Annotated in this window: 188 protein-coding genes, 2 pseudogenes and 1 CRISPR repeat array (2 of these 191 running past the window's edge); of the genes and pseudogenes, 171 read left to right on the top strand and 19 right to left on the bottom strand. The window is 41.3% G+C overall.

Translation table 11 applies throughout. The annotated features are described in order from the left end of the window. From H8S51_RS14250 to H8S51_RS14240, 3 genes are all read left to right on the top strand, one after another. Positions 1–239: the 3' end of a tyrosine-type recombinase/integrase gene (locus H8S51_RS14250; protein WP_186899624.1), read on the top strand. 700 nt of this gene lie to the left of the window's left edge; 239 of the gene's 939 nt are visible here — the last part of the coding sequence; the start codon falls outside the window, past its left edge; it ends in the stop codon at positions 237–239. Between the two features lie 146 nt (positions 240–385). Beyond that, on the top strand, positions 386–1,447 hold the full coding sequence (locus H8S51_RS14245) for a D-alanine--D-alanine ligase family protein (protein WP_055194824.1): 1,062 nt from the start codon (positions 386–388) through the stop codon (positions 1,445–1,447). An 18-nt stretch (positions 1,448–1,465) separates the two neighbouring features. Beyond that, positions 1,466–1,936, top strand: a complete 471-nt coding sequence (locus tag H8S51_RS14240; RefSeq protein WP_186899625.1) for a hypothetical protein — start codon at positions 1,466–1,468, stop codon at positions 1,934–1,936. A gap of 4 nt (positions 1,937–1,940) precedes the next feature. Here H8S51_RS14240 and H8S51_RS14235 read toward each other — a convergent pair whose 3' ends face one another. Beyond that, complete coding sequence (locus tag H8S51_RS14235) at positions 1,941–4,424, bottom strand: hypothetical protein (protein ID WP_118772532.1); 2,484 nt, start codon at positions 4,422–4,424, stop codon at positions 1,941–1,943. A 516-nt stretch (positions 4,425–4,940) separates the two neighbouring features. Here H8S51_RS14235 and H8S51_RS14230 point away from each other — a divergent pair. The 10 genes from H8S51_RS14230 to H8S51_RS14185 all read left to right on the top strand — a co-directional run bounded on the left by H8S51_RS14230 (position 4,941) and on the right by H8S51_RS14185 (position 16,152). Further along, complete coding sequence (locus H8S51_RS14230) at positions 4,941–5,606, top strand: ATP-dependent DNA helicase (RefSeq protein WP_241070737.1); 666 nt, start codon at positions 4,941–4,943, stop codon at positions 5,604–5,606. Then, on the top strand, positions 5,579–6,883 hold the full coding sequence (locus H8S51_RS14225) for an ATP-dependent DNA helicase (RefSeq protein WP_241070736.1): 1,305 nt from the start codon (positions 5,579–5,581) through the stop codon (positions 6,881–6,883). Before H8S51_RS14230 ends, H8S51_RS14225 begins: the two co-directional genes overlap by 28 nt. Before the next feature lie 193 nt (positions 6,884–7,076). After that, on the top strand, positions 7,077–7,322 hold the full coding sequence (locus tag H8S51_RS14220; protein ID WP_118210479.1) for a DUF6870 family protein: 246 nt from the start codon (positions 7,077–7,079) through the stop codon (positions 7,320–7,322). A 133-nt stretch (positions 7,323–7,455) separates the two neighbouring features. Continuing rightward, positions 7,456–9,117 (top strand): recombinase family protein, encoded by a 1,662-nt coding sequence (locus tag H8S51_RS14215; protein ID WP_186899627.1) that lies wholly within the window; start codon positions 7,456–7,458, stop codon positions 9,115–9,117. Next, positions 9,117–10,850 (top strand): recombinase family protein, encoded by a 1,734-nt coding sequence (locus H8S51_RS14210; RefSeq protein WP_186899628.1) that lies wholly within the window; start codon positions 9,117–9,119, stop codon positions 10,848–10,850. The genes H8S51_RS14215 and H8S51_RS14210 overlap by 1 nt, the downstream gene beginning before the upstream one ends. After that, positions 10,847–12,469 carry a recombinase family protein gene (locus H8S51_RS14205; RefSeq protein ID WP_186899629.1) on the top strand — a complete coding sequence of 541 codons (1,623 nt, stop codon included), beginning with the start codon at positions 10,847–10,849 and terminating at the stop codon, positions 12,467–12,469. The genes H8S51_RS14210 and H8S51_RS14205 overlap by 4 nt, the downstream gene beginning before the upstream one ends. A 142-nt stretch (positions 12,470–12,611) precedes the next feature. Continuing rightward, complete coding sequence (locus H8S51_RS14200; RefSeq protein WP_158570882.1) at positions 12,612–12,773, top strand: hypothetical protein; 162 nt, start codon at positions 12,612–12,614, stop codon at positions 12,771–12,773. 26 nt (positions 12,774–12,799) lie between these two features. Continuing rightward, on the top strand, positions 12,800–13,102 hold the full coding sequence (locus H8S51_RS14195) for a nucleotidyl transferase family protein (protein WP_241070735.1): 303 nt from the start codon (positions 12,800–12,802) through the stop codon (positions 13,100–13,102). Positions 13,103–13,268: 166 nt separating this feature from the next. Next, on the top strand, positions 13,269–13,811 hold the full coding sequence (locus H8S51_RS14190; protein ID WP_241070734.1) for a polysaccharide deacetylase family protein: 543 nt from the start codon (positions 13,269–13,271) through the stop codon (positions 13,809–13,811). Positions 13,812–13,971: 160 nt separating this feature from the next. Continuing rightward, on the top strand, positions 13,972–16,152 hold the full coding sequence (locus H8S51_RS14185) for a plasmid pRiA4b ORF-3 family protein (protein WP_241070733.1): 2,181 nt from the start codon (positions 13,972–13,974) through the stop codon (positions 16,150–16,152). Positions 16,153–16,155: 3 nt separating this feature from the next. Here H8S51_RS14185 and H8S51_RS14180 read toward each other — a convergent pair whose 3' ends face one another. After that, the gene (locus tag H8S51_RS14180) at positions 16,156–16,512 is read right to left on the bottom strand and encodes a helix-turn-helix domain-containing protein (RefSeq protein ID WP_186899631.1); all 357 of its coding nucleotides are present in this window, start codon (positions 16,510–16,512) and stop codon (positions 16,156–16,158) included. 224 nt (positions 16,513–16,736) lie between these two features. Here H8S51_RS14180 and H8S51_RS14175 point away from each other — a divergent pair, with 224 nt between their 5' ends. The 6 genes from H8S51_RS14175 (at position 16,737) to H8S51_RS14150 (ending at position 21,649) form a co-directional block, all read left to right on the top strand. Further along, a complete protein-coding gene (locus H8S51_RS14175) occupies positions 16,737–17,174 on the top strand; it encodes a hypothetical protein (RefSeq protein WP_186899632.1) in 438 nt (145 codons plus the stop codon). Positions 17,175–17,517: 343 nt separating this feature from the next. Continuing rightward, on the top strand, positions 17,518–18,822 hold the full coding sequence (locus H8S51_RS14170; protein WP_241070732.1) for a serpin family protein: 1,305 nt from the start codon (positions 17,518–17,520) through the stop codon (positions 18,820–18,822). Between the two features lie 48 nt (positions 18,823–18,870). Continuing rightward, the gene (locus H8S51_RS14165; protein WP_022111972.1) at positions 18,871–19,440 is read left to right on the top strand and encodes an RNA polymerase sigma factor; all 570 of its coding nucleotides are present in this window, start codon (positions 18,871–18,873) and stop codon (positions 19,438–19,440) included. 3 nt (positions 19,441–19,443) lie between these two features. Next, a complete protein-coding gene (locus H8S51_RS14160) occupies positions 19,444–20,283 on the top strand; it encodes a hypothetical protein (RefSeq protein WP_186899633.1) in 840 nt (279 codons plus the stop codon). Between the two features lie 204 nt (positions 20,284–20,487). After that, positions 20,488–21,168: an orotate phosphoribosyltransferase gene (gene pyrE / locus H8S51_RS14155; RefSeq protein WP_015559808.1), complete on the top strand. Its 681-nt coding sequence runs from the start codon at positions 20,488–20,490 to the stop codon at positions 21,166–21,168. 4 nt (positions 21,169–21,172) lie between these two features. Next, positions 21,173–21,649 (top strand): VanZ family protein, encoded by a 477-nt coding sequence (locus H8S51_RS14150; RefSeq protein ID WP_330646639.1) that lies wholly within the window; start codon positions 21,173–21,175, stop codon positions 21,647–21,649. On the opposite strand, the gene H8S51_RS14145 is transcribed toward H8S51_RS14150, so the two are convergent. Then, a complete protein-coding gene (locus tag H8S51_RS14145; protein WP_117922009.1) occupies positions 21,646–22,458 on the bottom strand; it encodes a polysaccharide deacetylase family protein in 813 nt (270 codons plus the stop codon). The genes H8S51_RS14150 and H8S51_RS14145 overlap by 4 nt on opposite strands. Positions 22,459–22,701: 243 nt before the next feature. On the opposite strand from H8S51_RS14145, the gene H8S51_RS14140 reads away from it, so the two are divergent. The 18 genes from H8S51_RS14140 to glmS all read left to right on the top strand — a co-directional run bounded on the left by H8S51_RS14140 (position 22,702) and on the right by glmS (position 43,085). After that, positions 22,702–23,028, top strand: coding sequence for a DUF6142 family protein (locus tag H8S51_RS14140; protein ID WP_241070731.1), 327 nt, complete (start codon positions 22,702–22,704; stop codon positions 23,026–23,028). Between the two features lie 92 nt (positions 23,029–23,120). After that, the gene (locus H8S51_RS14135; RefSeq protein ID WP_117922011.1) at positions 23,121–23,708 is read left to right on the top strand and encodes an HD domain-containing protein; all 588 of its coding nucleotides are present in this window, start codon (positions 23,121–23,123) and stop codon (positions 23,706–23,708) included. A gap of 29 nt (positions 23,709–23,737) precedes the next feature. Next, positions 23,738–25,771, top strand: a complete 2,034-nt coding sequence (locus H8S51_RS14130; RefSeq protein ID WP_186899635.1) for an aminopeptidase — start codon at positions 23,738–23,740, stop codon at positions 25,769–25,771. A gap of 178 nt (positions 25,772–25,949) precedes the next feature. Further along, entirely contained in the window at positions 25,950–26,450 is a 501-nt protein-coding gene (gene purE, locus H8S51_RS14125) for a 5-(carboxyamino)imidazole ribonucleotide mutase (protein ID WP_186899636.1), read from the top strand. Positions 26,451–26,561: 111 nt separating this feature from the next. Further along, positions 26,562–27,587 (top strand): phosphoribosylformylglycinamidine cyclo-ligase, encoded by a 1,026-nt coding sequence (gene purM, locus H8S51_RS14120; protein WP_186899637.1) that lies wholly within the window; start codon positions 26,562–26,564, stop codon positions 27,585–27,587. Beyond that, positions 27,581–28,207, top strand: coding sequence for a phosphoribosylglycinamide formyltransferase (purN, locus tag H8S51_RS14115; protein WP_186899638.1), 627 nt, complete (start codon positions 27,581–27,583; stop codon positions 28,205–28,207). The genes purM and purN overlap by 7 nt, the downstream gene beginning before the upstream one ends. A 94-nt stretch (positions 28,208–28,301) precedes the next feature. Continuing rightward, positions 28,302–29,579: a phosphoribosylamine--glycine ligase gene (gene purD, locus H8S51_RS14110; RefSeq protein ID WP_117922015.1), complete on the top strand. Its 1,278-nt coding sequence runs from the start codon at positions 28,302–28,304 to the stop codon at positions 29,577–29,579. 18 nt (positions 29,580–29,597) lie between these two features. Beyond that, a complete protein-coding gene (locus H8S51_RS14105; RefSeq protein ID WP_117922016.1) occupies positions 29,598–30,002 on the top strand; it encodes a C-GCAxxG-C-C family protein in 405 nt (134 codons plus the stop codon). Positions 30,003–30,327: 325 nt separating this feature from the next. Beyond that, positions 30,328–31,482: a galactose ABC transporter substrate-binding protein gene (locus H8S51_RS14100; protein ID WP_117922017.1), complete on the top strand. Its 1,155-nt coding sequence runs from the start codon at positions 30,328–30,330 to the stop codon at positions 31,480–31,482. 224 nt (positions 31,483–31,706) lie between these two features. Continuing rightward, the gene (locus H8S51_RS14095) at positions 31,707–33,215 is read left to right on the top strand and encodes a sugar ABC transporter ATP-binding protein (RefSeq protein WP_241070730.1); all 1,509 of its coding nucleotides are present in this window, start codon (positions 31,707–31,709) and stop codon (positions 33,213–33,215) included. 20 nt (positions 33,216–33,235) lie between these two features. Beyond that, positions 33,236–34,225: a galactose/methyl galactoside ABC transporter permease MglC gene (locus H8S51_RS14090; RefSeq protein WP_117922019.1), complete on the top strand. Its 990-nt coding sequence runs from the start codon at positions 33,236–33,238 to the stop codon at positions 34,223–34,225. Positions 34,226–34,328: 103 nt separating this feature from the next. Then, positions 34,329–34,640, top strand: a complete 312-nt coding sequence (locus tag H8S51_RS14085) for a hypothetical protein (RefSeq protein WP_117922020.1) — start codon at positions 34,329–34,331, stop codon at positions 34,638–34,640. 15 nt (positions 34,641–34,655) lie between these two features. Continuing rightward, entirely contained in the window at positions 34,656–36,257 is a 1,602-nt protein-coding gene (locus H8S51_RS14080; protein ID WP_186899640.1) for a response regulator, read from the top strand. Further along, positions 36,254–38,095 (top strand): sensor histidine kinase, encoded by a 1,842-nt coding sequence (locus H8S51_RS14075; RefSeq protein WP_118210490.1) that lies wholly within the window; start codon positions 36,254–36,256, stop codon positions 38,093–38,095. Before H8S51_RS14080 ends, H8S51_RS14075 begins: the two co-directional genes overlap by 4 nt. Then, positions 38,092–39,072: a substrate-binding domain-containing protein gene (locus tag H8S51_RS14070; protein ID WP_117922023.1), complete on the top strand. Its 981-nt coding sequence runs from the start codon at positions 38,092–38,094 to the stop codon at positions 39,070–39,072. The genes H8S51_RS14075 and H8S51_RS14070 overlap by 4 nt, the downstream gene beginning before the upstream one ends. A 68-nt stretch (positions 39,073–39,140) precedes the next feature. Further along, a complete protein-coding gene (locus tag H8S51_RS14065; RefSeq protein WP_241070729.1) occupies positions 39,141–40,196 on the top strand; it encodes a galactose ABC transporter substrate-binding protein in 1,056 nt (351 codons plus the stop codon). Further along, positions 40,197–40,838, top strand: a complete 642-nt coding sequence (locus tag H8S51_RS14060) for a DUF6553 family protein (protein WP_118210492.1) — start codon at positions 40,197–40,199, stop codon at positions 40,836–40,838. Between the two features lie 426 nt (positions 40,839–41,264). After that, positions 41,265–43,085, top strand: coding sequence for a glutamine--fructose-6-phosphate transaminase (isomerizing) (gene glmS, locus H8S51_RS14055; protein ID WP_118210493.1), 1,821 nt, complete (start codon positions 41,265–41,267; stop codon positions 43,083–43,085). A gap of 150 nt (positions 43,086–43,235) precedes the next feature. Here the strand turns inward: glmS and H8S51_RS14050 are convergent, their stop codons facing one another. Further along, positions 43,236–44,495 carry a peptidoglycan-binding protein gene (locus H8S51_RS14050; RefSeq protein ID WP_118210494.1) on the bottom strand — a complete coding sequence of 420 codons (1,260 nt, stop codon included), beginning with the start codon at positions 44,493–44,495 and terminating at the stop codon, positions 43,236–43,238. 177 nt (positions 44,496–44,672) lie between these two features. Here H8S51_RS14050 and H8S51_RS14045 point away from each other — a divergent pair, with 177 nt between their 5' ends. The 12 genes from H8S51_RS14045 (at position 44,673) to H8S51_RS13990 (ending at position 58,251) form a co-directional block, all read left to right on the top strand. Next, complete coding sequence (locus H8S51_RS14045; RefSeq protein WP_117922028.1) at positions 44,673–44,891, top strand: hypothetical protein; 219 nt, start codon at positions 44,673–44,675, stop codon at positions 44,889–44,891. Positions 44,892–44,980: 89 nt separating this feature from the next. Further along, on the top strand, positions 44,981–45,742 hold the full coding sequence (gene truA / locus H8S51_RS14040; protein ID WP_118210495.1) for a tRNA pseudouridine(38-40) synthase TruA: 762 nt from the start codon (positions 44,981–44,983) through the stop codon (positions 45,740–45,742). A 16-nt stretch (positions 45,743–45,758) separates the two neighbouring features. Further along, complete coding sequence (recJ, locus tag H8S51_RS14035; protein WP_186899641.1) at positions 45,759–47,516, top strand: single-stranded-DNA-specific exonuclease RecJ; 1,758 nt, start codon at positions 45,759–45,761, stop codon at positions 47,514–47,516. Between the two features lie 13 nt (positions 47,517–47,529). Beyond that, entirely contained in the window at positions 47,530–48,450 is a 921-nt protein-coding gene (locus tag H8S51_RS14030) for a methyl-accepting chemotaxis protein (RefSeq protein ID WP_186899642.1), read from the top strand. A 23-nt stretch (positions 48,451–48,473) separates the two neighbouring features. After that, on the top strand, positions 48,474–49,412 hold the full coding sequence (locus H8S51_RS14025; protein WP_117922032.1) for an alpha/beta fold hydrolase: 939 nt from the start codon (positions 48,474–48,476) through the stop codon (positions 49,410–49,412). Between the two features lie 42 nt (positions 49,413–49,454). Further along, on the top strand, positions 49,455–50,639 hold the full coding sequence (locus H8S51_RS14020) for a DUF1002 domain-containing protein (RefSeq protein ID WP_186899643.1): 1,185 nt from the start codon (positions 49,455–49,457) through the stop codon (positions 50,637–50,639). Between the two features lie 33 nt (positions 50,640–50,672). After that, positions 50,673–52,361, top strand: coding sequence for an adenine deaminase (gene ade / locus H8S51_RS14015; RefSeq protein ID WP_186899644.1), 1,689 nt, complete (start codon positions 50,673–50,675; stop codon positions 52,359–52,361). A 1,267-nt stretch (positions 52,362–53,628) separates the two neighbouring features. Next, the gene (locus H8S51_RS14010; RefSeq protein WP_117922606.1) at positions 53,629–53,949 is read left to right on the top strand and encodes a PadR family transcriptional regulator; all 321 of its coding nucleotides are present in this window, start codon (positions 53,629–53,631) and stop codon (positions 53,947–53,949) included. Between the two features lie 5 nt (positions 53,950–53,954). Beyond that, positions 53,955–54,632, top strand: a complete 678-nt coding sequence (locus tag H8S51_RS14005; RefSeq protein ID WP_186899448.1) for a DUF1700 domain-containing protein — start codon at positions 53,955–53,957, stop codon at positions 54,630–54,632. Continuing rightward, the gene (locus H8S51_RS14000; protein WP_186899447.1) at positions 54,629–55,678 is read left to right on the top strand and encodes a DUF4097 family beta strand repeat-containing protein; all 1,050 of its coding nucleotides are present in this window, start codon (positions 54,629–54,631) and stop codon (positions 55,676–55,678) included. Before H8S51_RS14005 ends, H8S51_RS14000 begins: the two co-directional genes overlap by 4 nt. A gap of 146 nt (positions 55,679–55,824) precedes the next feature. Further along, positions 55,825–57,069, top strand: coding sequence for a CapA family protein (locus H8S51_RS13995; protein ID WP_186899446.1), 1,245 nt, complete (start codon positions 55,825–55,827; stop codon positions 57,067–57,069). Between the two features lie 63 nt (positions 57,070–57,132). Then, positions 57,133–58,251, top strand: coding sequence for a CPBP family intramembrane glutamic endopeptidase (locus H8S51_RS13990; RefSeq protein WP_186899445.1), 1,119 nt, complete (start codon positions 57,133–57,135; stop codon positions 58,249–58,251). On the opposite strand, the gene H8S51_RS13985 is transcribed toward H8S51_RS13990, so the two are convergent. Beyond that, positions 58,245–59,141 carry a helix-turn-helix transcriptional regulator gene (locus H8S51_RS13985; RefSeq protein WP_241070728.1) on the bottom strand — a complete coding sequence of 299 codons (897 nt, stop codon included), beginning with the start codon at positions 59,139–59,141 and terminating at the stop codon, positions 58,245–58,247. The genes H8S51_RS13990 and H8S51_RS13985 overlap by 7 nt on opposite strands. A gap of 189 nt (positions 59,142–59,330) precedes the next feature. Between H8S51_RS13985 and H8S51_RS13980 the strand changes: the two genes are divergently transcribed. From H8S51_RS13980 to H8S51_RS13915, 14 genes are all read left to right on the top strand, one after another. Continuing rightward, positions 59,331–60,269, top strand: coding sequence for a glycoside hydrolase family 113 (locus H8S51_RS13980; RefSeq protein ID WP_117922600.1), 939 nt, complete (start codon positions 59,331–59,333; stop codon positions 60,267–60,269). A gap of 109 nt (positions 60,270–60,378) precedes the next feature. Continuing rightward, entirely contained in the window at positions 60,379–62,097 is a 1,719-nt protein-coding gene (locus tag H8S51_RS13975; protein ID WP_186899443.1) for a phospho-sugar mutase, read from the top strand. 16 nt (positions 62,098–62,113) lie between these two features. After that, positions 62,114–64,303, top strand: coding sequence for an alpha-galactosidase (locus H8S51_RS13970; protein WP_186899442.1), 2,190 nt, complete (start codon positions 62,114–62,116; stop codon positions 64,301–64,303). A 42-nt stretch (positions 64,304–64,345) separates the two neighbouring features. Beyond that, positions 64,346–65,371 (top strand): LacI family DNA-binding transcriptional regulator, encoded by a 1,026-nt coding sequence (locus H8S51_RS13965; RefSeq protein WP_022112274.1) that lies wholly within the window; start codon positions 64,346–64,348, stop codon positions 65,369–65,371. Between the two features lie 1,423 nt (positions 65,372–66,794). Then, positions 66,795–68,258, top strand: a complete 1,464-nt coding sequence (locus tag H8S51_RS13960; protein WP_186899441.1) for an ABC transporter substrate-binding protein — start codon at positions 66,795–66,797, stop codon at positions 68,256–68,258. Positions 68,259–68,308: 50 nt separating this feature from the next. After that, a complete protein-coding gene (locus tag H8S51_RS13955; RefSeq protein WP_015520958.1) occupies positions 68,309–69,334 on the top strand; it encodes a carbohydrate ABC transporter permease in 1,026 nt (341 codons plus the stop codon). Positions 69,335–69,338: 4 nt separating this feature from the next. Beyond that, the gene (locus tag H8S51_RS13950; protein WP_015520959.1) at positions 69,339–70,214 is read left to right on the top strand and encodes a carbohydrate ABC transporter permease; all 876 of its coding nucleotides are present in this window, start codon (positions 69,339–69,341) and stop codon (positions 70,212–70,214) included. 21 nt (positions 70,215–70,235) lie between these two features. After that, complete coding sequence (locus H8S51_RS13945; RefSeq protein ID WP_118591968.1) at positions 70,236–71,465, top strand: AGE family epimerase/isomerase; 1,230 nt, start codon at positions 70,236–70,238, stop codon at positions 71,463–71,465. Positions 71,466–71,508: 43 nt separating this feature from the next. Then, a complete protein-coding gene (locus tag H8S51_RS13940) occupies positions 71,509–72,687 on the top strand; it encodes a glycoside hydrolase family 130 protein (RefSeq protein WP_022112548.1) in 1,179 nt (392 codons plus the stop codon). A 119-nt stretch (positions 72,688–72,806) separates the two neighbouring features. Then, positions 72,807–73,829: a glycoside hydrolase family 130 protein gene (locus H8S51_RS13935; RefSeq protein WP_186899440.1), complete on the top strand. Its 1,023-nt coding sequence runs from the start codon at positions 72,807–72,809 to the stop codon at positions 73,827–73,829. Between the two features lie 200 nt (positions 73,830–74,029). After that, positions 74,030–75,079: an SGNH/GDSL hydrolase family protein gene (locus H8S51_RS13930; RefSeq protein ID WP_186899439.1), complete on the top strand. Its 1,050-nt coding sequence runs from the start codon at positions 74,030–74,032 to the stop codon at positions 75,077–75,079. Positions 75,080–75,225: 146 nt separating this feature from the next. After that, the gene (locus H8S51_RS13925) at positions 75,226–76,344 is read left to right on the top strand and encodes an SGNH/GDSL hydrolase family protein (RefSeq protein WP_186899438.1); all 1,119 of its coding nucleotides are present in this window, start codon (positions 75,226–75,228) and stop codon (positions 76,342–76,344) included. A 24-nt stretch (positions 76,345–76,368) separates the two neighbouring features. Then, a complete protein-coding gene (locus tag H8S51_RS13920) occupies positions 76,369–78,675 on the top strand; it encodes a GH1 family beta-glucosidase (RefSeq protein ID WP_186899437.1) in 2,307 nt (768 codons plus the stop codon). Positions 78,676–78,873: 198 nt separating this feature from the next. Further along, positions 78,874–80,220 carry an ATP-binding protein gene (locus H8S51_RS13915; RefSeq protein ID WP_186899436.1) on the top strand — a complete coding sequence of 449 codons (1,347 nt, stop codon included), beginning with the start codon at positions 78,874–78,876 and terminating at the stop codon, positions 80,218–80,220. Between the two features lie 184 nt (positions 80,221–80,404). Here the strand turns inward: H8S51_RS13915 and H8S51_RS13910 are convergent, their stop codons facing one another. Both H8S51_RS13910 and H8S51_RS13905 read right to left on the bottom strand, forming a co-directional pair. Next, on the bottom strand, positions 80,405–81,268 hold the full coding sequence (locus H8S51_RS13910) for a bifunctional 5,10-methylenetetrahydrofolate dehydrogenase/5,10-methenyltetrahydrofolate cyclohydrolase (protein ID WP_186899435.1): 864 nt from the start codon (positions 81,266–81,268) through the stop codon (positions 80,405–80,407). Between the two features lie 92 nt (positions 81,269–81,360). After that, the gene (locus tag H8S51_RS13905; protein ID WP_186899434.1) at positions 81,361–82,008 is read right to left on the bottom strand and encodes a cyclodeaminase/cyclohydrolase family protein; all 648 of its coding nucleotides are present in this window, start codon (positions 82,006–82,008) and stop codon (positions 81,361–81,363) included. Between the two features lie 273 nt (positions 82,009–82,281). Between H8S51_RS13905 and H8S51_RS13900 the strand changes: the two genes are divergently transcribed. The 3 genes from H8S51_RS13900 to clpB all read left to right on the top strand — a co-directional run bounded on the left by H8S51_RS13900 (position 82,282) and on the right by clpB (position 89,857). Beyond that, positions 82,282–85,830: an HD domain-containing phosphohydrolase gene (locus H8S51_RS13900; protein WP_186899433.1), complete on the top strand. Its 3,549-nt coding sequence runs from the start codon at positions 82,282–82,284 to the stop codon at positions 85,828–85,830. Between the two features lies 1 nt (position 85,831). Then, entirely contained in the window at positions 85,832–87,022 is a 1,191-nt protein-coding gene (locus H8S51_RS13895; protein ID WP_186899432.1) for a BMP family ABC transporter substrate-binding protein, read from the top strand. A 252-nt stretch (positions 87,023–87,274) separates the two neighbouring features. Then, positions 87,275–89,857: an ATP-dependent chaperone ClpB gene (gene clpB / locus H8S51_RS13890; RefSeq protein WP_022112541.1), complete on the top strand. Its 2,583-nt coding sequence runs from the start codon at positions 87,275–87,277 to the stop codon at positions 89,855–89,857. 117 nt (positions 89,858–89,974) lie between these two features. On the opposite strand, the gene H8S51_RS13885 is transcribed toward clpB, so the two are convergent. After that, a complete protein-coding gene (locus tag H8S51_RS13885) occupies positions 89,975–91,297 on the bottom strand; it encodes an MATE family efflux transporter (protein ID WP_186899431.1) in 1,323 nt (440 codons plus the stop codon). Between the two features lie 32 nt (positions 91,298–91,329). Further along, the gene (locus H8S51_RS13880; protein ID WP_186899430.1) at positions 91,330–92,181 is read right to left on the bottom strand and encodes a patatin-like phospholipase family protein; all 852 of its coding nucleotides are present in this window, start codon (positions 92,179–92,181) and stop codon (positions 91,330–91,332) included. 350 nt (positions 92,182–92,531) lie between these two features. On the opposite strand from H8S51_RS13880, the pseudogene H8S51_RS18455 reads away from it, so the two are divergent. From H8S51_RS18455 to H8S51_RS13780, 20 genes and pseudogenes are all read left to right on the top strand, one after another. Continuing rightward, positions 92,532–93,004: pseudogene (locus H8S51_RS18455) on the top strand (HAD-IA family hydrolase). A 125-nt stretch (positions 93,005–93,129) separates the two neighbouring features. Continuing rightward, complete coding sequence (locus H8S51_RS13870; RefSeq protein ID WP_241070727.1) at positions 93,130–94,170, top strand: LacI family DNA-binding transcriptional regulator; 1,041 nt, start codon at positions 93,130–93,132, stop codon at positions 94,168–94,170. 221 nt (positions 94,171–94,391) lie between these two features. Beyond that, positions 94,392–96,815: a glycoside hydrolase family 31 protein gene (locus H8S51_RS13865; RefSeq protein WP_118412372.1), complete on the top strand. Its 2,424-nt coding sequence runs from the start codon at positions 94,392–94,394 to the stop codon at positions 96,813–96,815. Between the two features lie 11 nt (positions 96,816–96,826). Further along, entirely contained in the window at positions 96,827–98,500 is a 1,674-nt protein-coding gene (locus H8S51_RS13860) for a glycoside hydrolase family 13 protein (RefSeq protein WP_006855576.1), read from the top strand. Positions 98,501–98,619: 119 nt separating this feature from the next. Continuing rightward, positions 98,620–100,611 (top strand): type I pullulanase, encoded by a 1,992-nt coding sequence (gene pulA / locus H8S51_RS13855; RefSeq protein ID WP_241070726.1) that lies wholly within the window; start codon positions 98,620–98,622, stop codon positions 100,609–100,611. A 276-nt stretch (positions 100,612–100,887) separates the two neighbouring features. Beyond that, positions 100,888–104,358 (top strand): DNA polymerase III subunit alpha, encoded by a 3,471-nt coding sequence (locus tag H8S51_RS13850; protein WP_186899429.1) that lies wholly within the window; start codon positions 100,888–100,890, stop codon positions 104,356–104,358. Between the two features lie 62 nt (positions 104,359–104,420). After that, a complete protein-coding gene (pfkA, locus tag H8S51_RS13845; protein WP_117921978.1) occupies positions 104,421–105,395 on the top strand; it encodes a 6-phosphofructokinase in 975 nt (324 codons plus the stop codon). A 156-nt stretch (positions 105,396–105,551) separates the two neighbouring features. Then, positions 105,552–106,421, top strand: coding sequence for a TrmH family RNA methyltransferase (locus tag H8S51_RS13840; protein WP_186899428.1), 870 nt, complete (start codon positions 105,552–105,554; stop codon positions 106,419–106,421). 6 nt (positions 106,422–106,427) lie between these two features. Further along, entirely contained in the window at positions 106,428–106,691 is a 264-nt protein-coding gene (locus tag H8S51_RS13835; RefSeq protein ID WP_006855571.1) for a hypothetical protein, read from the top strand. 33 nt (positions 106,692–106,724) lie between these two features. After that, positions 106,725–107,330 (top strand): protein adenylyltransferase Fic, encoded by a 606-nt coding sequence (gene fic, locus H8S51_RS13830; RefSeq protein WP_186899427.1) that lies wholly within the window; start codon positions 106,725–106,727, stop codon positions 107,328–107,330. Positions 107,331–107,449: 119 nt separating this feature from the next. Then, on the top strand, positions 107,450–108,511 hold the full coding sequence (locus H8S51_RS13825; RefSeq protein WP_186899426.1) for a PTS transporter subunit IIC: 1,062 nt from the start codon (positions 107,450–107,452) through the stop codon (positions 108,509–108,511). Positions 108,512–108,624: 113 nt separating this feature from the next. Beyond that, positions 108,625–109,284: a GTP pyrophosphokinase gene (locus H8S51_RS13820; protein ID WP_117921982.1), complete on the top strand. Its 660-nt coding sequence runs from the start codon at positions 108,625–108,627 to the stop codon at positions 109,282–109,284. Next, complete coding sequence (locus tag H8S51_RS13815; protein WP_241070725.1) at positions 109,274–111,214, top strand: EAL domain-containing protein; 1,941 nt, start codon at positions 109,274–109,276, stop codon at positions 111,212–111,214. The genes H8S51_RS13820 and H8S51_RS13815 overlap by 11 nt, the downstream gene beginning before the upstream one ends. A 10-nt stretch (positions 111,215–111,224) precedes the next feature. Continuing rightward, positions 111,225–111,962 (top strand): LytR/AlgR family response regulator transcription factor, encoded by a 738-nt coding sequence (locus tag H8S51_RS13810; protein ID WP_055195497.1) that lies wholly within the window; start codon positions 111,225–111,227, stop codon positions 111,960–111,962. Continuing rightward, positions 111,959–113,218: a sensor histidine kinase gene (locus H8S51_RS13805; RefSeq protein ID WP_117921983.1), complete on the top strand. Its 1,260-nt coding sequence runs from the start codon at positions 111,959–111,961 to the stop codon at positions 113,216–113,218. Before H8S51_RS13810 ends, H8S51_RS13805 begins: the two co-directional genes overlap by 4 nt. A 179-nt stretch (positions 113,219–113,397) precedes the next feature. After that, positions 113,398–114,009: an isomerase gene (locus H8S51_RS13800; protein WP_241070724.1), complete on the top strand. Its 612-nt coding sequence runs from the start codon at positions 113,398–113,400 to the stop codon at positions 114,007–114,009. A 12-nt stretch (positions 114,010–114,021) separates the two neighbouring features. Continuing rightward, the gene (locus H8S51_RS13795; protein WP_015521477.1) at positions 114,022–114,543 is read left to right on the top strand and encodes a LemA family protein; all 522 of its coding nucleotides are present in this window, start codon (positions 114,022–114,024) and stop codon (positions 114,541–114,543) included. Between the two features lie 20 nt (positions 114,544–114,563). Further along, positions 114,564–116,393 (top strand): InlB B-repeat-containing protein, encoded by a 1,830-nt coding sequence (locus H8S51_RS13790; protein WP_241070723.1) that lies wholly within the window; start codon positions 114,564–114,566, stop codon positions 116,391–116,393. 222 nt (positions 116,394–116,615) lie between these two features. After that, positions 116,616–118,094, top strand: a complete 1,479-nt coding sequence (locus H8S51_RS13785; protein ID WP_117921985.1) for a DUF1846 domain-containing protein — start codon at positions 116,616–116,618, stop codon at positions 118,092–118,094. 49 nt (positions 118,095–118,143) lie between these two features. Continuing rightward, positions 118,144–120,048 carry an ABC-F family ATP-binding cassette domain-containing protein gene (locus tag H8S51_RS13780; RefSeq protein ID WP_186899424.1) on the top strand — a complete coding sequence of 635 codons (1,905 nt, stop codon included), beginning with the start codon at positions 118,144–118,146 and terminating at the stop codon, positions 120,046–120,048. 40 nt (positions 120,049–120,088) lie between these two features. Here the strand turns inward: H8S51_RS13780 and H8S51_RS13775 are convergent, their stop codons facing one another. From H8S51_RS13775 to H8S51_RS13765, 3 genes are all read right to left on the bottom strand, one after another. After that, positions 120,089–121,732, bottom strand: a complete 1,644-nt coding sequence (locus H8S51_RS13775; protein WP_241070722.1) for a sensor domain-containing diguanylate cyclase — start codon at positions 121,730–121,732, stop codon at positions 120,089–120,091. A gap of 188 nt (positions 121,733–121,920) precedes the next feature. After that, the gene (locus tag H8S51_RS13770; protein ID WP_186899452.1) at positions 121,921–122,370 is read right to left on the bottom strand and encodes a threonine/serine exporter family protein; all 450 of its coding nucleotides are present in this window, start codon (positions 122,368–122,370) and stop codon (positions 121,921–121,923) included. 5 nt (positions 122,371–122,375) lie between these two features. Then, on the bottom strand, positions 122,376–123,149 hold the full coding sequence (locus H8S51_RS13765) for a threonine/serine exporter family protein (RefSeq protein WP_117921988.1): 774 nt from the start codon (positions 123,147–123,149) through the stop codon (positions 122,376–122,378). Positions 123,150–124,028: 879 nt separating this feature from the next. Here H8S51_RS13765 and H8S51_RS13760 point away from each other — a divergent pair. The 14 genes from H8S51_RS13760 (at position 124,029) to cas6 (ending at position 140,323) form a co-directional block, all read left to right on the top strand. After that, entirely contained in the window at positions 124,029–124,199 is a 171-nt protein-coding gene (locus H8S51_RS13760) for a membrane-spanning protein (protein WP_241070721.1), read from the top strand. Continuing rightward, positions 124,190–124,843, top strand: a complete 654-nt coding sequence (locus H8S51_RS13755; protein ID WP_117921990.1) for a stage V sporulation protein AA — start codon at positions 124,190–124,192, stop codon at positions 124,841–124,843. The genes H8S51_RS13760 and H8S51_RS13755 overlap by 10 nt, the downstream gene beginning before the upstream one ends. Continuing rightward, positions 124,833–125,279, top strand: a complete 447-nt coding sequence (locus H8S51_RS13750) for a stage V sporulation protein AB (protein WP_117921991.1) — start codon at positions 124,833–124,835, stop codon at positions 125,277–125,279. The genes H8S51_RS13755 and H8S51_RS13750 overlap by 11 nt, the downstream gene beginning before the upstream one ends. Positions 125,280–126,397: 1,118 nt before the next feature. Beyond that, complete coding sequence (locus H8S51_RS13745; RefSeq protein ID WP_117922347.1) at positions 126,398–126,733, top strand: DUF3837 domain-containing protein; 336 nt, start codon at positions 126,398–126,400, stop codon at positions 126,731–126,733. 277 nt (positions 126,734–127,010) lie between these two features. Further along, positions 127,011–127,902: direct repeats of the CRISPR family, unit length 29 nt; unit sequence GTTTTACATTACCTATGAGGAATTGACAC. 142 nt (positions 127,903–128,044) lie between these two features. Then, entirely contained in the window at positions 128,045–129,952 is a 1,908-nt protein-coding gene (gene cas1, locus H8S51_RS13740; protein WP_186899421.1) for a CRISPR-associated endonuclease Cas1, read from the top strand. A gap of 286 nt (positions 129,953–130,238) precedes the next feature. Continuing rightward, positions 130,239–130,571, top strand: a complete 333-nt coding sequence (gene cas2, locus H8S51_RS13735; protein ID WP_330646633.1) for a CRISPR-associated endonuclease Cas2 — start codon at positions 130,239–130,241, stop codon at positions 130,569–130,571. A gap of 82 nt (positions 130,572–130,653) precedes the next feature. Next, a complete protein-coding gene (locus H8S51_RS13730) occupies positions 130,654–130,953 on the top strand; it encodes a hypothetical protein (RefSeq protein ID WP_241070720.1) in 300 nt (99 codons plus the stop codon). Between the two features lie 11 nt (positions 130,954–130,964). Beyond that, on the top strand, positions 130,965–132,371 hold the full coding sequence (locus tag H8S51_RS13725) for a TM1812 family CRISPR-associated protein (RefSeq protein WP_186899419.1): 1,407 nt from the start codon (positions 130,965–130,967) through the stop codon (positions 132,369–132,371). A gap of 23 nt (positions 132,372–132,394) precedes the next feature. Then, entirely contained in the window at positions 132,395–133,927 is a 1,533-nt protein-coding gene (locus H8S51_RS13720) for a hypothetical protein (protein WP_186899418.1), read from the top strand. Next, on the top strand, positions 133,899–136,010 hold the full coding sequence (locus tag H8S51_RS13715) for an RAMP superfamily CRISPR-associated protein (protein ID WP_158576216.1): 2,112 nt from the start codon (positions 133,899–133,901) through the stop codon (positions 136,008–136,010). The genes H8S51_RS13720 and H8S51_RS13715 overlap by 29 nt, the downstream gene beginning before the upstream one ends. Continuing rightward, the gene (locus H8S51_RS13710; RefSeq protein WP_117922355.1) at positions 136,007–137,314 is read left to right on the top strand and encodes an RAMP superfamily CRISPR-associated protein; all 1,308 of its coding nucleotides are present in this window, start codon (positions 136,007–136,009) and stop codon (positions 137,312–137,314) included. Before H8S51_RS13715 ends, H8S51_RS13710 begins: the two co-directional genes overlap by 4 nt. Next, complete coding sequence (locus H8S51_RS13705) at positions 137,311–137,712, top strand: hypothetical protein (protein WP_117922356.1); 402 nt, start codon at positions 137,311–137,313, stop codon at positions 137,710–137,712. Before H8S51_RS13710 ends, H8S51_RS13705 begins: the two co-directional genes overlap by 4 nt. 2 nt (positions 137,713–137,714) lie before the next feature. Continuing rightward, positions 137,715–139,598, top strand: a complete 1,884-nt coding sequence (locus tag H8S51_RS13700; RefSeq protein WP_186899417.1) for a TIGR03986 family type III CRISPR-associated RAMP protein — start codon at positions 137,715–137,717, stop codon at positions 139,596–139,598. 2 nt (positions 139,599–139,600) lie between these two features. After that, positions 139,601–140,323 carry a CRISPR-associated endoribonuclease Cas6 gene (gene cas6, locus H8S51_RS13695; protein ID WP_118209449.1) on the top strand — a complete coding sequence of 241 codons (723 nt, stop codon included), beginning with the start codon at positions 139,601–139,603 and terminating at the stop codon, positions 140,321–140,323. Positions 140,324–140,335: 12 nt separating this feature from the next. Here cas6 and H8S51_RS13690 read toward each other — a convergent pair whose 3' ends face one another. Continuing rightward, positions 140,336–141,397, bottom strand: a complete 1,062-nt coding sequence (locus H8S51_RS13690; protein ID WP_186899416.1) for a WYL domain-containing protein — start codon at positions 141,395–141,397, stop codon at positions 140,336–140,338. Positions 141,398–141,855: 458 nt separating this feature from the next. On the opposite strand from H8S51_RS13690, the gene H8S51_RS13685 reads away from it, so the two are divergent. The 8 genes from H8S51_RS13685 (at position 141,856) to hcp (ending at position 151,946) form a co-directional block, all read left to right on the top strand. Continuing rightward, on the top strand, positions 141,856–142,008 hold the full coding sequence (locus H8S51_RS13685; RefSeq protein WP_158576215.1) for a hypothetical protein: 153 nt from the start codon (positions 141,856–141,858) through the stop codon (positions 142,006–142,008). Positions 142,009–142,080: 72 nt separating this feature from the next. Continuing rightward, on the top strand, positions 142,081–142,578 hold the full coding sequence (locus H8S51_RS13680; protein WP_117922360.1) for a SpoVA/SpoVAEb family sporulation membrane protein: 498 nt from the start codon (positions 142,081–142,083) through the stop codon (positions 142,576–142,578). 501 nt (positions 142,579–143,079) lie between these two features. Next, positions 143,080–143,379, top strand: coding sequence for a hypothetical protein (locus H8S51_RS13675; RefSeq protein WP_118209405.1), 300 nt, complete (start codon positions 143,080–143,082; stop codon positions 143,377–143,379). Between the two features lie 56 nt (positions 143,380–143,435). After that, complete coding sequence (locus tag H8S51_RS13670) at positions 143,436–144,899, top strand: extracellular solute-binding protein (protein WP_186899415.1); 1,464 nt, start codon at positions 143,436–143,438, stop codon at positions 144,897–144,899. A 44-nt stretch (positions 144,900–144,943) separates the two neighbouring features. Next, entirely contained in the window at positions 144,944–148,837 is a 3,894-nt protein-coding gene (locus tag H8S51_RS13665) for a response regulator (RefSeq protein WP_186899414.1), read from the top strand. A 55-nt stretch (positions 148,838–148,892) separates the two neighbouring features. Beyond that, entirely contained in the window at positions 148,893–149,951 is a 1,059-nt protein-coding gene (locus tag H8S51_RS13660) for an iron-containing alcohol dehydrogenase family protein (RefSeq protein ID WP_117922364.1), read from the top strand. 110 nt (positions 149,952–150,061) lie between these two features. Beyond that, the gene (locus H8S51_RS13655; protein WP_117922365.1) at positions 150,062–150,250 is read left to right on the top strand and encodes a hypothetical protein; all 189 of its coding nucleotides are present in this window, start codon (positions 150,062–150,064) and stop codon (positions 150,248–150,250) included. A 19-nt stretch (positions 150,251–150,269) separates the two neighbouring features. After that, a complete protein-coding gene (gene hcp / locus H8S51_RS13650) occupies positions 150,270–151,946 on the top strand; it encodes a hydroxylamine reductase (RefSeq protein ID WP_117922366.1) in 1,677 nt (558 codons plus the stop codon). Positions 151,947–151,953: 7 nt separating this feature from the next. On the opposite strand, the gene H8S51_RS13645 is transcribed toward hcp, so the two are convergent. Then, positions 151,954–152,754, bottom strand: coding sequence for an HAD-IIB family hydrolase (locus tag H8S51_RS13645; RefSeq protein WP_117922367.1), 801 nt, complete (start codon positions 152,752–152,754; stop codon positions 151,954–151,956). 274 nt (positions 152,755–153,028) lie between these two features. On the opposite strand from H8S51_RS13645, the gene H8S51_RS13640 reads away from it, so the two are divergent. The 11 genes from H8S51_RS13640 to H8S51_RS13590 all read left to right on the top strand — a co-directional run bounded on the left by H8S51_RS13640 (position 153,029) and on the right by H8S51_RS13590 (position 164,841). Next, positions 153,029–153,475, top strand: a complete 447-nt coding sequence (locus H8S51_RS13640) for a subtilin biosynthesis sensor protein SpaK (protein WP_117922368.1) — start codon at positions 153,029–153,031, stop codon at positions 153,473–153,475. Positions 153,476–153,497: 22 nt separating this feature from the next. Further along, positions 153,498–154,142 (top strand): pyroglutamyl-peptidase I, encoded by a 645-nt coding sequence (gene pcp / locus H8S51_RS13635; protein WP_186899413.1) that lies wholly within the window; start codon positions 153,498–153,500, stop codon positions 154,140–154,142. Positions 154,143–154,382: 240 nt separating this feature from the next. Continuing rightward, positions 154,383–155,942, top strand: coding sequence for an HlyD family efflux transporter periplasmic adaptor subunit (locus H8S51_RS13630; protein WP_186899412.1), 1,560 nt, complete (start codon positions 154,383–154,385; stop codon positions 155,940–155,942). Beyond that, positions 155,939–157,387: an efflux RND transporter periplasmic adaptor subunit gene (locus H8S51_RS13625; protein WP_118209399.1), complete on the top strand. Its 1,449-nt coding sequence runs from the start codon at positions 155,939–155,941 to the stop codon at positions 157,385–157,387. Before H8S51_RS13630 ends, H8S51_RS13625 begins: the two co-directional genes overlap by 4 nt. After that, complete coding sequence (locus tag H8S51_RS13620; RefSeq protein ID WP_186899411.1) at positions 157,384–158,835, top strand: ABC transporter permease; 1,452 nt, start codon at positions 157,384–157,386, stop codon at positions 158,833–158,835. The genes H8S51_RS13625 and H8S51_RS13620 overlap by 4 nt, the downstream gene beginning before the upstream one ends. 84 nt (positions 158,836–158,919) lie before the next feature. Next, on the top strand, positions 158,920–159,462 hold the full coding sequence (locus tag H8S51_RS13615) for a hypothetical protein (protein ID WP_186899410.1): 543 nt from the start codon (positions 158,920–158,922) through the stop codon (positions 159,460–159,462). Between the two features lie 74 nt (positions 159,463–159,536). After that, on the top strand, positions 159,537–160,229 hold the full coding sequence (locus tag H8S51_RS13610; protein WP_117922374.1) for an ABC transporter ATP-binding protein: 693 nt from the start codon (positions 159,537–159,539) through the stop codon (positions 160,227–160,229). Between the two features lie 1,104 nt (positions 160,230–161,333). Further along, on the top strand, positions 161,334–162,023 hold the full coding sequence (locus tag H8S51_RS13605; protein WP_117921276.1) for a DNA alkylation repair protein: 690 nt from the start codon (positions 161,334–161,336) through the stop codon (positions 162,021–162,023). Between the two features lie 360 nt (positions 162,024–162,383). Further along, positions 162,384–163,478: an Rpn family recombination-promoting nuclease/putative transposase gene (locus H8S51_RS13600; protein ID WP_118210288.1), complete on the top strand. Its 1,095-nt coding sequence runs from the start codon at positions 162,384–162,386 to the stop codon at positions 163,476–163,478. A gap of 46 nt (positions 163,479–163,524) precedes the next feature. After that, positions 163,525–164,295 carry an inositol monophosphatase family protein gene (locus tag H8S51_RS13595; protein ID WP_186899409.1) on the top strand — a complete coding sequence of 257 codons (771 nt, stop codon included), beginning with the start codon at positions 163,525–163,527 and terminating at the stop codon, positions 164,293–164,295. A gap of 108 nt (positions 164,296–164,403) precedes the next feature. Beyond that, the gene (locus H8S51_RS13590; RefSeq protein ID WP_241070719.1) at positions 164,404–164,841 is read left to right on the top strand and encodes a hypothetical protein; all 438 of its coding nucleotides are present in this window, start codon (positions 164,404–164,406) and stop codon (positions 164,839–164,841) included. A gap of 129 nt (positions 164,842–164,970) precedes the next feature. Here H8S51_RS13590 and H8S51_RS13585 read toward each other — a convergent pair whose 3' ends face one another. Beyond that, a complete protein-coding gene (locus tag H8S51_RS13585; RefSeq protein WP_117921273.1) occupies positions 164,971–165,291 on the bottom strand; it encodes a helix-turn-helix domain-containing protein in 321 nt (106 codons plus the stop codon). A gap of 181 nt (positions 165,292–165,472) precedes the next feature. On the opposite strand from H8S51_RS13585, the gene H8S51_RS13580 reads away from it, so the two are divergent. From H8S51_RS13580 to H8S51_RS13570, 3 genes are all read left to right on the top strand, one after another. Next, positions 165,473–166,519 carry an NPCBM/NEW2 domain-containing protein gene (locus H8S51_RS13580; protein WP_186899408.1) on the top strand — a complete coding sequence of 349 codons (1,047 nt, stop codon included), beginning with the start codon at positions 165,473–165,475 and terminating at the stop codon, positions 166,517–166,519. A 69-nt stretch (positions 166,520–166,588) separates the two neighbouring features. Continuing rightward, positions 166,589–168,577: a CHAP domain-containing protein gene (locus H8S51_RS13575; protein ID WP_186899407.1), complete on the top strand. Its 1,989-nt coding sequence runs from the start codon at positions 166,589–166,591 to the stop codon at positions 168,575–168,577. A 339-nt stretch (positions 168,578–168,916) separates the two neighbouring features. Continuing rightward, on the top strand, positions 168,917–169,975 hold the full coding sequence (locus H8S51_RS13570) for an Rpn family recombination-promoting nuclease/putative transposase (RefSeq protein ID WP_186899406.1): 1,059 nt from the start codon (positions 168,917–168,919) through the stop codon (positions 169,973–169,975). 69 nt (positions 169,976–170,044) lie between these two features. Here H8S51_RS13570 and H8S51_RS13565 read toward each other — a convergent pair whose 3' ends face one another. Further along, positions 170,045–172,111, bottom strand: coding sequence for a beta-galactosidase (locus tag H8S51_RS13565; protein WP_186899405.1), 2,067 nt, complete (start codon positions 172,109–172,111; stop codon positions 170,045–170,047). A gap of 476 nt (positions 172,112–172,587) precedes the next feature. Between H8S51_RS13565 and H8S51_RS13560 the strand changes: the two genes are divergently transcribed. The 32 genes and pseudogenes from H8S51_RS13560 (at position 172,588) to H8S51_RS13405 (ending at position 214,260) form a co-directional block, all read left to right on the top strand. Next, on the top strand, positions 172,588–172,821 hold the full coding sequence (locus H8S51_RS13560) for a hypothetical protein (protein ID WP_117921269.1): 234 nt from the start codon (positions 172,588–172,590) through the stop codon (positions 172,819–172,821). Continuing rightward, positions 172,793–173,722, top strand: coding sequence for an Ig-like domain-containing protein (locus H8S51_RS13555; RefSeq protein WP_186899404.1), 930 nt, complete (start codon positions 172,793–172,795; stop codon positions 173,720–173,722). Before H8S51_RS13560 ends, H8S51_RS13555 begins: the two co-directional genes overlap by 29 nt. A gap of 201 nt (positions 173,723–173,923) precedes the next feature. Then, positions 173,924–176,059, top strand: a complete 2,136-nt coding sequence (locus H8S51_RS13550) for a glycoside hydrolase family 3 C-terminal domain-containing protein (protein ID WP_186899403.1) — start codon at positions 173,924–173,926, stop codon at positions 176,057–176,059. A 95-nt stretch (positions 176,060–176,154) separates the two neighbouring features. Beyond that, positions 176,155–177,168 carry a LacI family DNA-binding transcriptional regulator gene (locus tag H8S51_RS13545; protein WP_117921266.1) on the top strand — a complete coding sequence of 338 codons (1,014 nt, stop codon included), beginning with the start codon at positions 176,155–176,157 and terminating at the stop codon, positions 177,166–177,168. A gap of 477 nt (positions 177,169–177,645) precedes the next feature. After that, on the top strand, positions 177,646–178,980 hold the full coding sequence (locus tag H8S51_RS13540) for an extracellular solute-binding protein (protein WP_117921265.1): 1,335 nt from the start codon (positions 177,646–177,648) through the stop codon (positions 178,978–178,980). Between the two features lie 127 nt (positions 178,981–179,107). Then, positions 179,108–180,526 (top strand): carbohydrate ABC transporter permease, encoded by a 1,419-nt coding sequence (locus H8S51_RS13535; RefSeq protein WP_117921264.1) that lies wholly within the window; start codon positions 179,108–179,110, stop codon positions 180,524–180,526. After that, positions 180,526–181,371: a sugar ABC transporter permease gene (locus H8S51_RS13530; protein WP_118210292.1), complete on the top strand. Its 846-nt coding sequence runs from the start codon at positions 180,526–180,528 to the stop codon at positions 181,369–181,371. Before H8S51_RS13535 ends, H8S51_RS13530 begins: the two co-directional genes overlap by 1 nt. A 163-nt stretch (positions 181,372–181,534) precedes the next feature. Further along, positions 181,535–183,385 carry a hypothetical protein gene (locus H8S51_RS13525; protein WP_186899402.1) on the top strand — a complete coding sequence of 617 codons (1,851 nt, stop codon included), beginning with the start codon at positions 181,535–181,537 and terminating at the stop codon, positions 183,383–183,385. Next, the gene (locus tag H8S51_RS13520) at positions 183,358–183,576 is read left to right on the top strand and encodes a hypothetical protein (RefSeq protein WP_006858267.1); all 219 of its coding nucleotides are present in this window, start codon (positions 183,358–183,360) and stop codon (positions 183,574–183,576) included. Before H8S51_RS13525 ends, H8S51_RS13520 begins: the two co-directional genes overlap by 28 nt. 72 nt (positions 183,577–183,648) lie before the next feature. Continuing rightward, positions 183,649–184,587, top strand: a complete 939-nt coding sequence (locus H8S51_RS13515; protein ID WP_186899401.1) for a helix-turn-helix domain-containing protein — start codon at positions 183,649–183,651, stop codon at positions 184,585–184,587. Between the two features lie 102 nt (positions 184,588–184,689). Next, positions 184,690–187,779 (top strand): glycoside hydrolase family 2 TIM barrel-domain containing protein, encoded by a 3,090-nt coding sequence (locus H8S51_RS13510; RefSeq protein WP_186899400.1) that lies wholly within the window; start codon positions 184,690–184,692, stop codon positions 187,777–187,779. Positions 187,780–187,803: 24 nt separating this feature from the next. Then, positions 187,804–188,964 (top strand): glycoside hydrolase family 53 protein, encoded by a 1,161-nt coding sequence (locus tag H8S51_RS13505; RefSeq protein WP_186899399.1) that lies wholly within the window; start codon positions 187,804–187,806, stop codon positions 188,962–188,964. Positions 188,965–189,211: 247 nt separating this feature from the next. Then, positions 189,212–190,381: a galactokinase gene (locus tag H8S51_RS13500; protein WP_117921259.1), complete on the top strand. Its 1,170-nt coding sequence runs from the start codon at positions 189,212–189,214 to the stop codon at positions 190,379–190,381. Positions 190,382–190,485: 104 nt separating this feature from the next. Next, positions 190,486–192,048: a UDP-glucose--hexose-1-phosphate uridylyltransferase gene (gene galT, locus H8S51_RS13495; protein WP_117921258.1), complete on the top strand. Its 1,563-nt coding sequence runs from the start codon at positions 190,486–190,488 to the stop codon at positions 192,046–192,048. 193 nt (positions 192,049–192,241) lie between these two features. Then, positions 192,242–192,406: pseudogene (locus H8S51_RS13490) on the top strand (arsenate reductase ArsC); the annotation flags it as partial. 61 nt (positions 192,407–192,467) lie between these two features. Then, complete coding sequence (locus H8S51_RS13485) at positions 192,468–192,980, top strand: flavodoxin (RefSeq protein ID WP_186899398.1); 513 nt, start codon at positions 192,468–192,470, stop codon at positions 192,978–192,980. A gap of 232 nt (positions 192,981–193,212) precedes the next feature. Then, the gene (locus tag H8S51_RS13480) at positions 193,213–194,580 is read left to right on the top strand and encodes an MATE family efflux transporter (protein ID WP_186899397.1); all 1,368 of its coding nucleotides are present in this window, start codon (positions 193,213–193,215) and stop codon (positions 194,578–194,580) included. 13 nt (positions 194,581–194,593) lie between these two features. Next, complete coding sequence (locus tag H8S51_RS13475) at positions 194,594–195,181, top strand: cytidylate kinase-like family protein (RefSeq protein ID WP_117921255.1); 588 nt, start codon at positions 194,594–194,596, stop codon at positions 195,179–195,181. A 191-nt stretch (positions 195,182–195,372) separates the two neighbouring features. Then, entirely contained in the window at positions 195,373–195,597 is a 225-nt protein-coding gene (locus H8S51_RS13470; protein WP_186899396.1) for a YgjV family protein, read from the top strand. 120 nt (positions 195,598–195,717) lie between these two features. After that, positions 195,718–198,516 carry a GH36-type glycosyl hydrolase domain-containing protein gene (locus H8S51_RS13465; RefSeq protein ID WP_186899395.1) on the top strand — a complete coding sequence of 933 codons (2,799 nt, stop codon included), beginning with the start codon at positions 195,718–195,720 and terminating at the stop codon, positions 198,514–198,516. A 13-nt stretch (positions 198,517–198,529) separates the two neighbouring features. Continuing rightward, complete coding sequence (locus H8S51_RS13460) at positions 198,530–201,667, top strand: hypothetical protein (protein ID WP_186899394.1); 3,138 nt, start codon at positions 198,530–198,532, stop codon at positions 201,665–201,667. Next, a complete protein-coding gene (locus tag H8S51_RS13455) occupies positions 201,621–201,920 on the top strand; it encodes a glycoside hydrolase family 30 beta sandwich domain-containing protein (protein WP_186899393.1) in 300 nt (99 codons plus the stop codon). Before H8S51_RS13460 ends, H8S51_RS13455 begins: the two co-directional genes overlap by 47 nt. A 132-nt stretch (positions 201,921–202,052) precedes the next feature. Next, positions 202,053–203,480 (top strand): ABC transporter substrate-binding protein, encoded by a 1,428-nt coding sequence (locus tag H8S51_RS13450; protein ID WP_186899392.1) that lies wholly within the window; start codon positions 202,053–202,055, stop codon positions 203,478–203,480. 58 nt (positions 203,481–203,538) lie between these two features. After that, complete coding sequence (locus H8S51_RS13445; RefSeq protein ID WP_330646626.1) at positions 203,539–204,540, top strand: carbohydrate ABC transporter permease; 1,002 nt, start codon at positions 203,539–203,541, stop codon at positions 204,538–204,540. 2 nt (positions 204,541–204,542) lie between these two features. Beyond that, on the top strand, positions 204,543–205,376 hold the full coding sequence (locus tag H8S51_RS13440; RefSeq protein WP_186899391.1) for a carbohydrate ABC transporter permease: 834 nt from the start codon (positions 204,543–204,545) through the stop codon (positions 205,374–205,376). Positions 205,377–205,576: 200 nt separating this feature from the next. Continuing rightward, positions 205,577–207,232, top strand: coding sequence for an extracellular solute-binding protein (locus H8S51_RS13435; protein ID WP_241070718.1), 1,656 nt, complete (start codon positions 205,577–205,579; stop codon positions 207,230–207,232). Between the two features lie 18 nt (positions 207,233–207,250). Further along, a complete protein-coding gene (locus H8S51_RS13430; protein WP_186899390.1) occupies positions 207,251–209,068 on the top strand; it encodes a sensor histidine kinase in 1,818 nt (605 codons plus the stop codon). Beyond that, positions 209,065–210,546: a response regulator transcription factor gene (locus H8S51_RS13425; RefSeq protein ID WP_186899389.1), complete on the top strand. Its 1,482-nt coding sequence runs from the start codon at positions 209,065–209,067 to the stop codon at positions 210,544–210,546. Before H8S51_RS13430 ends, H8S51_RS13425 begins: the two co-directional genes overlap by 4 nt. A gap of 125 nt (positions 210,547–210,671) precedes the next feature. Then, positions 210,672–211,886, top strand: coding sequence for an LL-diaminopimelate aminotransferase (locus H8S51_RS13420; RefSeq protein WP_117921247.1), 1,215 nt, complete (start codon positions 210,672–210,674; stop codon positions 211,884–211,886). Between the two features lie 146 nt (positions 211,887–212,032). Next, complete coding sequence (locus H8S51_RS13415; protein ID WP_186899388.1) at positions 212,033–212,566, top strand: molecular chaperone DnaJ; 534 nt, start codon at positions 212,033–212,035, stop codon at positions 212,564–212,566. A gap of 208 nt (positions 212,567–212,774) precedes the next feature. Next, positions 212,775–213,380 carry a bifunctional phosphoserine phosphatase/homoserine phosphotransferase ThrH gene (gene thrH / locus H8S51_RS13410; RefSeq protein ID WP_118210307.1) on the top strand — a complete coding sequence of 202 codons (606 nt, stop codon included), beginning with the start codon at positions 212,775–212,777 and terminating at the stop codon, positions 213,378–213,380. A 37-nt stretch (positions 213,381–213,417) separates the two neighbouring features. Then, positions 213,418–214,260, top strand: a complete 843-nt coding sequence (locus H8S51_RS13405; protein WP_186899387.1) for an alpha/beta hydrolase — start codon at positions 213,418–213,420, stop codon at positions 214,258–214,260. A 103-nt stretch (positions 214,261–214,363) separates the two neighbouring features. Here the strand turns inward: H8S51_RS13405 and H8S51_RS13400 are convergent, their stop codons facing one another. Beyond that, on the bottom strand, positions 214,364–214,843 hold the full coding sequence (locus H8S51_RS13400) for an S-ribosylhomocysteine lyase (RefSeq protein ID WP_117921243.1): 480 nt from the start codon (positions 214,841–214,843) through the stop codon (positions 214,364–214,366). A 156-nt stretch (positions 214,844–214,999) separates the two neighbouring features. Between H8S51_RS13400 and H8S51_RS13395 the strand changes: the two genes are divergently transcribed. The 3 genes from H8S51_RS13395 (at position 215,000) to H8S51_RS13385 (ending at position 218,141) form a co-directional block, all read left to right on the top strand. Then, on the top strand, positions 215,000–215,767 hold the full coding sequence (locus H8S51_RS13395; RefSeq protein ID WP_186899386.1) for a 5'-methylthioadenosine/S-adenosylhomocysteine nucleosidase: 768 nt from the start codon (positions 215,000–215,002) through the stop codon (positions 215,765–215,767). A 102-nt stretch (positions 215,768–215,869) separates the two neighbouring features. Then, positions 215,870–217,411, top strand: coding sequence for an ABC transporter substrate-binding protein/permease (locus H8S51_RS13390; protein WP_118210309.1), 1,542 nt, complete (start codon positions 215,870–215,872; stop codon positions 217,409–217,411). Beyond that, the gene (locus H8S51_RS13385) at positions 217,401–218,141 is read left to right on the top strand and encodes an amino acid ABC transporter ATP-binding protein (RefSeq protein WP_118210310.1); all 741 of its coding nucleotides are present in this window, start codon (positions 217,401–217,403) and stop codon (positions 218,139–218,141) included. Before H8S51_RS13390 ends, H8S51_RS13385 begins: the two co-directional genes overlap by 11 nt. A gap of 53 nt (positions 218,142–218,194) precedes the next feature. On the opposite strand, the gene H8S51_RS13380 is transcribed toward H8S51_RS13385, so the two are convergent. After that, positions 218,195–218,374 carry a hypothetical protein gene (locus H8S51_RS13380; protein ID WP_186899385.1) on the bottom strand — a complete coding sequence of 60 codons (180 nt, stop codon included), beginning with the start codon at positions 218,372–218,374 and terminating at the stop codon, positions 218,195–218,197. Between the two features lie 157 nt (positions 218,375–218,531). Between H8S51_RS13380 and prmA the strand changes: the two genes are divergently transcribed. The 4 genes from prmA (at position 218,532) to thiI (ending at position 222,881) form a co-directional block, all read left to right on the top strand. Then, entirely contained in the window at positions 218,532–219,515 is a 984-nt protein-coding gene (prmA, locus tag H8S51_RS13375) for a 50S ribosomal protein L11 methyltransferase (protein WP_117921238.1), read from the top strand. 19 nt (positions 219,516–219,534) lie between these two features. Beyond that, a complete protein-coding gene (locus tag H8S51_RS13370) occupies positions 219,535–220,290 on the top strand; it encodes an RsmE family RNA methyltransferase (protein ID WP_186899384.1) in 756 nt (251 codons plus the stop codon). Between the two features lie 167 nt (positions 220,291–220,457). Further along, positions 220,458–221,612 carry a cysteine desulfurase family protein gene (locus H8S51_RS13365; protein ID WP_118210313.1) on the top strand — a complete coding sequence of 385 codons (1,155 nt, stop codon included), beginning with the start codon at positions 220,458–220,460 and terminating at the stop codon, positions 221,610–221,612. An 87-nt stretch (positions 221,613–221,699) separates the two neighbouring features. Then, the gene (gene thiI / locus H8S51_RS13360; RefSeq protein WP_118210314.1) at positions 221,700–222,881 is read left to right on the top strand and encodes a tRNA uracil 4-sulfurtransferase ThiI; all 1,182 of its coding nucleotides are present in this window, start codon (positions 221,700–221,702) and stop codon (positions 222,879–222,881) included. 181 nt (positions 222,882–223,062) lie between these two features. Here thiI and H8S51_RS13355 read toward each other — a convergent pair whose 3' ends face one another. Further along, positions 223,063–223,293: an HPr family phosphocarrier protein gene (locus tag H8S51_RS13355; protein ID WP_006857923.1), complete on the bottom strand. Its 231-nt coding sequence runs from the start codon at positions 223,291–223,293 to the stop codon at positions 223,063–223,065. 99 nt (positions 223,294–223,392) lie between these two features. Between H8S51_RS13355 and mtaB the strand changes: the two genes are divergently transcribed. From mtaB to H8S51_RS13305, 10 genes are all read left to right on the top strand, one after another. Then, complete coding sequence (gene mtaB, locus H8S51_RS13350) at positions 223,393–224,700, top strand: tRNA (N(6)-L-threonylcarbamoyladenosine(37)-C(2))-methylthiotransferase MtaB (RefSeq protein WP_186899383.1); 1,308 nt, start codon at positions 223,393–223,395, stop codon at positions 224,698–224,700. A 64-nt stretch (positions 224,701–224,764) separates the two neighbouring features. After that, positions 224,765–225,028 (top strand): IreB family regulatory phosphoprotein, encoded by a 264-nt coding sequence (locus H8S51_RS13345; RefSeq protein WP_117921278.1) that lies wholly within the window; start codon positions 224,765–224,767, stop codon positions 225,026–225,028. 7 nt (positions 225,029–225,035) lie between these two features. Beyond that, positions 225,036–225,470, top strand: coding sequence for a Holliday junction resolvase RuvX (gene ruvX / locus H8S51_RS13340; protein WP_186899382.1), 435 nt, complete (start codon positions 225,036–225,038; stop codon positions 225,468–225,470). Positions 225,471–225,534: 64 nt separating this feature from the next. Continuing rightward, complete coding sequence (locus H8S51_RS13335; RefSeq protein WP_186899381.1) at positions 225,535–225,801, top strand: DUF1292 domain-containing protein; 267 nt, start codon at positions 225,535–225,537, stop codon at positions 225,799–225,801. Next, on the top strand, positions 225,788–227,542 hold the full coding sequence (locus tag H8S51_RS13330) for a ribonuclease J (RefSeq protein WP_186899380.1): 1,755 nt from the start codon (positions 225,788–225,790) through the stop codon (positions 227,540–227,542). Before H8S51_RS13335 ends, H8S51_RS13330 begins: the two co-directional genes overlap by 14 nt. A 16-nt stretch (positions 227,543–227,558) precedes the next feature. Further along, complete coding sequence (locus tag H8S51_RS13325) at positions 227,559–227,900, top strand: YlbF family regulator (RefSeq protein WP_117921231.1); 342 nt, start codon at positions 227,559–227,561, stop codon at positions 227,898–227,900. A 15-nt stretch (positions 227,901–227,915) separates the two neighbouring features. Beyond that, positions 227,916–228,446: an endolytic transglycosylase MltG gene (locus tag H8S51_RS13320; RefSeq protein WP_186899379.1), complete on the top strand. Its 531-nt coding sequence runs from the start codon at positions 227,916–227,918 to the stop codon at positions 228,444–228,446. Next, positions 228,443–229,087 carry an O-methyltransferase gene (locus H8S51_RS13315; RefSeq protein WP_118210317.1) on the top strand — a complete coding sequence of 215 codons (645 nt, stop codon included), beginning with the start codon at positions 228,443–228,445 and terminating at the stop codon, positions 229,085–229,087. The genes H8S51_RS13320 and H8S51_RS13315 overlap by 4 nt, the downstream gene beginning before the upstream one ends. A 39-nt stretch (positions 229,088–229,126) precedes the next feature. Continuing rightward, positions 229,127–230,362: a peptidase U32 family protein gene (locus H8S51_RS13310; RefSeq protein ID WP_186899378.1), complete on the top strand. Its 1,236-nt coding sequence runs from the start codon at positions 229,127–229,129 to the stop codon at positions 230,360–230,362. A 64-nt stretch (positions 230,363–230,426) separates the two neighbouring features. Further along, positions 230,427–230,686 carry the beginning of a lactonase family protein gene (locus H8S51_RS13305; RefSeq protein ID WP_117921227.1) on the top strand. It continues 793 nt past the right edge of the window, so 260 of the gene's 1,053 nt are visible here — the first part of the coding sequence; the start codon lies at positions 230,427–230,429; the stop codon falls past the right edge of the window.

Below are 230,686 nucleotides of genomic sequence, written 5' to 3'. Positions count from 1 at the left end.
GTGAAATTCAGGCAGATATAAATATTACACCGCATATGTTCCGGCATTCCTTTGCGACCTATCTGATGGAGGAGGACGTGAATATCAGATACATACAAAAAATGCTGGGACATGCTTCGATTACCACAACGCAGATATATACATATGTAACGACTGAGAAGGAAAAAGAGATACTGCAGACAAGACATCCGAGAAATAAGATAAATATAGGAGAAAAATTCGATAATTTGGTATATTAAGATTGCTAAATATTGGGAAAGTTTGTATAATTAATATAGTAACGATAATTAGGAATTATCAGGTGAAAGAGGAGACGGAATAAAAAAACAGTAACATCCATAATTTTTTTATCTTTGTCTGTTGTGTCAATAAAAGGAGATCTTATATGGCAAAATACATTTCTGCGTTACAGCGGATCGAAGCTATGTTTCAATCCGCAATAGAAATTTCTAAGAAATATGAAATAATCATGGTTACCAGTAACGAAAATCATACTGATAATACGAATGATTATTCTGATAACTCAGTTAAGTCTGAGTTTTTTTCTGACCAAGAGCAAAATCTCATCCGTCAGACGCTAGAAAATATTGGATTTAAAGTGAAACAATTTTTTAATGAGGAAGATTTTATAAGTTTCATTTCGAACCCACGAGAAAATCTTTCAAAATATATTGTTTTAAATTCGGCTCAAAAAGGAACAAAAATTGGCAGGAAATCCTTAATTCCTTCCTTATGTGATTTATATAGTGTTAAGTATATTGGTTCTAATCCGTATATTGTTAGCTTGTGTAGAGATAAGTACCGCACTAGTTGTATTCTTAAACAACATGGAATAAGTACTCCACAAGCATGGCTATATGATGCTCGTTATGGATGGTTAAATGGATCACCAGAGAATTTCAAATATCCTTTAATTATTAAGCCTAATTATGAATCATCTAGTATCGGAATAGATGAGAATAATATAGGTTATTATGATTCACATTTTTTTAATAAAGTAAAAGAAATGAGTTCGTGTTACCGCCAAGAAATTTTGTTGGAAGAATTTATAGAAGGTTTTGAGGCGGAGACTCCTGTTATTAGTTGCAAGGATTCATTAGGATTTTTTCCAGTTGGAATCAATTTAGACTTTGAACCATATATGGGAGATAGAATTTTAAATTATAATAATCGCTCTATTGATAATTACACTTTTTTTGATTTTTCAGAAAAATTTCCAGAGTTGTCACATGAACTATTGAAGACTGCTTATAAAGTAATAAAGTTACTAAGTATAATAGGGTTTGGACGTGTGGATTTTCGCATTAAGTCAAATAAAATGTTTTATATTACGGATATTTCCACTAATCCGCATTACACACTCAAAAGCAGTTATCATTTTATTTTTGAACAATTGGGATTGGATTATAAATATTTGATTGCCTGCCTAATTGCATCATCATTTTAGAGATGAAAGGTGAGAAATATGATAACCACTATCTTAAAAAGAGAAACTTGCGCAGAATGTCTGATTTGTTGTCATTATACAGATGAAGATGTTTGGGATGCACCTGGATTTACAAAAAAGGAATTTGAGAAAAATTCGATAGATGGAAACTATCATTATTATTGTTCCAATAAACTGTTTTACTTAGAAATGGAAAAGAACAGTAAAAATGAATATGTGTGTCCACTTTTATCCGATAAAGGATGTAAATTAGGAGTAAATAAACCATTTAAGTGTGCAATTTGGCCACTCTACATAGTGAAAATTAATCATAAAATAGCTCTTGTTGTATCGGATGTTTGTCCTAATGTATATAGACTTAGTAACAAAGAAATTTTACATGGCATAAAATGTATTTTGCCAAGCATTCAAACTATGGCTCGGAATTATCCCGAATTAATAGAACAATATCGAGATAATTACCGATTTGTTACATATTTAGATAGTTAAAAAATTAAGATTCGCTCCAGAATTCAAGTTCGCCAAATAAATATATATGCCCATAGTATTTCCAGCAATCATCGTGTTTCATTTTTGAATTAACCATATCTGCATGATACCACGATATTGGACTTATTTTTTCATCTTGTTTTATAGAATCCATTATACATTTTACATGTGCCTCCAAATAATGTTCATCTTTGGCGGCACATTCTTTTTGTATATTCTCTAATAGTTCTATGCATTCTTTGTTTTCTTCTAAATATTGAAGAACTCTTAAATTGACCTCCACAAGATATTTGTAGTAAAATTCCAAATTCTCTATAAATTTTATCTTATTATAAAGTGTTTCAAGAATTTTTAACGATTCCACGAATTCACCGGAAAGTCCATAGAAAATAGCAAGGTTTACTTTAATGATAACGCCAGTCGAATCTTCCACATTGTATGTGTCAATAATTTGTTGAAATCTTTCCTTAGCTTCATCAACCGTTATTTTATGATTTAGGTAAAAAATTAAAATAGCATTATTAAGGGGCATCTCAAACCGTGGAAATTTTAAATACTTTATTTTCTGAGGTAATGAAATAAGTTCTGCTGCTTCGTTTGTTACCAAATTATATTTTCCAGACATCAATGAAGTTGCTAAATAATTGTTAAGTGACATATAATATTCGATTGGATTTAAAGGTAAACTTTCCTTTTCTTTTGGTGCAAAAAAAGACTTACTTTTGCTGGTCCCAATAAATGCCTGTTGAGGAGAATATAAACTTGATGCCTTTCTTCTCAATATATTTAATTTATACGATGCTTCAATGTCAAAGTTTATTCTTTTTCCGATACTTGTTTGCAATTTACTTTCATACTCTCTAGCTTTATCACAATCATTATTATGCACACAAGCAATTATGTATGCTGAAACAATTCTTTCCCATACTTCAATTTCATCGTTTATAACCGACATAACCAAAAAGGGTTCAATGCATTTAACTGCTCTTTCCCTTGACGCTGTGTCCAACCATTTGCTTAAGGTAATTGACATTAAATAATATTTTTCAGCAAGCAGTATAGAGGGTACTATATCTTCAATAGATTCTAATTCAAATAAGCAGTCATCATAGCGTTCGCTAAAAAATAAATTGTATGCCTTTTCCATGGATAAAACAAAATCTGACAGATAATATGGAAGTTCTAATTCCTTACGCAAGTCTTGAGAACATGAATTATTTATCCTTAATTGTTTAAAAAACTCTAATATATATACTAAATATGCTTTCTCATATTCACCAGCATCCTTTAAACTTTCTGCTCTTTCTTTATAATTGCCAGGATATAACATTTTTAAACAGTTAGCATATCCCGTATAGTATTTTACTTTGTTTACCTTCGTTTCATTTTTATATGCTTCACGGATAAGTTCATGAATAAAGGATGCCCCATTAGAAGCTCCATTTACAAGACAAAAACTTTGAGCTGTTTCAATCAGATTTCTAATATAGCTTTCATTTTTTTCCAGAACATTTTCCAGATCATGATAATAAAAAGAAGAACCAAATAAGGAAGCATATTTCAATGTTTCATTTACCATAACTCCTTTTTCACTGATTTTACTCAATCGCTCTATTAATAGATGTCCTAGATTTTTATCAGCAATAATTTTTCTAATAGTATTTTCTACCTCTGTTTTATCATTAAGCAATAAAACAATATCGGAAGAAAGCTGCAAATTTCCACCTGTAATAGAAAATAATGCCTCAACTAAATCATCATCCAATGTAATAGCTAACCCTAGCTGTTTTAAAATGACTTTGTAGTTATCCTTTTTCGATATATCTAATTCATATACCTGTTTGCCAGCTAGATTTATTAATCCATTCAGTTCTTCCTCGTAATTGGGATACGCAATGTTAATTGTCCCGATAAATTGTGAATTTTTTAGAAAAGCATATTCATTATTCTGCTGTTGAATAAGTGTATATAAAAGTCTTAGTGATTTTTTATCCCAATATTGAAGATCGTCTATCAAAAATATTATTTTTTTCTCTTTGCTGCAAAAATATTCAAGTGGAAATAAAATATCCAATTCTTCCTTATCGAAAATATAATTATAAAATTCTCTTTTCTTCTTATTAATAGTTGAGAGTTCTGTAATGCAGGATGATAGAAAATCATTTCCAAGTGGCAACCAACTTCCTAACTCCTTGGTCGTATTTTTTACTCCATCTTCTATAATTTTTTTTTGAACAATTGTCTTATCATTAAGATACATAGAATTGATAAACTTAAGAAATGGATAAAAATCTCTCGAACGTAAATAGTAATCGCCCTCTAACCTATATATAATAGTTGTATCTTTATTCTTTGATTCAATACAGCTTAATAAAAAGGATTTTCCAGTACCAGAAACTCCCTTTATCATACTCATTTTTTTCTCGGATACTATGTCATTTGATATATTTTCCAGAATCTTATCTTGATTACTTATATATCTATACATAAAAGTCTCCTCTTTCACCCGATAATTCCTAATTATCGTTACCATATTAAAATAAAATGAAAATTTTTTCGGCAGCCCCCTTTACCTAGCGGCGAATTAGGTGAAGGGGTTTTCTTTTGTTCAAAATAGTCCCCTTTTACTGCACTTTGACAACTTCATATCTGTGTATCAGGCACACATCCGACCGACCGTAGAGCCGGATAGCACAAGTCAGGGTACGCCATGCGGATTATTCCAAGCGAGAAATATCTGTGGCTTTACTGCCCGTGGTGGGGCAGGATGCGATGATACCGGTCGGAGATAATGATACTTCCACGCCAGTGGCCCGCATAAGTGACGGGAAAATGCACACCCACGTTTGAGAAAGAATGTGGGCGGCTTTTATGATGCCTGCTTACCGGCAGGATGGCTGATGCACCTTTTTATAAAGCAGTAGAAATCATGGGCTGGATGGAAGCTCATTTTTGTTAGTAAAAAGCCAAACCGATACCTTCCAGCCTATTCCTGTGCTGCTTTATGGCACTAAGAAATTTTAGGAGGCGTAACGATGGCAAAGAGTGCAGAAGAATTATTAATTTATTTGATGAGATTTTACCGAAACATGGAATGAATCTGAGGGTAAAGCAGAAAGAACTTTCTTTTGAAATGCTCCGGGCATTGCAGGAAAACAAACTGGCTTTATGTGAGGCGGAAGTGGGGACAGGAAAAACTCACGCATATATCCTTGCACTGACGGTACATAACATTTATTCAGATAAGAAGATTCCGGCAGTCATATCAACATCCACTATAGCCCTGCAGAAAGCATTGACAGAGGAATACATACCGCAGATATCCGGCATCCTTTTAGAGCACCATGTAATTGACAAACCATTATCTTTTGTGGTGCGGAAAGGAAAACGGCATTATGTCTGTGACTCCAGATTGAAGATATATGAGACATCCATAAAAAATTTGCAGAGAGAAGTGGATGCCAATCTGATACTGGAACTGGCAAGGCTTGGGGAGCAGGAATTTGACAGGATTGATTTGGATGATGCCGTGCTGACACCCTATGTAAAAGGCAGAATCAACGTGTTTTGCTGCAATAAGTCATGTCCTTATTCGCTTTTATGTAGATTTATGAATTTTAAGAAAATTCGGGATATGGGGCAATGGTGTTTGATGAGTCCCACAAGCTGATAGATGCCGCAAGACAGATGTACAGCATAGTCTGGGACGAGCAGGATGCGGAATTTATCGTGGGTTTGAGTAAAGTGAACAGAAGAACCACAGGCATGGATGAACTTACTGTATTGCGGAGTCAGCTTGCGGAATATAACAGACAGATATTTGACAGACTGGCGGGAGATTTAGCAGGAAACCACACCAGAGAGGGAAGCAGGATTGAAATAGTGATAGGTTCCATGGAAAAAATTTACATAAGGCACATGGCAAAGGCTTTAGAGCAGCTTCCCTTATCCTATCAGGAAAACAGCGGACAAAAAATGCGGATGCAGGGCCTGAAAAAGCGTTGTCAGGAGCTGACGGACAAGCTGACCGTATTTCTAAACAGCGGAAATTCAATCTGCTGGATGGAAAAGAGGGAGAACGGCAGGCTTGCCCTGTGTGCGGTTCTAATGGAACTGGAACAGGTTTTATTCCGTGACATCTGGAGCAGACCGATACCGGTTATTATTACGTCCGGCACAATGTCAGTCCGGGGGGATTTTGGGCACTTTAAGAGAATGACAGGGCTTTCCTTTGCAGCTTTATCAAGAATCATGGAAACCAGCAAGCCCTCACCCTTTGATTTTCAGAGTAACGGTCTGCTCTATATACCAGAGCGTATGCCGTTTCCGAATATCCGGGATGACAGATACATACAGGCGATCATGGAGGAAATAGTGCAGATAGTGTCTGCCACTCATGGGCATACCCTGATCCTTTTTACATCCTATTGGCTCATGGAGAGGGTGTTTTATGGTCTGAAGGAGCAGCTTTCTGATTATCCGCTGTTTCTCATGGGCAGAGGCAGACTGGATGTAATAAGTAGCTTCCGCAGGAGCGGAAACGGAGTGCTGTTTGCCAGTGACAGTGCCGGAGAGGAAATTGACCTTGCAGGGGATATCCTTTCCAGTCTGATCGTGGTAAAACTGCCGTTTCCCGTGCCGGATCCGATCATGGAATACCAGAGAAACCAGTATGAGGACTTTGATTTATACCGCAGGGACATCACCATCCCGGAAATGCTGATTAAACTCAGACAGTGGTTCGGGCGTGGCATCCGCAGGGAACAGGACACGGCGGTATTTTCTATCTTAGACAGCAGAGCATCCCTGCGTGGCAGATACCGGGCAGAAATTCTGAATACCCTGCCGACCATGCCGGTCACGGACAGGCTTATGGATGTGGAAGACTTTATTATAAGGAAGAAAACAGACAGTTATTTTATGGATAAAGACCGGGAAGAAGAATGAAAATCATAGGAATCGTAGTGAGTACTGTAACAGGTGCTCTGCTTCTTATGGCCTTAGCAGCTTGCATTGCGGTTGTCAGGGCTGGGGAATGTATGAGAGCGATAGAAGAAATGAAAAGATTATAGAGGAATATCGAACAAGCTGGCTGTCATATAGTGAGATAAGCCAGCTTGCTGCTTCGTGGAGAGAAAAAATGGAAGAATGGGAAAAACTGAAGTCGGTTGATATACGAACAGTTAATCGAGATGGACTCATAGATGTAACAAGAATCCCGGAAGATGATTCAGACGATGTGGATAAAGAAATGCAGATGAGAACTTTTTTAAGAAATGTTAAAAATCCGTATTGCTTTATGGTAGGAGATGTAATAGTAAAATCTTCTTTTACAGAAGGAGTCAGCCTGAAACAAAGATTACGGGAGTTGGCAGATGGAATATAGAATGAAAATTGCTATAAAGGTCTGGAAAAAGGAAAGTTCTATGCTAATATATGCATAGGACTAAATGAATAGAAACCACTTCTTATTTTTATAGCAGATTGTTCTGGCTAATATGAATAAGGAGTGTTTTTTTATGCTATCAAACAACTTATCTAAAACATATCTATGCGGAGGTTATCTGCGTTTATCCAAAGAGGATGGGGATTTTGCCGGGAGTGAAACGCTGCAAAGCAACAGTATTGAAAATCAAAAAGAATATATTGAAGATTATATACATAGTAAACCGGAAATAGAGATTGTTGACTTCTATATTGATGACGGTTATAGTGGCGTGAATTTTGACAGACCTGATTTTCAAAGAATGCTACAGGATATCAAAAACAAGAAGATAGATTGCGTCATTGTAAAAGACCTGTCACGACTAGGAAGAAACTATATTGAAGTCGGAAAGTATATTGAGAGACTTTTTCCTTTACTGGGTGTACGTTTTATCGCAATTAATGATAATTTTGACAGTGCTGATGATACAGCGGCATCCAATAATATCATTATTCCTTTTAAGAATTTAATCAATGATGCGTATTGCAGGGATATTTCAATTAAAATCAGAAGCCATTTAGAAGTAAAGAGGAAACGTGGAGAATTTATTGGTGCCTTTGCGGTCTACGGATATATGCGAGGGAAAGATAAAAATAAACTGATTGTTGATCCTTATGCAGCAGAAATTGTAAAAGAGATATTTGGTATGAAGATGGACGGAATGAGCCAGCAGGCGATTGCGGATGAATTGAATAGTCTAGGGATTCTTTCTCCGGCAGAATACAAGAAGGAGCAGGGGAGCGGGTATAAGACGGTGTTCCAGACACACAGTAAGGCGAAGTGGACCGCAATGGCAGTTATGCGTGTTTTGACAAATGAGATCTATGTGGGAACTCTGATACAGGGAAAGGAGAGTACCCCTAATTATAAAGTCAAAGTGCGGGAAAAGAAGCCACGGGAAGAATGGATCCGGATTGAAAATGCACATGAGGCAATCATAAGCAGAGCTGATTTTGAAATTATTTCAGATATTATACAGAAAGATACAAGGGTAACAGCAGGAAAAAGAGCGGTCTCCATATATTCCGGTTATCTGGTTTGTGCGGATTGTGGATGCAGTATGGTAAGAAAGAAGGCATATAGCGGTTCTTTTGAATATGTATATTATGTCTGCTCTGGAAATAAGAAGAACAAAGATACATGTAGCAGTCATAGAATCAGTGAAAATGCCTTAAATCTTGCCGTAACAAAAACATTGCAGCTTCATTTGAAGCATTTGGCTGATTTACAGGAGAGTATCCTGTACATACGGAAAAAATCTTGTAATTCAGACAAGATAAAAATGATGGTACTGCAATCCGAAAAAATAAAGGGAGATATTGAAAAGTATAATCGCTTAAAATTGGAATGTTATGAGGACTATAAAAATGAACTAATTACTCAGGACGAGTATCTGCTGTTTAAGAAGGAATTAGATAACAGAATAGAAGATACTAAGAAGGCTGCTACGGAATTGAGCAAGAAAAAAAGAATGCTATTAGATGGCAGATATGAAAAAGAAAGTTTCATGGAGAAATTTTTGACAAGCAAAGATATAGAGTTAAAGCGTTCCTTATTCGTTCGGTTTATCAGTCAGATATATGTGTATGAAGATCGTCGGATAGAGATTATCTTTCGCTATCAGGATGAAATCGAGCAATTAGCTGGACTGGTAGGTGAAATCAAGCAGGAAACGGCTGTTCGGGAGGTGATTTGATGGCACGAAAAGTCAGAAATCATCCGGTTCCGAGAGATAAGATGAGTGAGAACAAATTATCGGAACAGACCCCAAAAGTTAAAACACATGATTTTTCCGTTGCACTTTACATTCGGCTGTCTAAAGAAGATAGCGGAAAAAACAATCAAAATACAGTGGAAAATCAAAAGGCGCTTTTGGAAGATTTTGTAAAAGATAAGCCGGATATGAAAGTGGTTGATATTTATATCGACAATGGATTTAGTGGAACAAATTTTGAACGCCCTGCTTTTCAGAAAATGATGGAAGATGCGAAACGAGGTAAGATTAACTGCATTATCGTAAAAGATCTTTCTCGTTTTGGACGTAGTTACTTAGTAGCAGGAAATTATTTGGAAAAAATATTCCCTTTCTTAAACATTCGGTTCATTTCTGTTACAGACCACTTTGATACTTTTGCCGTAATTTCTTCTGAAGATGGCAGGGGAGTAGCGAATGGGATAGAAATTCCGCTGAAAAATATTATCAATGAGGTGTATGCAAAGGACATTTCCAGAAAAGTAGGCTCTGCTATAGAAATTCAGAAAAGAGAAGGAAGATATGGCGGTGGAGTTGCTCCATACGGTTATAAGAAATCAAGTACAGTTAAGGGTAAATATGAAGTGGATGAGGAAGCCGCCGAGGTGGTGCGTTATATCTTTAGACTGAGATCTGAGGGCTATGGATATTGCAGTATTGTAAAGATTTTGAACGAAAAAGGAATAAAGTCACCCAGTGCATACCGCTATGAAAAAGGGATTGTAAGGAACGAGAAGGGGAGTAATGTTCTTTGGAAAATCTATGCCATAGAGGATATGCTTCGTGATGAAGTGTACTTGGGAAACATGGTAAGAGGCAAGACACATTCAGCTATGCACAAGGGAGAAAAGAGACATTATGTTCCAAGGTCGGAATGGGTGATTGTTCCGGGAACCCATGAGCCTATTGTATCCAAAGAACTCTTTGAAGCAGTACAAGCGGTTAATGAAAAGAAAGCGCAGGAGTATAAAGATAATCTGGAAAAAGCAAAAGAAAATCCGAAACGTGACAATTTGTTTAAAGGCAAAATATTTTGTGGGGATTGTGGTATCACGATGGGAGGTGCTGTTGGTAATTACAATTCTATGAGCTACTATTGCCCCAATTACAGAGAAAATGGAGCAATGGGATGTGTTAAAAAGCATATCAGTGCAAGAAAACTGGAAAAAGCAGTATTAGAAGCGGTTCAGATACATCTGAAAATATTCTTAGAAGGCAGAGAAGAAATTCGGTCAAGAAATGACAGTGCTGAAATCGGAAAGAGGCGAATGGTGCTTGAAAGTGAGACAAGAGACTTAAGACAAAAAGAGGCACAGTATCAGCAGAAATTAAGCAGCACCTATCTTGACTATAAAGATAAATTACTTACGGTTCAGGAATATTTCATGTTGAAAAATAAATATCAAGCTGCACTTGCAGAACTTGAGGTGGCTCGTAAAGAGAAAGAACTGCTTTTGAATAAAATGCAGGAGACTTATGGAGAGGATCTGGAACTATCTCACGCCGCAGAACAGTATTTCGGGCAGATGGTGGTTACAAAAGATATGGTGGATGCCCTAATAGAACGAATAGAAGTATTTGAAAAAGGGCGTATTCATATTATATTTCGATTCGAGGATGAATATCGGATTTTACTGGAAAAGAGAGCTGATATGGAGCAGGAGGGAGCAAATTGAAAGAGAATTTTAATCTCTCTGATTTGAGTGTCCGCTGTAGCGGACAGACGGGAGCAAGGATGAAGAAATATATGGTTGCAAAATATATCCGGCTTTCCATGGAAGATTTAGATTTATGCAATTCTGAAGAAAAGGCAGAGAGTGTAAGTATCAGTAACCAGAGAAATTTCATAGATACCTTTATAGAGCAAGGAGAAGAATTTCAGGGAGCAGAAATCAAGGAATTTGTGGATGACGGATATTCCGGCACTAATTTTGACAGACCGGCGATAAAGGAGCTGCTCCGGTCATGCAGGCAGGGAGAAATAGATTGCATTATCGTAAAGGATTTGTCACGTTTTGGACGAAATTATCTGGAAGTTGGAGATTATTTGGAACAGATTTTCCCGTTTTTGGGTGTTCGTTTTATCAGCATCAATGATGGGTTTGACAGTAAAAATTTTTTCGGACAGACGGGTGGAATGGATGTCGCTTTTAAGAATTTTATCTATGAGATGTATAGCAGAGATTTGTCTGAAAAGGTAAAAAGCGGAGTTACAACCTGCATGAAAAGGGGTGAATATTACGCAGGATGCATGGTGTATGGCTACCAAAAGTCATCAGATGGTAAAAGAATGGAAGTTGACGAGGGGGCAGCAGTTACTATACGGCGTATTTTTCAGGAGTTGGCAGATGGAAAAGATGCAAAAACTTTGGCAATCGAACTAAATGCAGAGGGAGTGCCGACCAGGCTGACTTATAAGCAGGCAAAGGGAGAGCAGCTTAACCGGCATTATAAAGCAGATATATGGAATCGTAACAAGATACATTCTATTATCCATAACCGGGTATATCAGGGAGATATGGTGTATCGAAAGGCGGTCCGTACCCAAATTGGCTGTAAACAGAAGGTAAGACAGCCGGAAGAAAAATGGCTTGTGATACCGGATCATCACGAGGCGATTGTCAGTCGGGAACTTTTCAAAAAGGCGAATGACAGTATCAGAAAAGGGAAAATAGCGGTTTATGACCGTTCTGCTGTCCGCCGAGGAATTGTCTTTTGCGGATGCTGTGGAAATCGGTTAGAACTGCGGAAAACAAAGATACCTTATTATCTGTGTAAACGCAGAAATTTGCTGGACAATGCAAAGTGCAATGAGATTCGTATGGAAAAAGAACAGATTGAGCAGACGATAAGGACTATTTGGCAGAAACATTGTAGATTGTTTGCGACAATCCCTGTTTCCGAGCTCTTTGAGAAGCAGCAGGAGAAGTTGAAACAGCAGGAAAATAGACTGAAACAGAGCTTAGAGCGTTTTCCTGCTGAAAAAATCAAGCTGTACGAACGGTTCCGTTCTGGTATGGTAAAGCAGGATGTATTCTTAAAAGAAAAGGAACAGTTAAGCAGGCAGGAGGAAGTAGTACGGAGAGAAATAGAGAAAGTCTCTGAACAGATTGATATGCAGGAGGAAAGGAAAAAAAACTATCGATGTGTTGCAGATCTTGTGAAAAGGTCTGGAACGAGCGAAACATTGACAGAAGAGTTTATGAGGGAGATGGTGGAGAAAGTCATAGTATATGAAGATAAGCGGATAGAGATTGTCTGGAAGTATCGGGAGGAATTTGAAGAACTATTGTAAGATTAAAAAGAAGAAGTCTAAAGTGACAAAAGGGCTTCTTCTTTTTTCATCTAAAAATGCCATAGTTAATATTTTAGATGTCAATAGTAGGAAAATATTGTATAATATATTTATATTTTCTTGACGATGGAGGTATTAATCTATGGCGCAGATGACATATATCGAGAAAGATTACTTTGAGAGACTGTTTGACATGGAGAGGGGCTATGTATTAGACTTTACAAACTATACATATCAAAGGTTTGTTGCTGATACCATTAACATAGACGTTTATAAAAAGCTAAAGATTTGTGTGAGTATTTAATTGTGGGGGGTGGAACGGATGATTTTATGATTAGAAGAAAAAATAGAACGTCTATTTTGAGCTATGAACAGAGAGTGGAAATTGTAAAAGCAATACGCTATGTTGATGAAGTGGTTCCTGAAAATGATTTAGATAAAATAGCAGCCTATTACAAGTATGGTTTTGATGTTATGATTGCAGGAGAAGATCATCGTATGGAAAGTGTATATATAGATGCGGAAAGGGAATTAAAAAAAATGGGAGTGGCTGTAGTTTATATTGAGAGAAAAAAGCAGTGTTCTTCTACATACATCAGAAATAGAATTATTGAAATGTATAGTAAATTGTGATGAATTAGTAACAGAGGCAAGGTGTAAAACAAACTATAATTTTAGCATGAAGCAGCTAGGCATTTTAAATAAAAAGTATTATATACAAACAATGATTTATGAAATGCTCATGTTGTAGTTTGTCAACCCCAAAATCAAAATTTCTTCAAAAAAATTTGGTCCTTACTTGACATCAGCAGATGATGGACCAAATCCGGATTATACAGAAGAACTTCTTTCGGGGTTAAAAGAACGTGGTGTCAATGCCACGTTTTTTTTGCTGGGAAAAGAGGTTGAAAAATATCCTGATATCGTCAAAGATATTTCTGATTCCGGGCACTTGATCGGCACGCATTCTTACGAGCATGTCAATTTAAGCAATCTTTCCGATGCAGCGGCGATCGAGCAGGTGGATAAGACAAATGCCGCCATCCATGATATCACCGGAAAATATCCGGAGTACATAAGACCTCCGTATGGCTGCTGGAAATGTAATCTGGATTATGAGACAAAAATGATTGAGGTACTGTGGGACGTTGATCCGAAAGACTGGGCGACAGACAATTCCGGAGTGATCGCCAAAAGAGTGATCGATAAGGTAGAGGAGAATGATATCATTCTGCTGCATGATGCGTCAGAATCCTCGGTGAAAGCGGCATTTGCGATTGTTGATGAACTGAAAAAAGAGGGGTATACGTTTGTGACGGTGGAGGAGATTTTGATGGAGTGAGCGGGGAAATATTTGACGAACGAAAAAAAGTCTAATAAAATACGAAAAGGAAATGTTTGGAAAAATATGTGGGATTAAGCAAAAAACTCCAAAACATGCATGTCAAATGTTATAATTGTCACAGATATAAAATAGCAAACGAAAGCGAAGGTATCAAAAAATGTCAGGCATTGTTTTAAAAATCATGATCATGGATACTCACCCACCGGTATGGCGGAGAGTTGTAGTACCTGAAAAAATGTCTTTTGCAGATCTGCATTGTGTGATTCAGGAGATTTTCGGGTGGGAGGATATGCATCTGCATATTTTCGAAAGCCCCGGAAATAGTTTTGAAATTGTAAAAAGTAAAAAAGATGCAGTGAAAAGTATGTTCATGATCGAGAAAAAAACACCGGTGGGACCGGTTTTAGAGCATGAAAAATGGGTTCGTTATACCTATGATTTTGGCGATGACTGGCAGCACAAGGTGATATTTGAAAAAAAGATGCCGGAATATACAGCAGATCATGCCGCAATTTTGAAGGTAAAAGGAGACAATTTTATTGAAGATTTCTGTGGTGACTGGGATGAAGATATGCAGCCGGAAAAATACGATATGGAAGCAGTTAATCATAATCTTGAAAAAATGCATTTTAAGGAAACAGATATGCCGGACGATTATGAGCAGATGATGAAAGGTATCGAAGCCTTTAAAGAGAACAAAAAAGAATTTTATGAATATTTCAGGGAGCAGGCAGAAAAATTTTTGAAAAATCTGGACGATGCCGCGAAAAAACAGTCCGTCATACGAAAAGAAGTAACTGCATGGAAAGAATTCTGCAATAAAGAGGCGAAAGGAAATATCTGTAAAATGCCGCCTCATCGGACATGTAAGGAATTAATGCACAGGCTGAGTGAGCAGCAAACAAGGGATTACAGCAAGTATCTCCAGCTTTCATATGATTATGAAAAGGAAGATCCGGGTATATTAGCGGATGCCATCAATGAAGAACTGACAAAGCACCCGGAGTATTATCTTTATATTCTGACAGAAAATAATATACGGGAATTTGAGAAAATAAGCGGGTTTGTGGAAAATAAAAAATACACAGCAGACTATGATACAATTATGAAAGGTATCGTATTGGGACTTTTACATGTGCAGGTTCCGCCAAAAACAGAGGCAGCATATGTGTTTCCTGCTATTGATTTCAAAGAAAGGTTTGCTTTGATAACGTCATTAGACCGGAAAAGGTATCGGAAAGAGATTGATGATATTACCGGAAAAATAATGAAACTTCTGCTTACGTATATATTGTTAGAACTCAAGGATTTTCATGAAATTTTTGAAAATGTATGGAATATGAACCTTTCAGAGAGGGATTTCCTTCGGTATGTGTACTGGTATGGCAGTTTTGGAAAGCAGTTTCAGACTTTACGAAGAAGTGATACCGGGAAAAGTTATGCGGCACTTATAAATGTAGATAATGAACGCATTATTGAGGGACTGGAAAAGTTTGCCACAGATCTTCCTTATAAGAAGTTTTCACAAAAAGAAGTTCTTTCTGTCTCCACGAATATTGCTGATCTTGGACAATGCTGGCAGATTTTGGCACAGGAGCTTGATGAAACACTGGATATGTCACAGGATGATGTTTCGGATATGATAGAACTGATTTTTAATGAAACAGTCAGTGGATGCAGTGCAGATGAAATATTTGATACAATCTTACTGCATGAGGAACAGGCTGGAAAAACAGTTCTTTTATACGACCGGATGAATATCTGGCAGGTTGTACTTGAAGGTATCATGACACTTGGACTCCCAATGCTTCATGGATATTCCAGGATGGAGTATGAGAAAATCACCGGGAAAAATGCATTTGAAACAGACGTTTTTGCGGCAGATATAGAACGAGAGGAGATCACACAGGACACATCATTAAAAGATATGCCTGTAAAAATACAGGAAGAAATATACAGGGCTTTTTATGAAAACAGAGAGTCGGACAGACCAAAAGCATTAGAAAGGATCCGGAAGGGACTTTCCGTAGAAAATGCTGAATTAGATTGTCTTACGGCTTTGTCCTATATGGGTACTGGAAAATATAATAAAGCAAACACCATGTTTGCTGCAATTGCGGACCGGACAGAGGACGAGAGCGTAGAAGCACTGATCGATATGGTCGGAGAACAGGTAGCAGGAATCAGTGATTATTATATGAATCGGGTAGAAGAATGGGATCCGTTTGCCGGTATTGAAATGGATATGCCATATCAGCGGGAAGGTAAGAAAATAGGCCGGAATGATCCGTGCCCATGTGGAAGTGGGAAAAAATATAAAAAGTGCTGTGGAAAATAAAAATCATTTTTTCTCCTGCAGATCAAGCAGCGTCTCGGCGCGTTCCTTTAAACGAGCCTGATTCAGGTCGGTTAATTTACGGTAATAACTTAAGAGACGCTGTTCATCGGCAGTGAGTTCTGATTTGCGCTTTCTGGCATCTGCTGGTTTCTCGTAAATATCGGTAAGTCCGATCAGAAAGTCAGAAGTGGTATCAAGGGCTTTTGCGAGCCGGTTTAAAATTTCAGCCTTTGGTTCATAAAGGTTGTTTTCATATCGGGATAGGGTAGTCGGAGCGATACCGATCGTGTAAGCAAGATGTTTCTGGCTCATGTCGCGTTCTTCACGTAAAAATACAATACGTTCCCCGATACTGTTCATAGATGTTCTCCGTTTCTGTTTCTTTTATCTTAATATGCATTTCCTGACGCACATCTGCCGGAAAAAGCATTTTATCCATTTGCCGAATAATTCATGTTCATAAAAATAATGAGGAAACGGGAATAAAAATTTTTTTTTAATGAAACTTTTTTTGTTATTATTTTATCTAAATAAATGAAACTTACAAATGATAAGTAATAAAAACACGCAGGAGGATATTCAGAATGAGAAAAAAAACAATTTATGTATTAGCAACGGTAATGTGTATGTCCATATTTACAGCATGTGGAAGCACGAATCGTGCTGATGCCGGAAATGAAGTGCAGCAGGAAGTACAGGCAGAGGATAATATGCAGAAAGAACAGCAGGCTGGTGCAGAGGGTAACGCTGAAACAGAGTTACAGACTGAAGCTGTACCGGAAAATACAGCTGAAGCGGTAACAGGCGAAGAGAAAACACTGAATGGAACGGTGGACGAGATCAAAGATTTTATGTTTATTGTGACAGATGATAGTGGTGCTTCCTATGAATTAAGTTTTGATGCAAAACCACAGGGATTGGAAAATGTTTCTGTTGGAGATAAAGTAAAAGTAACATATACCGGGGAACTTTCAGAAGTGGATGCATTTTCGGGAACAATTATTTCAGTTGAAAAGCAATAAGTAAAGTAATAAGTAAAGCCATGTGATACATATAGAAAATGTATCATATGGTTTTTTACTTTTTTACGGTTATGTGGGAAACGACTGGTGAAATATGATATACTTATCGCGAATGATGTTGAGACCGAAAGAGCTGGAAAAGATCAGGAAGAAGATTTCAGTAGAAAATGACGAATTAGATTGTTTTACAGCGATGTGTTACATGGGGACTGGAAAATATAGTAAGGCAAATTCTATGCTGGAAAAAATTGGAAAAAGACGCAACGGGCAGTTACCCATTTGCGTCTTTTTCTATAGAAGAGCAATGAAACAACAGGAAACAGATACAATGGAGGAAGAGAAGATGAAAAAAAGAGCAAAAAAGATAGTAGCATTATTTTTAACAGCTGGTATTCTGTTATCAGGGACAGCTGCGTGTTCTAATGTAGAAGGCATGCATCTTTCAGGATCGACAAGGGAATTGAATGTAACGAAAGAAGATACTGGAAAATCCGGAGATAATGTTCAGATGCTGCCATCGGATGAAAAATCAGACAAAATATTTGCGGACAGTTATGCTGATTTTGCAATAAAGGCTTTTCAAAATAGCTATGAAGCTGGAAAAAATACAATGATATCACCATATTCCGTGATAAATGCGCTTGCCATGACTGCAAACGGAGCATCAGGCGAGACTTTGGAACAGATGGAGAGTGTACTTTGCGGTACGGCAGACTGCTCGCTTGATCTTCTCAATCGGGAGCTGCAGCGTCTGCAAAGTTCCATGCCAAAGGAAAAAAATAATCATTTATATACAGCGAATTCTATCTGGTACAAAGATGCTGATGAGAACTTTGTACCGGCAGATGATTTTCTGAAGTTAAACGCTGAATTTTATCAGGCAGATATCTTTGCCTCGGCTTTTGATAAAAAAACGACAAAGGATATCAATCGCTGGATCGACCGGCGCACGGATGGAATGATCAAAGATATCATGGATCAGATACCGCCATATGCTATTATGTATCTTGTAAATGCAGTGGCATTTGAGGGGGAGTGGCAGGACCCGTATGAAAAGGAACAGGTGCATGATGCTGATTTTTATGATATTGATGGTAATCATTCAACAGTATCAATGATGTATTCGGAGGAATATTCTTTTCTGAAGGAAGAGCATGCCGTTGGATTTATCAAGCCGTATAAAGAAGGCTTTGACTTTGTTGCACTGCTTCCGGATGAGAATATGGATATCAGAGATTATATCAGTCAGATGAATGGAGAAACTTTTCTAAAGACAATTGCTCAGGCAAATGATACAATAGTGGAAACAGGTATGCCAAAGTTTAAGGCGGAGACGCAGAAAGAATTAGCGGAAGTTTTAGACAGAATGGGAATGCATGATGCATTTGATGAGAAATTAGCAGATTTTTCACAGATGGGGAATTGTAAAAATGGGGATAATCTGTATATCAGCCGGGTATTGCACCGGACAAAGATTGAAGTGAATGAACTTGGTACAAAGGCCGGGGCGGCAACAGTTGTGGAAGTGGAAACAATGGGGTGTCTGGAGGCAGTGGAAAATGTTGTGCTGGACAGGCCATTTGTCTATGCGATCATAGACAGGGAGAATGGGATACCTGTTTTTATTGGTGCGGCAGATGCTCTGTAAAATCATAACAGAACAGGATAAACATTACAGGAGGATATAATTCGGATCGTGGGGCAGTTTTTAGAGGATGAAAAGATTATTGAGTTATACTGGGTCAGAGATCAGAGGGCAATTACATGCTCACAGCAGAAATACGGAGCATATTGTCACAAGATAGCACAGAATGTACTGCACAATGAAAGTGATTGTGAAGAGTGTATGAATGATACATGGTTCCGGGCGTGGAATTCCATGCCGACAGAGCGGCCGGGGATATTGCAGGCGTTTTTAGGAGCGATTACAAGAAATCTATCCTTAGACCGCTACCGGAAAAATCATTCGAAAAAGCGTGGAGAGGGAGAAATTTCTTACATATATGAAGAGATGCAGGACTGTATTTCCGGTGAAAATATGGAGTTACATGTGGAAAATATGGAACTTGCGGAGATGATTAACCGTTTTCTGGCTGGGATGAAGACAGAAAACCGCAGGATCTTTGTGCGGAGGTACTGGTATTTTGACAGTATAGCTGAAATCGCAAAGAGATTCTCCATCAGTGAGAGCAAGGTAAAATCGTCTCTGATGCGTTCAAGGGAAAGTTTACGGAAATGTCTTGCTCAGGAAGGAATCGAGGTGTGAGCAGTGAAAGCAGATGATTTGATTGATGCATTCGGGCATATTGATCCAAAGTATGTTTCAGATGCGGAAGTTGAGATAAAATCAAAATCACGGATGAAGCGGATGTTTTATGTTATAAGAGAAAAAATCCCTTTAGAGAAGGAACAGCCTGCGCATATCACTATTTCGGCGGCGATGTGTATGACAGCATTTGTGCTGATCATCGGTGCAGGAATGTTTTATGGAAGGATCAGGAATGGATATTCAGGAAACAAAAATAACTCTGTGGATACGGTTTTCAATGATTATGATGGTATGTATGGAAGTACAGCAGCCGGATCAGCGGATGAGGCAGGTGTGGAAACAGCAGAGGAGGATACCGGTCTGATCTTTAATGAGATTCGCGAAATGGAAAGTATAGCCTATGATGTAGCAGAACCGGATCAGATTGTTTCTTATGACGCAGCGGGGCTGGAAGAATATTTTGGAACAAAGATCTGTCCGACTTCCATTCCAGATGGATTCATCCTGTCGGATGGTGTTTATCATGTTGGATATGATAAAGCAGGAGAAGCAGTGGATGATAATAATAGTCTGATCTATTCGGATGAAAGTGGAGAACGTACATTGAAAATCGGAGTTCGTACAACGGAATCCGGGATCGTGACAAGATTTACAGATACACATTTAGCCACGTCTCTGGTGCATGGGATTACGGTCACAGCGGGATGTTATCCGATCGGGCAGACTGGCGGGTATAGTTATGTTGCTGTTTTTGAAAAAGATGGAGTTATATTTACCATAGAAAGTTCCGGTCTTACAGAGCAAAGATTTATCACAGTGATAGGAGAACTGACGGAATAGACAGATATGTTATGAAACAGAAGATTTAAAATAGGGTCTTGTCTGATAAAAATTCTAATGTTTTTTCTACAGGTTAAAAAATGAAGTTAAAAGAGATTGAGATTCTAAGACACTTATGATAGTATAAAAATAATTGTGAAGACACGAGAGAATCAGGTGCAAACAATCGATATTCAGGAAGTTAAACAGGAGGTCGTAGATAAAATGGAACAGTACAAGCAGGAATTTATCGAGTTTATGGTTGAGAGTGATGTGCTCAAATTTGGAGAGTTTACATTAAAGAGTGGACGTAAATCCCCATTTTTTATGAATGCAGGAGCTTATGTGACAGGTTCACAGTTAATGCGTCTTGGTGAGTATTACGCAAAGGCGATCCATGAGAAGTATGGAGATGATTTTGATGTATTATTCGGACCGGCATACAAGGGAATCCCGATCAGTGTTGTAACAGCAGTTGCATTCAGCAAATTGTATGGAAAAGAAGTCCGTTACTGTTCGGATAGAAAAGAAGAAAAAGACCACGGAGCAGATAAGGGAAGTTTCCTTGGAAGCAGTTTAAAAGACGGTGACCGTGTTGTCATGATCGAGGATGTTACAACATCCGGTAAATCCATGGAGGAGACAGTTCCGAAAGTAAGAGGAGCTGCAAATGTTGAGATCGTTGGTCTGATGGTTTCTTTAAACCGTATGGAAATGGGACTTGGCGGTAAAATGAGTGCACTTGATGAAATCCGAGAGACTTATGGTTTTCCGACAAATGCGATTGTAACGATGGAAGAGGTCGTGGAACATCTTTACAATAAGGAGTGTCAGGGCAAAATTGTCATTAATGATGAGATAAAAAAAGCAATTGATGCATACTATGAACAGTATGGATGTAAATAAATCGATGGATGACAGAAAAAAAAGACGCCGGCTGATTGCCGGCGTATTGTTCACTGTTTACTTTGAAGTGTTATTTTATTTTTTATTTTTTTCAGAAGAAATGGGACGAACTTATAGTGAAAGAGCATATCACTATAACCTTGTTCCATTCAAAGAAATTATGCGATTTATCCGTTATCGTAAAGCTCTTGGCACTTATGCAGTAGTTTTGAACCTTGCCGGCAATATTATTGCGTTTATGCCATTTGGAACATTTTTGCCGATCTATTATGAACGGTGCAGAAAAATGTGGTATACGGTTCTTTACAGTTTTGAATTAAGTCTTGTCGTGGAAATACTGCAACTGGTATTTAAGGTTGGAAGTCTGGATGTAGACGACCTGATCTTAAATACGATTGGGGGATTGTTTGGATTTCTTATCTATGATCTGGTGAAAAAGTTGACGCGAAAGATCACAGAGCGAAAGATGCATGATAATTAAAGTTCCAGATAGGTACCGCTTTTTACTTCTATCACAGAATCGCCATCAACTTCGAGCCATACACTGAGGGCACTTGGATTGTAAACTCTCCTGCAGTCTGCAGAAAAGAGGATACGTTTTGCAGCGTCCATATAGTCAATGATCTCGATGTTGGTTGCGTACCAGATATCATCCCTGCCACCCATATATGCGCAGAAATCTTCAATTACATTCCAGTTATCATGATTGTCAAATTCATAACTGTGACCCCATACATACATTAATTTTAAATACTGTTTTTTCTTAAATTCTGCAAAAAATTCAGCTTTTTCCATCAGATCCGGGGCGTCATGATGACAGGTCGGGTGCCATTCAAGCGGATCGGTTGGAAGTGCAAAATCAGCTGCCGGTTCTACGACACGGGCATAGGCAATTCCAAGCTGGCGGAATAATTGTTTGATGTCTTCATTGTAGGAACCATTTGGATAAGCATGTCCGCGGATAATGCGGCCGGTGATCTGTTCTAAACCTTTCCGGTCAGCTAAAATTTCTTCTGCAACTTCCGTCATCGGACAGCGTGCAATGGTCGGGTGGGTCATGGTATGGGTTGCAATTTCATGTCCGGTATAAAGTTCATTGATACGTGAACTTTTAATCCGTGGTGGAGTAAGCCCTTCTTTATCGATCATTCCATAATTTAAATTAAAAGTTCCCCGTATGCCGTAACGGTTAAAAATAGAAACAAGACGCTCATCCTGGATTTTGCCGTCATCGTAGCTCATAGTCAGTGCTTTCGCCTTTCCTTTAGGGAAACATACATAAACTTTCATTGATAAAATCCTCCTGCAGGTTACATGGTAATATCTTTAAAATCTATTGTTATAGTAAACGCTTTTTACTTGGAGTGCAAGAACAATATGACTGCCGGACAGGTTGCATAAAAAGATATGTTTTTGTATAATAAAAGAATGTCGGCAGGAAAATGATATTTGAGAACGGCATGGAAGATTTAGGATAAAAATATGTGCCTGTCAGACACATGGATAAAAAGTGTGAAAATGAGGATAAATAGGATGCATAAAAAGCATAAAAGAGGATATAAATTCACAGACAAAAAGCAGTCAAAAAGGGGAGTTATTGCATGGATGCTGTCAGTTATTTCTTTAGCAGTTCTTGTTGCTGTTATTGTCTGTTCTTTTCAAAACAGAGGAAACGGCAGTATGTATCTTGGAAGTGCAGGAGTATCGTCCATGTTAGTCGGTGTGGTCGCATTATTTAATGCTGTCTTAAGTTTAAGAGAGGAAAATTCTTATCGTTTTTTTCCTTACCTTGCGACGATATGTTCTTTTCTTGCAGTTGGTGCATGGGTGGCATTATATGTGGTTGGATTTTTGCTGTAAATCACAATGTGATAGATTACAACGTGATATATTTTGATAATTTATAATGACTCAGAATAGGACATTCATTTATAAAAGAAATGGAGATTCAAATGACAGATTTTGAAAAACAGATTTCATTTATTATGGAACTGGATAAAATAAAAAAGATTACAAGACAGACGTACTTAAGCGATGGGAGCAGAAAAGAAAATGATGCAGAACATTCCTGGCATCTGGCACTGATGGCGTTTGTGCTTGCTGATTACGCGAATGAGCCGATTGATGTATTAAAAACCATGAAAATGGTACTTCTTCATGATGTCATAGAAATCGATGCCGGAGATACCTACGCATATGATACGGAGGGCAATAAGACAAAGCGGGAGCGCGAATTAAAAGCGGCAGACAGGATCTTTGGATTACTCCCGGAAACACAGAAGAAGGAATACCGCGGTCTGTGGGATGAGTTTGAGGCTATGGAGACACCGGAATCAAAGTTTGCCAATATGTTAGATAAGGTGCAGCCATTATTTTTAAATGATGCATCGGGTGGTATCTCATGGGAAGAACATGGTGTGAAAAAGTCTCAGGTACTTAAAAGAGATGAGAGAGTGCATGAGGGCTCTGAGCGTATCTGGGAGTATGCAAAGTCATTGATCGAAAAAAATGCGAAGTATGGAAAACTGATTGATGAGTGATAGAATTTTGTTGTGGAGGTTTTAACTTAATGTTGTATAAAGAATTATATAAAGAATCCAACGAACTTGCAGAGGAGCGTTTTGCGCTGGTGCGTGAGCGGATCGCAGAGATCGAAGAAAAGCCGGAGACCGAAGAAAAATATAAAGAATATTTCAGACAGACAGCACAGTTACTGCAGAAACAGGCGGCTGTTTACGATCTGTGGGCAGATGATGCGATTCAAAAGCGGAGTTTAAAAGAAGCAGAAGAATGTAATCTGGGATTCTATGAGGATATACTTGGAGCTTCATATCAGACAAGCTATGCGAATCCGGACTATGCTGTGAAAATATTAGGAGAAGAGTTTGGGCAGTTGCTCTGTGCTTATTTTGCTTACGTAAGAAGGGAGATTGGTGCAGCGTTTCGTGGAGATCTGATGCAGCTTACGATCCAGATGGAGCTGTTTGTAGAAATTTATAACCGTTTTGAGAATGGAGAAGAAAAAGATGCTCCGGAGAAGTCGGCAGTGCAGCAGGATCTGTACTGGTTTTTCCATGATTACAGTGAGATTTTTTATGAAAGAAGCCTGCGCAGGCTGATTGATCCAGCGGAAGATTTTGAGACGGATATTGTGATGAATGCAGATCTTACGGATCTGCGCTATCTGTATCGATACGGTGTATATATTGGAGAAAATGAAAAACAGATCGCAGCATTTTTAAATAAAATGACTGATGAAGAGATCCAGGCGATGGCAGACACCTATACAGAAGGTTACCGGATCGGATTTGAGGTGACAGGCAAAGATCTTGGCAAAAAGCAGACTGTCCAGTTGCGTTATCCGATCGGTTTTGAGCGTATGGTCCGTGCAGCGGTGCATAATTTTGAAAAAATGAATTTAAAGCCGACCATGCTTGCAACGGCAACTTCACCAAACAAACAGTTTGACTATGACCACAGGGAAGACCGTGCGCTTTATCTGGATAAAGCATATGTGGAACGCTGTTTGGAGGCAAGAAAAAATTATTTCGAGGAAGAGAAAAAAATGGCGGCAGGTCATGCAGGCCCGGCAGTTATTGAAGTGTTCGGGGAAGAACCGTTTTCACCGGAAAATAAAGAGTGTGCAGTGAAATATAACGAAAAACAGCAGAAACTGTGCGTTTATGAGATGAATATGGCAGGGCAGATGATCAATGAATATATCAAGGGCGAAGAACGCAGTTTTACGATCATCGCATACCCGATACCGGAGATAGGAGAACGCTTTGAAGAGATTTTTGCTGAGACTGTAAAATTAAATACGTTAGATTACAAATTATACCAGACAATTCAGCAGAAGATCATTGATGTTTTAGATACAGCAGATCAGGTACACATCACAGGAAAAGGAAAAAACAAAACAGATTTATATGTAAATATCTGGAAATTAAAAGATCCGTCAAAGGAGACTGCATTTGAAAACTGTGTGGCAGATGTCAATATTCCGGTGGGAGAGGTATTTACTTCACCGGTACTAGAAAAGACCACGGGAACATTATTTGTCGGACAGGTATATTTAAACGGACTTAATTATGAGAATTTAGAGATCCGGTTTAAGGATGGTATGGTAGAATCCTATACCTGCACGAATTTTAAGGATGAGGCGGAAAATAAAAAATATATCCGTGATAATGTCCTGAAACATCATGATACATTGCCGATGGGGGAATTTGCGATTGGGACGAATACGACAGCATACCGAATGGCGAGAGATTATCAGATCGCAGATAAGCTGCCGATTCTGATCGCGGAGAAAACAGGACCACATTTTGCAGTGGGAGATACCTGTTACAGTCATGAGGAGGACAACATTTCCTATAACCCGGATGGAAAAGCGATCGTTGCAAGGGAAAATAGTGTATCTGCACAGAGAAAAGAGTCCGTAGAAAAAGCGTATTTAAATTGTCATACAGATATTACGATCCCATATGATGAGCTTGACAAGATCACAGTGATAAGAAAAGATGGCAGTACAGAAGATATCATTGCAGATGGCAAATTTGTCTTAGCCGGAACAGAGCAGCTGAATGGGCCGCTTTTATAAAAACAGGATTGTTAAAAATAAGCTGGAGTCCTGCTTCAGAAATAAATAAGATAATATATAAGATTATTTAATAAATAAAATAATAAATATTAATTGGACTTCTAAAAGAATGACAGTTACAATACACATAGATAACAGTGGAGATTTGATACTGTAGGAATCTGGAAGGAGCACGATTATGGCAAAAGTTGGTATTGTAATGGGCAGCGATTCAGATATGCCGGTTATGGCAAAAGCTGCAGATATTTTAGATAAGCTTGGAATTGATTATGAGATGACGATCATCTCTGCGCACAGAGAGCCGGATGTATTTTTTGAATATGCAAAAAGTGCGGAAACAAAAGGTTTTAAGGTGATCATTGCAGGTGCAGGAATGGCAGCACATTTACCGGGTATGTGTGCAGCGATTTTTCCGATGCCGGTCATTGGTATCCCAATGCATACCACATCGCTTGGTGGAAGAGATTCTTTATACTCGATCGTTCAGATGCCATCCGGTATTCCGGTTGCAACCGTAGCAATCAACGGTGGAGCAAATGCAGGTCTGCTTGCAGCAAAGATCCTTGCTACATCAGATGAGGCACTGCTTGCGAAATTAAAAGAATATTCGAAAGAGTTAAAAGAGCAGGTTCAGGCGAAAGATGCCAGATTACAGGAAGTCGGCTATAAGAATTACTAAAAGAAGCAGATAATGATAAATGTATTATTCTGAATAAAACACATGACAGCAGAGACGGACAGACGATACAAAAAATGAACATGTAAACAACAGATTCAGGAGGAAAAGTAAATGGATTACAAAAATTCCGGTGTTGATATCGAAGCAGGATACAAATCAGTGGAACTGATGAAAAAATATGTACAGGGAACCATGAGACCAGAGGTTCTGACAGGCCTTGGCGGATTTTCCGGTGCATTTTCCATGGAAAAATTCAAAAACATGGAGAAACCTACCTTAGTATCCGGAACAGACGGTGTAGGTACCAAAATAAAACTTGCGTTTCTTATGGACAAACATGATACGATCGGAATTGACTGTGTTGCAATGTGTGTCAACGATATCGCATGTGCAGGCGGCGAACCTTTATTTTTCCTTGATTATATTGCATGTGGAAAGAACTATCCGGAAAAGATCGCATCTATCGTAAGTGGTGTGGCAGAGGGATGCAAACAGTCTGATGCAGCCTTGATCGGTGGGGAGACAGCAGAGCATCCGGGACTGATGCCTGAAGATGAATATGATCTTGCAGGATTTGCAGTTGGTGTTGTAGATGAAAAGGACATTATCACAGGTGCCGACTTAAAGGCAGGAGACGTACTGATCGGTATGGCATCCTCCGGTGTACATTCTAACGGTTTTTCCCTTGTCAGAAAAATCTTTGAAATGACAAAAGAGAGTCTCAATACATATTATGATGAATTAGGAAAAACGCTTGGAGAGGCATTGCTTGTACCTACAAGAATTTATGTAAAAGCACTGCGCAGCGTCAAAGAAGCGGGAGTACGTGTCAAAGCATGCAGCCATATTACAGGTGGCGGTTTCTATGAGAATGTTCCGAGAATGCTGCCGGAGGGAAAACATGCCATGATCCGCAAAGACAGCTATGAGGTTCCGGCTATCTTTAAACTGATGGCAGAAAAAGGACAGGTCGAAGAAAAAATGATGTACAATACCTACAATATGGGACTTGGTATGGTACTTGCAGTAGATCCTGCTGATGTGGATAAGACTATGGAAGCAATCAAAGCAGCAGGCGAGACACCATATGTGGTTGGCGAGATCAAAGATGGTGAAAAAGGAGTAACCTTATGCTAAAACTGGCAGTCTTAGTATCCGGTGGAGGAACAAATCTTCAGGCGATCATAGATGCAATCAGTGCAGGAAAAATAACAAATGCATGTATTTCGGTTGTCATCAGCAATAATGTAAATGCCTATGCATTAGAACGTGCGAGGGCACATGGAATCGAAGCATTGTGTATCTCACCGAAAGATTTTGAAAGCAGGGAGGCTTTTAATCAGGCATTCCTTGAAAAATTAAATTCTTACAATGTGGATCTCGTCGTGCTCGCAGGATTTCTTGTAGTATTGCCAGAAATGATGATAAAAGAATACGAAAACCGCATTGTGAATATTCATCCATCCCTGATTCCGTCTTTTTGTGGAAAAGGGTTTTATGGATTAAAAGTGCATGAAGGTGTGCTTACCCGTGGCGTAAAAGTAACCGGTGCAACGGTACATTTTGTGGATGAGGGGACAGATACAGGACCTATCATTTTACAGAAGGCAGTTGAGGTAAAGCAGGGTGATACCCCGGAAGTATTGCAGCGTCGTGTTATGGAACAGGCAGAGTGGGTGATCCTTCCGAAAGCGATCGATCTGATCGCAAACGGGAAGGTATCCGTGAAAGATGGTCATGTGATCATTGCAGAGTAAATAATGGAATATCAGACCGATAAAATGGATTCATGAAGTGGCAGTGAGATAAATGAAACAAAGTGTATCATAAAAGAGTAAGGAGCGACGGAGAATGAAAGTATTAGTAGTTGGAAGCGGTGGACGTGAACATGCAATCGTGACAAGTGTGGCAAAAAGCCCGCGTGTCGATAAAATTTACTGCGCTCCGGGAAATGCCGGAATTGCGGCCCTTGCAGAGTGTGTACCGATCGGTGCCATGGAGTTTGATAAACTTGTGGCTTTTGCAAAAGAGCATGCCATTGATTTTACGATCGTTGGAATGGATGATCCACTGGTTGGTGGTATTGTGGATGTTTTTGAAGCAGAGGGATTAAAGGTATTTGGACCTCGTAAGAATGCAGCTATTTTAGAGGGCTCTAAGGCATTCTCAAAAGATCTCATGAAAAAATATAATATTCCGACAGCGGCTTATGAAAACTTTACTTCAGCAGAGGAGGCACTTGCTTATTTAGAGACAGCAAAGATGCCAATCGTATTAAAAGCTGACGGGTTGGCGCTTGGTAAAGGTGTTTTGATTTGTAATACCTTAGAGGAAGCAAAAGCTGGTGTCAAAGAGATCATGGAGGATAAAAAGTTCGGAACTGCCGGAAATACCATGGTCGTGGAAGAATTTATGACAGGACGTGAAGTGTCTGTTTTATCTTTTGTGGATGGAAAGACGATAAAGATCATGTCTTCTGCACAGGATCACAAACGCGCAAAAGACGGTGATCAGGGATTAAATACCGGAGGAATGGGAAACTTTTCACCAAGTCCTTTTTACACGAAAGAAGTGGATGATTTCTGTCAGAAATACATTTATCAGGCAACCGTGGATGCCATGGCCGCAGAGGGAAGACCGTTTACCGGCGTTATTTTCTTTGGATTGATGCTGACAGAGGATGGACCGAAAGTGTTAGAGTATAATGCGAGATTCGGTGATCCGGAAGCACAGGTCGTACTTCCACGTATGAAAAATGATATCATTGATGTAATGGAAGCCTGTGTAGATGGTAAGTTAGATACCATTGACCTGCGGTTTGAGGATAATGCAGCAGTCTGCGTGGTTTTAGCATCGGATGGATACCCGGTATCTTATGAAAAAGGATTTAAGATCAGTGGTCTTGAAAAATTTGATGGAAAAGATGACTATTTCTGCTTCCATGCCGGAACGAAATTTGATGAGAATGGCGATATCGTCACAAACGGCGGACGTGTGCTCGGTATCACGGCAACCGGAGCCGATCTGAAAGAGGCAAGAAAGAAAGCCTATGAGGCAACCGAGTGGGTCAGCTTTGCCAATAAATATATGCGTCATGATATCGGAAAAGCGATTGATGAGGCAGAATAAAAGTGGAGGACACATCAGATGACCAGAAAAGAAAAAGCGATCGAATTACATAATAAAGGATTTAATTGTGCACAGGCAGTTGCCTGTGCATTTGCTGACGAAACCGGAATACCGGAGGAAACGTTATTTGCAGCCTGTGAGGGATTTGGACTTGGCATGGGTGGCATGGCAGCAACCTGCGGAGCAGTATCCGGTGCTGTTATGCTTGCAGGATTAAAAAATAGCTGCAAAAACCTAGAGCAGCCGGCAAGCAAGGCAGATACTTACAAACTGACCAGGGAGATCACGAAGGAATTTCTTGATAAAAACGGATCACTGACCTGTGGGGAATTAAAAGGCGTTACAACTGGAAAGGTACTAAGAAGCTGTCCGGATTGTATCCGTGATGCTGTGGAGATCGCCGAGAAGATCTTAGAATTATAAAAAAATATGGAATGATACTATGTTATATCAGAAGGAAGATGCGGGAAAATCCTGCATCTTTTTTTCTTTACCTAGAATTATATTTTTACACTTTAAAGTGGCAGAATGACGTGAAAAAAATACGAAATAATTTATCGTTATGTCAAAATATACAACGAAACAAAACGAAAAATAAAGAAAATTGATAAAGTGCACAAATAAAAAAGAAGAATTTTCAAGAAAGACAGAAGAATATTGTATGTTTATCTAATCCTCCTGTTGATATAATGCACTTGTAACAAACAAAGAGTTACAAATACATTAAATCAAATGGGAGGATTTTTCTATGAAAAGAAAGGTAGTTAGTGTAATCTTAGCAACAGCAATGGTAGCATCTATGGTAGCAGGATGTGGCGGAAGCAATAATGCATCCACAAACAATGCCGGAACAACAACCGATGCAGCAGCAAGCGATGCAGCAGCAAGCGATACATCAAATGATGCAGCAGCTACAGAGGCAGCCGACGCAGGGGACGCAGCAGCCGATGCAGCAACAGACGCAGATGCAAGTCTTGCAGACAAAAAAGTTGGTGTATGTATTTACCAGTTCTCCGATAACTTCATGACACTGTTCCGTACAGAGCTTGAAAATTATCTGGTAGAAAAAGGATTTTCAAAAGACAATATCACAATCGTTGATGGTGCAAACGATCAGGCTACACAGACAGGTCAGATCGATAACTTCATCACAGAGGGTGTAGATGTTCTTATTATCAACCCGGTTAACTCTTCTTCCGCAGCAACCATCACAGATAAAGTAGTTGCAGCAGGAATCCCGCTTGTATACATCAACCGTGAGCCGGATGAAGAAGAGCAGAAGAGATGGTCAGATAACAACTGGGATGTTACATACGTTGGATGTGATGCCCGTCAGTCCGGTACTTTCCAGGGTGAAATGATCAGTGATCTTGGCCTTGATACCGTTGATTTAAATGGAAATGGAAAGATCGACTACGTTATGGTAGAAGGTGATCCGGAGAACGTTGATGCACAGTACCGTACAGAGTATTCTGTAAAAGCTCTTGAGGATGCAGGACTTGAAGTTAACTGCTTATCTGATCAGGTTGGTAACTGGCAGCAGGATCAGGCACAGCAGATCGTAGCAAATGCCCTTGGACAGTACGGTAACGATGTAGAAGTTGTATTCTGTAACAACGATGCAATGGCACTTGGTGCTTTACAGGCAATCCAGAGTGCAGGACGTACCGTAGGTACTGATATTTATCTGGTAGGTGTTGATGCATTATCAGAGGCATTAGAGGATGTTCTTGCAGGAACCATGACAGGTACCGTATTTAACGATCACTTCTCACAGTCCCACAGTGCAGCAGATGCAGCTATCAACTACATCACAGGCGCTGGCAATGATCACTACATCGGATGTGATTATGTAAAAGTAACAAAAGACAATGCACAGGATGTTCTTGACATGGTTAAATAATCTGTAAATAGAACAGGGTATAAAAGTGGTGCGGGTGCATATGGCACCCGCTGCCACTATTCATAAGAATTATGATCAGACTGCAGAAATGCAGAAATGAATGTATGAAATAAAAACAGGCAGATATATATTCTATGAAAAATGAAGTGTGCTAAATAGCACAGATATGAAATAGGAACATAATTGGCAGAGAAGTAAGCCAAATGATATAAAGGAGGAGAAACATGGCTGAGTATAAACTGGAGCTTAGGGGCGTGTGCAAATCTTTCCCCGGTGTCAAAGCACTTGACAATGTACAGTTATCACTCCGTCCGGGAACAGTCCATGCACTGATGGGGGAAAACGGTGCAGGAAAATCAACCCTGATGAAATGTTTGTTTGGTATCTATAAAATGGATGCCGGAGAAATTATTTTGGACGGAGAAAAAGTCGAGATCAATAATCCGGATGAGGCAATGAAAAAAGGAATTGCCATGGTACATCAGGAATTGCAGCCGGTACCGGCAAGAAGCGTTGCAGAAAATATGTATCTGGGAAGATTCCCGACAAAGTATGGACCATTAAAAGTCATCGATCATAAGAAAATGTATGAAGAGACTGCAAAATGGTTAAAAGAAGTAAAAATGGATTTTGATCCGAAAGCACAGCTTGGATCTTTATTCATAGGTCAGATGCAGTCTGTTGAGATTGCAAAGGCTGTTTCACAGCAGGCGAAAGTTATCATCTTTGATGAGCCGACATCTTCTCTTTCCGATAACGAAGTAGAAGCATTGTTCCGCATCATGAATGATCTAAGAGACAAAGGTGTGGCAATGGTTTACATTTCACATAAGATGGATGAGATCAAACGGATCGCTGATGATATCACGGTCATGCGGGATGGTACATATGTTGGAACCTGGCCGGCAGCAGAGATGACAACAGACCAGATCATCACAAAGGTGGTTGGACGTGAGCTGACCAATGTATATCCACCGAGAGAAAACAAACCGAGTGATGAAGTAGTTATGGAAGTAAAGAATCTTTGCTCCATTCATGCGAAATCATTCCAGAATGTAAGTTTTCAGCTCCACAAAGGCGAGATCCTTGGATTTGGCGGTCTGGTAGGTGCACAGAGAACAGAGCTTATGGAAGGAATCTTCGGTATCCGTGGTATTGCATCCGGTGAGATCTATATGCATGACAAAAAGGTAAAGATCAAACATCCGATCGATGCGATGAATGCAGGAATTGGTCTGATCACTGAGGATCGAAGAGGAAACGGTATTTTCGGATGCCTGTCCATAAAGGATAATGTAGGTGTATCTATTTATAACAAATATCTCAATGCAGGATTTGTTTTAAATCACAAAAAGATCAATGAGATCGTAACAAGCAGTATTAAAAAATTAAGCATTAAGACTCCGAGCATGAAAGAACATATTTCCAATCTGTCCGGAGGTAACCAGCAGAAAGTAATCGTTGCAAGATGGTTAGCCAACGATCCGGATGTTCTGATCATGGATGAGCCTACCCGTGGTATTGATGTAGGTGCAAAACATGAGATTTATGAGATTATGTGTGACTTAGCAAAACAGGGAAAAGCAATCATCATGATTTCTTCAGAGATGTCAGAGCTTCTTGGAATGTCAGACAGAATTTGTGTTATGTGTAACGGTAAACTGACCGGTGAGGTTGAGAAACCGGAAGATATGACACAGGCAAAAATTATGGAATACGCAACAAGATTCTGATGCGATAGGAGGAGACGAAAATGGGAAAGACAAAACAGCAGAAAGTAAAAGATTTTTTGATCAACAACGGGGTTATTATTGTAATGTTCATTCTGGTAATCTATACCGGTTTAACATCCAATAACTTCTTTACAAGCAACAACTTAATGAATATTCTTATGAATATGAGTGCACGACTTGTCATTGCACTTGGTATTGCAGGATGTGTTATCACCGCAGGATGTGACCTTTCCGCAGGACGTATGATCGGTTTTGGTGCATGTGTCTCAGGTATGTTGTTACAGCGTCTGGATTACTCCGGTAAATTCTTCCCGGATATGAAACCTATGAACGTATTTTTAGTAGCGATCATCGCAATGCTCATCTGTGCAGCATTTGGTACTGTAACCGGTATCTTTATTGCATACTTAAATGTACCACCTTTCATTGCAACCTTAGCAATGATGGAAATCGTTTATGGTATTGGACTTATCGTAACAAACGCAACACCACTTGGTGGTTACGTAGAAGCATACACAAATGTAGCAAATGGTAAATTCCTTGGTATTAACTACCTGATCTGGATCGCAATTGTTGTGGCAGCAATCACATGGTTCATTTTCAACATGACTCGTCATGGAAAATATATGTATGCGATCGGTGGTAACCCACAGGCAGCAGAAGTTGCAGGTGTTCCTGTAAAGAAAACATTGATCTTAATCTACATGAAAGCAGCAGCTATGTATGGTCTTGCAGGATTCATGCTCGGCGCAAAAGCAGGTGGTGCATCTGTTCAGACCGGATATGGTTACGAGATGGAAGCAATCGCAGCATGTACGATCGGTGGTGTATCCGTAACAGGTGGTCGTGGTAAAGTTTCATCCGCTATCATCGGTGTTGCAGTATTCGAGTTATTAAAGGTTGCACTCCAGTACTTAGGAATGAATGCGAACGCACAGTACATCGCAATCGGTGTTGTAATCTTCGTAGCAATTTCTCTGGATATCAGAAAATATATAGCAAGAAAATAAAAGATACGGTATAATTTCTATATCGGACTGTAAAATAACGGCTGGGTGTTACAGACCAGCCGTTATTTTTTCTCTATGAAAAAGAAAGGAAAACAAGGATTATATGACTACAGAACAGATTTTAGAGACAGCAGGAATCCCATTACTTTTATTTGTGATTTTGATCTATTATGGAATGCGTTTATGGTTTATGAAAGATATTTCAGCCATCCGCGGAAAAAATAAGCCGCCGGTGAAAGACGAAGAAAATTATGCAAAGGCTGCAGGAAAGCTGATGTTCTTTTTTGCAGTTGCAACGCTTGTCATGATGTTTTTATTATTCTGGAACACCTATATTGCAGTGGCAGAGATCATTATCTGCACTGTGATCCTTGGAATTTTATGGCATAATATGAATGCAAAATATGGAGACTAGCAGGAGAAAGTTACAATGAATTTATATTCGGTATTATTGGTAGATGATGAGGAAGAAGTATATTCTGTTATCATGAAAAAACTTGACTGGGAAGCGATGGGATTTCGTATTGCCGGATATGCAAGAAATGGTGTGGAAGCATTAGAACTGGCGGAAGAAATTCAGCCGGATGTTGTAATGACAGATATAAAAATGCCTTACATGGACGGATTGACTTTAAGCAAAAAGTTAAAAGAGCTTTACCAGAAAATTAAAATCATTATTTTTTCCGGATTTGATGAATTTGAGTATGCAAAAGAAGCTATAAAGATCGAGGCTGAGGAGTATATTTTAAAACCAATCAATTCAAACGAACTGCGGGAAGTGTTTGAGCGGATCAAGACAAACTTAGACAGAGAACTTGATGAGAAGCGCAATATCGAAAAACTGCGTGCATATTATATGGAAAGTCTTCCGGTATTGCAGGAAAACTTTTATACATCACTGATAGAGGGACGTATCCCGGCATCTGAGATTGACAAATATTTAAAACAATACCAGATACCGTGGAGCGGTCCATATTATGTAGCGACGATCTTACATATCAGCACACAAGATCCACAGCTTGAACTCGATCCGTTTTTGCTTGGAATGTCAGTAAAACAGCTTGCGGAAGAACAGTTTGTGGACAAGTGGAGATCTAATACATTCTTTTACTTGGGAGACATTCTTGTGATCACGCAGCTGAAAGATACCGCAGAGATCACAGTTTATACCAATGCAATGGATAAGTTCTGTAAACTGGCGAAGCGTGTCTGCGGAGCAAAGGTCACCGCTGGAATCGGAGCAATCTGTGATGAGATCGCAGAGCTTCCGGCTTCCTATCAGGGAGCGCGTAATGCGGTTTCCTACCGTGTGATTTATGGAAATACAAGAGCCATTAATATTGCAGAGATCGATCCACAGGGCAGTGCAGAAGAACCGTGGGAAGAACAGTTGATCGGGAATATCTTAAAAAAGATAAAGACCGGGGATGAGAGAACCTTAAAAGAAGCAGTGAAAGAGAGCGTTACACAGTTATCCGGACGGGGGGCATCACTGCAGAAATACCAGATATTTATCACGGAACTTATTGCTGAGATTTTCCGGTTTGGTACGCTCAATGGACTGAATCTGGATGAAATCTTTGGTGGCACCGGTGATATTTACCGGGAAGTTATGCAGATGGAATCACCAGAAGCACTGGAAAGCTGGCTGTTAAAGACCGGATGCCAGATGCAGGAGATGATCCAGAATGGCAGACAGGATACGACGAAATCATTTGTGACAAAAGCGGTCGAGTATGTCAGGGAACATTATGCAGATTCGAGTCTTAATGTGGAGAGTGTATGCAAAAATCTTTCTGTGAGTACAGCATATTTTTCCACGGTGTTTAAAAAAGAAACCGGAAAAACTTTTATCAATTATCTGACGGAGTACCGGATGGAACAGGCACTGGATCTGCTATTAAATCAGGATGAGAAAACATATGTTATTGCAGAAAAAGTAGGATACTCAGACCCAAATTATTTCAGCTATGCATTTAAGAAACAGTTTGGAATGTCACCTTCAAAATACAAAGCAGAAAAAAGGAAATAAATTTGTCAAACATCAGGGAAAAAATAAAAGAGATAACTGCATATATAAGACATTTGGTAAAACCGCACAGTATTCAGGTGACGATCTCTATTTCGTTTACGATCCTTTCCATCTGCAGTATGTCATTTCTTGGTGTTACGCTCTACCGGCAGTTTTCAAACAGGGCGGAGACGATGACGATCGAGAGCACAGGGCAGCTTTTAAATCAGACCGCCATCAATCTGGAGGATTATCTCAGAAATATGCGTCGTATTTCGGATACCATGTATTACAGTGTCATCAAGAATAAAGATCTTGCCAGTGACACGATGGATGAAGAAATGAATCTTTTGTACGAAGCAAATAAAGATAATCTAATCAGTATTGCCTGCTATACAGGAGATGGGCAGCTTGTGGCAGCGGTACCTGTTGCAAATGAAAAAGAGCAGGTGAATATCATAACACAGCAATGGTTTACCGATGCGGTCGGTCAGATGGAGAATCTGCATTTTTCCACGCCGCATGTGCAGAATCTGTTTGATGATCCGACCTACCGCTATTACTGGGTCGTCTCCTTAAGCCGGGCTGTAGAGCTGACAAGCAATGGAACGTCGACGCTTGGAGTCCTTTTGGTTGATATGAATTACAGCAGTATTGAACAGATCTTAAAGAAAGCAAATGTTGGAAATTCATCGGAATATGTTTACCTGATCGATGGTAAGGGTGAGATCATTTATCATCCGAGACAGAAACTGATCTATACGGATCTTTATCAGGAAAATAACATCGAAGCCGCAGGATATGAGGATGGAAGTACAGAAGAGACTTTTCTGGGTGAAAAACGTCTTGTTACAGTAAAGACAGTAAGTTATACCGGATGGAAGATCGTCAGTGTTGTACCGATGAGTTCTTTTGATATGGGTATGACCGGTACAAAATATTTTGTGATCATGTTAGTGACGGTGTGCCTGCTTGCTGTGATTCTTTTAAATCAGCTGGTGTCAGCAAGTATTGCAATGCCTTTGAAGAAGCTGAATAACTCCGTCAAGGAATGGGAGTCAGGAAACCTGAATCCGTCTATTTATATCGGCGGAACGATGGAGGTCGAACATTTAGGACGCACGCTTAAGTCTACTGTGGAACAGATAAGGCAGCTGATGCAGGATATTGTGGTTGAACAGGAAGAAAAGAGGAAAAGTGAACTCGATGCACTTCAGTCACAGATCAATCCTCATTTCCTGTATAATACATTAGATTCGATCGTATGGATGATCGAGGGAGAGCGGTATGAGGATGCAGTGTTTATGATCACACAGTTAGCGAGTCTTTTCCGCATCAGTTTAAGCAGGGGAAAGACGGTCATAAGTGTGGAAGATGAGTTAAAGCATGCCAGAAACTATATGAATATCCAGAAAGTCCGATATAAAAATATTTTTGAAGTGCGGTTTGACATAGATGAAGAGATCCTGCAGTGCTGTACGGTAAAACTGGTGGTGCAGCCGTTGCTTGAAAATGCAATCTATTATGGCGTGGAATGTATGGACGGAGACGGTGAGATCGAAGTCCGGGGATACCGGCGTAATGATGATGTCTATATTGAAGTAACGGATAATGGACTTGGAATACCGGAAAATGAGGTCGAACAGCTTCTGAGGGAAAATAATCGTGTACACAAACGTGGATCGGGTGTAGGACTTTTAAATGTGCATAACCGGATCAGACTGCGTTTTGGTGAAAAATATGGTCTTGAAATAGAGAGTGTGCCGGATGAGGGCACAACGGTAAGAATTCATCTGCCATATATTATATATACACCCGAAGAGCAGGAACGGTTAGAAGCAGGGAGAAAACAGCTATGAAGCAGGCCGGAAAAAATAATTTAATGTATTTAATGGCAGTGATTATAGTGATTATTGCATTTATTGCTTTTGCGACATATGGGATGCTTGATGACAATAAAGATGAGGAATGGTATCCGGTATCCGTGATCGTAGAAAACAGCAGCAGCGACAGGTATACTTCTTTCCGGGAGGGACTTGAACGTGGCGCAGAGGATTATCACATCCGGTTGAATGTTGTATCAACGGGGAACTTTCTCAATCTCGAAGAAGAATACCAGATCATCCACAGGGAGCTTGACAATGGGGCAAAGGGTGTGATCGTTGAAATGTGTGACAGCAGAAATTACACAGATGACGCAGCAGTGGAAATCGGTTCTGATAAGATGATCCTGGCAGAGACAGATGTGGATGCAGAGGGAATGTATGCGGCAATACTGCCTCAGTCTTATGAGATGGGGGCAGCAGTTGCAGAGGCTGTCATTGCGGATTATGGTGAAAATTTAGCGGAAGTTAATATTGGAATCCTTGCCGGAAATCAGAAACAGACTGCCGGAGTGCAGTGCCTGAAAGGTTTCATGGATAAAATCCAGACCGCCGGTGCATCCATTGCATGGAACTTGTCCGATGAAGATAACGTAAATAATACATTTGAATGGTGTCTGCAGAAAAAGAAAGTGGATATTGTGGTGTCTTTGGACAATGATACTACAGAGCAGGCGGTAGACTACCTTCAGGCACAGAAACAGATAAAATTCCAGCTTTACGGAATCGGATGTTCGGAAAAAAATGTCTATTACCTTGACAAAGGAGAAATCAGGGCGTTGATCGTTCCGAATGAATTTAATATCGGGTATTTAAGCGTGGCAGCGATCGCAGGACAACTGCGGGAGCCGTTATCTTCTGCAAAAACAGAAGAAATCGGTTTCCTTACAATTACAAAAGAAAATCTGTATGATGAGGAAAATCAAAAGATTTTATTCCCTATTGTACAGTGATATAAATGGGCAGAGATATCAGGTTGAGGGGCGAAGTGTCTGCCGCATATCAAATGGGGGAAATATCCTTGAAGAAAATAAAAAGATATAAAAAAATAACAGTTATTATTGGTGGAATTTTAGCAGGAAGCACGGTCATTTGTGGCTGTGGTGGCAGAGAAGATGCCAAAAAGAGCATTAAGATCGGGATTTCTGTTTATGATCAATATGATACATTTGTGTCAGAAATGATGAAAGATTTTAATGATTATGCAACGAAAAAGGAAGAGGAGACGGGCATCTCGATTAACATAGATACTTATAATGCCGCAGCCAGCCAGTCAACACAAAACAGTCAGGTAGAAAACATGGTTACAGAAGGATGTGATGTGATATGTGTCAACCTGGTGGACAGAACAGATCCGACAGCGATCATTGATCTTGCAGAAAAAAATGATATTCCGGTCATTTTTTTCAACCGTGAGCTGGTAGAGGAGGACTTAGAACGCTGGTCAAGACTATATTATGTCGGAGCGCAGGCGTTTGAATCCGGGATCATACAGGGAGAACTTGCGGCAGCGGCATTCCTGACAGATGATTCATTTGATAAAAATGGAGACGGAATCTTTCAATATGTCGTGTTAGAGGGGGAAGCAGGTCATCAGGATGCGATCGTCCGTACGGAGTATTCAGTCAGTACGATGATTGACAGTGGTGTGGAAGTGGAAAAATTAGGATATGCGATCGCAAACTGGAACCGTGCACAGGCGCAGACAAAGATGGCACAGCTTATGTCACAGTTCGGGGATAGCATAGAACTTGTCATTGCCAATAATGACGATATGGCGTTAGGTGCGATCGATGCACTGAAAGCATCTGATCTTACAAAGGATGAATGGCCGGCGGTTATTGGAATCGATGGAACAGATGTAGGACTTGAGGCAGTCAAAAATAAAGAGATGATCGGAACAGTCTATAATGATAAGGAAGGTCAGGCAAGTGCGATGTTAAACCTTGCTTACGGGCTTTCAACCGGAGGGGATCTGTCGGATCTTGATCTGATCGACGGAAAATATATACGTCTGCCTTATGCGAGAGTGACATATGATGATGTGGATCTGTACATGGAAGGAGATACGGAATAAATGACGACGCAGAATGAAAAAACAGATTATCTTTCGGAGTGGCCTGCGCATTATTATGAGATCGAAGACATTAATGAGCGTGAGCGGATCTTAAAACTTGCAATAGAGCAGAAGTTAGATCCTGCCGGAGATGAAAAACGTCTTCTGGTTTTAAAAAAACGTTTTGGTGAGAAGCAGGCGGAAAAACGTGCGGATCATTTTTTGCACGCATGGATGATGATCCAGGCGACGGGGGCAGGAGGTGTATCCTTTTTTCAGAAAAAAAGACAGAAAAAAGAACTCTGCGGGTATTTTTCGCAGTTGGGTATCCAGATGGAGGAAACAAAAAATGTGGAGAAGGAACCCGACAGAGAGGATGCCTGTGGATATGTACTTGAGGAAGAGTGGAAAAATTTTGCATATACTTATCTTGCTTCCTGTACCGGGAGCAGGGCATATTGTTCGACTTTGTTTGGGATCGTTCCGATAAAAGATGCTGCAGTGGCGGAAAAGATTGCGAAAGATATCGATCTTGTGACGAAAGATTACCCGGCAGCATTTGGACTGGAGGAGGCAGTGCGTCCATTCCGCAGTATTATGGTGGATTCATTCTGCCAGTATGTTCCAAATGGAGAAGCGGTCTGGAAATCGATGCACGGATGAAAATGGAGATAGTGTCGTCTTTGGATGGAAACACTAGACATTTTTTTCATATCATAGTATAGTAAAGCATGTTGAACCTTGAAAATTGAATAAAAATTGTTTTATGTTCAGATACGCGGTCTTTGCACCCGTATACCGGACACATAAATAGAACAACAGATTTTACACGGCAAGTGTGTAGACTGTTGTTTTCCCAGAAGCGCCATGTACCTGCAGAAAAATGTTTGAAATCTGATAAAAACATCTGAGATTGATAAGGGCAGGTTAACGAGGAGGAGAGTGATCGAAGATTCGGCGGATGCTCTCCCGTACATTCCCAGTGCGAGATATACCGGCAAATATGCAGGTGACTGCAAAACAAATACGGTATAAGGGAGGAAATAACAAATAACACGGATGTGTTTATAATAGAAAAGAGGAAAATTTATGTGTGGAATTATTGGTTATACAGGCAGTGAAGATGTAAAAGGCGTATTACTGGATGCGTTAGAGCTCCTTGAGTACCGTGGCTATGACAGTGCGGGAATCGCAGTGGCAGATACTGACGCAAAACAGACGAAAGTTTATAAATGTGCAGGAAGAGTGAAAGATTTAAGAACCATCTGTGAGTCGGAGAAAATTATCACAGAGTGTGGAATCGGTCACACCAGATGGGCAACACACGGAGGTGTTAATGACACCAATGCACATCCGCATCAGGTTGGAAAAGTAACTTTAGTACACAATGGTATTATTGAAAATTACAGAGAACTGATCGCGGACTATGAGTTAGAAAGTGTTTTAAAATCAGAGACAGACAGTGAAGTTGTGGCAGCACTTTTAAATAAGTTTTATACCGGTGATCCAGACGAAGCAATCAAAAAGACAGTATCCAAGTTAAAAGGAACATTTGCTCTGGTTATCTTATTTGAAGATCATCAGGGTGAGATTTATTCTACTAGAAATGTCAGTCCGATCGTTGCAACATTCTGTAAAGAGGGAGCTATGCTTGCTTCTGATCTGACAGCACTCTGCCGTTTTACAAACCGTTATTTTGTAGTTCCAGAGTATCATATTTTAAAACTTACAAAGGATGCGGTCAGTCTGAAAGATTTTAATGGAAATCCGGTTGAGCCGGACTATCTTGAAGTCGACTGGGAACTTAACAATGCCGGAAAGAACGGCTATCCGTTTTATATGGAAAAAGAGATCATGGAACAGCCGGATGCGATCGAGCGTACGATCGCAAACCGTATTACAAGCGGAATGCCGGATTTTACGGCAGACGGTGTGCCGGATGAGATCTTTACACAGTGTGAGCGTGTTAATATCATTGCGTGCGGTACAGCAATGCATGCAGGTCTTGTGGCTCAGGCACTTGTAAAATCGATTCTTCATATGCACATTGATGTGGATATGGCCTCCGAGTTTATGTATTCTGATCCTGTCATCGACGAAAAATCATTGGTCATCGCAGTTTCACAGTCCGGTGAGACGATCGATACGTTAGAGGCAGTCAAATATGCAAAAAAACGTGGAGCAAAATGTTTATCCATTATTAATGTAAAAGGATCTTCCATTGCCCGTGAGAGCGACTATGTGCTCTATACAAATGCAGGACCGGAGATCGCTGTTGCAAGTACGAAAGCATATACGACACAGCTTGCTGTATTTTATCTGATCGTGGCAAAAATGGCAGTGCTTCGCGGTGTTTTTTCACAGGAAGAGACACAGAGCTTTGTACGTGAACTGCAGCGTATACCGGATGTCATGAAAAAGGTATTAGAGGGACGTCAGGATATCCATAAACTTGCCAATAAAGTATTAGAAGCAAAAGATCTGTTTATGATCGGTCGTGGACTTGATTACTCTATTTTACTGGAAGGATCCTTAAAGTTAAAAGAGGTATCTTATATTCACTCTGAGGCATATGCTTCCGGCGAGCTGAAACATGGACCGATCGCGCTTATCACGCAGGATACGCCGGTCGTTGCAGCAGTGACACAGGAAAAACTGATGTCAAAGGAATTGTCAAATATCAAAGAGGTCAGATCAAGAGGTGCGGATATCGTGCTTTTTATCAAAGAAAGTCTTGCAAAAGATATTGATCGTGCATATGATACCTTCCATCTGCCGGATATGCAGGATGAATTTATGGTAATGCCTGCATCCGTGGCATTGCAGTTACTTGCTTATTATGTTTCTTCCGACAAGGGATTTGATGTTGATAAGCCAAGAAACTTAGCGAAAGTAGTAACTGTGGAATAAGAGAAGAAAAATAAAAAGATATGTGGAAAAGTGTCCGGGAAAGGGAAAAAGACCGCGTATCTGAGCATAAAAATAAATAAATCATAATTCAATTATGTAAGTAAGACCGGGGCTGTCACACCATATGTTGCGTGACAGCCCCGGTTACATTTAAACCAGTTCTGCAATCCGTGATACTGCCACGTAAATTTCGGAAATCTTATACCACGTACGGTAGTCGATGACACCGGTGACAGGCAGACCAAAGACACGCTGAAAAGTTTCCACAGCTTCCCTTGTGGCAGGACCATAGATCCCATCTGGTGTTACAGTTGGAATAGCCGGATAAGATCTTGAAATCCGTGCGAGTTCTTCCTGAATCTGGCGTACTTTTTCACCAGTAGAACCGATCGTAAGGTCTACCCTTGGCCAGGAAGCCGGAATACCGGATACTTCTTCTGCGGTGTTGATGTACATGTTGTTACCATAATAATAGCGCAGTATCTCAATCGTTTCATAGTTCTGGTCACCTAAGAATTTGCTGCCCCACTGACTCAGCCAGTTGCTGCAGGTTACACGTTCCCCGTCACAGTACTGCGTTAAGATCGGCTGTCTGACATTTGGTCTGGACAAAAAATTCTGGAACATCTCATCAACGATATCGGAAATACTCTGGAAAATGTTCCTGCCGTAAGTGAATTTCTGGTCGTAGGCGGTAGAGGAGGTGATCGTGAAACTGTAGCCTTTGTTTCGGTACCACTCCGTATATACACGGTTTAAGGTAAAGGACATGATCGCAAGGATATTTGCGCGAAGAGTCGCATCCGGCCAGGTAGAATAAATTTCACTGGATGCCACATTTTTAATGTAATCCTTATAACGTACATAGTAATCACGGGCGGTCGTATCATTTGGAGGACCGTCATGTACTACAACATATTCCGGTACCACGACTCTGCTAAGAACGATCTCGCCAGTCTCGGAGATGGGTTTGATCTCGGATTCTGCAATTTTCGGAGGAAAATCGCCCCAGAGAGTATTGACAGGGATCACGATCGTGTCTATCGGGTTCCCCGGTGTATCCGCCTCATCCATTCGTACTTCCTGAAGCGACAACTGCTCCGAAAACAGTTCAATTCCCGACACAGTAAATGGGCGGAATCCTTCAGCATTGACCTGAATACTATACTGCGAGAATGGCTGGTTTTCGCCTGGCTCCATTGAGTATTCAAGCGGAGGCGTACGAAGCGTAATTTGTTCGGACATACCGGATGCATCTGTATTCACCTCCTCAACGACACTGTCCGGATCACCGGAATAGGAGATCGACACGCGGGCATCCGGGATGGGACGGTTACTTCCTCTTGCCGTAACATGGATTTTTAATTCACCTGCATCAATATTATTTTGTGTATAGGCAATATCTGACATGAAAAACCTCACAGATTCATTCTTTCTATTATATGATACAGCCGGCTGAAAGTGAATTGAAATTCTGGTATGATAAATAGAACAACATTGTATATGGAAAATACAGTTTTATAGTTTGTCAATTCACGGAAACGGATGTATAATAAAGTTCATTAGGAAGCAAACTTAAATGAAGTTGTGGAAGGTGCAAAAGTTTCAACAGACAAGATGATCCAGATGGCAGAGGCGCTTCAGATGGAAGCAGAGAGTGTGAGAAAGATCGATGAGAGCATTTCAGGGGTAGCGCAGATCGTAGATAATAACTCAGCTTCTTCCGAAGAAACAGCAGCAGTCAGTGAGGAACAGTCAGCACAGGTACAGACCATGGTGCAGTTGATGGAACAATTCGAAATTTAAAAATAATAAGAACTGCCACAGGAAGAATATCTGTGGCAGTATTTTTTTCGGGAGTACATCTTAAGAAAAATATAAGGTAATAAAAATATATGGCAAATTATAAAATGATCTTACAGTATGACGGAACACGCTACCGTGGGTGGCAGGTGCTGCCGTCAGAGCTTACGATACAGGGAAAACTACAGGATGTTTTAAGTAAAATGGCAGGATATCAGGTGGAAGTTACCGGTTCAGGAAGGACAGATGCGGGTGTGCATGCAAAAGGCCAGACGGCGAACTTTCATCTGAAAGAAGAATGGGACGAGGAGAAGATTTTATCATATCTGAATCAGTACCTGCCGGAAGATATTGCAGTCTGCGAGGTAAAGAGGGTGGATGAACGTTTCCACAGCAGATACCAGGCACTGGAAAAGACGTATCTTTACCGGATTCATACAGGGAAAATACCGGAGGTATTTGAACGCAGATATGTGTATGATTATAAGGAACCGCTTGATGTAAAACGGATGAGAAAGGCAGCAGAATATCTGTGTGGAACACATGATTTTAAGTCTTTCTGCGGTAACAAAAAAATGAAAAAATCAACGGTACGGACAATCTTTCAGATACAGATCAAAGAATTGCCGGGAGAAATACAGATTTATTATACCGGAAATGGATTTTTACAGAATATGGTGCGTATCTTGACAGGCACACTGATCGAGATCGGGGATGGCAGAAGAGAGCCGGAAGATATATCAGAGATTTTAGAGGCAAAGAACAGGGAAGCTGCCGGATATACGGTACCGGCATGCGGACTGACACTGATTGAAGTTGTCTATCAAGAAAAGGAGTTGTCGCAGTGCAGATAATGTGCTGTAAAATAATATGGAAAAATGGTTTGTAATTAATAAAGGTGCTGATTTTGCAGGGATCGCAAAGCGTTTTGAAATAAGTCCGGTCACAGCGAGACTGATCCGCAATCGTGAGGTTATGGGGGATGAGGCAATCGCAAGATATTTAAAAGGAGGGATCGGGGAACTGTACGATCCGCATTTACTTTTCGATTCAGACAGACTGACGGATATACTTATGCAGAAGATCCGGGAAGGAAAAAAGATCAGGATCATAGGTGACTATGATATTGACGGGGTAATGTCTACCTATATTTTGTACAAAGGGATCACGCACTGTGGAGGTAAGGCAGATTTTCAGATACCGGACCGGATGAAAGATGGTTATGGAATCAATGATCATCTGATCGGGCAGGCATATGATGCAGAGGTCGATACGATCATTACCTGTGATAATGGGATTGCTGCGATAGATGAGATCGCACATGCAAAAAGTCTTGGAATGACGGTGCTTGTCACAGATCATCATGAAATACCGTACACAGAGGAAAATGGAGAACGCCATTATAAAAGAAGCAAGGCAGATGCCATTGTAAATCCCAAGCAGAAAGAATGTAACTATCCGTACAAAAATCTCTGCGGTGCCGCAGTTGCGTGGAAAGTGATACAGATTCTCTATGAAAAATGTGGTCTTGCAGCGGAAGAAGCATATGTTTTCCTGGAAAATGTGGCATTTGCGACAGTCGGAGATGTTATGGATCTGACGGATGAAAACCGTATTCTGGTAAGGGAAGGATTAAAGCGGATTCATACGACCACAAATCCGGGAATGCGTGCATTGATCTTACAGAATAAACTAGAGCCGGAACAGATCAGTTCTTATCATTTTGGATTTGTATTAGGACCGTGCATCAATGCCAGTGGACGATTAGAAACTGCAAAAATTGCATTAAATCTCTTTTTACAGGAAGATGTGAAAAAAGCATCTGAGATCGCGGCGGAGCTGGTAGACCTGAATGCACAGAGAAAAGATATGACGGCAGAGGGGGTAGAACTTGCCGTGCAGCAGGTGGAAGAGGGCAATACAGGTAAGAAAGTCTTAGTTGTCTATCTGCCGGACGTGCATGAAAGCCTTGCAGGTATCATTGCGGGAAGAATCCGGGAGGCATACCATAAACCAACCTTTGTTCTGACAAAGAGTGAAGATGGTGTCAAAGGTTCCGGACGTTCGATCGAAGCGTATTCCATGTATGAGGAGTTGTGTAAATGCCAGGAACTATTTACGAAGTTTGGCGGACATCCGATGGCGGCGGGACTTTCCCTGCCGGAAGCAAATGTAGAGATTTTCCGGGAAAAAATAAACGCATGCTGTGGGTTGACAGAAGAAGATTTTATTCCTAAGATAAAAATAGATATTCCAATGCCCGTCGATTATCCTGATATTCCACTGGTCAATGAACTTTCATTGTTAGAGCCATTTGGGAAAGCAAATGTAAAACCACAGTTTGCAGATAAAAATCTTGGCATTGACCGTGCAGTGGTAGTCGGAAAAAATCAGAATGTATTAAAACTTACACTCAGAACGGAACGGGGAATTTCCATATCTGCTGTTTATTTCGGAGATGTGGATGGATTCCGGGAATATTATAGTAAAAAATATGGAGAAAGCGAAGTGCAGCAGGCATTTTCGGGCAGGACAAATGCGATCCGGATGTCTGTGGTATATTATCCGGAGGTAAACCGGTATCAGGGAAATGAAAGTATACAGATCGTGATAAAGAATTATCAGTAAATGGAGGACATGTATGTTTGGTGGAAAGAAAGAGAAGGCACTGCAGGATGAACTTTATACCATAAAGAAAGGTATCTCAGAATACAGTGAAGAACTAAAAGAACATTCTGTGCAGATGACGGCATCCCGCGTGCAGATGGAAGAAAATATCGATGTCCTTGGGGAAAAGATTGAATGTGTGGAAGAGCTGGCACAGGAAAGCCACAAGATGGGAAAGGAACTGTACAGTACATTTGTTGAAGTACATAATGCGGTGGAATCTTTTGAGGCAAATCATTCTATTTTTCTTGGGCAGGTTGCAGAGCAGAATGAAAAGATCAAAGAGGTATTTGAACAGCATAAGGCATTAAAAGAACCGTGTGCACAGTTAGAAGAAAATCTCTACCGCGCAGAGAAAGCGCAGGATGGACTTGGTGATGTGACGACAGAACTGGAGAATGACGCTAAAAATATGAGTGTGCTTGCGTTAAATGCGGCGATCGAAGCAGCGAGAATGGGAGAAGATGGAGAGAAGTTTCTTCATGCGGCAGAGGAGATCAAAAATGTGGCACTGCGCTATGAAACGGAATTACAGACATTAACGGAACAGATCCGTGCTGTAACTGAGGCACAGAAAGAGATCAAAGAACAGGCTGCACAGATCAATGAGATGCAGGGAAGCATTGCGTCGATGGTAATGAAACTGTACAGTGACAGTGCACAGAAGCTTTCCATATACGAAAATGGACAGACATCATTAAGGGAACATATGTCAGGCAATGCAATGCCGGCAGCGGATTTTATAAAACAGGCAGGAGAAGATTTCTTAAAACTTGGGGATGAGGCGAAAACACAGATTGCAGCATTGCGTGAAGAAATCAATGCAAAGAAATCTGCTGAGGATGAACTGGAAAAGATCTGTGATGAATACAAGGAACTTTTGGATACGAAGTAATTTGTAAAGGATGGGAAATTTATATGGCAAAAGAAGAACAGATGACATATTTATCTGCGAATGGAACGACAAAGATCCATGCAGTAAAATGGATGCCGGAGGATGGAAAGTATAAGGCAATTTTACAGATCACACACGGTATGATCGAATATATTGAAAGATATCATGAGTTTGCAGAGTATCTGACAGAACGTGGGTTTATGGTTGTAGGTCATGATCATTTAGGGCATGGTGCGTCGGTAAAAGATGAGACGGAATGGGGATATTTTGCAGAAAATCCGAGTGATACATTAGTTGCGGATATGCATAGACTCCGTATGGCAGTTCAGGGCGAAAATCCGGGTGTGCCATATTTTATGATGGGACACAGTATGGGATCTTATATGCTGCGGAAATACCTGTGTCTGCATGGTGAAAATTTAAGCGGTGCGATCATTATGGGAACCGGGTGTGTGCCGGATGGCACAACGAAGTTTGGCATGACACTGTGCAGGGTTATGGCTCGTTTCCGTGGATGGAATTATAGAAGCAGACTGATGCAGAAACTTTCCTACAGCAAACCATACCACAAATTTGACCTTTATGGAAAAGATTATACCAACAGCTGGCTGACAAAGGACACAGAGCATGTAAAAAAATATTACAGCGATCCGCGCTGTACATTTGTCTTTACTTTAAATGGTTATCTGGGTCTGATGGAAGCGGTATATTTTGACAATCAGATGGAAAATATAAAAAAAGTGCCAAAAGATCTGCCGGTTTTCATGGTTTCCGGGGCAGATGATCCGGTTGGAGATCTCGGTGAAGGGGTAAAAAAGGTTTACCATATGTTTAAAGAGGCAGGTGTGGATGACCTGACATACCGTTTGTATGAGACAGACCGCCATGAGATATTAAATGAGACAGACCGCGATCAGGTCTATGCGGATATCTGTGCATGGATGAGTGTCAGACTTGAGTAGTAGTGTGGATATTTTTCACATGCAGAAATGGAGATTTTTATTATGAGAAACAAAAAAGCAGTTAAAATGTTATGTATGATACTTGCAGCAACAATGCCAGTTTCTTCCGGTGTGGCAGTGCAGGCGTCACAGACAGAAGTTTTAGTGGCAGCGGAGCAGAGTGATACGGAAAGTCCTGCTGAAACGTCGGAGGAAAATACAGACAGCAGTAATATTGAAGGCACGATTCAATATGTAGATGATGATACAGATTCAGGTGCCAAGCAGGATGGAAACAGCACATCGGATCAGGTGCCACAGCAGGATGGAAACAGTACACCGGATCAGGCGTCACAGACAGATAATTCTCAGGATATCAGCGGAACGATCGTCCAGAACGAAGACAGCGATAATGTCACGATCAAAGCCAGTGATAAACCATACCTTGCATTAGGGGCAGATCTTAATGATTCACAGAGAGCGACGATCCTTTCCATTATGGGAATTGATGCGGCAAATCTGTCAGATTATGATGTGGTTTATGTGACAAATGCAGAGGAACATCAGTATTTAGATTCCTATATCTCATCCTCACAGATTGGAACAAGATCGTTATCTTCCGTTGTGATCGTGCAGAGAGATAAGGGGAGCGGACTTAACATTTCTACGACAAATATTAACTATTGTACGGTTGGTATGTATAAAAATGCATTGACTACGGCAGGAGTGACCGATGCAGATATCATTGTTGCAGGACCGACTCCGATCTCAGGAACGGCAGCATTAGTAGGTGTCTTAAAAGCATATCAGGAGATGACAGGAAAAGAGATCAGTGATTCGGTAGTTGATACAGCACTCAATGAACTTGTGCTTACCGGACAGTTAGAAGAGTCCTTAAAAGGTGTTTCGGATGCAGAAGTAGAAGAATTTATTGCATATATCAAGGCATTGATCGCTAAAGATGATCTGACAGATGATGAGGGAATCAATGGAGCAATCGATGAGGCCTGTGAAAAATATGGTGTGACTTTATCGGATGATGAACGTCAGCAGATCGTAGATCTGGTAAAGAAGATCAATTCACTGGGGATCGATCTGAATGGACTGGTGGATTATGCAGAATCCTTGTACAATTCGTTTAAAAATGGGGACAGTAGTTCTTCTGGTGGTATAGCAGCGGTTGTCGGTGGATTTTTTAAGTCGGTATTTTCTTCAGTAGGGGATTTCTTTAAAAAGTTGTTTTCATAATTATTATCAATATATAACGAAAAGAGGAAGCGTATGTTAGAGAGAAAAAGAAAGCTGGACTGTGCAAATGGACGCCAAAAAGCTGATCTCGTATTAAAAAACGGAAATGTGCTGAATGTTTTTACGGAGGAAGTGTTAAAGGCGGATGTTGCAATCTGTGGTGACACAATCGTAGGTGTTGGTGAATACGAGGGAGAAAAAGAAATCGACTGCACTGGCAGATATCTGGTGCCGGGATTTATTGATGCACATATGCATATTGAATCCTGTATGGCAGCGCCGGGAGAACTTGCAAAGGTTCTTGCAAAGGCAGGCACAACAACGATCATTGCTGATCCGCATGAAATTGTGAATGTCAGCGGAACAAAGGGAATGGATTATTTCCTGAAATGTGCCGCAAAACTTCTGGTAAATGTATTTTTCATGGTACCTTCCGCAGTTCCAGCAACGGATGTGGAGACCAACGGCTGCGGTGAATTCCTTGCCTCTGATATGATGAAATATGTGGATAACGCAAGGGTGCTCGGACTTGGCGAGACAATGCGCTTTTTGGAGTGCTGTGAAGGCGAAAAGAGAATGGCAGATAAGCTGGAGCTTTTTGCCAAGAAACATATTGATGGACATGCGCCTGGAATCCATGGAAAAGAAGTTCAGGCATACCGTCTTGCCGGCGTGGAAAATGATCATGAATGTTCGACTGCTGAGGAAGTACTTGATAAACTTCGTGCCGGACTGCATATCTATGTGCGCGAGGGAAGTGGAGCAAAGAATTTAGAGACACTGATCAAAACAATGCTGGATGCTGGGGTATGTTTAGACCGTTGTGCATTCTGTACGGATGACAAACATGTTGAGGAAATCCGCAAAGAAGGACACATCAGTACCTGCATCCGTAAAGCAATCGCACTTGGAGTGCCAGTCGCAAAGGCATATAAGATGGGAAGTTACCAGGCAGCAGAGTTTTATGGATTGAAAAACTATGGTGCGATCGGTGCCGGTTATCGTGCAGATATCGTATTTTTAGATGATTTAGAGCAGGTCAGACCGCTTGATGTCATGAAAGACGGGCGTATTTTAACAGAGGAAGATTATGCAAAAGATTATTCCGTGCCTGTTCCGGATGAGCTGCTTCATACGGTTCATGTGGGAGAAGTCACCAAAGACAAGATCAGACTTTCCTGTGATGGAAAAACAGATGTGATACAGATGAACCCGCATCAGATTGTGACGACACATCTTATAGAGGAAGTTCCAACGGAAAACGGTTATTTCAAACCGGATGGAGTTTACAATAAGATCTGTGTAGTGGAACGTCACGGTAAGACCGGTGAGATCGGTGTTGCTCCACTCAAAGGATTTGGCGTCAAGGGCGGTGCAGTGGCAACATCCGTTGCACACGATTCCCACAATCTGATCGTTGCAGGTGATAATGATGATGATATCCTTGCAGCCATCAAAGGTGTGGAAGAAAATCAGGGCGGCTATGTCATTGCCTCCGGCGGAAAAGTAGTAGATGTGCTTCCGCTTCCAATCTGTGGTCTGATGAGTGAGAAGTCCTGTGATGAGATTACCGAAAAAGTGGCAGATATGTTAGAGGAAGCGAAGAAACTTGGCATTTCCGAGGAGATCGATCCGTTTATTACGCTTTCTTTTATGGCACTTACGGTGATCCCGGAAATCCGTGTGACAGAGCGCGGTGTATATCTGTTTGGTGCAAAATAATGGTTTCAGTATACCATTTTGCGTAAGAGTTAAATTAAGTTCTATCAATAAAAATGAGCGAAGAGATTGTTTCTTTCTTCGCTCATTTTTTGTCTTAAATTATATCATGAAATACCTGATAAATATTGGTTTGTTGGGCTATGAGTTCCCCGGCGAAGGGGGGTGGAGTTTTGTGAGTGGCAAATTGCATCAAGCCGGGACTGTTTTGTTTCCGTTGTCCGAAAATAAGTCAATCTAAGGCTGCCTGGTATAGGTTGTGGCGGAGTGACGTGTGCGTCTTAAACGCCCCGTCCGGGGGCATTAAGACTTGTGCTGCCGTCCATGGCAGCACAACACTGTGTTACGGACAGGCAGTCTAAGATTGACTAATTTTCTCCCAAAGTCACAAAACTAGTCCCGGCTTGATGCGATTTGCCAGCCACTAAGTTGTGAACCACCCTTCGCCGGGGAACTCATTTTACAACCTTGGGGGTGCGTAAATTATTAGTGTTTTGTGTCTGAATCTGATAAAAAAAAGATTTCCAAATAACTATATTCAATGGTTTATTATTTGTTTGACAACACTGGCAAAAACCTCGATATATACCACTATGCCCATATTTATTGCCATACACATTTGAAAAAATATTCTGTGTTATTTGGTCTGACAATTTACGAAATAATTCATGTAATACAATGCAGCAGCTGAAAATTTTGGAAAGTCATCAGGCTAAATATTAATGATACAGCACCTTAGGATTTTAAGCATATTCTCATTCGTGCGAATATCAAAAATCCGCACCTACGCCCCCAGTTTTGAGATGAACCGCCCACCCAAATGGTGTTTCACAACCTGGAGGCTGGCATCTTGCGCAAAGCCGAAGCTGATTTTGTGACTTTGGGAGAAAATTAGAAAATCTTGGTATGCCTGCCTACACACAGTGATGTTCTGCCACGGATGGCAGAACAAGGCAGCATCGAGTCATGGATGACTCGTTGTTGCCGTTCACGTCACTCCGCGAAAATCTAATTCAGGCATACCTAGACTTTTCTTATTTTCGTACAACGGAACAAAAATTACTTCGGCTTTGCGCAAGATGCCACTCACAAACCTACGAAATACTATTTGAGCGGACGATTTATTTCATAAACAAACCAGCATTTGGGTGTGTTAATATATTATTTTTGGTAAAATAAATGTTGACAAATAATATTATATGAAATATAGTATTGATAGATAAATAATATTAAAAGAAATAGAATATTATAAAGAAAAGGAGATGAGCGCATGGTATTTAATACAGGAGCTGCTCTCTTAGACGCAATCGTGTTAGCTGTTGTGTCGAAAGAAGAAGAAGGCACCTATGGCTACAAGATCACGCAGGATGTGCGCAAGGCCATTGATGTATCAGAATCCACCTTATATCCGGTGCTAAGGAGACTGCAGAAGGATGGATGCCTTGAAGTGTATGACAGAGAGTGTGGCGGCAGGAACAGGCGTTATTATAAGATCACGGAGCCTGGACTGGATAAGCTGGTCGAATACCGGAGAGAATGGGAAGATTATTCCATGAAAATATCAGCACTGTTTTCAGGAGAGGAGCTTTAGAGGGTATGAAAAGAGAAGAATTTTTAAAACAGTTAGAACAGCTTTTGGATGGAATATCAGAAGAAGAAAAGGCAGATGCACTGGCATTTTACCGCAGCTATTTTGAAGATGCCGGGGAAGAAAACGAAGAATCTGTCATAGCGGAGCTTGAATCACCGGAAAAGGTGGCACAGAGCATTAAAAAGAATCTGGGAATCGAAAAAGAGAGTGAAACCTGTGATGTCACGCCAGACCATAATCCGGACTGGAATCAGAATGATGACATGTTTGTAAAAAATGAGGAGACTTCAGAAAAGAAGAAAAGTGGATGGAGCGCAGCAGCGATCGTATTGGTAGTTATCACATCACCACTCTGGCTGACATTGCTTTTAGTCATAGCCTCACTTCTTCTTGCAGTAGTAGCAACATTATTTGGCATTGCAGTTGCAGTGGTGGCGGTTATGGCGTCACTTGTATTTGCAGGTTTTCTTCTGATCGGTTTTGGATTCAGTACTTTATTTACAGGAGGAGTGGCTGTTGGACTTGGACTGACCGGAGCAGGATTTCTGGTTTTAGGACTTGGTATTTTAGCAGTACTTTTAGTTGTATGGGTATTTGGCGTATTTCTTCCATGGGCAGTCAAAGGAATCATCTGTTTGTGTAAGAAACCGTTTGAAAAGAAAAAAAGTGGGGTGACAGCATGAAAAAATTTACAAAGATTACATTGATCGTTGCAGCGGTATTGTTAGGAGTGGGACTGATCTTCTGTGGTGTAAGCACTGCAATGGGAGCATCTGTATGGCGTATGGCAAAAAACGGGGAACTCAGATATGGAAACTGGCATATTGGTCCGGGTGGACTCTATTATAACGGCAGCGATTATGATGACGACGATGATTATGATGATTATGATGATAACGATGATTATGATGACGACGATGATTATGATGACGATGATGATCTGGATGCAGATGATAAAGATATTGTGGATCTTGTGTCAGATATCGGTGATGCAGATTTCTCGACAGAGGTTCCATCAGGGGAGGCAGACCAGAGTTATGATGCTTCTTCCATTCAGAATATCAATATGGATATTGATGCTGCAGAAATTACAGTCAGGGAATCGGATGACAGTGCAAAGCTGCGTGTTGTATTAAAACGCGGCAAAGAAAAATATTATTCCTGTAAAACGGATGGAAATACATTAAAGATTAAATATGATGCGAAAAAACATTATTATAAGAAATCCCCACAGATCATACTGTATCTGCCAAAAGGAAGTTCTTTTGATGAACTGAATTTTGATATTGGTGCCGCAGATATGAATTGGAAAGATTTTGACGGAAGCTGTAATGATCTGACCTTAAAAGTCGGAGCCGGAAACTTTGAAGCAAAAAGATTTCAGGTAAATGGAAAAATGGATGTATCGGTCGGTGTCGGTAATGTTGAGATCGAAGATGGTGTAGTGAATGGTGATGCGTCGATCGACTGCGGAGTCGGGAACTTTTCCATGGATGGAAGTGTTGAAGGGAATCTCAAAGCAGACTGTGGAATGGGAAATATGACACTTGATTTAAATGGTGAGGAAAAAGAGTACAATTACAAACTTTCCTGTGGACTTGGTTCGATTGAAGTGGATGGGGAGACTTATACAAATATCAGTGGTGATAAAGAAGTCCAAAATGAAGGTGCAAAGAAAAACATGGAACTTGACTGTGGTATGGGAAGCATTGAAGTTGATTTTGAGTAGACTGAGATTTTCCGTCAGTTGACAATCAGAGAACAAATCATTATGATAAAAGTGGCGTCGGCGTACAATCGTTGTACATCGGCGTCATTTTTGTAATGTTTCCTGAACCAAAGAAAAACGAAAACAATGCAAAAATGGGAGGATCTATGAATAAAACAATAAGAATCGTACTTTATGTGCTTTCCATACTGACTGTAGTGGGCGTGATCGCCGCAGCAATTTTAACTGGTGGTCAGGCACAGCCTGTTATAACATCGGGGACGGCAGTAACAGAAGAGAAGCAATCTGACACGGCAGATAAAACGGATGAAAACGGAACAGCACCAGATGGAGCAGATAATGACGATACATCGGGCGAAACGGAAAACATAAAGGATACTGCAGACGCAGCGGATAGCACGGAGCGCACATCAGATGATACAGAAACAGCAGCAAACGCAGATAATCCGAAAGACTCAGGCAATACAACGATCATCCTTACCGGTGATGTCCTGTTTGCAAATGCATTTAAAGCAGCCTATGATGCAGGTGGAATCGAGAAGGTTGTTTCACCGGAACTGTTAGAGCAGTTAAATGAAGCGGATATTTTAATGGTAAACAATGAGTTCCCGTTTAGTGACCGTGGGGAACCGATGGCGGATAAGCAGTTTACCTTCCGGTGCAGTCCTTCTTATGTAAAGGCATTAAATGAGATGGGTGTGGATATCGTTTCACTCGCAAACAACCATACTTTGGATTATGGAAGAGTGGCATTGTCCGATACGTTTCAGGAATTAGATGGAGCCGGAATTTTATATGGCGGGGCAGGAGATTCCACAGCGCGCGCAAAAGAGGTGCAGGTTGTGGAAGTGAATGGAAAAAGATATGGATTTATTGCCGTATCACGTGTAGTTCCGTCTGTCGACTGGAAAATCGAGAATGGCACTCCGGGAATGTTTACCTGTTATGATGCGGCGGCGCTCATCGAAGTGATAAAAGAGGCAAAACAGACCTGCGATTTTGTGACGGTATTTCCACATTGGGGAACCGAGTACAGCGAACAGCCGAATACGGTGCAGCGTGAACTGGCAAAACAGTGCATGGATGCAGGGGCAGATCTGATCGTTGGAGCGCATACACACTGTCTGGAAGGAATACAGTTTATGGATGGAAAACCTGTTTTTTACAGTCTGGGGAATTTTATTTTTGGACAAAGCATTGACAGATCTGCAGCAGTAAAAGTTACAGTGACAGCAGATGGAGCAGTTTCTTATGCCCTGATCCCGGTTTATGCGTCAGACGGACAGACAAAACAGATGGATGATAATGCAGCACAAAGCCTGTTTACTTATATGGAGAGTATCTCTGATAATGCATCGGTAGATACAGCAGGAAATATCAGGGAAAAGTAGTACATGAAAGGATCATTGCAAAAGGCAGTGTGAATATAAAACAAAAAGAAAAAGGAGATTGGTATGAAAAACAAAATCTTAGGGCTGCCGAAGGCAGTAGTCATCATTATCGGTATTGTGATCACGGCACTTTTTTTAGTGCTGATGAATCTGGTCGGAGTGGCAGCAACACATCTGACTTCCATCACGGACAGTTATACATTACAGTTTATTGCTGAACTCGGTGTGGCTGTTTATGCGATCGGCATGTTATTTCTTATGGGGTATCAGCAATCGTTAAAAAAGACCGGTGTGGGATTTTTAAGAGGATTTTATATCGGCGGATTTATGGTTGGATACTGTGTGTATGTGACAGTTGCACAGTTATTTTTACAGAGTGTTTCCGGGACGGACGGCGTGCGTCCTGCAGGCGGGATCATCATTTACATACTGACAATGTTTTTCGTCGGCATGAACGAGGAAGTGATCATGCGTGGGATCGTGTTAAATCTTTTCGCTGACTGTTTTTCAAACACCAGACGTGGAGTGCTTGCTGCCATTATTTTATCCAGTATGATCTTTGGTGCAGCGCATATCCCGAATGTACTTTCCGGCGTGCCGTTATCAAGTGCACTGATCCAGGCACTGCAGGCAACATTGCTTGGTGTTTTGTTTGCGGCAATTTATCTGCGCAGCGGTAATTTATGGATCTGTATTATCATTCATGCACTTGTGGATTTCGGAGGATTAATGGCAAGCGGTATTTTTGGAAATGGTGATATGACAGATATGATCGGCAATCTTTCCATATTAAATCTTGTAGTGACCGTTCCTCTGTTTTTAATTCCGTGTATTGTATTACTGCGAAAAAGTAAGTTAGATGAGATCGTGGAAATGAGGGAAGGAGAGATCATTATCCCGTCGGAGCGTGAGGGAGAAAATATTGCAACGGTATCACTGATCCTTGGCATTTTCGGTATCGTGACCGGATTCGTCGGATACGGAGCAGGATTTGGATTAGTCGGTCTGCTTGGTGCAATCTGCTCGAAAAAAATAAAACCACAGCAGAATGGTACGGCAACAGCGGCACTTGTCACCTCGATCATCGGACTTGTGATCGCTGCATTGATGATCACTGTGATGATGTTTCTTATGCCGCTGCTGGGTGATGCCAGTACATGGGAAATTATGACAAATCAGTGATCCTGCCCGGATATGGAGTGCTGTCTGCGGTACTGGTGCGGGGAAATTCCATATTTTTCCTTAAATGAACGGATCAGATGGCTACAGTCGGCATAACCGGTTTCCTGGCTGATATAATTTAAGTCGAAGTTTGTAAAAAGGAGCATATCCTCAACCTTGCAGAGACGGATAAATTCGATATATTTTTTACAGGACTGTCCGTAAATTTCGCGGAAATTTTTGGCAAAATGGGAATAACTCATGTGACAGAGAGCAGCGATATCTTCCACGCGGATATTTTCGCAGGCATGGCGGTCAATATATTCCGTGATGGTATAGATCGTATTTTCTTTTGCCAGAGGTGTAAAAGAACAGTCCGTGTCAAAACCGTCATCGCGCCAGATTCGGAGAAGCCAGGTTAAAAGTTCCCTGATTTTTGACTGCAGGATCATCTGATATCCGTACTGCATATTCTGCATTTCACGGACGCAGTCATCAAATAAAGACTGTATGGGAAGAGAGCGAAGCACTTCTTCCGGGAAATAAATATCGGCATGCTCATTGTTTATAGCATTGCCAAACAGTGCAGAAAAATTCCAGTTTCCACCGGTAAAAGAAGTGGAGGAATCAAGCTGGCCTAAATCAAATTTTAAAACATAATATTGCAGAGGGGCATCGGACACTGCATGGACGGAATGAACAACGGAAGGGAGAAAGACGATCAGATCGCCTTCCGTAACAATATGACTTTGTTCATTCTGATACATCAGGGCGGTGCCCCTTGTTATGTAAAGAATCTCCATAAAATAATGCCAGTGCGGCTGTACCGGCAGCCATTCTTTTTTCACATCCAGAAAGAAACATTCGTAGGGTTTATTTAATTTGTCGGTATATTCAAATAATGATTTCATACTAAACTCCATTTTTGAGTGTGAAAAATGTATTTTTCACACTGATCTTTGGTCATAAAAATAGATTTATACAATTTTTGACATGAAAAATTATAGCAGATATACAGGGCGAATGCTATATTAATGACAGGATCAGTATAAAATGAATGTTATATTTTTAGATGAAATGAAAAAGCAAGGAGAAAATAAATGGAATATATCTGTGGAGTGACATTTGCACCGTTTGCCTGTGCAGGGGCATTTAAAAAGTCAGGGGCAAAGGAAAGTCTTGCTATGATGAAGGAGAGAACCGGAGCAGATTTTGTGATATTTGTGCCGGGAGGATTGCAGGAGACACCGCAGTCTGAGGAGATATGTTACACATCAAAAGCAACGATGGAAGATGATGAGCTGATCGATATGATCGGGTATGCGAAAGAGATTGGACTTCGTGTGGCATTAAAACCGACGGTAAACTGCAAAAATGGAACATGGCGTGCACACATTAATTTTTTTGATGAAGATGTTCCATGCGAACCAAAATGGGGGAACTGGTTTACATCTTATACGGCATTTCAGCTTCATTATGCAAAGATCGCAGAGCAGTATGGCTGTGAAATGTTTATTGCCGGCTGTGAGATGGTGATGAGTGAGCATCGTGAAACGGAATGGCGCAGACTGCTTTCGGATATCAGGCAGGTTTATCACGGACTTCTTTCTTATAATACGGATAAGTATCAGGAGCACCGTGTGAAATGGTGGGATGCTGTGGATGTGATATCATCAAGCGGTTATTATCCTTATGGTGACTGGGAAAATCAGTTAGACCGTATTGAAGCAGTGGTAAAAAGATTTGAAAAACCGTTTTTCTTCGCAGAGACAGGATGTATGTCGGTAAAGGGTTCCATGGAAGTACCGAATGACTGGGGCGTGAAAGGTGATGCTGACCCGGATGGTCAGGCTGAGTGGTATGAAGATATGTTTAAAGCCTGCAGTAAGAGAGACTGGGTGCAGGGAATGGCACTCTGGTCATGGGATGCAAAACTTTATCAGGAGCGGAGTGCAAAGTCGCGCATGGACTATGAGATCTATGCGAAACCTGCAGAAAAAGTTGTAAAAAAATATTATGATTCTTTTTTGGGTAAATGAAAATATAAAAACAGTAAAAAGATTAAAATTAGTTTACAACAACTTAAAAAAAGGTTATAATTTAAAAAACAATAAAAAATGAATTATAGAGAAGTAAAGGAGAAGAAGAATGAGCAATTACATGGATACTTACAGACAGTGGTGCACAGATCCGTATTTTGATGAAGATACAAAAGCTGAGTTAAAGAAAATCGAGGGGGATCAGGCAGAGATCGAGGATCGTTTTTACAGACAGTTAGAATTTGGAACAGGTGGTTTAAGGGGTGTGATCGGAGCCGGAACCAACCGTATGAATATTTATACTGTGCGTCAGGCAACACAGGGACTTGCAAATTATATCATCTCCCAGAACGGACAGGAGAAAGGTGTTGCGATCGCACATGATTCAAGAATCATGTCCACAGAATTTACAGAGGAAGCAGCGCTCTGCTTAAATGCAAACGGCATCAAGGCATATGTATTTGACAGCCTTCGCCCGACACCGGAGTTATCTTTTGCAGTGCGTGAGTTAGGATGCATTTCCGGTATCGTCATCACAGCAAGCCATAATCCGAGAGAATACAACGGATACAAAGTATACTGGGAGGACGGCGCACAGATCACACCGCCTCATGACAAAAATATTTTAGCAGAAGTTGCAAAAGTAACTTCCTTTGACCAGGTAAAGACCATGGCAAAAGAAGAGGCAGTTGCAGCAGGCCTTTACAATGTGATCGGTAAAGAGATCGATGACCGTTATATGGAAGAACTGAAAAAACAGTCCATTCATCCTGAGATCATCAAAGAGATGGCAAAAGATATCAAGATCGTATACACACCGCTTCACGGAACTGGAAATCTTCCGGTGCGCCGCGTGTTAAAAGAGCTTGGTTTTGAGCATGTATATGTAGTGCCGGAGCAGGAAAAACCGGATGGCAACTTCCCGACTGTTGCATACCCGAACCCGGAGTCACCGAAAGCGTTTGAACTTGCATTAAAACTTGCAAAAGAAGTGGATGCTGATATCGTTCTTGCAACAGATCCGGATGCAGACCGTCTCGGTGTTTACTGCAAAGATACAAAGAGCGGCGAATATGTGACATTTACAGGAAATATGTCAGGTATGCTGATCGCAGAATATATTTTAAGAGAAAAAACAGCAATGGGAACTATGCCAAAAAATCCTGCACTGGTTGAGACGATCGTTACCACCGATATGGCAAAAGCAATCGCAAAATCTTACGGCGTAAAACTGATCGAAGTTTTAACAGGATTCAAATATATCGGAGAGCAGATCAAATTCTTCGAGCAGCAGAATACCTATAATTATGTGTTTGGCTTAGAGGAAAGCTACGGATGTCTTGCCGGTACTTATGCAAGGGATAAAGATGCCTGCGTTGCAGTCATGATGTTATGTGAAGTAGCATCCTGGTGCAAAAAGAACAACATGACACTGTGGGATGAAATGCTTGCAATGTATGAAAAATACGGTTACTACAGAGAAGGACTTGAGACAAAGACATTAAAAGGAATCGATGGAGCAGCGCAGATTCAGGAACTGATGAGCAATTCCAGAAAGAATCCTCCGAAAAGACTTGGTGGTTTTGATGTGCTTGCAGTCCGTGACTATAAAGAGGATACAAGAAAAGATACAGTAACCGGAGAAGTGACAAAGACAGGTCTGCCGGAGTCAAACGTACTTTATTATGAACTTTCCGATAATGCATGGTGCTGTATGCGTCCGTCCGGAACAGAGCCGAAGATCAAATATTACTTTGGTGTCAAGGGAAGTTCTTTAGAGGATGCAGAAAAGAAACTTGCCGGACTAAAAGAAGATTTGCTGAAATAACAGGAGGAACAGAAGCGTGGCAATTACATACTTTGAGAAAGAACGTATTTTCAAACTGGATACGCCAGGCTCCAGTTATGTGATCGGGATCGTGGACAAAGAAAATTTTGTCGGTCATGTATATTATGGTAAGAAATTAAGAGATGCTAATATTTCGTATCTGCTCCGCACGGGAGAGGGACCGTTTGTGCCTTCTGAAAATAACAGAGAGAGAGTATCATTCTATGATACGTTTCCGATGGAATATGCAGGAAACGGACTCGGAGATTACAGAAGAAGCAGTATTTCTGTGAGAACAGAGGGAGGCCATACAGCAGTATCACTGTTTTATGTGTCACATAAAATTTATGCAGGAAAACCGGGACTTGCCGGACTTCCTGCAACGTTCGGCGATGAAGATTCCTGTGAGACATTAGAACTTCTATGCGAGGACCCGGTACTTGGGTTAAAGGTAACTTTGCTTTACACGGCATTTTCTGATGTGGATGTCATCACAAGAAGCGTGCGGATCGAAAATGACGGCGAAATGTTATATCTGACGAAGGCACTGTCTTTCTCCATGGATATGGATAACCGTGATTTTACACTGCTTACCATGCATGGTTCCTGGGCAAGGGAGCGTATGTTAGAACACCGCAAGGTGAAAAAAGGCTTTATGGGAGTGGAATCAGTAAGAGGTGAGTCTTCCCATCAGGAACATCCGTTTATGGCACTTGCGGCAGGCAATGCAGACCAGTCACAGGGTGAAGTTTATGGTATGCATTTTGTGTATTCCGGTAACTTTATCGGACAGGTCGAGCTAGGACAGTTTGATACCGTCCGTGTTGGTATGGGAATCCATCCGGAGAACTTCTGTTGGAAGTTAGAAAAAGGTGAGAGTTTCCAGACACCGGAGGTCGTGCTTGTATACAGCGATACCGGATATGACGGCATGACACACCAGTTCCATGAACTTTACCGTAATCATCTGATCCGCAGTGAATATAAGGATAAGAAACGTCCGATTCTGATCAATAACTGGGAAGCGACCTATTTTGATTTCAATACGGAAAAATTACTTTCCATTGCAAAAAAAGCATCGGAACTTGGCATTGAAATGCTGGTTATGGATGATGGCTGGTTTGGACACCGCAATGATGATTCATCAAGTCTGGGTGACTGGTATGTCAACGAAGAGAAATTAAACGGTGGTTTAAAACATCTGGTAGATGAGGTAAATAAACTTGGATTAAAATTCGGTATCTGGTTTGAGCCGGAAATGATCTCACCGGATTCAAAACTTTACGAGGCACATCCGGACTGGGCAATCCAGATCCCGGGAAGAGAGGGCTCTCTCTGCAGAAATCAGTATGTACTTGATCTTACCAGAAAAGAAGTGCGCGATTATGCATATGAGAGCGTGGCGTCGATCTTACGCAGTGCAAATATTGAGTATGTCAAATGGGATATGAACCGTCAGCTTTCTGACATCGGAAGCTATGGACTTCCTGCAGACCGTCAGGGTGAACTTTATCACCGTTATGTGCTGGCAGTGTATGAGATGCAGGAGCGTCTGGTAACAGAGTTCCCACATCTTTTACTGGAAAACTGTTCCGGCGGTGGTGCACGTTTTGATCCGGGTATGCTTTATTACAGTCCACAGATCTGGTGCTCGGATGATACGGATGCAGTAGAACGCTTAAAGATTCAGGAAAGTACGGCGATGATCTATCCGTTATCGACGATGGGAGCGCACGTTTCAGACTGTCCGAATCATACGGTGGGACGTGTTACACCGTTTGAGACAAGAGGCCATGTAGCGCTTGCAGGAACTTTCGGTTATGAGCTGGATGTCACAAAGATTCCGGAAGAAGACAGACAGATGATCCCGAAACAGGTTGCCATGTATCATAAATACAATGATCTGGTAAGAAGCGGCGATTATTACAGGATTGCCTCCTATCAGGAAAATCATTATTTTGACTGTTACGAGGTGGTTTCAAAAGATAAATCAGAAGTACTGGTTACATTTGTGCAGGTGATCAACCGTCCGAATTATAAGAGCAGAAGAATCACATTAAAAGGACTCGATCCGCAGAAGAATTACTGTCTGGAAGGCGAAGATACTGTATATGCGGGAGATACATTAATGTATGCAGGTATTCTGATCCAGAATCCATGGGGGGATTTCCAGTCAAAACTGTTACATTTTGTGGAAAAGAAATAAGATTAAATCGAAAAAGTAAAAAGTAGTAAGAAGGGGACGGTTATGGCAAAAGCAGTAAAGCTGGCAGACATTGCAGAGCAGCTTGGTGTCAGTACGGTCACGGTCTCAAAAGCACTTTCCGGACAAAAAGGTGTCAGCGAGGCTATGCGGGAAAAAATCAAACAATTGGCAGATGAACTTGGATACAAGCAGCCATCTGCCGTAAAAAAAGAAAAGTCAGTAAAAAGTTATAATATCGGGGTGCTGGTATCGGAAAAATACTTAGGAGAGTATGCATCCTTTTACTGGAGAATGTACCAGAGTGTTGCAACAAGGGCCGTTCAGAAAGAATGTTTCACGATGCTTGAGGTTGTTTCATTAGAAGATGAAGCCGAGGCGAATCTGCCTAAAATCGTGCTGGAACGTAAAGTAGATGGTCTGATTCTGATCGGACGGCTGAGGACAGAATATTTAGGTGCATTAAGACAGAATACACAGATTCCGATCGTGTATCTTGATTTTTATGATGAACACCAGATGAGTGATGCGGTGATCTCTAACAGTTACTATGGTACTTACATGCTGACGAATTATCTGATCGAGCATGGTCATGAAAAAATTGCGTATGTCGGAACACTGTTGTTTACAGCAAGTATCACAGACCGTTATTTCGGTTACCGGAAATCCATGTTAGAACATGGTATTGAAGTGCCACAGGAGTGGATCATATCGGATCGTGATATGGAATGTGGTGTGGTAGAGGTTGATATTCATCCGGATCAGATGAAAGATATGCCGACGGCATTTGTGTGCAACTCCGATCTCACGGCAAGCATGGTCATCAATCAGTTAGAAGAGCAGGGGTATCGCGTTCCGGAAGATTTTTCAGTGGTTGGATTTGATAACTATCTTTTTCCGGGACTGTGTGATGTCGAGATCACAACTTATGAGGTGGATATCCGTGAAATGGCAAATAAAGCAATACATGTGCTGTTAAAGAAAGTCAGCGGGGAACGTTATAAACAGGGAATTACCATTGTTGAGGGAAGGCTGGTGGAAAAAGCCAGCGTGCAGCAGGTTGTAAAATAAGAGAAAGCGGTAAGTTGTGAAAGGCTTGCCGCTTTCTCTTTTTTTCGTTTCATGGATTTCACACCAAATTTTGGCTTGTGGTTGACATGAGTTTCCTCGTGTAGGGTGGTTCCGGGGGTTTTCGATTGGCAAATTGCATCAAGCCGGGACTGTTTTGTTTCCGTTGTCCGAAAATAAGTCAATCTAAGGCTGCCTGGTATAGGTTGTGGCGGAGTGACGTGTACGTCTTAAATGTGCCATCCGGGCACATTAAGACTTGTGCTGCCGTCCGTGGCAGCACAACACTGTGTTACGGACAGGCAGACTAAGATTGCCTAATTTTCTCCCAAAGTCACAAAACAAATCCCGGCTTGATGCAATTTGCCAGCCACTAAGTTGTGAACCACCCTTCGCCGGGGAACTCATTTTACAACCTTGGGGGTGCGTAAATTTTTAGTGTTTTGTGTCTGAATCAGATTAAAAAATATTTCCAAATAACTATGTTTAATAGATTATTATTGGTTTGATAATACTGGAAAACCTCAATATATCCCATTATGCCTATGTTTATTGCCATACACATTTGAAAAAATATTCTGCGTTATTAATCTGGCAATTTACGAAAAATTTCATGTAATACAATGTAGTAGGTGGAAATTCTGGGGAGTCATCAGGCTGAATATCAGTGATACAGCACATTAGGATTTTAAGCATATTCTCATTCGTGCGAATATCAAAAATTCACACCCGCGCCCCCAGTTTTAAGATGAACCGCCCACCCAAATGGTGTTCATAACCTGGAGGCTGGCATCTTGCGCAAAGCCGGAGCTGATTTTGTGACTTTGGGAGAAAATTAGAAAATCTTAGTGTGTCTGTAGATACACAGTGATGTTCTGCCACGGATGGCAGAACAAGGCTTCACGAGCCACGGATGGCTCGTTGAACGCCGGTCACGTCACTCCGAGAAAATCTAACTCGACACACTTAGACTTTTCTTATTTTCGTACAATGGAAACAAAATTAACTCCGGCTTTGCGCAAGATGCCACTCACAGACCTGCGACACACCATTGGGACGGGCGATTTATTTCATAAACAAACCAGCATTTGGTGAGCATTTTATATTGTTAAGTTATGGATGTTCTGCAGATAACGCTGTGGTGAAATAAGTAATTAGTTAAATAATCAAAAACATAGCTTAATATAAAAAATAATTAATTGTACAAATTAGGCTAAAATAAGCTAAATAACAAAAATAAATGAAAAATAAATGTGAAAAAGTGCACAAAAATCGATAAATAGAATTGTTTATAGTGCCGAAATGCACAATGAAAGCCTTAAAAAGGTTAAAAAACAAGAAAAAAGTGTTGACTAAAAAACAAAACGATATATAATTAAATTAAGTTACAAAACAAAGTAACAAACATCAAAAGGAGGAAAATTCTATGAAATTAAAAAAGGTTTTATCAGTTGCATTAGTAGCAGTTATGACCATGAGCATGGCAGCATGCGGCGGTTCAAACAATGCAGCAGACAATGGGGGAGCAACAAACGGAGCAGCTTCTGATAACAGTGCAGAAGCAACAAATGATGCAGCAGCTACCGAGAGCAGTGATGCAGCAGCATCCACAGACGGATCTTTATCCTATGCAGACATCAAACTTGGTGAGGATTATACAGATCTGACAGCAACAATTTCATTATTCAACCACAGAACAGATCTTGAATCTGACGATTATAACGGAACAACATGGAAAGAGTATTTAGCAGCATTCAATGAAATGTATCCAAATATTACAGTTGAACTTACAACCGATACCAACTATGCAGATGATGCTCTGATGCATTTACAGTCTGGTGACTATGAGACAGTCATGATGATCCCGGCGGTTGATAAGGCAGACTTAAGTAATTACTTTATTTCATATGGTGATCTTGATACCATGAAGACCCAGATCAATTATGCAACTACATGGGAGTATGGCGGACAGGTTTACGGTGTTCCTTCTACAGCAACTACACAGGGTATCGTATACAATAAAAAAGTATTTGAGGAAGCAGGAGTTACAGAACTTCCAAAGACTCCGGAAGAATTTATCGATGCATTACAGAAAATCAAAGATAACACAGATGCAATCCCACTTTACACAAACTATGCAGCAGGCTGGACAATGGGAGCATGGGATGCTTACATTGGAAATAATGCAACAGGCGACAATACATATATGAATCAGAAGTTTGTTCATACAAAAGATCCATTCCAGAATTATGGCGATGACACTCATGCATATGCAGTTTACAAGATCCTTTATGATGCAGTTGCAGACGGACTGATCGAAGATGACTTTGCAACAACTGACTGGGAGGGCTGTAAAGGTATGATCAACAATGGTGAGATCGGTTGTATGGTACTTGGCTCATGGGCTTATCCTCAGATGGAGGCAGCTGGTGAAAATGGCGCAGATATCGGTTATATGCCATTCCCGATTACTGTAAATGGTGAGCAGTATGCATCAGCAGGTGCTGATTACTCTTATGGTATCAATGTAAATGCAACAGATGATGAAAAAGCAGCAGCTATGGTATTTGTTAAATGGATGACAGAAAAATCCGGTTTCTCATACAACGAGGATGGACTTCCAATCGTAGCCGGCAGCACAGATACAAAACTTTCCTTCGATGGCGTAACATTCTTAGAGGATGAACCTGCATTAGCTGGCGAGGAAGATTTCTTAAATGAGATGAATGCAGAGTCTGAGTTAAATATTAACGCAGGTGGAGACAGTAAAATCCAGGCAATCATTGAGCATGCATCCAATGGCGATAAGACATTTGATGAGATCATGGACGAATGGAACACAGCATGGTCTGATGCACAGGAATCAAACGGAATTGAAGTAACTGAGTAATATAGTTCCACAAAAGGGAAGGGGAGGTTCCCCTTCCCGGATAAAAGACAATGGATGGAGGAATTGTGGATATGGAAGGGAAAAAACCATTCAGTTTTACAAAATGGGCAAAAAGCAGAAAAGGACAGCAGGTGATCATCTGTGTGGCATTTATGACAATTCCGCTGTTATTGCTGTTTGTATTTACTTATCTGCCTTTTGCCGAGATGGTAAAATTCAGTTTTTATAAGATGAAATATTTAACTCCGGTAGATCAGAGAAAATTTGTCGGATTTAAAAATTATATTGACGTATTTCGCAGGGATGACTGCTTTGGAGCATTAAAACTCAGTCTTTATTATATGGTAGGTGCGATTATTCAGCTTGTACTTGCACTTTATCTGGCTACTATTTTAAGTTTTAAGGTAAAGGGAGGAAACTTCTTTAAAGGATTAATGTTTTTCCCATATCTGATCAGTGGTATTGCGATCGGATTTATTTTTAAATTTTTCTACACCAGAGGATTTGTATTTGATACGATCTTACAATGGTGTGGATTTAAACTTGACAATCTTCCATACTGGCTGAAAGATCAGTCAATTAACAACTGGTCTTTGGTGGCTACTTCGGTATGGCGTTATTTTGGACAGAACATGGTATTGTTTATCGGTGCGATCATGTCTGTGGATGCAGACCTTTACGAAGCAGCAGAGTTAGATGGTGCAAATAAATTTCAGCAGTTTAAACATATTATTCTGCCGAGTATCAAAACAATTATCACATTAAACGTAATTCTTTCCATTACAGGTTCCTTAAGTGCATTTGAACAGCCTTACGTTATCACAGATGGTGCAAATGGAACCGGAACATACTTTGTAATCATGAATGAGATCGCTCATGTAAGCCAGAAGGTAGGTCTTGCTTCTGCAATGGCAGTTGTACTTCTTCTTATCATTTTTGCATGTACGATTTTACAGAAATTATTCTTTAAATACATCTTCCGTGATGCTGAGAGTGAGGATGAGTCCTATAAAGCAAAACGTGCAAGATTAAAAGCAGAAAAACAGGCAAAGAAAGTCGGAAAGGGAGTGGCATAGGGCGATGAAAAAACATAATGTAAATGTGCAGAAAAGAAAAAAACATTATACCGTTGGTGCAATCCTCTGGCTGATCGTTGAATATGTATCGTTGATCTTCTTTGGACTTTGTGCAGTTGTTCCGGTTATCTCCTGTGTGATTACAGCATTTAAGACACAGGAAGAATATCAGGCGACCAATGTTATGACATTGCCGGAGAACTGGCTGAATTTTGATAATTTTATTAAAGCATTTCAGACAGCGGATATGGGAAGAGCTTTCTTAAATTCCGTGATCGTTATGGTATCTGTCCTGGTTGTTTCCATTATAATCGGAACACAGCTTGCTTATGTGTTAAACCGTTTTAAATTTCCGGGAAACGGACTGATCCGAAACCTGTTTTTGTTTGCTTCACTGCTTCCGGCAGTTGCAATGCAGGTAACTGTATATAATATCATGACAGCACTGCACTTTGTCAATCATTTATATGGATATATTATTCTGATGTGCGGAACGGATGTTATCTCAATTTACATTTTCATTCAGTTTATGGAAAATATACCAATATCTCTGGATGAATCGGCAATCATTGATGGCGCATCCTATTGGACAATTTACTGGAAGATTATGCTTCCATTATTAAAACCGGCAATCGTTACATCCTGTATTTTAAAGGGTGTGGGTGTTTATAACGAGTACTATATGGCAAACCTTTATCTGATGGATAAAAAGTTACATACAATCGCGACATCACTTTATACATTTGTTGGTCCGATGGGAAGTCAGTACAACCTGATCTGTGCAGGTGTTATCATTTCCCTGCTTCCGGCATTGATCGTATTTATCCTCTGTCAGAAACAGATTTACAGTGGAATTGCTGCAGGTGCAGTAAAAGGCTAAAGAGAGAAAGAGGAAACGGTTATGAGTGAGTTAAAAGAACTTGCAGCAGAAGCAAAACACGAACTGCTCACACATATCATTCCATTCTGGAGAGGTATGCGGGATGATAAGTTCGGCGGATATTACGGTTATCTTTCCTATGATCTTGCATTGGATGAAAAAGCAGAAAAAGGATGTATTTTAAACAGCCGTATTACCTGGTTTTTTGCAAATGCGTATTTACTTTATAAAGATGGCGGCATTTCGGAAGAGGAATGTGAGGCAGCAGGTTTTAAGGGAGAAGATCTGCTTGCAGAAGCAAAACATGGTTATGAATTTTTAAGGGATCATTGTATCGATAAAGAATATGGAGGAATCTTCTGGTCATTAAATTATGACGGAACACCGCTCGATACAACCAAGCATACTTACAATCAGGCGTTCTGCATTTATGCGTTGTCTTCTTATTATGATGCAGCCGGTGATAAAGAAGCGTTAGAACTTGCTTTTTCCCTGTTCGATATCATTGAGGAGCACTGCACCGATGAGATCGGCTACTTAGAAGCTTTTACAAGAGATTTTAAACCGGAATCAAACGAAAAGCTTTCTGAGAACGGTGTACTTGCAGATAAGACAATGAATACACTGCTTCATGTTTTTGAAGCGTATACAGAATTGTACCGCGTGACAAAAAATGAAAAGGTTGGAAAGAGACTGATGTGGATCATGGATACCTTTGCAGATAAGGTATACAATCCGGCAAAACAGCGTCAGGAAGTATTTTTTGATGCAGACTATAACACAATCTTAGACCTTCATTCTTATGGTCATGACATTGAGACAGCATGGCTGATGGATCGCGGTGTCGATGTTTTAAACAATGAACATTACCGTGAGAAAATGACACCGATCACAAAGACACTGACCTCAAGAATTTATCAGGTGGCATTTGATGGTCATTCTCTTGCAAATGAATGTGACCGCGGAGTGGTCAATGCACACCGCGTCTGGTGGGTGCAGGCGGAGACCGTTGTTGGTTTCTTAAACGGTTATGAGAGAAACACAGAACATTCTGAGTACCGGGATGCGGCACTGGCAGAGTGGGAGTTCATCAAAACCTATGTGGTCGATAAGAGAAATGGTTCAGAGTGGTTCTGGGAGGTAAATGAGGATGGAAGTCCGATATTAGACAGACCGATCGTAGAGCCATGGAAATGTCCGTATCATAATGGAAGAATGTGTATAGAAGTCATCCGCAGAATCGGAGCATAAAACAGATTCATTTATTTTTAGAAAAAGAATGGAGATTCGACGAATGTTACATGAGAGATATTATGTAGAAAAAGAAAAGCAGGAAAAACTGCTTTCCCGCAAAAATGTAAAATCGGATTTTTACAATGGTGTATATGACCGTTACGAATATCCGGTACTGACAAGAGAGCACATCCCGCTTACATGGAGATATGACTTAAATCCGGAGACAAATCCATATTTCATGGAGCGTCTTGGAATCAACGCAGTGATGAATTCCGGCGCGATCGAACTGAACGGAAAATATTATCTGGTTGCGAGAATCGAAGGAAACGATAGAAAATCTTTCTTTGGTGTTGCTGAGAGTGACAATGGAATTGATGGTTTCCGTTTCTGGGATTATCCGATCCTGTTACCGGATACCTGTCCGGAAGAGACCAATGTCTATGATATGCGTCTGACCAAACATGAAGATGGTTACATCTATGGTGTATTTTGTTCTGAGTCAAAAGATACAACCGTAAACGATCTTTCTGCAGCCGTAGCAGCAGCCGGAATCGTCCGTACCAAAGACTTAAAGAACTGGGAGAGACTGCCAAATCTTGTTACTTTAAATTCTCCGCAGCAGAGAAACGTGGTACTTCATCCGGAATTTGTAGATGGAAAATATGCATTCTATACAAGACCGATGGATGACTTTATTGAAACCGGATCAGGCGGAGGAATCGGATTTGGACTTTGCGAAGATATCACACATGCAGTGATCGACGAGGAGAAAATGACAAGTCTTCGTAAATACCACACAATCACAGAGGCAAAGAACGGTGCCGGTGCAACTCCGATCAAGACAGACAAAGGCTGGATCCACATTGCACATGGTGTCCGCAACACCGCAGCAGGACTCCGTTATGTTATCTATGCATTTGCAACAGACTTAAATGATCCGTCAAAAGTGATCGCAGAGCCGTCCGGACTTTTAATTGGACCGAGAGGTGAGGAGCGTGTCGGTGATGTAAGCAATGTTGTATTTACCAACGGCGCGATCGTAAATGAGAACAACGAAGTATTTATCTACTATGCATCTTCGGATACAAGAATGCATGTAGCGACAACTACCGTTGATAAACTGGTTGATTATGTATTTAATACACCGCAGGATCCGGGCAGAAGCGTTGAGTGTGTGGCACAGAGATGCGGACTGATCGAGAAGAATTTAGAGTTTCTTGCAAAAGAAAACAAATAAGAATAAATGCAGAAAATCAGATGACTGCATACAAAGTTTTGCATAAGTGCAGAAAAATGAAGATCGAAAAGTAAATTATAGATGCGTGGACGAAAGAAACGCAGAAATGGAGGAAGAAGATGAGCAAATATAAAATGATCAGCCAGCCGGTACCAAATGTACCGTGGCAGGAAAGACCGGCAGAGTTAACAGGAGCACCTGTATGGAGATATAATGAGAACCCGATCATCGGACGCAATCCGGTAAAGGGTGTTGCAAGAATTTTCAACAGTGCTGTTATGCCATATGAAGATGGATTTATCGGGGTGTTCCGTGGAGAGCAGACCAATGGTATCCCTTATATTTATCTTGGAAGAAGTAAAGATGCGATCCACTGGAATTTCGAAGAAAACAAGATCGATTTCGTAGACGAGGAAGGCAAACCATTTATGCCGCGCTACGCATATGATCCACGTCTTGTAAAAGTAGAAGATACCTACTACATTATCTGGTGTCAGGATTTCTACGGCGCAGCTATTGGTATGGCAAAGACAACAGATTTCAAGACATTCACAAGAATTGAGAATCCGTTCCTTCCGTTTAACAGAAATGCAGTATTATTCCCAAGAAAGATCAACGGAAACTTCATGTTATTATCCCGTCCATCTGACAGTGGACATACACCGTTTGGTGATATTTTCATAAGTGAGAGCCCGGATCTTACCTACTGGGGCAAACACAGACATGTAATGGGCAAAGGCTCTGAGTGGTGGGAGTCCTTAAAGATCGGCGGCGGTGCTGCTCCGATCGAGACATCCGAAGGATGGCTGTTATTCTACCACGGAGTAAGCGGAACCTGCAATGGCTATGTATACTCTATCGGTGGAGCAATCTTAGACATTGACAATCCATCTATTGTAAAATATCGTTGTGAGACATTCTTACTTACACCGGAAGAATGGTATGAGGAGCGCGGATTTGTTCCGAATGTATGTTTCCCATGCGCAACGATCCATGATTCTGAATCAGGAAAGATCGCAATCTACTACGGTGCTGCAGACAGTTATGTTGGTCTTGCATTCACAGAACTTGATGATATCATTGATTACATCAAGGAAAACAGCGTTGTAACTCCGGAAGATACCGAGATCGGAAGACGCTAAAAGAGCTGCTGCTCATCCTTAATATTATAAAATTTATTGTAACACAGGCTGCCAGGTGCAATGAAAATTGCGGCAGCCTTGTTGCGTAATTCATGAAACGTGTGATGGAGTGTCCGCAGAACGTGCATTTTATCATAATGGAATGTCTGCTGAGCGGGCAGTCTGCTTACATATTTAATTTTTGGAGGAGAAATCAGAACATGATAATTAAACCAGACAATGAAATGTTATCTTACAGTGGAAGAATTGATTTTGATGACAGACTTGCACCGGTTCTTGTCTATGCGTGCAGTTCGATCGGAATGAAATTTACCGGAACATCCTTAAAGGCAGTGATCGTAAACCACCGTTCCTGCTGGACGAATGAGCTGGGATATTTTATAGACGGGGAACAGAAGCGTTTTACCTTGTCGTCCGATGAGGAGAAAAAGACTTATACTTTAGCGGAGAACCTGCCGGAAGGAACACATGAACTGCTTTTATTTAAGAGGATGGATTCCTGTCATACATTTACATTTTACGGATTTGAGATCGATGATGGAGCTAAAGTGCTGGAACTGCCGGAAAAACCAAAACGAAAAATGGAATTTTTCGGTGACAGTGTTTCCTGTGGAGAAGTTTCGGAGGCTGTGGCATATGTTGGAAAGCCGGATCCGGAGCATGATGGGCAATACTCAAACAGTTGGTATTCCTATGCATGGATGACGGCGCGCAAATTAAATGCACAGATCCATGATACGTCACAGGGTGGAATATCACTTTTAGATGATACCGGCTGGTTTGCCGCACCTCATTATAAAGGTGTTGAATCCTGCTATGATAAGATCGAATACCACCCGGATCTCGGACCGACAAAACAGTGGGATTTTTCCCAATATATCCCGAATGTAGTCGTTGTCGCGATCGGACAAAACGATAATCATCCGGTAGACTATATGGCAGAAGATTACGACAGTGAAAAATCCGAAAACTGGAGAAAACATTACCAGGCATTTATCGAAAAACTGATGGAACTATATCCAAAAGCACAGATCATTTTAGCTACCACGATCCTGTGTCATGATAAAAACTGGGACCGCTCCATCGATGAAGTCTGCACCCGTATTGGAAGCAGCAGAGTCCATCACTTCCTCTACACGAAAAATGGCTCCGGCACACCTGGACATATCCGTATCCCGGAGGCAGAGCAGATGTCGGACGAACTTGCAGCATATATTACATCACTCGGAGATGAAATCTGGGAAGATTAATAAAACATGTCATTTACAAAATATGATGCTGAAACCAAATAGAGTGTATTCAAATTTGGTGATTAACAAATTGCTCCCCAGCTCGAAACGTTCATGAATCTAAAACAAGTTTCGCCCCCAAAATATCCAAAAAGGAGAACATCAACATGGAATATCAGATCAAATACGAAAACGGCATTGCCAACCACGGCAACTTATACCGCTTAAAAAAAGTTATGGACCGCGCAAAAGCCGGCGAACCATTAAACATTGCATTCTTAGGAGGTTCGATCACCCAGGGAAGTCTTTCCACCAAACCGGAACTCTGTTATGCATATCATGTTTATGAGTGGTGGAAAAAGACATTCCCACAGACAGATTTTACTTATATTAATGCAGGAATCGGTGGAACGACATCACAATTTGGTGTGGCACGTGCAGAAGATGACCTGCTCTCGAAGGAGCCGGATTTTGTGATCATTGAGTTTTCTGTCAATGATGAGAGCACGGAGCATTTTATGGAAACATATGAGGGACTGGTGCGCAAGGTATATACAAGTAAAACAAAACCGGCAGTTCTTTTGGTGCATAATGTATTTTACAATAATGGTGGAAATGCCCAGATGATGCACGGACGTATTGCAAGACATTATGATCTTCCGGCTGTCAGCATGCAGAGCACGATCTATCCGGAGGTTGTTAGCGGACATATTGAAAACCGTGATATCACACCGGATGACCTGCATCCGAATGATGCCGGACATGCACTTGTGGCATCAGTTATTACCTATTTTCTGGACAAAGTAAGAACAGAAGATGTAAAGGAACTGAGTGAACCGGATTATCCGGCACCTCTTACAAAAAATACTTATGAAAAATCCATCCGTCATCAGAACAACGATGAAAAGGCAGTCTGCAGTGGATTTGTGGCAGATACATCTGCGCAGAGAGATATCACGGACTGTTTCAAACATGGATGGACTGCTTCAAAGAAAGGTGATTCGATCACATTTGATATTGAAGGCTGTAATGTTTCGGTGCAGTACCGGAAATCCGTAAAACTTCCGGCACCGGTCGCAGAGATCATCGTAGATGGGGACACGGATCATGCAGTTCGTCTGGATGCGAACTTTGATGAGACGTGGGGCGATAAATTAGAGCTTGACACTATCTTAGAATATGGAGAAAATAAAGTACATAAGGTGGAAGTCCGTCTGGTAGAGACACATGAGGACGATGCGGTGCCGTTTTATCTGGTTTCTGTCATTGGTTCCTCTGAAAAATAGCTCATTGGGAAAGGAAAAGAAAATATGTTTCGGGATGATTTTGTTTGGGGTGTTGCGAGCAGTTCTTATCAGGTAGAGGGAACTGACGCAAACGATGGAAGAGGAAAAAACGTCTGGGATGCATTTACGGAGGCAGGCAGGATATATGAAAATCAGAATGCGTATACGACCTGCGATCATATGCATCATTATAAGGAAGATTACGCGCTGATGAAAAATCTTGGTATCAAGGCATATCGTTTTTCATTAAACTGGGCACGTATTCTGCCGCAAGGAACCGGACGTGTCAATGAAAAAGCAATCCAGATGTACCGTGATATGATCACATGTATGAAAGAAAATGGGATCACGCCATATATTACCATGTTTCACTGGGAGTTTCCGCAGGCTCTTTATGAAAAAGGAGGCTGGTTAAATCCAGAGGTGATAGACTGGTTCGGGGAATATGCCAAAGTCGTTGCAGAGAACTTTTCCGATATCTGTGAGTATTTCATTACGATCAATGAGCCGCAGTGTGTGGTAGGACTGGGACATTTAAGCGGTGTGCATGCACCGGGATTAAAGCTGTCGGCAAAAGATACATTCCAGATCGCGCACAACCTCATGAAAGCGCATGGTCAGGCGGTCATCAATCTTCGAAAATATGCAGTCCGTGATATCAAAGTCGGATATGCACCGACCGGAGGAGTTGCTTATCCATATACCGATAAGCCGGAAGATATCGAGGCTGCAAAGAAAGTTTATTTTGGTTTTTATAATCCGATGGATAACTGGACCTGGAATGTGGCATGGTTTTCCGATCCTGTATTTTTAGGACATTACCCGAAAGAAGGACTGGAAAAATTTGCAGAATATCTGCCGGAAATCACAGAAGAAGATATGGAGCTGATACATCAGCCACTTGATTTTATGGGGCAGAATATATACAATGGTTACTATGTCCGTGCAGGAGAGAACGGTGAACCGAAATTTGTGGACCGTGAACCGGGATTTCCTAAGACAGGAGCAGACTGGCCGGTAACGCCGGAAGCTTTTTATTATGGTATAAAATTTCTGACAGAGCGTTATCCATTGCCGCTTTACATCACGGAAAACGGCATGTCCTGTCATGATAATATCAGCGCAGATGGCAGGGTGCATGATCCAAACCGTATCACGTTTCTGGATTCCTATATCGGAGCCATGCAGCGTGCAAGCGATGAAGGTGCAGATGTAAGGGGATATTTCCTGTGGACATTTCTTGATAATTTTGAGTGGTCCGATGGATATAAACAGCGTTTTGGTATCATTTATGTAGACTTTACAACGCAGCAGCGCATTGTAAAGGATTCGGCATTCTGGTATCAGAAAGTAATAGAGACGAATGGAGGAATCATTAGCATGAATCAGGCAAATAAAGAGATTTTGTTTTTAGACCCGGTATGTACACATAATATCTGGGGAGGAACAAAGTTAAGAGAAGAATTCGGTTATCCGGTTGAGGGAGATGACATCGGCGAATGCTGGGGTATTTCCGCTCATCCAAACGGAGACGGTACGATCCGCAACGGTGCATTTTCCGGTATGAAGTTATCTGCTGTATGGAAGGAGCATCCGGAAGTATTCGGTAACTATGACTGTGACCGTTTTCCACTTCTCACAAAGATCATTGATGCAAGGGATGATCTTAGTATTCAGGTACATCCAGATGATGATTATGCGAAAGTACATGAAAACGGTTCTTTCGGAAAGACAGAATGCTGGTATATCATGGATGCGCCGGAGGGAGCAACGCTTGTCATCGGACATAATGCTAAGACGAAAGAAGAACTTTCCGATATGATCCATCAGGGAAGATGGAAAGAATTTATCCGTGAGATTCCGGTGAAAAAAGGTGATTTTATCCAGATCGATCCGGGAACAGTTCATGCGATCAAGGGTGGACTTTTAATCTTAGAGACACAGCAGAACAGTGATATTACTTATCGTGTTTATGACTATGACCGTCTTTCAAATGGCAAGCCGAGAGAATTGCATGTAGAAAAGAGTATTGATGTTATCACAGTTCCGGCAAAATCCGTGGATGACAGTGTAAAATCCGCATTGAATCTGCCGGAAAATCAGTTGAATGAACTGTATTCCTGCAAATATTATACGATCTTTAAGGCAGACGTAAATGGAAAGATGGAATTTGAGCAGAAGTATCCGTTCCTGTTAGTATCTGTTTTAGAGGGAGATGGAATCGTGGGCAGCAGCCCGGTGAAGAAGGGAGATCATTTTATCCTGCCGAATGGTTATGGAAAAGTTGAGATGCAGGGGAAGATGAGTCTGATCGTTTCTACTGTAAAATAATTATTTTGAGATGAAAAATCCGCAGGATGTTAGAGCACACCTGCGGATTTTTTGATGAACGGGGCAGACTTGGTGAATAGCAATGTTAAAAACGGGGCAAAATATAATTATATTAAATTTAAAAACGGGGCAAATTGTAATGATAATGATTGAAAAAACGGGGCAGATAGTGTATTGTGTAATTGGAGGTATGAATTTATGTACAGAAAAGAGTCAATTGCAATTGGCGAATGGATTAAAAATTCAAATAAGGCATTATTAGTGACAGGAGCAAGACAGATAGGAAAAACATGGCTCATAAGAGATGAAATTGAAAAGAGCGGATATACTAAGTTTGAAGTGAATTTTATTGATCAGCCGGATATGGTTTCCTACTTAAATGCAGAGATGAGTGCGGAAGATTTTTTGATTAAATTAAAAATGATCATGCCAGAAGATTGCAAATCGCATGAAACGGTTGTTTTTTTTGATGAGATTCAGAAATGCCCGGAAATAGTAACTAAAATAAAATTTCTTGTAGATGAGGGAAGTTTTAAGTATGTAATGAGCGGATCCTTATTAGGGGTAGAACTGAAAGGAATCGCTTCGGCTCCGGTTGGATACCTGACTGTTTTAAAGATGTACCCTATGGATTTCGAAGAATTTATGATGGCGAATAATGTCTCAGTAACTACATTAGATATGCTAAATGAAAAATTTAAAAACGCCAGTCCTGTGGACGAATTTGTACATCAGAAGCTTTTGTCTATGTTTTTTGTTTATCTTATTGTTGGAGGAATGCCAGATGCTGTAAAAACTTATATAGAAACAAAAGATATTCGAGAGGTTGACAAAGTACAACGTGATATAACAACGCTTTATAAAGAGGATTTTTCCCAATATGAGATTGAGGACAGAAAGCTTAAGTTAAAGTCCATATATGACATTATTCCTGCTGAATTAAATAAGCAGAATAAAAAGTTTGTATTTACGATGCTGGATAAAGAACTGAAATTTGACAGATACGAAAATAGTTTTTTGTGGTTAAAAGATGCAGGTGTGGCGTTGCCGGTTTATAATATTGAGGCACCAGTTATTCCACTTTTAGCAAGCAAGAGCAGTAATATATTCAGACTTTTTTCGAGCGACATTGGATTGTTGACAAGTGCATATCCGGCAGAAACAAAAATGGAATTAATTAATAAAAACGGAGAAGTGAACAACGGAGCACACTTTGAAAATGCTGTCGCACAGCAATTAACGGCGAATGGTTTTACACCATATTTCTGTAAAAAGAAAAATATTGGTGAAATGGATTTTGTGATAGAAATGAATGGGAAAGTTGTTCCGATTGAAGTTAAGTCTGGTAAGGCATATAAATCACACAAAGCTTTGGATAATTTTATGAACATACCGGATTATCATCTTGAGAAAGCCTATGTTTTTTCCGTTGGAAATGTAGAAACAGAAGGAACTGTGACATATCTTCCAATTTATATGTGTTATCTGTTAAAAGAGCAGAAAATCGGTCAGATGATCGTAGAGTTGGATACTACTGGTTTGTAGATCGAAAAGGTTATTATTATCATAGATGAGTATGACGTTCTGTTAGGCTATAAAAAGGACTGTAAAGTTGTGATTGGAGAGTAGATTTAAAGTCTCAACGTAGAAAGCTATGCCTGCGTTGAGACTTTTTTCTAGTGCAGTGACCTGTTGCTATTTAGAAAAATGATGTACTGGTGCAGCACAATTATAAGATATCCAATCCAGCCTTTAGGAGAGCAGCATCCACAACATGCTCGATCAGGACAGAAGTTGTGACACTTCCGACACCGCCCGGAACAGGAGTGATCGCGTCTACGAGAGGTTCAGCGTCGACGAAGTTGACATCACCGCAGAGCTTGCCTTCTTCGTTTACGTTGATGCCGACATCGATGACAGTCTGACCGGCACGCAGATATTTTGCGTCGATGACACCGGCTCTCCCGGCAGCAACGATCACGATGTCTGCTTCTTTTACAACGGATGGCATATCTGTAGTTTTCGTGTGACAGATAGTTACGGTTGCATTTTTCTGAAGCAGCATCATGGCGGCTGGTTTTCCAACGACAGGGCTTCTGCCGATTACAACCGCTTTTTTACCGGTGCAGTCGATGCTATAATGATCTAAAATCTTCATGCAGGCACTCGGTGTGCATGGTGCGAAACCACCCTGTTTTCCGAGAAAAACAGAAGCCATGGAACGGTCAGTAATGCCGTCGATGTCCTTTTCTGCCGCGAGTGCATTGATGATCTTATTTTCATCTAAATGACGAGGCAGAGGGCGGAAGAGTAATACGCCGTGAATGTCATCTGCTTCGTTTACCTGTGCGATCGTATTTAAAACCATTTCCTCTGAGGCATTTTCCGGAAGCAGAAATTTTTCATAGGAAACGCCAAGAGTTTCACAGCGTTTAGTCGCACCGCGCTCGTAAGAAATATCATCTTCTCTTTCACCAATGCGGATGATGCCAAGTTTTGGTGTGATCTGGTGTGCGTTCAGTGTCTCTACTTTTTTACGGATCTCTTCATTTAAAGAAGCGGTAACTTCTTTTCCTGATAATAATTTAGCCATAGGTACCTCCATATAATAATGATGTTTTAATTCTGTTGATTCAGTTGATATCGTCACCAAATAGCGGATGAAAAAATATATGGTTTTCCGATTTAGCGGATTTTATTGCAGACAGATTGAAAAATTTCGTCCGCTTTTTTTTCATATTTTTCACGCAGCATGTCTGCCTCTTTATTATAGGAAGTGGCAGCTTCTTTGTCAGCCATGGATTTTGTGTTGATGTAGATGTTTAAGGATGCCCCCTGAAGAGCAGATTTTAGCAGCGTGGCGCCGACACCGGCATCGCTGATGGCAATTTTACTGCCCTTTTCGGCAAAGGTTTCAATCAGATCGATCGCCTCTGCGCAGGTCCGCATGATCTCAAGTGGAACTTCGCAGGCTCCCACTAAGGCGGCTTCCATTACTTCTGCCTTTTTTTCAATTTCTTCCGGTGTGCTTTTTGGCATGCCGTAGGCGGCACTTAACGGTTCAAAAGCTTTGGCGTCTTTTTCCACGAGAACTAAAAGCCGTGCTGTGATGTCGTCTGCTTTTTTCTTACATTGAATGATATCCTCTTCCACAGCGGCATAGGTCTTTTTTCCAACGGTAAGACTCCCGACCATATTTCCAAGAGCGATACCGATCGCGCCGGCGAGGGCAGCGGCACCTCCGCCTCCCGGAACCGGAGACTTGCCGGATAAAACGGTGATAAAATCTTTACAGGAATAATCTGTAAAGCATGAATTTGTCTGATGTTCCATGATATTCCTCCATTGCACATTATTCTCCATACCTGTACGGTATTTTTTAACCATTTTCATTCGATAAGTTACAGTGATTGCTTTATTCTAACATATTGTAATTTTAAATGAAATAGAAATCCTGTAACCCGGTACTTTCGTACATTAAAAAATTAATGTATGAAATCAACGGAAACAGTTGTCTTTTTACCGGTTTTTGTTAAAATATTAGTAGAGTTACCTGGGATAAAGCAATAGCACCTGTGTTATTGATGTACACATGAGGAAAAGGTTATGAAAAATAATAAATGGTATGTGATCAGCACGTTTGTACTTGGATGTATAGTGATAAATTTTGCCGGCAGGATTTTGTCTGACAGGCTGCAGCTGCCGTTGTGGCTTGATTCTTTTGGAACAGTAACGGCGGCGTATGTGCTGGGACCTTTCTGTGCAGCTATGGTCGGGATGACGGTAAATCTTACCTATGGGATTTTATATTCCTGGACAAATATGTTTTACGCAGTGGTCAGTGCCATGGTCGGCATAACGACCGGCATATGTGTGAAAAAAGGATTTTTAAAAAATCTTTATGGAGTACTTTCAACAAGTTTTTTAGTAGCGGTTTTATCGGTGACACTTTCTGTCCCATTTAACTATCTGTATTGTGATGGTTCTACGCAGAATATCTGGGGAGACGGTGTTATTGAGTCTATGGAAAAAGTTGGATTCAACAGCTTTTTCAGTCACTGTATGGGACAGTTTTATCTTGATTTTCTTGATAAGGTTATAACGATCGTCTTAGTATTTTCTCTTATAAAATTGGTTCAAAAAAAAATTGTATCTAAAAGACAGCATACTTTGCTCATGATGTTTCTTTGTATATTGGTGCTTGGCATGATCCGGGGAGAGACAGTAACGGCAAAAACAGTTACAGAACAGGAAGATTACAGTAGTTATCTTCAGACTGTTTATGGCAGGGAAAATGGAATACCGGGTGGATGTGCCAATGATATTGTGCAGACGAAGGATGGCGTTTTATGGATTGGAACATATGGCGGGCTGTACCGGTATAATGGCACAAAATTTCAATGGATCAATGAATATGAATCGATAAAAACCGTGAACTGTCTGTATACGGATGAGGAAGGCAGACTGTGGGTTGGAACGAATGACAGCGGACTTTCCATCTTTATCAATGATACGGTTGCAAATGTTATTACTGAAAAACAGGGACTTGCATCGGATTCGGTGCGCTGTATTACACAGTGCGCAGATGGAAATTATTATGTTGGAACAGCCGGGGCACTTTCCATTGTCACATTAGCAGGTGGGTTAAATGTGAAAAAGACGATGGAAGATATTGTGTATGTAAAAAGTATGGATGCAGATGCAAATGGAACAGTTGCAGCGGTAACCGATGATGGAAAACTGTATTTTATCAGGCAGGGAAAGATCACGGATGTTGTGGAGCCATCCGAGGGAGCTGATTTTTCCTGCTGTAAGTTTGATGAAAACGGGCTTTTGTATGCCGGAACTTCACAGAATGAGATACTTTGCTATGGCTGTGATACGGGAGAGTGGAAATACAGGGAAACGAAAGGCTGTGAAGAATTATCCAATATAAAGTCACTGTATTTTTTAGATGACGGAGCCATGTTTGTCTGTGCCGATAACGGAGTGGGATATTTTGTGGAACAGACAGATTTTAAAATGATAAATACAGATACATTTAACAGTTCGATTGATCATGTGCTGATGGATTATCAGGGAAATCTCTGGTTTACATCATCAAGGCTTGGCGTTCTTCGTTTATGTAAGTCAGTATTTACATTGTTACAGACAGGAGCTATACAGGAAAATCAGGTTGTTAATTCAGTTACGAAATGGCAGAACAGGTTTTATATAGGAACGGACAGTGGATTAGAGGTAATGGATGAAGAAACCGGAGAAGAATATACGGATGATATTACGGAAACCTTAGCTGGCACAAGAATACGATGTCTTCGGACAGACAGCTGTGGAAACTTGTGGATCTGCACAACGGGAAAGGGCATTTATGAGATTACAGCAAAAGGAGAGACTTTTGTCTATGACAATGCCAGTGGGGCAAATGGTAATAAATACCGTACCGTCGAAGAACTAAAAAACGGAACGATACTTGCGGCAGGAGATGCGGGACTTACGTTTATCCGGGACGGGGAGATTACAAAAGTGACCGGTGAATCAGATGGACTTACGATACCGAAGATTCTTTGTGTATTAGAACAGGAAGACGGAACCATATTTGCCGGTACGGATGGAAATGGAATCGCGGTGATAAAAAATGGAAAAGTGAATGATGTTTACAACAAAGAGGATGGATTAAGCTCAGAGGTGATCCTCCGTATGGTGAAAAATGAGGATGGAGGTGTATTTATTGTAACAAGTAATGGAATCTGTTACATGGATACGGAAGGAAAAATCAGGAGTCTTGATAAATTTCCTTATTATAATAATTATGATATTGTGGAGGGAATCGACCATACTTTGTTTATACCAGGGTCAGCGGGGATCTATGTTGTGGATAAAGAGGAGCTTTTGTCCGGGAGGAAATTAGAGTATAAACTGTTAAACAGTGATGCCGGGATTAACCGGGCGCTGACACCAAATGCATGGAATTATGTAGATGAAGATATGAATTTCTATTTTTCCACAGATACGGGAGTGATTTGTATGAATCTTAAAAATTATGAGGTTTCTGTCCGTTCCTACCGTATGCAGATGAAATCCGTAAAAATAGATGATGTATCGCATTTTGTCAGACGTGGAGAGGTGATCTATCTGGAAAGGGGAGCAGAAAAGCTTGAGATATTTCCGGAAATTATCAATTATTCCGTGAATCTCCCTTATGTAAGTGTTTACTTAGAGGGGTATGACAGTGAGCCGCAGGTGATGTCCCAAAGTGAGATGTCCAGTGTGATTTATACAAATCTTCCGGTAGGAACCTATAAGTTTCATATTGCGGTGCTGGATCATAAGGGACAGAAGCCGGTAGTGGAAAGTGTGTATACCATTGAAAAAAAGGCAGAGATCTACGATCACTGGTGGTTTGTGGTTTATATAGTGGCAGTGTTTGCGTTAGCAGTAGCTTATCTGACCTGGATGATTTTTCATACACAGGTGCAGAGAGTGATCAATCTTCAGAAAAAGGAGATTGAACTGGTAAAAAAGAAGCTGGAAATGGGGAATGAGACGGTACTTACGATTGCTAAGACGGTAGACGCTAAAGATGTAAGGACGAGTCAGCATTCTGAGCGTGTGGCAGAATATTCCGTACTGATCGCAAAAGAACTTGGGTTTGATGAGAAAAGCTGTGAGGATCTGAAAAGGGCAGCGCTTTTACATGATATCGGAAAAATCGGTATTCCCGATCGGATTTTAAATAAGCCGGGAAAATTAACGGACGAGGAATATGGAATTATGAAATCGCATGTGACAAAAGGTGCGGAAATCTTAAAAAGTTTCACGATCGTAGACCATGTGGAAGAGGGTGCCTTATATCATCATGAAAGATATGATGGAAAAGGATATGTGCACGGGTTAAAAGGAGAAGAAATCCCGATCAATGCCAGAATTATCGGAATTGCAGATACATTTGATGCAATGACGGTGAATCGCGTTTACCGGAAACAGTTGGATATGACCTATGTGATACAGGAACTGAAAAATGGAAGGGGAACGCAGTTTGATCCAGGACTTGTCGATGTTATGTTAGGACTGATTGACAATGGAAAGATTGACATATGCAGTCTGTACAAAGAACATGCACATGCAGATCATAGCAGGGAAAAAGAGGAGGAGTAGAGTGAAAAAAGTATATCTTGTGACATTGTGCACCTGTCTGATTGTGATTGCTTTTGTGTCGGCATCTGTATACTTTCTGAGAGACGAAGAAAAAGAGATCACTGTTGGTTTTGTGTATGTTGGAGATGCGAGTACCGCATATACCAGCAATTTTATTGATGCGCAGGAGGCAATCCAGACAAAATACATGGATCAGGTAAAAGTCATTGCACTCAATAATGTTGCGGAGGGAACGGAATCAGAGTACTTACAGCAGCTTGTGGATGCCGGGTGTGACCTGATTTTTACGACCAGTTATAATTATGGAACCGTTACGAAGGAGTTTGCAGAAAAATATCCCGGGATCGAGTTTTGTATGGCAACATGTGCGAATGCAAATGAAGAACCTGTTTTAAAAAATTATCATACATTTATGGGAAAAATTTATCAGGGAAGATATACGGCGGGAGTGGCAGCCGGGATGAAAATGAAAGAACTGATCAAAGAAGGCGTGATCACAGAGCAGCAGGCAAAGATCGGATATGTTGCAGCCTATCCTTATGCGGAGGTGATCTCCGGATATACGGCATTTTTGCTCGGAGTGAGATCAGTCGTACCGGATGCGGTGATGACAGTGCGTTATACCAATAAATGGAATGATTATCGGACGGAAAAAAAGTATGCCAAAGACCTGATCGATGAGGGCTGTGTGATCATATCACAGCATTCGGATACCGCAGGCCCGGCTACCGCGTGTGAGGAAACTGCTGCGGGGACCCCGGTTTATCTGGTAAGTTATAATCAGAGTATGGAAGATGTGGCGCCGACCACTTATCTCACCGGATGCAAGATCAACTGGGAACCCTATATGATGGGAGCTGTGGATGCAGTTTTAAACGACCGTGTGATTGAGAAAAGTATCAAAGGAACTGTCAATGGAAATGATATTGGTGCCGGTTTTGAAGAAGACTGGGTGCAGATGTTAGAGTTAAATGAAATTACGGCTGCGGATGGCACAGCGGAAAAAATGCAGGAAGTGATCCGGCAGTTTGAGCAGGGGAAACTGGATGTGTTCCGGGGAGATTATGTCGGGGCAGATCCGGATGACCCGGACGATACTTATGATCTGAATCAGGGATATACGGAGAATGAGTTTGCGTCTGCACCTTCGTTTCATTATGTGCTGAAAGATGTGATCCGGATAGAAGAATAGGGGATTGTGAGGGAAAAAGTCCTGCGGATGCAGAGCATATCGTATTCGCAGGACAGTTTATATTTTTTTTATAAAATAATTAGCACTCACCTCTTGACAGTGCTAACAATCAGGTGTATAACACAAATTGTAAACAGAAAAAATAGAAATAAAAGAAATAAAAGAAATAAGTAAGAAAACTCATGATGGTTCTCCATCATTTGATATAGATGTCCAGTTTGGACCACAATTGAATAAGAGGGAGGAAGATATATGAACATTCAGAAATTTACACAGAAGTCCGTAGAAGCGATCAATGATTGTGAAAAACTTGCATATGAATATGGCAATCAGGAAATCGAGCAGGAACATCTGCTTGTTGCATTGCTGCAGCAGGAAGACGGACTGATTTTAAAATTGATAGAAAAAATGGATATCCAGAAAGAGCATTTCCTGGATAACGCCAAAAAACATCTCGCAGCAAGGGTAAAGGTATCCGGCGGTCAGGTCTATGTCGGACAGGACTTAAATAAAGTGCTGATCCATGCAGAGGACGAGGCAAAGCAGATGGGAGACGAATATGTTTCCGTAGAGCATTTATTCCTTGCACTGTTAAAATATCCGAACAAGGCGATGAAGGAGATCTTCAAAGAGTATGGGATCACGAGAGACCGGTTTTTACAGGCACTCTCAACCGTGCGCGGCAACCAGCGTGTTGTTTCGGACAATCCGGAAGCTACTTATGATACTCTTGAAAAATACGGTTACGATATGGTAGCGCGTGCAAAAGAGCAGAAACTTGATCCGGTCATCGGACGTGATGATGAGATCCGTAATGTAGTCCGCATCCTTTCCCGTAAGACGAAAAACAACCCGGTTCTGATCGGTGAACCTGGTGTAGGTAAGACCGCAGTGGTAGAGGGACTTGCACAGCGTATCGTAAAAGGTGATGTCCCGGAAGGATTAAAGGACAAAAAATTATTTGCACTGGATATGGGTGCCCTGGTGGCAGGGGCAAAATACCGCGGTGAATTTGAGGAGCGTTTGAAAGCGGTTCTTGATGATATCAAAAATTCCGACGGACAGATCATCCTGTTTATCGATGAGCTGCACACGATCGTCGGAGCCGGAAAAACGGACGGCGCAATGGATGCCGGACAGCTGTTAAAACCTATGCTTGCGCGTGGTGAACTGCATTGTATCGGTGCAACGACACTTGATGAATATCGTGAATATATTGAAAAAGATGCAGCGTTAGAGCGAAGATTCCAGCCGGTCATGGTGGATGAGCCGACAGTTGAGGATACGATCTCCATTCTGCGTGGTTTAAAGGAACGCTACGAAGTGTTCCACGGTGTAAAGATCACAGACTCTGCATTAGTATCGGCAGCAGTGCTCTCAAACCGTTATATTTCCGACCGTTTCCTGCCGGATAAAGCGATCGACCTTGTGGATGAGGCATGTGCCCTGATCAAGACAGAACTTGATTCCATGCCGACAGAACTTGATGAATTAAACCGTCGTGTCATGCAGCTTGAGATTGAGGAAACCGCATTAAAGAAAGAAACAGACAGGTTAAGTCAGGAGCGTCTCGCTGACCTGCAGAAAGAATTGGCAGAACTGCGCGATACGTTTAATACGAAAAAAGCGCAGTGGGAAAATGAAAAGAAATCGGTAGAAAAAGTCCAGAAACTGCGTGAGGAGATCGAGACAGTCAAAAATGAGATCAAGACCGCACAGCAGAATTATGATCTGGAAAAAGCAGCAGAATTGCAGTATGGCAAATTGCCGCAGTTAGAAAAACAGTTGGAAGCCGAAGAAGAGGAAGTAAAGAACCGTGATCTTTCTCTGGTACATGAAAATGTCAGCGAGGAGGAGATTGCACGTATTATTTCCCGCTGGACCGGTATCCCCGTTGCAAAACTGACGGAGAGTGAGAGAAACAAAACACTTCATCTCGATGAGGAACTGCACAAACGTGTCATCGGACAGGATGAGGGGGTCACAAAGGTTACAGAAGCGATCATCCGTTCCAAAGCAGGAATCAAAGATCCGACAAAGCCGATCGGTTCGTTCCTGTTCTTAGGACCTACCGGTGTTGGTAAGACGGAGCTTGCAAAGGCACTTGCGGCAAGCCTGTTTGATGACGAGTCTAACATGGTACGTCTTGATATGAGTGAGTATATGGAGAAATATTCCGTCTCCCGTTTAATCGGAGCGCCTCCAGGATATGTCGGATACGATGAGGGTGGTCAGCTTACCGAGGCAGTCCGCAGAAAACCATATTCCGTTGTACTGTTTGATGAGGTGGAAAAAGCACATCCGGATGTATTCAATGTGCTGTTACAGGTACTTGATGATGGACGTATCACCGATTCACAGGGCAGGACTGTGGACTTTAAAAACACGATCATTATTATGACGTCAAACCTTGGTTCGGCGCATCTGCTCGAAGGAATTGATGATAACGGAGATATCAATCCGGAGTGTGAAGAGGCAGTCATGAATGAACTGAGAGGACACTTCCGTCCGGAATTTTTGAACCGTCTCGATGAGATCATCATGTTCAAGCCACTCACAAAAGGCAATATCGGCAACATCATCAACCTTCTGATCACAGATCTCAACAAACGTCTTTCTGACCGTGAGATCACTGTGGAGCTGACAGATGCAGCAAAGCAGTATATCGTGGACAACGGATACGATCCGGTTTACGGTGCAAGACCGTTAAAGCGTTTCTTACAGAAACATGTGGAGACACTTTCTGCAAAACTGATTCTTGCAGATGAGGTAAGGGAAGGCGATACGATCCTGATTGACGTGGAAGGAGACCATCTGACTGCGCGCGTAAAGTGACAGATTGTGGATGGTAGCGAGAGAATCAGACAATGTGCCTGAAGAGATAATTGTATAGATACAAAATAGAAAAAGAAGGACTTTATCCCCAAAACGGATAGAGTCCTTTTTTCTTGTTTATTTGCTGTGCACTTTGCGCAGCAAAAGCGGTAACTCCACGATCAGCATGGCGATCCAGCCTGCAAGATAGGAATATGGAAGTGCCTCAATACCAAGATGCATTTTCAGGACAAGTGGTGCAGCGGCAAGTACGCGTACACCCATGTTTACAAAACTGCTGATAAGTGTGATCTTTAAATCTCCGATGCCACGGAAATATCCCTGAATACCGTTTGTGACAGCCGGCAGGACATACATCAGGGAAATCAGGTGAAGGTAAATAACGCCGTGACCGATGACTTCCTCATCTTTGATAAAGCAGAGCATAAATTCTCTTGCAAATAAAAAGCAGAGTGCAAATACAATAAGCCCGTATATAATTTCAAGAATCATACCGCAGCGGAATCCTTCCCGCATGCGGTCTTTTTTTCCGGCACCTTTATTCTGTGCCATCAGGGCAGTCATGGCATGCGCAATATTCTGTTCCGGTGTGTAGGCAAAGTCGTCAATTCTGTTTACGATCGCAAATGCGGCTGCAACCGAAACACCCATGGTGTTAACGATTGCCTGGATGCCGAGTTTTCCAAGCTGTACAGTTGCCTGCTGTAGTGCGGATGTCCAGCCGTAGGCGATCGTGCGCATTAAGAGCGAGCGGTCAAATACCAGCCATTTCTTTCCGAGCCGGAGCAGAGGTACTTTTTTCTGGATATAGATGATACAGAAAATGCAGCATAAGGCTTCGCTAAGCACTGTGGATACTGCACATCCGTTACTTCCGGCTTTCAACACGACAACAAAAAACAGATCCCCTAAAATATTTAAGACGGCACTGATCATCAGAAAATAAAGGGGGGTATTGCTGTCACCGAGTGCACGCAGTGTGCTCGAAAAAAAGTTGTACAGAAAAGTAAAGACCAATCCTAAAAAGATGATCTGTAAGTATTCTGTTGTGAGGGATAGAATACTTGCATCTGCCTGCATTAAGATCAGGATCGGTCTTGCAAACAGGATACATGCTATGGATAAGACAAATGAAAAAATAACGCCGGAGAGCATGGTGGTACTGATCTGGCGGTGCAGCGTGTCATAATCTTTTGCCCCATACTGCATTCCCATTAAAATGCTGGCACCCATGCACAGTCCGTTTAAAAACAGGATCATCAGAGTGGAGATCGGATTGCAGATGCCGACAGCGGCAAGTGCTTCTTTTCCGACAAAATGCCCGACAATGATACTGTCTACGGCATTGTAGGTAAGCTGGAACAGGTTGCCGAGCACGAGAGGAATCGTAAAGCGGATCAGGATCGGCATAATTTTTCCGGTGGTAAGATCTTTGGTCATAGTGGTAAAAGTCCTTTTATTTGTAAAATAAATTAGTTCAAAAAATGTTTCAACTCTTCTGCGCGGGCTTCATAATCTGCAACTCCGAGATCATAAAGATCCTGTTCTAAGGCAGCATCCTTGGAAAAAGTACTAAGCGGCATATGGCGGCTTGGTGCAAAGATAAAAACATAGCCTTCTTTTTCTAGCCGGCAGGCAAGGTCGATGGATGCCTGATAATTAATATGCCGGTTGTCGATGCTTTGGATTGTTTTCGGATATTTATGCAGCATATGTTTATACAGCGGGCGGTGTGCCTCTGGTTTTTTTACGAAGTTCCTTGGATTTGAGAGGATAACGACCATTTTGGTACAGCCTTGTTCGATCGCATGGTGCAGCGGAATCGAATCGGCAACACCGCCGTCGTAATAGTAACGGTCCCCTACTTTTACAGGACGGCAGAAACCAGGCAGGGCGCAGCTTGCCATAACAGCACGGTAGTCGTCACGGACAATGTCGTATTTGGAAAAATAAGCTGCACGCCCGGTTGCTGCATCGGTTGCAGTCATATAAAATTCAGCCGGATTTTCCATGACGGCAGAGTAATCAAGCGGATCTGCCCCATCGGAATTTGTCAGTGTCCCGTAAATATACTGCAGACCGAATAAGTTTCCAGTATGTACTAAACTTCGTACGCTTAAGTAGCGCGGATCACTTAGATGTTCCGTATAAAAACGGAGATTACGTCCCCGCTGCCCTGCAAGATAAGACAGCGTATTTGCAGCACCCGCAGATACGCCGATGCAGTAGGAAAATGTGATATCATCGTCTAAAAATTTATCCAGAATGCCGGCACTGTATGCGCATTTCATACCACCGCCTTCTACTACAAGTCCTGTTTTCATAGTGTTCCTTTCTTTGTATTTTGATAGGTGTCAAAATGAGCTTATGGACATTATACTTTATTTACTACAAATCGTTCAATACCAATATAAACAGATTTGCCGGTGTTTTTGTTTCGCCGGATGGAAGTATGGAAAGAAAGGCTTGTCTGCTGTAAAATTCAACCGCAGTTTTTGCAGTACATGAATTTTATTGACAATTTACCAAAACGTTGTTGATTTTTAAAATAGAGGATGATAATATAAATTTACCAAAACGTTTTGGTAACTGGACGCATGAACATAGACAAGAGAGAAGACACACAGGATGATATCGGAAAACTAAGAGCGAGAGAAAGTATAGAGGTGTAGAAATGTCATTAAAAGGACTTATTTTTGATCTGGAAGGGGTGATCGTGTTTACAGATCAGTATCATTATAAAGCATGGAAACAGATGGCGGATGAGAAAGGTATTTACTTCGATCAGGAGATCAACAACCGGCTGCGCGGAGTGAGCCGTATGGATAGCCTGGAAATTATTCTGGAAAGATATGAGGGACATCCGTTAAGCGATGAGGATAAACAGAAGATGGCGGAAGAGAAGAATGATATTCGGATGGAACAAATATTAAAAAATCCAAACCAGATCCGGAAGTTTTCTTAAAAGCAGCAGAGTTTCTTGGCTTGAAGCCGGAAGAGTGCGGTGTTGTGGAAGATGCATATGCGGGAATTGATGCAGCAGTTTCCGGTCATATGACAGCAATTGCGATCGGCGATGCGGCAGGTTATGACAAAGCAGATTATAAGCTGTCTACATTTAAAGATTTACTGGACATTGCAAAATAAGAATTACAAGTAATATAAACAGGAAAAATATGGATGGAATTGCTTACTTTGCAGTTGGAATATCATGATAAAATGTGATAAGATGGTTACAAACCACTGAAAAATGTAATGCAATGGGGGATCATATGGCGAAAGACAGAAAGTTATATCTGAATGAAAGAACGACGATACGTGATGTCGCACAGGAGGCAGGAGTATCACTGACTACGGTATCCCATGCACTGAACGGCTATAAAGATGTGAGTGAAAAGACCAGACAGAAAGTCATGGAGGTGGCAAGACGACTGGATTATATGCCGGATGAGGCTGGCCGTTCACTAAGAGGCATACAGAAGAAGACAATTGCACTGCTGCTTGCCGGAGAATTGCCGGAAGAAGATCCGAGCGGTATTATGTTTGGACTTACGAGTGGGATTTATAAGATTGCCCAGAAAATGGAGTATGAATTTACGATTCTTACAATGCCGACAAACAAGCAGATAAAAATCAGTTTTGGGCAGATCTGCAAGAAAAAGAAACTGACTGGAATCATAGTTGACGGGCTCGCTATGGATATGCCGTACTATGAGCAGATTAAAAACAGTGAGATTCCCTGCGTCCTTGTGGATGTTGCGCTGGAAAGCGATCATGTATGTGAGGTTTCCGTTGATAATGAGAAAGCATCTTTTGAAGAAGTAGAGCATCTTATTGAGAATGGATGCCGTAATATTGCAATGCTTTCCGGTAAGAAGATGGCGCAGGTGTCAGAACGCAGAGAGTGTGGATACAGGCGTGCATTAGAGAAACACGGACTCCATATCCGGGAAGAATGGATCGAGGACTGTCTGTTTGAGCAGAAAATAGCTGTTCAAAAGTCAATAGAATTAAAAAAAAGTTATCCGGAGATTGATGCTTTTTTTTGTGTGAGTGACGGCATTGCGATTGGAGCAATTGAAGGCATGGGACAGCTTGGAGTACGGGTGCCGGATGATGTAGCAATAGCAGGGTTTGATGATTATACGGTTTCACAGTATATTCACGGAGGGATTACATCGATTAAGCAGTATCCTTACAAAATGGGCGTAGCGTGTGCGAATACGGTCATCAGCATGATTGAAGGAAACCGTGTACCAGACTGGATACCAATGGAATACAAACTTATGAAACGCGCATCAACAAAGAAATGAGCTTGTGAAAATTATATAAAAGTAAACAATAAAATTCGTGAAACATGATGAAAAAACAAAAAAATGCACAAAAGACTTGAAAACCAAAACGTTTTGGGATATGATTCATTTATCAGTTGCCAAAACGTTTTAGTTTTTTACTTTATACTAATATTTCAAACAGTTTTTTCTTAAAGAAGATTTTTCAAAATGTAAAAATACGAAAGGATGTGTAATAGACGATGAAACAGCAGTTCATATGTGAAAGAAGACCAAAAGCAGATCCGCGGAATATTGTTCTTGGAAAAAATTACCGTATTACATTTCTGACGGACAGGCTGGTCAGATTTGAATATAATGAATCCGGTGCATTTGTGGATGAGGCTTCGCAGGTAATATGGTACAGGGATTTAGAAGAGGTTCCTTTTGAGATAAAGCAGAAAAATAACTTTCTGGAGATCCAGACAAAAAGCATACGGATACGCTATGATGAGAGAGCATTTGATGAGGGCATCCTGAGTGTGAAGCTGAAAAAACCGGACAATGGATGTGATCTGGAATGGTATTATGGCAGAAAAGAGGATCGTAATCTTTTCGGAACTGCCCGTACGCTCGATGAAGCAGACGGCAGGATCAGACTGGAAAAAGGAATTCTTTCCAGGGATGGATTTGCAGTATTAGATGATTCAAAAACGATTTTACTTACCGAGGATGGCTGGATCAAAGAGAGAAAACAGGGAGGAGAGGATTTCTATCTGTTTGCCTATGGTCATGATTACCGGGGCGCGGTAAAAGATTTTTTTAGGGTTACCGGCCGTGTCCCAATGCTTCCAAAATATGCACTTGGAAACTGGTGGAGCAGATATTACGAGTATTCACAGGATGAGTATCAGAGACTGATGGATCGTTTCTTAGCGGAAAAAATCCCGTTTTCGGTGGCAGTCATTGACATGGACTGGCATATCACAGATATTGACAAGAAGTATGGTTCCGGCTGGACCGGTTATACATGGAACAGGGATCTGTTTCCAGATCCGGGGAGTTTTATGGATAATCTGCATGACAGGGGAATGAAAGTGACTTTAAATGTGCATCCGGCACTCGGTATCCGGGAATGCGAAAGTATGTATAAAGAAATGGCAGAGGCAATGGGAATGGATCCGGCAGCCGGAGAACCGGTTGAATTCGATATTACAGATCCGGAGTTTCTGGAAAATTATTTTGAGATCGTACATCATCCGCTTGAGGAAGAGGGGGTTGATTTCTGGTGGCTGGACTGGCAGCAGGGTGGACATACGGCAGTGAAAGAGTTAGATCCGCTTTGGATGCTGAATCATTACCATTATCTTGACAGTGGACGGGATGGAAAAAGAAAAATGACATTTTCACGTTATGCAGGTCCTGGTTCTCACAGATATCCGGTAGGTTTTTCCGGGGATACAGTTGTAACGTGGGAGTCTCTTGATTTCCAGCCTTATTTTACAGCAACGGCATCAAATATTGGATATGGATGGTGGAGTCATGATATAGGCGGACATATGCTTGGAATCCGGTCAGATGTTATGGAGGCACGCTGGTATGAGTTAGGGACATTTTCCCCGATCAACAGGCTGCACAGTACAAAAATGTCGTTCAGTGGAAAAGAACCATGGAATTTCAGACCGGAAGTAGAACATGCGATGGGAGAAGCCCTGCGCTTAAGGCACCAGTTACTGCCTTATCTTTACACTATGAACTATCTGGCATACAAAGAATACCGCCCGGTCATTGCACCAATGTATTACGATTATCCGGAAAAGGAACAGGCATATCCGGTTCAGGATCATTCTTTTGTTGAGGGAGTAAGCAACAACCAGTATCTTTTTGGAACAGATATGATTGTTGCACCGATTACAAGTGACCAGATAGCGAGTTTAAATCAGGGAAAAGTAAAAGCGTGGATACCGGAAGGCTGTTACCACGATTTCTTTACCGGATTGATCTATAAAGGTGAGAAAGTAATGTGGATGTTCCGCGGCATTAACAGTATTCCGGTGCTTGTAAAAGCAGGAGGCATCATTCCGATGCAGAAAGAACTGTTCGGAAAAGATTTTCTGAAAAATCCGGAAGAACTTATCATAAGAGTCTATGGCGGAGCGGATGGCAATTATACACATTATGAGGATGACGGTGAAACCGAGGATTATAAAGATGGCAGGAGCTGTTGCTTTACATCCATGCATTTTGACTGGGAAAGAGGGGCGTTCACAATCGAAGGGGCGGCCGGACAGACAGATCTGATCCCGGAATTCCGGGATTATACAGTGGAACTGTGCGGAGTGAAAGAGGCAGTGCCTAAAGTATACATAAGTGGAAAAGAAATCAAAATAACGTATGAATATCAGTGGAAGAAGGGATGTATCAGAATCCACATTCCGAAAGTGTCAGTGGATGAAAAAGTGGAAATTGTTTTTGAACAGAAACTGACATTAAATGACAACCATACACTGGAGCGTGTGTATGATCTGCTGAATCAGGCACAGGACAGTAATCTTGCAAAAGAGTCTGCATACCGGCTTTTAAGTAGTGGAAAAAATCTGGCAGATATCTTAGGCGAGCTTGAGACGACGAATTTAAAAAAAGAGATCAGACTGGCAGTCATTGAGATCATGACCGCTGATTTATAAGGAGAAAAAAGATGCAGAAAGCATGGTGGAAAGAAGCAGTTGTTTATCAGATTTATCCAAGGAGTTTTATGGATAGTAACGGAGATGGAATCGGAGACCTTCAGGGGATCATAAAAAAATTAGACTATATAAAGAATCTCGGTATCACAGTTATCTGGGTATCCCCGATCTATAAATCTCCAAATAAAGATAACGGATATGATATCAGCGATTATCAGGATATAATGGATGAGTTCGGGACAATGGAAGATTTTGATGAATTATTAAAAGAAATTCATCAAAGAGGAATGAAACTGGTAATGGATCTGGTTGTTAACCATACATCTGACCAGCATAAATGGTTTCTGGAAAGCAGAAAATCAAAAGATAATAAATACCGCGATTATTATATCTGGAAAGATCCGGTAGATGGTCATGAACCGACAAACTGGGGATCATATTTCAGTGGATCTGCATGGCAGTTTGATGAGACAACCGGACAGTATTATCTGCATCAGTTTGTGCCGGAACAGCCTGATCTTAACTGGGATAATCCTGTGGTAAGAAAAGAAGTTTTTGATATGATGACATGGTGGTGTGAAAAAGGCATTGACGGATTCCGGATGGATGTGATCAGTCTGATCAGCAAGCCGGAAGAATACAAAGATGGTCCGGTAAAAGAAGGGGAAAAATATTCTTTTTGTGGTGCAGTCACAGCCAATGGACCTCATGAACATGAATATCTTCAGGAGATGAACCAAAAAGTATTAAGCAGGTATAACCTTCTGACAGTGGGTGAAACATCATGCGTTACGCTCGAAGAGGCAAAAAAATATGCGCGAAGCGATGGAAAAGAGTTAAGCATGGTATTCCAGTTTGAGCATATGGATGTGGATTCGGATGAACATGGAAAGTGGACAGATAAGAAACTTTATCTTCCGGATCTCAAAGAAGTTTTAAACCGCTGGCAGAAAGGGTTAGAGGAAGTAGCATGGAACAGTCTGTACTGGAACAATCATGACCAGCCAAGGGTTGTTTCGAGATGGGGAAATGATTCCGGGGAATACAGGGAACTTTCAGCAAAGATGCTTGCAACCTGTCTTCACATGATGCAGGGAACACCGTATGTATATCAGGGGGAAGAACTTGGAATGACCAATATGCATTTTTCGGATGTGTCTGAATGTGACGATATAGAAGAAAAAAATATTTATATAGATCTTGTTACCGATACAAAAGTATATACGCATGATCAGATGATGGACATTATCAGTAAGAAAGGACGGGATAATGCAAGGACACCTATGCAGTGGGATGATTCAGAAAATGCAGGATTTACCACGGGAACGCCATGGTTTGCCGTGAATCCGAATTATAAAACGATCAATGCGGCTGCTCAGGTGGAAGATCCGGATTCCATATACAATTACTACAGGAAACTCATAGAACTGCGCAAAGAGGAAGAAGTGATCGTTTATGGAACGTTCGACGGACTTGAAGATGCAGATGAAAATCTTTACATTTATACAAGATCATCCGAGAATAAAAAAATACTGGTAATCTGCAATTTCACGGAAAAAGAACTGGATGTTCCGGCTTCTATTGCGGATATGGTAAAAGAAAACCGGGGAATTCTGATAGGAAACTATAAAGATATTTCAGAAAAAATCCGTCCGTATGAAGCGGTAGTATACCTGACAAAATAGGATAATTTACAAAAAAAAACGAAAAAATTAACTGGACGAACTGAAAAGGGAGCGGTATACTAGGCGGGTAACAGGATGATTCTTTGAACAGACAAGGCTATGAAGGATGTATGGTATCGATGAAAAGAAAGATTGGTGCTACTTATTTTAATGATGAATTGGTATATGACGGTAACGATCTGGGGGCTGTATATACAAAAGAAAAGACAACATTTCGTATATGGACACCTGCTGCCAGGAAAGTATCGCTTAACTTATATGAGCAGGGCGATGGTGACAATTTGATAGAAACAATTCCAATGACAGCAGATGTCAAAGGAACCTGGGTATGTGAAAAGACAGGAGACCTGAATGGCGTATATTATACTTATTCAGTACAGATTGGTAATAAAGTAAATGAAGTTGTTGATTTATATGCAAGAAGTGCAGGAGTAAATGGCAACAGAGGTGAGATCCTTGATCTGCAAGCTGCCGATCCGGATGGATTTGATTCAGATGTCAGACCGGCATTTAATAATGCAACAGATGCAGTGATTTATGAAGTACATATTCGTGATCTGTCTTCCGATGCTTCTTCCGGGATTCGGAATGCAGGTAAGTTTCTTGGACTGACAGAGCGCGGAACAAAGAACAGGGAAGGGCTGGCTACAGGACTTGATCATATTCTGGATCTTGGAGTGACTCACGTACAGATTCTGCCGAGCTGTGATTATGCTACTGTAGATGAAACAAAGCCAGATACAGCGCAGTTCAACTGGGGCTATGATCCTAAGAATTATAATGTGCCGGAAGGTTCTTACAGTACAGATCCATATCATGGGGAAGTACGCGTCAATGAAATGAAGCAGATGATTAAGACACTTCATGAAAATGGAATCCGCGTGAATATGGATGTTGTATATAATCATACTTATCATCTGGCAGATTCATGGTTTCAGAAGACAGTGCCTGATTATTACTACAGAAAGAATGGCAATCATTATTCAGATGGCTCAGGCTGTGGGAATGAAACAGCCTCAGAGCGTGCCATGATGCGCAAGTATATCGTAGATTCTGTTGTATACTGGGCAACGGAATATCATATAGATGGTTTCCGGTTTGACTTGATGGGCGTACATGATCTGGATACCATGAAGGCTGTCAGAAAAGCACTGGATCAGGTGAGTCCTGACATTATGGTATATGGTGAAGGATGGACTGGAGGAGAATCTGCATTGCCGGCAGCACAGCTGGCAACGAAGAACAATATTTACCGGCTGGATCGTGTGGGTGCTTTCAGTGATGATATCCGTGATGGGATCAAAGGCAGTGTATTTGATTTTCTGGACAAAGGTTTTGTAAGCGGCAAAGATGATATGGAAGAAAACATTAAATTCAGTGTTGTAGCAGCAACCCCGCATTCGCAGGTTACGCTCACAAAGGCTGGTGATAAGTGTACGAACTGGTCGGGACAGCCGGGACAGAGTATTAATTATATATCCTGTCATGATAATCTGACATTCTGGGATAAGCTTGCCATTTCCAATGCAGATGACAGTGAGGCTGACAGAGTGAAGATGAATAAGCTGGGAAGCGCGGTTCTTTTTACTTCGCAGGGTGTACCATTTATGCAGGCTGGTGAAGAGATGCTTCGCTCTAAGCCAAATGAGAAGTCTGAGACTGGATTTGATGAGAACAGCTATTCTTCCCCTGATGCAACGAACAGCATTAAGTGGGATAATAAAGGTAACGTAATGGATGTTTATGAATATTATAAAGGTCTGATCGCATTCCGTAAGGCACACAGTGCACTGCGCATGACAACAGCCGCTGCAATTCAGAATAATCTTACCTTTATGACTGGACTTGATGCAAATGTCGTAGCCTATACCATTCAGGGTGAGGTACAGGGAGAAACGGCACAGAATATTGCAGTCATCTATAATGGAAATCCAGATGCAGTCACAGTAAACTTACCTGCCGGGACGTGGGATATCTGTGTCAATGGTAAAAAGGCAGGATGCAGCTCTCTTGGAACGGCGGAAGGTTCTGTTACTGTCGAAGGTATCTCTGCGCTGGTTCTGGTACAGGGAGATGATACCGTAAGCAAAGTGCCGGCAGAGGATGCATAAGCAAAGTGCCGGCAGAGGATGCATAGGCAGACACGGCAGTCAGATAGACAAAGAGAGAAAATTGTTACTGTTCACAGGCAGGCATTTTCTGAACTGAAAATGCCGTATGATACAGTGGTGGCAGCAGATTTTGCCGATTTGGAATGCGAAGCATCGGCAAAATCCGTTACTGGAACGAGGTACGAGTGAACAGTAACAGAAAATTGTATGAGATGTGCGAAAAAAATTGAATATTTATCAGGGAGACGATATAATAGAATGCGGAGGAAACAAAGCATGTCATTTACACATCTGCACGTCCATACAGAGTACAGTCTGTTAGACGGTTCAAATAAGATAAAAGAATATGTTTCAAGAGTCAAAGAACTCGGGATGAACAGCGCCGCCATCACAGATCATGGTGTGATGTACGGCGTGATTGATTTTTATAAGGCAGCAAGGGCAGCCGGAATCAAGCCGATCTTAGGCTGTGAGGTATATGTAGCGCCTGGATCGAGATTTGACAGGGAGCTTTCCCATGGAGATGACCGTTATTATCATCTGGTACTTTTAGCAGAGAATAACAAAGGTTACCAGAACCTGATGAAGATCGTTTCCAAAGGATTTGTGGAAGGATATTACTACAAACCACGTGTGGATATGGAAGTTTTAGAAACTTATCATGAGGGAATCATTGCATTAAGTGCCTGTCTTGCCGGTGAGGTGCAGCGCTATCTGGTACGTGGGCTTTATGAGGAAGCAAAAGAGACTGCATACAAATATGAAAAATGTTTTGGAAAAGGCAACTTCTTTTTAGAACTGCAGGATCATGGAATACCGGAACAAAAGACGGTCAATGCAGGACTGATGCGGATGAGCCAGGAGACAGGTATTGAACTGGTGGCGACGAACGACGTGCATTATACTTATGCCGAGGATGCCGAGCCGCATGATATTTTACTCTGTCTGCAGACCGGAAAAAAACTGTCCGATGAAAACCGTATGCGTTATGAGGGCGGGCAGTATTTTGTAAAATCAGAAGAAGAAATGCGGGAACTGTTTCCGTATGCAGCACAGGCGATCGACAATACACAGAAAATCGCTGACAGATGTCAGGTGGAGATTGAATTTGGCGTGACAAAGCTGCCGCATTTTGATGTGCCGGAAGGTTATGATTCATGGACTTATCTGAACAAACTCTGCCATGAGGGACTGGTAAGACGTTATCCGGATAAACATGAGGAACTTTTACCAAAACTTGACTATGAACTTTCCGTCATCCAGAAAATGGGATATGTCGATTACTTCCTTATTGTATGGGATTTTATTAACTATGCGAGAACGCACGGTATTCCGGTTGGCCCGGGAAGGGGAAGTGCTGCGGGAAGTCTTGTTTCCTATACAACAGGAATCACCAATATTGATCCGATCCGTTATAATCTGCTGTTTGAGCGTTTCTTAAATCCGGAACGCGTGACCATGCCGGATATCGATATTGATTTCTGTTACGAGAGACGAAGTGAAGTTATTGATTACGTTATCGAGAAATACGGAAAAGATTGTGTGACGCAGATCGTGACCTTCGGTACATTAGCGGCACGTGGTGTTATCCGCGATGTCGGGCGTGTTATGGATCTGCCCTATAATTTCTGTGATACGATCGCAAAAAACATCCCAAATGAGCTAAACATCACGATCGACAAAGCACTCATAATGAACCCGGAACTGCGTTCCATGTATGAGTCGGATGAGACGGTAAAAAGACTGATCGACATGGCGAAAAGACTAGAAGGTCTGCCGCGCCATACCTCCATGCATGCAGCCGGAGTCGTAATCTCCCAGAAGGCGATGGACGAATATGTGCCGTTGTCGCGAAGCTCTGACGGTACGATCACAACACAGTTTGTCATGACCACGATCGAGGAACTCGGACTTTTAAAAATGGATTTCCTTGGACTTCGTACCTTAACTGTCATCAGTGATGCAGTCAAACTTGTGGAAAAAAATCATGGAATAAAAATTGATGTGGATAACATTGATTATAACGATAAAAAAGTATTAGATTCGATCGGAACCGGAAGATGCGACGGTGTATTCCAGTTAGAAAGTGCGGGCATGAAAAATTTCATGAAAGAGTTAAAACCGCAGAGCTTAGAGGATGTCATCGCCGGCATTTCCCTTTACCGTCCGGGACCGATGGATTTTATACCCAAATATATCAAAGGAAAAAATGAACCGGAGAGCGTGACCTATGTCTGCAAGGAATTAGAGCCGATCTTAGAGCCGACGTATGGCTGCATTGTCTATCAGGAGCAGGTTATGCAGATCGTGCAGAACCTTGCCGGTTATACAATGGGACAGGCTGATAACATCCGCCGTGCCATGAGTAAAAAGAAGCAGTATGTCATCGACGCGGAGCGTCAGAACTTTGTCTATGGCAATGAAGAGCAGGGCATCAAAGGCTGTATCACAAACGGAATCAGCGAGCAGGCAGCAAACCAGATCTACGATTCCATGGTTGATTTTGCAAAATATGCGTTCAATAAATCACATGCAGCCGCTTATGCAGTGGTTGCCTATCAGACGGCATATTTAAAATACTATTATCCGGTTGAGTTTATGGCAGCACTCATGACGTCAGTGATCGACAATACAAGAAAAGTCGCCGAGTACATTTATTCCTGCCGTCAGATGGGGATCAAAGTGCTTTCCCCGGATATCAATGAGGGAGAAGGACGCTTTTTGGCAACGAAAGATGGAATACGCTATGGCATGTATGCGATCAAGAGTATCGGCAGACAGGTCATTGATATCATTTTAGCAGAAAGAGAGGCAAACGGTAAATATATCACACTTTCTGATTTTTTAAGCCGTGTTGCCGGGCGGGAGGTCAATAAGCGTGCGGTCGAAAACCTGATCAAAGCCGGAGCCTGCGATGGATTAGACGGCAACAGACAGCAGATGCTCTTAGTATATAATACGCTGATCGACAACCTGAACCAGGAAAAGAAAAATTCACTTGCAGGGCAGATGTCTTTATTTGACCTTGTATCCGAAGAGGAAAAAAAAGCGTATGAAGTCCGTTTCCCGAATGTGGAGGAATACAGCAAAGAGATCAAACTTGGTTTTGAGAAAGAAGTCCTTGGAATTTACCTAAGCGGTCATCCTTTGGAGGAATATGAGGAAAAATGGCGCAAAAATATCAGTGCAGTGACGGCAGATTTTATGCTGGATGAAGAAACAAATGCCGTAAAGATCAAAGATAACCAGAGTGTTGTCATCGGCGGCATCATCACCGAAAAGACGATCAAATACACAAAGCAGAATAAAGCGATGGCATTTATCACGATCGAGGATCTGTTTGGAACTGTGGAAGTTATCATTTTCCCGCGTGATTATGAAAAATACAGCCGTTATTTAAATGAGGATGAAAAAGTCTTTATTGCCGGACATGCTAACGTGGAGGAAGATAAAAACGGAAAACTGATCTGTGAAAAAATCTATTCCTTTGATGATACAAAACGCGAACTATGGCTTCAGTTTGCGACAAAAGAAGCGTTTGAGGAAAAAGAAAAAGAATTGTATTCCCTGCTTTATGGTTCAGATGGAAATGATGAGATCGTGATCTATATTGCGTCGCCGCGAGCCATGAAAAGACTTGGACAAAACCACAATGTTCATATCAATCCGGAGCTTGTCGGTAACTTGACGGAATTTTTGGGCGAAAAAAATGTAAAAATTGTTGAAAAGAGCATTGAAAAGAAATAACAAAGAGATTAAAATAGTAAAGATTAGAAAAATGGGTATATTATTTTAGGAGGGAACGATAAATGGCAAAAGAGATTAATACAATCGGTGTGCTGACAAGTGGTGGCGATGCGCCGGGAATGAACGCAGCCATTCGTGCAGTTGTAAGGGAAGCAATTGCAAAGGGAAAGAAAGTAAAAGGAATCAAGAGAGGTTATGCAGGACTTCTTCAGGAAGAGATCATTGATATGGAAGCAAAAGATGTTTCCGATATCATCCAGCGTGGTGGTACGATTTTACAGACAGCCCGCTGTATGGAGTTTACAACAGCAGAAGGACAGAAACGCGGTGCAGAGATCTGTAAGAAACACGGCATTGACGGAATCATCGTTATCGGTGGTGACGGTTCTTTTAAAGGTGCCCAGAAGCTGGCAGGACTTGGAATCAATACGATTGGTCTTCCGGGAACGATCGATCTTGATATCGCATGTACTGAGTACACGATTGGTTTTGATACAGCAGTAAATACAGCAATGGAAGCAATTGACAAAGTCCGTGATACATCAACATCCCATGAGCGTTGCAGTATCATTGAGGTTATGGGACGTGGTGCAGGTTATATCGCATTATGGTGTGGTATTGCAAACGGTGCCGAGGATATCCTGCTTCCGGAAAAATATGACTATGACGAGCAGAAATTAGTCAACCACATCATTGAGAACCGTAAACGTGGTAAACAGCATCATATCATTGTAAATGCTGAGGGAATCGGACATTCTTCCAGTATGGCAAAGAGAATCGAAGCTGCAACCGGTATCGAGACACGTGCAACTATCTTAGGTCACATGCAGCGTGGTGGAAGCCCGACATGTAAAGACCGTGTATATGCATCAACCATGGGTGCTTTAGCAGTAGATTTACTTTGCGAAGGCAAGACAAACCGTGTTGTTGGATACCGTCATGGTGATTTCGTTGATTATGATATCGACGAGGCACTTGCAATGACAAAGGAGATTCCGGAATATCAGTACGAGATCAGCAGAAACCTTTCTCTGTAATACAAGACAATAGATCGTTGATCTATTGTACATGACAGTAGATGATGAACTATACAATCTGATGTTATATTACATAAATTTGATAGTTTTTGCATTTTAGAGAGAAATCCGTTATACTTAGCGACAGGTATAACGGATTTTTTAGTGAGGAAAAATATGATAACAAGTACATCAAACCAGCAGATGAAAAATCTGACACTTCTTATGAAAAAAGCAAAAGCCAGAAATGAGCAGGGTGTTTTCGTGGCAGAAGGAAGAAAAATGTTTTTAGAAGCCCCGGCGGATTGGGTGAAACAGGTATATGTTTCGGAAAGTTTTTATGAGGCATGTACGCAGGGCAATATGCAGGATGGCATGAAATCCTGTACACAAAAACATGGTGAGGAAAACTTGAACCGAAAAGTTCTGGAACGTCTGGATAAAACCGGATATGAGGTTGTCGCCGACAATGTGTTTAAGAGTGTTTCCGACACACAGACCCCACAGGGAATCCTCTGTGTGATCAAAAAACCGGAGTATGAATTAGAGGAATTATTAAAAGGGGAACAGACACATCTTCTGATCTTAGAGAGCATCCAGGATCCGGGAAATCTTGGCACGATGGTAAGAACCGGTGAGGGCGCAGGTATCACAGGTGTGATCATGAACCAGACAACAGTGGATCTGTTTAATCCGAAAACGATCCGTTCCACGATGGGAAGTATTTATCGTGTTCCTTTTTTTATCACAAAAGATCTGCCGGGAACGGTATTATCGTTAAAGGAGCAGCAGGTCAATGTCTATGCGGCACACCTTAAGGGAACATTTTCCTATGATGAGCCGGACTACAAGAAAAAGACGTCATTTCTGATCGGAAATGAGGGAAATGGATTGTCGGATGAGATCGCAGATTTAGCAGATACTTATATTAAGATTCCAATGCAGGGACAGGTGGAGTCGTTGAATGCGGCGATTTCTGCATCTCTTCTGATGTATGAGACGGGACGGCAGAGAAGACACGGATCAACAATAAAAATGGAGAGATAACAATTCATGAGAATCTGGTTTAAAATGATGAAGGGTACGCACCTGATCAAAGACATGACAGTGACAGATGAGTCAGATGATACGAGAACGCACAAAATTTTCAAGGCGTTAGATGAGGTATGTTATGCATTTGACCTTGGAAAACCGATCTGGTTAGATGCGAATGTGGAAGAGTTTAAGAGGCATGCAAAGACACGTTTTACGCAGGATTGTTTTATTGAGCATGTGGATTTTGATTTTCTGGAGATGCATGTGATCGAGGAGGATTAAAGGGAGAACATCCCAATATGGAGGACATGTTGTATGGCACTGGAAAATAAGCTTGGAATTAAAAGTTCCGCGGAACTCGCGCGTGAAGAGGAACGTATCAGTAAAAAGAAGGCAGTAGAACTGTTTGAAAATGGTATGCTCGAGAACCTTGAGGCGGGAAAGTTTCAAACGTTATGTGAGATTCATAAATATTTATTTGATGATATCTATGACTTTGCAGGAAAAATCCGAACCGTAAATATATCAAAAGGCAATTTCAGATTTGCACCGCTTATGTATCTTGAAACAGCAATTAAAAATGTAGACAAAATGCCACAGAACACATTTGATGAGATTGTTGAAAAATATGTGGAAATGAACATTGTGCATCCGTTCCGTGAAGGAAATGGAAGAAGCATGCGCATCTGGCTGGATATGATGTTAAAAAAACAGATCGGACAGGTAGTAGACTGGAGTAAGATAGAAAAAGAAGACTATCTGATGGCGATGGAACGCAGTCCGATCAAAGATATTGAAATTAAATATATTTTAAAGGCAGCACTTACCGATCAGATTAATGACCGGGAAGTTTATATGAAAGGCATTGACCATAGTTATTATTATGAGGGATATGTCACGTATAAGACGGAAGAATTGTAGGGACAACATCCCTTGCTTTTTTCTCCCCTCTGTGCTACACTGTCACAAGCTGACAAGACACATGTTAACCACATGGAAAACAGCACAAGAGGAGTAAAAAACTCCGGATTGGAGAGATTATGGAAAAAGTAAAAGCATTTTGTAAGCGTAAAAACATTGAGATATCTGTGAAAAGATATCTGATCGATGCTCTTGGCGCGATGGCACAGGGATTATTTGCATCCCTTTTGATCGGAACAATCATAAGCACACTTGGAACGCAGCTTCATATTCCGATTCTTGAGACAGTCGGAACTTACGCAAAAGCAGCAGTCGGACCAGCGATGGCGATCGCGATCGGATATGCCCTGCAGGCAGCTCCATTGGTATTATTTTCATTAGCGGCAGTCGGTGCGGCTGCAAATGAACTTGGTGGTGCGGGCGGACCACTTGCAGTACTTGTGGTTGCGATATTTGCAGCCGAATTTGGAAAAGCCGTTTCAAAAGAAACAAAAATAGATATTATCGTGACACCGTTTGTGACGATTTTTGTTGGCGTAGTACTTTCCATCTGGTGGGCACCGGCGATCGGTGCGGCAGCGAGTGCAGTTGGCAATGCGATCATGTGGGCAACGGAACTGCAGCCGTTTTTCATGGGAATCATTGTATCAGTGATCGTAGGAATCGCACTGACACTGCCGATCAGCAGTGCTGCGATCTGTGCCGCACTTGGACTTACCGGTCTTGCAGGAGGGGCAGCACTTGCAGGATGCTGTGCACAGATGGTTGGATTTGCAGTGGCAAGTTTCCGCGAAAATAAATGGGGCGGACTGTTTGCGCAGGGAATCGGTACATCAATGCTTCAGATGGGAAATATCGTAAAAAATCCACGTATCTGGCTGCCGGCAACTTTAGCATCCGCGATCACCGGACCAATTGCAACATGCCTGTTTCACTTACAGATGAACGGTGCAGCAGTTTCATCCGGCATGGGAACCTGTGGATTAGTCGGACAGATCGGTGTTTATACCGGATGGATCGCAGATATTGAGGCGGGAAGCAAGGCTGCCGTAACACCGATGGACTGGATCGGACTTGTTTTGATCAGTTTTATTCTGCCGGGAGTTTTATCGTGGCTCTTTAGCGTATTGTTCCGTAAGATTGGATGGATCAAAGACGGTGATATGAAGCTGGACTTATAAATCAATAAAAGTTTAGAAATAAATCCCACATAATGAGAAAAATGTGTTATACTAAAAATGGCAGTCATTACAAAATGATATGTATAAAAAAGGCTCAGGAATGGAGGATTTTTATGGATAAGCCATTCACCTTAAGTGAGGGCGTTGACAGTTGGAACACGATTATTTTTTTATACAATTCCGCATTGAAGGAGGTACGTACCAAAGTTGAAATCTTAAACGATGAGTTTCAGCAGGTACATCAGTACAACCCAATAGAATATATTAAGTCAAGGATCAAGACGCCTGAGAGTATTGTGAAAAAGTTAAAGCGTTACGGATATGAGTCGTCGATCGACAATATGGTTAATTATGTCAATGACATTGCAGGTATCCGTATTGTCTGCTCTTTTACTTCTGATATTTATAAGCTTGCAGAGATGATTGGAAAACAGAACGATCTGACCGTTATTTCCATCAAGGATTATATTAAAAATCCAAAGGAGAGCGGTTATAAAAGTTATCATATGCTTGTGACTGTTCCGATATTTTTATCGGACTGCGTGATCGATACCAAGGTGGAGATACAGATCCGGACGATGGCGATGGATTTCTGGGCAAGCTTAGAGCATAAGATCTATTACAAATTTGAGGGAAATGCGCCCGGCTATATCAGCAGGGATCTAAGAGAATGTTCCGATATTGTTTCTATGCTGGATGCAAAGATGCTCCAGCTAAATGAAGCAATCATACAGGCGAAAGAAGCACAGGAGGAGCAGACGGGTGCAGTATAATTACGACTTCGAGATTATGTCACTCGTCATTTTTGTGGTTATCAGCGGCCATTTCCTGTTGATCAGACAGTTCCCAACGGTTAAGTCGAAAGTATTTGGCAGACTGCTTTGGGTGTGTCTTGGCGAGTGTATCGCAAATATTTTATCATGTATTGGACTGGCAAATGCAGCAATCGTTCCGCTAATCTGGAACGAATTGTTTGCGTTTGCTTTTTTTGCGTTGGAAGGAGCGGCTTCTTATCTGATGTTCCGCTATATGGAAGAGGTATGCAGCTTTTCCGGAGTAGCAGGTCGAATGATAAAATACATGGGAAAAGTCCCGTTTTTCTTTTTCGAGATCATGCTTTTAGCGACACCGTGGATGGGCTTTTTCTTTTATTTTAAAGATGGCAGCTATTATCAGGGAAATTTTGCATGGTTTGGCTATGTGTATATTGGATACTATTTTTTTATGAACCTGCTTCTTATATTTTTGGGGAGAGCGCGTATTGAGACGCGGATTAAGGTAATCGTTATCTTATACAGTATTGTGGCAGTTCTTATGGTGGTGCTTCAGTATGAGAGAAAAGAAATGCTGCTTACCAGTGCGGCAAATATGCTGTTTATTCTGATGATCTATATGGCAATGCAGAATCCGTCTGCTTATATTGACAGTGAAACCGGAACCAGTGATGAGCAGGCATTTCTGATCCAGATGAAAAATGTAACGGAGCAATCCGGGAAAAAAGTATTTCTTGTGGTACATATCAGACAGATGCATCATATCGAAATGCTTTTAGGATATGAAAACAGCAGGCGGCTGCTTGCCGAAGTGGGACATTATCTTACCGCACTGTGTGGAAAGTTCTGTGTGTCTCGCAATGCGGAGGATACATTTACCATCCTGCTGGATGAGGGAAAAGAAGAACACATAAAGGGGCAGATCAAAAAAAGATTTGAACAGGATTTTCATGTGTCTGGCAATTCGATTTCTTTAAACGAGGTCATGATCACCCTGCATTATCCGAGAGATTTTTGTTCTCTGGCAGAGTACAGGGCACTGTATGGATATTTGCTGGAAGCGGCACAAAATTCAGGGAAACAGGTCTTTTTTGAGGTGGATGAAGCCGTAAAAAAAGACTATTACCGCAGAAATAAGGTAGAGCAGGCGGTGGATCGTGCAATTACGGAAAACAGATTTGAAGTATATTATCAGCCGATCTATTCCCTAAAAGAAAAATGTGTTGTATCATTAGAGGCGCTGGTGCGTCTGAAGGATGAAAAACTTGGAGCCATTCCACCGGATGAGTTTATTCCGTTGGCGGAGCAAAACGGAACGATCACACAGATCAGTGAGATCGTACTTGAAGAGTGCTGCCGTTTTCTGGCAAAACATGTACTTCCAAATCCATCGCTTGGGATACGGACGATTCATGTAAATATTGCTGCAGCGCAGTGCCTGAACCGGAATCTGAAAGAAAGCATACTGCCAGTGTTAGAGCGTTATCATGTGCCGACACATATGATCACACTGGAGCTGACAGAGCGGACAGCGATTGAAGCGCCAAAGCTGATGTTATGGCACATGCAGGAGTTTGGCAAAATCGGCATGGGGTTTGCAATGGACGACTATGGAAACGGCAATTCAAACTGTTCTTATCTGATCCGTTTTCCATTTCGGGAAATCAAGATTGATAAAGACATGACCTGGTCCTATTTTGAAAATCCAACCGCAAAAATCGTGATTGAAAATGAGATAAAGACGATACAAAAACTCGGTCTCCCGCTGATCATGGAGGGCGTGGAAAAGAAAGAACAGAGTGATGCCTTAGAGGCACTTGGTGTGGATATGATCCAGGGATATTATTACGGGAAACCGATGCCGGAGACGGAGTGTCTGCGCTATATCAGAAGAATGCATTCTGCCAAAGAGGATTACGGAAAGAGTTGATGGAAAGTTTATGCTGAAAATAGCATTTTGTGATGATGATTTAGAGATATTAAAAGAACTTGGTATCTTATTGGACAAATATAAAAAAGAAAGAGACGAAGACCTTACCTATACGGTATTTCAGAGTCCCTTAGAGTTACTGGCCGCGATTGAGAAAGGGTTTTCCTTCGATATTTTATTTTTGGACATTTTAATGCCGGGGGAAAACGGAATTGAGACTGCAAAAGAAATCAGACAGTATGATAATAATATGAAAATTATTTTTCTTACCTCATCTCCGGAGTTTGCAGTACAGTCTTATACGGTCGGGGCATATTTTTATCAGTTAAAGCCAGTCTGGGAGGAAAGCTTTTTCCGGCTGATGGATTCCGTGCTTGCAGAGTGCACAAAGACACAGGAAAACAGTCTGATTCTGCGGAGCAAAGAAGGAATTACAAGAATTGACCTTGAAAAGTTAGAATATTGTGAAGTGATAGGACGGACGCTCTTTTTTCATCTCGGAAATGGAAAAGTATTTGAGAGTGTCGGCAGTTTAGACGATTTATTTTTGCAGTTAAAGCCTTATGGCAATTTTTTACGGCCACATCGGTCATTTCTGGTAAATATGGATTATATACAGAATATTTCTTACCGTGCAATTAAACTGATAAGTCTTGCAGAAATACCAATCCCGCATGGGAAATGCTCGGAGATAAAGAATAAATATCTCGAGTATGCGTTTAACAGAAAGCAGGTATTTTTATCATGAATCTTCTTTATGTAACAAATGGTGCAGCAGTCGGGATATTCGGCATGGTTTTGTCCGGGGCTTTTTGTGATATTCACTGGACGAAAGAAAAACGGGAATTTCTTGTTGGAAGTATTTTTGTGCTGCTTGCCATACAGGGCGTGATGTATCTGTTGGCAGGGGCAGCGACGATCCGTTATCTTTATCCTGTGATCACACATGTCCCGATGTGTATTGCCCTTTACATTTTAACGAAAAAACGTCTGTGGACAGTGATTTCCGTGCTGACTGCTTATCTCTGCTGTCAGCTTCGCAGGTGGGTGGCACTTTTTATAATGGCTGTGTTTGTGAACAGTGAAACGGTGCAAAATGTGACGGAACTGATTGTTACACTGCCGTTATTATTTCTTTTACTGCGCTTTGTGGCACCCTCGGTGCGGGCAATATCAAATTATCCCGTGTCAATACAGCTTCAGTTCGGGTTGATTCCGGCATTGGGCTACGGCTTTGATTACCTGACGAGAGTTTATACGGATTTACTTTCAGAAGGTATACCGGCGGCAGTGGAATTTATGCCGTTCGTCTGCTGTATTGCTTATCTGGTGTTTGTGCTTCGTACTTCAGAGGAGGAGCGGAAGAAAAATGAACTTGAGCAGATGCAGAGCTGTCTGAATCTCCAGATTTCCCAGGCGGTCCGCGAGATTGAGGCTTTGAGGGAGTCGCAGAAAGATGCCAGTACCTACCGGCATGATTTAAGACATCATATGCAGCATCTGTTATCATGTATCGAGAATGGAAAAATTGAACAGGCAGAAGGCTACATTCATGAAGTATGTGCGCAGATTGAGGCAGGCAGGGTAAAAAATTACTGTGAGAATGAGACGGTCAATCTTATTTTTTCCTCTTTTGCAGGAAGGGCGGAAAGTGCTGGTGCCACAATGAACATAAAAGCGGTGGTACCATATATTCTTCCGGTTTCGGAGACAGATTTGTGTGTGCTTTTATCAAATGCGTTAGAAAATGCACTCCATGCGTGTACAGCACAGGAGCAGAAGGGAACGATAGATATTTTAGCGTATGAGAAGAACGGGAGGTTCTTTTTTCAGGTCACGAATCCATGCAGAAAAGAAGTAGCATTTGAAAACGGTGTTCCGGTTACCGACCGGCCGGGGCATGGAATCGGCGTACGCAGTATTTGTGCAATTGTTGACCGGTATGGTGGTATGTACAGCTTTCTGGTAGAAGATAATAAATTTATTTTACGCGTTTCTTTATAAGGTGCAGCTTTATGCTGCACTTTAAAAGAGACAACAAAACTACATATGAAAAATAAAAAATGTCGATTGAGTGCACATTATAGTTGATTCAGAACAAGTTAATCCACTGCAGCACAAAATACGGTACATTAATGTCAACAGAGAGAAATGAAAAACAAATGACAAAGGAGAGAAAAATTATGAAAAGAAAAATTTTGGCAATTATGTTGAGTTCAATGCTGGCATTCTCTTTTACCGCCTGCGGGAATACCGAGGAGACTGCTGATGGCACAGTGACAAACGCAGAGGCAGATGTAGATGTGGCAGATACTGGCACTGATGCGGAGACCGATGTGGCAGAGAACGATGCAGCAGATATTGTTGTGGACACAGAGGCAGCAGATGCACAAAGCGAAGATGTGGAAACAGATTCTACCGAAGACTTATTCTGCCTGCTTGATGTGCCGATTTTAGAGATGCCGGACTTAGCAGGAACAACCTGGAGTTTCTGTGGGGGTAACCTTGGTGGTGTGCAAATGACACAGGACGATTATGATGCTGCATTAGAGCAGTATGGCGGAAAATTGGAGATCGTGTTTAGCGATGATGGTTCCACTGTACAGATGGTACAGGGAGGTGGAACGTTAGACGGTGTCTGTGAATATCATTATGAGGATGAAGGTGTGCGTTTAACATTTGACAATAACGGCACAGATCTGGTATACGCCTGCGTGTTTGCAGATTTTGACGGACTGACAATGGTAGCATTGTCCGATACTTCCGGATACAATGCAGTATATTTTGTACAGTAAAGGAGTATTTGAATGGAAATCTCTGTAATTGTTTGTTTGCTTGTGATTTTGCTTGCCATATGGATTGTTTCTGTACGGAAAAAATTAGCGATCATGGATGAAAATATCAATCATTCCATGAATCAGATCGGAGTGCAGCTTTCGTCACGGTTTGATGCGTTACTTTCCCTGCTTGATTTTACAAAAAAATATGCAGGATACGAGGCACAGACACTTACAGATGAAGTAAATGAAAAACGGTGTATCATTATGGAAACTTCCACACCGGAGGAGGTTTTGCGACAGGAAGGTGTGATAAACGAGGTGCTTTTCCGGACACAGACGGTTTTAGAAGAATATCCGGGTTCGACTGATGAAAATGAATACATCAAATGTATGGACGCGGTAGAGTGTTATGAAAAAATGGTGCAGACCAGCCGGCTGATTTATAATGATTCGGTGACAAAATTAAACAGAGAGCTTCACATTTTCCCAACCAGTGTACTTGCACATATGCTCGGATTTGAAAAACGGGATTATCTGGTAGAAAATTAGCAGAAAAGGAGATGCAAAGGATGAATAAGTTACACAGAAGCAGGTACATAAATGTAGTTGTATCAATGATGATGGCATTTTTGATGCTTGCTGCAATGGGAACGACACAGGTACATGCAGCACAATATACAACGGGAACGATTGATCCTGCCGAATTGAAAGCTGGAGATGTGGTTTACAGGGGGGTTCAGTTAACGGTAGACAGACAGATTGTGGTTTGTAAAAAGTGCAATATGATATGGATTACGACGGGCACGGATTACGGTACTGGAGACATGAAACGCTCTGAGGTGGTGGCTACGGAAGCCCATAAGGATCATCCGGATAAGGTGGGGTATAGCGAGTTTAACTGGTATTTTAATCTTGACAGCTCCGGCCCATTGTTAAAAAATACGCCATATACGATCGTAGAAAATGCTAACATTAAATACAAGATTACCTATAATACAAACGGTGGCAGTCAGATAGCAGAGGGAAATCAGACGAACCTGCCAGATCCGCTGCCAGCTGCGACGAAAGATGGATATGATTTTGTCGGCTGGTATACAGATGCAGATTTTACGACGATTGCGCGGCCGGGACAGGCACTTACTGCCGACACGACTCTTTATGCAAAATGGGTAGAACACAGGCACACATTTAGGGATGAGTGGAGCAGCAATGATACGTCCCATTGGCATGCTGCCACGTGTGAACACACCACAGAAAAAAAGGATGAAGCAGCTCATGTTTATGGAACAGCAGGTGTGGAAAGATATACCTGTAGTGTCTGCAAATATGTAAGTGAAACAAGAAAAAAAGAAGCTGAGGCTGCAGATAAAAGCATTAAATACACGATTACCTATAATACAAACGGTGGCAGTCAGATAGCAGAGGAAAAGCAGACGAGCCTGCCTGATCCGCTGCCGGCTGCGACGAAGGATGGATATGATTTTGCTGGCTGGTATACAGATGCAGATTTTACGACAATCGCGCAGCCGGGACAGGCACTTACTGCCGACACGACTCTTTATGCAAAATGGGTAGAACACAGGCACACATTCAAGAATGAGTGGAGCAGCAATGATACGTCCCATTGGCATGCTGCCACGTGTGAACACACCACAGAAAAAAAGGATGAAGCAGCTCATGTTTATGGAACAGCAGGTGCGGAAAGATATACCTGTAGTGTCTGCAAATATGTAAGTGAAACAAGAAAAAGAGAAGCTGAGGCAGCAGATAAAAAGAATACGGAAAGTAAACCGGTAAAAGTAAAAAGGACAGAGGCAAAAGACGCAGCATTAAATTCGAAATTTAATGTGAAAGCAGGAAAGACGGTCAAGGTAACTTGGGGAAAAGTTAAAGATGCAGATGGTTATGATGTTTATATGGCATACTGCGGAAAAGATAAGGAAAAGGTTGTAAAGTCCGTAAAGGCAGCGGATAGTTTATCTGTTGAGATCAGCAAATTGAAAAAGAAAGGAATCAATCAGAAAAAAAATATAAAATGTCATGTTCTTGCATATAAGATGGTTGATGGCAAAAAAGTAACAGTTGCGAAATCGATCACGATACATGCAGCAGGAAAGAAGAATAAATCAGTAACAGATGCAAAAAGCATTAAACTGAAAAAGACTTCTTATGTATTGGCAAAAGGGAAAAAAGCTGTCGTAAAAGCTTCGATTGTCAAGAAGGATAAGAAACGTCCGATCATTAATCATATATCGGAATTCCGATATGCTACATCAGACAGTAAAGTGGCAGTGGTATCTAAAAATGGTAAGATCACCGCGAAAGGAAAAGGATCCTGTTCTATATATGTATATGCAACAAACGGATGTGCACAAAAAATAAAAGTTGTGGTCAAATAAGAGAGACAGGTATAAAGTGAAAATGAATGTGTAGGAGAAAAGCTGCCAATGATAGTGATAATATCATTAGGCAGCTTTTTATAATGAACAAAGGAAAAAGAAAACGTGTATTTTGACTGGATTATATAGTATAATATATTCCGTGTCTGAGAGAGAAATAAAACATAAGAGGATAGTGCGTGTGAAAAATAAGATTTTTCACACGCAAGAATGGGGATTAAGATGAGAATAGGATTTGATAATGACAAATATTTAAAAATTCAGTCGGAGCATATCAAAGAACGCATCAGCCAGTTCGGTGATAAGCTGTATCTGGAATTTGGTGGAAAATTATTTGATGATTACCATGCGTCGAGAGTACTGCCGGGATTTGCACCGGACAGTAAACTTCAGATGCTGATGCAGCTTTCGGATGTTGCAGAAATCGTAATTGTAATCAGTGCGGCGGATATTGAGAAAAACAAGGTGCGTGGAGACCTTGGCATTACTTATGATGTGGACGTTGTCCGTCTGATTGGAGAGTTTGAGAAAAAAGGACTCTATGTTGGAAGCGTGGTCATCACACAGTTTGCCGGACAAAATGGTGCAGTGCAGTTTCGGGAAAAACTCGAAAAACGTGGAATCAAAGTATATCAGCATTATAAGATCGAGGGGTATCCGTCGAATATTCCACTGATCGTCAGCGAGAATGGCTTTGGAAAAAATGATTATATTGAGACGACAAGACCGCTTGTGGTTATTACTGCGCCGGGGCCTGGAAGCGGAAAAATGGCAACCTGTCTTTCACAGCTTTATCATGAAAATATCCGCGGAACAAAGGCGGGCTATGCGAAGTTCGAGACATTTCCAATCTGGAACCTTCCGTTAAAACACCCGGTCAATCTTGCATATGAGGCTGCAACAGCGGATTTAAATGATGTGAATATGATTGATCCGTTCCATCTTGAGGCATATGGAAAGACAACGGTAAATTATAATCGTGATATAGAAATATTCCCTGTTTTAAATGCCATTTTTGAGGGAATTTACGGTGAAAATACCTATTACAAATCGCCGACTGATATGGGAGTAAATATGGCAGGAAACTGCATCATCGATGATGAAGCCTGCTGCGTGGCATCTAAAATGGAAATTATCAGACGTTATTACACCGCAGTGAATAAGCTGGTAAGAGAAGAAGCGACCGAAAATGAAGTTTACAAGATCGAGCTTCTAATGAAACAGGCGAAGATTACAACAGACGACAGAAAAGTTACCGTTGCCGCAAAGAAGCGTGCGGAGGAATCAGGTGTTCCGACCGCAGCAATCGAACTTTCTGATGGAACAATTATTACATCAAAAACGTCTGATTTCCTTGGAGCATCAGCGGCATTGCTTTTAAATGCTTTAAAATATTTAGCTGGAATTGAACATGACGAGAAGCTGATCCGCCCGGAGGCAATTGAGCCAATCCAGGATTTAAAAGTACGTTTCTTAGGAGGAAAGAATCCAAGACTTCATACGGACGAGGTTCTGATTGCGTTATCTCTTGCAGCAGTGTCCAATGAAAATGCGAAATGCGCCATTGAGCAGATCCCTGCACTCCGTGGCTGTCAGGTGCATACGTCGGTCATGCTTTCCGAGGTGGATATTAAGATTTTCAAAAAACTGGGGGTGGATCTGACGAGTGAACCGGTACGCAGTGGATTGAAGTTATATTAAATTTATATGGTGTATCATGAGCTATAAAATAAAGTGAAAGAGGAAATACATGAATCTGATTAATATAGAGAATCTGACAAAGGTCTATACCGAAAGAAAGTTATTTGATGGCGCGTCATTTTCGCTGCAGGATGGGGAGAAAGTCGGTATCATTGGCGTTAATGGAACCGGAAAGACAACACTTCTGCGGATGATCATGGGGGAAGAGGAGACAGACGAAGGAACCGTCACGACGGCTAACCATGTGGTAATGCGTTATCTGCCGCAGCATCCGGAATTTGATCCGGAAAAAAGCAGTCTGGAATGTGTACTGGAAGGAAATGTGACAGATGAAAACCGCTGGTCTGTTGAAAGTGATGCCAAGGCAATGATGACCCGGCTTGGAATTAAAGATTTCATGCAGCCTGCGGGACAATTATCCGGTGGACAAAGAAAGCGTCTGGCATTGATATCGGTACTTCTTTCCCCGGCAGATATTCTTTTGTTAGATGAGCCTACGAACCATTTAGATAATGATATGGCAGACTGGCTGGAGGATTATCTGAAAAAATGGAGAGGTGCGCTTATCATGGTAACACATGACAGGTATTTCTTAGACAGTGTGTGTAACCGGATCGTGGAGATTGATAAAGGAAAAATTTACAGTTATCAGGCGAATTACTCCGGGTATCTGGAACTAAAAACCCAGCGTCAGGAAATGGAAACAGCCAGTGAACGAAAACGTCAGTCGATCCTGCGTGTGGAACTGGAATGGATACAAAGGGGAGCAAGGGCACGTTCTACGAAACAGAAAGCACGCATCCAGCGTTATGAAGAGCTGAGAGATCGTGAAAATCCGGCGCAGGATTCACAGATGGAATTAAGTTCTATTTCTACAAGAATGGGAAAAACGACCGTGGAGCTGGAAAATATCTGTAAGGCTTATGGAGACAGAAAACTGATCGAGGATTTTTCTTATATCTTTTTGAAGGGAGACAGAGTTGGATTTATCGGACCAAACGGTTGTGGCAAGTCTACTCTGATGAAAATTATTGCAGGTATTATTCCGCAGGACTCCGGACAGGTCATTATCGGACAGACTGTGAAAATGGGATATTATGCGCAGGAAATAGCCTCAGAAAAAAATGAGGATGAAAATGAAATTGATCTGTCATATATGAACCCGGATCAGAGAGTGATCGATTATGTAAAAGATACGGCAGAATATATCCAGACTGTGGACGGAGTGATATCCGCAACCGTTTTATTGGAGCGTTTCCTATTTCCACCGGAAAAACAGTACAGTCCGATTGGAAAACTGTCAGGCGGGGAAAAGAAAAGATTAAATCTGCTCCGGGTATTGGCAACATCCCCGAACTTTATATTGCTGGATGAGCCTACAAACAACCTTGATATAGCTACGCTGACGATTTTAGAGGACTATCTGGACCGTTATGAAGGCATCGTTGTTACGGTATCGCATGACCGTTATTTCCTCGACCGGACAATGAAACGTATCTTTGCCTTTGAGGGAGACGGAAAACTGAAACAATATGAAGGCGGCTATACAGATTATGTAAACCGTCTTGCAGAAGAGGGCAGGACACCGGGAGAAACCGGACTGAATCAGTCTGCAGGTGCAGCAGGTAGTACACCGGGAAATTCAAAAAATCAGGAATCGGGAGAAAATGGAACCGTGAAAGCCGATTCGACTGCAACCTGGAAGCACGAAAAGAAACTGAAATTCAGCTATAAAGAGCAGAAAGAATACGAGACGATCGAGGATGATATTGCAGCACTCGAACAAAAGTTAGAAGATTTAGATAACGAGATGGCAGCGAATGCCACCAATGCAGCAAAGCTGCGGGAGCTGGTTGAGGAGAAAGAAAACGCAGAGAAAATGTTAGAAGAAAAGATGGACAGGTGGGAGTATTTAGAAGAGCTGGCGGCAAAGATCGCAGGGCAGCAGAGCTAGTGTACTGAATCATTGATAAGTACACTGGAAAGCCTGCCTGTCAGTCCACGTTCAGGACAAATGTATTCTTGCCGTTCTCTTTTGCCTGATACATTGCCAGATCTGCCTTGCGGATTAGCTGTGTATAGTCAAGCGTATCGCCCTGGGACATGACAATGCCGATACTGCACGGCACCGGCAGCACCTCGCCGGTCTGTTCGTTGACATGCTGCGTGCGCAGAATCTCAAGAATTTTGTCGGCATTATGCCGGATGCGTTCCGGTTCTAACTCACCGGCATAGCAAAATGCAAACTCGTCCCCTCCGATCCTGCCGACTGCACCGTGTATGTTTTCTTTAAGTGTCTGCGCTACAAACTTGATGATTGCATCTCCCTCCTGGTGTCCATAATGTGTATTATAATCCCTGAAATCATCGATATCGACAAATCCGAATGTGATCTGTTCCTGGTTTTCAATCGCTTTTTGAACCATAGAAAGCATTTCTTTTTCAATCGCCTTTTTATTTTTGATACCGGTCAGCGGATCGTTCTGTGCCATCTGTAACAGCTCTTTCTGACGTGCTTTTTTCTTTTTGTCTGTCTGCTCTACATAATCTAACAGTTCGTTGATACCCGCAGCCAGTTCACCGGCTTCATGTTTTTCCTGAATGTGGACGCGCAGTGAATAATCCTCACTTTCCCTGATCTGTGCAAATACCTGCAGCATCTGGGTGATCGGTGCGAAAATCTTTTTTGTCATGAAATACTGTGTACAGCACACGCCGATTATGAGTGCGGAAAGACCGAGTCCGATCAGTATGCCGTAGGTTTTTCCGGTCTGCTTTTGTGCACTCAGGTTTTCAGACACACGGATGCCCCAGCCGGTATTTGCCACATCGGAATAATATGTAATATAATCCTGTCTGTGATAGCAGTATCGTACATAACCAGAAGGATTTTTCTCATGGTCGATCGCATCCCATTTTTCCTGAAAGTCATTTCGGTCGGAACTTTTTGTGACAAAGGTCTTGAGACTGTTCTTGTTTTTTGTGTCCCCTGCTGTGATGATCGCCCCATTGCCGTCGAGAATGTAAAAAGTTCCATCTGCAAGCGTGTCCATATTCAGCCGCAGTTCATTAAAATACGCCGTATCCAGCTCCTCCATCACATAGCCGATCAGTTCATTATTATAATAGACGCCGGTATAGGCGGGCACGACATTTTTTCTGCCGTCATCTGTTATACGCTCATACACGTCACCGATAATAAATTCGCCGGTCTGATATTTAGGATCGACATCTTTCATTGCACTGACAGTGCCCGGTTTGTACTCTTCACTTGAACTGACCACATGAAAATTCCGGTTTACCACAGAGATGCTCGCTACAAAGATACTGTATTTTTTGCGTTCCTTCAGCAGATTGTCTACATAGTTTCGCGCCAAAGAGCTTTCATTTTCCCTTAGACTGTAAAGGATCGCGTCCTGCGTCAGCTGATAGTTTGCGATAATGTCCATCTCGTTATTGCGGTCCTGCGTAAAGTTTTTGATATTCATCACCTGATTTTCGCTGATCGCCTGCACATTCTGCTCCGTCAGTTCATCGATCTTGAGGTTTGTCTCATAAATGGAAAAAATCCCGAAGATACCAAGCGGTATCAGGGTAAAAAGTAAAAGTAACCCTAAAATACTATGCTTTAATTTCATGACTGCAGCTTCCTCCATCTTTTATCTATTTTATAGCGAAATTGTTGTTTACGTCAACTGTTGTCCACAACACCTGAAAAGATATTGATATTAGATGTGTATGATAAGACCATAGAGGTATTCCGGGAAACAATTGCAAATGCTTTGATCCATAGGGTGTGGGATGTAAGCGGAACCTTCCTGCGTTGTCAGGTGTGTCTGCTTTTTGTCCGGTGCTGCAATGCATTAAACCATGTCTGCGGCAGGGAGAATCCGAAAATGATACCCAGTACGATCGCACCGGCAACCTTGATCGTTTCCATGCCATAGCGGGAGAAATCTTTCATCTGGTTCATGATAAAGTAATAGGAAGTATAATAAATTCCCGCTCCAGGTACAAGAGGGAAAATACCAGCGATCAGATAAATAGTTACCGGATTTTTCCGAATGGCAGCGACAGTTCTTGAAAAGACTGTGAGAGCAAGTGTTGCGACCATATTTGCAATGACAGTACCGGTATCAAACTGCAGGCAGATCAGATATACGATCCATCCGATCGCACCGGTAAGTCCGCAGAAAATAAGCTCTGGTTTTGGCGCACAAAACAGTACTGCAAAAGAAAGTGTTGCGATCATACTGACAATAAACTGGATAAACATGGTTGTCATAAAATACCTCCTATTGCAAGATTGTAGATCGTCATGACAGTTCCGACGCCTGCCGCAATACAAAATGCCGTAAGAACAGCGTCAATCATGTGGATCGCACCGGAGAGATAATCACCGTTGAAGAAATCCCGGATCGAGGTCGTCAGCGCAATTCCAGGTACTAAGGGCATGATTGCACCGATAATGATCTTGTCATATAAAACAGGCAGTCCGACTGAAAATGTAATCAGACTGACGAGTGTCACAAAAGCACTGCCGAAAATGTTGGTGATAAATTTTGAGGTTTTCCGCTGTGCAAATTTTTTTAATATCAGATTCAAAAGCGCACCGGCGATAAATGCGATCACGCCGTCTAACGGAGTTCCGCCAAACAGGTAGGCAAAAGCACCGCTTCCAAGCCCGCAGAAAAATACTTCTGTCCATTTCTTACAGGTAGGAATCGCTTTGCATTCATCCAGACGCGTCCAGGCATCTTTTAAGGAGCATTCATGAGAGCAGATCTCTCTGGAAAGTTGGTTTAAGGCTGCAATACGTCCAAGATGCGTCTGACCGAGCGGAATGTGCCGGATCATACTGCACGCGTCATCTTTATTTTCATTTGCACTTGCAAAAATTCCATTTGAAAGTACATAGACATCATATTCTTCGATTTCATATGCTTCTAAGATATGCATTACGGTATCTTCCACACGGTACACTTCCGCACCATTTCTAAGAAGTGCATCGCCGGTCTCCACCGCTAAAGATAAAATTTCCTTTGTGACTGCCATGTTGCAGTTCCTTTCTACTATATGATAGGTCTGATAATGATAGCTGTTAAAACAGGTTTTTTCTTAATAACACTCATGAAAAAATAACATGTTTTTTTGTAAAAAGCAATCTGTCGCGTGAAAAAAATATATATTCAGATTAATATATGAGCTGTCCGCCAAATAATGGTTTGTTAGGCTATGAGTTCCCCGGCGAAGGGTGGCGTCGCAGTTTTGTGAGTGGCAAATTGCATCAAGCCGGGACTGTTTTGTTTCCGTTGTCCGAAAATAAGAAACTCTAAGCATGCCTGATTCAGGTTGGGGGCGGAGTGACATGTGCGTCCTAAATGTGCCATCCGGGCACATTAGGACTTGTGCTGCCGTCCATGGCAGCACAACACTGTATTGTGAACAGGCATACAAAGACTTTCTAATTTTCTTCCAAAGTCACAAAACGAGTCCCGGCTTGATGCGATTTGCCAGCCACTAAGTTGTGAACCACCCTTTGACGTGGAACTCATTTTATAACCTTGGCGGGTGCGTAAATTTTTAGGGTTTTGTTTCTGAATCTGATTAAAAAAAATATTTCCAAATAACTATGTTTAATAGATTATTATTGGTTTGATAATACTGGCAAAACTGCAATGTATCCCGTTATGCCCGTGTTTATTGCCATACATATTTGAAAAAAATATTCTGTGTTATTTGGTCTGGCAATTTACGCCCCCGATTTTGCGCAAGACGCCACTCACAAGCCTACGAAACACCATTTGGACGGGCGACTCATGTCCATACATAATATCCCAAAAAAGAGAAATAATAATTCGCATAGTCGGTGAAATATCAGATTTGCACAAAGAACGCGGAGTATGAAAAATTTTACAGGAAAAATGGAGGATTATGATGAATTGTAAAAAATACAGAGCTGTATTACTCGGAGTGATTGTCATGGCGCTGGTGGTCGGAGTATGTTTTTACACGAAATACAGGAAAGAAAATGAGATACCGACAGATGGCATATTGGTATATAACAGTTTGAACGACGGGGATGTGGATGAAACATGGGCGTAAATAACGAGACACTTTATTTAAAGATCGAGCAGAACACGATCGTTTTTGACCGGCATGTTGTGTTAAACGACATTGCAAAAATGGAGTGCACGAACGAGGCAGTCCTTCGTCAGCTGAAGCAGAAAAAAATATATAGTTTTACAGATCGGAAAGATGAAAAAAAACAGAAAAATCAGATGCAGGTTTTTTCGGTGTTAAAGATCATTGAGCAGATTCATGAGGATTATCCGTCATTGACAATCTCCAACGAGGGTGAAAGTGATTTTATCATAGAATACGTACCGGATCCGAAAAAGCCAAAGGTGATAAATGCGGTCAAAACAGTGCTACTTTGCATTATCATTTTTTTTGGTTCGGCATTTACGATCATGGCATTTAATAATGATATTTCTGTAACGGACGTATTTGATAAATTATATGGTCAGGTGATGGGAACAAAGGCAGGCGGTGTGACAGAGTTAGAAGTTTGTTACTGCATCGGGCTCGGACTTGGCATTATTTTATTTTTTAATCATGTGGGCAGGAAGAAGATCACGCCTGATCCGACACCAATTCAGATCGAAATGCGTAAATATGAGAAAGACGTGGATACCACATTTATTGAAAATGCAGGAAGAGGAGGGCACAGCATAGATGTTTCTTAAACATATTCTGCTCGGCTTTTTAGGACTTGCATTTGGCGGTGCAGTTGCAGCAGGAACATTTGCTTTTGTGATCGTCATCGGTGTGGTGCCGCGTATGATCGGAAAGTGTAACCGTGCAGCAGGAACGCTCTGCTTTGAACAGGCGATCATCCTTGGTGGGATACTTGGAAATATTGTTTCTGTATTTTTGCAGATGCATCTGGCGTTTGGTCAGGTGTTTGGACATATTTTTCTTGGATTGTACGGACTGTCTGCGGGAATATTTGTTGGCTGTATCGCAGTTGCCTTAGCTGAGATTCTGAACACATTCCCAATCCTGTTCCGCCGGGCAAAGCTGAAAGTCGGACTGCGGTGGATCATGTGGGCAATGGCAGCCGGCAAGACCTGTGGGGCACTTTATTACTTTGTAAGGAAGATCGGGGAAGGTTTGACGTAAGATGGATTTCAGATTAGAATAAGGTGTGAACTATTTTTATGGGATGATCGACAAATGCTGGTTTGTGGGTGACATGAGTTTCCTGGTGTAGGGTGGTTCTGGGGATTTTAGATTGGCAAATTGCATCAAGCCGGGACTGTTTTGTTCCGTTGTCCGAAAATAAGAAAGTCTAAGTATGCCTGATTTAGTTTTATGCCGGAGTGACGTGTGCGTCCTAAATGTGCCGTCCGGGCACATTAGGACTTGTGCTGCCGTCCGTGGCAGCACAACACTGTATTGTGAACAGGCATACAAAGACTTTCTAATTTTCTCCCAAAGTCACAAAACGGATCCCGGCTTGATGCGATTTGCCAGCCACTAAGTTGTGAACCACCCTTCTCCGGGGAACTCATTTTACAACCTTGGGTAGTGCGTAAATTTTTAGTGTTTTATGTGTGAATCTGATTAAAAAAATATTTTCAAATAACTATATTCAATAGTTTATTATTTTTTGATTACACTGGCAAAAACCTCGATATATAACACTATGCTCATATTTATTGCCATACACATTTGAAAATATTTTGTGTTATTGGTCTGGAAATTTACGAAAAAATTCATGTAATACAATGTAGCAGATGGAAAATCTTGGAAGCCATTAGGTTGAATATTAATGATACAGCACATTAGCATTTTAAGTATATTTCCATTTGTGCGAATATCGAAAATCCGTACCTACGCCCCCAGTTTTGAGATGAACCGCCCACCCAAATGGTGTTCATAACCTGGAGGCTGGCATCTTGCGCAAAGCCGAAGTAATTTTGTGACTTTGGGAGAAAATTAGAAAATCTTAGTGTGTCCGTAGGTATACAGTGATGTTCTGCCACGGATGGCAGAACAAGGCAGCATCGAGTCATGGATGACTCGTTGTTGCCGGTCACGTCACTCCGAGAAAATCTAACTCAGACACACTTAGACTTTTCTTATTTTCGTACAACGGAACCAAAATTAACTCCGGCTTTGCGCAAAATGCCATTCACAGACCTGCGACACACCATTTGGACGGGCGACTCATATCACCCACAAACCAGCATTTGGAGGATGCTTATTTTTACAATGAAGAAATGGAGAAATGAATCATGGTTACATCTATCGCACGCCAGAGTGTTATCATAAAATGCAACATGCAGAAATCTGTCCTGACCGGCAACTACGAGTTTTACTATGCGGCAGGTCTTGTCGCAAAGTTATCCGGAATCGGGTTCTCAGAGGATATCAGACCGGTTGAACTGGCAAATTTGTTACATGAGGAAATGAAAAAGACAGAACCAAAGGACGAACAGGAGAAGTATCTGTTTTCCATGCTGAAGGATTACAAACCGACAGAAGAGTACGATGAACAGATGAAAGAACTGCTGCTGTGGGGAAAAGGGGAGCAGTATCTGTGGACGGTGACAGTGCCGGAGCAGGGATAGACACAGAAAAAAGTCCGTCGACCTCAAAGCCACTGTTTATAAGGCATGAGGGGATTTTTTTGTAAGTAAAATCACGGATTTATCAGGAAAAAAAAGAAAAAATCGTTCTAAAAGTCCGTCGATGTCAGTAGGTCTTTTTAAAAGAGCAGGAAATATTGGATTTATGCGGATTGCATGGTTTTTTAGAAAAATAGGTCGACGGACTTTTTTGGAAAAAATGGGTTGAAATAAGGAAAATTTGAGAGTATGATATGTAAAGAAGCTGATAAAATCAGTTGTTTTACATTACCTATGAGGAATTGACACTTTAAATTCTGCATTTATATTCTCCCTTCTGTGCAACAAGTTTTACATTACCTATGAGGAATTGACACGCATCTGCAATGTACTAAGCCCCTGCACATATGATGTTTTACATTACCTATGAGGAATTGACACAATACTTGTGCGAATTTTATTGATGTCTTCACTTACACGTTTTACATTACCTATGAGGAATTGACACACTTTACGGGTATACACAACCTCGGTAAATTGATTATGGTTTTACATTACCTATGAGGAATTGACACAAGTAATATCTTCGCACAGATATGTTGTCCTAGTCAGGAACGTTTTACATTACCTATGAGGAATTGACACTCTTTCCAGTATCCATGATTAGCAAGTGTTGCGTAAGCCCCTGCGTTTTACATTACCTATGAGGAATTGACACTTGCTTATGCCTCCACGATATCTCTAAACAGAGTGAGAAGTCTAATGACTTCTCGCAAATTGCTAGAGTTTTACATTACCTATGAGGAATTGACACTATCAATCAACCTCCGTTCTATACTTATAATCGTTTTACATTACCTATAAGGAATTGACACTCTCTGCTCTGGGGTCATCGTATGTCTACTAAACCATAATACCTGTTTTACATTACCTATGAGGAATTGACACGTTCACATATAATGCCGGATAGATGAAAGCTTCACATCCGAATGTTTTACATTACCTATGAGGAATTGACACATTCGATAGCGTTAAAAATTGTCAGTTCTGAATGAAGCGAGTTTTACATTACCTATGAGGAATTGACATTCAATGCATTTGCATATGATAAATCATCTATTATTTTCACCGATGGTTTTTCACGTTTTACATTACCTATGAGGAATTAGCACATAAATCCGTGACGGTTGTTTTGCCTTTGCAATCTTATATTTACATGTATTACATTACATAAGCAAAATTGATACTGAAAATATTGAAACGAGTTTTACGTTCCTAATTAATGTTTATCCCTGAACAAAGGAGGATTGACGTATGGAATTAAGTATTGGTGATGTCCTTTCAGATGATAATATAAATACTGCTATGGAATCTCTGATGGAAAAAAGAGATAGTTGTGGCGTTGATGGGGTAAAGTTATCGGAATTGCCAGTATATTGGAGCGCAAATGGAGACAGAATAAAAAAGGCGATACTGGATGGAATCTATGTACCGGGCATGATCAATCAGATTGAAATTATAAATCAAAAGGGAAAACATCGTAAGATTTCTTTGATGAATTCGGTTGACCGTCTTATTTACCGTGCATTATTTCAGAAAATGAACCTTCTTTGGAAAAATGAATTTTCTGCCTGTTCATATGCTTATCAGGATGGAAAAGGGGTATTGGCGGCTGTAAAACAGGCAGCACAATACATAGAAGAGGGGAATATATGGTGTATTGAACTTGATATACACAATTTTTTTGACAATATAAATCAGGAATTACTGCTTGAAAAAATCCGGGCAGAGATTTCAGATGAAAAAGTGATGAATCTGATCATTGTATATTTAAGATGTACAATACTGGATGATCACATTACATATCAGAAAGAAGAAGGAATACTTCAGGGTGGACCTCTGAGTCCGCTGCTCAGCAACATATACATGGATGCGCTTGACCATTATATGGAAGAGAAGAAGTATTCCTTTTGCCGCTTTGGAGATGATATTAATGTGTATGTAAAGACTTATGATGAGGCGGCTGCCTGTCTGAATATTGTCAGGGAATATATTATAAATGTGGAAATGCTTCCACTGAATCAGAAAAAAACGGGAATATTTCAGGGCTTGAACCGCAAATATTTAGGATACCGGTTTGAGGAAAAGAATAAAAAAATTCTTAAAAAAAAAGAAAAGAAAGCGTATCGGAGTGGTTACAGAGACTGGTATACGACAGGAATACAGAGGGTTGATAATAACTACCATCTGATCAATGAGGGAATCCTTACGAAAAGAGATTTTAATGTCTTATTTGAAAGTAATGAGGGGAAAAAATATATTCCGGTAGAAACAACCGATGCATTGTTTATTTATTCGAATGTAATAATTACCGGTGGATTTCTGGAGTTTATGAATCAGGTGGGACTTAATGTCTGTCTCATAGACAAATACGGGGAAAAGATAGGCAGTTTTGTCCCTCAGAATAATCGAAGAAATATCAAAACAGAATTAAAACAGTTAAGGATATATGACTCAGAAACAGAACGACTTGCCATGGCGAGAAAAATTGAAATAGCTGGGATATCGAATATCCGTGCAAATTTGAGATACTATGAAAGACGTAAAACATCAAAAGAACTGCAGGAAAATGTAGATGTGATGTCTGCCTGTATCAAACAGATGAATGAGGCAAAGAGTATCAACGAACTGATGCTGATAGAAGCGCAGGCGCGTCAGAGATATTACCAGTGTTTCAATTATATATTGGATAATAAAGATTTTCAGTTTGAAAAAAGAACCAGACGTCCGCCACAAGATTCGATCAATGCAATGATAAGTTTTGGCAATACGTTGCTTTATCAAAGGATTGCCAATGAAATTAACAGGACAAGTCTTGATATCCGAATTGGAATAATTCATGCAGCAGGAAGCAGACAGGAAAGTCTGAATCTTGATCTTGCTGATCTGTTCAAACCGATACTTGTTGACAGGGCAATATTTACATTGATAAATCGTAAGGTGATCAGCAGTTCGGATTTTATTGAAGTGGAAAATAATGGAATATACCTTAGCAAAAGTGGAAAAAAGGAATTTATCAAAGAATTTGAAAATAAAATTTATCAGAAAGTAAAAATCGATGGAATTGATAGAACGTATGATTATATTATCAAAAGAGAAATACAAAATTTGAAGCGTGAGATTGAAACCGGCGAGGTGTATAAACCATATAAATATGTATGAGCAAAAAAGTCCGTTGACTTTAAAGTCGCTGTTTACAAGGCATCAAGAGAAAATTTCTGGTGTAAAGTCATTGATTTTCGTGGGAAAAATGGGTTGAAATAGAGGAATTTTAAGAGTATGATATATAACAAAGCTGATAAAATCAGTTGTTTTACATTACCTATAAGGAATCAACACAAGATGAGCCTTTATCACTATTACACAATAAAGGCTTATTTTTGTTGCGCTTATTTGCTGATTATACCTGTTGAAACCTTGAAAGATCAGAATAACTAAAGTATAATAAATGAATACAAATGTTTTACCAGGTGGAATTTTTATTAACCAGTTCATTGCCACACAGAGGATAAGGAACCGCATGTTTGTCATTCTTGTCTATGATGTAAATGTAAAAAGGACAAATAAGATACTGAAAATCTGCAGAAAGTATCTGATTCATGTTCAAAAATCTGTTTTTGAAGGAACGATTACAGAAGCTAAGTTGAACAAACTTAAATCAGAACTGGGACGTACCTGTAAAAAAGAGGAAGACAGCATTATGATATACAGGTTTGATTCTCTGCGTTATTCCAGCAAAGAGGTAATAGGACTATATACAACGGACAATAATTTTTTATGAAAGTGCTTTGATAAAACTTATGGACGATATATTTATTAATTTGACAAACCATCCTTCTGAAAAATGGGAAGAAGGTCAGCGGGTGGAAGCTCAGAAATATGGGAAGATCGTAGATATCCCCTTTCCAAATGTGGATGCATATGCGACAGAAACACAGGTTGAAGATTCAGGCAGAAAGATTGTTGAGAAGGTGTTAGAATACTCACCGGCGGCAGTGTTGTGTCAGGGAGAGTTTACACTGGCATTTCAGGTCATAAATATGCTGTTGGATCAGGATATAACAGTTGTAGCTGCATGCAGTGAACGGATTGTAAAAGAGGTCGGAAATAAAAAAGAGTCGTATTTTAATTTTAAAAAATTCAGAAAATATACGAGAAGATAAAGGGTGGAAATATGAATATTTTGCTGTTGTCCATGAGCAAACTGTCGGTAAGAGAGGGAATTATAGAAGAGAGTAAATGTAAATGGACAGATGAAAATAATACTGAGCATGAAATTGAATATTACAGTCAGTTAGAACCGATCACAAGAATGCTGATAGAAGCGGGCGAGATACCGGATGAAGTGATCATGCTCTGCACACGGGAATCTGTGGAGCAGGTGTCATTTATGCTTAAGGATGAGGAGAAAATAATGTCTCCGTGTGAGTTTTATCAGGAACGGATCAATCTCCAGTTGAAAAATGAAAAAGAGATCCATTATATAACGATGCCCCAGCGAAGAACGTTAAATTCAACCGATCTGGAAAGCAAAAGACAGGCGATTGCAGAGATCGCAGAATATGTTCTGAAAAAGAAAAAAGAGGCTGGAGATTTGAATCTCTGGATTGACACACAGGGCGGGCTGCGTGATATTTCATTACTTATGAATGCGGTTTTTTCATTATTGAAGACCAGCGATGTTGTTCCAAAAGGAATCTACTCCATCAATTTTGAAGGTGGAAAAGGAACAATTCAAAAGCAGAATGTTACCTATCAGATTTTTGATTTTGTCTCCGGAATGAATGAGTTTATCGAGTATGGACGGGCGGATCAGCTTCTGTCCTATTATAAGAGTATTAAAGAAGAGATTCCGCCGGTAGTGCAGACAATGAATGATCTGTCTGAGGCGATCATGCTTTGCAATACAGATGAATTTGACAGACAGTTAATAGAACTCAGAAAGCAGATCAGAAAGGCAGATAAAAGCGACCCTCTATTTTCAGTTTTTATTGAGCAGATTAAAAATGATTATAAAAAAATATTAGATGAGAATGCCACAAGTCTGGATATTGTTGAGTGGCTTGTGTCAAAGAAACTGTATCAGCAGACACTTACTTATATCGAGTCGAAAGTGCCGGCAGAATGGGAAGAAAAATATATCATACATTTTGAAAGTAATAAGGAAATACCAGAAGAAGTATTTCCGAAATATAATACGAACCCGTTTCCAAACGAATTGAACTATTACATAGGCATGTTACTGGATGTCAGTAAGCTGGATAAAGCTGAAAGTAAAATCAGTTTGATCAGTTCAGTGAATGAAATTCTTAAAATGAGATGGATGCAGATAGAAAAAGGATCCGATGCAACCTTTGATTATCCGAAGAAAGGAAGTCCGTATGTGATTACGGTAAGTACGAATGCGAATAATAAAAAGTTACTTTCGAAACAGATTTTAATGTACCGGATTATTAAGGATGAACGGAATAAATGGAATCATATGATGAATACAAAGCGCATGACACGGAAAGAATTAACTACCGTCATCAATGAATTCATTCAAAATGGTCGCAGACTATATGCGGATATACAAGCGTAGCACTGGATACAAAAGGAGAATGTATGAGGGAAGAACTATTAGATAAAGAAGTATTGGCAATGTATGATGTCAGGGGAATACAGTCTTATATTTTTAAGACAAATAAGGCAAAAGAAATCATTGGGGCATCTGTACTGGTTGCAAACATTATTACGGATGGACTGGAAAAATACAAAAAAGAGTTAGATACTGCAGAACAATCCCACTATATGACAGACTGGCATAACGATGATCCGACGGCATTTCTGAAAGATTTGTCCATAGAGATGCAGGTCATGTTTATCGGGGGAGGCAATGCATATGTCTTATTCCGGCATGGCGCGGTCTGTCAGAAGGTAAACCGTTTTCTTGCAAAGCATGTTCTGGATGAAACTTATTCTTTAAATCTTGCAGTTGCCGTCATCGAAAAGACGGAGTCTTATAACAAGGATTATAATCATATCAATGATGAAATGCGGCGTATCAAAGCATACATGCCGCTTGCACAGCCGGTTGGTGCAATGCCGTTTATGGCAGTCGATTCTATTACCGGATATCCCATAACTTACATGGAAAATAATAAATATTACTGTACGGAATCAAAATTAAAACGTCAGGCATTCCCGAAAGACGAGCGTGAAAAGGTGTTTGACGATATGGTGACCGGAAAAGGGGATAATTCGCTGCTTGCAGTATGCCATATTGATGGAAACAGTATGGGAAAACGTATAAAAAAAATCATGGGAGGGGAAGGTAAAAAACACAAAGTTATCGAATACTATGGAGAAGCAATTTTGACAATGCGGAGTCTGTCGAAAGAGATCGCAGATACATTCCGTCATACGTTCGATAAAATGACAGAATATATGGAGCGTTTGTCGCCGGAGGTTAAAAAAACGCAGCACAAGCTTTACCGGGAGATCATTGTTGCTGGAGATGACATTACATTTGTCTGCAATCCGAAGCTGGCAATACCGGCAGTCCGGTATTTTCTTGGGAATATCGGTAATGACAGCGAATACAGTGCGTGTGGAGGTATCGCTTTTTTCAACAGCCATTTTCCATTTTCAGATGCTTATCAGGTTGCGGAAGAATGCTGCGGCAGTGCAAAGAAAAGAGCGAAACAGAAAGAAAACCATGGCGTAGATGATGAAATTGGCAATTTTTTTGATTATCAGATGTGTTCAAACATAAGAGCTGCCAATCTATCTGCTTACAGAGACAGACAGTATTGTTCTGATGCCGGATCATTTATGGCACGTCCGTATTATGTACCGGCAAAGAATGACCGGTACAGACTGAATCAGAAGAACCAGCGATACAGTATCTGCCGTTTTGATGAATGGAAGGGGCAGATATTGTCCATGCCAAGAAGCAAGGCAAAGCAGCTGCGTGATGTGATCACGATGGGAAAGAATGCTATGGATGAATATGTTTCTTTTCTGGAATCAAGGGGGTACGGCAGTTACCGCGCCAATATAGATCAATATCCGGTCTGGTATGATGTGTTAGAGGTTATGGATCTTGTCATGGAAGGAGGGAATGAAAATGAAGATAACGATCAGGCTTTTAAGTGATCTGTCAACAACGGCGGGAGAGACTTATAATAGTCTTGTGGATACGGATGTTGTTTATGATAAATATGGTATTCCCTATATTCCGGCAAAGAGGATCAAAGGATGCATCAGAGAGGCTGCACTTGAAATGTGTGAGATGGGAATCATGGAAAAATCACAGTATACAAGGATTTTTGGGGAGGCAGGTTATCAGTCTTGTGAGTTCTGGCTCTCGAATGCATATATCAGGGATTATAAAAAGACGGTAGAGGATCTGGAAGCATTTGAAAGCGAGCTTACGGCACCTCAGAATGTGCTTGCACAGTATGCATATACAAGGACGCAGACAGCAGTTGACCAGAGAACCGGTGTAGCGGATGAAAATTCGCTGCGGACAATACGAGTGGTACGGAAAGGACTTGTTTTTGAAGCGGATTGCGGAATGGAAAACAGGGAAGATGAGGAAATTTTGAAAAGTGCAGTTTCTTTGGTAAAACATATTGGTATGGCAAGAACAAGGGGACTCGGGCTCGTTACCATGCGTTTGGAAGATGGAGATGAGCAGGAATGTAAACATGTGATGTTTCCTTCAAAGCAGTTTTATGACAGAAATAAAATCTCTTACACGATCCATTTAAACTCTACGCTGATATGTAAAACGGAAAACGGTAATCAGGCAGAAACAGAAGATTACATTGCGGGAAGCAAAGTATTGGGACTGATCGCAGGTGCGATGGGACAGACTGCATATCGCGAGATGATGTCAAAAGAAAATATGGTAGTTTCAAATGCTTACATTAAGTGCGGTCAGACCAGATGTATACCGGGGCGTGCATCCTGGCAGAAGGAAAAAGATCAGTCCTATGATGCAGACGGAAAGATGATGATATTTGATCTGTTGTATGAGCCGGATTGTGGCAGCCGTCAGATGACATCTTCCGGAATTGATTATATAGCAGATGATAAAAAGGTTATGACGGTTGATACAGAGATCAGCTACCATCATCAGAGACCGGAGGATAAATCAATCGGAAGGGCAACCGGAAATGAGGATGGATCAAGTTTTTATCAGCTGGCAGGCATCAGTGAGGGACAGTCGTTCGGAGGCTTTATTTATGCTGGAAGAGAGGTTGCAGAAAAGATCATTGAAGCTGTCGGAACTTTGAAACATGTCCGTATGGGATATGGAAAGTCCGGTGAGTTTGGAGACGTTGACTTTACATTAGACAGCTTGGAAGAAGTTTGCGATAAAAATCCGCAGGATACGGTAAAGGATGCCGTCATAACGGTATTGTCTGATCTGGTTTTATATAATAAGCAGGGAATCCTGACAGCAGAGCCAGAGGTCTTAAAACAGTATTTGGAAGATATACTTTCGGTATCAGATCTTGAGATCAGGAATCCTTTTTTTAAGTTTGATACGGTCGGTGGATTTAATGTTACCTGGAAGCGTCGCAAACCTGTCTTTTATGCGATCGGGAAAGGTAGTTCGTTTATCCTTCATTCTGAGTGTGGATTTGACATTCAGCTGTTAAAGAACTGTTTTATTGGTGAACGCACCACAGAAGGTTATGGTGAGATTATTGCAGAAAAGTTTTTGAGAGGAAAATCCGCTTCGGAAGGAAAGATATATATATCGAAGTATTCTGATGAAGCAGATCATCGGAAATTGGATGGTAAAACGGGAATTATTTATACACTGCTGCAGGATGATTTTGAAAAAAAAGCGGAAAAAAATATCCGTGAGAAAGCTGGGGAATTTACCAGTGATATCAAAAATGAATCCGGCATAAATTTGTCGGTATTGAATGCAGCTGTGGCAAAGATCAGGGTACTTTTCCGGACAGAAAAATCATACGAAGCCATGTCAGAACAGATCAGACAGATTGAAGATGAAAAGAAAAAGAACATTTGCATTAAGATTCTGGAAAAAGCAGATCCGAAGAGTATTGCAGCTGAAACAGAACGGGAAATCCAAAAGAACTATGGAATAGAGTTCCACAGTGACATGGATGATAATGAGAAGTACAGGTTTATGTATCGCAGTTACATCATAGATCTGAAATACTGTGTAAAGATATTGCAAAAGGAGCAGGATGCATGAGTAATAGGATTTTAAAAAGAAAAGTTCTAAGAATACAAGTCCGGTTTACCGCTCCGCTTTGTGTTTCGTCAGGAGAAGAAAAGTGGACGGATTCAGATGTTTTAAAAGATGCAGATGGAAGACCGTTTGTCGCAGGAAGTTCTGTTGCAGGTGCTATGAGGGCATATCTGGAAAAGGAAAAAGACTCTCCGTGTATGATGGGGTATTTAAGTGCGGATGGAAATGGCAGGATGAGTTCTGTCTATATATCAGATATGGTTTTTGACGAAAAAACAGTCGCGTTTTCCGTTCGCGATGGTGTTTCGTTAAACGATAATAAGACTTCGAAAACGGAGAGTAAATATGATACAGAGATATTGGAGACCGGAGCGGAGGCATATTTTTTTATAGAACTTGTAATTCGCGAAGCGGATGACGAGCCTGAAATGGCAGGTGGGATAAAAGCTTTTATTTATGGAATCGATCAATCAGAGATCCGTCTTGGAAATAAAAAGACCAGAGGGTTTGGTACATTTGAAGTAACAGTTGTAAACAGCAGATGCTATGATAAAACAAACTATCTGGAATATGCACAGGCTTATGATGATAAGACATGGCTTGATGTCCAAAATGAGATTGAAGAATATAAAATGTCTGTTGATCCTCTATATGCAAAGACGATAAAAATTGAAATTCCTCTGCGTATGAAAGGAGGAATCAGTATCCGTCAGTATGCTGCCAGAAAGGGAGAACCGGATTATGTACATCTGACAGATCATGGTATGCCGGTCATACCGGGAACAAGTTTTGCAGGAGCGATACGGCACAGGGTAAAAGAAATTTTATGGGAGTTAGAAAAAAATGGTACAAAAATGCCGTTAAATATCGCAGGTATCATGGACTATGCGTTCGGTTTCGTGGATAAAAAAGAAGCATGCGCATCTAATATCATTATCAATGAAGCGGTTATTTGGCATGCCAGACCGCTTACGATGACAAGGACAGGAGTAAGCCGTTTTGAAGGAGCAGTCAAAAAAGGAGCATTATATACAGACAGAACTTATGTTGATGGAGACCTTACACTTAAGATGTCTGTCCGTATCAAAGAAAATCCGGCAGATGCCAGATGGATCATGGGTATTTTAATGCTTGCCGTCAAAGATCTGCAAAATGGTTTTCTGGCAGTTGGTGGTCTTACCTCTATCGGGCGTGGCATATTTTGCGTAAATGGTCCGGTTCTGATCAATGGTGAAGCAGGAAAAGAGGATGGATATATCGCAGATATTTTTAAAAATATGAGTCCAGATGGAGGTATGAGAGCATGAATTTAGCAAAAGCACCGGAGCATGGGATAATGTATGCTCTTTATACAGGGCGGGTTGTTTATGAACCATATGACCGCGACCGTCTTCCATCTGCAGAAGAGATGCAAAAGGGACTCTTAGAACTGCATTTGTTTGATGAGTACAAAGAATACCGGTTTATCAGATCAGCGCGCGGAGATATCGAATTGTGTGTGGATGATAAAATCATCAGTTATTGTGACCGGGATGAAAAAAATGTTCATTCGGATACATACACAGAGGGAAAAATAATCACGCTTACAAAGGGGCAGGAATCACCGGATGAGAGTAAGGATTATGTGGAGATTGTAAATTATATATCTTATGATGAAAACGATCTTATGACTATAAATAATTATAGGCTGAAAGAGGTGAGATAAGTATGAGGGGATTTGTAAATCCATATAATTTTATCCGTTTTCCAAAGGAAAAAGCGAAAGCATATGAAGATACGGACATCCATACTGGCGTGATAGAATATACGGTTACAACCAAAACACCATTGTTTATTCCAAATTCAAGTTCGGATCACGCTTTTAAGGAATCCGAGGTAAAGGATCATAAATCTTATGACTTCTTTTCTTATACGGAGCTTGAGACAGATCGCACATATGATAACGAGTACCATGTTCCGGTAATACCGGGAAGTGAGATCCGCGGTGTTGTAAGGCAGGTATATGAGACATTGACGGATTCTTGTATGGGAATATTAAATGTAGATGCGTATCCGGTAAAAAGAACGATGGGACAGTTTAAGCCTGCTTTGATCCACCGTACGATCAATGGAAAACTTGAACTATTAAATGCAGATTCTTATCGTATCGAAATGGCTTGTGGAGAAAAAGAAGACGTGTCTGAAAGATACAGTAATGGAACGATAGTATATTTTAATAGGATAAGACCGGGTGGATTGATAAAATATTACAGCTTTTCAAAGGACGGAGATTTTAACGGCAGCGGCTGTCTGATCAAATGGGGAATGGGCTGCAGAAAGAAGCGGTATCATATTTTTGCCGGTAAAAACGCACAGAGTCCGGAAGAAAGATCGTTATCGAAGGATGTGATCGAAAGAAAACTGCTTCCAGTGATAGAGTCATATCTGTCGCAGCCAAATGTATCTTCTTTGAATGAGAAGGCATATCAGGAATACAAGCAGGATCTGCAGCTTTTTTTGAAGGAAAAAGGAGAAGGGTATTTTCCTGTCTGCTATTCAAAACTGGGGAATGGAATTCTGTATTTAGCTCCTGCAGTATTTTCCAAGGAAATATCAGATCATAACATTGAGACACTTGCAGGTTCGTTTTCACCATGTAAGGAAGAGGTATGTCCTGCATGTGATCTTTTCGGATATGTGAGAAAAAATAATGAAAATTGCAAGGGTTCTAAAGTGAGATTTTCAGATATGTATGTCAGAGAAAAATTGGATGTGAAAGAATACTATCTCAATTCCCGGATCACTTTGCAGAATTTAGGAGAGCCTAAGCTTGGAAATGTAGATTTTTATCTGAAAAGACCAGCAGGGGCACAATTCTGGACATACGATTATTACTATGCAGATCAGAAGCTTAACGTTTATCCGGGTGAACTGCGGGGACGTAAGTTTTACTGGCATCACCAGAAGGTCAATCTGCCAAAAAATATAGTGCCTGTAAATCTGAATAAAACGGTGCGGATGGTAAAAGAGGGAATTGAATTTTCAGGAAAACTATATTTTGAATCAATCTCGCAGAAGCAGTTAGATCAGCTGATCTGGATCTTAAACAGTGGTACGGAGGGACTTGGGCTGAAACTTGGTGGAGCAAAGCCGCTTGGAATGGGAAGCATTATGTGTTCCGTTGACAGAGTGACAGAGCGCAGGATAACAGTGGATGACGGAAAAATAAAATATATACTGGATGAAGCAGACCAGTTTGATGATATTACATATGAAAGTGTTGGCTTCAGCAATACGGTAAAAAAAGAGTTTTATAAGATCGCAGGATTAAAAACTGTTCCTGCTGATGTGGAGATCACTTATCCGAAAGAAAATGAACAAAAAGGTAAGCTGTTAGATGAAGGGTATAAATGGTTTACGAATAACCATACATCGGTAACAGGTGGAATGGCAAGAAATCGTGAGAGTATGAAAATAAGTGAAGCATTACCACAGATTCTCGACCAGGATTTTTCGCTGCCGTATAATGACAAACCAGTGAAAAAGAATAGTTATAAAAATAATGGAAGAAACGGAAAGTATGGTACACGGCCAGCAGGCAGAATAGGATAATTATGCAGTTATTAGTACATATCCGGCTTGACAGACCACTTGTATTGCCGATCAATTATAATCATATTTTACAGTCGGTTATTTACCGGGCAATCTCTATTGTGCCGGATTTTGGTGATTTTGTTCATGATTGCGGGTACAACAGAGGTGGTCGTCAGTATAAGATGTTTCAGTTTGGACAGTTAAATGGCTCCTATCAGATCAAAGCCCGGAAAATCATTTTTGATTCACAGGTATCTTTTGAGGTAAGAAGCCCGGAGCCACTATTGATAAGGCTCATGGCAGACAGTTTTCATTATTATGGGATCACATTTGGAAAAACACTGTATCGTGATGTGGAACTGGAACTATTTGATTATACAGTGGAAGAGTCAGAACTTGTGATCCGGATGAAGTCTCCGGTAACAGTTTATGCAACGGATCCTGTTACTGGAAAAACATATTATTATGATCCGGATGAAGCAGAATTTTATGGCAGGCTCAATGACAATTTTTATCGTAAATATCAGGCATATTATGGAATTGCGCCGTATAAACCACTGGACATTTCAAAAAATGAAGGAGTAAAAACCAGAAAGATCGTCACAAGATATCAGAACAGCTATGTGACAGCATGGTTTGTACAGCTGAATTTAGCAGGTGAACGCAGATATCTGGATTTTTTGTATCAGACGGGGCTGGGAGCAAAAAACTCCCAGGGGTTTGGAATGTTTGAGATTGTGTAAGTAAGAAAGCAGTTATTTTGCTTGATAGAGCTTTGAAGCCGCTGCATAGGAATCTGCGAACTTTTGTCTTAGGGATGGAGGAGAAAGAATTTCGGCATCGGCTCCAAAGGAAAAGAAGTAATTATATGCCTGGAGTTCAGAACAGTCGAATACATACTCGTATTCCGTGGATTTTTCTTCATTTTTTACAGGCCGTGAGTGAAGTTTTTTTAAGAAAGTCTGCGTTCCTTTTTCGGTTAGTTTTACATGTATTTCTTCCCCTTCACCAAGCAGATAGGCAGGTGAATATTTAGCCAGTTTATCTTCAATGTCCTTTATCTCTTTTTGGTTCAGATGAAAAGTGCGGCTTCTGGAAAGCCGTGAGATATTAATTCTCGACATGGAAAATGAAGCAATGACTTTATTCTTTTCGCTGTATTCTTTTTTTCTTGAATAGCAGACCAGATAGTCTTGTGTGGACATTGGATCTGCAACGATTTTATAAGGATAGACACAAAAAGTCTGTTTTGTGTCATTAATGGAAACAATAACATCTAAGATGTAATTGTTTTCACATGCAATATTTATCTGGTCATAAATATCTTTTCTAAAAATCTGTTCTCTTTTTATAAATGGAAGAGATGCGTACTCTTCAATCAGGCATTTTATATACAACCCTGAACGATCACCATATGGAACTGCTTCCATACATTCATCTCCGAATAAAAAATCTGCATTTTCATCATTAATATAATACAGTTTCGAGTGAGCCTTATTTTTTTTGAATTTTTCGATGTGGCATTTAAGCTCAGTTTCCTTTTGGGCAACAAGTATATCGATGACTTTATTGAGTTCAATTTCAGGAAAGCCAGATTTGGAATCTTTCAGACATCCGGTAAGTTTTGAGCGGTATTTTTCCAAATAGGTAAATATGGATGAAGCTGCTTCATCATGGAAATTTGTTATAACGGTATTGATGAAAGCTGTCATGGATGTAACACCAAACACAGTCATATCGTCTTCTATCGTAAATATAGCTTTATCGCTAAAAGAAATTCTTATTTTTTGCGCATCATTTATAGCAGTAAATCCCATATAGTACCATCTCCCTTTTTATATAAAAACTCTTATTGTTCCTATCATCGTAACATTTTTTTGAAAAAAATACAATTATACAAGCTAATTTCGTAACAGTTTGATGAAGAAATGATTCCGTTGTTTATTGCCATATGAAGAGTTATAATAAACTCAGTCAAGGGGAAAAAGAACAGATTCGCAGGGAGGTGATAGTATGGAAGAGCTTTTTAAGGTTATCGGTTACGCTGTAGTCGATATTCTGGTTGAAGCTGTTGCCAGTGCTGATGAGTAGCAGCTGCCAGGAATGTTTTGACTGTGAGGAGGTGATAAGTGATGGAGGATTTTGATTTCCGAGTGTTAGGTCATGTGCTTGTCGACATTTTTGCCGATATTTTTGAGGGATAAGGCATAGCCTTATTTCTCTCAATGCTGGATGAAACTGGTGGTTTGTTTTTCGATTACAGGAGGTAATGGAGATGGAAGGGATGAGAAATGATATGGTTAATTTTGGTATCAGTGAGCTTGTACCTGTGAAGGTTACAAATGTTCAGCGGGAGATCATCAAGACCAAGAGCAGATGGTTCCTACTGGCGGAGGATGCATTACCTTTAGCGGAAAGAAGTGCGTGATCCGCATAAAAAACAGACTACCGTGTCATACTAATCCGGTAAAATTCAGATTATTTTACGGGAGGGAAAAACATGGAGAAGCAGAAAAACTTATCTAAAGTATCAGCCGGTGCAGATAAAAAGGTAAGGGATCAGGCATACAATGAGTATGTGGAATCAGTAACACCCAAACATAATCTTGCTGCGAATATGGCAAAAGCATTTGTGATGGGGGGGATTATCTGCTGCATCGGACAACTGATCTTAAATACCTGTAAAAATTTAGGACTTGATAAAGAAATGTCAGGGAGCTGGTGCAGCATCCTGTTGATCTTATTATCTGTGATCTTAACCGGACTGAATCTGTATCCGTCACTTGCGAACTGGGGAGGAGCAGGAGCACTTGTGCCGATCACAGGGTTTGCAAATGGTGTTGCAGCACCGGCGATTGAATTTCAGAAAGAGGGACAGGTTTTTGGAATCGGCTGTAAGATATTTACAATCGCAGGACCTGTTATTTTGTATGGTATTTTTTCAAGCTGGGTTCTGGGACTTATTTACTGGCTGCTCTGTAGTTTGGCATTGCTATGAAATATCAGGTATGTTACAATGAACCCGGATAACAGCCTTTAATGGGATACTAAAATATAGGAACAGGGTATCTTTGAAAGAAGGTGCATTGTTCCTTTTTACAATAGGATAAGGAGTAAGAAAAATGTTTCACAGTCAGTCAACGCAGGTAGAATTGTTTTTCTGCGGCTGTCTTTTTTTGCCTGATCACAGCATTATGTATGTATTTAAGTAATAATTTTGATAAGAAAAAGAGAAAGTGGCTGCTTTTGATGCAAGTGTCTACTGCGGTACTTCTTTTTAGCGATGCTTTTCTGTATTGTTATTTTGATGCAGACAATTTTTATTACAGGAATACAGGATTTGTGATTTCTCTTCTGTTTCCGGTAGTGTCAATGCTTATCGATCTGTCATTATTGGTACAGTTCCGAAAAAATATCCGGAAAAAGATTTTTGTGTCTATGCTTTCCTATATCTACAACGTTAAATCAGTGCGTTAAAGAATTGTCATCAGATCCGGATATGGATGTAGCAATCCAGAACCTGCTTGGTGTTATTAATGCATATTTTCGAGCAGACAGAACCTATATTTTTGAAATATCGGCAGATGGAAAAACTTTAAAAAATACATATGAATATGTCAGTGATGGGGTTTCTGCACAGATTGAAAATTTACAGGAAGTGCCAATTGATGTTATATCTGTATGGATAGATCATTTTCAAAAGGATGAAGTATATTTTATGTCGACGGTAGAGCAGGAAAAGGGTTCTGAATCCTACGAGATGCTGCAGGAACAGGATGTAATATCATCTGCAGAATGACGAAAAGAATGAATGAAGGGGCAGATGGAGCCTTTACGAAAGAAAAGAGGAAAGTTATGAAAAGATGGAGCGTTGCAGTACTAATGATCACATTGTCCATGCCGTTTTTTGCAGGATGTGGAACGTCGCAGAATAGTGGGACTGCAAAGGTAAAGTTAGATCCGGACAATCCGGTATCACTTACGGTCTGGCATTATTACAACGGAGCACAGCAGGCTACTTTTGATACGCTTGTGGAAGAATTTAATGCAACGGTAGGAAAAGAAAAAGGAATTTATGTGGAAGAATACAGCCAGGGTTCTGTTTATGATTTAGAACAGGCGGTTCAGAGTGCGATCAAAGGAGAAGTGGGTGCAGACGATCTGCCGGATATTTTTTCGTCCTATGCTGATACGGCGTATTATGCACAGCAGGAGGGTAAATTAGTTGATCTGACACAGTATTTCAGTGAAGATGAATTATCTTCTTATGTGGACTCTTATATTGAAGAAGGATATTTTCAGGACGATGGTGCACTGTATCTTTTGCCGGTTGCAAAATCAACAGAAATCATGATGATCAATAAAACGGACTGGGAGCCGTTTGCAGCAGAGACAGGATCTTCATTGGATGAATTAAAGACGATTGAAGGAGTCGTTGATGTAGCTGAGCGCTATTATGAATGGACAGATGCAAAGACACCGGATATTCCGGATGATGGAAAGGCATTTTACGGCAGGGATTCCATGTCTAATTATTTCATTATCGGAATGAAACAGATGGGAAAAGAAATCTTTGAAGTAAAAAATGGAGAGGTAACATTAAATACAGATAAAGAATCTATGCGTCGTCTGTGGGATGATTATTATGTGCCATATGTGAAGGGATATTTTGAATCTTACGGAAAATTTCGTTCAGATGACGTGAAAACAGGAGATATTCTTGCATATACCGGAGCTACATCTTCGGCAGTATATTTCCCGGATAATGTAGAAAATGGAGAGGAGAGTTATCCGATCGATTACATTATTCAGGATGCGCCGATCATGCAGGATGGAGAAAATTATATGGTGCAGCAGGGGGCAGGAATGGCTGTTACAAAGTCAGATGATGCACATGAATATGCATCCTGTGTATTTTTAAAATGGATTACAGAGAAAGAGCAGAATCTCCGTTTTGGCTGTGCTTCGGCATATCTTCCGGTTTTAAAAGAGGCAAATAAAGTTGAAACATTAGATAAGGTTATCAAAGATAATAATATAGAGATCAATGAAAAGTCTTATGATTGTCTGAAATACATCTTAGAGAATTTTGATCAGAAGAAATTTTATACACCGAAAAGTTTCAGAAAGGGGTATGATGCGAGAAAAATCTTAGACTATAATTTGTCTGATAAGGCAGTTGAGGATAAAACTGCAATCGATGCAGCTATTGCAGAGGGAACCTCAAGGGATGAAGTATTAGAATCATATCTTTCAGATGAGGCATTTGAAAACTGGTACAATGATTTTTGCAGTTCTCTTTCTGCTGCAGCAAAATAGTGTGGAAATAAACTGAGCAAATGAGACGGACAGGTAAGGATTGCATGGGGAAAAAGAAAAAGACTTTATTAAAAATATTTTTGATACCGATTCTGGGAATTGTTCTGATTGAGGGGATCGTGCCGTTCCTTACATTGGTTTTCAGCGGGATAAAGTCGAATCTGGAGGAGAATAATATACGTGTTGTAAACCATATTGTAGAGAACAGACAGGTGGTTCTTGAAAATGATATGGTGGAGAAGTGGCGCTCTGTTTATAAGAAAAGTGATGAATTAAACAGTGATCTGTCACAGGTACTTGATGATAATCATGCGGATGTCGGGCAGTTTCTGAAATCAAAAGAGATTCAGGAACAGTATTTAGAAACAGTATTTCCTGACATGGTAGATGAACTCCAATATAATATGACTTCCGGTATTTTCCTGATTCTTGCAAATGACAGTCCCATGAATGAGGAAGCAGAATACAGAGGCTTTTTTGTGAGGGATTCTGATCCGCAGGCAAAAACGGAGTCCAATGCAGACCTTTTATTGGAGCGTGGAAATAAAAGGTTGTCCCATAATCTGTCCATTTCTTTAGACAGTGCATGGAGTACAGATTTTCATTTTACAGGAAATGGAAACCGTGATGCGGATAATTTTTTTTACAGGCCTTATATGCAGGCAGTCCGGAATACCAAAGTGAATATGAGGGATTTAGGATACTGGGCAAAGACATTTATTTTGGAAGATCATTATATGGACGGCCATCAGATGATCACTTATTCAGTACCGCTGTTATATGAAGGAACGGTTTATGGGGTGGTAGGAGTAGAGATCAGTCTTAACTATCTTTCGAATTATTTCTCTGTCAGGGATCTGGATGGTGATTTAAATGCCGGATATGCGCTTATGATCCAGAATGCAGAAGGAAAATATGAGAGTGTTGTTGGAAAAGGTGCTTTGTATGATATTGTATATAGAGATAATCATGCATTGGAATTTAAGGCAGATGCAGGAGATGAATTGTGCAAAATCACCGGGGCACAGATGGGAAAACAGGATATTTATGTGGTAACAAAGCCGTTATCACTTTACAGTAATAATGTGCCGTATGATGATGCTGACTGGGTATTGTGTGGATTTGTCACAGAAGATTCTATTTATGGGATCGGAAGAAAAGTCTATATTAAAATGATCACGGCAATCATAAGCGGTGCACTGTTTGCAGCAGTTTTAGTATACTGTCTGATCCGTTATGTTACAAAGCCGGTATACCGTCTGATGGAAAGTGTACGTGGCGGAGTTACCGGGATTCGTGATTTTAAAAATTCAAATATTCTTGAAATTGACGAATTACATGGAGTGATCGAAAATCTGACCGATGAACAGATGCAGACGGAAACACAGCTTCTGGAAGAAAAAGAAAGATACCGGATCGCAGTTGAGAGTTCACAGGATATATTTTTCACGTATCGTAAGAAAGAAAAAATATTAGAAGTTGTAAACAGCGGTAATTTTGATGGTATCTGGGATTGTGTGAAACATCCGGAGTGGGTAGATAACGGATATATTTATCCGGAGGACAGGGAACGTGTTGTGTATCATGTTCTCAATGCAAAAAATGAGCTCAATATTGATTTTCGGATGCGTTACAGGGCGAGAGACGATTATACCTGGGTAAATCTGTCCGGAAGTGTTATGCTGGACGAAGCAGGGGAGTCAGAGCGTGTAGTTGGCTGTATTCACAACATACAAAAGAGAAAACTTCTTGAAGAAGAACAGAGAAAGAAACAGCTTTTAGATCCGGTCACATTATTTTACCGTCTGGAATATGGTCTGGAAGCAATGAGAACAGCGCGTGAAAAATGCCCGGAAGGTGTTACTGCTATTATTGATATCCGTCATTTCACGAAAGTGAATGAGCAGTATGGACTGATTTTTGGAGATATTTTATTAGAACAGCTTGCCGGAGAGCTCGTAACAGAATGTGGTAAGCAGAATTTCAAAAATGTCATCTATATAAGAGCAGGTGCAGATCAGATGCTGCTATGGCTCCCTGATGTGCAGACATCACAGGTAAAAGCAATGATTGAAAAGGTCCGGCAGGATTTTACGGCACTGACAGATGAGAAATTGCTTACATTGAATTTAAAATGCGGTATTACGCGTGTAATGGCAGATGATCGGGAAGAAGACAGTAAACAGCAGGCAGGAAAGGCATTAGCAGCTGCAAAGCATAGTCGTTATGACATTATGATTTATCAGGAACTTTCGGAGAATGAAAAAAGTATGCAGGCAGATGCCACATTCCGGGAGATCGCTTCCGTTGGCAGGTTAAAACAGATGAACCTTTCCTCTATAGCGATCAATCTGTGTGACAGAGAAGGAGAACTTGCAGTCATACTTGATATTCTTTCATTGAAGTTAAAAGAAAAATATAATCTTGCAAATCTTGTCATTGCAAGTTTTAACAGGGAATATCTGGTAAACAGCCTGTTATATAACTGGAAAGATACAGAAAACTTTCAGAACTGGGATGGAGTCAGTCGTTGTTCCGGTTCAGAATACCAGCAGTTTATTGAAAATAAGAAAGTGCAGGAGATACTGCCGGTTACGGAAGAAGTTTTAAGGGATCCGACACTGGGAAAATTTGCAGACCGGACGGATGGAGTACTCTATCATATGGCTGACAATGGTTCTTATGCAGGAAGTATCCTGTTTATGGGTATTGATCAAAAAATACTGGATAATGAGGAAGACCGGAAGAATTTAAATGAAATAGGATCTATTATCCAAAATAAGATCAATCTGCAGCGTCATGATCTTGCAGCAAAAGCAAAATCAGATTTCCTGGCACGAATGTCTCATGAGATCCGCACACCGATGAACGGAATTATCGGTATGGCAGAGATCGCTCTGAGAGATGGACAGGAAGAAAAACGACGTATTGACTGTCTGAACAAAATTAAAAATTCTTCTAATTATCTGCTTGGATTATTGAATGATATTTTAGATATGTCAAAGATCGAAAGCGGAAAAATGAAGCTTGTGTCAGAACAGGCAGATTTAGCTAAAATGATACGGGGACTTGAGCCTTTGCTTGAATCGAAGATTGCAGAGAAAAACATCCGGTTTTCACAGAATATTGAGCTAAAGAATGACTGGTTCATCTGTGATGAACTCCGGATCAACCAGGTACTTGTGAATCTGCTTGGAAATGCTGTCAAATATTCCAATATGGGTGGTCATGTGAAACTGACTGTTCGTGAAATGCAAAAGACAGCAGAATTATCGGAGATTTATTTTGAGGTCAGCGATGATGGAATCGGCATTGCGGAAGATAAGCAGCATCTGATCTTCCAGAGCTTTGAGCAGGCAGATACATCTGAAAATGCGAGAATACAGGGAACCGGTTTAGGACTTGCGATCAGCAGCCGCCTTATTCATATGATGGATTCACAGATACAGTTACAAAGTGCACCGGGAAAAGGCAGTACATTTTATTTTACACTGCAGTTAAAACCAGTGGAGAAGAGCCGGCTGCAAGAGAAAACACCTGATCTATCCAGGAATTTCACCGGAAAAAGGGTTCTTGTAGTGGAGGATAACGCACTGAATATGGAAATCGCGCGTACTCTTTTAGAAACATTTGGCATTGAGGTGGAGGAAGCATATAATGGTAAAGAGGCAGTGGAAGGTGTGCGCACTACACCGCCAGGATATTATGATCTGATTCTGATGGATATTATGATGCCTGAAATGGATGGACTAGAGGCAACACGCACGATCAGGCAGATTGACAGGGAAGACTTAAAAACACTTCCGATCATTGCAATGAGTGCAAATGCATTTGACGAGGACGTAAAACGTTCAATCGCAAGTGGTATGAATGGTCACCTGTCGAAGCCGGTCAATGTCAGTCTGCTAAAGGAAACACTTGCATCCGTATTGGACTGAGATTTATTGGTTAAAATAATTAAGAGATACAGGAAATTGAAAAAGGAGAGGCAGAATGCAGGCAGGAAAAGGTATTTCAATACCGTCAATTTTAAAAGTAGGAAAAGGTGCTTTAGCAAGGATTGGAAGTTATTTAAAGAAAGAAGGAATCGAACAGGTCGTCATCTTTTTTGGAAATGGTCTGATCGATCTGTTTGGTACAGACGTGATGGCTTCCCTGAAACAGGAGGAGATCAGGGTTTTAGAATATAGTGAGTTAGATACGGTAGATATTGATGATATCATAACGCTGGCATTTGCCATGCCAAACAAGACACAGGCAGTCATTTCCATCGGCGGAGGAAAGGTCATCGATGCCGGAAAGTATGCAGCTTTTTTACGGAATATTCCATTTATCAGTGTACCGACTTCAAGTTCAAGTGATGGATTTTCCAGTGCAAGCGCATCACTTCTTGTCCATGGAAAGCGGACTTCCGTTCCGGCAAGGCTTGCTTATGGCATTATCGTGGATACACAGATCATACGGACTGCACCGGAGAAGTTTATTTATTCCGGGATCGGTGATATGCTCTCAAAGATCACAGCTATTTATGACTGGATCTATGAGGAAAAGTGTGGTTACAGTGAGGTAAATGATTTTGCGGTGATGATCGCAAAAAAGGCGGTCAACAGTTTTGTGCGGACGCCGTATGAGAGCATTAAAGATGAACTGTTCTTAAAAGAGCTGGTCGATTCACTTGCCATGAGCGGGATCGCCAATGAGATCGCAGGAAGCAGTGCACCGACGAGCGGAAGCGAGCATCTGATCTCACATGCATTAGATAAAATATTAGAGATACCGCAGTTACATGGAATCCAGGTTGGCATTGCGACCTATATCATGAGTAAAGTGCAGGATCACCGTTATGTGCGTGTTGAGACGGTTCTTAGGGAAACCGGATTTTTTGATTACGCAGCGACACTTCAGATGAAACGTGATGATTTCATCCGGGCAATCGATATGGCACCGTCCATCAAACCGTTCCGTCACACTTATCTGCATGAGGAGAGTTACCGGGAGGCGGCAAAGAAACTGGTGCGTGAGGATGAAGTTTTAAGCAGAGTACTTGTATAAAACCGGCAATAACCGGGAAAACTTAATAAAAATACAAAAGAGAAAGTAAATGTTCATATTTGGAGCATTTACTTTTTTTGTGAAAAAAATCGGGAGGAAAACAGGGATATATGATTAAAGAAGATGGTTTACCGGTAGGACTTGGGTTTGGACTGGCGATGAATGAGAAGGCATTAGGACAGTTTTCCATGATGACGGAAGATGAAAAAAGACAGGTTATTGATGCAGCGAGAAGTGTACAGACAAAAGAGCAGATGGACAAGATTGTAAAAAATATTGCGGATATGGAATTTTTTTAGAAAGATATGAGGATAAAATATGGGAAATAACATGGATTTGAACTATGAGATGTTCTGTTATCAGTGTGAGCAGACGGCGAATGGAAAGGGCTGTACAAAACTCGGCGTTTGTGGAAAGACACCGGAGATCGCAAATCTGCAGGATCTTTTGATCTTTCAGGTAAAGGGGATCAGCTGTTATGGAAAAGTGCTGATGGAAAACGGTGCACATATGGATAAAACGGTGGTAAGTTTTATTGAAAATGTGCTGTTTACAACACTCACAAATGTGAATTTTGATGTGGATGCACATTTGGAATTATTGCGTGAATCACAGAGAATCAAAGAGCAGGTCAGGGAAATGGCAGGAAAAAGCAGTAATCCGACCGCGCATGCAGCCTATGATCTTCCAGAGAGTAAAAGTGATATGCTGCGCGATGCACCTCTTGCAGGAATTATGTATGATAACACGTTAGATCCGGATATCCGTTCCCTGCGCCAGACGATCATTTATGGGTTAAAAGGTATCAGCGCGTACGGACATCAGGCGAGAGAACTTGGATATTACAGCGATGAGGTGGATGATTTTTATCTGTTAGGGCTTGAGGCGACCACAGATGACAGTCTGACGGTGGAAGAATTGATCCGTATGACAATGCGTACCGGGGAAATGGCACTTGCGGTTATGAAAAAACTCGATGAGGCAAATACGGAAATTTATGGGAATCCGTATCCGCACAAAGTGGATGTAACGATCAAAAAAGGTCCATTTATTATCGTTTCCGGACATGATCTAAAGGATTTAGAGATGTTGTTAGAGCAGACAAAAGACAAGGGTATCAATATTTATACACATGGTGAGATGCTGCCATGTCACGGCTATGAAGGGTTGAAAAAGTATCCGCATCTGGCTGGTAATTTTGGAGGTGCATGGCAGGATCAGCAGAAGCAGTTTGACAATATTCCGGGCTGTATCCTGATGACTACAAACTGTCTGATGCGTCCAAGAGAAAGTTATAAAGACCGTATTTACAGCACAAACGTGGTCGGCTGGGAAGGTGTAAAGCATATTGGAAAAAATGAAAAAGGGGAAAAAGATTTCAGTGAGATCATAAAGCAGGCGTTAGAGCTTGGAGGATTTAAAGAAGACCAGGAAAAACAGGAGATATTGGTCGGTTTTGGGCATGCTGCAACATTAAGTCAGGCAGATAAAATTGTGGAAGCGGTAAAGAGTGGACAGATCCGGCACTTTTTCCTGATCGGAGGCTGCGATGGTGCCAGACCGGGTAGAAATTATTATACGGAATTTGCCCAGATGGTGCCGAAAGACTGTGTGATCTTAACACTTGCCTGTGGAAAATACAGGTTTAACAAGCTGGACTTTGGGGAGGTGGCAGGATTGCCGAGACTTTTAGATGTCGGACAATGCAATGATGTATATTCAGCAGTTAAAATTGCGACGGCACTTGCAGACGCATTTGAAACGGATGTCAATGGTCTTCCACTTTCCATGATCGTTTCGTGGTATGAACAGAAAGCGGTGGCAGATCTTTTGGCACTTTTGAGTCTTGGTGTCCACGATATCTATCTTGGACCGACATTGCCAGCATTTTTAAGCCCGAATGTACTGCAGTATCTGACAGACACATTCCATTTAAGGCAGATCAGTAATGCCAGTGATGACATTAAGACCTGTCTGAAACAAAATATCGCATAAAAACATACTATTGTTCAAAAAATCCAAGCTGCTCTAAGGCGTAAGCAATACCATTTTCGCTTGCGCGTTTGGTTACAAATGATACCTGATCAAACAGGGAAGCCGGGGAAGCATTTCCCATGGCAACGCTGTTTGGTACATAGGAGAGCATCGGCAGATCGTTGTTGCTGTCGCCGATCGCATAGGCGGCGTTAAGATCTAAATGATAATAGTTGAGCACATACTGTATGCCGGTTGCCTTACTGTAGCCGGTCGGGACAAATTCGCGGAAAGTACCGCCGCGGTCGATGCAGGTAAAATAAGGATCACTGACTTTGCGAAATTCTGCTAACTGATCGGGAGTCTGATACCAGATCACAAATTTATCGCAGAAGAAGTTCGGGTTTTCTAAATTTTCCGGCATATCATAATCGCGGCTTACGAATGCTTCATACTGGCGTATGGCATCCGGGTGTGTAAGGGGTCTGCTTTTATCGAATGCTACTTCTTTTCTGGATTCGAAAAGGATATCCACATTTGTTTTTCGCGCTGCTTCTAAAAGCTGCATGGTAATGCTGTGCGTCTGGGCAACGTGCAGTGCTTCCGTGCCGGAGCAGAAAATGTTCGTGCCGCATCCGCAGACATAACCGTCAAAGCCGATCCGTCTGAAACGCGGTTCTACATTCTGAAAGCACCGGCCAGTATTGATAAACATCAGATGACCGAAGGTGCGTGCACGTCTTATTGCATGAATTACACTTTCAGGCAGTGAACCGTCAATCTCCGAAGTTAAGGTTCCGTCAATATCAAAAAAAGCGATTTTTTTCATAGATTCATCTCCGTAAAATAATCATGATAAATAAATCTGACCGAAAGAATTGTACGTTATTTTTTTCAAATTGTCAAAACGAAATAGAAGATGGTATAATGTGCGTAAGCAATGAGCAGTGCCACATGAGGGTAAAACAAAAAATGGCTGCTCGCAGACACTTTGTTGTTTTGTTCTCATGTGATAAGGCGAATGCCCGTCAGTCCGGAAAATCTCTGATTTTTCGGACGTGCATTGCGGACGAAAGCATATATGCAGAATGAGGAGGATTACCATGAAGTACCATACAATAAATGAACTGAGGAACTTTAATTTTAAGGAGGCATATATCGCACAGATCTGTGCTGTAAGCGGGATGTTTGAGATTGTATTTGATAATGTGACGATTCTGCCGGAGAATTCCTGTAACCGTGATATCAGGGAGATGCGTGCAAATGAGCTTGTCTTAAAGATCAGTGATCCGGTAATTGAGGCATTTGTGGAGGAAGGATATAAAGTCTACGATGCGAACGGTAACTTAAAAAAGAAAAATGAGGATGTCGTGATCCTGCCGGAAAATTATGCTGATAAATTCAAAGAGTTAGAGGGCTGTGAAGTATATTCTGTTGAACAGGAAAAAGGATGTTATATCATTTCTGTTGATACGGAGGATCATACATTTTTACTGCGCGTCAGTGGTTCCGGGGATACGGAAGAGTGGGATCGTTTTCTGAACAAATAACTGGAGATAAAGGAGTATTCCGATGAAAATATTAGTGACAGGGTTTGATCCGTTTGGCGGAGCATCGATCAATCCTGCATACGAGGCGGTAAAACTGCTCCCGGATAGGATAGAAGGAGCAGAGGTGATCAAAATGGAGATCCCGACTGTGTTTGGAAAAGATGAGGAAGTCATAAGGACTGCTGTGGAAAAACATCATCCAGATGCTGTGCTATGTGTGGGACAGGCTGGTGGAAGATCCGGGATCACAGTCGAGAAAGTTGCCATTAATCTGATGGAAGCACGCATACCGGATAATGAGGGAAAGCAGCCGTCAGATGAACCGATCAAAGAGGATGGAGAGAATGCATACTTTGCTTCTATCCCGGTAAAGTGCATGGTGCAGTATATAAAAGAAGCCAAAATACCGGCGCGGGTTTCCTACACAGCGGGAACTTTCGTCTGCAATGACATCATGTATCGTGTCCTTTATATGATCGACAAAGAATATCCGCATATGAGAGGCGGGTTTGTACATGTCCCGTATCTGCCGGAGCAGACACTCGATCTTCCGGAAGGAACACCAAGTATGTCGGCTGAGATGATAGAGGAGGCATTAGAGTATGGAATCCGGGCGATCATTGAGAATGAGGAGGATGTGAAGACGACAGGTGGAGAGATTCACTGATGAGATGACGGTGGTATGTGAAATATTACAGTTGAAATTATAAATAATAGAATGATAGAGCCGGAGCAGTGCGGATATGCGCTGCTCCGGCTCTTTGTAGTTTGTGGCGTACATTTCTGACACACATATTTAACGATTCTTTCACATAACCATCACATTACAATCAGCTGTTCTTTAAATTGCGATGTTATCTTTATACCGTTAAAACGGAGCACGTGAGTATGGAAAGTGAGGAAGATAATGAGAAAACCAGGAAAAAGAATGATGAGTGTGATCGCCGGCATTGCAGCTGTTTGTGTGATGACAGGTGGGATCGGGTATCAGGCGATAGCATCCGGAGCACAGACGAACAGTACGGAGCAGAATGAGAAAGGTCAGGATACAGATCAGCAGGAGAGTTCAGACGGCTCTTTTTCGGAAGATGGTACAACACAGATCGGTGCAACAAGCCAGATGCCGGAATTTACGGTAAATGTAGTGACAATGACGGTAGAAGAGATATATGCCACATCCGGAGATACTGTGAGTAAAGGGGATGCCCTTTTTAAGCTGACGGATGAAAGCATGGAATCAGCAAAGGCATATTATGAAGATGCCATTCATGACGCTGAAAATACGCTGAAAACAGCAAAGGCAGATCTTGCAAGTGGACAACTTTCCGCAGAGAGCGCGAAGCAGGATTCCGATTTAACAGCACAGACTGCAGAGGAAAATTATCAGGCGCAGATAGATGCGCTAGATGCTGCAGTGGAAGAAAAAAAGGAAGCATATGATGAAGTAGTAGAACAGATATCTGAATATCAGACGAAGATTGATAACAATGACTATTATGTGGAATGTGCGATTGATGAGAAAAAGGCGGCAGTTGATGCGGCAGAGACGGCGTTGGCACAGGCACAGGATACGCTGACACAGGCGCAGGAGTCTGATAACAGCACAAGTCAGGCGGTATCAGCGGATTTGTCAAATATCAGGGAGCAGATCGGGGCAGGAGCAGATTCAGATACGCTGATTTCCATTGTACAGCAGGCAGTGGATGATTACACGGCAAGAGAGCAGCAGTCTGATATACTTACGGCGGCACAGCAGGCGGCAGATGCGGCGCAGAGCAAACTCGAACAGGCACAGAAGGAATTTGATTCGGCAGTCGAGACTTACAATAAAAATGTAGAAGAAACCAATACAAAAATTACAGAACTGACAGAGAGTTTAGATAAACTGAAATCTGATTATGAACAGGCCGCGCGTGATGCAAAGACACAGAAAGCCGAACTGAAAAATGAATATGATACCGCTGTAGTGGAAGGTAAATATGCGGGAAGTACGTATGAGGCAACTGTTTCGGAACTGGAAAGTGCAGTGGAATCTGCACAGAATACACTTGATACATTAAAAGAAGAACAGACTGCACTGATTGCGTTGGAAAATGGTGTTGTTACTGCAGATGAGGATAGAACGATCGCAGCAGTGCCTTATGAGGCAGGAGATACGCTGCAGCCGGGTACTGCATTTGCGTTGTATTGTGATACACAGACGATCATGATCTCAGTGGAAGTGTCACAGGAGAAGGTAGCGCAGGTTCATGTTGGTGAAGAGGTATCTGTCATGATATCAGGAAACCGGGAAGGAGCAGTAACAGGAACTGTTTCATCGATCGCATCTTCGGCAACGACTGGAGAAAGTGTTTCTAATGTCACTTACGCGGTGATTATTTCAATTGACAATCCGGATGGAAAACTTGGTTCCGGTTCTTCCGCAACCGTTATATTCCAGGGAGAACAGGAGGAAAAAACAGAATGAAAAAGAAAAAGGTGGCAGTAATTCTTTCGTTAGGCGCAGCAGCCCTTCTTATGATAGGAGGGATCAGTGTATATGCACACCAGTTTTCGGACAGCGCGGAATCAGAGACCGTCTATAAAGAGACGACAGCGGGATATGGAACTCTTACAGTTGGAATTACGGAGAGCGGAAGCGTGACGATCGGAAGTATCTCACAGGATATGGACGAGGATATAAGTATATCTTCGGATTCAGGAAGTGGACAGACAAGTGGAACGCAGGCATCAGGAACGTCAACAGGTAATTCTTCGGTGGCGTTAGAGGTAGAGGAAGTGTATATTTCAGTTGGACAGCAGGTAAAGGCAGGCGATGCACTGCTGAAATTGACAGATGACAGTATTGAAAAATATCGGAAAAAATTAAAAGAAGCTGTGACGGAGGCTTCGGCAGATTATAACTCTGCAGCACTTAGTTTAGCGAAAGAAAAGGTAAGTGCCAGCTATTCTTATAACTTAAGTGTGGCAGAGGGAAGTGTGGCGCAGGAAGAATATGAGACAACGATCAGTGAACTGCAGGATGCAGTGGATGAAGCACAGGAAGCAGTGGATGAGTCACAGGCACTTCTTAATTATTATCAGGAAATGATCGATGGTGGCATGGATTTAAGTGAATCTCTCGCAACGGAACAGGAGAATTACAATAAGTTATATAACAAATTAAAAGCAGCAAAGAGTGCATATACCACAAAATCCGTTGAGGCAGAGAAAAAATATAAAGAAGCAATGTTAAACTATGAAAATGCAGACAGCCAGTACTCTGCAGATGTGACTGGTGTGGATGTTTCTGTGGAAACAGCGGAAGATACACTGACAGAAGCAAAAGAAGCATTAGCTGAGTTTGAAGAATTTGTGGGTGATGGCACGATCTATTCAGATTATGACGGTACGATCATGTCAGTCGGCTATGAGGCAGGAGATGATCTGTCCGCAGGTACGGATATTGTAACATTTGCGGACACGGATGCAGTGACGATGACAGTATCCGTTTCGGAGGAAGATATTTCCGGTATTGCGATCGGGGATGAGGTCATGATAGACCTTAACGCTTACGAAGACCAGACTTTTTCCGGCGAAGTTGAAAGTATCGATACTTCTGTATCAAGCGGTTCTTCCACGGTTTCTTATAATGTGACGGTAAAATTAAGCGGTGATGTGGATGGTATTTATACCGATATGACCGGAAATGTGACGTTTATTGAAAAACAGGTAACAAATGTTGTTTATGTTTCAAATAAGGCGGTCATCAACGAAGGAACTGCATCTTATGTGAAAGTCAAAAACAGTGATGGAACTATTGAAAAGAAAGAAGTTACGACCGGATTTTCTGACGGTGTCAATGTGGAGATCACGGAAGGACTTTCCGAGGGAGAAACGGTTCTGATAGAAAGTCAGGTGACAAACGAATGAAACCATCTGAATTATTAAGACTGGTCTGGATCAATATTACCCAGAATAAATTTAAAACGATCATGACTTCGATCGGTATCATTGTTGGTGCGGCGACGATCGTGATGGTGATCGCCATTGGAAAAGGTGGCCAGGAGGATGTGGCAGACCAGTTTAAAAACTTAAATGCAGGTGCGATCGATATTTCCTATGACGGTGGAGATAAAAATCGTGGTGGAAATCAGGATTCCGGTGATTCATCAGGTTCTGGTATGATGATGATGCCATCCGGTGGCGGGGCACCATCCGGCAGCAGTTCTTCCATGGTAGGCTCTGGTGGTTCTTCGAGAGGATTTTCCGGCGGCGGTGATTCCTTTGGTGGTGGTCCGTCTGGTGGAAATGGCGGCGGACCTGGTGGTGACGGAGGCGGCATGCCGGGGGGCATGGGAGGCTTCTTTGGCGGTGGAAGTGATATGGAAGACCGCATGAATCAGGAAAATATCACATTGGATGAAGATGATGTGGATGATATTGAAACCTTTGTTTCCGGAATTTCGGCGGCAACGATATCCTATACGACCAGATCTGCGGTGGATGGCGGGGATCTTGATGAGGCACAGACCTATTCGATCGCAGGAGTAAAAGATAATTATGCATCCATCAGTAATCTGAGTCTTGCAGTCGGGGATTTTATCACAGAATCTGATGATGAAAATAAAGAGAAAGTCTGTGTGCTTGGTGTATCTGTTGCAGAAGAAATTTTTGGAAGTGCGATCGATGCATATGGCAGTGTGATCTATATAGACGACCGTTCTTATGTGGTTAACGGAGTTCTGTCTTCCATGGGGACGGTGGCATCCGGCATCAGCCCGGATGATTCCATTTTTATTCCATATGCGACAGGGGTAAAATATTTAGTGGGAACAAATGTGAATCCGACGATCACTGTGATCGCAGAAGATGTAAGCAACGTATCCGGTGTCACGGAAGAAATCACAGAAGTACTTGCAACTTCCTATCCAAATGCAGAGTTTACTTTTGAGGATGCGGGAAGCAAGATGGAAGCTGCGTCGGCATCGAATGAAATTCTGACGATGCTTCTGATCGCAATGGCGGCTATCGTATTTGTGGTCGGCGGTATAGGAATTATGAATGTGCTGTTTGTGTCAGTCAAAGAGCGCACCAATGAGATCGGTATTTTAAAGGCAATCGGCTGTTCACAGAAAAAAATTCTGTTTGAATTTTTGGCTGAAGCTGCAGCAATCAGCCTGATTGGGGGAGTGCTGGGCGTCATTGCAAGTCTGCTTGTCACCCCGGTGGCCAGATATCTTGGAGTACGTGTCGAACTGACGCCGGCGGCATTTCTGATCGCATTATTGTTTGCACTCATCACGGGAACACTGTTTGGATTCTATCCGGCATATAAGGCGTCGAAACTGGTGCCGGTGGAGGCACTTGGAGCAGAGTAAAGGTTGAAAAAGATTTTGAAAGAGTTTACGTTATAGAGAGTTTTGCAGGTTTTTCGAAATGCTTTAGAAGGGTAAAGGTATTTGATGAAGAAGAAAGTAACAGTTATAGTTGTAATTTTAATAGTGATTATTCTCATTGGTGCAGGTGTGATGTGGCGGATGAGGAGAACAGAGGCAGAGGGAAGTTCGTTAGGGGATAATCAGAAGTATGTTTATGCGTATGTTTCGTCGATTGATGGGAACGAGATAACTTATATGGAAGTGGATGAGTCAGTGGCGAAAGCGGCAGAAGAAAATGCGGATTCTGACAGTATGGAACAGGCTGGAAACAGACAGGCACCGGCGGATATGAGTGGTACGTCAACTGAACAGGACAGCAGTGACCAGGCAGGGCAGGTGCCACCAGATATGGACAGCACCAAGATGCCGTCAGACGCACCGGGTGGCATGTCAGATATGACAGGTGAGACAGTCACAACGCTGATTCCTGTTGGTGTAACCGTACATACTGCATCAGATACGGAAACTACCTTTTCACGTCTTGCCGCAGGTGATCTGCTTAAGATTTTGGTAGAAACAGACATAAGCGGCAATGATGTGATCGAAGAAATCTGGATGTTACAGTAATGTAAGCCGCATACAAAGAGTCATATATAAAGGGTTATACACATAATGAGTCACACACAAAGAAAGGAGCATATATGGACGCAGCACAGCATTTACCTGAAATCATCACCATGCAAAATGTTAACAAATCCTATAAAATGGGAGCTAATTCGCTGCATGTGTTAAAAGACATTTCACTGACCGTTGAAAAAGGGGAATATCTTGCTATCTTAGGACCATCCGGTTCTGGTAAAAGTACCCTGATGAACATTATCGGCTGCATGGATGTTATGGACGGGGGAACTTATAATCTTGACGGTGTTGAGATTGAGATGGCAAAGGAAAAGGAACTGACTAATATCCGCAACCAGAAGATAGGATTTATTTTTCAGAAATATCATCTGATTCCAACTTATAATGTGCTTCAAAATATTGTTATGCCACTTTTAATGCGCGGGATGAATTTAAAAGAAGCAAAGGATGCAAGTATGGATACCATTGCAATGTTAGGGCTTGCAGAGCGTATCGATCATAAACCAAACGAACTTTCCGGTGGTCAGCAGCAGCGTGTTGCGATTGCACGTGCCTTAGTCGGTCAGCCGGCAATTCTGCTTGCAGATGAGCCGACCGGTGCCTTAGACCGCAACAGCGGAAAAGAAGTGTTAAAACTGTTTCAGCGGTTAAGTGATATGGGAAATACGATCGTTATGATCACACACGATCTGAGCGTTGCTGAACATGCGAAGAGAGTGGTGCGTATTGTGGATGGGGAACTCTATGAAAATTAAAAGTGGTATTCGGTTGGCTTGTGTGGTAGGATAATGAAAACTGACAAATGCTGGTTTGGTTATGAAATAAATCGCCCGTCCCAATGGTGTGTCGCAGGTCTGTGAGTGGCATCTTGCGCAAAGCCGGAGTTAATTTTGGTTCCATTGTACGAAAATAAGAAAAGTCTAAGTGTGTCTGAGTTAGATTTTCTCGGAGTGACGTGACCGGCGTTCAACGAGCCATCCGTGGCTCGTGAAGCCTTGTTCTGCCATCCGTGGCAGAACATCACTGTGTATCTACAGACACACTAAGATTTTCTAATTTTCTCCCAAAGTCACAAAATTACTTCGGCTTTGCGCAAGATGCCAGACTTCAGGTTATGAACACCATTTGGGTGGGCGGTTCATCTCAAAATTGGGGGCGTGGGTGTGAATTTTTGATATTCGCACGAATGAGAATATGCTTAAAATCCTAATGTGCTGTATCACTGATATTCAGCCTGATGACTCTCCAGAATTTCCATCTACTACATTGTATTACATGAATTATTTCGTAAATTGTCAGACCAAATAACACAGAATATTTTTTCAAATGTGTATAGCAATAAAAGTAGGCATAACGGGATACATTGAGGTTTTTCCAGTATTATCAAACCGATAATAATCTATTAAACATAGTTATTTGGAAATATTTTTTAATCTGATTCAGACACAAACATTAAAAATTTACGAACCCCCAAGGTTGTAAAATGAGTTCCCCGGCGAAGGGTGGTTCACAGCCTTGCGGCTGGCAAATCGCATCAAGCCGGGATCTGTTTTGTGACTTTGGGAGAAAATTAGGCAATCTTAGTCTGCCTGTTCGTAACACAGTGTTGTGCTGCCACGGACGGCAGCACAAGTCTTAATGCCCCCGGACGGGGCGTTTAAGACGCACACGTCACTCCGCCACAACCTATACCAGGCAGCCTTAGATTGACTTATTTTCGTACAACGGAACAAAACGAGTCCCGGCTTGATGCAATTTGCCAATCGTAAACCCCCAGAACCACCCTACACAAGGAAACTCATGTCACCCACAAACCAGCATTTGTTGAGTAATTCATGATAAACATAGGAGAATTACATATGACAAATGAAGAAATCCGTGCATGGTTAGATGCGGAAGCAGAATCAAAATTTCAGAAGTTTACATCCGGTCTGATTCCCGGAGCAGACCGGATTTTAGGTGTGCGTATCCCAAAACTGCGAACTCTTGCGAAAAAGATTGCAAAAGAGGACTGGCGGGGATATTTAGATCATGCTGTCTGTGATACTTATGAGGAAATCATGCTGCAGGGGCTCGTGATTGGATATGCAAAGGGAGAAATCAATGAGCTTTTGGAGTATGTACGGACGTTTATCCCGAAGATACATGACTGGTCAGTCAATGACTGCTTTTGTGCTACTTTTAAAATTGCACAGAAATACCGTGAAAAAGTATGGGATTTTCTGATGCTTTATGCAAAATCTGATCATGAATTTGCGCAGCGTGTCGTTGCCGTCATGCTGATGGATCATTTCCTGACAGAGGAGTATATTGCGCGTGTGCTGTCTGTGTGGGATAGTCTTGATCATCCGGGGTATTACCGGAAAATGGGAGTCGCGTGGGGCATTGCAACTGCATATGCAAAATTTCCAAAGGAGACACATGCGTTTTTGCTTAATAATCACCTGGATGATGAGACATACAATAAGGCAATTCAGAAAATGATAGAATCTTACCGTATATCGGCTGATGACAAAGAGATTTTGCGCAGAATGAAAAGAAAATTGTAAAAGTTATAAGCGGATAGTTACTGATTATGCAGATAAAATATTTTATTAAAAATAGCATGTAGAAATTATATGCTATTTTTTTGTGCAATACTTACAAATATAATTAAAATAAGGTGTTTTTAATGACATAATATAAGCAATATGCTAAAATCCATACAAAGCATGACATTCTGAATTATCTATACAGGCATATATGCCATTCTATCCACAGATCAAAATTGTAAGAATTTTCAATGCTTTTATTATCCACACATTTAAGCAGGGAGAATTCTTAAAATCCGGAGATTTCTTCCACACAAAGTATGGGAGGATTCTTTAAACCTGAGACTTCTCCCGAATAACATCAGGGAGGAGAAATGAATGGGAACAGCGGATATAGTAACAAAAGAGTATATGAGGGAAAATACCGTATTTGCAGATGCATTTAATTATCTGATCTACAATGGGAAAAAGGTCATTGATCCTGCAAAACTGATAGAAATTGATTCAACAGAGATTGTACTGCCGTTTGGAAATGAAGAAAAAGTCGGTGAAGATAAGAAATGGGAAGTGCAGAAAACAGAATGGAGTTCTGTAAAAAATGGATCAGTAAGGAAGAAAAATGCAAGTAGAGTGGACATAAAAACAGATGCCGTGCAGAGATATCGCGATCTTTTAAAATCTGCAGTAGTAAAACAGGACGAAAAAACGTCTTACGTTCTTTTGGGCATCGAAAATCAGACAGAGGTGCATTATGCAATGCCGGTCAGAAATGCTATTTATGATGCACTGCAATACGGCAGACAGGTGGCGGATATAGCGGCAGAACACCGCAGGAACAAAAAGGATTTTTTAGGAAAAAGTAATGGCGAATATCTCTCCGGATTTTTTAAAGAAGATCATATCAGACCAGTCATTACCCTTGTGATTCATTTTGGAGCGGAAGAATGGGACGGACCGTTGTCATTGCATGAAATGATGGCGACAAGGGATATGGAAATCCTGAGTTTTGTGGAAAACTATCGCATCCATCTGATCGATCCGGCAAAGCTGACAGAAGAAGAATTAGATAAGTTTTCTACAAGTTTAAAAGAAGTTATGGGATATATCAAATATTCAAAAGATAAGGAAAAGCTGTTGGAATTTTTGCGGACAGATACCCGTAAGACTATAGAAATGAATGCAGCGAGGGTGATAAAGATGATCACAAATACACCAATTGAGGTATCGGAAGAAATGGAGGAGATAGAGATGTGTAAGGCAATTGATGATCTGATCTTAGAGAGTGAGTCTCGTGGAAGGATGGAGGGAGAGAAAAAAGGAGAGGCAAAAGGAGAGGCAAAAGGAATGATAGAGATCTGTCTTGAAATGAACTTTTCCAAAGAGGATATTTTAAGGAAGTTACAGGATAAACTTAATATCTCAATGCAGCAGGCAAGTGAATATTTTGAGATATATGGGAAGAACACAAAGTAGGGCTGGATGGTTGTGATCTGTCATCGTGAAAAATGGGAGTATGGGCATGAATATTGATACACAAAAGGTTATAGAGATCGTAAAAAAGGTAAAACCATTATTTTCAGACCGGGAGGGGTCATCAAATATCAAGGTGAAGGGTGTAGCAGATTTTGTGACACAGATTGATTTTAAAGTGCAGGAACAGGTGAAGCAGGCACTTTATGAATTGTATCCGGATATACAGTTTATGGGAGAAGAGAAGGATAACGGTGACATAGATTTTTCGGGTGACGTCTGGATCTTAGATCCGGTGGATGGGACAACAAATCTTATCCATGATTTTCGGAACAGTACACTCTCACTGGCACTTGCGAGAAATGGTATACTTACATTTGGAATCATATATCATCCGTATTCCGATGAAATCTTTGTAGCAGAACGGCAAAAAGGGGCCTGGTTAAATGGAAATCAGATATCGGTCAGCAGCAGGGGAAAATTTTCGGAGTGTCTGATTTCTATCGGAACAAGTCCGTATCATCATGAACTTGCAAAAGAAAATTTTAAAGTTTTTGAAAAGGTATTTACAGATTGCGCAGACATCAGAAGACTTGGCTCTGCGGCATTAGAACTTGCGTACGTGGCAGCCGGAAGGATTGATGCATATTTTGAACGCAGTTTAAAACCATGGGATTATGCAGCCGGAATGCTGCTTGTGGAAGAAGCGGGTGGAAAAGTTACTGATTATAAAGGAAATCCCGTGGATATAACAGGAAATTCTGATATTGTAGCAAGCAGTCAGACGATTGGGAAAATCCTGGTACGGAAATATTTATAAATATAGCGGCAGATCATCGCAGGAACAAAAAGGATTTTTCAGGAAAGAGTAATGGCAAATATCTCTCCGGTTTTTTTTTAGAAAATCATATCAGACCAGTCATCACCTTTGTATCTGATCGATTCGACAAAGCTGACGGAAGAAGAATTAGATAAGTTTTCTACAAGTTTAAAAGAAGTTATGGGATATATCAAGTATCCAAAAGATAAAGAAAAGCTGTTGGAATTTTTGCGGACAGATACCCATAAGACCATAGAAATGAATGCAGCGAGGGTGATAAAGATGATCACAAATACACCAATTGAGGTATCGGAAGAAATGGAGGAGATAGAGATGTGTAAGGCAATTGATGATCTGATCTTAGAGAGTGAGTCTCGTGGAAGGATGGAGGGAGAGAAAAAAGGAGAGGCAAAAGGACTGATAGAGATCTGTCTTGAAATGAACTTTTCTAAAGAAGATATTTTAAGGAAGTTACAGGATAAACTTAATATCTCAATGCAGCAGGCAAGTGAATATTTTGAGATATATGGGAGAAAAACAGAGTAGTGTGTTGTGATATGGCATAATGAAAAAGGAAGTATGAGTATGAATATTGATACACAAAAGATTATAGAGATCGTAAAACCATTAAAGCTTCTGCGTGTGATGCGCAGAAGCTTTTTGTAAATCTGAAAGTTAATTTTTTCCAGAACGACGGTCAATGACGAGGACAAGATCGTAGATGATATTGCGTTGTTCCGGTGTCATCTGACGAAGTTTGTTTATCAGCATAAATTCTTTAGAAGTCGGGGTATCTGGAGAAGTGTAGCCTAAAAGGCAGTCTGTGGAGACATGCAGGGCACCAGCCATAGCTTTTACAGTTTCAAAATCCGGTTCATGATTGCTTTTGATGTAGCCGTTTAATGTTGTCCTTGCAATGTTTAGCATGGAAGCAAAATCTTTTTGGGTAATGTCGCGTTCTTCGAGTAAAAATTGCAGATTTTCTCCAAATGTCATTCTTATAAATCCCCTTATTTTATGAAATGTTTAATCAATATATTATATAGACTGATGGATTTTATTCAGAAATGATATTAAAAACTAGTACAAAATGTATTTACACTACTAAAAAATAGTACTATACTGTATATAGTACAAATGTAACAAAATGAAGGAACAGAACAAGGAGGATTTGGTTATGAAACAGATTTTAAAAAGATTTGGCGCAGGAATGTTGGCAATCATACTGTTAGCTGGTGTTGTTTTCGGACCGGGAAGTTCAACGACGGTAGCAGCCGCAAAAAAGGATAAGACAAAGCCGAATGTTGTTTTGTATCTGAACAAGACAGGATATACAAGAGGAAATGTATATATTCAGGTACAGGCGAAGGATAAGTCCGGGATCAAAAGTATTTTGATCAAAAAAGGCAAAATTTCAAAAAGCAATGCGCGTTATTGGAAAAAGGCGTCGAATATAACAAAGGCGAAAAAGAAAAAGGTAACTTCAAATGCTACCTATTCTGTAAAAGTTACCGACAAAGCAGGAAATGTAACGATCAAAAGAATTACGGTAACAAATATTGATAAGAAAAAACCGACTGTAAAACTTAGCCAGTCCGTTGTGAGTGGTGGAGTGCTGATCTCCGTGTCTGCATCTGATGCCAGTGGAATCAAGAGCGTAAAATGGATCAAAGGTGCGATCAGTGATGCATCCAGTGCAAAGTTCAATCAGGCATATAACATTACAAAAGTCCGCAAATTTACGGTAACACAGAATGGATATTATACGGTACAGGCGGTAGACCGTGTGGGAAATAAATCGGTGGCACAGATTTATGTGGTGGCGAAGCAGGCGTTGTATGATTTGGAGGAGTATCATGGATATAAATTGAATCGAAGAACAACCGTAAAAGACAGTTTGGGAAGAAGTTATACAAATGCTTTAGTTTTAGAAACTTCTTGGGGAGAGCATGAATCAACATATTTTCTGGATGGAAAGTATCAGTATATAGAGGGAGATATTGCCTGCTGCCATGGGTCAGATCCAACAGATGCTTTGTTGCAGATTTATGCAGATGATATATTGCTTTACACATCGGAAACAATTATAGCAACACAGGAACATAAGCACTTTAAAGTAGATATTGGAAATGCCAGATTTATTAAAATTAAAATAACGGATGCGGGTGAAGATCTTTGGGATAGCAGTGAATATATCCTCGCTAATTGTTACCTGTACAATTAAGAAAACCATTCATACATACAGTGTGAAGGGAAGCAAATATCAAAAATAAAAACAAGGGGGAAAACAGCTATGAAAAAAGCAAAACGGATCTTTACAATTTTAATGGCACTGATCGTATTCATCAGCAGTATGGCAGCTTCTGATATTACGGTCAAAGCGGCAGAAGAAACACAGGAAACGGATTATAAAAGTATTTCGGAGCCAAATTGGTATGGAGGAGCATATAGTACCAATAACCCGTTTGCGTGGAGTAATCAGTATTATGGTCAGTGTACATGGTATGCGTGGGGAAGAGCATATGAACTGACAGGCGTGGCATTAAATGAATGTACGGGAAACGCTGCAAAATGGTATAATGCCGCAAAAAATGCAGGACGTTCCGTCGGCAGTACTCCAAAGGCAAATTCAATCGCAGTATTTGGAACAAGTGCAGGATATGGACATGTTGGATATGTGGAAGCGGTAAATGGTGATACAGTGACATTGTCAGAATCTAATAATAGTGCATATGGAAAAGTGACTACAGGTTATGTAAATTCACTTGCAGAAGGAATCACATATTATTGTGGTGCACATAATTTCTCATCGAGCAAGTTGAAGAACAGGTATAGCGGAGAATGGCTGATCGGATATATTTATCTTGTAAATGATCCTGATCCGGGCAGTCTGTCAATTTATGCTAAAACAACTTATTATACGGATGAGGATGTAACTGTTTCATGGAATACACCGGCAAACACTGCCTCGTATGGTTTTACACTGCGCTACAATCCAAAGAGCGGGGATGATCTGATTGACCACTATGTAACGGGAAACAGCTACAATATAGGAAAACTCGGTACAGGAAACTATCGTCTATGGATGAAACCGTACAGTGCCAATGGAACAGGTGGAAAGGCAGTTTATGTTGATTTTAGTGTGACGAACCGCCCTGTCACCTATGTGACGGGAATTACATTAAATCAAAGTTCACTCTCATTAAAAGTTGGTCAGACAGCGACACTCACGGCATCTGTGCAGCCGGGGAATGCCACGAATAAAAATGTGACATGGACATCTTCTAATTCGGGAGTCGTGTCAGTATCTAATGGAACGGTAAAAGCTGTTTCAGCGGGAAGTGCAACCATAACGGCAAAAGCTGCAGATGGAAGTGGAAAGACTGCGTCCTGTAAAGTGACTGTTACAAAAACACATACACATCAGTATGCTGCAAAAGTGACGAAAGCGGCTACATGTAAAGAAGAAGGAATAAAAACCTATACATGTTCCTGTGGAAGTACCTATACAGAAAAAATTGCCAAAACTGCACATAAGGTGGTAAAAGATGCAGCAATTGCAGCAACCTGTACAACTGCAGGCAGAACAGAGGGAAGTCATTGTTCAGTGTGTGGGACAGTAATTACTCCAACGACAGTAATACCTGCGAAAGGGCACACAATTACTCGAACGGTGACAGTCAAAGCAACAACACAGAAGGACGGAAGTATCACAAAAACCTGTGGTGTTTGTGGTGCAACGGAGAAGACTGCGATTTACCGCCCGGCACAGATCGCACTGGCAAAGAAGTCTTATACTTACAATGGACAGGAGCAGAAACCGTCTGTCGTATTGTGGGATAGTAAGGGAAATCAGATTGGAACGACAAATTATACGGTGGCTTACAGTAATAACAGAAATGTCGGAAAGGCAAAAATTACGGTTACATTGTCTGGAAATTATTTTGGTACGCTGACAAAAACATTTAATATTTGTCCTTCAAAAACAGAGATCGTAAAACTTACACGAAAATCAAAAGGATTTCAGGTAAAATGGAAAAAACAGTCCAATCAGACCAGTGGATATGAAATCCAGTATTCGGATAACAGTAAATTCTCTAAAAACAGGACAAAAAGGGTTGATATTTCCAAGAAAACTGCTGTATCAAAAGACGTGAAAAAACTGAAGGCAAAGAAGAAATATTATGTTCGTGTCCGTACGTATAAAAAAGTAAAAGTGAACGGAAAGACAACAAAGATATACTCTGGCTGGTCAAAAGTGAAAATGGTTGTGACGAAGTAACAGATATTAGGACTGAAGTTGTAAATCAGACAGTGAAAACTCCTGCGTTTGTGATGCGCAGGAGTTTTTCAGGTTATATGGAGAAATTAGATACAGATTTTTTGTACAATACTTACAAATATCATTAAAATAATGTCTTTTTAATGACATATTATAAGCAATATGCTAAAATCCATACAAAGCATGACATTCTGAATTATCTATACAGGCATATATGCCATTCTATCCACAGATCAAAATCGTAAGAATTTTCAATGCTTTTATTATCCACACATTTAAGCAGGGAGAATTCTTAGAATCTGGAGATTTCTCCCAAGCAATACAAAGAAGGAGAAATGAATGGGAACAGCGGATATAGTAACAAAAGAGTATATGAGGGAAAATACCGTATTTGCAGATGCATTTAATTATCTGATCTACAATGGGAAAAAGGTCATTGATCCTGCAAAACTGACGGAAATTGATTCAACAGAGATAGCACTGCCGTTTGGAAATGCAGAAAAAGTCAAAGCAGAGAAAAAAAGAAAAGAGCAGGAAGCAGAATGGAGCTCTGTGAAAAATGAATCGGTAAGAAAGAAAAATACCAGTAGAGTGGGTGTGAAAATGGATGCCGTACAAAAATACCGTGATGTTTTCAAATCTGTGGTAATCAAACAGGATGAAAAAACGTCTTACGTTCTTTTGGGCATCGAAAACCAGACGGACGTGCATTATGCAATGCCGGTCAGAAATGCTATTTATGATGCACTGCAATATGGCAGACAGGTGGCGGATATAGCGGCAGATCACCGTCGGAACAAAAAGGATTTTCCAGGAAAAAGTAATGGCGAATATCTCTCCGGATTTTTTAAAGAAGATCATATCAGACCAGTCATTACCCTTGTGATTCATTTTGGAGCGGAGGAATGGGACGGACCGTTGTCATTGCATGAAATGATGGCGACAAGGGATATGGAAATCCTGAGTTTTGTGGAAAACTATCGGATCCATCTGATCGATCCGGCAAAGTTGACGGAAGAAGAATTAAATAAGTTTTCTACAAGTTTAAAGGAAGTTATGGGGTATATCAAGTATTCAAAAGATAAGGAAAAATTGATGAAATTTTTGCGGAAAGATACCCATAAGACTATAGAAATGAATGCAGCAAGGGTGATAAAGACAATCACAAATACACCAATCGAGGTATCGGAAGAAATGGAGGAGATAGAGATGTGTAAGGCAATCGAAGATCTTATCTTAGAGGGAGAAGCAAAAGGAGAGGCAAAAGGAATGATAGAGATCTGTCTTGAAATGAACTTTTCTAAAGAAGATATTTTAAGGAAGTTACAGGATAAACTTAATATCTCAATGCAGCAGGCAAGTGAATATTTTGAGATATATGGGAGAAAAACAGAGTAGGGTAAAACAGCTGTACCCCCATAAATAAAAGGAGTTACAGCTGTTTTGATAAAATTAATAAAAGAAATGTTACATCTCAACTACGGCAACACCCCATCCGTCGAGATTGATCTTATCTCCACAGGCAATAGCCGTTTCAGAAATCAATTCCACACCGTTTTTTTCGTGATGAACCACAGAAACCGGATCTTTTGAGTAATTCAGGTAGTAGCACAATTCTTTGCCAAAATCGTTGACACCCTTCTTTACGATCAGTGGATAATGCGGTGCACCGGATGACAGATTTCCACCCGAAAAACCGGCTTTAAGCAGGAATGATAAAAGCACGGATTCTAACAGTTCATGATTATCAAACATCGTTCCAAAATAAAGTGTCGAACCATTACCATACTGATTTATTGCTGCAGCAGCATAGCGTTCGTATGCCGGATGGCTGTATTTTAATACCGGTATGGCGGTATCACAGGTGATAAGCTCCATCCATTCACTTGCAGAAGCACATAGGGAAGCAGAATGGTCATCGGAGATTGCAAAGTGTTCTTTGGCGATCGCAGAGATGTTATTCTGAACCGGTGCTATGTCCACATGATGCGGATGTGTAAACTGGTCATAATGAAGTCCCAGACATTTATGCAGCATATGTGGCTGCATATCCGGATAAATTTTTAAATATTCATCCGAGAAACCGCTGCGGAAGGATGTGATCAGGTGTCCGCCGCCTGCTACATAGGAATTCAGTGCAGAGAGCAGTGATTCTGGTGCGCTGTAGAGTGCCGGTACGATCAGACATTCATAACCGGAAAAATCACGTTCTTTAGATGAAATCATATCATACTCAATATTTAAGCGGTAGAGGGCATCTGCAAACCAGCGCATTACAGTGTTGTAGCCGTTTACACCTGTATTTTCCAGAGGAAACTGTGCGAATCCGGTCAGAGAAGCATTGTCAAGCATGATAGCGACCTTATTTTCTTTTTTCAGGTTCTTTAAGTGAGAACCGATCTTTTTCCATTCATTTCCGATAACAACAGCCTCGCGGTAAGTTTCATTTTCTGAAAAATCGTGGGAGAGTACGCCTTTCCAGTAGCTTTCAATCGCATTGTGAATTGAATGCCAGTGCCAGTACATTACACTGTTTGATCCATTTGCGATATGACTGTATGCCTGAAGACGGAGCTGTCCCGGATAAGGAAGCCATGGAGTCATTCCCTGGGCTTCGGTCTCTAAGATCAGATAATTATCTTTTTTCAGGCTGCGTGAGATATTTCCGCATACGGTGATCTCAGCACCAGTCAGTTCCTCGTTGGATGGATGATAAATATCGGCACCTGCAACTGTCATGCAGCGGGCGGCATCGTACTGATCCACTTCAGGCTGATAACCGATGGAATGGGTTGTCCATGCAAAATCAAAGTTCTGGGTGATAAACTGGTCATCACGTTTATATTCGCGGACAATATCAGCCTGCCAGCCCAGAAATTTTGTGACAAGCGAGCGCTGGAATTTACAAAATTCTGCGGCAAGACTCTGGTTGATCGTACCTCTGACATCCGGAAAGTCATCCCAGTCATTTACACGGTTGCTCCAGTAATCAAGTCCGAACTCATGGTTAAAATCATTGATATCCGGAAACTTTTCTTTTAAATAATCTACAAACATTGCCTGAACACGGGGACCGGCAGTTCCATAACTTTTGGTCTCATTATCAAGCTGATAGCCGATCACATGTGGTACATCCTTCACGTGCTCCATCAGAACGCGGATCACGCGTTCGGCATGGGAGAGATAATCAGGGTTTGTGATATCCATATTCTGACGGTGACCGTATCGTTCGCGGCCATTCTGTGTGATCGCAAGGATATCCGGATATTTTTTTACCAGCCATGTCGGTACGGCATAGGTCGGTGTTCCGACGATCACGGAAATATGGTGGCGTGCAGCAGCGTCTAACATTTTATCAATATGTGTAAAATCATACACCCCTTCTTTTGGCTCTAAAGTGCTCCAGGTCGATTCTGCGATACGGATGACATTCATCCCTGCTTTTTCCATCATCTCCATATCTTTTTCCACACGGTCATATGGTAGATATTCGGAATAGTATGCAGCTCCAAAATAAAGTTTTTCTGTTTTCATATTGCCCTTTCTTTTCATGATATCTGTAAGTGTTATACACAAAGCAACCGCTTGCGCAAATATAGTATATCATTCAGAAATTTGTATGTAAACCATAATGCTGTAATGCAACAGATAAAAAATCGCAAATGGCTGTAAATGCATGAAAAAAAGTATATAAAGCGGAAAAATAAAAAAATAAAAGCATATTTATTCAAAAAAATATAAAAAAAACTGCGCAATAATGTAGTTTGATCGCAACAAGGAAGATGATAAAACGTGAAAAATACTAAAAATAAACGATAAAAATTAGTAAAAAACACCAAAATAAAAACAAAATATATTGTAATAAATGAATAAAAAGGCGATAAAAATATTGTTGAAATATGTTAATTGTAAATAAAATATGAAATATTTATAATTGAATAATCGGTTGCGCAAACGGAAAATATTTATGAATAAATATATTTGCGTAAAAAGAAGAAGGGAGAAAGAGGATGAAACGAAGGTTTATAAGTGGACTGCTTGCCGGTATGATGGCAGTTTCACTGCTTGCCGGATTGCCGGAACCGGTGAAGGTGTCGGCAGAAACAGTTTCCGGTATGGAAAATGCAAATTTTGATTTTGAGGATGGACTGACCGGATGGGACACAACCGGAACGGTCACGGAGGAAACTTCAGGTGCACAGGGAGGAAGCAAATATGTGCATCTGGAAGACAGTAAAAGATAAGGCACCGGTCGTCGTTTCGGTTGATAAGACAGCATTAAATGCGCAGATTGCCAAAGCTGAAAAAATAAATGCATCAGACTATACAGAAGAAAGCTATAAAGTTTTTGCTGAGGCACTTGCAGCAGCAAAAGAGGTGGCAGCAAACGAAAAGGCAACGCAGGATGAGATTGATGCGGTTACAGAAAGATTAGCTGCAGCAGTCGGTAATCTGAAAGAAAAAACAGCGGATACAGAAAAACCAGCGGATACAGAAAAGCCAGGTGATACAGAAAAACCGGCAGATACAGAAAAGCCAGGTGATACAGAAAAACCGGACAATATAAAGAAACCGGCGGATACAGAGAAACCAGATAATACAAAGAAAAACGTGAAAGTACAGAAAATTACGATCACACCGGGACAGTATTCTCTGGCAGTTGGGAAAAAACTGACCCTGAAGGCAACCGTTGGCCCGAAGAAAGCGACGAATAAAAAAGTTGTATGGTCATCTTCGAATACGAAATATGCGACGGTAAACAGCAAAGGTGTTGTGACAGCAAAGAAAGCCGGAGCAGGAAAAACAGTTACGATCACGGCAAAAGCAGCGGATGGAAGCGGTGTTCGTGCCAAAGCCAAGATCAGGATCATGAAACATACAGTTACAAAGATCACATTACAGGCAAAAGCTAAAACAGTGAAAGCCGGTAAGAAGATAACTGTGTATGCAAGAGTAAAAACAAATGGAAAGAAAGCCAATTCAAAGATTGAATGGACTTCTTCAAACAACAAATATGCGACAGTAAACAGCAAAGGTGTTGTGACGGCAAAGAAAGCCGGAATTGGAAAAACAGTTACGATCACGGCAAAAGCAACCGATGGAAGTGGTAAGAAAGCAACCATAAAAATCAAGATCAAAAAATAAGTCAAAGAGACTGCGGTATGAAAAATGCCGCAGTTTTTCTTTTGAAAAAATATCTATGATTTGTCGGGAAAAATACTGTAAAATATAGTGTAGACAGTTATACTCTTATTCATTAACATAAATGAATAAGCAATGTTTTTTGCAGGCTGCCAGAGAATAAAGCCTGACATTAAAACCGGTATAAGTATGGAGGATGGACATATGGAACTGAATCATAATAAAGAAAAACTTGACAATTATAGAAAACGTGCGGCAGAATTGGTCGGTAAAATGACACTGGAAGAAAAAGTGGCACAGACCCTGTATCAGGCACCGGCGGTGGAACGGTTAAATATAAAGGCATATAACTGGTGGAACGAGGCACTGCATGGTGTGGCAAGAGCCGGCACAGCAACAGTATTTCCGCAGGCGATCGGTCTGGCTGCAACTTTTGACGAAGATCTGTTAGAACAGGTCGGGGATGCGGTGTCAACGGAGGCAAGAGCCAAATTTAATATGCAGCAGGAAGGAAAAGATACAGATATTTATAAAGGCCTGACTTTCTGGGCGCCGAATGTCAATATTTTCCGCGATCCAAGATGGGGCAGGGGACATGAGACTTTTGGGGAAGATCCGTATCTGACCAGCCGTCTTGGAGTACGGTATATTGAAGGCTTACAGGGACATGATGAAAATTATTTAAAAGCGGCTGCATGTGCGAAACATTTTGCAGTTCACAGCGGACCGGAGGTGGTGCGTCATGAATTTGATGCCAAGGTGACGGAACAGGATTTAAGGGAAACATATCTGCCGGCATTTGAAGCATGTGTAAAAGAAGGAAAAGTAGAAGCAGTAATGGGGGCCTATAACCGGACAAATGGAGTTCCGTGCTGTGGAAACAAACGTCTGCTGAACGATATTCTGCGAAAAGAATGGGGATTTTTGGGACATGTGACATCTGACTGCTGGGCAATCAGGGATTTTCATGAAGGACATCATGTTACAAGCACCGCGATCGAATCGGTTGCGATGGCAATGAATAATGGCTGTGACTTAAACTGCGGTACATTGTTTGGCTTTCTGGTTCAGGCGGTAAGACAGGGACTGGTCAAAGAAGAACGTTTAGATGAGGCTGTCACAAATCTTTTTACGGCAAGAATGAAACTGGGTGTGTTCGATAAAAAAGAAGAAAACCCATATGATAAAATTCCTTATCTTGCCGCAGACAGCAAAGAAATGAGAACTTTCAATGAAGCAGTAGCAAAACGCACGATTGTCCTGTTAAAAAATAAGGAGCATATATTACCGCTTGATAAAAATAAAATAAAAACGATCGGTGTGATCGGGCCGAATGCAGACAGCAGACGTGCGTTAGTTGGCAATTATGAGGGAACTGCGTCACGTTACATTACTGTGTTAGAGGGAATTGAAGATTATGTCGGCGATGATGTGAGGGTGCTCTATTCAGAGGGATGTCATCTTTATAAGGATCGTACCAGCAATCTGGCACAGGAGAATGACCGCATGTCGGAAGTGCTTGGTGTATGTAAAGAGAGTGATGTGGTTATTGCAGTACTTGGGCTCGATGCAGGTATTGAGGGAGAAGAAGGAGATGCAGGCAATGAGTATGGCAGTGGTGACAAACCGGATCTGAATCTTCCGGGACTACAGGAGGAAATTTTAGAAGCAGCAGTATCCTGTGGCAAACCTGTTGTTTTAGTCCTGTTATCAGGAAGCGCGCTTGCGGTAAGCTGGGCGGATGAACATGTGGATGCGATCATACAGGGATGGTATCCGGGCGCAAGAGGCGGAGCGGCGATTGCAGATATTTTGTTTGGAGAAGCAAATCCGGAAGGAAAACTGCCGGTCACATTTTACCGTACCACGGAAGAACTGCCGGAGTTTGAAAACTATTCCATGAAGGGAAGAACTTACCGTTATATGAAACAGGAGGCATTATATCCGTTTGGCTATGGACTTTCCTATACGGAGTATACGTATCAGAATATCAGGTTTTTAGAGCAGAGACCAAAGACCTCTGATGGGGTAACGATCGGTGTGTCCGTAAAAAATACCGGAAAAATGGATGGTATCGAGACGGTACAGGTTTACGTGAAGGCAGAACATTCTGATATGCCATATGGACAGTTGAAAAAGATCGTAAAACTTCCACTTCACGCAGGAGAAGAAAAAGAAATTCACATCCGCTTAGAACCGGAGGCGTTTATGCTGTATGATGAGAAAGGAAAGAAGATCCTGCCGTCTGGAAACTTCCGGATATTTGTCGGAGGTATGCAGCCGGATACGCGTAGCGAGAGGCTTGCCGGAAAAACGGTAAAAAGTCTGATACTGGAATAAAATTAGGAAAAAAATAGGATTGATTTTTGCCCCTGGTTGTACAATAATAAACTTAGTTGCGCAACTAAGCGCAAAAAAGCGAGGGATAAGAGTTTATGGATAAGGGGTCAGAAAAAAATATTACGATTGCGGATGTGGCAGAGGCACTTGGGGTATCAAAGACAACCGTATCGCGTGCAATCTCCGGCAAAGGACGGATCGGTAAGGAAACGAGAGAACGTGTTTTAGCATATATAGAGGAGCATGACTATAAGCCAAATGTGATTGCGAAAGGGCTTGCACAGTCTAAGACTTATAATATCTGTGTTGTCATGCCGGGAGAGTATGATGTGGTGGATCTTACATTCTTTCAGGAATGTCTGTTTGGCATACAGGAGATCGCTGGAAGCATGGAATACGACATCCTGCTTTCTATCTGTATGACAAATGATATATCTTCTTTAGAGCGTATCATTGCTAACCATAAAGTGGATGGTGTGATTTTGATGCGGACTTTTGTGGAAGATGAGCAGATCGAGTTTTTACAGACAAAAAATGTACCGTTTGTCACGATCGGAAGTACCAGTACCAATTATAAAGGTGTGATCCAGGTAGACCACAATCACAAGAGCGCATGCAAAGAACTTACATCGATCATATTGATGAAACAAATGGAAAAAATTGCGCTGATCGGCGGCAATGAGGAACATGTGGTCACACAGAGCCGTCTGCGGGGATTTCGCGAAGCATATGCAAAGATGGGAAAAGAGTTAGATGAGGACCTGATGTTTTTAAGCCAGGATAATCAGGTTTTGGTGGAAAAAGCAGTCAAGGAAGCGTTGAACCGGCAGGCAGACTGTATTCTATGTATGGATGATGCTGTCTGCAGCCGTGTTTTAAAAACACTCCGCCAGCAGCATGTCAAAGTACCGGAAGATGTCCGGGTGGCATCATTTTATAACAGCATGGTACTTGAAAATAACGTACCGTCGATCACATCGCTGTCATTTGATGCGAAAGAACTTGGAATGGTAGCATGCAGAACACTGCTTGATCTGACGGAGGGACTTGAAGTAAAAGAACGCACATTACTTCCATATGAAGTGGTACTCAAAGAATCGACAAAGTAAATACAGACAGGAAAATCTATGGATAGATTGAAGTTATGAATTTGAAATGGGCGAAGCACAGGAAAATGAATGTGTTTCGCTTTTTTTTTACAGAAAACTGTTTTGCTGGGCAGATATACCCAGTTTATATCTTTTGAAAATGTTACCAAATCTGCCCCCAAAATCACTGGTTCAAAAATTGCAAAAAAAGAGCTAAAACATCCATAAAAAGCATGTTACATAATTGAAAATGCACGAAAAATCGATGGTTAACGGTTGCGCAAAAGTCGAATATGAAAAAAATAAAAGAAAGAGAAGAAAATAATATTGTGCAAAATTGCTAAAAAATGGTCGGATTTATTATAAATAGTGGACATTGACACAAGTATGTAACAGAGATATACTCTAACCATAGAACAACCGATTGCGCATAGCGCAACACGAAAAAGCGTTCTAAAAGAACATTTTTTTCTATCAAGGAAAAGGGAGGATTTTCAAATGAAGAAAAAAGTCATCAGCACAGTATTATGTGCAGCAATGGTAGCTTCCATGTTCGCAGGATGTGGAAACAAAGCCGCAAACAACAGCACAGCTGACAACAGCGCAGCAGAGAGCAGTGATGCAGCTGCAACAACAGAAGCAGGCGATGCAGCTGCAGAGACAGAGGCAGCATCAGCTTCCGATGATGCAATCGCAAATCTGATCGCATCTACAGATGGAACCGTAGATATCCAGTTATGGTGCTCAGAACTTGAAGCTTATCAGAATGTTATGAAAGAGCTGACAGACAAATTCAAAGAGCAGTACTCAGATGTAGATTTCAACATCACAATCGGTGCTGTATCTGAGGCAGATGCCAAAGATAAGATTCTTGAGGATATTGATGCGGCAGCAGATGTATTTGTATTTGCAGATGATCAGGTAAATGATCTTGTAAATGCAGGTGCGCTTCAGGAAGTGGCAGCTACATATACATATGATCCGAAAGAAACAAACTCAGAGGCAACTGTAGCAGCAGCTACCAAAGACGGAAAACTTTACGCTTATCCGTTAACAGCATCAAACGGTTATTTCTTATACTATGATTCAAACATCTTCTCTGAAGAGGATGTGGCTTCCTGGGAAAATCTTACAGCAAAAGCGGAAGAAGCAGGAACAAAAGTTGGCATGAATGTAGCAGATGGATGGTATCTGTATGGATTCTTCTCTGGTGCAGGCTGTGAACTTTCCATGAATGAAGATAACTCAAATAATTGTGACTGGAACTCTGAGACAGGTCTTGCAGTAGCACAGAGCATTGAAAATATCACTTCTTCTCCGGCGTTTGTAAGCGTACAAGATCAGGATGCAATTACCATGTTAAATGACGGTACACTTGGCGCATATGTTTCCGGTACATGGAACACCGGATCTTTTGAAGCGAAATACGGTGACGGATATGCAGCATGTAAATTACCTACTTTCGATGTAAATGGAACAGCTACACAGATGGGATCTTATGCAGGATACAAATTCGTAGGTGTGAACTCCCATGCTAAAAATGTTGGCTGGTCAATGCTCCTTGCTGAGTATCTCACAAATGAGGAGAGCCAGTTAGCAATCGGTAACGCTACATCAGAGGGACCGGCTAACACAGTAGCAGCAGCTCAGATTGATTCCCCGGCACTTGCAGCACTTGCAGCGCAGTCAGAGTTTGCAGATCAGCAGGTTGTAGGCAATAATTACTGGGATCCGGCAAAGGCACTTGGACAGAATCTGGTTGACGGTGCAACAGATCTTCAGGCTGTACTTGATGATGCAGTAGCTGGTATTACACAGCCGGTAGCTGAATAATCAAAATATCTGTAAAACTCATATTTCCACATGACCTGACAGACAGGTCATGTGGGGATTTTTAAAAAGAGAAAAGTTTTTGTTACCGAAACAAAAATTCTCATTCACGCGCATAGGGAGTGAATCTATGAAAACATTTTTAAACGCAATCAAAAAATACTTTGTCGATTTCGGAACAGCAGTGGCAAAGGGAGATATCTGGTGCAAGCTTTCACTGCTTGTTATGGGTGCCGGATACTGGGGACGGAAACAGATCGTCAAAGGTGTCTTAATAACAGCCCTTGAAGTGGTAGTGATCCTGTTTACAGGAATGTTCTCTATCAATTATATTAAGGATTTAAATACACTTGGTACCGTTCAGTATGAGTCCGTATTTGATCCGCTGACCTTGAAAAATACTGTTAATGATTACGATAACTCATTGCTGATCCTGCTATATGGTATTATTGGTGTTCTCGTAATCGTAGCATTCATATTTTTATATATAAGCAATATGAAAGCTGTTTACCGGCTTCAGCTTATGAAAGAAGAGGGAGAACATGTCAATACATTTGCAGAAGATATAAAATCTCTTTTCAATGGTAAGTTTTATATCACATTACTTACCCTGCCGAGTATCGGTGTTATTATGATGAACATTATACCGATCATTTTTATGTCCTGTGTGGCATTTACCAATTATGATATGGATCATATGCCGCCAAACTACCTGTTTACATGGGTTGGACTTAGAAACTTTAAGAATATGTTTACAGGCGGCACCACGATCACATTCTCCTATGCATTCGTAAGAATTCTTGCATGGACAATGATCTGGGCAGTATCGGCAACATTTACAACTTTCATCGGTGGTATTCTTTTGGCAAAGTTGATCAACCATGAAGATACACATTTTAAAAAAATGTGGAGATCACTTTTTGTTGTGACAATCGCGATTCCACAGTTCGTAACATTGCTTCTTGTAAGCAAAATGTTCAGCGACCACGGTATTGTAAATACATTATGTTCCAACATCGGTCTGACAGGCTGGTTACAAAGCATCGGACTTGTTTCAGGAAACTATATTCCATTTCTCTCTAAACCGGGCTGGTCTCATGCAATGATCATTCTTATTAATATCTGGGTCGGTGTTCCATATCAGATGCTTTCCGCTACCGGTATTCTGATGAATATTCCGACAGATCAGTTGGAGAGCGCACGTATCGATGGTGCAAATAAATGGCAGATCTTCTGGAAGATCACAATGCCGTATGTATTATTTATCTGTGGACCATCCCTGATTCAGAGCATCATTGCAAACATCAATAACTTTAACGTTATATATCTGCTGACAAGTTCCAATGCAACAGCAAACATGGCATTTGCAAACTCTAATGCAAAAGAGACAGACCTTCTCATTACATGGCTGTTTACATTGACCAACGATAACTCAAACTATAAGATGGCATCGGTAATTGGTATTATTTCATTTGCTATCTGTGCGCTTCTTACATTGCTTAGCTATACAAGAATGATCAGTGGCGATAAAGAGGAGGTGTACCAATAATGAAAAAGAAAACATGGAAAATCATTGTAAGACATTTAGTACTTGCTCTTTTGGCAATCATCTGGCTGATTCCGATTGTATGGCTGGTTGTAACATCCCTTTCCACTACAAAGGGTGTAAGTTATCAGCACTTTTTCCCGGAACACTGGACACTGGCAAACTATCATCAACTGTTCTTCAAGACAGATACAGCAGCAAACTTCCCTGCATGGTTTAAAAATACTTTTATCGTAGCATTTTTTACCTGTATCGTTTCATCCGCTTTTGTACTGATGGTCTCTTATGCATTCAGTTGTATGAGATTCAAGGCGAGAAAACCTCTGATGAGCTTTTCTATCATTCTTGGAATGTTCCCAGGTGTACTTTCCATGATCGCTGTTTATTTTGTTTTAAAAATGATCGGACTTACCGATTCACTTGCAGGTCTGGTTATCGTATATTCTGCAGGTTCGGGACTTGGGTTTTTAGTATTGAAAGGTTTCTTTGATACCATCCCGGTTTCACTGAGAGAGGCTGCCCGCTTAGAGGGTGCTTCCGAGGCAACAATTTTTGGAAAAATCATTATTCCGCTGTCAAAACCGATGATAGTATATACGATTATCAACTCTTTCCTGAATCCATGGATGGATTTTGTTCTGGCACGGATCATGATCAAGTCGAAAGATTCGGCAGACTGGACAGTTGCGATCGGTCTTTATAACCTGTTACAGAAGACTCTGATCGGAGATTACTTCGCAATCTTCTGTGCCGGTGGTGTAATGATCGCAATCCCGATTTCCATTCTCTTCGTAGTGATGCAGAAATTCTATGTTGAGGGTGTTACCGGCGGAGCTGTTAAAGGCTAAATTGCGGGAAGTAACACTAAGTAGACATTGCAGCAGAGGCTGCAATGCCTAAGTGTTACTAACCCGCGTTGGAAGAACGCAGGAGCAGCGTTCTTCTGAGAAAGTGTAGTTTTGAGAAGAGTATTAACTCTTTTAGATAAAATTTTAGAGGAGAAAGAAAAAAATGGATAAATTTGTACTGAATCTTATTCATCGTCCGGAGCTGGTTCCAGAGTATTCTGCGACAGTGACAGGACAGGGAAAAGAAGAGGATATCGGAGATAAAGCACTTTTAACAGAGTCTTTGGATATCTTTAAGACACAGCAGAGATTAGCTCACGAGAATGGATTAAAAGTAACCATTCAGATGACATATGCTTCACTCTTCAATGATGAAGCAGTAGAGATCGCAAAACATGACCATGAAGTATATGGTGATGAGATCGCATTATCTTTATTAGGACTTCCTTGCGAGGAGTTCCGCGAAAAATATAAGACAAAAGACTTCTGTATCTGGATGTTCTCCATGGAAGATAAGAAAGCCATCGTAAATGATGTATTCGAAAAATTCCATGACAGATTCGGTTTTTATCCGGAGTCCACAGGATCTTATTATATGGATGCTGACCTGACAAACTATATCAAAGCAACTTATCCGACTGTAAAATGTGCAGTTGCTACCTGCTGGGAGGAAGGTCCGAAGGCATATCACACCTGCAACAACTCCTGGTATACATTATTTGATGGCGGCCCATGGGCACCATGGATCCCATCGAAACAGAACACACATGCACCGGCTGCAAATAAAGAGGAAGACAGTGGTATCGTAGCGATCCCTCATCTTTCCCGTGACCTGATCGCATGTTACGATGGAAATGGTTCGAACTTCGGAACACATCCGCAGAATGTACTCCGTGGTATGATTTATGATACAAAGACATGGGAATATCCATATCTTTATAACTTAATCGACCAGTACCGTTCCTTAGAGAAATATAACAACGGATATGCATACAACATGATGTTCGTTGGACCGGGCTGGATGAACAAGATGGGACGCTGGGAGCAGCCATATGAACTTCTTTACAAATCCTACAGTGATGGATGTGCTTACTATGGAAAGCTGAAAAAAGAAGGTCAGTTAATTGACATGACTATGTCAGAGTTTGCTGATTATTATCGTGAGAAAAAAGGTGTCAACCAGAACAATTACAATGAGCCGGAATGTGCTCTCTGGAGAGATATCTTATATGGTTCAGACAAACAGTTATTCTGGTACTGCGATCCGTACATGAGAGCATGTGTTAATATGGATCAGGGCGGTGCGATCGTTGATCTTCGTCCTTATGCAGCAAAATTAGAGTGGCCGGTCGGCATTGGAACAAAACATGTTCAGGATGCATCCTACCCATTCTTAATCCAGGAGAAATACCGTGCAGGTTACTTTACACATTACGCAGGAGAGGGAACTGTAAGAAGTGCAAAACTTTCTTACAAAGGAGAGGAAGTTGATCTCTGCCTCTGCCCGACACATGCACACTTCTCCCAGGAAGGCAAGACAAGAATCCTTACATTAGACCCTGTTACAATCGAGTTTAAGGATCTGACTGTAAAACTTCAGACAAAAGAATACTTTGAGGAAGGATCTTCCAACATCAGGATCGAGCGTCACATCTTAGAGATGAGTGATCCGACTGCAGAAGTAACATTAAATGAATACATGGTTGCATGCTATGGTACAACTGAATATTCCGAAGATATGAGTCATATCACATTAAAGATCAACGGACCGGAAGAGAAGACGATCAACTATGAATACAAATGCCGTGAAGAGGGCGTCGTAGGAGCTACAGAGGTTTCTGCAGTCGTTCCTGAAATCGAGACAAGAGTATCCATGACAGCATCCGATGCAAAGGCAGAAGGATATGTAAAAGAAGGATATGCATTCTCACCAATGTTCACATTGGGATACAGAAAAACAATCTCAGATAAGGAGGTATTTGCAACATGGCTCAACTTGGCAAAGGCAAATTAAATTATAGATGCCCATCCTGTTTTTTAAGAGATCTTGACATCGATATGTTCTACAATAAAGAAACTGGTATTTATAGCTGTATCCGCTGTCAGTACCGTGGAACGGAAGAGGATGTATTAGAGAAAAACGAAATGATCCGTTTCCGTTATAAAGCAATGCATGATAGAATTACAAAATTTGATTTTGATTAAATTCTGATATCAGAAACAAAATGGCTGCCGTACTGAAATAATGTACGGCAGTTTTAAAAAGAGGTAATAACCATGGGAAAAAAGAAAAAAGACACGATGGAATTGAGGTTTTACGAAGTTCCGCAGGGTGAATATGTTCTGGCACTTTTAGGAGACAACTGGATTCGTGATTACGGACATGATGAAAGCAATCTTCATTTTCACAATCTCATGGAAATCGGATATTGTAAAAACGGTACCGGCAGGCTGATCTTAAATGAACAGACAAAAAGCTACGAACCGGCAATGGTCAGTATTATTCCGCAGAATTACCCGCATGTGACGATCAGTGATATAGCGGAGGGACCAAGCTATTGGGAATATCTATTTTTTGATCCGATGGTCATGATCCAGGAATTGTATCCGGATAATGCTGTCATGCAAAAAAAAGTATTACAGATGGTCAATCGAAAGGCTTTGTTTTTCCATGAATGGGAAAATCGCGGGATTTCCGTTCTTGTGAAGATGCTCATGGATGAGATGAGACAGAAAAAAAGCCATTTTAATGATTGTGTCAGAGGTCTTTTGATCGCATTTTTTACAGAATTGCTCCGTATGTGTGAAAGTGATGTATCGGAGGATGAAGTAAAGAAAAAGACAGGTGTTTCCCAGATTACGGCAGCACTTGATTATGTCAGATTAGAGTATGCGAATAATATTCGTGTGGAAGAACTTGCAAAGGCAAGTCATATGAGTGAGACGCATTTCAGAAGAGTGTTTGAATCTTATATGAATATGTCACCTATGGATTATATCAATCTGATGCGTGTGCAAAAAGCATGTGATATCATGAAAAAGACAAATGATCCGATGGATGTGGTCGCACAGAAAGTGGGATTTACCACGACATCTACATTTAACCGGAACTTCAAAAAATATCTGAATACATCTCCGTATCAGTGGAAGATCAGTCCGGAAAATTATGAGAGAAAACTGTTAAATTATAATATTTCCGCTTTGAAAGGCTGGTAAAACTTATGATTGAAAATGCGTGTTTTGTGTTGAAATACAGATGTAAAATGCGCATTTTTTCGTTAAAATGGAGATAAGAAAAAGATAAAAGGAGAACATTACATGTCATTCGAAATAAAAAAGATCCATGATCCGAAGTTTTTTAAGGAAAACTGTATGTCAGCGCACTCTGATCATATTTCATATGCAGATGAGAAAGAGGCAGAGGAGAAAAAAAGCAGCTTCCGGTTACCGTTAGATGGAATCTGGAAATTTCATTATGCAAAAAATTATGCACAGGCTGTTACCGGATTTGAGGCAGAGGATTTTGACTGCAAATGCTGGGATGATATCCGCGTGCCGGCGCATATCCAGATGGAAGGTTATGATATTCCACAGTATGTGAACATCCAGTACCCGTGGGACGGCAGGGAAGATGTATGGCGCGATACGGTGCCGAGTGAATTTAACCCGGTAGCAAGTTATGTAAAATATTTTACACTGCCGGAAGGGTTTATGAAAAATGGTCTTTATATTTCCTTTCAGGGCGTTGAGAGTGGTTTTGCACTGTGGTTAAACGGTCAGTATGTCGGTTACAGCGAAGACAGTTTTACACCGTCCGAATTTGACCTGACTCCGTATGTAAAAGAAGGTGAAAACAAGCTGGCAGTACAGGTGTTTAAGTGGACATCATCAAGCTGGTGTGAGGATCAGGATTTTTACCGGTTTTCCGGTATTTTCCGCTCGGTTTATCTGTATACCATGCCAAAGGTGCATGTGTATGATTTAAAAGTGCAGCCGGTTGTCGATGAGGCGGTTTTAAATGCAGATCTTCTTGTCACAATGCAGATGCGCGGCGAGGGAAAAGCAAGACTGACCCTGACCGGCAGCAGAAATTATTCCGTTTTGGAAGAAAAAGAAGAACAGATTATTTTCTCTGAGGAGCTGCCAGTCTCTGAGGGGGAAGTTCATTTTGAAAAAGAGGTTAAAAAACCGGATCTGTGGAGTGCGGAGATCCCGAATTTATACACGCTTACGATCGAATGTTTTGATCAAAACGGGGAGAGAAGCGAGCTTGTCAGCCAAAGAATTGGATTCCGCCGTTTTGAAATGAAAGACGGTATTATGACATTAAATGGAAAACGTATCGTATTTAAGGGTGTCAACCGTCACGAATTCAGTTCCATATCAGGACGTGCGGTCACAAAAGAGGAAGTTTTAAAAGATATTGTAACAATGAAACAGAACAATATCAATGCGATCCGTACCTGCCATTATCCGGATGCATCCATTATATATGATCTCTGTGATGAATACGGACTTTATATGATTGCAGAAAATAATCTCGAATCACACGGTTCGTGGGATGCTGCGATGCATGGTTCTGTGCCGAAAGATACGATCGTTCCGGGGGACAACATGGACTGGGAACCGATGATGCTTGACCGCGTCAATTCCTGTTACCAGAGAGATAAAAACCATCCGGCAGTTCTGATCTGGTCAGTCGGAAATGAATCTTACGGCGGAAAAGTAATTTTTGACATGTCCGAAAAATTCCGTGTTTTAGATCCATACCGTCTGGTTCATTATGAGGGAATTTTCAATGACCGCAGATATGAGGCGACCAGCGATATGGAAAGCCAGATGTATACGAGCGTGGAAAATGTGAAAAAATTCCTCGCCGAGCATAAGGAAAAACCGTTTATTATGTGTGAATATACACATGCGATGGGAAATTCCTGTGGTGCCATGCACAAATACACGGATCTGACCGATACGGAACCGAGATATCAGGGCGGTTTTATCTGGGATTACATTGACCAGTCCATTTTGAAAAAAGACCGCTATGGAAAAGAGTTTCAGGCATATGGTGGTGATTTCTTAGAGCGGCCGACGGATTATAATTTCAGTGGAAATGGAATCTGTTATGGCGGTGACAGAGATCCATCCCCGAAAATGCAGGAAGTAAAATTCAATTATCAGAATATCAGTGTCCTGTTTGAAAAGGATGGAAAATTCACGGTAGTGAATAAGAATCTGTTTGCGGGTACAGACCAGTTCCGCTGTGTGGCAGTTTTACAGAAAAATGGAGTTGTGATAAAAAAACAGGAGATCAAAACAGCAGTACCACCGCTTAGTTCTTCCGATTATGAGATACCGTTTGCAGTTTTGCGGGCAGATGGTCAGGATCAGAAAAAAGAAGAACCGGACGTGGAATATGCACTTACGGTTTCATTCCTTTTAAAAGAGGACAGAAGCTGGGCAGATGCAGGTCATGAAGTTGCATTTGGACAGAAGATTTATAAAAAGAGTACCGTTTTCCATGCATCCCAAAAACCAATCCGTGTGGTTCACGGAAAGGTAAATATCGGTGTGAAGGGTGAAGATTTTGACTGTCTGTTCTCCATGTTGAATGGTGGACTTGTTTCTTACCGTTATGCGGGAAAAGAGATGATCGAAAAGATCCCGATGCCGAATTTCTGGAGGGCACCGGTTGACAATGATAACGGAAGTATGGCACCGGCGCGCTATGCGCAGTGGAAGATCGCCAGCATGTATATCAGCCACAGAAATGGAGGAATGTTTGACAATGTTCCAACGAAAGTGGAAGAAAAAGATAATACCGTAAAGATCACCTATACTTATTTTATGCCGACAACACCGGCAAGTAAATGTCAGGTTGCCTACACGGTTTTCGGTGATGGAACAATCGAGACGAAATTGATGTATGATCCGGTCGAGGGACTTCCGGATATGCCGGAGTTTGGCATGATGTTCTGGTTTAATGCAGATTATGACAATCTTACCTGGTATGGCATGGGACCGGATGAGACGTATGCAGACCGGAGACATGGTGCGAAACTTGGAATCTACAGTAATAAAGTAGCTGACAATATGGCAAAATACTTAGTTCCGCAGGAATGCGGCAACAAAGTCGGTGTGCGCTATGCGCGTCTTGTGGATGCAAAAGGCAGAGGTATTCTGTTTGAGGGAGATGAATTAAGTTTTTCTGCACTCCCATATACACCGCATGAACTTGAAAATGCAGCACATGTTTATGAACTGCCACAGGTACATCATACGATCGTCCGTGTGGCAATGGCACAGATGGGAGTCGGCGGCGATGATAGCTGGGGCTCATGGGTGCATCCGGAATACCATATTGATGCGACAAAACCATTGGAATTTACATTCCGGTTCAGAGGAATATAGCGTAAAAAAGAAAGGAATAATTTTATGAAATTTGTAAAAGGAATGGATTTATCTACACTTGCAGAGTTGGAGAAGTGTGGTGCGAAATATTATGACAACGGAGAAGAAAAGGATATTTTGGAGATCATGAAATCTTATGATGTGGATACGATCCGTATCCGTGTCTGGAATGATCCGTGGTCAGAAACAGGAGAATCTTACGGTGCAGGAGAAAATGATCCAAAGACATCTCTTGAGATCGCCAAAAAGGTGACAAAAGCAGGTTTTGGTGTACTTTTAAATCTGCATTACAGTGATTTCTGGGCAGATCCGGGAAAACAGTTTAAACCGAAGGCATGGGAAAATTATGGTGTCAAAGAGTTAGAGCAGGCAGTTTATGATTTCACGTTAGAGATGATGCATCTTTATTTGGAAAACGGTGTCAATATCACGATGGTACAGGTCGGAAATGAACTTTCAAATGGTCTGCTCTGGCCGGAAGGCAAGGTGCCGAACTATGATAACATCGCAACATTTGTCAATGCCGGTATCCGTGCTGTCCGTAAAGCAGATGAAGAGCGTCTCGCAGGCTCTATCAAAGGTGTATGCCCGCAGATGAAGGAACTGTCAAAGATTCCGGTTATGATCCATCTTGACAATGGCGGCAACAATGCACTTTACCGTGAATGGTTTGATAATTTTACAAAACGCGGTGAGGATTTTGAACTGATCGGATTGTCCTATTATCCATTCTGGCATGGATCTCTTCAGATGTTAAATGACAACATGAATGATATCGCAAAGCGTTATGGCAAAGATCTGATCGTAGCTGAAGTTTCCATGGGATATACAATGGAAGATTACAAAGATTATGAGAAACTGTCCGACGAAGAGCGCAAAGGATATGCGACAAAGCCGGCATTGGTCGAGAAAATCGAATATCCGATGACCATACAGGGACAGTACGATTTTATGGAAGATTTCTTAAAACGTATCAGCCATATTGACGGTGGAAAAGGAAAGGGATTTTTCTACTGGGAGCCGGCATGGATTCCGGTTCCGGGTTCCGGCTGGGCAACACCTGCATCTTTAAAATATATACAGGATCCGGGACCATGTGGCAACGAGTGGGCAAATCAGGCATTATTTGATTATAAGGGAAATGCGCTGCCAACATTGAAACTGATCCGCGATTTTGAAGCATAAAATAATTGATGATAAGAAAAGGTTTTAAAATCCTGCAACATTTATGTAAAAATGTTGCAGGATTTTCTGCACTTTGTTGCAGTTTGCATTTCAGCCATTGCAAAGGGAGTTGGATGCAGTATAATAGGATTATCAAAGAAAACAAAACAAATGCATCCTGTTTTCCAAGGATAAAAAAACGAACAGGATGATGTGCGGCAAAATAAGAACAAATGATGTATTAGAAGAAATTAAAGGAGGATTCAAGATGGTTTGGGAGAACGTACTGGCAAAGTTTAAAGAGTTATTTGGAGATGAAGGTGAGATTGGTGTTTATTTTGCACCGGGACGTGTGAACATGATCGGAGAGCATACCGATTACAATGGCGGTCATGTATTTCCTTGTGCACTGACGATCGGTACTTATGGTGTGGCAAGAAAAAGAAATGATAAGAAGTTGCGTTTTTATTCCATGAACTTTGAGCAGCTTGGTGTGTTAGAGTCATCGGTAGAGAATTTAAAACCGGAGAAAGAAGCTGACTGGACAAATTACCCGAAGGGTGTAATGTGGGCATTCGGAGAAAAAGGCATGAAAGTAGAGCAGGGTATGGATCTTGTATTATTTGGAAACATCCCGAATGGTTCCGGACTTTCTTCTTCTGCATCCGTAGAGGTTTTAACAGGATTTATCTTACGCGATATGTTCGGATTTGACGTGACAAATCAGGATCTTGCACTGATCGGTCAGTATTCGGAAAATAAATTCAACGGTGTCAACTGTGGTATCATGGATCAGTTTGCTATCGCAATGGGCAAAGCAGGACACGCAATCTTCCTTGACACGGCAACTTTAAAATATGAGTATGCACCGATCAAACTGGAAAATGCAAAGATCGTGATTTCCTGCAGCAATAAAAAACGTGGACTTGGCGATTCCAAATACAATGAGCGCCGCAGTGAATGTGAGAAGGCATTAGCAGAGTTACAGAAAGTGGTTTCCATTGATGCACTCGGAGATCTGACAGAGGCACAGTTTGAGGAACACAAAGATGCCATTAAAGAGGAAGTGTGTGTAAGACGTGCAAAACATGCAGTCTATGAGAATCAGAGAACGATCAAAGCAGTAGAGGCGCTGAAAAATAATGATGTTGCTTTATTTGGAAAACTGATGAATGAATCACATGTTTCTCTCCGTGATGATTATGAGGTAACCGGTATCGAGCTTGATACTTTGGTCGAAGAAGCATGGAAGATCGATGGTGTGATCGGATCAAGAATGACTGGTGCAGGTTTTGGCGGATGTACGGTCAGTATCGTAAAAGATGAAGCTGTGGATACTTTTATCAAAGAAGTTGGAGCCGCTTATGAGAAGAAGATCGGATACGCAGCAGATTTCTATGTTGTTGAGATCGGTGACGGCCCGGTGAAATTAGCATAAAAAGAGAAGTGTTTCATTGTCAGAAATGACATAGACAGCATAATTGTGTATGCGCGACAGAATATAGTCCGGATACGTAGAATAGCATAGAGGTGAAGAAGAAAATGATACAGGAAAAGATTTTAGAGTTAACAGAATATGGTCTGGTGACAGGACTGGTTGCACCGGAAGATAAGAGATTTACCATCAATCGTCTGTTAGAGCTTTTTAAATTAGATGAGTTAGAAGAGAACATTGTTACAGCTTATGAAAAAAGAGAGCCAATGACACAGAAATCTGCAGAGAAAGCATTAGAGGGTATTCTTACAGAGATGCTTGACTATGCAGCAGAGCAGGGACTGATGCCGGAAGATACGATCACCTACCGCGATCTGTTTGATACAAAGATCATGAGCATGCTTATGCCAAGACCAAGCGAAGTCATTACAAAATTCCGTGGACTTTATAATCATCAGTCTGCCCAGGCAGCAACCGATTATTTTTATAAATTAAGCTGTGATTCAAACTATATCCGCAGATACCGTATCAAGAAAGATTTGAAATGGACTGCAGATACTGAGTTTGGTACATTGGATATCACGATCAATTTATCCAAACCGGAAAAAGATCCAAAAGCGATCGCAGCAGCGAAACTTGCAAAACAGAGCGGTTATCCGAAATGTTTACTCTGCAAGGAAAATGAGGGATATGCAGGCCGTGTGAACCATCCGGCAAGACAGAACCACAGGATCATTCCGGTAACGATCAATGGCAGTGACTGGTTTTTCCAGTATTCTCCTTATGTTTATTATAATGAGCACTGTATCATCTTTAACGGACAGCATACACCGATGAAGATCGAGCGTGCTACTTTTGGTAAACTGCTTGATTTCGTAGAGCAGTTCCCGCATTATTTTGTTGGTTCAAATGCAGATCTTCCGATCGTTGGCGGCTCTATTTTGAGCCATGATCATTTCCAGGGCGGTCATTATGAATTTGCCATGGCAAAAGCTCCGGTGGAAAAAGAGATATCATTCAAGGGATTTGAGGATGTCAAAGCAGGTATCGTAAAATGGCCGATGTCCGTTATCCGTATCAGCGCAGAGAAAAAAGACCGCCTGATCGAGCTGGCAGATAAGATTTTACTGGCATGGAGAGGTTACACAGACGAGGCTGCATTTGTTTTTGCCGAGACAGACGGAGAGCCACATAACACGATCACTCCGATCGCAAGAAGACGCGGCGATTTATACGAACTGGATCTGGTATTGCGTAATAATATCACAACAGAAGAACATCCGCTTGGTGTTTACCATCCGCATGCAAAACTGCACCATATCAAGAAAGAGAATATCGGTCTGATCGAGGTTATGGGACTTGCAGTGCTTCCGGCACGTCTGAAAAAAGAGATGGCAGATTTAGAGCAGGCATTGTTTGATGGAACATCTATCCGTGAGGATGAAGTCCTTGAAAAACATGCAGACTGGGTAGAAGAGTTCCTTCCGAAATACGGATTTACATTCGGTACCGGTTTAGAGGGCGAAGTTACTCCGGAAAGACTGCATGAGATCGTGCAGACAGAGATTGGTCTGGTATTTATGGAAGTATTAAAAGATGCCGGTGTTTACAAATGCACGGAAGAAGGAAGAAGTGCTTTCATGCGTTTTGTAGACAAAGTGAATGAATAGTCATATTAACTTTTTTCTATTTGTATATTATCCTAACACATAGAGATATTTCTATGTGAGGTGATTGATTTGGAAAAAATCTATACAGAGACAGCCAAAATCCTCAAAGCATTGTCTGATCCTAAGAGACTGCGGATCATCTGAAAGGAGGTTTTCATGCGTAAGAAAAAGGTAGCATTTATATGTGTACATTATCGCTATTTCCATGGGATGTGATGTCGGATGTCCGTATATCGGCAGGGAGTTTGATGATAACTGGGGATTGCCTGATCCGACAGGATGTGATGATAAGGTATTTATGGAAGTGATAGCAGAGATTGAAAAGAATATTTTAAGATTAAAGGAAATGTTTCGCTGATAACCTTGACATTATGACAGACTTTAGTATTATGGTTCTTGAGTAAAGGAGGAAGCTGAAAATGCGTACATTGATTGCTTATTTTTCAAGAGCGGGAGAAAATTATTTTGGCGGTTCCATAAAAAATATAACGGTTGGAAACACAGAGATCTGTGCCGGACTCATAAAAGAATTTTTAGAAGCAGATCTTTTTAAAATTGAGATGAAACAGCCGTATTCGGATCAGTACCGGGAGTGTGTTGAACAGGCAAAAGTCGATTTTGCGGAAAATAACAGACCGGAACTCATAAATTATCCGGAAAATATGGGAGATTATGACACCATTATTCTCGGATATCCGAATTATTGCGGGACGATACCGATGGCAGTAGCAACGTTTTTGGAATTCTTTGATACTTCCGGAAAGAAAATCCTTCCGTTTTGCACGAATGAGGGAAGCGGTATGGGCAAAAGTGAGGAAACGATAAAAGCACTGTGCCCGGATGCGGATGTCAGAAAAGGTAAATCCATTATGGGCGGTCAGGCAAAGAGTTCAAAGACAGAACTTGAAGCATGGGTAAAGCAGAATATCTGATCTGCAAAAAATTCCGTTTGACTTTTAAAAATAAAATAATTATAATTCAAAAAAGAACGAGTAGCAAATCTGCGTAAATCCAGTTTTTGCTGCTCGTTTTTTCATAAAAAATTACATCTTATGAATGATTGCCATAAAAAAGTGTGTAGCTTATCAGCGTAAGTCCAGCTTATATGATAGGTGCACACTTTTTTTGTGCAGAAAACAAGATGCAAAACAAGGAGGATTTAAAATGGCAGAGAGTAACAAAATGAAGGAGATGCCGGTAGGTAAGCTCATGGTTCAGATGGGGATACCGATGATCTTATCGATGGCATTGCAGGCGGTCTATAATATCGTGGACAGTGCCTTTGTCGGAAACATGAAGGTGGGAAGCGAGGCGGCATTAAATGCACTTACGCTGGTATTCCCCGTGCAGATGCTTATGGTCGCAGTCGGGATTGGAACAGGAGTAGGAACGAATGCGCTGCTTGCAAGAACGCTCGGGCAGGGAAACAGTAAAAAAGCGGCGAAAGTTGCAGGAAACAGCCTGTTTTTAGGTGTGATCATTTATGCAGTATGTCTGTTATTTGGAATTTTCGGGGTAAAAGCATATATTTCTTCGCAGACAGTGGATGCAGAAGTTCTTTCCATGGGAACGGATTATTTGAGAATCTGCTGTGTGATTTCTTTTGGAATCATTTCCTTTTCACTGTTTGAAAAATTATTACAGGCAACAGGACGTTCACTTTATTCTACGATCGGTCAGGTTACAGGAGCAGTGATCAATATCATTCTTGATCCAATCATGATCTATGGTATCGGACCGGTCCCGGAAATGGGGGTAAAGGGTGCTGCCTATGCAACGGTGATCGGACAGGTGGCATCGGCGTTAATGTTATTTGTTTTTCATATCAGATTAAATAAAGAATTTGACCACGGAATAAAGTATATGAAACCGGATACAGGCATTATAAAGGAAATATATGCGATCGGACTTCAGGCGATCATTGCACAGGCATTAATGTCTGTTATGGTATACGTAATGAACCTTATCTTAAAATTTGCTCCGGCAGCGCAGACCGCATACGGGCTGTTTTACAAAGTGCAGCAGTTTGTATTGTTCCTTGCTTTTGGACTGAGGGATGCGATCACCCCGATCATAGCTTTTGCATATGGCATGCTCAGTAAAAAGAGAATCGAAGACGTAATCAGATATGGCCTTTTATATACCGTTGCACTGATGATCTTTGGCATTATCATTACAGAAATTTTCCCTGGAGCATTTGCAACTTTGTTTAATGCCGGACAGTCGAGAGAATATTTTATCGGTGCAATGCGGATCATTTCCATCAGCTTTCTTTTTGCAGGGATCAATGTGGCATATCAGGGAATTTATCAGGCACTAGATGGTGGAATCGAATCACTTGTGATCTCACTTTTAAGACAGCTTGTGATCATATTGCCGTTAGCAGGAATATTTTCTGTGTTTGTAAGAAATGGTCAGGCAGGGGTTTCACTGATCTGGTGGGCATTTCCGGTCACAGAGTTTATAGCATGTCTGGTAGGATATGTATTTTTAAAGAAAATCAGAAAAACAAAAGTTGACAGTTTAGATTAGGGAGGGATGAACCATGGCAAAAAGAATTATCACGATCAGCAGGGAATTTGGAAGCGGAGGACGTTTTATCGGCGAGAAAGTGGCAAAAGAGCTTGGAATTGCATATTATGACAAAGATATTATCAGCCAGATCGCAGAGAAGTCAGGACTTTCACCGGAATATATCAGGGAAAAAGCAGAATTATCCACAAAAAAAGGGTTGTTTGCGTATGCATTTACAGGAAGGGATATCACGGGAAAATCCGTGGAAGATATCGTATATGAAACGCAGAGCAAAGTGATCATGGAAATAGCACAGAAAGAGGACTGTGTGATCATTGGAAGGAACGCCGATTTTATTTTAAAGGACAGGGATGATGTGCTGAATGTTTTTATACATGGGGATATGCCACAAAAAGTGGAGCGTATCTGCAGGTTATATCATGTGACGGAAGCTGATGCAAAGAAAATGATAATGGATATAGACAAACGTCGCAGCACAAACTATAATTTCTATACGGAACAGAAGTGGGGGCTGGCAGCGAATTATACGTTAGCGTTAAATAGTTCACAACTTGGATATGACAGATGCAGACAGATTATACTGGATTGTGCAAAATAAAACAATATTAGTGATGCAGTACACCGGCGAAAGATAGAATCATTGGAAAGAGGAAGTACATATCCGGATGAAAACGGCAAATGAGAAAACAAAAGAAATGGATATGTTAAATGGAGGGGCGGTGCGTACAGCATGCTTGTTTCATTTACAATCCTGATCGCCGCAAATATCAAGGAACGGAAGGAAAGGGCATGGACGCCGGTATATCTTCCATACTGGTATTTCTGACATCATCGATCTCACTACTTTCGATCTGGTGGTTAAAACCACAGAAGATGCGGATTGCCGGAATGGCAACAAGTATTACGTCCCTGTTTTATCAGATCAGTATAAAAAACTGGGCAGGGCTGCTTGAAATCGTTGTGATCTGCAGTAATATCCTGTCTTTTACAAAATATAAGAAAGAAACAAAATAAGTGACAGATATCTGTCAGCCTAAAAAAAAGATACCTTACAGAAAAAAGGTATCTTTTTTTGTGCCCTTTTTTTTCTTTACAATGATGTCAGAACATGAAAAGGAAAAAGGAGTAGTCAGTATGCAGGATACATATCAGTTTATCGGAGAGGATGCCACATTTAACTTAAAAAATGCGGAAAATTACAGTTATCTGTATTTCCCTGTGGCAGGAGAAGCAGGAATCAAAAGTGCAGTGACACCGAATCTTTCAGGTGACTGTAAGATAGATCAGAATACTTTTATACTTGAGCCGGTCAGTGCAGAAAATCTGCATAATAACCGCAGCAGCAGGAACTTCTGGTGCCATGTCGCAAATGCTGGTAACTGGTCGGCAACAGGCATTTCTGCGGAAGAAGAGTCGAAGAAGTTTACCGGATTGTCAGATAAAAATGAAGTGACAGCAGGACTGATGTGGCATACCGTGACGAGAACTTCAGATAAATATCAGTTATCTGCAGAAATCACATCGTTCGTTCCGGTGGATGAGAACGCAGAGATCATGTATGTGGAGATCACAAATATCGGGAAGATGCAGGTGCGGTTCACACCGACAGCGGCAATCCCTTTATATGGAAGAAGTGCAGATAATATCAGGGATCACCGACATGTGACATCTTTACTGCACCGGATCAAAACGGTGGAAAACGGTGTGCTTGTGACACCGACACTTTCATTCGACGAGCGTGGGCACCGTAAAAATGATGTGACCTACTTTGTCTGTGGTTTTGATGGAAACGGCGAGCCGCCAAAAGATTTTTATCCGGTCGTGGAAGATTATATTGGAGAAGGCGGCAATTTCGAGAGACCGGAGGCAGTTGTAAAAAATCTTGAAGGTGTGAAGGCAGGATGCAGCTTTGCAGGATGCGAGGCGGTCGGAGGACTCCATTTTAAAGAGGTGGTGTTAGAGGCAGGTGAAACTGTGTCCTACACAGTCCTGATCGGAGCGTTAAAGCAGCAGGAAGCTGCAGAAGAAAAGACAGATCATGAGAATACAGGCAGTGACACAGTGACAGATTGGAAAAATGCTGACGTAGAACATGGTATCGCAGAACTTACCGCAAAATATAAAACAGCGGACAAAGTAAAAAACGAATTTGCCCGTGTGAAAGCCTATTGGGAAGAAAAAGTAAATGTTTCTTATCATACAGGAGATCTGGTGTTTGACAAATACATCCACTGGGTAAGTTTTCAGCCGATCTTACGACGGATCTACGGCTGTTCTTTCCTGCCACACCATGATTACGGAAAAGGCGGAAGGGGCTGGAGAGATCTCTGGCAGGATTGTCTGGCACTTCTGATCATGAATCCGGATGGTGTCCGGGAAATGCTTTTATCAAATTTTGCCGGTGTGCGTATGGATGGAACGAATGCAACAATTATCGGAGAAAGACAGGGCGAATTTATCGCAGACCGCAATAACATTACACGCGTGTGGATGGATCATGGTGTGTGGCCGTTTTTTACGACAAAACTTTATATCGATGAGACCGGGGACATAGAGATCTTAGATGAACAGGCTGCCTATTTTAAGGACAGACAGGTTGTAAGAGGAACCAAAAAGGATGATGCGTGGGACGAAGCATATGGCTGCTGGCAGAAAACAGAGACACAGGAAATCTATAAAGGGAGTGTATTAGAACATCTTCTGCTGCAGAATCTGACCGCTTTTTATGAGGTTGGGGAACATGGACATATCTTACTTCGCGGGGCAGACTGGAATGATGCACTGGATATGGCACCGGAACGCGGGGAGAGCGTTGCGTTCACAAATGCCTATGCCGGAAATTTAAAGGATATTGCGGAACTTTTAAAGACATATCAGGAAAAAACAGGAAAAAGTACCGTTTTCCTTGCAAAAGAGATCAGCGTGCTGTTAGGCGGAGACGGGAAATTATATGACTCCGTCGAAAAGAAGAAAGAGCTGCTTTTATCTTATGCAGAGAGCTGTGTACATAACGTCAGCGGAGAAAAAACAGAAGTACCGGTAAAAGAATTGATCGAAAGCCTGTCGGACAAAGCAGAATGGATGATGGATCATATCCGCAGCACCGAATGGGTGACAGATTCAGAGGGAAATGGCTGGTTTAACGGCTATTACGATAATCACGGCAGGCGTGTGGAGGGTGAATTTGAACAGGGCATCCGTATGATGCTTACCAGCCAGGTGTTCGCTGTGATGGCAGGAACTGCAAAAGAAGAACAGGTAAAAGAGATCATAAAGAGTGCAGACCGCTATCTGTATAAGGAAGAGGTCGGCGGTTACCGCCTGAATACGGATTTTGATGAGGTAAAGATGGATCTTGGCAGGATGTTTGGCTTTGCATATGGCGAGAAGGAAAACGGAGCTGTATTTTCCCACATGGCGGTGATGTTTGCAAATGCACTGTACCGGAGAGGATTTGCGGCGGAAGGATATAAGGCACTATCCGCCCTTTACCGTCAGTCGGTCAATTTCCCGGTCAGCAGGATCTATCCTGGAATCCCGGAATATTTTAACGGTCGCGGAAGAGGCATGTACCATTATCTGACCGGTGCTGCAAGCTGGTATATGCTGACAGTGATCACAGAAATGTTCGGGGTCAAAGGAAAATGCGGTGATCTTTTACTGATGCCAAAGCTGATGCCGGAGCAGTTTGATAAGAATGGTCTGGCAAAACTGTCACTTTTCTTTGCGGGCGTAAATTGTCAGGTTATTTATGAGAATAAAGAAAAAAAAGCATTCGATATATATCGGATCGAAGAAGTACGGTTTGACGGCAGAAAATTAGATCAGGAGGAATGGAAAGCAGATGAAGCAGAAAAATCTGCGATCATTCCAAGAACGAAGTTAGAAGAAGCAGGAAAAATGTTACATGAGGTGTATGTTGTACTGAAATAGAGGAGATTTGTTTATGATGAGACAGAAGGAGAATTTTATACTTGAAAACTACGGAAAAAAGTCGACCTTTGCAAGTTTTCTGCCTGGGATCGCCGGCATCCGCGGTATTCCGATCTGGTGTTATTATGTCAATCGCGGACAGTGCGTGGTAAGTTTTGGTGTGGATAATAAAGATCATGCCATTATGGAATTTTATCCGGCACATCAGGCATATCAGAATGTAAAGACAACAGGATTCCGTACTTTCATCAAAAAAGACGGGATTGTCTGGGAGCCTTTTTCAGATGAGACGGTAGAACACAGTATGCAGATCGCAATGAACGGTCTGGAAATTGAGGAGAAGAATCAGGAAAGCGGTCTTAGAACCAATGTATATTATTATACACTGCCGGAGGAAAATCTTGGGGCGCTGATCCGTATGGTCACCGTGGAAAATATCAGTGAGAAACCTGTAAAGATCGAAATTTTAGATGGAATGCCGGCGGTGATACCATATGGTGTGTCCATGGAAAATACAAAAAATATGTGCCAGACAGCCAAGGCATGGATGCAGGTGGAGGATGTCGCAGAGTGTATACCTTATTTCAGGGTGCGTGCAAGTATGGCAGACACGGCATCTGTCCAGAAAATTGAAGGTGGTAATTTTTCTGCGGGATGTTTAAAAGATGGTGAATTGCTTGCACCGATCGTGGATACTTCTGTTATTTTTTCATATGATGCTTCCTTGCAGAATCCGGTCGGATTCAGGGAACACAGTTTAAAAGAACTCTATGGGATGGAGCAGATGACACAGAATCAGTTTCCGTGCAGTTTTTATGGAACAGTAAAATGCCTTGTACCGGGAGAGGAGTTTACTTTATATGAAGTGATCGGTCAGGTGGAAAATAAGCATATCTTGTCTGATTTCTTTGCAGATAAGAAAGACGATTCCTATTTTTATGCAAAGCGTAGAGAAGCAAAAGAACTGGCAGAGAATCTGACGAATGAAATTGATACGAAGACCGCTTCAAAAACATTTGATGCGTACTGCCGGTATACCTATATGGATAATGTTCTGCGTGGAGGTTATCCGATGCGTCTTGGAAACAATAAGATTTTTTATGTGTATTCCAGAAAGCACGGGGATCTTGAGCGTGATTATAATTATTTTTCCATGCTGCCTGAATTTTACTCACAGGGAAATGGAAACTTCCGTGATGTAAACCAGAATCGCAGATGTGATACTTTTTTTGCTCCGTTTGTGGGACGGGAAAATATTCATGAATTTTACAGTCTGATCCAGTTAGATGGATACAATCCATTAAATGTTGAAAAACTGACCTACCGTGTTCCTTTGGAAAAAGCGAAAAAAATTCTCTCACGTCTGCCGGAAGAACAGGGGGAAATGCTGATCGGATTTGTGACAGAACCATTTACACCGGGAGCACTTTACCGGAAATTAGACGAGGTTTTAAAAGATAACTGGGATGAATCACTGTTTATCCAGATCATTGATTTTGCTGAGGGAATGGTAAATGGAAACTTTGGAGAAGGTTACTGGTGTGACCACTGGACTTACAATCTGGATCTGATATTTGATTATCTTGAGGTATTTCCTGAGAAAGAACAGGAAATGCTCTATGAAAATGTGTATACGACTTTTTTGTCACAGATCAATATCAACCGTCGGTTTAAGCGTTACGAAGAAACAAAAAACGGACTGCGTCAGTATCATGCCCTGGATGAATCTTCAAGACGGAAAGATTCCGGAGAGAAACTGGTACGCACAAAGTATGGCAATGGCGATGTGTTAAAAATGACGCTGATGGAAAAGCTGCTGCTTTTATGTGTAACAAAATTTGCAGCATTAGATGCCTATGGAATGGGAATCGAGATGGAGGGCGGAAAACCCGGCTGGTATGATGCCTTAAACGGAATGCCTGGAATGTTTGGATCATCAATGGCAGAAACTTATGAGCTTGCAAGAATGCTTTCCTATACCACCGATGCCCTAAAACGGTATCCGGGACAGGTCGAAGTGATCGAAGAACTTGCTTGTTTTATGGAAGAACTCAATTTGATCAACAGGATTGAGCAGGACAGCCTGTACCGGGACGGTCAGGTATTATCATTCTGGAACCGGATCAATGATGCAAAAGAAATTTACCGTGACAAAACGTATTCCGGTATCTCAGGAAATAAGATCGTGTATCGCACAGAGAATCTGGCAGAGATGTTAGAGGGATTCCGGGGAACGATCTGCCTTGGCATCAAAAAAGCGTGCAGGCTTTCCGGAGGAATCTGTCCGACCTACTTCACTTATGAGGTGACAGAATATGAGAAATTAAAAGACGGCGGAATCCGCCCGCTGGCGTTTCAGGTAAATACAGTGCCTTACTTCTTAGAAGGACCGGTGAGATATTTAAAACTGCAAAAGAGCAGGGAAGAAAAAAGGAAGCTGTATCAGAATATCAAAGAGAGTGATCTTTACGACAGAAAGTTATCCATGTACAAGGTCAACGCATCTTTGCAGGAGGCGTCTTTTGAACTCGGACGTGCACGTGCGTTTACACCGGGATGGCTGGAGAATGAGTCGATCTGGCTGCATATGGAATATAAATATCTGTTAGAACTGCTGAAAAGCGGGCTGTATCAGGAATTTTTCGAAGATTTTCACAAGGCGGCAGTGCCGTTTTTAGACCCACAGGTATATGGAAGAAGTACCTATGAAAATTCTTCCTTTATTGCAAGCAGTAAAAATCCGAACAAATCCTGCCATGGAAAAGGTTTTGTGGCAAGATTAAGCGGTTCTACGATCGAGTTTATCAGCATGTGGAAATTAATGATGTTCGGTTCACACCCGTTTTCTGTGGAAAATGAAGAACTTGCATTTACACCATGCCCTGCAGTGCCGTCTTACCTGATCAGGGAAAATGGGGAAGTCAGTGCCACACTGCTTGGAAATATAAAAGTAACATATTGTTTTGCGGAGAAAGCTGATTTCATTCCGGGAAATTATCAGATTAAGAATATGACGTTTACTTATGCAAATGGGAGTGACATTTATGTGGAAAAAGATCATGTGGCAGGAAAAATTGCAGAAGATATCAGATCCGGTAAAGTAATTGAGATTTATATGGAAGCAGAGAAAATGCCGGATACTGAAAAATGACACCTTTGAGAAACGGCTTACTTACTATTATATCGGGCAGTTCAGCCGCTATATCAAAAAAGGTGCAGTCCGTATTGGAACGACACGTTACACAGACCGCATCGAAGTAACAGGATTTTTGAATCCGGATGGAAGCCGTGCGATCGTGCTTTTGAATAAGACAGATGCACCGGCAGAATACACCCTGCGTGAAAATGGCGAGGGCTGCATGGGAACACTTGCACCTCATTCCATCCAGACGATCTGCTACTAAAAAAATGATACCTTTTTAAAATAAGGTGCATTTTTTATAGAAATGGTGGCTGTTATAATTCAATCATCAACAGAGAACAGACATGTTGAAAGGGAAAAAACAATAATCAAGATGAAAAAGGGAGGATTTTTTATGAATCTGAAAAAGTTAGTATCCGTAATGCTGGTCAGTGCAATGGCATTATCCATGGGGGCATGTGGTAACTCCGGAAACAGTGCAGCAAATACTTCTTCCAATGGAAACAGCGGAAGCAATGAAAGTGCTTCCTCTACAGAGAGTGGAGCTGCTTCCACAAACAGTGATGACAAATTAGTTGTCTGGACACTTTCAAACGACCTGATCGATTATGGCAAGAGATTTGAAGAGCAGACAGGCGTTGCAGTTGATACCGTTGTTATCGAACCTGCAAACTACCCGACAAAAGTACAGACCGCATTACTTGGTGGTGAGACAGAGCCGGATATCATCGTTGGTGAGCCAAAGATGTTAGAGGATTTCTATGATGCAGGTTTCTTCGAAGATTTAAATCAGGCACCATATAATGCACAGGATTATGCAGACCAGATCGTTGATTATGTATGGAAAGTCGGACAGGATTCTGAAGGCATCCAGAGAGCAATCTCCTATCAGATCACACCGGCAGGTATCTATTACAGAAGAGATATCGCAAAAGAAGTATTCGGAACAGATGATCCGGACGAGGTTGGAAAGTTATTTAAAGATTATGCAACCATTCTTGATACAGCAGAGAAATTAAAAGATGCAGGATACAGAATCTTCTCCTCAGATGCCGAGATGAACGTATTCTCCGGAGACTCCGCATGGGTTGTAGATGGTACGTTGAATGTGGATCAGGCAAGACTTGATTACATGGATCTTTGTGTAGACTTATATCAGAACGACTTAACAGCATACGCAAACCAGTGGTCAACTCCATGGTATCAGGCTATGTCAGGAGAGGTTCCGATCTTAAGTGCTGATATCCAGAACTACGCAGATGATTCCGTTAACGTATGGGATGCCACAGAGTTTGCAGAGGCAACCGAGGGCATGGAGAAAACAACTGTATTTGCATATGGTCTTCCTTCCTGGGGTGTTCTTACCATGAGAGATAACGTAGGTGAGACATCCGGATTATGGGGCGTATGTGCAGGACCTGCAGCAGGGTTTGACGGCGGTACATATATCGGTATTTCTTCCCAGTCGGAAAGAAAAGATACTGCATGGGAATTTGTAAAATTCTGTACCTTAAACGAAGATACCTCTGACTGGTGGATCGATTATTCACAGGGTGATACAGTTTCCTTAAAATCTGCATTAGAGAAACACAAAGATGATGAGAACCAGATTTACGGCGGTGAGAAACTGTATCAGTTCTGGTTAGATCAGGCAAAGAACATTGATACTTCCAAAGTAACAAGATATGATCAGGCAATCGGTGATGCATGGGGCAATGCGATCTCTGCAGTTAAGACAGGTCAGATGTCAAAAGAGGATGCAATCAATGAGTTCTATGACACAATTGAGTCTACTTATCCGGAAATTACAGTAAACAGATAATGACTGATAAACAGTAAATGGATTGTGTGTTCCTTTAGAAACTGTGTGGTTCTGGCGGATGAAAGACATCAGGATCACACAGAAAAGGGACGGACAGCCGGATTCTTGGCAGAGGGAAAACAATATGGCGAAAACAACTCAAAAAAAGAAGACATCAAATCTCACAAAATATAACAGAGCCGGATATTTCTTTGTCGCTCCGTTTGTGATCGTATTTTTGATTTTCAGTGTTTATCCGGTACTTCGGACCTTACTTTTAAGTTTTACGAATTGTAAATTAGCCGGAACACCTTACAAATTTACAGGTATAGAAAACTATGCCCGTGTATTTACAGACAAATTTTTCTGGAGAGCACTCTGGAACACGGTAAGAATCTGGGGCGTTAACATTGTATTACAGCTCGGACTTGCATTTTTACTGACGATCGTGTTCAGTGATATCAAATATAAGTTTAAAGGACTCCCGGTATTTCGAGCACTCTATTATCTGCCGAACTTAATTGCGGCAACTTCTGTAGCATTCTTATTCAAAACATTATTAGACTGGCGTTATGGATCATTCAACCAGATTTTAAATTCGATCTATCAGTTTTTCGGTGTGAATAAGACACCGGTTGACTGGCTCGGTTCCCCGGCAACAGCAGGAAACACGATTGCAATCATCAGTGCATGGATGTGGTTTGGTAACTCGTTCATCATGTTGATGGCAGGTGTACAGGGAATCAACAAAGATTACTTTGAAGCGGCAGCTATTGACGGCGCCGGAAGATGGACAACTTTTGGAAAAATTACATTACCACTGTTAAAACCGATTCTGTTATATGTGGCAATCACATCCCTGATCGGAGGTTTACAGATGTTTGACTTGCCGTTCCTTATGGCAGAAAAGGCTTCCGCATCTTACAATTCCGTAGAAACGGTTGTAATGTATTTGTATAAATTCGGATTTGCAACAGGCACGACACAGACAGGATATGCATCCGCAATCGCATATGCATTATTCCTTATCATACTTATTGTTTCTGTTTTACAGCTTAAATTAGTAAATAAGGAGGATTAGTCATGACAGCAGGTGATAAGATAAAAAAGACAATTATATACATACTGTTAATTATACTTGCAGCAACATGCATGTTTCCGTTTCTCCTTATGATGGTAAATGCGACCAGAGATGGTGTGGAGATCACTCGTTCCTTTACCCTGATTCCAAGTACACATATTAAGGAAAACTGGGAGACAGTATTTAGTTTCTTCAATCTGTTTAAAGGTATGTGGAACAGTTTAAAGGTAGCAGTACCGGCAACACTTTTAACTGCTTATTTTTCAGCAATGACAGCATACGGACTTGCAATGTACAAGTTCCGTGGAAATAAACTGATCTTTACCGCAATCCTTGTATTTATGATGATTCCTGGACAGTTAAGCTTAATCGGTTTTTATAACTTATGTACAAAATTAAAACTGGTCAATTCCTACATCCCGCTGATCATACCGGCGATAGCGGCGCCGGGAACCGTATTCTTCTTAAGACAGTATATTTTATCTGTTATGTCTCCATCCTTAGTGGAGGCAGCAAGGATCGACGGGGCAAGCGAACTTTATTCGTTCCACAGGATCGCACTTCCGATCATGTCTCCGGGTATTGCAACAATGTCTATCATGGCATTTATCGGAAACTGGAATAACTATCTGCTTCCGATGATCATATTAAACAAAAATGAGAAGTTTACACTTCCGGTTATGATGGCAACCTTAAAAGCATCGACCGATATCCAGAGAAATCAGGGAGCGATTTATTTAGCAGTAGCAATCTCAGTCATCCCGATCCTGAGCGTATTCTGCTTCTGCTCAAAATACATTATCAGCAGTATTTCTGCTGGAAGTGTAAAAGAATAAAGGCAATAAGTTCTTATTTGAATTTTATACTTTTCCTCAGGAGAGAGGCACTTTTCGTAAACGGAAAGGGTCTCTTTTGGCATCAACAGAGATTTGCCCGGAGGCATAAAATATGGTAAAATTAAAAGAAAAACCGTGGCGGTATCGGATAGAAAAGTTACGGAAATCCATAGCGTAGAACTGACAGGAGAAGTTATTGTATGGGAAGAAAACATGGAAAACAAAAAAGGGTAATGTCTGCCTGTATGGTACTGGGGATGCTTGCCGGTCTGTGTGCCTGCGCAGGGGAAGGGCAGACAGCCGGAACAGATATAGGGAAGACGACAGAGATAAAGGAAGCTGAGGAGCTGCCGGCATGGCAGCAGTATGCAAAAGAAGATCCGGTTACTTTGGACTGGTATATTAATTTTTCATGGTTTGCAACACCATGGGGGGAAAATCTCGTATCCAAAACGATCACGAAAGAAACCGGTGTGAATATCAATTTTATTACGCCGATCGGAACGGAGACAGAGAAACTGAATGCTCTGATCGCAGCAGATTCGCTGCCGGATCTGATCACTCTTGGCTGGTGGGAACCGCAGGTTACGGAGATGATCTCAAAAGACATGGTATATGCATTAAATGAACTTGCAGATGAATATGATCCGTATTTCTGGAAAGTGACAGATGAAACGGCAGTGAACTGGTTTACCATGGATGATGGGAATATTTATGAGTATCCGAATTCTTCGATCACGCCAAAAGATGTTGCGGAAAATGAAAATATCCGCAGTAATCAGGAGTTTCTTGTACGCAAAGATATCTATGAGGCGATCGGAAACCCGGATATGACAACACCGGAAGGTTTTTATGATGCAGTAAAGAAAGCAGCAGAAATGTTTCCGGAGATAGATGGGGAACCGTTGATCCCGGTCGGTGCACATGTATTTGATGACAAGGGAAATGTTTCTTTTGATAAATATCTGATGAACTCACTGGCTGTTCCATGGGAGAAAAACGGGCAGTATTATGACAGATATACAGATCCGGAATATATCAGATGGCTGAAAGTATTTCGGCAGTTAGGGGAGAAAGGTTATCTTGCAAATGATATTTTTGTGGACAGCCGGACCCAGATGGAGGAAAAACTTGCACAGGGCAGATATTTTTGCATGATGTATCAGTACTCGGACATGCTTTCCCAGCAGAATATTTTATATGAAAATGATCCGGACAGTATTTATATAGCAGTAGAGGGACCGAAAAATGCGGCTGGTGATGATCCTTTGCGTCCTACCACAACAGTCAATGGGTGGACGGTGACGCTGATCTCGAAAAACTGCAGAAACCCGGAGCGTGCGATCGCATTTATGGATTATCTTATGAGTGAACACGGTCAGAAGGTAACATTCCTTGGCGTGGAAGGGGAGACTTATGAGATGCAGGATGGGAAACCGGTGTTGAAGGACAATGTAAAACAACTATTGGATTCGGATCGGGAAACGTATGACAGATTATATGGAGCAGATGACGCCTACTGGATGCTTCAGGATAATGTCATGCAGCTTCAGTGGGAACAGGAACCATCGCCTGCCACAGCACAGCTTTTAGACTGGGCAAAAAAATATATTGTTTATAATGGCCAGTATGATGTGGTATTTCCGGCAGGGTCAAAAGATGCGGAAACAGACGACCGTATTACAAAATTGTGGAGTGAGACACTCCCGGCACTTTTGCTTGCGGGTTCCGATGAGGAATTTGATAAGATTTTAGAATCTTTTAGACAAAAGCGCGATGAAATGGGATTTGCTGATCTGATGGAAAAGAAAACAGCGCATATACAGGAGTCAAAGAAAAAATTAGGAATCGAATAAACAGAATGGAGTTTTTAAATGAATTGGATGAGACAGTTTGGCAGCCTGAAACTGAATATCAAATTTACGTTGGTGATCATCCTGTTTATGGTAATACCGATCGGTGTTTTAGCAAGTGTATTATTTTATAATATGGAACAGAACGTGATCGATGAAAATGTAAATTATATGCAGTATACCATGGAGCGCAATAAGGATGCACTTTCCACCAAGATTGATTCCATTAATATGTCAACGCAGTTGTTTTTAAGTGACAGTGCATTGCTTGATATTTTGAAAAATACGCAGGAAGGGAAAAAGTATTCTGCAGAGGAATGGTACGCGTTAAAAAGCGGCGATATTACATCTTTAGAGCGGCTTGTAAACAATAACCCGCTGCTATATGGTGTGCGTGTTTATGCCACAAATGACAATATACAGGAAGTGATGCCGGTCTTATATAATTCTTCACGCATGAAAAAACAGGTGTGGGCGAAAGCAGATGATCCGTCCGGCTGGCATTTTAATTATACGGATAATCTGTTCAGCTCCTATACGATGGATCAGAATCGAAAGATTGTGTCACTTGTAACACAGATTGATGACAGAAATTATGAAACCATTGGTACGATCGAGGCTGCGATGACGATGGAAAATATGTTTCCAAGTCTGTACGAAGTGATCGAAAATGAATGGAGCTGCTTTGCGGATGCAGATGGCAGTTATTATTTTGGAGATGAAACGCAGGAAAAACCGGAGCTGTTAGAAGATGTGATGCACATTGTGGATCAGGATGATAACATACAGACTTCCTATGTAAAAATAAACGGGAAAAATCTGGTGGTTTCTTCATTTTATGTCAGGGAACTTGACGGAATGTTAGTCTGCGCCAGGGATATTACGCAAAATGTCCATGGTGTTTACTATCAGAGAAATATGTTTGTATTTATCATGGTGGTTTTCCTTATTGTTTTAGCATTCTTTATCAATGCGATCGTAAAGCACATGTTAAAGAAACTCTATGAGATATTAAGGGGGATCAGACGTGTGCAGGGTGGTGATCTTGATGTGGTGATCGAAGATTGCGGAAATGATGAGATGGGCGAACTCGGAACACAGATCAATAAGATGCTTTCAAGGATCAAAGAGCTGATGGAAGACAACTTAAGCCGCGAGATGCTTGCAAAAAATTCAGAGATCCGTGCATTGCAGAATCAGATCAACGCACATTTTATTTATAATGTGTTAGAGTCCATCAAAATGATGGCGGAAATTGATGAGGAATATGAGATCTCAGATGCGGTGACTGCACTTGGAAAGCTGCTTCGCTACAGTATGAAATGGGTATCCGGCAATGTCTTAGTGGAACAGGAATTAGATTACATCAAAAATTATATGGCACTTATCAATCTGCGGTTTGACTATGAGATATTCCTTTCTTTGAATATTCCTGATATTATATTAAAACAGGAGATACCGAAAATGTCCTTACAGCCGATCGTGGAAAATGCGATCTGCCATGGGATAGAACAGATGGCTGAGGATACCAATATCTATGTGAAAGGAATCGTGGAAGAAAACGATTGTGTGATCGAGATCACAGATGCCGGACGGGGTATGACGGAGGAAGAGGTGGAACGCCTCAAATTAAAGATTGCAGGAAAGATCGATTCGGGCGGAGGCTCTGGAAATGGCATCGGACTTAAGAATGTGCAGGATCGTATCCACATTGCATTTGGGGAAAAGTATGGCATTGAGGTGGCATCAAAGATCGGATGTTATACGAAAGTGATCGTGCGGATACCGATGACTCATATGGAGAAAGAAAAACAACTGGAAATGGAGAATGGACGATGAAAACAGTTTTGGTTGTAGAAGATGAAAAATTAATACGGCAGGGAATCAAAACCATGATCAGACGGAGCGGGGTTCCGGTGGAGATGATCATTGAATGTAATAACGGTGAAGCAGCACTTGAGGTAATAAAAGAACAGCAGATCGATGTAATGTTTACGGATATCCGTATGCCGAAGATGGATGGAATCGAGCTGGTCCGGAAAATGCAGACCTGCGAACACGTGCCGCTCACAGTGGCGATCAGTGGTTATGACGATTTTTCCTATGCAGTTGATATGATGCGAAATGGTGTCCGGGAATATCTTTTAAAACCGGTTGAACGTGATAAAATTACAGAAATCCTAAAAAAGTTAAATGAGGAGATTGAGAGTGCAAGGGAACAGGAAAAGACAAAACAGAAATTTGGCTATCAGCAGATCAAACATCTGATGCTGTTTCCTGGAACAACAGAAGAAGAAATTGCCATGATAGAATCCCAGTATGCAGATCAGTTTGTATGGGAGTTAGGCGGAGAAAATTATGTAGTCTGCTGCCAGAATCACAAAGAGGACAGAATGATTCCGGAAGAGAATTATACGTTTTTGAGTGATATCGAAGGCAATGATATTTTTATTATCGAAGAGGGAAAAACAGACACATTATTAAGAAATGAATTTAGTCAGGGATATGTGGGAATAAGCAGTCCACATCAGGGAATCAGGGAACTTAGAACTGCATATTTAGAGTCTGTGCAGATGCGGAAAAAGGCTTTTTGCCGCAATCTTGCATGGGTCAGATCTGGTGAAGAGACAGAACATATCCCGGAAAAACTGATGGAGGAAGCAAAAAAGCTGACCGGAGAAGAGGCACGGATGCAGCGTGTACAGGTGCTTGGAACTGAGCGGAAGGAAGAAACACAAAAAATCTGGAAACAGTTTTTCTTTGAAGTGGAGAAAGGACGCATCAGTGAGGATACCTATGAGGAATGTATGAAGGATTTTTTCACAGAAGAAAAAAAGATATACCGCAGCATTCTTGAAAGTGGGGAAAAGATCTGGAAGGAGATGGAAAATATCTTTGCAGATGACTGCATCGGGATATATGAGGAGAAAATGCTGCATTATTTGGGTGAAGTACAGGAGAGTATTATCGGGCAGTTTGATGCAAACAAGAACAGTCACAAGATGCAGCAGGCGGTTGCGTACATAGCAAAAAATTATGCAAGTGACTTAAATATGGCAGTTGTATCGAATTACTTATCCATGAATTATTCGTTGTTTTCCTATTCATTTAAACAGTACACAGGAAGCAATTTTGTCAATTATCTGAAAGATATCCGCATGAAAGAGGCAAAACGCCTGTTGGCGGGAACGGATATGCGTATCGTGGATATCAGCAGGGCAGTCGGATATGAGAATGAAAAGCATTTTATGAAGACTTTTAAAAATTCCTGCGGTGTATCTCCAAGTGAGTACCGGAAAAACATGAATTGCGAATAAAAGGAATGATAATTTTTGATTCCAGGTAAACAAAAAATACTTGCACGACCTATCACACAATGCTATACTGTATGACAGTTAGATAACGTTAACTTGTATTTTGAAGGCAAAGTGAGGAGTATGACATGTTTAAAATTAATGACAATTATCAGAAACTTCCGGGAAGTTATTTATTTTCTACCATTGCAAAGAAAGTAAGCGCATATTCTGCAGCAAATCCGGACAAACAGATCATCCGTCTTGGTATCGGTGATGTGACACAGCCGATTGCGCCGGCTATTATCGATGCAATGCACAAAGCAGTTGATGAGATGGGACATGCAGAAACATTCCACGGTTATGCACCGGATCTTGGATATGACTTTTTAAGAAATGCCATTGTAGCAAATGATTACAAAGCAAGAGGATGCGATATCTCTGCTGACGAAGTTTTTGTATCTGACGGAGCAAAGAGTGATTCCGGAAATATCCAGGAAATTTTTGCACAGGATAATAAGATCGCTGTCTGTGATCCTGTATATCCGGTTTATGTAGATTCTAATGTTATGGCTGGAAGAACCGGTACATATGATGCAGATACACAGATGTGGAGTGATGTGATCTATATGCCTTGTACCAGTGACAATAATTTTGTACCGGAGCTTCCGAAAGAGACACCGGATGTTATTTATCTGTGTCTGCCGAATAACCCGACCGGAACAACGATCACGAAATCACAGTTACAGGAATGGGTAGATTATGCAAACAAAGTCGGCGCAGTGATCATCTACGATGCAGCTTATGAGGCATATATCAGTGAGGATGATGTGGCACATTCCATCTATGAGTGTGAGGGAGCAAAGACCTGTGCCATCGAGCTTCGCAGTTTTTCTAAAAATGCAGGATTTACCGGAGTACGTCTTGGATTTACGGTTGTTCCAAAAGAATTAAAATGTGGAGATGTCTCCCTAAACGCAATGTGGGCAAGACGCCATGGAACAAAGTTCAACGGCGCTCCATATATCGTACAGCGTGCCGGCGAGGCAGTATATTCCGATGCCGGAAAAGCGCAGTTAAAAGAACAGGTTGGCTATTACATGAAGAATGCAAAAGCAATCAAGGAAGGACTTACCAAAGCCGGTTACACCGTATTTGGAGGTGTAAATGCACCATATATCTGGTTAAAGACGCCGGATCAGATGTCTTCCTGGGATTTCTTTGATTATCTGCTTGAAAATGCCAATGTGGTTGGTACACCGGGATCCGGATTCGGACCGAGCGGTGAAGGATATTTCAGACTGACAGCATTTGGTACTTACGAGAATACACTTGCAGCTATGGAGCGAATACAGAAATTATAAGATTTAATAAGACTGCCGGGTGAACCTCGTGTAGATTACGATCATGAATAAAACGGACAGAAACGGTTTGGGGTTTCTGTCTGTTTTAGCATATTGACAGCAGAGGTATGAGAAAATTTGTAACTAAAAGGGGGTTTTTGCGGAAAATGGATCGGTCAGTTTTCAGGATCAAAAGAACAAAGACCCTGCATCAGGAGTGGAAATATAAAAAGACTGCTGAATTAGAGCAGCAGAGGCAGGATTTTTTAGAAGAAAAGAGAAAATTAGAAGAAGAACGACGCAGGTTTGAACGTGAGAAAAAGGAGTTTTCTGCACGTGCCCAGCTTGAAAAAGACAGCATGAAGCGGGAAAAACAGCTGTTTGAAACAAAGTGGAAAATATTAGAGGAGGAACTTTCACAGCTTGCGGATGAAAAGATCAAGATGAAGAAACAGCGCGATTTTTATAAGTATGTCAGAGAACAGGAGGCACGTGATATGCTGAATGTGGGTACAGAAAATGTGGTTCGCGGGGAATTGTTTTTTATCGGTGTGGAAAGTAAGACGGCTCTGAAGAAAAGATATAAACAACTGTTAAAAATTTATCATCCGGATAATCTCTGCGGGGATACGGAGACACTTCAGGAAATAAATCATGAGTATGACAGACTGTTAAAGCAGTATGAGCAGAAGAAAGAGTAAGTTTAAAGAGTCAGTTGAAAAAATCGTATAATAAAATATGGCAGTTGTGAATGTCAAAAATGAGAACTGGAATTGAAACAAACAAAATAGTATGATAGTATAACGAGGTAAAGTGCTACAAAACGAAAGCGGGAGCGAAAGAATAAAAAATCAGGATTTGCATTTACAAAGACCTGATATGCGTAATGGGGCGCAGGAAAGGAGTTTTATGTATATTACATGTTTGGATGTTGAGGGAGTATTAGTACCGGAGATCTGGATCGCATTTGCAGAGGCAAGCGGTATCCCGGAGTTAAAGAAAACAACCCGCGATGAGCCGGATTATGATAAACTGATGAAATGGAGACTTGGTGTTTTAAAAGAGCACGGACTTGGATTAAAAGAGATTCAGGATGTGATCGAAACGATCGATCCGCTGCCGGGTGCAAAGGAGTTTTTAGATGAACTCCGTTCTTTTACACAGGTGATCCTGATTAGTGATACATTTACACAGTTTGCATCACCTCTGATGAAAAAATTAGGCTGGCCGACATTATTTTGTAATTCCCTGGAAGTTGCAGAAAACGGCGAGATCACAGGATTTAAGATGCGTGTGGAACAGTCAAAATTAACAACGGTAAAGGCATTGCAGTCAATCGGATTTGATACGATCGCAAGTGGGGATTCCTACAACGATCTTGGAATGATCCAGGCGAGCAAGGCAGGATTTTTATTCCGCTCCACCGACAAGATCAAGGCAGATTATCCGGATATCCCGGCATATGAGACATATGAGGAACTGCTTGGCGCGATCAAAAAAGCGATGGCGGACTAGCGGAGAGATCAAAAAAGCGTCGGAATGGAGGAACAGTATGAAAAGAATAATTCATGTGGAACCGGTCGCACCACAGTATTCTGTAATCACAAACATCACATTTGCACAGACAGATGCGTGGTTCGGACATACCACGCAGGATCTTCGGATGGATCTTATCTATCCGGAAGATACGGCGCACGATTATCCCTGTATTGTCTGGATCTGTGGCGGTGCATGGCAGAGCATTGACAAGTCTGCCCATCTGGTATATCTGAGTAAACTTGCGAGTGCAGGTTTTGTAGTGGCATCCGTACAGTACCGGACCAGCAATGAAGCAAAATTTCCAGCACAGCTCTGTGATGTAAAAGCGGCGATCCGCTATCTGCGTGCACACGCTGCAAGGTATCACATCGACGAAGCACATATTGGTGTGATGGGAGAATCAGCGGGGGGATATTTAACCTGTATGGCGGCATTATGCGATGATCCGGCATATGAGGTGGGAGAATATCTTTCTTATTCCAGCAAAGTGCAGGCAGCGTGCCCATGGTATCCTCCGACAGACTTCAGAGGTTTTCTATACGAAAACAGGGAGCAGTGTGCAGCATCCCCAGAGTCATTGCTGATGGGAAAAAATGTGATGCGCAATCCCAAGGAGGCGCTTGCATGCTGCCCGGTCAGCTTTGTGACCAAAGATGCTCCGCCATTTTTTATTATCCATGGAAAATGTGATAAGACGGTACCATTTACACAGGGAGTGGAACTACATGATGAGCTTGAAAAAGAGGGCTGTGATGTCACACTCTTAGAGATTGAGAATGCGGATCATGCGGATATCCGTTTCTTTCAGGAAGAAATCTGGCAGGAGATCATAACATTTTTTAAAACAAAATTATAGACAGAAAAATAGCAGTAAATTCTTCAAAAATAAAAAATGGAGAAGTTTACTGCTTTTTTTTACATTTTATTATCTGGCATAGCAGAGCCGGCTTTCAAATAATTTAAGCCGGATAAACAAGGTGTGCATCATCAATGTTATACAGTGTATTTTCTAAATAACGGTTAGCAAGATAATTTGCCATGCCAAGATTCATATCCAGGTAGTTACCGCAGTCTTTTGGAGAAGCACCCGGTACTTCATCATGAAAATCGCGGATAAATTCAAACATTTCTGTGATCAGTCCAACAATATCTCTTGAGGTATAATTGCCTGCAAGCAGCAGATAAAATCCGGTGCGGCATCCCATTGGTCCGAAATAAATCGTTTTATCCTTATAAAGAGGATGATTTCTTAAAAAGGTAGCACCGAGATGTTCGATCGTGTGTACTTCTGCAGTGTTCATGACAGGCTCATCATTCGGGGAAGTCATGCGCAGGTCAAATGTGGTAATAACTTCAGAACCTACGTTGTCTTTTCTTGAGACATAGATACCCGGCTCTAATTTGATATGATCAATCGTAAAACTTGCTATTTTTTCCATAAGATTCCTCCATATCTATTGCATTTTAACCTTGGGACAATGTATTATTATTCGTAACAATAGCTTTGCCCGCAGAGTGTGTAATATACTGTATAACGATAAAACAGATATCACAGTTCGTCAAGAAAAATGATTGAAAAAGGAGAAATAAATAAGATGGATAATTATGATTTTACGAAACAGCCGTCACTTCTGATACAGGGAGCCATGGATACAGAAACGGCATATCTGATAGAACATTTAGAGGAGCATGCGTGTATAACGATTGGAAACTGGAAGTTCCATACGGGATTTCTTGGCACGAAAAGAGAGCCTGTCATCATTTCAAAGACATTCCAGGGGATTGTCAATGCAGCAGCAGCGACGAGCCTTGCGCTCGCATATTTTAAACCGTGGGCAGTGATCAACCAGGGAATCGGAGGAGGTCATGATAAAAAGTTCCACAGAGGGGATATTGTGCTTGGAGAAAAAATTGTGCCTATGGGAGCAGTCGCATATGCATTTTCAAAAGAGGGAGCGGGAATCGATGCAAAAGGTTTTTCGCCGCTTCCAGTGGAAATCTTTTGCAGGGAAACAGGGAAAACCAAAAAGGTAACAGAGTATCCGTGTGACATACGGCTGCTTCAGGTGGCAGAGCAGGTAGAGACAAAATATCATACCGGCCGCGGCGTGATCGGTTCCGGGGATGAATGGAACAGCCAGATTGACAGGATCGCACTTCTAAGAGAGCGATATCATACAGTAGTCGAAGATATGGAATCTGCCGCAACGGCACAGCTTTGCCTTTCCTATGGTGTTCCTTTCCTTGGCGTAAGGATCCTGTCTAATTCTATTGTAAATGCGGAGAAATTTGATGAAGCAGTCGGAATTGACGGACAGAAATTTATATTATCATTGGTGGAGCAGATGAGAGAATATATGTAGATATATTGTAAAAATACAGCAGTACTATCTTTTGATAAAAAAATGTGTTATACTGCCTATTTGGAAAAATGAATATTTATACACAAAATTGAGGAGAAAACAATGAAGAGAACAGGGAAACGTTTTATTGCAGCTTTGCTGTTATTCTGTACAGTACTGATCGGTGCAGCAGGATACGAAGTGCTGGCTGCTGATGAGACACAAAGTACGGAAAACACATCAGGTACTGTAAATTCAGCAGATGATCTGCCGGGAAAGAGAATCGGTGTGCAGCTTGGAACCACAGGCGATATTTATGTCAGTGACTATGAGAGTGATGGCTCAGGTACCGTTGTGGAACGTTATAATAAGGGTGCAGATGCGATCCAGGCATTAAAACAGGGGAAGATTGACTGTGTTGTTATTGATGAACAGCCTGCACTGAAATTTGTAGAGCAGAATACAGGAATCCGCATTTTAGATGAAGAATTTACCCTTGAAGAGTATGCATTTGTTATTGCAAAGGATAATACGGAGCTTTTAGACAAGGTCAACAGTGCATTAGAAAAACTGGAAACAGACGGTACGATCGCAGATATTCAGAAAAATTATATTGGCACAGAGGACGAGATTGGAAAATTTCCGTATGAAGTCAAAGATATCAGCCGTGAAAATGGAACACTGACAGTTGGAACCAATGCAGAGTTTCCGCCATATGAGAGCTATGAAGAAGGACAGATCGTGGGAATCGATATGGATATCATGCGCGCTGTCAGTGATGAACTTGGCATGGAATTAAAGATCGAGGATATGGCATTTGATTCGATCATTCCGGCAATCTCAACAGGCAAAGTTGATATCGGAGCTGCCGGCTTTACCGTGACAGAAGAGCGGAAAAAGAATGTTAATTTTACGGATACTTATACGACATCAAAACAGGTTATCATTGTAAAAGATGATACGGTTTCGGCAGAAAAAGCAGGACTGAGTGAGAAATTTTATGATAACTTCGTAAAGGACAGCCGCTATGTGTATTTGTTAAAAGGTCTTGGAAATACACTGCTTATCACGGTGCTTGCATTATTGGTCGGAGTTGTATTTGGTTTCCTGATCGCAATCGTGCGTACCAATCATGACAGAAACGGTGGACTGACAATTTTAAACGCATTGTGTAAACTTTATCTTACCATTGTGCGTGGAACACCTGTAATGATCCAGTTACTGATTATCTATTATGTTATTTTCCAGAGTATTGATACCGGAAAAGTTGTTGTGGCAGTCATTGCATTCGGTTTAAACTCTGCAGCATACGTTGCTGAGATCGTCCGTTCCGGAATCATGGCAGTAGATATCGGACAGTTTGAAGCAGGACGAAGCCTTGGACTTAATTACAAGCAGACAATGATGTCGATCATTCTGCCGCAGGCGGTAAAAAATATACTTCCGGCACTGTGTAATGAGTTTATCAGTCTCTTAAAAGAGACATCTATCAGTGGTTACATCGGACTTATGGATCTGACGAAAGGCGGAGATATCATACGAAGTGTAACTTATGAGGCATTTATGCCGCTGATCGCAGTTGCCCTGATCTACCTTATTATGGTAATGGGACTTAGCAAAGTGGTAAATCTGTTAGAAAGGAAGTTAAGAAGCAATGAGCGATAATACAGTGATTCTTGAAGTAAATGATCTGCACAAATCCTATGGAGATCACGAAGTATTAAAAGGTATCTCTACAACTATAAAAAAAGGAGATGTACTGGCATTGATTGGCCCGTCTGGCTGTGGAAAATCAACATTCCTTCGTTCCTTAAATTTACTTGAAGTTCCAACCAGCGGACACGTACTGTTTGAGGGCACAGACATGACAGATGCATCTGTGGATATCAATCATGTCCGTGAAAAAATCGGAATGGTTTTTCAACAGTTTAATCTGTTCCCGAATATGACCATCCGTGAAAACATCATGTTAGCACCGGTCAAACTGGGAAAAATGTCAAAAGAGGAAGCTGCGAAAAAGGCAGAGGAACTGTTGACACGTATCGGACTTGCTGATAAGGCAGATGCCTATCCAACGCAGCTTTCCGGTGGACAGAAACAGCGTATTGCGATTGTGCGTTCCCTTGCCATGAACCCGGATATCATCTTATTTGATGAGCCGACATCTGCACTCGATCCGGAAATGGTCGGTGAGGTACTCAGTGTTATGAAAGAACTTGCAGCAGATGGAATGACTATGGTAGTCGTTACACATGAGATGGGATTTGCGCGCGAAGTTGCAAACCGCGTTATGTTCATTAATGATGGCATCATTCAGGAGGAGAACACGCCACAGGAGATCTTCTCAAATCCGAAGAGTCCACGACTGCGGGAATTTTTATCAAAAGTATTGTAAGTAGTATAGACCGGCTGGGGTATTCCAGCCGGTTGTTTTATTTTTACAGGGTATTAGCGGAGTCTGCATTCTATGATCTGAGCGATATCGTCATTTGATTTTGCAGCCTGAGCCTGCTTTATTACATCTTCTTTTTCTGTGTCCGTCATACCGGAAAAACATTTCATTGCATTTACATCCTGTCCTAACATCATTCCAAATCCCGGTGGGATATCATCTTTTTCGAAGTGCATTGCAAATTTCCTCCTTTTTTTTCCCAACAACCAACAGTATCCCCATCTCCAAAAGAAAAAATACGTTTATTTTGCCAAATTTCCGAATATGTGTTATCATACCAAATAGCTATGTGTAAATGTAAACGGAAGAGCGATACAGAAATGGAGAATTTGTATGAAGTGGAATAAATATACAATAGAGACAACGACTGCAGCGGAAGATTACATGAGTGCCATGTTAGCGGATCTTGGAATCGAGGGAGTCGAGATCGAGGACAATATCCCTCTCTCTAAGGAAGATCAGGCGGACATGTTCATTGATTTCCTGCCGGAACTTCCACCGGATGATGGCGTGAGCCATGTCAGCTTTTATTTAGAGGATAATGGAAGCGATTATACGGAATTATTAAAACAGGTAAAGATCGCACTCGAAGATCTCCGTAAGACCGTGGATGTTGGAAGTGGTGTCATTACTTCCGACCAGACAGAGGATCTTGACTGGATCAATAACTGGAAAAAGTTTTTCAGCTCATTTTATATTGAGGATATTTTAATAAAACCAACCTGGGAAGAATTAAAAGAAGAGGATAAAGACAAATTTTTGATTGAGATCGATCCTGGTGTTTCCTTTGGAACCGGAAAGCATGAGACAACGCAGCTTTGTATCCGTCAGCTATTAAAATACATCCGTGGCAATGCAGAGTATACACCGGAAAATAAAGCACCGAAAGTGCTGGATGTTGGCTGCGGAAGTGGAATTCTTTCCATCGTGGCATTAAAACTTGGTGCATCTGAAGTGGTTGGAACGGACCTTGATCCGGATTGTATGACATCAACGCATGAGAATTTTGAGGTCAATCATTTAGATGGCAGACTTGGAACATTTTATGTAGGTAACCTGATCGATGATGAACAACTGCAGGAAAAAGTAGGAACAGAAGAATATGATATTGTGGTTGCAAATATCCTTGCAGATGTTATCATTCCGATGGCTCCGGTCATTCCGGCACGCCTCAAAAAAGGTGGATATTTCATCACTTCCGGTATTATTGATTTTAAGGAAGAACAGGTAAAAGAAGCGATCGAGAAAGCTGGTCTTACGGTGGTTGAGATCAATCATCAGGGTGAATGGGTCAATATCACTGCGCAGAAGAGATAAGCAGAAAGGCATTAGAAAAATGTATCAGTTTTTTGTGGAGAGCGGACAGATCGGGAAAGATTCTGTGATGGTCGAGGGCAGTGATGTCAATCATATCAAAAATGTACTGCGCATGAAGCCGGGAGAAAAGATCCGCATCAGCGGACCGGCAGGGGAAAATTATTTCTGTGAAATTGCAGAAATCGAGGATTCCTTTGTACGTGCGGCAATCTTAGAAAAAGATGAGGCGGGGACAGAGCTGCCGAACCGGATCTATCTGTTTCAGGGACTGCCGAAAAATGACAAGATGGAACTGATCATTCAAAAGGCAGTAGAACTTGGTGTGTATGAGATCATTCCGGTTGCAATGAAAAATTGTGTGGTAAAACTGGATGCCAAAAAAGCTGCGGCAAAGACGGTCCGCTGGCAGGGAATTGCAGAAAGTGCAGCGAAACAGTCAAAGCGCAGCCTGATCCCAAAAGTTACAGAGCCAATGAGCTATAAAGAAGCAGTAGCATATGCAATGAAACTAGACCAAAAGCTGGTTCCTTATGAAAATGAGCGTGGTATGGCAGCGACGAAAGAGGCGGTAGAGGCGGTCAGACCGGGAGAGTCCATCGGTATTTTTATCGGACCGGAGGGCGGATTTGCACCGGAAGAGATCGCGATGGTAAAAGATGAGATGAATCTGATCTCACTTGGCGGCCGCATTTTACGCACTGAGACGGCAGGATTTACCACATTAGCGATTTTGATGTATCATATCGAAACGTCGTGCACTGAAAAATCAAATTAGCCAGACTGTGATTTGGCGGGCGGATGAATTTGTTTCAAAATTGATGGGCGCGGACATACACAGAATGAAAACAGTGCGATGAGATGGCGCAGAAATGAAGATTAAAATGCAATATATATAAAGTTTTGTGCACACAGATGAAAATGTGCGGAACAGGAGTAACAAAAATGCAGGCATATCTGGATAATTCAGCAACAACACGCTGCAGTGAACGTGCGAAAGATCTGATGGTAAAAGTTTTGATGGAGGATTATGGCAATCCTTCTTCCCTTCATACGATGGGAGTTGTTGCAGAACGTTATATCAAAGAGGCAAAAGAACGGATCGCAAAAACACTGAAGGCAGATGAAAAAGAGATCCTTTTTACATCAGGAGGTACAGAGTCAAATAATATGGCTCTGATCGGAACAGCACTTGCAAATAAACGTGCGGGAAATCACATTATCACGACATCGATCGAGCATGCGTCAGTACTTTCACCCCTTGCATATCTGGAGGAACAGGGTTTTCGTGTGACCTATTTACCGGTAGATGAAAACGGTCAGATTTCACTGGATGAACTTCGTGATGCGGTCTGTGAGGATACGATCCTTGTTTCCATGATGATGGTCAATAACGAAATTGGTGCCGTTGAGCCGATCGCAGAGGCAGCAAAGATTATAAAAGAAAAAAATCCCAATACGATCATTCATGTAGATGCGATCCAGGCATACGGAAAATACCGTATCTGCCCGAAAAAACTTGGAATTGACCTGCTCTCTGTCAGCGGTCACAAGATTCATGCTCCAAAGGGAACCGGATTTTTATTTATCAAAGACAAGACAAAGATCAAGCCGATCATTTACGGCGGCGGTCAGCAGAAAGGCATGCGTTCCGGTACGGAAAATGTTCCGGGAGTGGCTGCGCTTGGCGAGGCAGCAATGGAGATCTATGAGGATTTTGATACAAAAATTGCCCATATGTATGCGCTCAAAAAGCATTTTATCGAGGAAGTAACCAAAATTGAAGGTGTTACCATCAATGGAAAGACGGGAGAGGATTCCGCACCGCAGATCGTCAGCGTCACGATCCAGGGAGTAAGAAGTGAAGTTATGCTGCACTCTCTTGAGGAAAAAGAGATTTACGTCTCCGCGGGAAGTGCCTGTTCGTCAAATAAACCGGCACCGAGTAAGACATTGCAGGGAATCGGACTTAACAAAGCAGATTTAGAGGGAACGATCCGTTTCAGCTTCTGTGTCAATACGACAGAAGAAGAAATTGATTACGCAGTAGAACAGTTAAAAGAGATCATTCCGTTCCGCAGAAAATTTACCAGACACTGACCGCTCAGAAAAGATAAAAAGAAGGGGCGGAAATACAACTAATAAAGTAATTAGGAAACGATTGAAAAAAGATAGAAAGGAAAAAATATGTACAAAGCATTTTTGATAAAATATGCAGAGATCGCTATCAAAGGAAAAAACCGTTATCTGTTTGAGGATGCGTTAGTCAGCCAGATGAACCATGCCTTAAAAAAAGTAGATGGAACTTTCCGCATCCGCAAGGAGCAGGGAAGAATCTACATTGAAATGGATGGCGAATATGATTATGATGAGGCAGTAGAAGCATTAAAATGTGTATTTGGTATCGTTGGAATCTGTCCGGTTGTCATCTTAGAGGATGAGGGATTTGACAAATTAGCAGAAGAAGTCATCCATCACATTGATGAGGCTTATCCGGACAAGCATTTTACATTTAAGGTAAATGCGAGAAGAGCGCGCAAAAACTATCCGCTTGAGTCCATGGAGATCAATGCACAGCTTGGAGAGCGTATTTTAGCTGCATTCCCGGAGACACGCGTGGATGTGCATAAACCGGAAGTTGTGATCAATGTGGAGATCCGTAACCAGATTAACGTTTATTCCACGGTCATTCCGGGACCGGGCGGTATGCCGGTTGGCACAAACGGAAAAGCAATGCTGCTTCTCTCCGGTGGTATCGACAGTCCGGTTGCAGGTTATATGATCGCAAAACGTGGTGTAACGATCGATGCAACTTATTTCCATGCACCGCCTTATACATCGGAGCGTGCAAAACAAAAAGTTGTGGATCTTGCAAAGATCGTTGCAAAATATTCCGGACCGATCAACTTACATGTTGTTAATTTTACGGATATCCAGCTCTATATTTATGAGCAGTGTCCGCATGAGGAATTAACGATCATCATGCGCCGTTATATGATGAAATTAGCAGAGCATTTTGCCAAAGAAAATAAATGTTTAGGGCTGATCACGGGAGAAAGCATCGGACAGGTGGCAAGTCAGACTATGCAGTCGCTTGCAGCTACAAATGAGGTCTGCACGATGCCGGTTTATCGTCCGCTTATCGGTTTTGACAAGCAGGAGATCGTTGAGATCTCTGAGAAGATCGATGCATATGAGACATCCATTCTTCCGTTTGAGGACTGCTGTACCATTTTCGTTGCAAAACATCCGGTCACAAAGCCGAGCTTAAATGTTATTCATAATGATGAGAAGAAACTTTCAGAAAAGATTGATGAGCTGATGCAGAAAGCGATTGATACAGTCGAAGTGATTCACATTGAAGCATAGAAGTGTCATTTAAAACAAGAGGTCTGGTGTACTGGCTGCTGATTACACAACATAGATAATCAGCAGCGGATATGCAAAAAAATGTAAAAAGTCTGGATGCAGCAAAAAACCACAGGTACATGACCTGTGGTTTATGTTCCATCTATGTGACACCGCAAACGGTATGACATCTGATCTGTGATTAGATTAAGTATGGTTTTAATGTTTCCATAATCTCATCAACATTAGCTTCAGCATGGATTGCTAAATCGATCGGTTTGGATAAGTCTAAGCTGAAGATACCCATGATGGATTTTGCGTCGATAACATATCTACCGGAGATTAAATCGAAATCATACTCATACTGTGTAATCGCATTGACAAATGATTTCACTTTGTCGATAGAATTTAAAGAAATCTGTACTGTTTTCATGATGAAAAACCTCCTTAAAATTAGCTGTTAAAGTTATCTTTATAGTAATGGTTTTTCATGGAAAAGTCAACAAGTAAATAGATATTATGGAGGTAAAAAATGAAAAAAGCAGCACTGCACAATCTGGGGTGTAAAGTTAATGCATATGAGACAGAAGCTATGCAGCAGATCCTTGAAAATGCAGGATATGAGATCGTTCCCTTTACAGAAATTGCAGATGTATATGTGATAAATACCTGTTCCGTGACAAACATGGCAGACCGCAAGTCAAGACAGATGTTTCACCGTGCAAAAAAGATGAACCCGGATGCCATTGTAGTCGGAGCCGGCTGTTATGTGCAGACAAAAGAGGCACAGGCCATACTGGATGAAAGTATTGATATCGTGATCGGAAATAACCAGAAACACGAGCTGGTAACATTATTAAATGAGTATGAAAAAGAACATGCAAAACAGGCACAGATCGTTGATATCAACCATGAAAAGCAGGAGTATGAAGAACTGCATTTAAAGAAAACGGCAGAGCATACACGCGCATTTATCAAGGTGCAGGACGGCTGTAACCAGTTCTGCAGTTACTGTATCATTCCGTTTGCAAGAGGACGTGTGAGAAGCCGTAAAATGGAAGATGTGTTAAATGAGATAGCAGGACTTGCAGAAAGCGGTTATAAGGAAGTGGTGCTGACCGGAATCCATCTAAGTTCCTACGGAGTCGATACCGGGGAGACATTACTTTCACTGATCGAGCATGTACATGAGATCGAGGGGATCGAGCGTATCCGTCTTGGAAGTTTAGAACCGCGTATCGTGACAGAAGATTTTGCAAAAAGGTTATCAGAACTTACAAAGATCTGTCCGCATTTTCACCTGTCCCTGCAGAGTGGCTGTGACAGCGTCTTAAAGCGGATGAACCGCAGATATGACACGGCAGAATATGAGATGGGCTGTGATCTGCTGCGGAAATATTTTGATCATCCTGCGATCACAACGGATGTGATCGTCGGTTTCCCCGGAGAGACTGAGGATGAGTTTAAAATTACAGAAGAGTACCTGAAAAAGATACATTTTTACGAGATGCACATTTTTAAGTATTCGGTGCGTGAAGGTACAAAGGCAGCAGTGATGCCGGATCAGGTGCAGGAGCAGATAAAGACAGAGAGAAGCAATATCCTTCTTGCTTTAGAAAAGAAAATGTCTGAAGAATTCCGGGAATATTATGTCGGGAAAGAAAAGACTGCGCTGTTAGAGGAAAAACTTGTGGTGGATGGGAAAACATATTTTACCGGATACACAAAAGAGTATGTCAAAGTGGCATTTGAAACAGAAAAAAACAGGACAAATCAGTTTGTGACCGGAAAGATAAAAGGAAAATTAAAAGACGATATTTATCTTTTGGTTGAATTTTAGGACAAACTATATTAAAATAAAAACTAGCAATGCTTTTTATAGCAGGTATAAGGGCGTGAAAAATATGCAGAATATCAATAATACACAATATTTCAGAGTGGAGAAAGAGCCGGAGCTTAAAGTTGGCGATGTGCTCACGATCGTATATCGTGCATTGAGCGAGAAAGGCTATAATCCTGTGAATCAGATTGTTGGATATATTATGTCTGGAGATCCCACATACATTACCAGTCATAATAATGCAAGAAGCCTGATCATGAAAGTGGAACGTGACGAACTGGTCGAAGAAATTTTAAAGGCTTATATCAAAAATAATCATTGGGAATAGGAAGTTTATGCGGATTTTAGGTTTGGATTTTGGCTCAAAAACTGTCGGTGTGGCAGTCAGTGATGAGCTTTTATTAACTGCGCAGGGACTGGAGATCATAAGACGCCAGTCCCCTAATAAACTGCGCCAGACTTTGGCGAGGATTGAAGCGATTATCGCAGAATATCAGGTGGAGTGTATTGTTCTGGGTTATCCGAAGAATATGAATAACACAGAAGGAGAGCGTTGCGAGAAGACAAAAGAGTTTAAAGAGATGTTAGAGAGACGGACAGGTTTAGAGGTCATATTGTGGGATGAGAGACTGACGACTGTTTCCGCAGATAAACACATGATGGAATCCGGTATCCGCAGGGAAGACCGCAAGAAGTATGTCGATGAGATCGCGGCAGTCTTTATTTTGCAGGGATATCTGGATTATCGGAGTATGCACGCAGGGAAGTAAAAAGGTAATGACAAAAGCCGCAGGTTACAGAATGCGGTTTTTGTGTTATGCATGGAGGATGCACATGGAAAAAGTAACATTTGTGGACCCGCAGACAAAAGAGAGCATTGATTTCTTTGTTGTGGAGGAGACACAGGTAAATGGTACGCGTTATTTTTTTGTCACGGAAGAGGAAGATGGCGACTGTGATGCGTACATTTTAAAAGAAGTAGCCACAGAGGACGATGACGTTGTGTGCGAGATGGTGGATGACGACATGGAACTTGCGGCAGTAGGTAAAATATTTTCAGAATTGATAGAGGATGCGGACATTGAATATGAAAGAGAATAAGGAGGCAGGAATCAGCCAGAATGATTCAAGAAGAGCAGAGAGACCGGAACGGAAAAAGAGAACCAGCGTAAAAGAGACAAAGAAAGAAAAAACTTCAAAACTTAAGATCATTCCGCTTGGCGGCTTAGAGCAGATCGGAATGAACATTACAGCATTTGAGTACGAGGACAGTATCATTGTAGTAGACTGTGGGCTTTCTTTCCCGGAAGATGATATGTATGGAATCGATCTTGTCATTCCTGATGTGACTTATCTGAAAGATAATATTGATAAAGTCAAAGGATTTTTCATTACGCATGGACATGAAGATCATATCGGAGCGATCCCTTATGTATTAAAAGACATTAATGTGCCGATTTATGCGACAAAGCTTACCATTGGTATCATTGAGCATAAATTAAAAGAGCACAATATGCTGACTAAGGTAAAACGCAAGGTCGTAAAATACGGACAGCACATCAATTTAGGATGTTTCCGTGTGGAGTTCATCCGTACGAACCACAGTATCCAGGATGCAGCAGCGCTTGCTATTTATTCACCGGCAGGTATCGTGGTGCACACCGGTGACTTTAAGGTAGACTATACACCGGTATTTGGTGATGCCATCGACTTACAGCGTTTTGGTGAGATCGGTAAAAAAGGTGTACTTGCACTGTTATGCGACAGTACCAATGCGGAACGCAAGGGATTTACAATGTCTGAAAAGACAGTCGGTAAGACCTTTGATGAGATCTTTGCAGATCACAAAAATACGAGGATTATTATTGCAACATTTGCGTCTAACGTAGACCGTGTGCAGCAGATCATTAATACAGCGTATAAATACGGCAGAAAAGTAGTTGTGGAAGGACGCAGTATGGTAAATATCATCGGTATTGCGTCAGAACTTGGCTATATTAACATCCCGGATAATACACTGATCGATATTGAAGAACTGAAAAATTATCCGGACGAAAAAACAGTACTGATCACGACCGGAAGCCAGGGAGAATCCATGGCGGCATTATCCCGTATGGCAAGCGGTATGCATAAAAAAGTTACGATCAAACCAAATGATACGATCGTATTAAGCTCCAACCCGATCCCTGGAAATGAAAAAGCAGTTTCCGGAATCATCAATGAGCTTTCCATGAAGGGTGCGAATGTTATTTTCCAGGATGTGCACGTATCCGGTCATGCCTGTCAGGAAGAGATCAAACTGATCTATTCTCTGGTAAAACCGAAATATGCTGTTCCGGTTCATGGAGAGTACCGTCATCTTTTAGCACAGGCGAGAGTAGCTGAGGAACTTGGAATCAACAAAGATAATATCTTTATTCTGATGTCCGGTGACGTGCTTGAGTTAGATGATGAAAAAGCGGAGGTTACAGGAAGAGTCCACGTCGGCGACATCATGGTCGACGGACTTGGTGTCGGTGATGTCGGAAATATCGTACTTCGCGACAGACAGCATCTTGCAGAGGATGGAATCATCATTGTCGTGCTGACATTAGAGAGCGGTTCCGGGCAGGTACTTGCAGGACCGGATATCGTATCACGCGGTTTTGTTTATGTCAGGGGTGCAGAGAGTCTGATGGAGGATGCAAAGCATCTGCTTGAGGATAAGATGCAGTATTGTATGGACAGAGGAATTACCGACTGGGGCAAGATCAAAAATGAGATCAAGGATTCCTTAGGTGATTTTGTATGGAAAGAGACAAAGCGCAGACCTATGATCATGCCGATTATTATGGAAGTGTAGGAAGGACAGATGTATCATGAGCAGAATGGATGAAGCCATGCAGGAATTAGTCGAGGCAGTCAAATTCAGCGAGGAATATATCAGATATCAGGATATCAAAAACAGAGTGCACAATCAGCCGCAGTTAGAGGAGCAGATCCATGCATTCCGTCAGAAAAATTATCTGCTGCAGAACAGTGATGGCAATGTGGATCTTTATGATGCAACGGATAAGATGGAACAGGAATACCGTGAGTTCCGGAAAAATCCGCTTGTTGCAGAATACCTTGCGGCAGAAAATGCCATTTGCCGTGTAGTACAGAAGATTAACTGGACGCTGATAGAAGAATTGGATTTTGAGGTTGGATTTGAGGAATAGTCTGGAGGATTTCATATGAAGCTGAATAAACTGGTATTAAAATTTGTCAGTATCAGTTTTTCTATTCTGGTCATGTTACTTGTTGTGATCGGACTGATAAAACTTGGAAGTTTTTGTTATGATTTCGGTTATCGGGTATTTTCGGAAACCCCGGTGGAAGAAGGACCCGGTACAGATGTGTCCGTAGATGTAACGGATGATCTGTCAGAATATCAGATTGGAAAGCTGTTAAAAAAAGAGGGGCTGATCCGCGATGCAAATCTGTTTTATGTACAACTTCGTATGTCAGCATATCACGGTAAGTTAAAGGCAGGAACCTATACATTAAATACATCCATGACGGCAAAAGATATGATGGCAGTCATGGCGGCAGAGGCTGAGGAGAGCACTGAGAGTACAGAAAATACAGAAAATACAGAAAATACAGAGTATGAAACAGATTCTGGTTCAGCGGGACAGTCATCTTCGGATGGAACAAAGACAGATGGTGCCGGTGAAGAAAACCAGAACACAGATGAAAATGAACAGGCAGGAGCAGACGAGTGATAGTAGATGAACGTCTGGTCACTTATATCAATTCACTTGATACAGGGAATACCAGTATTTTAGATCAGATAGAAAAGGAAGCACTGGATAGTTATGTGCCGATCATACGGAAAGAGATGCAGCAGTTTTTAAAACTGCTGCTTGCAATGAAATGTCCGATGCGGATTCTTGAAGTGGGAACTGCAGTCGGATTTTCTTCCATCTTGATGGCAGAATATGATCCGGTGCCATGTGAGATCACAACGATCGAGAATTATGAAAAGAGAATCCCGATCGCAAAAGAGAACTTTATCCGTGCGGGAAAAGAAAAACAGATTACACTGCTGGAGGGAGATGCTGCGCAGATTCTTCCGACATTGACGGAAACCTACGATTTTATTTTTATGGATGCTGCTAAGGGTCAGTATATTCATTTTATGCCGGATATTTTAAGACTGCTTGGCTCCGAAGGAACATTGGTTTCGGATAATGTGCTGCAGGATGGTGATATCATAGAATCACGTTTTGCAGTCACGAGGAGAAACCGCACGATCCATAAGAGAATGCGTGAATATCTGTACGAACTGACGCATGATGAACGCCTTGTCACGGCAGTGTTGCCGATCGGTGATGGAGTGACTGTGAGCACATGGAAGAAATAGAAAGGGTGCATCGAAAAGATGCGAAAGGACAGGTAAGTTATGAGAAGACCGGAGCTTTTGATACCGGCAAGCAGCCTTGAGGTGTTAAAAATTGCAGTAATCTATGGTGCGGATGCCGTGTACATCGGTGGCGAGGCTTTTGGACTCCGTGCAAAAGCCAAGAATTTTTCCATGGAGGAAATGAGAGAGGGAATCCGTTTTGCGCATGAACATGAGGTAAAAGTATATGTGACTGCAAATATTCTTGCACATAATGATGATTTAGAGGGTGTAAGGGAGTATTTCAAAGAACTGGATTCTTTTCCAAAAGAGGAAAAACCGGACGCACTTATCATCGCAGATCCCGGCATATTTATGATCGCAAAGGAAGTATGCCCGGATATTGAACGTCATGTCAGTACGCAGGCGAACAATACCAACTATGAAACATACCGTTTCTGGTATAGACTCGGTGCAAAACGTGTGGTATCGGCGCGTGAACTTTCGTTAAATGAAATAAAAGAACTTCGTGCAAATATACCGGACGATCTTGAAATCGAGACATTTATTCACGGTGCGATGTGCATTTCCTATTCCGGAAGATGTCTTTTATCCAATTATTTTACCGGACGTGATGCCAATCAGGGGGCATGCACACATCCATGCCGCTGGAAATATTCCATCGTTGAGGAGACAAGACCGAATGAATATATGCCGGTTTATGAGAATGAACGTGGCACTTATATATTCAACTCCAAGGATCTCTGCATGATCGAACACATACCGGAATTAATGGAAGCGGGTATTGACAGTTTTAAAATTGAGGGTAGAATGAAAACAGCACTATATGTTGCGACTGTGGCAAGAACCTACCGCAAGGCAATCGATGATTACAAAGAGTCACCGGAGCTTTACAAAAAGAATCTGCCATGGTATTTAGATCAGATATCCAACTGTACTTACCGCCAGTTTACGACCGGATTTTTCTTTGGAAAGCCTTCCGACGAGGCGCAGATCTACGACAATAACACTTATTTAAAAGAATACACATATTTAGGAATTGTTGGGGAGCAGAACGAAGATGGGCTTTACCGGATCGAACAGCGCAATAAGTTTTCGGTCGGTGAAGAGATCGAGATTATGAAGCCGGATGGTGAAAATCTGACGGTGACAGTGAAACGGATCATGGATGAGGATGGAGCGGATATGGAATCAGCACCGCATCCAAAACAGGTTTTGTATATTGATCTGGGACATCCGCTCGAGAAGTATGATATTTTACGAAGAAAAGAGTAGGGAGGAAAAGCGTGCCCGGCTTGCTGGGCATTGCTCCTGCAAAAGGCATAAGGAGGATAAATGTATGGAAAAATATGTGGCATATGTGGGAACCTATACGCATGAAAACAGTGTCGGAATCCATATTTATGATGTGGATGTGGCAAATGGCAGCATGAAAGAACGTAAAGTAGTGCCGATCAATAACCCGTCGGATCTTGTTGTATCAAAGGACAGAAAGTTCCTTTATTCGATCGCAGATGAAGGTGTAGAAGCATTTAAAGTGCTTCCGGATGGAGATCTTGAGGCTGTAAACAAGCAGTGGATCGGCGGTATGAGAGGATG

Source organism: Roseburia rectibacter (genome assembly GCF_014287515.2).
GTDB lineage: Bacteria > Bacillota > Clostridia > Lachnospirales > Lachnospiraceae > Roseburia > Roseburia rectibacter.
This window is presented reverse-complemented; position numbering and strand designations above follow the sequence as displayed.

Excerpts from the sequence above, each read along its gene's own strand:
- H8S51_RS14245 (WP_055194824.1), top strand. The coding sequence starts at position 386 with ATGGCAAAATACATTTCTGCGTTACAGCGGATCGAAGCTATGTTTCAA.
- H8S51_RS14240 (WP_186899625.1), top strand. The coding sequence starts at position 1,466 with ATGATAACCACTATCTTAAAAAGAGAAACTTGCGCAGAATGTCTGATT.
- H8S51_RS14235 (WP_118772532.1), bottom strand. The coding sequence starts at position 4,424 with ATGTATAGATATATAAGTAATCAAGATAAGATTCTGGAAAATATATCA.
- H8S51_RS14230 (WP_241070737.1), top strand. The coding sequence starts at position 4,941 with ATGGCACTAAGAAATTTTAGGAGGCGTAACGATGGCAAAGAGTGCAGA.
- H8S51_RS14225 (WP_241070736.1), top strand. The coding sequence starts at position 5,579 with ATGGTGTTTGATGAGTCCCACAAGCTGATAGATGCCGCAAGACAGATG.
- H8S51_RS14220 (WP_118210479.1), top strand. The coding sequence starts at position 7,077 with ATGGAAGAATGGGAAAAACTGAAGTCGGTTGATATACGAACAGTTAAT.
- H8S51_RS14215 (WP_186899627.1), top strand. The coding sequence starts at position 7,456 with ATGCTATCAAACAACTTATCTAAAACATATCTATGCGGAGGTTATCTG.
- H8S51_RS14210 (WP_186899628.1), top strand. The coding sequence starts at position 9,117 with ATGGCACGAAAAGTCAGAAATCATCCGGTTCCGAGAGATAAGATGAGT.
- H8S51_RS14200 (WP_158570882.1), top strand. The coding sequence starts at position 12,612 with ATGGCGCAGATGACATATATCGAGAAAGATTACTTTGAGAGACTGTTT.
- H8S51_RS14195 (WP_241070735.1), top strand. The coding sequence starts at position 12,800 with ATGATTAGAAGAAAAAATAGAACGTCTATTTTGAGCTATGAACAGAGA.
- H8S51_RS14185 (WP_241070733.1), top strand. The coding sequence starts at position 13,972 with ATGTCAGGCATTGTTTTAAAAATCATGATCATGGATACTCACCCACCG.
- H8S51_RS14180 (WP_186899631.1), bottom strand. The coding sequence starts at position 16,512 with ATGAACAGTATCGGGGAACGTATTGTATTTTTACGTGAAGAACGCGAC.
- H8S51_RS14175 (WP_186899632.1), top strand. The coding sequence starts at position 16,737 with ATGAGAAAAAAAACAATTTATGTATTAGCAACGGTAATGTGTATGTCC.
- H8S51_RS14170 (WP_241070732.1), top strand. The coding sequence starts at position 17,518 with ATGAAAAAAAGAGCAAAAAAGATAGTAGCATTATTTTTAACAGCTGGT.
- pyrE (WP_015559808.1), top strand. The coding sequence starts at position 20,488 with ATGGAACAGTACAAGCAGGAATTTATCGAGTTTATGGTTGAGAGTGAT.
- H8S51_RS14150 (WP_330646639.1), top strand. The coding sequence starts at position 21,173 with ATGGATGACAGAAAAAAAAGACGCCGGCTGATTGCCGGCGTATTGTTC.
- H8S51_RS14145 (WP_117922009.1), bottom strand. The coding sequence starts at position 22,458 with ATGAAAGTTTATGTATGTTTCCCTAAAGGAAAGGCGAAAGCACTGACT.
- H8S51_RS14140 (WP_241070731.1), top strand. The coding sequence starts at position 22,702 with ATGCATAAAAAGCATAAAAGAGGATATAAATTCACAGACAAAAAGCAG.
- H8S51_RS14135 (WP_117922011.1), top strand. The coding sequence starts at position 23,121 with ATGACAGATTTTGAAAAACAGATTTCATTTATTATGGAACTGGATAAA.
- H8S51_RS14130 (WP_186899635.1), top strand. The coding sequence starts at position 23,738 with ATGTTGTATAAAGAATTATATAAAGAATCCAACGAACTTGCAGAGGAG.
- purE (WP_186899636.1), top strand. The coding sequence starts at position 25,950 with ATGGCAAAAGTTGGTATTGTAATGGGCAGCGATTCAGATATGCCGGTT.
- purM (WP_186899637.1), top strand. The coding sequence starts at position 26,562 with ATGGATTACAAAAATTCCGGTGTTGATATCGAAGCAGGATACAAATCA.
- purN (WP_186899638.1), top strand. The coding sequence starts at position 27,581 with ATGCTAAAACTGGCAGTCTTAGTATCCGGTGGAGGAACAAATCTTCAG.
- purD (WP_117922015.1), top strand. The coding sequence starts at position 28,302 with ATGAAAGTATTAGTAGTTGGAAGCGGTGGACGTGAACATGCAATCGTG.
- H8S51_RS14105 (WP_117922016.1), top strand. The coding sequence starts at position 29,598 with ATGACCAGAAAAGAAAAAGCGATCGAATTACATAATAAAGGATTTAAT.
- H8S51_RS14100 (WP_117922017.1), top strand. The coding sequence starts at position 30,328 with ATGAAAAGAAAGGTAGTTAGTGTAATCTTAGCAACAGCAATGGTAGCA.
- H8S51_RS14095 (WP_241070730.1), top strand. The coding sequence starts at position 31,707 with ATGGCTGAGTATAAACTGGAGCTTAGGGGCGTGTGCAAATCTTTCCCC.
- H8S51_RS14090 (WP_117922019.1), top strand. The coding sequence starts at position 33,236 with ATGGGAAAGACAAAACAGCAGAAAGTAAAAGATTTTTTGATCAACAAC.
- H8S51_RS14085 (WP_117922020.1), top strand. The coding sequence starts at position 34,329 with ATGACTACAGAACAGATTTTAGAGACAGCAGGAATCCCATTACTTTTA.
- H8S51_RS14080 (WP_186899640.1), top strand. The coding sequence starts at position 34,656 with ATGAATTTATATTCGGTATTATTGGTAGATGATGAGGAAGAAGTATAT.
- H8S51_RS14070 (WP_117922023.1), top strand. The coding sequence starts at position 38,092 with ATGAAGCAGGCCGGAAAAAATAATTTAATGTATTTAATGGCAGTGATT.
- H8S51_RS14060 (WP_118210492.1), top strand. The coding sequence starts at position 40,197 with ATGACGACGCAGAATGAAAAAACAGATTATCTTTCGGAGTGGCCTGCG.
- glmS (WP_118210493.1), top strand. The coding sequence starts at position 41,265 with ATGTGTGGAATTATTGGTTATACAGGCAGTGAAGATGTAAAAGGCGTA.
- H8S51_RS14050 (WP_118210494.1), bottom strand. The coding sequence starts at position 44,495 with ATGTCAGATATTGCCTATACACAAAATAATATTGATGCAGGTGAATTA.
- truA (WP_118210495.1), top strand. The coding sequence starts at position 44,981 with ATGGCAAATTATAAAATGATCTTACAGTATGACGGAACACGCTACCGT.
- recJ (WP_186899641.1), top strand. The coding sequence starts at position 45,759 with ATGGAAAAATGGTTTGTAATTAATAAAGGTGCTGATTTTGCAGGGATC.
- H8S51_RS14030 (WP_186899642.1), top strand. The coding sequence starts at position 47,530 with ATGTTTGGTGGAAAGAAAGAGAAGGCACTGCAGGATGAACTTTATACC.
- H8S51_RS14025 (WP_117922032.1), top strand. The coding sequence starts at position 48,474 with ATGGCAAAAGAAGAACAGATGACATATTTATCTGCGAATGGAACGACA.
- H8S51_RS14020 (WP_186899643.1), top strand. The coding sequence starts at position 49,455 with ATGAGAAACAAAAAAGCAGTTAAAATGTTATGTATGATACTTGCAGCA.
- ade (WP_186899644.1), top strand. The coding sequence starts at position 50,673 with ATGTTAGAGAGAAAAAGAAAGCTGGACTGTGCAAATGGACGCCAAAAA.
- H8S51_RS14010 (WP_117922606.1), top strand. The coding sequence starts at position 53,629 with ATGGTATTTAATACAGGAGCTGCTCTCTTAGACGCAATCGTGTTAGCT.
- H8S51_RS14005 (WP_186899448.1), top strand. The coding sequence starts at position 53,955 with ATGAAAAGAGAAGAATTTTTAAAACAGTTAGAACAGCTTTTGGATGGA.
- H8S51_RS14000 (WP_186899447.1), top strand. The coding sequence starts at position 54,629 with ATGAAAAAATTTACAAAGATTACATTGATCGTTGCAGCGGTATTGTTA.
- H8S51_RS13995 (WP_186899446.1), top strand. The coding sequence starts at position 55,825 with ATGAATAAAACAATAAGAATCGTACTTTATGTGCTTTCCATACTGACT.
- H8S51_RS13990 (WP_186899445.1), top strand. The coding sequence starts at position 57,133 with ATGAAAAACAAAATCTTAGGGCTGCCGAAGGCAGTAGTCATCATTATC.
- H8S51_RS13985 (WP_241070728.1), bottom strand. The coding sequence starts at position 59,141 with ATGAAATCATTATTTGAATATACCGACAAATTAAATAAACCCTACGAA.
- H8S51_RS13980 (WP_117922600.1), top strand. The coding sequence starts at position 59,331 with ATGGAATATATCTGTGGAGTGACATTTGCACCGTTTGCCTGTGCAGGG.
- H8S51_RS13975 (WP_186899443.1), top strand. The coding sequence starts at position 60,379 with ATGAGCAATTACATGGATACTTACAGACAGTGGTGCACAGATCCGTAT.
- H8S51_RS13965 (WP_022112274.1), top strand. The coding sequence starts at position 64,346 with ATGGCAAAAGCAGTAAAGCTGGCAGACATTGCAGAGCAGCTTGGTGTC.
- H8S51_RS13960 (WP_186899441.1), top strand. The coding sequence starts at position 66,795 with ATGAAATTAAAAAAGGTTTTATCAGTTGCATTAGTAGCAGTTATGACC.
- H8S51_RS13955 (WP_015520958.1), top strand. The coding sequence starts at position 68,309 with ATGGATGGAGGAATTGTGGATATGGAAGGGAAAAAACCATTCAGTTTT.
- H8S51_RS13950 (WP_015520959.1), top strand. The coding sequence starts at position 69,339 with ATGAAAAAACATAATGTAAATGTGCAGAAAAGAAAAAAACATTATACC.
- H8S51_RS13945 (WP_118591968.1), top strand. The coding sequence starts at position 70,236 with ATGAGTGAGTTAAAAGAACTTGCAGCAGAAGCAAAACACGAACTGCTC.
- H8S51_RS13940 (WP_022112548.1), top strand. The coding sequence starts at position 71,509 with ATGTTACATGAGAGATATTATGTAGAAAAAGAAAAGCAGGAAAAACTG.
- H8S51_RS13935 (WP_186899440.1), top strand. The coding sequence starts at position 72,807 with ATGAGCAAATATAAAATGATCAGCCAGCCGGTACCAAATGTACCGTGG.
- H8S51_RS13930 (WP_186899439.1), top strand. The coding sequence starts at position 74,030 with ATGATAATTAAACCAGACAATGAAATGTTATCTTACAGTGGAAGAATT.
- H8S51_RS13925 (WP_186899438.1), top strand. The coding sequence starts at position 75,226 with ATGGAATATCAGATCAAATACGAAAACGGCATTGCCAACCACGGCAAC.
- H8S51_RS13920 (WP_186899437.1), top strand. The coding sequence starts at position 76,369 with ATGTTTCGGGATGATTTTGTTTGGGGTGTTGCGAGCAGTTCTTATCAG.
- H8S51_RS13915 (WP_186899436.1), top strand. The coding sequence starts at position 78,874 with ATGTACAGAAAAGAGTCAATTGCAATTGGCGAATGGATTAAAAATTCA.
- H8S51_RS13910 (WP_186899435.1), bottom strand. The coding sequence starts at position 81,268 with ATGGCTAAATTATTATCAGGAAAAGAAGTTACCGCTTCTTTAAATGAA.
- H8S51_RS13905 (WP_186899434.1), bottom strand. The coding sequence starts at position 82,008 with ATGGAACATCAGACAAATTCATGCTTTACAGATTATTCCTGTAAAGAT.
- H8S51_RS13900 (WP_186899433.1), top strand. The coding sequence starts at position 82,282 with ATGAAAAATAATAAATGGTATGTGATCAGCACGTTTGTACTTGGATGT.
- clpB (WP_022112541.1), top strand. The coding sequence starts at position 87,275 with ATGAACATTCAGAAATTTACACAGAAGTCCGTAGAAGCGATCAATGAT.
- H8S51_RS13885 (WP_186899431.1), bottom strand. The coding sequence starts at position 91,297 with ATGACCAAAGATCTTACCACCGGAAAAATTATGCCGATCCTGATCCGC.
- H8S51_RS13880 (WP_186899430.1), bottom strand. The coding sequence starts at position 92,181 with ATGAAAACAGGACTTGTAGTAGAAGGCGGTGGTATGAAATGCGCATAC.
- H8S51_RS13870 (WP_241070727.1), top strand. The coding sequence starts at position 93,130 with ATGGCGAAAGACAGAAAGTTATATCTGAATGAAAGAACGACGATACGT.
- H8S51_RS13865 (WP_118412372.1), top strand. The coding sequence starts at position 94,392 with ATGAAACAGCAGTTCATATGTGAAAGAAGACCAAAAGCAGATCCGCGG.
- H8S51_RS13860 (WP_006855576.1), top strand. The coding sequence starts at position 96,827 with ATGCAGAAAGCATGGTGGAAAGAAGCAGTTGTTTATCAGATTTATCCA.
- pulA (WP_241070726.1), top strand. The coding sequence starts at position 98,620 with ATGAAAAGAAAGATTGGTGCTACTTATTTTAATGATGAATTGGTATAT.
- H8S51_RS13850 (WP_186899429.1), top strand. The coding sequence starts at position 100,888 with ATGTCATTTACACATCTGCACGTCCATACAGAGTACAGTCTGTTAGAC.
- pfkA (WP_117921978.1), top strand. The coding sequence starts at position 104,421 with ATGGCAAAAGAGATTAATACAATCGGTGTGCTGACAAGTGGTGGCGAT.
- H8S51_RS13840 (WP_186899428.1), top strand. The coding sequence starts at position 105,552 with ATGATAACAAGTACATCAAACCAGCAGATGAAAAATCTGACACTTCTT.
- H8S51_RS13835 (WP_006855571.1), top strand. The coding sequence starts at position 106,428 with ATGAGAATCTGGTTTAAAATGATGAAGGGTACGCACCTGATCAAAGAC.
- fic (WP_186899427.1), top strand. The coding sequence starts at position 106,725 with ATGGCACTGGAAAATAAGCTTGGAATTAAAAGTTCCGCGGAACTCGCG.
- H8S51_RS13825 (WP_186899426.1), top strand. The coding sequence starts at position 107,450 with ATGGAAAAAGTAAAAGCATTTTGTAAGCGTAAAAACATTGAGATATCT.
- H8S51_RS13820 (WP_117921982.1), top strand. The coding sequence starts at position 108,625 with ATGGATAAGCCATTCACCTTAAGTGAGGGCGTTGACAGTTGGAACACG.
- H8S51_RS13810 (WP_055195497.1), top strand. The coding sequence starts at position 111,225 with ATGCTGAAAATAGCATTTTGTGATGATGATTTAGAGATATTAAAAGAA.
- H8S51_RS13805 (WP_117921983.1), top strand. The coding sequence starts at position 111,959 with ATGAATCTTCTTTATGTAACAAATGGTGCAGCAGTCGGGATATTCGGC.
- H8S51_RS13800 (WP_241070724.1), top strand. The coding sequence starts at position 113,398 with ATGAAAAGAAAAATTTTGGCAATTATGTTGAGTTCAATGCTGGCATTC.
- H8S51_RS13795 (WP_015521477.1), top strand. The coding sequence starts at position 114,022 with ATGGAAATCTCTGTAATTGTTTGTTTGCTTGTGATTTTGCTTGCCATA.
- H8S51_RS13790 (WP_241070723.1), top strand. The coding sequence starts at position 114,564 with ATGAATAAGTTACACAGAAGCAGGTACATAAATGTAGTTGTATCAATG.
- H8S51_RS13785 (WP_117921985.1), top strand. The coding sequence starts at position 116,616 with ATGAGAATAGGATTTGATAATGACAAATATTTAAAAATTCAGTCGGAG.
- H8S51_RS13780 (WP_186899424.1), top strand. The coding sequence starts at position 118,144 with ATGAATCTGATTAATATAGAGAATCTGACAAAGGTCTATACCGAAAGA.
- H8S51_RS13775 (WP_241070722.1), bottom strand. The coding sequence starts at position 121,732 with ATGAAATTAAAGCATAGTATTTTAGGGTTACTTTTACTTTTTACCCTG.
- H8S51_RS13770 (WP_186899452.1), bottom strand. The coding sequence starts at position 122,370 with ATGTTTATCCAGTTTATTGTCAGTATGATCGCAACACTTTCTTTTGCA.
- H8S51_RS13765 (WP_117921988.1), bottom strand. The coding sequence starts at position 123,149 with ATGGCAGTCACAAAGGAAATTTTATCTTTAGCGGTGGAGACCGGCGAT.
- H8S51_RS13760 (WP_241070721.1), top strand. The coding sequence starts at position 124,029 with ATGATGAATTGTAAAAAATACAGAGCTGTATTACTCGGAGTGATTGTC.
- H8S51_RS13755 (WP_117921990.1), top strand. The coding sequence starts at position 124,190 with ATGGGCGTAAATAACGAGACACTTTATTTAAAGATCGAGCAGAACACG.
- H8S51_RS13750 (WP_117921991.1), top strand. The coding sequence starts at position 124,833 with ATGTTTCTTAAACATATTCTGCTCGGCTTTTTAGGACTTGCATTTGGC.
- H8S51_RS13745 (WP_117922347.1), top strand. The coding sequence starts at position 126,398 with ATGGTTACATCTATCGCACGCCAGAGTGTTATCATAAAATGCAACATG.
- cas1 (WP_186899421.1), top strand. The coding sequence starts at position 128,045 with ATGGAATTAAGTATTGGTGATGTCCTTTCAGATGATAATATAAATACT.
- cas2 (WP_330646633.1), top strand. The coding sequence starts at position 130,239 with ATGAATACAAATGTTTTACCAGGTGGAATTTTTATTAACCAGTTCATT.
- H8S51_RS13725 (WP_186899419.1), top strand. The coding sequence starts at position 130,965 with ATGAATATTTTGCTGTTGTCCATGAGCAAACTGTCGGTAAGAGAGGGA.
- H8S51_RS13720 (WP_186899418.1), top strand. The coding sequence starts at position 132,395 with ATGAGGGAAGAACTATTAGATAAAGAAGTATTGGCAATGTATGATGTC.
- H8S51_RS13715 (WP_158576216.1), top strand. The coding sequence starts at position 133,899 with ATGAAGATAACGATCAGGCTTTTAAGTGATCTGTCAACAACGGCGGGA.
- H8S51_RS13710 (WP_117922355.1), top strand. The coding sequence starts at position 136,007 with ATGAGTAATAGGATTTTAAAAAGAAAAGTTCTAAGAATACAAGTCCGG.
- H8S51_RS13705 (WP_117922356.1), top strand. The coding sequence starts at position 137,311 with ATGAATTTAGCAAAAGCACCGGAGCATGGGATAATGTATGCTCTTTAT.
- H8S51_RS13700 (WP_186899417.1), top strand. The coding sequence starts at position 137,715 with ATGAGGGGATTTGTAAATCCATATAATTTTATCCGTTTTCCAAAGGAA.
- cas6 (WP_118209449.1), top strand. The coding sequence starts at position 139,601 with ATGCAGTTATTAGTACATATCCGGCTTGACAGACCACTTGTATTGCCG.
- H8S51_RS13690 (WP_186899416.1), bottom strand. The coding sequence starts at position 141,397 with ATGGGATTTACTGCTATAAATGATGCGCAAAAAATAAGAATTTCTTTT.
- H8S51_RS13685 (WP_158576215.1), top strand. The coding sequence starts at position 141,856 with ATGGAAGGGATGAGAAATGATATGGTTAATTTTGGTATCAGTGAGCTT.
- H8S51_RS13680 (WP_117922360.1), top strand. The coding sequence starts at position 142,081 with ATGGAGAAGCAGAAAAACTTATCTAAAGTATCAGCCGGTGCAGATAAA.
- H8S51_RS13675 (WP_118209405.1), top strand. The coding sequence starts at position 143,080 with ATGGATGTAGCAATCCAGAACCTGCTTGGTGTTATTAATGCATATTTT.
- H8S51_RS13670 (WP_186899415.1), top strand. The coding sequence starts at position 143,436 with ATGAAAAGATGGAGCGTTGCAGTACTAATGATCACATTGTCCATGCCG.
- H8S51_RS13665 (WP_186899414.1), top strand. The coding sequence starts at position 144,944 with ATGGGGAAAAAGAAAAAGACTTTATTAAAAATATTTTTGATACCGATT.
- H8S51_RS13660 (WP_117922364.1), top strand. The coding sequence starts at position 148,893 with ATGCAGGCAGGAAAAGGTATTTCAATACCGTCAATTTTAAAAGTAGGA.
- H8S51_RS13655 (WP_117922365.1), top strand. The coding sequence starts at position 150,062 with ATGATTAAAGAAGATGGTTTACCGGTAGGACTTGGGTTTGGACTGGCG.
- hcp (WP_117922366.1), top strand. The coding sequence starts at position 150,270 with ATGGGAAATAACATGGATTTGAACTATGAGATGTTCTGTTATCAGTGT.
- H8S51_RS13645 (WP_117922367.1), bottom strand. The coding sequence starts at position 152,754 with ATGAAAAAAATCGCTTTTTTTGATATTGACGGAACCTTAACTTCGGAG.
- H8S51_RS13640 (WP_117922368.1), top strand. The coding sequence starts at position 153,029 with ATGAAGTACCATACAATAAATGAACTGAGGAACTTTAATTTTAAGGAG.
- pcp (WP_186899413.1), top strand. The coding sequence starts at position 153,498 with ATGAAAATATTAGTGACAGGGTTTGATCCGTTTGGCGGAGCATCGATC.
- H8S51_RS13630 (WP_186899412.1), top strand. The coding sequence starts at position 154,383 with ATGAGAAAACCAGGAAAAAGAATGATGAGTGTGATCGCCGGCATTGCA.
- H8S51_RS13625 (WP_118209399.1), top strand. The coding sequence starts at position 155,939 with ATGAAAAAGAAAAAGGTGGCAGTAATTCTTTCGTTAGGCGCAGCAGCC.
- H8S51_RS13620 (WP_186899411.1), top strand. The coding sequence starts at position 157,384 with ATGAAACCATCTGAATTATTAAGACTGGTCTGGATCAATATTACCCAG.
- H8S51_RS13615 (WP_186899410.1), top strand. The coding sequence starts at position 158,920 with ATGAAGAAGAAAGTAACAGTTATAGTTGTAATTTTAATAGTGATTATT.
- H8S51_RS13610 (WP_117922374.1), top strand. The coding sequence starts at position 159,537 with ATGGACGCAGCACAGCATTTACCTGAAATCATCACCATGCAAAATGTT.
- H8S51_RS13605 (WP_117921276.1), top strand. The coding sequence starts at position 161,334 with ATGACAAATGAAGAAATCCGTGCATGGTTAGATGCGGAAGCAGAATCA.
- H8S51_RS13600 (WP_118210288.1), top strand. The coding sequence starts at position 162,384 with ATGGGAACAGCGGATATAGTAACAAAAGAGTATATGAGGGAAAATACC.
- H8S51_RS13595 (WP_186899409.1), top strand. The coding sequence starts at position 163,525 with ATGAATATTGATACACAAAAGGTTATAGAGATCGTAAAAAAGGTAAAA.
- H8S51_RS13585 (WP_117921273.1), bottom strand. The coding sequence starts at position 165,291 with ATGACATTTGGAGAAAATCTGCAATTTTTACTCGAAGAACGCGACATT.
- H8S51_RS13580 (WP_186899408.1), top strand. The coding sequence starts at position 165,473 with ATGAAACAGATTTTAAAAAGATTTGGCGCAGGAATGTTGGCAATCATA.
- H8S51_RS13575 (WP_186899407.1), top strand. The coding sequence starts at position 166,589 with ATGAAAAAAGCAAAACGGATCTTTACAATTTTAATGGCACTGATCGTA.
- H8S51_RS13570 (WP_186899406.1), top strand. The coding sequence starts at position 168,917 with ATGGGAACAGCGGATATAGTAACAAAAGAGTATATGAGGGAAAATACC.
- H8S51_RS13565 (WP_186899405.1), bottom strand. The coding sequence starts at position 172,111 with ATGAAAACAGAAAAACTTTATTTTGGAGCTGCATACTATTCCGAATAT.
- H8S51_RS13560 (WP_117921269.1), top strand. The coding sequence starts at position 172,588 with ATGAAACGAAGGTTTATAAGTGGACTGCTTGCCGGTATGATGGCAGTT.
- H8S51_RS13555 (WP_186899404.1), top strand. The coding sequence starts at position 172,793 with ATGTGCATCTGGAAGACAGTAAAAGATAAGGCACCGGTCGTCGTTTCG.
- H8S51_RS13550 (WP_186899403.1), top strand. The coding sequence starts at position 173,924 with ATGGAACTGAATCATAATAAAGAAAAACTTGACAATTATAGAAAACGT.
- H8S51_RS13545 (WP_117921266.1), top strand. The coding sequence starts at position 176,155 with ATGGATAAGGGGTCAGAAAAAAATATTACGATTGCGGATGTGGCAGAG.
- H8S51_RS13540 (WP_117921265.1), top strand. The coding sequence starts at position 177,646 with ATGAAGAAAAAAGTCATCAGCACAGTATTATGTGCAGCAATGGTAGCT.
- H8S51_RS13535 (WP_117921264.1), top strand. The coding sequence starts at position 179,108 with ATGAAAACATTTTTAAACGCAATCAAAAAATACTTTGTCGATTTCGGA.
- H8S51_RS13530 (WP_118210292.1), top strand. The coding sequence starts at position 180,526 with ATGAAAAAGAAAACATGGAAAATCATTGTAAGACATTTAGTACTTGCT.
- H8S51_RS13525 (WP_186899402.1), top strand. The coding sequence starts at position 181,535 with ATGGATAAATTTGTACTGAATCTTATTCATCGTCCGGAGCTGGTTCCA.
- H8S51_RS13520 (WP_006858267.1), top strand. The coding sequence starts at position 183,358 with ATGGCTCAACTTGGCAAAGGCAAATTAAATTATAGATGCCCATCCTGT.
- H8S51_RS13515 (WP_186899401.1), top strand. The coding sequence starts at position 183,649 with ATGGGAAAAAAGAAAAAAGACACGATGGAATTGAGGTTTTACGAAGTT.
- H8S51_RS13510 (WP_186899400.1), top strand. The coding sequence starts at position 184,690 with ATGTCATTCGAAATAAAAAAGATCCATGATCCGAAGTTTTTTAAGGAA.
- H8S51_RS13505 (WP_186899399.1), top strand. The coding sequence starts at position 187,804 with ATGAAATTTGTAAAAGGAATGGATTTATCTACACTTGCAGAGTTGGAG.
- H8S51_RS13500 (WP_117921259.1), top strand. The coding sequence starts at position 189,212 with ATGGTTTGGGAGAACGTACTGGCAAAGTTTAAAGAGTTATTTGGAGAT.
- galT (WP_117921258.1), top strand. The coding sequence starts at position 190,486 with ATGATACAGGAAAAGATTTTAGAGTTAACAGAATATGGTCTGGTGACA.
- H8S51_RS13485 (WP_186899398.1), top strand. The coding sequence starts at position 192,468 with ATGCGTACATTGATTGCTTATTTTTCAAGAGCGGGAGAAAATTATTTT.
- H8S51_RS13480 (WP_186899397.1), top strand. The coding sequence starts at position 193,213 with ATGGCAGAGAGTAACAAAATGAAGGAGATGCCGGTAGGTAAGCTCATG.
- H8S51_RS13475 (WP_117921255.1), top strand. The coding sequence starts at position 194,594 with ATGGCAAAAAGAATTATCACGATCAGCAGGGAATTTGGAAGCGGAGGA.
- H8S51_RS13470 (WP_186899396.1), top strand. The coding sequence starts at position 195,373 with ATGGACGCCGGTATATCTTCCATACTGGTATTTCTGACATCATCGATC.
- H8S51_RS13465 (WP_186899395.1), top strand. The coding sequence starts at position 195,718 with ATGCAGGATACATATCAGTTTATCGGAGAGGATGCCACATTTAACTTA.
- H8S51_RS13460 (WP_186899394.1), top strand. The coding sequence starts at position 198,530 with ATGATGAGACAGAAGGAGAATTTTATACTTGAAAACTACGGAAAAAAG.
- H8S51_RS13450 (WP_186899392.1), top strand. The coding sequence starts at position 202,053 with ATGAATCTGAAAAAGTTAGTATCCGTAATGCTGGTCAGTGCAATGGCA.
- H8S51_RS13445 (WP_330646626.1), top strand. The coding sequence starts at position 203,539 with ATGAAAGACATCAGGATCACACAGAAAAGGGACGGACAGCCGGATTCT.
- H8S51_RS13440 (WP_186899391.1), top strand. The coding sequence starts at position 204,543 with ATGACAGCAGGTGATAAGATAAAAAAGACAATTATATACATACTGTTA.
- H8S51_RS13435 (WP_241070718.1), top strand. The coding sequence starts at position 205,577 with ATGGGAAGAAAACATGGAAAACAAAAAAGGGTAATGTCTGCCTGTATG.
- H8S51_RS13430 (WP_186899390.1), top strand. The coding sequence starts at position 207,251 with ATGAATTGGATGAGACAGTTTGGCAGCCTGAAACTGAATATCAAATTT.
- H8S51_RS13425 (WP_186899389.1), top strand. The coding sequence starts at position 209,065 with ATGAAAACAGTTTTGGTTGTAGAAGATGAAAAATTAATACGGCAGGGA.
- H8S51_RS13420 (WP_117921247.1), top strand. The coding sequence starts at position 210,672 with ATGTTTAAAATTAATGACAATTATCAGAAACTTCCGGGAAGTTATTTA.
- H8S51_RS13415 (WP_186899388.1), top strand. The coding sequence starts at position 212,033 with ATGGATCGGTCAGTTTTCAGGATCAAAAGAACAAAGACCCTGCATCAG.
- thrH (WP_118210307.1), top strand. The coding sequence starts at position 212,775 with ATGTATATTACATGTTTGGATGTTGAGGGAGTATTAGTACCGGAGATC.
- H8S51_RS13405 (WP_186899387.1), top strand. The coding sequence starts at position 213,418 with ATGAAAAGAATAATTCATGTGGAACCGGTCGCACCACAGTATTCTGTA.
- H8S51_RS13400 (WP_117921243.1), bottom strand. The coding sequence starts at position 214,843 with ATGGAAAAAATAGCAAGTTTTACGATTGATCATATCAAATTAGAGCCG.
- H8S51_RS13395 (WP_186899386.1), top strand. The coding sequence starts at position 215,000 with ATGGATAATTATGATTTTACGAAACAGCCGTCACTTCTGATACAGGGA.
- H8S51_RS13390 (WP_118210309.1), top strand. The coding sequence starts at position 215,870 with ATGAAGAGAACAGGGAAACGTTTTATTGCAGCTTTGCTGTTATTCTGT.
- H8S51_RS13385 (WP_118210310.1), top strand. The coding sequence starts at position 217,401 with ATGAGCGATAATACAGTGATTCTTGAAGTAAATGATCTGCACAAATCC.
- H8S51_RS13380 (WP_186899385.1), bottom strand. The coding sequence starts at position 218,374 with ATGCACTTCGAAAAAGATGATATCCCACCGGGATTTGGAATGATGTTA.
- prmA (WP_117921238.1), top strand. The coding sequence starts at position 218,532 with ATGAAGTGGAATAAATATACAATAGAGACAACGACTGCAGCGGAAGAT.
- H8S51_RS13370 (WP_186899384.1), top strand. The coding sequence starts at position 219,535 with ATGTATCAGTTTTTTGTGGAGAGCGGACAGATCGGGAAAGATTCTGTG.
- H8S51_RS13365 (WP_118210313.1), top strand. The coding sequence starts at position 220,458 with ATGCAGGCATATCTGGATAATTCAGCAACAACACGCTGCAGTGAACGT.
- thiI (WP_118210314.1), top strand. The coding sequence starts at position 221,700 with ATGTACAAAGCATTTTTGATAAAATATGCAGAGATCGCTATCAAAGGA.
- H8S51_RS13355 (WP_006857923.1), bottom strand. The coding sequence starts at position 223,293 with ATGAAAACAGTACAGATTTCTTTAAATTCTATCGACAAAGTGAAATCA.
- mtaB (WP_186899383.1), top strand. The coding sequence starts at position 223,393 with ATGAAAAAAGCAGCACTGCACAATCTGGGGTGTAAAGTTAATGCATAT.
- H8S51_RS13345 (WP_117921278.1), top strand. The coding sequence starts at position 224,765 with ATGCAGAATATCAATAATACACAATATTTCAGAGTGGAGAAAGAGCCG.
- ruvX (WP_186899382.1), top strand. The coding sequence starts at position 225,036 with ATGCGGATTTTAGGTTTGGATTTTGGCTCAAAAACTGTCGGTGTGGCA.
- H8S51_RS13335 (WP_186899381.1), top strand. The coding sequence starts at position 225,535 with ATGGAAAAAGTAACATTTGTGGACCCGCAGACAAAAGAGAGCATTGAT.
- H8S51_RS13330 (WP_186899380.1), top strand. The coding sequence starts at position 225,788 with ATGAAAGAGAATAAGGAGGCAGGAATCAGCCAGAATGATTCAAGAAGA.
- H8S51_RS13325 (WP_117921231.1), top strand. The coding sequence starts at position 227,559 with ATGAGCAGAATGGATGAAGCCATGCAGGAATTAGTCGAGGCAGTCAAA.
- H8S51_RS13320 (WP_186899379.1), top strand. The coding sequence starts at position 227,916 with ATGAAGCTGAATAAACTGGTATTAAAATTTGTCAGTATCAGTTTTTCT.
- H8S51_RS13310 (WP_186899378.1), top strand. The coding sequence starts at position 229,127 with ATGAGAAGACCGGAGCTTTTGATACCGGCAAGCAGCCTTGAGGTGTTA.